We start from the raw sequence: 230686 nt of genomic DNA, 5'->3' as shown, positions 1-230686 counted from the left end.
ATTTTCTAGGGATTTGAGTATGACCACCACCAATCTTGGCACCCATGTTCTTTTAGTGGATGATCTGGTGGATTCAGGCCAAAGCTTGCAGCGTAGCATTCGCTGGTTGCAGCATCGATATGGGTTCTATATTGACGATATTAAGACTGCCGTACTTTGGTACAAAGCCTGTTCAGTGATTAAGCCTGACTATTATGTTGATTATTTAGAAACCAATCCATGGATTCACCAACCCTTTGAAAAGTACGAAGAGATGACTATCGATGACCTTGCGGAATCCAAAGAACGATAAATATTAAGCAATTTGGCTGAAAAATACTGTGGTTTAAACCGTATAGTCTGGGCTTTTATGCTGTTTTAGCAGAAGTTGTTTGTTTTTGTTGTTATTGGAGTGAAATAAACTAAAAATGCTTCAAAGAAATCAGCTTCTAGCCCCTTCTATTATTGTTTTAGTGGCGCTTGGCGTGATTGGAACAGTGTTTGGATTAATTTGGGGGAGTCTAAATCAGCACTCAAACTATTCTCAAACGACGACACAATCTGCGGATGGGTCAATAGCAGCGGCACCAACGCCAACACAGCATTCTCTGGCACAGCATACCGCCACGGTACTCAGTGTTGCCATGCAGCCAGAGGCAGCCCTTGTCGCTAGCGGGAGTTATGACCAAACGGTTAAGCTTTGGGATCTAGATACAGGTAAAGTACAGCGTACTCTCAACCATGCAGGGCGGGTGAATAGTGTCGCGTTTACCCCTGACGGAAAATATTTGATATCAGGTGGAGGTGACGGCAACATCGTTGTATGGAACGTTGAAACAGGATTAGAAGAACATATATTTACGGGTCGCTCTGGTCGAATAGTGAGTCTAGCAGTGAACGCTGATGGCACTCTTATCGCTAGCGGAGGCAGTAACGGCACCATTCGAGTTTGGGATCTTGACCTGAGACGTGAATTTACAACCTTGGTGGATTCTGGAGCACAGGTGAACAGTTTGGCATTCTCTTCTGCCAGTTTTCAGGAATTAGTGAGCGGCGATCAAGATGGAGTGGTGACTCTGTGGGATGTTGTGACCTCAGAATCAGTGCGAACTTACAAATCGGGAACGGATAGAATAACAGGTGTTGCCGTTAGTCCCGATGGTCAATATATTGCTAGCAGTAGCTATGATACCAATGTGCAAATTTGGAATTTAGCAACCGGCGTGGCTGAACAAACCTTAAGCGGACATAATTTTGTTGTCGCTAATGTTGTATTTAGCGACGATGGAGGGGTGCTGGCTAGCAGTAGCTTTGATGAAACTGTTAAGGTATGGGACTGGAAACAGGCGGTAGAACGCTGCACTTTGCGGGGCCATTCTGGATTTGTGTATAGTCTTGCCTTTAACCAAGAGGGCACTATATTGGCAAGTGGTGGGTATGATGGCTTGGTAAAGACTTGGCTACTGACAGATGAGAAGACTGGCTGTTTGCCAAGCTAAAAGGCTTATAGGAGGGGGTAAGGATTTTATAAATCCAACAATCGTGCTGACAATTATCTCTGAAGAAGCATGCTATAGAACGCTTTTGCGCAAAAATAGGCTCTAATTCAACCCTCATTTCTGAGTTTGAAATCAACTAAAGCCGAGAACTCAAAATTGAAAACCTAGCTGATTTTCTCTAGTTTGCATTTATCACTTGGCAGCCTGTTTGGCATCTTCAATCCAATCGTCAAAGGTGCCTTGGTTGTCGCGGATCCAGTCTTCTGCATGACGACGAATGTCTGCGGGAGTGTTTTCTCCATCACGCATACGCTGATTTTGCAGGCTGACGTCTGTGATGGGAATATTAACGAGTTCAAACCATCGAGCGATGTCTGGATGTGCTCGTAAAAACTGTCGATTGGCTAAAATTTCAATCTGATTAACTTCAAAGCCAAGATTTTTACCATCAATCACAGAGGCGTTTTCTTGAATACCGACAACGGGAACGTCTAACCAGACAACATCCTCATCGGGTACCAGCACACCACTTACCCATAGCGGAGTCCAGGTGTAGTAAAGTACTGGTTTACCTTCATTGTAGCGCTTGATAGTTGTCTCCATCAAGGCAAAGTAATTCTCATTATCGTGCTCTACAGTATCTCGCAGATTGTAATCGTTGAGATGAGATTCGATCACGTCTCGGCATCCCCATCCTGGTGGGCAACCGATTAAGTTGGCTTTACCATTCCCATCGGTATCAAATAGCTTAGCAAGTTCTGGATCTCTCAGATCTTCCAAGCTACCAATACCTTTTTGGGTCGATGTTTCTTTGTCAATTAGATAGCCCTGTAAAGCATTATCGATTAATGGGTTGACTCGTTTTAGTTTTTCATGGCCTCCATTTTCTTCAAAGAAATTCCGATGGAGGGGATTCCAATGAACGGCTGTGTAATCTAAGTAGTCACGGGAAATAGCCTGGTGAATAACGTCATATTCCAACTCAGAACCAGCGATTGGTTTATAGCCTAATGATTCTAAGCCAATATTAATTACCTCTGTTTGAAACAGCTCTTCTAAAGTTCCATAGGCTGAACGAATTACGTTATCTGAACTGACTAATGAAACATTCTGGCTTGTGTCGTTGCTGCAACTAGTAAACAGTGTTAGAGCGCTGAGGGCCGTAAACAGTGGGCAAAATCGTTTCCCTGGTTTCACGACACAACTTGATAAATTAAGCAATAAATCTCTCATGATTAGTCGATATATTCGTCAAGTAATAAAGTTATTGTTATGGGGGTTAATTATATGCTGCATTAATGATAAACCTCGAAAAAAACTCTGGTTTCTTAACTTGTTTTTAACCTTTTCGTTCGTCTTTAATGATAGTTAAGTGGCGTCATTTTGTAAGAGATAAACATCTAAATGGTTGCTGTTTATACTTGTTTGATACAGTAACTATGGCGATCTCTTTGATGCAAAGGTTGGGTTGATTTCGATGCTGAAAAATTGTTTTTAAACATACTTACCAAAACTACTAAATTCAGGAAATAAGACTCACAATCAGGATGAAGATTTTATTTGTCTGCGATGGAAACATTTGTCGCAGTCCGACGGCGGCTACCTTCCTTTGTTCTATGTTGGAAAATGGTAGTATCGAAGTCCGTTCAGCTGGTATTTATGCATCTGAGGGGCAACCGATGATTAATAAGATGCAGCAAACGCTTGCAGAGTATGGATTTTCTGTTGAACATTGTTCCCAGAAGATTTCGTCTGAAAATTTGGCCTGGGCTGATTTGATTTTTACCATGACCCGGCCCCAGAAGTTTCTTCTCATCAGTATGGTGCCAGCTATTGCTGATAAGGTATACACAATACAGGAATACATTGGTCATCCAGCCCAAGATATTCCGGTGCCCCATGGTGAGACATTGCAGGCATATCGACAATGTGCTGAATTTATTCAGCGGAGTTGCGTATTGCTCTATAGAGAATTGTGTCAAGCTGGATGCGATCGCAACAAATAGTGCACAATTTTGACAAGTTGTTGACTACTCAACCTTACTTAACCCCTTTGACCAGGCCAGGGCAGCTTCCCAAATCAAATCGTAAACCGGATCTTTAATGTCATAGTATGCATCAATATCATCGCCATGACGCTTGGCAATTTCTCGTTTAATCAGCTCTACAGATTTGGCTGAATTTGGGTGACTACGAAGGTAATCGCGAAATAACAAAGGATATTGTTGATTAGGATTGCCCTCAACTCTCACGTGGATGTTTGCACGCCGTTGCCCATCCGGTTGATGGAAGAATTGTTTTTTCCATAGGTGAGGAGTGGCATCTGCACCCAGGGGAACGTGATCACAGGTAATATGCTCCCGATGGTAATAGCCTGCCTCCGTTAGCTTTTCTGGAATGTTGGGTGTAAGGGCCTGTACGGTGAGCTGAATGTCAATAACGTCTTTTGCTCCCAAGCCAGGTACTGAAGTTGAACCAATGTGGTCAATACAGAGAGCCTGTGCTCCTAAAATTTTTGTCAAAGCGGCTTGAATCACTGCAAATTCTTGGGGCCATGTGGGTTTGTAAGAGTGGATAACGATCATGGTTTTTGTCAATTAATTAAAGCCGTTGAGTTAATTGTTCTGATGCTGTCGCTTTTGCCGCTTCATGGCTATGCGAATCCATCGCTGTAGTAGTTGTTTCCAAGCCTCGAAGTCGACATCACTGGGATTTGTTGCCTGCCAGGCCAGGCGAGCGGTGATGTGATTGTTCCATTGATTGAGGGCAGGATAATCTGTTAGCCCTATGCCCAGTCTGCAGAATAATGGCACCGTTGCACCCACTACAATGTCAGCTAAGTTTAAATGGGTGTCGCCAAAATACCCCCCTTTGCCCACGTGACTATTCAGAAATGTTAAAGCAGCATTGAGTTGTTGTTTGACATCTGCTGTCAATGGAACATGGTCTTGGTTAATTACTTTAGAGAGTTTTGAGACCAATTCATTGACGGTTACCATTTGAATCATTCTCATGGTTGTCCGTTCCCTATGACATGCCGGTACCAATGGGGGATGGGGATACTGATCCTCTAGATAGTCTAGAATTGCGATGGATTCAATCACGCGAAAGCCATTTTCAACAATCACAGGGATATGGTGAAAGGGGTTGAGGGTGAGGAAATCAGTCTGAAACTGTTCACGTTTACTCAGATCCACGATGACGGGTTGAAAGGGAATCTCTTTTTCCAATAACGCTAGCCAAACACGTCGGGAGATAGGCGATAGGGGGTGATAGTAAAACGTCAGCATCGAGTCCTCCTTAATCCTTAATAAAAATAAAATCTAGAAAAAGACCGATCGGTCTTTTTTGAGGAAAAAGCAATGGTGAAAAAAATAACCTGAGGCTAGGTTGGGTGGCTCCCTACTCCAAAAGACCTAGGGGGGTGGAGTCATCTGTTTGCTGAAGGGTTGCAATGTATTGAAATAAATGCTGTTTAGCCCAGGATAGGTGGACGTGATCACCATAGAGATGGCTCATCATTAAAGCACCTTCCAAGGTGGAAATTACAATGGTAGTGGTGGCATCTGCATTGAGTGAAGATTTAATTTCACCATGTTTGATGCCGAGACTGATAATTTTGCGAATCATTTGCCGCCAGTTATCCATGGCTTGGCAGGTGCGATCGCGCAAAGTTGGATGGGTGTCATCGCTCTCAATTGCCGTATTCATTAACGGACATCCCCCTTTGAAAGCGGGTTTATCCACCATGCTGCAAAAGGTTTCAATAATGACCTTAAGACGTTCAATAGAGTGGCGCTTCCCTTGCAGAGCAATTTTGTATTGCTGTGCCACCAAGCCAACGGTAAAGTCAAAAGCCGCCAAGGCTAATTCATCTTTGCTGCTGAAATGGTTATATATGCCTCCTTTTTTTAATCCCGTCGTCTGCATGATGTCAGCCATTGATGTTCCCGCATAGCCCTGCTGGTTAAAAACAACAGCCGCTTGTTGGATAATATGGGCCTTTGTAGTCTGGGCTTTAGACACAGTCGCAACAGGTAAACAAGTTTAGAGCCTGAGAAAATCCTAAAAAGACCGATCGGTCTTTCTTGAAAGTATCAGAATAGCTATCGCCAAGTAAAGTTCACCTGCATAGGTATCTAATCCAATGGTCAACTTTTTCGTAATAGGCGCTTCAAACCAAAAACTGACGAATTTCATCAGCGAGTTGGGCACTCCCTTGATCAGCGGTCACCAGTTCTATTTGCTCGGAGCTAACGGCTCCTAAGCCTAAATCAGCTGCTCGCCTAATCTGAGCCTGATCCCAAATTGACCCACTGGATACTTCGCGAGTTGTGCCTAGCTTGCGTAGCATGGCAATGCCAACCGCATCAATGGCAATGCGATCTGTGCTGGCTAGCATGAGCCCTGCCTGTACCCGCCGTCCCTGTTCAGGACCGCCGCCGACAAAGGCATCTACACCATCAATCATGATGAGCGAGGGGCGATGGGTTTTATTGACTTCGGCGATCATTAACCGTTGGCTGCTAGAGCGATGTAATTCACGCATATAGTCATGGTCATCACCCGGCACATAGCGAGCCACCATGCCGATGGTATTTTTCAGGGACAATGTAAAGTGGCCACCAAACCGATGGGTTTTAAGACAGCAGACATTGACAATGGCATCGGCATTAAGAACAGGCCGGGCCATCGCAAATCCCTGGGACCAGTTTGTGCCAGCCGCTGCAAAATATTGCCAGTCGTCTCGGCTCAACTCATCAAACACAAGGGTGTTGAACCCATAGCGCTGGCTGAGATTGAAAACCTGCATTTGGGCCATAGCGCTGCGAGTGTTTGCCATGCCAGACCGGTCACCAACAGTAATAGCGCTTGCTCCAGCTGCCTGAATTTCTTGCACCAACGTTTCCAATACAACTGGATCTGTGGCAGCTGGGGCTGGATCGCCTGTGTTGTAATTAGGTTTAATAAATACGCGCTTTTGCTTAAAGCTAGGGGGCTGCAACAACGCTATGGCCTGCCTTACACCAGCTGCTCGATCCGTCGTTTTAACAAGAGCCACTCGGTGGGGATTAAGGCCAGCTGCTGCCAGTGGTTTAGCTAAGCTTGAAGATAGCTCTGGGGGGAAGCGAGATTGCTCTGACGTGGAGGCTGATTCTGCACTACATGAATTGAGAACAGGGGGTAAGGTGGCTGCACCTGCCAGAAGCCCTAAATATTTCAGTAGACCACGACGAGTTTGTTGTTGGTTTGATTGGGGGGACATGGCAAGCAGAGGCTTTTTGTAACTGGAGATAGATCGCCTCCATTTTGATTAGCGCATATGAGAATTCCCTGAACCCTAATTTCTTACTCACATAAAAATTGCATAACGACATTGATGCTTTGGTCCATAGAACGACATTGATTTCATTCTGTTCGATATACCCTACGTAGCGTTAGAGACCTGATGGATTGACAAAAATCCGAACAATGCATAGCCTTATCTCAGGTGGTCAGACTTTAGGACGTTGTTGGACCTCTTAAGTTTAAGAAATGTAAATATATTAAGTTGATCTTAAGGCCATAGCTAGATAATCAGTAACAAGTTCTGAAGTTTGTACTGAGTTCAGCTTGTCGTTCCAACTGACTTACTTGACTTGCGCAGTGATATGTGAACCGCGTTGATGATTGTTGTGTTGATAGGTAGGAGCTATGGGATCACTCGCTTAGCTGTGGGGACTAATGGTTTGCCGGTGATGGATCTTGTTGGCAAATTGTTTTATAAGTGTGTCAACGTTATTCCGAGAGTCTCGTTTGAAGACAATGTTTGCCGAATCTTCTATAGGGTCATCTGTTTCACAAGAAATTGACTTATCTAAAGTTAATCAATTAGACTCGCCGTCTTCATTCTCTAAAGCTTGGGCTGTTCGCTACATGCGCATGGTCAAGGAAGGAGCATCACGACCCGTCTTTTCTGATGAACGTGAATTGCGGGCTGCAGTTGCAAAGATGCTGCATCAAGATTTGCGCTCCATTAGTGCGAGGGCATGGAACAAAACCGAGCAACTTCTCTCACAACAGGTAGTACAACATCAGTTAGACCCCGATATTATTGACCCATGGGCGATTGCTGGTGATGTGTTTCAGATCTTTGACAGAGCGTTTGAAAGCTACGCCTCATTTGTTTACCCTGAGCGATTTGCCGTCAATATTGCCCCAGATTTAGGCATTATTCGAGCAAAATTTACGGCTGTAGATCCTAGGGTCATTGGCTTTGTCAGTATGCAGTTCCATTACACTGGGCAGCTATTGCTAGAATCAGTTGAACCATCGCAGCGGGGAATATTACAGCTTTATTTCAAAGCAATTGATGATCACCTCTATATGCCGCTGCAAAGAGCCTATGATGCTGCATCGTATTATGGCTATAATTCGTCAGAACTAAAGGTTGTGCGAACGCTTCTACCTCAGAGTAGTACCATTGCCCAGCATGTGGTAACTCAAGTTCTAGAGGTTTTCCCAAGGCACCAGTGCTATAGTGGCTCTTTGGGTTCAACAACTGTTAGGGCCTCTAGTACCCGAGATACAGAAATGTTTCAAATTTATCTTTGGGTCTGTTTACTAGAGAAAAATACCAGTGTTGTTCAGCAGGAACTGTTTCCGTTGTGTGTGATGCTATATCCCACATTCAATGTGAGATGGGAGCTAGTGCGCTATATGCTAAAGCTATTACAACGAGAATATGGTCAGCTGCTCACCTCCGATGAGTTTGCCCTATGTTTACCTCACTTTGATTTACTCCAAACCATATTTTCTGCAGAGGTTGTGGAAGCTGCCTATAGTTTTTAGGTTTTAGGTATTTTTACGTCAAATCTCCGTTGATGCAGAGATGGCGGATAGGTGTGATATCGGCATGGTTAATGATGTTCTGTAAGGCTCTATAGAGCTTTGCTGATACTGTTACGTTGATTCATGATTTGGTTGGCCTTGATGTGACGGAGTTTCAGAGGAATTTTTAGGTGGGTTCTGGAAAGTTTAGGATGGTGATTGTATAAAAAAGAGCCTCTATTTCAGAACAAGGAAGCTCCCATGACACAAAAAATTACATTGTCTGGAAAAGTTCGCGATTTTAAAGACAGCCATAATGATTTTCAACATGTGATTGCTGCCGAGAAAAATATTGTTGAATCTAAACTTGGCGTTGATAAAAAACCTATTTATAAGGGAGGGAAAGGTAAAACCACCACAGGTAAGGAGAACTTTGACCAGTGGTTCCGTGACGTTGTAGATGTTAACAAGAGTAAGCAGTTAGATATTCTTTTGGAAGATGCCGACAATGACGGTGTCTTTACCTATGAGAATTCGGAATTTTTCCCCATTGACAATGAGCTATTTGGCAATGAGGGACGTGCCCATAACTATCACTTTACCTACGAAATTCACGCTAAGTTTACCTATAAGGGCACTGAGAAATTTACATTTGTCGGCGACGATGATCTGTGGATCTTTATTGACGGCAAGCTAGTGATTGATTTAGGTGGTGTGCATCCACCCATGACCGATACCATTGATCTTGGTATTAGTGCTGGCGAAACTCAGTTTAACCAAGCTTTAGCAACCGGTGAAACTCTTGTTCTAGAAAAGGGCAAAGATTATACCTTTGACCTTTTCTTTGCTGAGCGGCACACTACAAAATCTCATTTTCGCATTGATACCTCTCTCCTTTTGGAGCCCGCTCCAGAGGTCTGCATTAAATCGCCCGATCCTAAAGCAACTGAACCTTACAAAGGTGAAGTTTGTATTGATACAGGCAAGTTCCTAATTTGCACGGAAGAGCCCGTCATGCAGGATACTGTAGTTTCCTACAGTGTTAGTGGCACAGCTACAGAGGGCAAGGACTATAAGGCAATTAGTCGCAGTGTCACGATACCCAAGGGTAAGAGTGAGGTCTGCATTGAAGTGAAGCCTCTAGCTGATGCCGTTGCTTGTGAAAAGGATGAAACGGTTGTGGTGACTCTAGAACCTGGTAAAGGCTATACAGTGGGTGACTGCAAGGTGGCCAAGGTTGTGATCGCAGAAGCCCCTCGGAAGATCAGCTATCTATTTATCTACCTGGTTTTGGCCTTCCTGGCCATCTGCGGCCTCTGGTACTTCCTGCATTAGTCCATTAATGTGACACGGTAACATTCAAATAGGTGTCTGTGATCCTTTCAACTGAGTGCGACTGATGTTTTCAATCATTGGAAACATCAGTCGCACTGTTTTCAGGTAGAGGTTTAACAGCCATATCCAATGACTGTTGGTTATATGGGGCTTTGCAAATACTTGATACCTGGCTTTAATTCTTCAAAGAGATGATAAGGGCTTTGGGTCATACCCAATGCTGCATAGGTCTCCTTGGCTCGCATATTGTCTTGTTCAACATAGAGACGAAATCCGCAAACATCTGGCTCCTGATGTGCAAGCTCTTTAATGAATTGGTACATGCGGCGATAAATGCCACGACGACGATAGTTGGGACTGACAAAGACACTTTGAATCCACCAGAAAAGACTGTTTCGCCAGTCACTCCACTCTGTCGTAATCATCAAACAAGCCACTACTTGAGTGTCAACCTTAGCAACGATGTAAAAGCCCCGGGATGGGTTGTTCAATAAAGAATTTACCCCTGCTAAGATCACTTCAGGAATCAGGTCTTTATTCTCAGTTTCCTGTGCCATGGCTCGGTTGAAGTTGGCAATGATTTGGGCATCACTTAGCTGAGCCCGACGTATTTTTATGGAATCCAAATGGTTCACCTTTTGGGAGTGTAAAATTTGGTGTCTAGTCTAGCGTGAGTGGGTGGGTGGGGAATAGGGCGTAGGGTGTATTTAGCACGATTGACAATTGCTATATTTATTTAATGTCTCAATAAAACTGTCAAGACAACAAGAGATTATTGCAGAGAGAATCAAAATAGGAGAATAAGGAACTACGGATTTGGTTCTGGTTACCGGCGCGAGCTGTGTAAACAAGGTTAGAGCCATGCAAGGGAACCTCTACCCCTGTTAACCTAAATCTGATGACGACTTAGTCCCCATGCTGTCTGATATTCTGCAGAAAACTTTTCTAGGTAATACCCTGGAGGCCTATGGTATTTCGCTCCTTAATATTGGTGTAGGTATTGCGATCGCACATCTGCTTAAGCGTCTTATCCTCCGTCGTCTCAAACGCTGGGCTAAACGCACTGCCAATACCTTAGATGATCAGCTGGTGCGCTTGATAGAGCGTCCGACACTGTGGCTGCTTTACCTGGGGTTTGGCTACATCAGTTTGCAAAATCTGACATTGTATCCCACTGTTGCTGAGCTGCTGACCGTTGTGGGCGTTATCTTTGCCACGTTACTGTTGCTGCAGCTAGTGGGGTCAGTGGCTGAATATAGCCTGCGTATTTATGGATTTATCCATCGCGACCAGCCCAATATGCGCCAGAGCCTTAATGCTCTAATCCCAGCTGTGCGTGTATTTCTGTGGGCGATTGGAATTGTTTTTGTTTTAGATAACCTGGGGTTTGATATTTCTGCCGTTGTAACCGGTTTAGGTATTGGTGGCGTGGCCATCGCCTTAGCCTCCCAAGGTATTTTGCAGGACCTGTTTAGCTATTTTTCTATTTTGTTAGATCGCCCATTTGAGATTGGTGATTTTATTGTTGTTGGCGACATGTCTGGCACTGTACAACAGGTCGGTATTAAAACAACTCGACTGCAAAGCCTGGATGGAGAACAGCTGATTTTAGCGAATACCGATCTAACGGCTTCGCGCATTCAGAATTTTCAGCGCATGGCCCAACGACGGATTGCGTTTAACTTAGGGGTTACCTACGAGACTAGTAAGACCCAACTGGAGCTGATTCCCGATATTTTGCGTCACATCATTGAAGGAATCCCTCAGGTCACGTTTGACCGGGCTCATTTTGCTAGTTTTGGTGATAGCAGTCTTAACTATGAAGTTGTTTATCTCGTAGAAACTAACGACTACATGGTTTATATAGATGTACAACAACAGATGAATTTAACCATTAAAGAACAATTTGACAAGGCTGGAATTGAATTTGCCTATCCAACTCAGGTGTTGTACTTAAATCGACTCAACACTAAGCCCTAAGACCTCAAAACCCCCTAAACTGCGAGGCTAAAGCTATCTCGACGGTGGAAATCCGGTTCTTGGCCTGTATGGTCTAGAGCCCAGTGGGAAACACTGTCAGTTTTGATCACGGTGCTGATCCCCAGCTCTAGGGGTTGATCGATAGCAAGCCAGTCGTCTGTAGGTAACTCTAGGGTTAAATAGTAGCCTTTCGTCAGAGGCTGCCAGGTGCTAGCAATTTTGCTACAGGCGGGTTCGGCCACCATAGCTTGACGATAATCATCAAAGCGATATACATTCCAATTGCCATTGGGGGAAGCATTAACTTCCCAATAGCGGGATGAGTCCGGTATGCCAATAAAGACCTCGAAGCAGGTATTTTCCCAAAGATGATCGCGGCGGCTAGGGGTTTTGCTGTCAGTAGGGGGGAGCTTGAGATCTTCGACAGCACCGGTCAGGGTGTATTCGACCGTGAGAGAGGATTGAGCCCGGACTACCCGACCAGAAATCACTAAATTCGAGACTGGTTCGAAGGGTTTTAGCGAAAATGGTATAGCCATTGATGTCTCCTAAGGGAACAAACACAAGATAAATAAGGTCTACCAAGGGAGGAGCCACAACGATGTTGCTAAGCTCCTTTGCCCAAGGGCCTAGAGGCCTGGGGACAGCTACTGAGTTACCTGTAGAACTCAGTACGTACTAAATAGTTCTAAGCTACATACCCAACTTCAGAACAGTAATGGGCTTTTAATTGATTAATTACGGTTTGAATTAAGGGTTTCTGATGGCAAATGCTTTCAGCCAACTGAAATTGAACTAACGCTCGTTCAAGGTTATGGTTCGGTCGCTGAGTCTTAAAATAAATGTCCCCTGCCAGGTGATCGCTAAAAAAGCGCAATCCTAGCTCAAACGTAATCAGCCAAATAGCGTCATAGATGTAGTCATATTCCACCGCATTCAAGAAATCACTAGCGCTGGAAAGATACCCCTTTAGTACAGCTGCACCCAGCTCCACATCAAAGATGACAGCTTGCCAATTTTGGGTTTCTTCCCCTAATGGGTTGCAACTAGAGCGTAGGCAATCGCCAATGTCATAGTGGACCAGACCGGGTTTGACAGTGTCTAGATCAATAAGGCTGGTGGCCTGTCCGGTGGTCGTGTCAATCAGGATATTGTTAATCTTTGGATCCCCATGAATCGAGCGTAGGGGCAAACGACCTGTGGCTTTGGCATCTTCCAAGACCGATAGTCGCTGGCGATGGCTATCAATCAGTTGGCAGCAGTGATGTTCTTCAAAAGATAGGGAAGCAGCTTGGGGCAGAATCGCATCGTACTGTTTCAGATAGTGAGGGGTGATGTGAAATCCAGGTAGGGTATCTGCCAGATTTGCACAGGGCAGATCGCTGAGCAAACTGTGGAAACAGCCAAGACCATAGCCAATCTCAGTGGCATGTTCCTGGTGTTGAATGGTGTTGAATGTGGTGGTGCCTTGTACAAAGCTCAGACCGCGCCAAATATTACCCTGGGTATCTATCCAGTGGTGCTGATTGTCATCTGTTTTAAGAACAGTGGGGACTTCCCAACGACGATTGAGGGGAGCTTTGTCTAAGCGCTGATGAGCATGGCTGACAAACTGGCACAGGTTATCCATAACCTGATGAGGCTGGGGAAATACCTCAGTATTGATGCGCTGGAGGACAAACGGCTGTTCTGCATCAACTAGATATGTATCGTTGATATTACCGCTACCGAGGGGGCGAATATCTCCCACAGTGCCATAGCCAATAAATTGTTGGGCAATGTGAGCAAGGGTGTTGTTTTGGCTTGTTGATGATTTGGGCAGCTCAGCCTCAGAGAGCATGGGATTGTCTAATAAAACTTTGGCTAATCATACGTTCATCCCTAGAACTAGGGAAACCGGATAGGCCATAAAAAGGTTCCATCAACGGTTTTAGAAGTTTCAATATGTTTAAGCTCCAGGACATGATTGATGTCGAGCCATGGGTGATTAAAAGAATATTCCTAGGACTTTACTGCAATGTCAATGCCATACCATTATTTAATAGCCAGTAGAGCGCCTAGTGAGATCGCAACTACAGCCCCAATCAGCGTATTAATAATGTTCACCACATCGTGGGTCAATCCTGGCAGCTTGTCCTCAATTGTTGCCCCGATCAAACTTTCAATGGTGGTGGCAACAAAGGCTGCAATGGCACAGATAACAACACCGACCACTGGAATCAAGCCAACACCCCAGGCTGCGACTGCCAAAATCAGAGAGCCGACGACTCCGGCCAGTGTTCCTTCCAGGCTGACAGCGCCTTCTGTACCCCTTGGTACGGGCTGTAGTGTCGTAATTAAAAATGTCCGTTGACCGTAGGCCTTGCCAATTTCTGTCGCGGACGTATCCGATAGCTTCGTACTCAGGCTGGCCACAAACCCCAGAATCAGCAGCTGGGTCACTTGGCCAGTGGTTAATCCTGCTAGGGTGGCAGATGTCAGGCCTGTAAACCATACCAATAGGGCACAGAGGGCCGCTGTCAACGCTGACCCCCAGACATTGCCGGGGCCTCGCACGCCGCCCCGATCTTCCGCGATGCCTGCAGCTGCTTTTTGGGCAAAGCCTACTTTAGTGACTGTAGAACCGGCTGCAAAATAAACCAACGTGACAAAATACGCCTGCCAGCCCAGGCACCCCCAGAGGATAACGCCCAAAACCCAAGCATGGATATAGCCCATGGGAGTTAAGAGCTTTTTGGGACTAGCAAAGGCGAGGCCGATGAGAACTAGGTTGAAAAGGGCTGCAACCAACCAAGGGTTTTGCCATGTCATGGGTCGGTTTCCTTATGCTTATAGTGTACCGGGAGCGGGCTGTTAGTGTTTTCTGTGGTGGGAGTGGCCTACTTCTAAGATGATATCGTTGTCGGTTCTGCCAATGGCATTTTGACTAACTTGTAGACCAAAAACAGCATGAGGACAGTCATGTAGGCTGTTAACGCTGTCCATAGCAAATAGCTGTTATGCCAGTAGACGGCCAACGATGCTAAGGGAATGAAACCGATGCCAAAACCTAGCAGGGCACCATCCCTTAACACTGCCCCTTCTTTTAAGCCAATAAAGTAGCCTTCTAACATAAAGGCAACGGACGTGATGCTGAGTAGGGGCACCAGCCAAGCGGCATAGCTGCCCATGGCCTGACTCACTTCTGTATGGCTGGTGAGCAGGCTGAATATCGTGTTGGGAAAGATCACTGCCGATAGGGCAAAGCCAAGGGAGATAACCAGGCTCGTTACAATGGCGGTTTTAAGGACGGGTACACAGTTATCTGTACGTCCTTGCCCCTTAAAGTTGCCAATCAGGGTTTGGGCCGTCATCCCCACTCCCTGAACCGTAAACTGGCTGAGTAGCGCAATTTGCAGCAATAAACCGTTTTCTGCTAAAGACACGGTACCAAAGGTGGCGCTCAGGTTAGTAAAGATGGAATAGGCAGAAATTAGGGCTAAAAAACGGACCAGGATATTGCCTTTGAGCATCAGGGTGGAACTGAGTGCTTGACGATCGAGCACTTGCCCCATAGCCTTACCTAGATAAGTCCAGTCTATGGTCAGCACAATGGCGATAAACCCGACTAACAAGCCCAGGTACTGACTCAGGGCAGTGGCTAAACCAGCTCCGGTACTTTCCCAACCCCAGCGGTTGATCATGATATAGTCCAGCAGCACATTAGAGCCGTTGGCCATGAGGGATATGAGAAAAACCACGCCATTTTTCTCACGTCCTAAAAACCAGCCAATGAGAACAAAGTTCAGAAGCACCGCTGGGGCTCCCCAGATGCGGGCATTAAAGTAGGTGATGCCCGCCTGTTCAGTTTCAGGGGCTCCGGACAGGATAGTGAAGCCTAGTTCATGGATGGGGTATTGGAACAGTAAAATGACGGCTGCGATCGCAAGTGCCACCAACCCACATCGCAAGACCGCGACCAATACGCCTGTCATATCGTCTTCACCGACAGCCTGGGCCGTTAATGCATTGGTACTGTTGCGTAAGAATTTAAGAATGCGATAGAGGTAATCAAATAAAATACTGCCTAGAATCACTCCAGCCAGATAATGAATATCAGATAAATGCCCTAGAAAAGCAGTATCACAAAGACCTGCTAAAGGCACCATCATGTTGGAAAACACCCCAACGATTGAGAGCCGATAAAACCGGGGCAAAAAGCTTTTGTACGATGCTGGGATAGCAGAAACCATAGATTTTGAGGCAGTCCAGCCGATTGCAGAGAGTTACACTACTGACTTAAATTAATAATGCTTAAGTAAACGTTAATATTGCATACTTAAAAGCATTTTTGCCAGTTTTTCAGGTCTTAGCTGACTCCTTAAAGGCTGACCCTACAGTTATTTCTGCGTTTTTTATGGATTCTATCGAAAAGCTCATCACCATGGCCGAAGACGAGCTGACTCAATACAGTACAGAAGCGCGAAAAATTGAAAAATTACGGCCTAAGGTTGGGCTGACGGTTCCATATCCTCAGCAAAAGCAGATTAAAGAGCAGATCCTGGCAGATATACCTCAAAATATGTTTGCCAAAATTGTTGAACGCGACCGACAGATGGTAGCACTACCTTTTTGGGGCATTGGCGGTTTAGGACTGCTGTTAGGGGTTGCCATGCAGCAACCCCTAGACTTCATGGCTACAGGCGTAGGATTCTACGTTGCGTATGGTATTCAATCATGGGGTTGGAAGCTAGAGGCCAAACGCTTAGTTGTGAAAACCCTGGATATGATTGAAAAAGAAATGCAAAGCGAGGTGTGACATCGTCAGTTATACCCAATTGTATTTTTAGCTATAGGTAAATGTTTGCAGCCAAAGAAAATTTAGTTGCCATCATTTGAGAGAACGCCTCAATTCAGAGGTTATGTTGATCAAACAAAACATAAATTTCTGAATCATTCAGATACATTATTTAATGTTTTCTTAAGTTTTCATAGAAAAAAACACTGTACAAAAGTGACCATTGATGGTCCAATATCTCTATCTATACAAGACTTTCGACGATTAGTAACAATTCTAATCTTGGCTTGATGTCTTTAAGTTGGTATTGCTGAGCGTACGTGGATTTTTATTATTGGCAGGCTGTCTTTTTTGTGAGAAAAGGTTCACAATAATAGAGCAATACCCTTTCGGTATTAGACTTTTCTTAATAAGATTGGAAGTACTAAAAGATTTTTATCAATACTGACAATAATTAAGCGTCAATGACAATTTCTGAAGACAATTTCGAAAGCGTTGTACTAGCTTCTCCTGTGCCGGTTCTAGTGCATTTTTGGGCTCCTTGGTGTGGGTTGTGTCGTCGGGTGACTCCCATGCTCAATAGGTTTCAGCAAGACTGGTCAGGTCAGGTAAATGTCTTTAATATTAATGCTGATGAAAATCTCAAGCTGGCAAATCTGTATCGACTGCAGACGTTACCCACGCTGCTATTTCTAGATCAAGGACAGGTGATTCAGCGGTTTGATGTGTTGCGCAATCGTGATGAGTTTGTCCGAGCGCTCAACTTATTGATGCGTCGTCATCAGTTAGAGGCTGGGCTGACTAAGGATCGTAGGACTGGTTGGTAATAGCTAGCGGTTTTAAGGTACTTATTTTTTACTTAATCCTTTAGATATCCCTCAATCAGCCAGTCTGGACCTATTTTTTGTAGCTCTATGTTGTTTAGGGCTAAGGCTTCAGTCATTTCTCTAAAGCCCATATCGCCGATTGGTGTTTGAGCGTTGCTGCCACCAATCAGCTTAGGGGCGATAAATGCCCATACTTTTTGAATAACGCCCTGCTGTAGAGCTACTGCACTCAAGGTGCCACCACATTCCCACAAAATTGTGGATAACCCCCGTTCAAATAAGTTATTAGCGACTGCTTCGGGTGTTAATGGATTGAGGGAAACGACGTCTATAGATGTTGGCAATATGGACTCTGCCTGTTTCTGATTGATTTCTGTAAATACTAATGTCGGGGCAATGTCAGTTTGCCAAAGATGAGCATTGGTGGGTAGCTCTAGGCTGCGACTCATCACTACACGGAGTGGGTTGCGATCGCACACTCCATGGCTAGTCAATCGAGGATTATCTTTTCGTACCGTATTGCCACCGACAATAACGGCATCGCACTGACCTCGCAGTTGATGTACATGTCGTCGTGATGCAGGGCTGGTGACCCAGGCACTATGGCCAGTGTCCGTAGCAATTTTGCCATCAAGGGTCATGGCATATTTCAAAATGCTAAAGGGTTGACGGTGACGTATGCGATGGATAAAGGCTTCATTGAGGCGTTCACAGGCGACTGTTTCCACATCGGTAATAACTTCAACGCCAGCGGCGCGTAAACGCTCTATGCCGCCGCTGGCCTTAGGATTGGGGTCCCGCATGCCAATCACTACCGTAGCAATGCCTGCCTGTAACACAGCTTCTGTGCAGGGTGGGGTGCGTCCTGTGTGGTTGCAGGGTTCTAAATTTACATAGATTGTGGCCCCTCGGGCGGCCTCACCAGCTGCTCGTAGGGCAAAAACCTCTGCATGGGGTTGTCCTACTTGGGGGTGAAACCCTTCTCCAACAATTTGTCCATCCTTAACAACGATCGCCCCCACCATCGGGTTAGGCGCTGTTCGCCCGGCTCCTTGAGCCGCTAGCTCTAGACAGCGATGCATCATTGTGATGTGACTCTCACCTGTCGGTAGTGACGAATCGTTCTGTGAAATCATGGGCAAATTTATCTAGAATTTTGTATGAGAAGAAGAGTTATTAACATAACCCCATGACTACTGAGAACACTAGCGTGAACTGTGCCGTTGAGTGCGTTAACGGCTGCATTAAAGGCGATGCTTGTCCCAATGAGGCTTATACTCAACAGGCGTCGAATTTTATTGAAAACACGTCTCTCGACAAAATGTTAGAAATTGCTGAAGAGGCACTGCGTAAGAAGATTTTGGCACGGGCAACAGAACCGAGAAAGTGGGTGATGCCGGAGGAGTCGGGAGAATAGGGAGTAGGGTAAGGACCTGAAAAATCCGTTTGGTTTAACGGCGTCTTCGTGTACCTCCCGCTGCCCATGCCCTACTCACCAAAAAAATCTTGAATCCCTGCTACCAATCGATCAATGTCTCCCCTCGAATGGGTCGCCATTACCGTTGCCCTTAGACGACTGGTGGGGACAGTGGGGGGGCGCACTGCGGAGGCAAAAATTCCTTGTTTTTTTAGGTGTTGACCCAGTTGAAGTACTGTTGCTGCGTCTTTGACTTGGATGCAAACAATTGGGGATTCGGAGGGTAAGCGACTAATGTGGGACAGCTGGTCTAGGCGCTGTCTGAGGTAGGTGGCGTTGTGTGCTAGCTGGGTGAGTCTTTCGGGCTCTTGAGAGAGAATTGCGATCGCAGTCCTGGCGGCGGCGGCATCGGCGGGGGAGAGACCTGTTGTATAAATCCACGTGGCGGCACGGTTGCGTAAAAAGTCAATCAATTCAGCGGAACCGGTGACGTAGCCGCCTAAGCTGCCCAAGGCTTTGCTAAGGGTGCCGACTTGTACCATGGGTCGATGACGACAGCCGAGAAGTTCTACGGCACCACCACCGGTTTTACCGAGTACGCCGGTGCCGTGGGCTTCATCCACCATGACCATGGTGTCCCACTGGTCGGCGATGGCTAAAATTTCTGACAGCAGGCACAGGTCTCCATCCATACTAAAGACACTGTCGGTGACGATGATGCAGCGACGATATTGGGGGCGCATCTGCGTCAAATGATGCTGTAGCTGTTCTAAATTGTTGTGGTCATATATGGCAATGGTGGCTCCGCTGAGGCGAGCGCCCATTTGTAGGCTGGAGTGATTGTATTGATCCGCCACAATCAGATCGCGGTGATCCACCAGGGTGGCGAGGGTGCCCAAGTTTGCTAAATAGCCTGAACTAAAGACAATGGCATCGTCGGTCCCTTTAAGTTCTGCGATGGCCTGTTCTAACTCTCGGTGGATGGGGCGCTGACCGCTAAGCAGTCGGGAGCCGGTGCTACCGGTGCCGTAGGTTGCGATCGCATTCGCAGCTGCTTTGGCTAATCTTGGATCGCCCGCCAGGCCCAGATAATCATTGCTGGCGAAGTTTAAGCAGGTATGCCCATTGACGCTGATGGTAGCACCACCTTTGCCATCAACAGTTTGAACCTGGCGGTACCAGTTAGCTCGCTGCAGTGTCTGCAGTGATTTCGTAATCCATCCGTAGGGATTGGTTGCTACCAAAGTCGTGATTGCTAGTCTAAGTTCGATATCCAGGTATGATACCGCCCAGATACACGCACCCGCCCAGTTTCTGAAAATCTAAGAACGACTGTGCTCGATGCCCCATTAGCATCACTAATTTCTAGAGAGCCATCGACCCAGCGATCAAAGTAATTGGTGGCACTGTGAACCCGAATGTCGTAAATTCCCGCTTCGAATTGAAATTTTTTGCTGCGGTTCAGGGTACGAGGGGAAAATAAGCGGCGATTATCAATGTACACATCGGCCCATTCATCGCCCTGGGCGACAATTTCTACGGTGACTTCTCGCGCTGCGCGGTCGTGGTGATTGTCCTCGTCGCTATGGTCGCGCTCGTCAGTTCTTGACGTGGACGGGTAGTTGATAATTGTCTCACTAATAAGGGTTTCTGCAATAAGAGTTTCTGCTGTTATGGGAGTGGCTAAATGGTTGATTAAAGAAGGTGTAACTGCACTAACCAGCAGGGCTGCTAGCCCTAATTTGAGCCATTGTTTCTGTGTCATAGTGACCCTGGTTTAGTTGATAGGTACTCATTGAAATGATCTAAATTTTGCTGTGACGATAGGTGTAATCAAATTCCACCTATCAAATTTCGGAAATATCACACTAGCGCATTTAGATTTTTTCCTGAGACGTATCTCCAGTCCATGCTGGTAGTCTGTCAGGATTTAATTTTGGAGAGAGAGTTTCTCAGCAGAGTAGCTTTCATGATCGCAATCCCATTCGCTAGTCACGATTCACCCTCTTACGTTGAACTTTGAGCTTGACAAACTATTAGCGACGATGACGCCTTGAGGAGCTGCGCTCTGTGGAGATTGGAATCCAGGCATAGGGATCGCCGGAAACCCTTACGCCTCTTTCTGAAAAGCTGACGACAATAATGTTGGTATCATCGCGACCCACATCTAAATAGCCTTCTGCCCAGATATCAAAATAATCGGCACCGGTAATTTTGATTTCGTAGGCCCCTTCTCTGAAGTTGAAGCGCTTACGGCGATTGGCATTGCGGGGTGAAAAAATGCGACGACCGTCAACGTACACATTGGCCCATTCGTCGCCCCGAGCAATAAATTCTACGGTTACATCGTCTCTTGCAGGGTATCGCCGTTCGTAAATAGGATATCGATGGTGCCCGTGGTGGTCGGTGCGAATGATAATCTGATTTGCTTCAGCCAGTGGGGGAACGACAAGCGGGGATGCGATCGCACAGAGCATCCCTAAAATTCCTAGCCTCAGCCATTTTGGGCGTGTCATAGTGGCCTCAATGTGCATTGCACGTAACGTTACAGGGGCACCTCTATTTCCATTTTAGATCTACGGCCAAAACATCCCTTGCCAGTGGTCAGTTTGCCTCAGTGGTTAGGTTTGCTTACATATTAAAAACCTTCCAGATGCCTAGTTTTAGGCATCTGGAAGGCCATGGCTCAGTCACGACTTAACCGCCGCTACGATTTTTGATTGGGCGCTACTAGATCAGACCAAACATTTTCTGAATCAACAGATTGCCATCGGTGACCGGCTGAACCTTAGCAGGGTTTTCGTAGGAGAGACGCTTCTCGACCCGAGCTTTGTTGGAGCCTGCCTTGTCACTGGTGGAAACGCTGGTGAGCATATCGAACATGTTGACGTAGCCTAACAGACGCTTACCAGTCTGGGTTTTATAGCCACGGTAGTAAGGAACTGTATTCTCACCAAAAGCAGTTTGATATTCCTCACTGTCGATGTAAGCATCAATGTCAGCATCGTAACCCTGGTTGTCCACGACGGCACTGTGATAAACAGTCTCGTCATAGCTTTCAGGAGCCCGTCCTAACAGATGCTTAAAGTTCAACTCATGGCAGCGATAACGGGGGGCATTATCAATAAAGCGAGACTTATATAGGTCTGACTTAGCCAATACACGCACAAAGCCGCGTACGGTTAAGTCACCGTTGCGCAGTTGGGATTCTGCACTAGCCAACCGCTCGCTCTCCATGATGTGGGCATTGCCCAACACCTGCTTATAGATAGCGCTAATCGCCAGATTCACATCTTCATCCGATGCACCGGCGTTGAGTTTGATGGGATCCTGATTCGCCAGAGCGTTGTATTGCCCTTGCCAAATGGACGTACGTTCAACTGAAGCTAGAGGGCTTGTGGCCTCCAGGTTAAAGGAATAATCAGGGGTTATGACTGGAGCAGCGGGCTGAGTCTTAGGACGAATATCGGCTACCGGAACAGTCTGCTCGGAGATATCAGGAATACGGCTGGACTGGTTTTTGAGAATGGACTGATCAACGGCAGCACTACCATACTGGCTCAGTTGCTTATCGCTGCTGGAGGCACCACGTAATAACTGGAAGGAATGGGTATAGCTGGCCATTCCTTTCCCAGTTTGGGTTTGGTAGCCACGGAAGTAAGGAACGATGTTGGCCCCAAAGGTTTCAAAGTACTCGTCGCTATCCAGGTAGGCGTCAATTTCAGCGTAAAATCCTTCCTCAGCCAAGATTTGAATATGACGCGAGATCTCTGCACCACTCTCGGGTGCTCGGCCCAGCAAGTGCTTAAAGTTCAGCTCCACTGCTTTTAAGTTAGTGCAACGCTCATAGAATAGGGTGCGATATCTATCTGACTTTGCTAAAGCCCGAACAAATTCCAAGACAGTAATGTCACCGTTGCGTAGCTGTGACTCAGCGATGGGGAAGCGCTCGCTTTCCATTAGATGGGCGTTACCAAACACCTGTCTGTAAGCTGCTTCAATCACTATATCGATTTGAGCAGTACTATCACCCGCTATCAGTTCAACTGGTTGTTGTTCAGCAAATGAGTCAGTATAGGCTCCGATGATAGAAGACGTCCCCACATCCTGTTTAGAAACAAAGATGGGCGTACCAATGGCCTGGGCTAATTGGAACCCCTTAGGATTGAAAACGTTTTCTTGCTTGGATTCGAAGGTCTTGGTTAGGGCTGTTTGCAGTTGGGATTTCTGACTCGCTTTTATGGACTCAGAAACCGAGCGATCGCTGCTGGAAAGACCCTTAATCAGATCAAAGATGCGGTTGTAACCAGCAACATTCTTACCTGTCTGGGTGGCGTAGGCTACATAGTAAGGAACGGTATCTTTACCAAAGTTTTCGTCATACTCCGCACTACCAAAGTACGAATCAATTTCAGCTTCGAGACCGCCTTCCGCCAGGATGCCAAGATGCTTAGACACTTCCTTGAAATTATCAGGAGCCCGGCCTAGCAAATGCTTGAAGTTCAGCTCGATGGCACGAACATTTGAGCAGTTCTCAAAGAATAGAGAACGATAGGCGTCAGACTTAGCTAAGGCCCGGATGAATTCTTTAACCGTCAAAGCCCCATCCTTGAACTGGGACTCAGCCGTCGCCATGCGCTGGCTTTCCATCAGGTGAACGTTACCAAACACCTGCTTATAGGCAGCTCGGATAACAATTTCAACATCTTCACCAGAGGCACCGGGGGACAACTTAACTGGCTGGCTAGCCCGAGAGGCTGGGAATGTGGCCGCCGCCTGCTTAGCGTTGTACTGTTTAACCCACTCATTGGGCGTGATCGGCTCCGATAAAAAGGCAGCTGACTTATAGACAGGAATAAAGTCTGCTTTGGTGAGTTGCTGCTGAGGCTGCTGGTATTCCTGTTCTGGAATAACAGGTGTGGAGAAGGGGAGTGTTGCTAGGGGCTTAATTTCAGTCGGTGTGCCACTTAGCAAACCTGACTGAATTTGAGGTGTGGTGTTGCTCTCAATGGATTTATCGCTGCTAGAGGCTCCCTTGACCAGCTGAGCAGAGTGGGTAAAGCCAGATACAGACTTGCCTGTTTGGGTCTTATGACCGCGATAGTAGGGCACTAAATCTGTACCAAATGCCTGGAAGTATTCGTCGCTATCCAGGTAGGAATCAATCTCGGCCTCAAAGCCATCTTCAGCCAGGGTTTGAATGTGCTCAGAAATCTCTGCGTTATTCTCAGGAGCCCGACCCAGCAAATGCTTGAAGTTTAATTCGACCGCTCTGATGTTGGGGCAGTTTTCAAAAAATACGGCGCGGTAGCGATCGGACTTGGCTAGCTGACGCACAAACTCCAGCACGGTGATTTCGCCTCTACGCAGTTGAGATTCTGCGATCGCAGAGCGCTCACTTTCCATTAAATGAGCATTACCAAATACCTGCTTATAGGCAGCGCGGATAACAACATCTAAATCTGTAACGGATGTTGTGCCGATGAGCTCTACAGGTTGACTGTCTGAGAAAGGACTTAAATAGTTTTTTTGAACGTCAAAATCAGCTGTTGGAGGAGTTGCCGCTTTTGCTGCTTCAGCTGCCTTTTTTTTCTTCAGAGCTACAGCTAAATCAAAACCCTCAGGATTAAATTTCTTTCTGTTAGCCTTTATTGCTGTAGGGCGAAACAAAGTGTTGTTAATCATGGATTTGGCAATACCTTCCTCTATTTGAAAACTTTGGTACACTCCACCGTTTAGAACGGCAACGCTTTGATCTAGCCAACTTTGACCGTTTATGAGAGCTATGCATAAATGGCTTCAACTTTCTTAGAGCTTGTGTAGAGCTGGGCTACACCGTAATTAACTGCGAAAACTCGTGCCCGGTCAACGTTTCAGATAATAGCTACATATCCGAGTCTGCCAGAAAACGGGATCCAGGTGTAAAGAGTTGTAATAACTTGAAAAGCTACATTTAATTTTGGCTGATCGTGATGGGGGGCTGCTCCCCGCCACCCTACAATCTGCTCCCCGCCACCCTACAATTAAATAGCCAAGCTTTTGCATGGCTCAGTTTTTGCATAGCTCAGTTTTTGCATAGCCCAACCTCCCGTGCAGCATCCTTACTAAGGCAGCTCCTATGAAGTTCTTTGAAAAGCCCGGTCCTGACGTTGCTGATCGTGTACCTCCAGGTCAGCATTTAGCTAAAGGGTTTCCTGTGTTGACCTATGGACCTACGCCAGAGGTGACCCAGGACGAGTGGCAGCTAAATCTATCGGGTTTAGTCACCGCTAAAACCTTACGTTGGGCCGATTTAATGGCATTACCGCAGCACCAGTTCACTGCGGATTTTCACTGTGTAACGACCTGGAGCAAGCTAGATGTGACGTGGACTGGCGTCAACGTTATGGATTTATTATCGACGGTTGAGGTGGATGGGCGGGCCGCCCATGTGATGGCCCACTGCTACGGCGGTTACACTACAAATGTAGCCATGGCAGATTTTGCCCGACCTGAAAATTTCCTGGCCCATACCCTGGAAGGCCAGCCTTTACCCTCGCAGCACGGCGGACCCCTGCGATTAGTTGTCCCCCATCTGTATGCTTGGAAAAGTGCTAAGTGGCTCAGTGGTCTAGAGTTTTCTGTAGAGCCAGTGCTTGGTTTTTGGGAACGAAATGGCTATCACAAACGAGGTGAACCTTGGGCCGAAGAGCGGTATAGCGATTAGACGGAACACAAAAGTTTCCTGATCGTCTGCTTACTTATCTGTAGTCCTGAACAGGCCTAAACCAGGTTGTTCAGGTCAAACTTCCTGAAAATGTCAGTGCACTGTGTGATGCAAACCGGTAAATTACAGGTCGCATGTCTGCGATTAATGGCCCCCAAACAAAACAATTAATTCAATCTCTGCCTCCAGAAGCTCAACAGTGGTTATTAGGGTTGCCCTGGGTACAACGCCGCTACGTGTTGTCCCTATGCCATGTGATGTGTGCGACTCCACTGGAGGAGCAGATACAGTTCTTGGATGAGTACACAGCTGATGGTGTGATTTCGCGCATCATTCACGATCGCGATACGACGCAGCGCATTTATCATCATCTACAGCGTTTTCATATTGAGACCAAGCTGACTGAAAGTGTCCTGCGGCGCTATGTGCGTCAGTATTATGTCCACACTGCCCAGGCGCGTCATCATGAGGGTGAAGCCTACCTGGAATCTGCCATTCGGCTGATGATAGATGGCCAGGAACACAATCGCGTCCTCACCTACATCCTTGGATTTGAGCTACTCATATTGCTGTTTAGTATGAGTTGGGAGCAGCACGAGCGGTTTTATGGGTTGCAGCCCAATCAAGAAGACTTTTTTAACCTGTATATTCGACCGGTGCAGCGAGCCCATCGCCTAAATGGTGTAATTGTGCCTAAGGATGAAAATCGCTTTTTTGCCCGTCGCGAATATTTTATCCGTATCCCTCAGCTGAAGCCTGGACAAACGGTGGCGCTAGTGATGGCAAGCTTCTCCCCCAAACAGATTAGTCATTTGGGGGCCATTGTGATGCGTCATCAAAATGCGTTGCAATTTGACTACGAGCATATTTTTCAACAAAACTCCGATGCGGCTATTTTTGGCTAACGCCTATGCCAATATTCCACAGAGTTTCTATTCCACAATACGTATGCCCCCTGCTTGAATGGCATCGAATAGGCGATTAATTTGACGGCGTTCTTGCTCATCGACGGTGCCATCGGCCAAGACCATTTTTGAAAGGGATTGATATTGGGTGTAGGTAATACGCTTGGCCCTGATGAGTTGATCAACTAGCTGAACGACATTATTTTCATCCGTTTCAGCGTTTTCTTGCTGTTCATTACTGTCTGCAGGGTTCATTGCCTTGTCAGAAGGTTCGTTCATAGCTTTAAGATATGAGCGTTTGCCAAGAATCGATGTCTTAAATATTGGCATCCTACCGGAAAGCCTTTACTGATTGGCGGAATGACCCAATCTGAAACAAATGCTATCGAGTAGCAAACTATAAATTAGCTTCTCTTGTTCTGCAATGGATTTATCATGCTGCCAGCGTAAAATACGAGGAAATCGGACAGAAATCCCTGATTTGTGTCGCTTAGACTGGGCGATTCCCTCAAAACCAATTTCAAATTAATCCTTCGGCCCGATGCTCACGGGATGTCTCTCTGAGAGTTTGAAGCTGCTCAAATCCAAATGCACTTTATAAAGTCTGGATAAAACCTTAAGAAATAATTAATATTTCATACTATTCTCAATATAACCAGTCTGCATGTTGCGGCATATCAGCTTCAATCAACTTTATGGAAAATAATATTGAACACAATGGGGCGACTCATTCTTCCCATGGCTCAAACGGTCGTATGGCACGAGGAGGGGATCTTAAGCTGTCGCCCATAGATGGCACATTGTTTGCTCCCTATACGGGCAATCATGTTGCTGCTAGTTGCGATCGCATGGCCGTCTTAATTGACGGCGCAAACTTATTTTATTCCGCCTCTTATCTGGGGATTGAAGTTGACTACGTTCGGTTGCTCAATGCGCTAGTGGGCAAGCGGCAGTTGCTGCGATCTTACTTCTATACCGGTGTAGACCCTAAAAATGAAAAGCAGCGTGGCTTCTTATTATGGCTTAACCGCAATGGGTATCGAGTCATTAGTAAAGATTTAGCCCAGGTCGCTGATGGCTCCCGTCGAGCCAATCTACATGTGGAAATGGCGGTGGATATGCTACGTCTGGCTGACAGTTGCGACACCATCACCTTATTGAGCGGTGATGGTCATTTAACCTATGCGGTAGATGCCCTGAGCTATCGTGGTGTGCGGGTAGAGTTGGTGAGCCTACAATCGATGACGAGCGATACCTTAATTGATCTGGCTGACCACTACACAGATTTGGCAGAGCTACAAGAGTATATCTGTAAGCTGTCCTAACTATAGATTGGTCCCCATAGTTCACACCATCAGTGATTGCTGACAGCGTATCTTGTCGGGGATTTGCCTTGTGCAAGCTCCCATGTGTTAGGGGCGATCAACCAGGGTTTCCACATTATAGATTCATTAAAAAACCAGCCGATCTGTGTCTAGATCGACTGGTTTTCCTGATTCTGTAGAAGTTTGCTTAATTATTTCCGAAAGCGTCGCCAAAGACCTAAGGTAACTAGCGTTCCCAACGATAGGGCCCAGCCAATATAAGAGGTACCGCCGTAGTGGATATCGGTGTCACCGATATCGCTAATCAGTTCTGTGGTCACGCCAGTTTCATTGACGGGGACTGTCAAAATATCGCCGTGACCCTGCTGACGGATGATCACTTCCCAGTCACCTGTGAGGGTTTGGTCAGGGCTAAAGCTAAACCGACCTTCCTGGTCGGTAACGCCCTGGGTCCAGGGTTTGATCGGATTATTGGGAGAATACACGTTCACCTTGGCACCCTTAAGGGGTGCACCGTTGCTAAAGGTGCTCTGCATTCTTAAAACTTGCTGGGATTGCTCGTTCGAAAACTGGTCAAGAAAGTAGTTCGTCTCAACCATATGGGCCGAAGCCTTGCCTGCGACTGTAAGCAGTCCGAATACGATGAACGGTGTTAGTTTTCGAAGAGTCATCCTAAAATCCCTCTAAATCTGATGCCAATGCTGACGGCACAATTTAACAGCGTTTTCCAATGGAACATCCCAATGCTACCCCTTTAAATTCAAAATGCGCAGTTAATTTTATGAGGAGTGATCGATAGATATTGTTGACGAGCAATTATTGTTGATGGGCAATGCATGTCTATCCTAGAGCCTAAGGACGAATAAGACTCCGTTCCACATTACGACGATACAGGGCAATAGCCTTGGCCTGCTGGATAGGCATATAGGTCAGCATAGTGCCGATGGCAATCACGTTAGCAATTAATCCGAACGTAATCCAAGGACCGCTAAGGGTCAGACCCTGGACCAGGCCTAGGCTGGTGCCCAATAACCCGGTTAGTAAGGTTAACCCAAGGGAAAATTTGGGTTGAAAGCCCCGTTGCCAAAAACGGTCGATGGTTAGACCATCGATTACCCCAATGACACTACCGCTGATGATGCCAAGACCCACAGTGATAGCGGAGGTAACGTAGTCGGTAGCGGTGATGTCTAGCAATAGACATAGGGGTGCCACTAGGGCGACCGCGATGGCTCCTGCGATTGTAATAATGCGAGCTGCTGGGGATTTAAGACTGACTTCATGTAGCAGCCAACCACCGATTTGCATCCCCAGGCTATTGCCGAAGAGTGCCAGTAGTATCAGTACGTTTCTAATGCCCGGTGTAATCACTTCATACTCTGGGGCCAGTGCCGCTAAAACCCAAACCGTTACCCAACAGGTTGCTAATAAAACTAGCAGTGATGGATAGGGTGATCCTTGGGGCTTCAGTAGCGGCATGGGGGCCGTTTGCACATTTAAATTAAGGGAATAAATTGCTTCTTGGGCATTGCTTCTCAGTAATAGATTGCGCTGATAGGTTTGCCCCGACATTAACTGACTCGTATCAATCTGAAGCTGAGTTGTGATGTCATTGCCATGGAACTCAGTTGGGGAGAATTGAATCCAGCTATGGTAAGCGTTATCAAAATTGGGGTCACTGCTGTGGGGTGCAACCTGCCAATGCCCCGTTAAGGTGGTTTCGGGGACAGAATTGTTTAATGTGATTGCCGTTGTTAATAGCTCTCCCCGGTCTGTGGCGACCAGGTTGATAGTGGATTGGCTAAACTTTGCCTGGGGTTGGCGTAGACCATGTTCTGGGATATTGTCCAGGGCGTCACTGGCGTTTTCGAAGCGATCGCTCAGACGCGGCTGGACCATTTTTTCGAGCCACGTTATCCATTGGGGGCTTAAATAGGCTTTGAACTGACTAAAATCAACCTGGTAAGTGACATCGACTAATTTCCCTACGTGATGGGCGGGTGTGTTGGTCAGCAGACAGATCAGGGTCATTCCTAACCCATACAGATCTGAGGCTTCGGTAAGCTGCCGGTTAAAAATTTGCTCCGGCGGCATGAATCCTAGCGTTCCTTTAACAACGCTGCTCATGCCAACTTCACCATCACCAATGCGCGCAAAGCCAAAATCTACGAGGTAGACCTTTAAGTTATCGCTGACCAGAATGTTTGCAGGCTTAAAATCGCGATGGATAATGGGTGGGATTCGACTTTGTAAATAGGCCAGAATTTCTAAACAGGAGACGGCGATTTGACGAATTGCGTCGGGGCTAAAACTACGGGGCTCCGCTAAGCTTTTGGCATGTTTATACTCTTGCACCATGCAAAAGCCTTCTTCGGCTTTAAATGCTCCCAGATACCTGGGAATGCCTGGATGTTTGAGGCTTTTGAGAACTTGCCCTTCCTGGAGTAGTGCGTCATACCCTTGCCAATCAGAAGACTTAGCAAATTGAAATTGTTTAATAACTACTCGCCGTTTAGTTTTTAGATGAGTAGCTGAATAGGTAACTCGTCCCCCAGCTCGATTGACACCCAGCTCAGACTCAAGTTGAAAACCATATTTATGAAAATCAGGTAGGTCAGATGCTAGAGATGAACCTGTAAGGCTTGTCATTCTTACAATATGGGTAAGTATATCTCTTATCCAATAGCGTACAATGCTGCCTTAATCTAGAAAAAATGAAGCGTCTTTAAAGTGAAAACATCCGCCGTGTGAATAGTGTGTTGATATTTCCTAGCCCATGGCGTGTTGATACCGAGTATGCGCTAGGAAATACGTAATTAAGCCAGTATTGTTTTGCATGGCTGACTTAGAGACTGATCAACCACTGATCAACCATGGTTCCACTGTTATTCCCCTGTGATCGATAATTCATCAATCCATACATGAGGAGCAACACCACTAGGCGTCACTTTTTCGTCGGGGGAGACATAGATGATGGATTGCAGTAGCTGACGAAAATCTCCAGCAACCGTTGCGGATTCAATACTTGTGCGTTTGCCTTTTTGGATGAGCCAACCGTCAAAGGGCAGTGAGAAAGAGCCCTGCAGTGCATTGACCCCAGCGTGAAGTGCCTGTAAGTCGTCAATTAGAACGATATTATCATCAGCATCTTCCAGGCTATAATTTTGTTTTGCTGGTTGTCCCTGGGTAATATGGAGAAAATTACTGCCGACGCTGACTTTGGCACCAATGCTAGCGTGACCTGTGGGTTGAGCCCCCATGCGTTTGGCGGTACCTGCACTGTGTAGAAAGTTAGTCAGCACACCATTTTCAATAATGGGCAGTCGCCGAGTGGGGGTGCCTTCACCATCAAAGGTTTCGGAACTAATATTGCCTGGATGCAGGGCGTCATCGTAAACCGATAGCAGCGGTGATGCAACGGTGGTATTGAGACTCTCGACAGTGGAGAGACTGCGTTTGTCGAGAACACTCTGAGCGTTATAAAGGTTGCCAAAAGCCCGAATTAGGCTTAAAAATGCATCGGGAGAAAAGACAACGCGATATTTGCCTGACTGAATTTTCTCATAGTCTAAGTGGCTAAGGGTTTTATCTGTCGCTTCCTTAAGACAACCGTCGATATCCAGAGAATTGGGACCTACACCCACCCGCATGGCATGACCAGACCGGGGTTTGCGGCCTTCCTGTTCTGTTTTGGTGTACAGATAAACGGAGGCGAAGGTGCGTTCAGCACTACGTTGGGCACCGTCGCTGTTCACATAGAAGTTTTCGCTCGTGTTTTGGGCGATGCCGTTGTAAGGGACACTTGCGATCGCATCATGGGCATTCAATAATGCCTGTTCAGCGGTCACCAGCCGATCAATCAGTGTTCCCACTGGAGCCGGATCAGCTAGGATAATCTCCACCTCTGGTAATGGAGCCGTAGCTTCAGGACTAAAATCAGGAATATTTTCAGTGGCCCCAAAGGCGCTGGCTTCAGCCGCTGTTTTTAAGGCTAGTTCTAAACCCCGTTCATCCACATCGGTGGTGGAGGTAACCCCCAACCGGCCCTGGTCGTTCCACACACGTACGGTAACGCTGGCCCGATTTGATGCTTTAACTTGTTTAGGTTCGCCCTTATCTACCTGCACACTGGTGCTATCGGTGGTAGCACCGTAGATATCGTACTTGGTGATGCCGAGACGCTGGGCAATGGCTTGGGCGTTAGAAGAAATTTCGATGACTTTGGACATGGGTTAACAATAACAGCGAGATATTTGAAGAGAATGTCATTGCGTGGGGAGGGGGGCATTGCCCATCCTCCGGGGATATCGGGGGTTTGGCCGGTGGCAATGCCTACCCTACTGGCTGGTTTGTGGTTTACCGGCCACCGACTGTGATGCTGTCCACCTTCAGGTGAGGCTGACCAACGGTCACATAAACGCTGCCGCTGATGGAGCCACAGAAACCAGGGGCTAAGCTCAAATCCTGGGAGCACATGGAAATCTTTTGCATAATGTCCACGGCTTCACCAATCAAGGTGGCACCCTTAAGGGGCCGAGTGACTTTGCCATTCTCAATTAAATAGGCTTCATCCACTGCAAAGTTAAACTGACCGGTGGCACCAACGCTACCGCCACCCATTTTCTTGCAATAGATGCCTCTGTCTACTGATGCAAATAGGTCATCCAGACTGTAGTCACCGGTATCAATAAAGGTGTTACGCATCCGAGATGCTGCGGAGAACGTATAGTTCTGACGACGACCACTGCCAGTGCGGGGGTGGCCAGTGCGCATAGCCCCTGCCCGATCAGACAGGAAGTTCTTAAGGACACCATTTTCAATCAACAGGGTGCGCTGGGCAGGCATGCCCTCATCATCCATATCGATGGTGCCAAAGGACTCGCTAGAACGACCTTCATCCCAGGCGGTTAGATTTTCGTGGGCAATCTTTTCGCCCTTCTTATCAATGAAAGGTGTGGTGCCCCGCTCGATTTGCGTAGTCTCTAGCAGGTGGCCACAGGCTTCGTGGAAGATCACACCGCCAAAGTGGTTGGCCATGATAATGGGATAGCTACCCGATTCCACATAGTCGGCATAGAGCATTTTGCCTGCGGACTCGGCCAGTTCTTCGGCAGTGGTGCCATAGTCCCACGCGGTTAGAAAGCTGGGGTCGCTGGTGTTGCCCAAACGCTGACCAATGGAGGAGCGATGGTCACCGTCGGCGCAGAGGACGTTGGCCCCCACCGACTGAGTCAGGCGGATATCACGGGCAAAGGTGCCGTCGCTACTGGCCACCAAGACCTCTTGCCAATCTCTAAAGTAGGCTGTGCGTCTTGCCTGGAGGTGCTTGGCCACCTTTTCTACCGAGGCGTTGGCCCCCAGTAATACATCGCCCATGACCTGCATTGAGCTACAGTTAGCTAGCCAATTTTCCTTGGTGGCAGCATAGTCGCGGAACATTTCCAGGGTGACTTCTGGCACATAGGCGGAGTTCGCGGGTAGCAATAGCCCCATAATGGATAGCCCTTTTTCAAGGGCAGCTTTGAGGCCGTGGAAGCTGACATCATTAGTGCTGACGTAGCAGTCGGCTTTGCCTTTGAAAACCCGTACCCCTGCACCGGTGGTTAGACTGGGGGAAATGCTTGTGATAGCATCATCTTCGGCCAGGCAGCTAATGTAGTTGCGCCGCTCTAGAAAAAATTCAATGAAATCGGCTCCAGCCGCCCGACCCAGGCCCAGTAGTGTCGACAGGGGAGCAGCCCAAGAGGCATCAAATCGATCAGTGGCAGCCTGGTAGGTTTGATTAGGAATTTCCTGCAGGCGTAGGGATGACAGTGGCGGAGCAGCAAGAGTCATAGCGGTTGCCTAATTTCTCAAAACGTGGGTGAATTCCCATCAGTCTAACGCATGGGTTTAATTAGGGATCTTTGGGAGACCTAAGCGGCTGCTCATGGGATCCTTCGCTAATTTTCAGGATAGACTCCTAGGAACTTTGTATGATGGCCCCTAGGGGGGCTGACCCAGCATGGGGTTGGCCATAACATCAGTGGGCGTCTGTCATTATCGATGGGTATTAAATCTATGTAGGTAGCTATTTAGAGTGGTTGTTGTTGACCGTCACCATGGTTAGTGTTTTACAGACGTCATTGGGGTTACTCAAATCTCGCTTGTCTCGAAAAATTGTTGCGTCAATTTTTCTCAGCCTTGTTGTTATCGAATTTATAGTTTTTATTCCGTCCTATCGCCAGCGACGGGCGGACAAACTGAGGGAGCTAGAGACGCTCTCGCAAGAGGTGATTGCCACCATTAAGGCCAACGCGATGCTAGATATGCTGTCTACATCACTGTTGGTAGAGGCGCAGGCAGTCTTAAAAACTGACTCAATTATTCTAGGGGCTGCCCTCTATGATGAGGCGGGACAGTTTATTGATGGGTTTGGAGAAATGCCTTCGTTAGGGGTGCCAGCCACTGGGTTGACCCAGATTGAAACACAGCTGACAGATGCAGGTACCCGTTACGATGTGGCCTGGCCCAGCAAACAATTTCAGGATCGCTACATACTGGTTATTCGCCATGATGCGAACTCTGTTAAGCGATACATGGTGCAGTATTCGGCTCTAATTTTCTTTATTGTTATTATTATTGCTGCTTTTGTTACCCTGGTGACGATTTTTATGCTGGAGCGGATGTTGATTAACCCGCTACTGTTGTTACGAGATGATTTATGTCAAGCGGCAGATGTGGTTGATCAGCCCCAGTTAGCTGAGTTTAGAAGTCTTAAGCAGGCTCAACAGGATGAGCTTGGAGAGGTTATTCAGGCGTTTGCTTCGATGTTTGGTCAAATCTCTCAAGAAGTGCAGGAGCGTAAGCAAGCGGAATTGGCGCTGCGGGGTGAGCAGGAGAAAACAGAGGCATTGTTGCGTAATGTGTTGCCGGTTGCGATCGCAAACAGACTCAAAAACGATCTCTCCAACCGCACCGCCATTGCCTCCCGGTTTGAAAACGTCACCATCTTGTTTGCCGACATTGTTGGTTTTACCCAGCTAGCAGCCCACACGGCCCCCACCGATCTGGTTTGCCAGCTTAACGATATCTTTTCTGTGTTCGATGCTCTGGCGGAACGCCATGGTCTAGAAAAGATTAAAACTATCGGCGATGCCTACATGGTGGTAGGTGGTGTGCCCGCACCCATGACCAACCATGCCGAGGCTGTCATGGCCATGGCCATTGATATGCAAGCGGCTGTGAAACAACATCCCTTTAAGTTGAGGATTGGGATTAATACTGGCCCCGTTGTTGCTGGTGTCATCGGTAAAAAGAAATTTAGCTATGACCTATGGGGAGACGCCGTTAATATTGCCAGTCGTATGGAATCCCATGGGGTAGTAGATCGCATTCAGGTCAGTACTGATACCTATGAGTTGCTCAAAGAAAAATTTCAGTTTGAAGACCGAGGCTGTATTCCTATCAAAGGACGGGGGCGAGCCCACACGTACCTATGGTTGCCGTCAGTAAAAGGTATCCAGGGCACCCACAAGGGGATGCCCCTACAAGCCCTGCCATAGCAATGACTATTGGCCGATGGTGCTTGTATTCACCCATAACCAATGGCCAAATTATGGCGTAGGATATCGGGGTTATCCAGTAGGGGCAATAATTTTTGCTTGCGTTCTAACATATGAACAGGTGTTTTTGCGATTTCCTAAATTTTTAGGAAATGCCAATATCAAATGTACTTGTCGCAATTATTGCCAAAATAAAGTTAACGGATACAAATTATCTCCATGGCAGTTTTTAGGCATTGTCAAAAGCAAGACATGTTTCTTAACTAAATTGAACCTTGACCTTTAGGGGAATTGTTATCCACAAATCGTCATAATAAGCTGGCCTTTTGGTTAACAGTTAGCATTCCCCCTGCTTAAATAGCCGATTCTTGACCTGGTCAGCGTTTTTTGAACCTAACAGTAACCCCGCTGTTGATACACGCATCTGCTCAGAGTGTTATCTCATGTGTAGTACGTCTATGTCAGATTCTATTTACAGTCGTATCATTTTTGTGGGTCGCGAAAAAGAGCTTGCCTGGTTAACCCAAATGATGGAGGCTTCCCTAAGCGACCCTGATCCCCAGTGGATGCTTTCCATCCAAGCCGATGGGGGTATGGGTAAAACCCAATTACTTAAGCAGTTTGTTGAGCTGGCCCAAGCACCTCAAGGGTCTACAAATCAGCGTATCCTTATTACCCAGTATCCCATTGACCTATATCTGACCTCCCATCAAACGGAGCGAGGAATTCTCAGAAGTATCGCAGCACAACTAACCACGGCGTCTAAAGCCCAACCCTTTGCCCCATTTTTTAAAGATTTAGACTATAGCTTTCAAGCGACTAAGGACGATATTGCGCATTTACGATCAAGTTTTTTAGACTGCTATAACACGTTAGATACCGAACGAATAATTCTACTGTTCGATACCATCGAACTTGCCAATCAGGCCGTTCAACGTTTCTTTCGAGAAATGCTGCCCCAGCTCGGGCCGCAACAACAAAGAAAATTTAAGCCCTTAGTGATCACCGCGGGTCGGAAACCTCTTACTGACTATTGTCAACATCCCCAGATTAGTCCTCTAAAATTACAGGGCCTATCACCCAAAGAGATACGTCATTACTTTGATCGATCCTTTCAGACGCAGTCCGCACCTGAAATTACCCAAGAATTTATCGATCGCATTACCAAACTCTCCCAGGGGGCTCCAATTTTAGTAGCATTAACCATTGATTGGTTAAACTATGGCAGCCTACCAGAAGAATTAAATGCAGACAGTCCAGAAGAGTTTAAGCAGATGATGATTGAACTCATCAGTGAACTCCGTAACCCAGAAGATCAGACCATTCTGGCTATGGCTCAACTAAAGCGACGCTTTGATGCTGGGCTTTTGGTGGAAATATTAGGGGAATCGCTAGAAAACGCCTCAGCTTTGATTAAATCTGTTTCTAAATTTTCCTTTGTTAAATCTCACTACAATACCAACGGTGAACACCAGAGCTGCTTGCTACACGATGAAATGCAGCGATTAGTGTATGACTACATTTGGCAGCCATGCGATCCTGACAACCGTCTGCGGCGAGAATGGAGTGCTAAGGCCGTAGAATATTATAATCATCTGATTGCAGCAGAGAAAAATCAGGTATTTAAACAAAGTCTTCAACTAGAACAGCTTTACTATGCACTTTATGCTGATAAGGACCAGGGGTTAGACCGATGGCGTAGCCTCCTTAAGCAGGCCAATATCAACGGCTTTAAAGAAGCACTAAATGAAGAAGTTCAACAGTTTAAGGGTCAATTAAATAACCAAGAAAAACAAGAACTGGCATTGGCATGGGCAACGTTAGCCTATGATAAAGGTCAATATCAAGAAGCAAGGCAAGGCTTTGAAGATATCTTTGAGCAGCCGCTTTCCAAGGTTATTCAGAGCCAGGTACGTCCTAATTTAGTCTTTACCTATGCTCATCTAAATAATTTTGCCGTTGCCCTAGAGATAGGTCAGCAAAGCCTGGACTGGTTTCGGTCTGAACTCAACTTTTCCCAATGTACTCACTGGGAAAAGCAGCAGCTTCTACAGGACTTTGGTAAAACTCTCAATGCCATGGGATGGACCCATCGCCGACGGGAAGAATTTGATCAGGCTATTGACTATTATAAACAGTCTTTAGATAAGCTTAAAGACATTCCAACAGCCGACCTTGATCGGGCCTCCACGAAAACAAATTTGGCCTATCTCTTTCACGCTAAGGGAAAAAATCGAGAAGCGATCGCCCATAGTAAGAGTGCTCTAAAAATCGCTAAACGTTCAGGCAACTCAAAGCAATTGGGCTTAACTCATAATGTGTTAGGGATTATTGCTGCTAACTCTTTGCAGGAGCATAAGGCTACTTTGCACTTTAAAGCAGCCTTTGAACATTTTTCTGAAATTGACTATGACCGCGGGTTAGCCATGGTGAATATTGCCCATGGCAGGCTTTCTCGTCAAAGCGGATGGAATAAGGTCAAACCAAATCGCGCAAACGCTACTACAGTCCAAGCAGACTATGAAAAGGCGATGACGATGTTCGACCAGGCCATTGAATATTGCCAACAAAAGTATGAAAAGTTACTCATCGAAGCCTATAACGAAAAAGGTACCCTATTGCGAGAGCAAGGGAAATTTTTAGATGCTCTTGGTTACTATCAGAAGAGTCAAGTGATTGCCGAAAAGCTAAACGATCTTGTTTGGCAGATAGATAACTTACAAGATACAGGTGTTGCCCTCTATCTTCAGGGGGATTTAGAACAGGCTAAAACCATTTCTATCCAAGCTAAACAGCTGGCAGAGAAAAAGAAATCACCTCATCTGATGGGTCGAGTACAACGAACGTTGTCAAATATTCTATTTGATCAAGGGAAATATCCACAATCATTGGAAATGGCCCTACAGTCCTACATAAATATTCTTGAATTAGATCAATGCAGTTTAAATAACAGCAATAGCCCTGCCGTGCGGGAGCTACTAATAGAAGAGTGGTTAACGTGGTTAACAGAAGATCTCTTGGAAAAGATAGAAGACTCAACCCTAAAAAAGAAACAGTGCCAGTATTTGCTCGACTACTGGAGAGAACTCATAACCAATGATCATGTGCTTGTCGACCACTATCCAGGTTTCATCATCACCTTAGAAGATTTACTATCTGAGTTAAAAACCTGAAATATGGTGATTGTCGATTTTATAGAGTAACGATTTGAGAGTTTTCGACTTAACGTCATAGTGTGTTTTCAAAATGTCTACCAGTTCATCGAACCTCAGGTTTGCTTTTCACAATCAAGTAAAGGCCCTAAGCTGGGTCAACCGTTTTCGAGGGGAATTATTGGTGTTAGATGCCCTGCCAGGCTATGGTAAGACCGCCTTTCTTACTAAGCTGAAAACAGAGTATGAAACCCAAGAATGGCGCTGTTCTTTGATTTCGTTAAAGCGAGCACGAAGCAAAATGGATGCGGTAACTGCCGCCATTGAAGAAATTTCTGCAGAGTCCATTGAATCGCCGGAAGATTTACAGCATGCTCTTGATATTCTGCTAGAGCAACTGCAATCTAGGCAGCCTCAGGCATTGATGTTTGACGATGTCCATTATTTGGAAAAGGAAACACTAGATTGGGTAAAACGTGAGCTTGCCCGTGAGTTGAAGCAAGAGCTAAAAGATTTAACTGATGATAACTTCTTATTGATTTTTTCTGGTCATAGCATTTGTGGTCCTACCCGTTGGCCAACTGTCAGAAAACCCATTAAGTTGACTGCATTTCATCGAGAAGTTATTAATCATTTTATTGAAAAAAATAACATTCCTGTACTCTGGCAAGATCGATCACAAAACTATTGTCCCTCTGTAGTAGATCGAATTTTTCAATTTTCCGGTGGTCATCCTCGAGCATCTCTAGGACTGCTACAGGAACTCAAAAATGGTTGGATTCCTTCGCGTAGCTTAAGACGTAGAAAAGATCTGAGAGTCTTTAAGAAGCATGTAGAAAAAGAATTAAGTAGGTTTGTAGAAAATTTAGATCCTGGTTTTCGGACCTACCTATCACATTTGATAATTTTTCGTCGTGTTGATTTGGCAATTCTTAGATTTATTGAGCAAAAGTATCAAGTATCTGTTGAACAGACAGACCTGAAACTAATAGAAAAATTTCTTCAATGCAATTTGCTTTACTCTCCTCAGAATTCTCCAGGAATAAAGGCTTTAGATCCTGTTTTTCGTCTAGGTTCGCTGGCGCAAATGTTATTCAAAGATCCCGAACAGTATTCAGAACAACATAGATTTGCTCAAGAAATTTATCAGGAATGGGCTGCCACAAAAAAATGGTCCTATAACGATGTGATTAGATGTCTAAAAGAAAGTATTTATCATTGTTTAAGCCGTATGGAAGAGCAGGATCGTTTAGAAGAATCATCGGAATTGATGGATTGTTTGCATTACGGTATTCAAATTTTGAATTACAGACAAACAGAGATTATGGATTCACCGCGATCAGTACTAGAAACCTTACTAGACGATGATGAAGAGAGTCAATATTTGCTACAAAAGCTGGATGTAGATTGGATAAAATTACTCAAGTATGCCTTTCTTTCTTATTCAGATACAGTTGTTGAAGATGATATTCGAACATTAAATCAGACTGTTCAAGATCAATGTAAAACAATGACAACCGTCTTAATTAATGATATTGGAGAAGTCTCAGGCACAGGCTTTTGGATAACGCTGAATCAGCAATACTATGTAGTGACTTGTGCCCATGTGATAAAACAACTAGAATCTTCAGAAGGAAATTTAGTTAAGGTAAGAACTTTTGGTCCTAATGTTCAAGATTTAAATCTAAAAGTACTTTGGTACAGAGTTCCTGAAGCTCGGAGTGAAAAGGATTGGAGCGCTCGACAAGATATTGCTATTTTAGGGTTGGTTTCTGAAAAGGCACCTCGACTCCCTGTTGTCTGTTGGGATGATTTATTACCCCTCAGTTCTGACCCTATCAATCTAAACGAGCATCGACAAGCAATGACATTGTATAGCTTTGGATATCCCGCCTCAAAACATCTTAAAGGCGACAGTTTTTCATCTCTAGTGTTTAAGGAAAAAGTCGCGAACGGCTTTCTTAAACTGCTCAATCGTGGGCCTGCTAATGTTGAAGGGGGCGTCAGCGGTGCACCTCTCTGTCATATTGAAGGCAGAGAGTTAGTGGGAATGATTCACGCAAAGATAGGAACAGATATCGTTTACTGCATTCCTTCCACTACTATTTTAGGGATTTTAGGTGAAGTGAGGAGATGATTATAAGAGCAATAGCAGCCTACTTCTTGTTAGGTGATATGGAAAAAATTAGACGATGTAGGAAATAAGGGGAAAATCATTGTAATCAAATACATTGTGTATCCAGAAATTTTTATGAGGTAATATTATGAGTCAATTTCTATCGGTCGAAACACCAGGGGGGCCTATTTGGGTAGAAGTCCCCGATGGAGAAGATACTGAATCTGTAGAACTAGTGGCCAATAAAAGAGATATTCATCGTACCTTTGAAGCCTCTGCCCAGGCCTTAAAGAAAAATGCTCAGTATTTAATCAACTTAATGTCTAGTCTGGGGCCTCAGGAAGTAGAAGTCACCTTTGGGATGAGCGTAGGTGTAGAAGCCAGTGTCCCTGTGTTTGCTCTAGCCCAGGCTAATGGAGAGGCCAGCTATACCGTGACCCTCAAGTGGCAGTCTGGAAATCACTCTAAGAAAGAAGGGAAAGAGTCTTCCCAGGCTGAATCTGATATCAATAACAATTGAGGCGATCGCCGTGTCTGGCTTACATAAATCAGAAGATTTAGGCAATCAAACATTGCAGCCGTCTTCTAGTGCTTTGCAAACACCACAGTTGCTGACTAGCAAATCGGCTGACAATGTGGTCAATAGTGGTGAAACAGACTGCGACTGTGCTTGTCCTAACGCGCCTTTTACCATTACCACAACAAACCTATTAGACACTACATTCTCTACCTGGCCAGAAACCTATACGGTGTCTCTACGCCAGGGGTATCAACTGGCGTTTAGTCCCTTTGCTCCTGCTGGTCCCAGTGTGTTGAATCCAGCCGCATGGCAGCGATACCAAACCTTTCACCAACAGGCCCAGCCATTAAAAGAGACAATCGATCATGAACTGGTACAACAAAATTTATTGATTCCCACCGGGCATCAGCCTCAGATTCAACCCACTGCCCCCGATCAGCTGACGGCCTGGTTACATGTTACTAATGCCTGTAATTTGGATTGCCCCTATTGCTATGTGCGTAAATCGTCTGCCCATATGAGCTTAGAAACGGGCTTAGAAACTGTAGACAATCTTTTTACCGCTGCTTGTCGTCAGGGATTTTCTCGAATTAAGCTGAAATACGCTGGAGGAGAAGCCACACTTCACTTTTCCCTGGTTCAAACACTACATGAACGGGCCATGGCATTAGCCCAAAAAACGGGATTGGAGTTAAGAGAAGTGGTACTCAGCAACGGAGTTACCCTGACTTCTACCATGTTGAACTGGTTTGAATCGACGCAAGTACGTTTAATGGTCTCCTTAGATGGTTTGGGTGCCGTCCACGATCGGCAACGTCCACGCAAAGGAGGAGGGGCGAGCTTTGAACAGGTAATGCACACGTTAGAAAATTTAGTGCAGCCGCGTCAAATTGATCTACACCTGAGTGTCACAGTTACGGGGGCCAGTGCGCCCTATCTAGCGGATTTAGTACAGTGGATACTTGACCACAACTGGCCCTTTAGTCTGAACTTTTATCGCCAAACCCCGTTGAGTGCTGATCGTCAAGACTTTGAACTAGAACAGCAGACTATTATTGAGGGCATGCAAGCTGCCTATCGTGTAATTGAGCAGACCATTGACCAGGCAACGGTGCAGAATTTACCGTCGCGCCCCCTGGTCAATGGCCTATTGGATAAGGTGCAATCCCAGGCCCATACCCACACCTGTGGTGTGGGGCAAACCTACGCGGTGGTCACTCACACTGGGCAAGTGGCCCAATGTCAAATGCACCTGGATCAGCCGATTAGCGATCATCTCGATGCTCATCAGCTTTTGCCTACATTGGCCCATGGTCCGATTCAAAACCTATCGGTACAGGAAAAGCCAGAGTGCCAGACCTGTACCTATCGCTACCGCTGTACGGGGGGTTGCCCGGTGGAAACCTTTCGCGTTACTGGCCGTTGGGATGTAAAAAGTCCTAACTGTACTATTTACCAAACCCTTTATCCAGAACTGTTACGATTGGAAGGATTACGTTTACTTAAATGCCACGGTTATTAAATTGGGTATTGCCGACATTCTTGGACGTAGTTTATAGCGATTTTCAATCGTATTGAATACATCCTTTTCCCCACAATTCGCGCTTCACCACTCACTGTCATAACCAGAATTCTTAGCGTTGACACGCACTAATCCTGATAAAACATTTCTAAACTCTCTTGATTGCCCACATATCGCCAGTGCCAGGGCTCATAGGCAACATTTTGATTGTTGTCTTTAGTAAACGACATTTCAAAGCCGTAATACGCAGCATTCTCTTTTAGCCAGCGAAAGGCTGGAGTCTCTTCAAAAGAGGCATTGAGTTCAGTGGCAGGTTGTGAGATGTCAACAAAATCAACTGCGTAGCCTGTGTGATGTTCGCTATATCCAGGAGGGGCGCTGACCTCTGCACGGGTTTGAGTCGTTTGGCCCCGTTCTGCCTTCAGGTCAAAAAACAAGTATTGCTGATCTTCTAAGGAACGAAACCCAGAGATAACACCCAAACGTACACCCACCGCTTTAGCATCGGTGATCATTGTTTCCACCTTTTGAGCGGCTTCAGGTTGGAGCCGCACCATGGCATTAGTCGACAATGGGGTCAGACTAGTGGCATCGGCAATATCGTAAGGACGATGGCCCAAAAGACTATTGGGGCTACCCGGTTCATTGCTGTCTGGAGTGGCTGCTGGTGTGTTGGCAGTGACATCCGGGGTCTCTGCAGCAACGGCAGAGCTGGTTGTGGTAGCGGGCGGTGCTTCAATGTCAGGTGCATCTGTCAGTGATGTACTGGGCCTTAGCCACCAGAACCCGGCACTGCCCAACCCTAAGACTGCCATCGTCAGGAAAATCCACGGTGTGATGTTTGCAGGAGAATTAGCTAACGCTGGCTCAGCGCTTGCCATCAAGGTTTCACGCCTAGCTTCAGGGATATCGTCAGTAAAATTTGCCATGGATTTGCCAGGGTCTGTGAATGGGTCACTCATACGTTCTGCGGCTAGTGTATGGCATCAATGTTTTTTTGAGGCAAGTTAACAAAAAAAATCCTATAAAAACCAAGAAAAAGTCTAAAACCTCTATCAATTGGGCCAACTTCCGTGGCAAACTTTCATCAACGAATGCTATCCATCAGGGAGCAACATGCTTAAGGCCTGTGATCACAGGCATTGGGCGTCTCATTGTGGGCGTTGCTGATCCTAAGTATGGCTCCATCTGTAAAGTCTTGGCTAATTGCCCGTCTTGCAGATTGATTCATCCTCTGAATCAGCAGCGGCTTATTGTTCACAAGTTATGGACTTGTTGAGGAACCCCCATGGCCTTTGAATATCCTGACAATTTGCAATATACCGATACTCATGAGTATCTAAAGATTGACGGTGACATCGTTACCATTGGCATCACAGAATTTGCCATTGACCAGTTGGGTGATGTTGTGTTTCTGGAACTGCCTGATTTGGGTGATAACGTAGAAGTTGGTGAGAAGTTTGGCACGATTGAGTCTGTCAAAGCGGTAGAAGATCTAAAGTCTCCTGTGAATGGTGAGGTTCTTGAGCGCAATGATCAGCTGCTAGATGCCCCGGAGCAAATTGGTGATGACCCCTATGGTGATGGCTGGCTGATTCGGGTCAAAGCTGATGATTTGGATGATATTGATGACGATACGATGACGGCTGAGGAATATACCGAACAGGTCGAGGGTCTGTAGGGGGACATTCAACGCCCTTACAGAGGTGCCATATTTGAAAAGCAGGCTTTGAATTGCAGGTGAAATCCCCAATGAAATAGGTAAGAATAAGTACTTGTAGCCATCAGCTTATGTCTGATGGTTTTTGCTTGTTGGTTCAGCTGGTGTTCAGCTTGCTGGTGTCAGTCCATAAAACTGCTTTATCTGGAGCTATTGATGTCCTACGAACAGTCTGAGTCGATGTCTGCAACCATTTCAAATACCTGGGCTAATGAGTTAGCTGTACCCAATGATTTTCCTCAACGGCACATCGGTCTGACTAAGACAGACATCGCTCAGATGCTATCGGTGCTGGGGTATGACAGTCTAGAAGCACTGATTGATACAGCGGTGCCTGGTGAGATTCGATTAGCCAGTGCCTTGTCTGTGGGAGAGGGGATGAGTGAGCATGGGGCGTTACAGAGTATTCGTGCGATCGCAACCCAAAATCAGGTCCTTACCAGTTACATTGGCCTCGGTTACTACAACTGCATCACCCCGCCCGTCATCCAGCGCAATATTTTAGAAAACCCCGGCTGGTACACCCAGTACACCCCTTACCAGCCCGAGATTTCCCAGGGTCGTTTAGAAGCGCTACTGAACTACCAGACCATGGTCAGCGACTTGACGGGGCTGGAAATTGCCAACTCATCGCTGCTGGACGAAGGCACGGCTGCTGCTGAAGCCATGGCCCTGAGTCTAGGCGTGTGCAAAAACAAAGCCGCCAAGACCGCCAAGACATTCTGGGTATCAGCCAGCTGTCATCCCCAAACGATTGAAGTGATTCAAACCCGTGCGCTGCCCTTGGGAATTAACGTGGTGGTCAGCGAGGCTCCCGATTTTAGTCAACCTTTGTTTGGTCTGCTGTTGCAGTATCCCGCCAGTACTGGGGCGATCACCGACTATACCGATGTGATTGCCACTGCCCACGAAGCGGGGGCGCTGGTGACCGTTGCCGCCGATCTACTGAGCCTGACTCTGCTAAAGGCTCCGGGCGAGATGGGGGCAGATATTGCTGTGGGCAATACCCAGCGCTTGGGTGTGCCATTGGGCTATGGCGGTCCCCATGCTGCCTACTTTGCCACCAAGACGGCCTATGCCCGTAAGCTGCCCGGTCGTCTGGTGGGTGTTTCCAAAGACAGTAAGGGCAGACCGGCTCTGCGCTTAACCTTGCAGACGCGTGAGCAGCACATTCGTCGGGACTCGGCGACCAGCAATATTTGTACGGCCCAGGTGCTGCTGGCGGTCATGGCCAGCATGTATGCGGTGTACCATGGTCCAGTTGGGCTTAAGGCCATTGCTACCCGAGTACATCGGTTGACGGTGGTTCTGGCGGCAGGGCTGAGTAAGCTAGGGTTTGAGCTGCCGAAAGCGCCATTCTTTGACACGTTGGCGGTGGATGCGGGTGAGCAGGCTGGGGAGATTTGCGATCGCGCCCTCACCCAAGGTATTAATCTCCGCCGCATTGATGCCACCACCCTTGGTATTTCCCTGGATGAAACCACCACACCTGAGGCTGTTATCCATCTCCTTCAGGTATTTGCAGGCCAGCTGCCGATGCCAGCCATAGAACTGCTTAAGTCTGAGCCCACTATCCCCACAGAGCTGGCCCGTACCAGTGACTACTTAACCCATCCAGTATTCAACAGCTACCACTCAGAAACCGAGATGCTGCGCTATATGTACGCGCTGCAAATGAAGGATCTGTCCCTGGCCTCGGCCATGATCCCCCTGGGGTCCTGCACCATGAAGCTAAATGCCACTGCTGAAATGATGCCGGTCACCTGGCCTGAATTTGGTCAGATTCATCCCTTTGCGCCTTTGGATCAGACCCAAGGCTATCAGGTCTTGTTTGGGCAACTAGAAACCTGGCTGGCTGAGATTACTGGCTTTGCTGGCATTTCTCTACAGCCTAATGCCGGGTCCCAGGGGGAGTATGCCGGTCTGTTAGTAATTCGTCAATATCACCAGTCACGGGGTGACGAGCACCGTAATATCTGTTTAATTCCTCAATCTGCCCACGGTACCAACCCAGCGAGTGCTGTCATGGCCGGTATGAAAGTTGTCAGCGTTAAGTGCGATGACGACGGCAACATTGATGTGGCGGATCTGACTGCCAAGGCTGAGAAGCATAGCGATAAGCTAGCGGCCTTAATGATTACTTATCCGTCCACCCACGGTGTATTTGAAGCCACTATCCGCACTGTGTGCGACCTCATTCATCAGCATGGTGGTCAGGTATATATGGATGGGGCCAACATGAACGCTCAGGTGGGCCTGTGTAGCCCAGGGGACATTGGTGCCGATGTGTGTCACCTGAATCTGCACAAGACGTTCTGTATTCCCCACGGCGGTGGCGGTCCGGGTATTGGCCCCATTGGTGTACAAAAGCACCTGGTGCCCTTCTTGCCTGGCCATAGTCTGACGCCCGCCCTAGGAACTGAGCAGTCCGTCGGTGCGGTTGCAGCTGCCCCCTGGGGAAGCGCTAGCATTCTGCCCATTTCCTGGATGTATATTCAGATGATGGGGACTGCTGGTCTGCTCCATGCCACTGAAACAGCGATTCTCAGCGCCAATTACATTGCCAAGCGTTTGGCAAGTCACTACGACATTCTTTATAAGGGCAATGCTGGTTTGGTTGCCCATGAGTGCATATTGGATCTGCGTGGCTTTAAGAAGTCGGCCAATGTGAATGTGGATGATATTGCCAAGCGCATGATTGACTATGGTTTCCATCCGCCCACGATGTCCTGGCCGGTGGCAGGCACCATTATGGTGGAGCCGACTGAAAGTGAGTCTTTGGCAGAGCTGGATCGCTTCTGTGAAGCAATGATTGCCATCCGTGATGAGATTCGCCAAATTGAGGCGGGTGAACTGCCCCAGGATAATAATCCGTTGGTGAATGCGCCCCATACGACAGTGGATCTGACGGCTGATTGGGATCGACCCTACAGTCGTGAGCAGGCGGTGCATCCGACGCAGTGGACCAAGAACCGTAAGTTCTGGCCGACGGTGAATCGGATCGATCAGGCCTATGGCGATCGCAACTTAGTCTGCTCCTGCCTACCCATGGAGGCATACGAAGCCTAGCCAATTATCGCCAAAGTTTAGCTAATCATCACTTTCACTCAATTTACAAAATATCGTCTGGCAATCTCTCTTTTGTTTGCCCTGGGCTGCTTGCGATCGCTAAAAGCGTTCACCAGCAGCTATGTGTAATGCAATCTGCCGCATATATGCGGCAGATTGTTGTGTCTTGTCAAGGGACAAAAAAGATTTGCCATGCGTGCTTGATAGTGGTTTTTAGCCAAGATGGCATTTATGGGCACCAGAAACGCAACAACTTACGCTGCCGCAGATATCGTTAATTACTACGCCCAACTGAATCGTTTACAGCCAGCCGAGTCTGCTCTTTTGGAGCGACTGCGGGACCAGTTGCCTAGAATGAAAATGTTAGATATCGGTGTGGGCGGTGGTCGCACCGCCCAGCATTTTGCCCCCCTCGTGGAACAGTATGTTGGGATTGATTATTCACCTGAAATGGTGGTTGCTTGTCAAAAGCGGTTTGGGAAACTGGATCACTCTATAAGCTTTGAAGTAGGCGATGCCAGATATCTAAGGCAGTTTGATGACAATTCCTTTGACTTTATTTTGTTTAGCTTCAACGGCATTGATTATGTGTCCCATGAAGATCGGCTCAAGATCTTTCAAGAGATTAATCGGGTAGGTAAGCAGGGCTGTTATTTTTTCTTTTCTAGTCATAACCTACAGGCTTTAGAGAAAGAGTTAACTTTGCAAAAACAAATTGGGCTAAACCCTGTTAAGACCTATGTGAATTTGGTGATACTGGGTCTGTTTTGGTTATTCAATCGTTCGATAACTCGGGCAATATTAGAGGAATCGGAGTATCTAATTGTCCGGGATGAATCCCACAATTTTCGTTTAGAGACGTATTATATCCGAGCAGCCCAGCAGATTAGACAGCTGTCTAAGGATTTTAGCCATGTAGAGATTTACCCATGGCAAAGCACAGAACGAATTTTGGACCTAGATGCTTCTGTTATGGGTAGAGATCTTTGGCTTTATTACCTATGTCGAGTAGGTTGGACGGCTTAATCAAGCATGTGGGAGGAACCTGGTTGTGGAGCAGTTTCCTGCTCTGACTAATACCAAACGGTATGTAGTTGGCTAAAATTGGCTACTGTAGAGTAAATGCTGTTATGAAACATCCTGAGCTAGCGTTAATCCTAGAAAACGTAAAGCGGTATCTCTATGATTTATATCAAGAGCAGCTGCAAAACATCATATTGTATGGTTCTCAGGCTCGGGAAGATAGTCAGTTAGACTCTGACATAGATCTTTTGGTGGTACTCAATACTCCGGTAAATCCTTACCAGGAGATTGATAGAACCAGTCAATTTATAGCTCAGCTCTGTCTTGAGTTTGATGTGGTAATCTCACGAAACTTTATTTCTATGGAGAAGTTTCAATCAGCAGATAACCCATTTCTCTCTAATGTTAGAAGAGAAGGAGTAGTCGTATGACGGCTGATTTGAGCTCATTTATTGATAAGGCTAAGGATAGTCTAGAAGCGTCTAAACTTTTGGCTGAGAATGGCCTCTACGACTTTGCAGGGGCGAGAGCGTATTACACTATGTTTTATATTGCTGAAGCTTTTCTGTGGCAAAAGGGCCTGTCCTTTTCAAGTCATGCTGCAGTTATTGCAGCGTTCGGGAAGGAGATTGCTAAGCCAGGGTTCGTTCCTGTTGCGTTTCATCGTTACCTTATAGATGCTCAAAGTAAGAGAACTCAAGGTGATTACAGTATCGATGATGTCAGTCTAAGTTCGGGTGAGGTGCAAATTCTGATTCAGCAAAGTGAGCAGTTTATTGCATTGGCAGAGCAGAATTTACTGTGATTATTACCAGTATTAAGTTGGAGTTTTCGGTGGCTGAGCTTTATCGCGGTATTGATGCTACATGATTAGAATAGGGGCGTGAGTTCCTCAGATAGTAGGATGGCCCAACCTAAGTCAGTTGCAAAACCATTGCAAGCCTGTGTTGCCTGGATGCCTTTTGGTGCATCCCTTTTTAGCACTATTGGGTTTTGGGTCAAGCAAGACACCACTCAGACAGCAATTGCTGGCTTTGTAACGGGGTTATCAGTGTTATGGGCCAAATATAGCGGTGGCTTTATGGCTGAGGCCGAGCAAGAAATGGAAAAGCTGGGTCAAGCTTCTGCAAGAGGTCTGTTTAAGGTCTTTTATTTCCTCTTATCGCTGATTGGTACAGTATTCGATGCATTGAGCAAATGGATTGCTCAACACTGGTGGGAACTTACCTCAGACTTCGAAGGTAAATACTACAAACGACTGAACTATCTGTGTCGTAACTTTGAAACTCAGGGACTGGATCAAGACCGCATACTTCATCTGCAACAGGTGGTGGTCATGGTCAATGTTACAGCTAAGAGTGTGGCCCAGGTTTCTACCCGACTGCTTCGTAAAACCAAAGACGAACAAGATTTACCACGAGAGAACACCATCGGCCATTTCTTAGCGTTGATGCAAAAAGACCCTGCCTATCGCCGCCTTGCTATTTTGGGGGCACCAGGATCGGGCAAAACGACACTAATGCGTTACATGACCTTAATGTACGCTTTACGAAAACCGCGTCGTATATATCCTAAAGCTCCCGATTTTATTCCCGTCTTGCTTTATCTTCGGGATGTTTACAAGCCAATTATTGAAAATCCAGATCTGGCTTTGGCGGATCTGTTGACTGACTGGGTACAAGATTTGCAGCGTACTGATCCACTAAAGCCGCCAAAAGGTTGGTTTGCCAAAAAGCTGACGCAAAAACGTCTGCTGATTTTGCTGGATGGGTTAGATGAAGTAGCCGATGAACAAGACCGTAAGCAGGTAAGTCGCTGGGTAGATCGGCAAATGTATGAATACCCAGAAACCGCGTTTATTTTGACCTCGCGTCCTTTGGGATATCAACACGCTCAGCTCAAAGAGGGGGTAACGGTTCTAGAAGTTGCACCATTAACATCTGGCCAGATTCAAGACTTTGTGAACCAGTGGTATCGCGAAACCGAAATCAAAGCTCAGGGGCATGAGGATTTGGGGGTGAGAGAAGCGGCTGACCGCCAAGCAAAACTATTGCTTCAAGAAGTTAATACCAACAACGCTCTGAGAGATTTAGCGGAAAATCCGCTACTGCTCACCATGATAGCCACGGTGCATCGCCGTCGTGGCAGTATTCCCCGCAACCGGGTAGAGCTATACCGAGATATTTGTCAGGTACTGTTGGAAAAACGTCAGCAAGCCAAGGGCATTCCTGATGTACTCACCGCCAGCCAAAAGCAGGCTATTTTACAGCCCCTGTCGCTGGAGCTAATGCGGCGTAATACCCGAAAGTTTACCCTGGCAGATATTACGCCCTTACTAGAAGCTAAGCTTGCAAATTTACCCCAGGTGCAGTTTACTCCAGAAGATTTCTTAAAGCAGCTACAGGAGGTGGACGCACTCATCGCCAAAGAACAAGAAGGAGAGTTTGAGTTTGCCCATCTGAGCTTTCAGGAATACCTGGCGGCAGTAGAAATTAAAGACACTCATCAGGAACCATGCTTGCTAGAGGTGTTTGACGATGCTGAAAAACTTGCCTGGTGGGCAGAAACCATGAAGCTTTATGCGGCACAAGGGGATGCGACCCGGTTGATCGAAACGGCGCTGGTAGATTCTAACTTTGAAAAACTGCTACTAGCCATCGACTTTTGGCAGGTGGCGGTAACAGTAGATGCTTCGGTACAAACCGCACTGTTAGAAAAGCTCCATGAACCGCTTAAAGTGCTGGATGGAGAAGTCTTTGCTTATGCCACTAAAGTAACACCTCGATACTTTAAGCTAGCGTTTTACTTACAAACGCAGCAGTGGCAAGCAGCCGATCAGGAAACTTATAATGTGATGAAGGCGATAGGTGACCGGGATCAAAGAGGATATTTAAGCTTGAAAGATATTCGTAACTTTTCCTGTGCGGATTTGCGGGTGATCGATCAGCTTTGGTTGCGATACAGTGACGGCTTATTTGGATTCAGTGTACAAAAAGAAATCTATCTTAGCTGTGGTGGCAAAGCTGATTATGCTTATTATGAAGAAGCTTTTGAAAAATTTGGAGAGCAAGTGGGCTGGCGTGAGGAGAACGCATGGAAATTTAATATAAAAGAGATAGATGGTTTAGGCCCCAAAAACAGGGGCCATCTACCTTTTGTATGGGTTGGGTTGTTGGGGGTGGTTAGGAGGGGTGGAGGTGATAGATTATTGGATAGATTATTTGTTTTCTCTTTTCTCGCATCCAGGCTTGTGAACTGTAGCACATAAACACTTCAGCCAGATCTAAACTTTCTTAAACCCAGTCTCTACATACCAATCCTTGCCGTTTCGTCAATTCAATACCTAACACCTAGCAATAAGACTGAACGACATTCATAGCGTATCAGACGAAATTCTCGATTATTACATCGTGTGGTGATGTGATAACAGAAGTTATGGCGTAAGATTCTTGATTTACGAGCCATTCAATAAATCTCTGCAAGGTGTGTAACATCAACCTTGCCACCAATGGATTATGATGTTTTGCTACGATAAGCTCATACTTGTTAGCCAATAACCAGGATGAAATCGATTCCTATTCGAGATGAAATTCTAGCTCAATATTTTCCTTCCATGTGGCCAATGCGTAGGTTGGGTTGAATCTATGAAACCCAACAAATCCAACCGTTGTGTATTTTTCAACCCGCATTATGGTTCGTATTGGGGATGTTGGCAATGTTGGGTTAATCAGGTTGTTGTTTGCAGGCGAGAGATTTTGATGGGATGAAACCCAACCTACGATGGTGCGATCGCAACCCCCTAATTCACCCTGACAGCTACGATTCGTTTAAGTATGAGTCACACAGCTAAAAAGACCAACTAGACTGCCATTGTTAGTTAGTGCCAGCACTAACCTAGGAAACACAGAGCCCACCATAGACTCGTCATCATCGTCACCTCTTTCATCCACACTCACAAATACAGGAGTCTGTAACTCTGGTGTTTTATCAAACCATTTCGCTAGAGCTTGCCAAGCTTTGACATAACGTTCTTCACTTTGCCTGTACACTTTATCCCCATCATCTTCGCCATAGTCCAGGTCAGCATTGTCTTCTACCCGACTGACGATTCCGTCTAATGGCTCAACTTTAATTCTGGCAGTATGGTGAATGGTGCCACCAAAGGCTGAACGTATTAAGTCTTCTGTAATCTCTTCTGGACTATTAGAGCCACTATTCGCAACAATATAGAATGGTGAGAAGTCATGATCGCCTTCATCTCCCATCTTGATATATATGCCATCCATAATGTTAGCGGCTTCCTGGGATAGACGCTGACATAGGTCAAACTCGGTTGGCTGATGGTTGTGTTCTACAACATCTCCATCTCGACAAATGATCCCACAAGAATAAACAACCGCTCTTTTTGAGATGATATTCCAGTCCCACTCATCTTCTGGAACAGAATCAACTAACTCACTGATATCCATGATATCCATACATTCCATCATGGGTTCAAGGCGGGTTGGATCGATTTGACAATTTTGGATCACACTAAATACCTCTTGGAATTCTTAGATGACAATCATTGATAAGCAACGGCTTTGTTTAGAACGTCTAATGAACAGAATTTAGATAGTTATATTGAGACTGCATCAGATAAATTTCCATAAAAAATGTCATCCACTGACATGACTGATCTCCATGGTGGAGTTGAAATGGCTATGCAGATCGTAGTCATCATGATTTTAGCCTCATGGGTCCATCAGTTAAAATCAGAAAATTTAACCTAGACTAATTCTACATTTATCTCCATTTTCCGGGATGCATCCCAACTTTCCATATGGCCAATGCGTAAGTTGGGTTGAATGTATGAAACCCAATAAAACCAACCGTTGTGTATTTCCCAACCTAATCCAACAACCATCAACCCAACAATGGGTTTCCAAAATCAGAAAAAATTAAAATACCAGCTTTTCCTCCTTGGAACTTACTGCTACAGGCATGTATCCATATTTAAATACAAGCCTCAAGCAACCCAAGGCAATCACCATGGCACCTGACCCCTCCATTCCTGGCAGTCAGTCTTACAATGTCCAGTCTGTTTCGACTAGAACCATAGAAGAAAAAGGCAGTCCCTATGAGATGCCTAAGTTTCCCTCATCAGGTTTCACCTGGGATACCCATAACCACCATGAGATGATGAAAAAGCAAGAGACAATGAAAAAAGAAGACCTAGCCCCCGATTGGGTTTGGGAGTACGGCATTATGGGATAAAGGCTAACCTTCAATTGTTGCTTTCCCACAATATGACTAGCACGGGTATCAATAACGTCTGGGCTCGTAAGCTGCTGTATGGGATATGTTTTATTTTTAAAACATGATCCAAATATAATGTTGGCCCATACAGCCTTATGTTCAATCTGCCGAGCCAACTCAATCGAGTCAGCGGTCTTGTCGTTTTTCAGGTCTGTTGTTTTGGTTTGTGTCCTTCACTTTCCGCCAAGGCAGACGCCATAGCGGTTGAGGACTTAACCCGCAATGGCACCCAGCCCATTACCCAACTGCCGGTGGCAACAGCAACCGCCCGAGAAACCTATGTTGAAGAGCAGCGATCGCACATCCAACCCCACAACTATAGTCTGGTCCTCTATCCCTTTACCGAAGAGCACCAGACCCACTGGCAAAACCTTCTCTGGTCCACTGGCATCTTAGAACCACGGGCTGCATACATTGATGAGGCAATTGCATACCTGATGGGGCAAGCCAACGCATTTCAGCTATCGGCCAATCAACGCCAAACCATAGAAATGGCGTTTCAAGTTGGTACCCAGCTGTATTTAAGCGCTCCAAATGCCCATCCTAAAATTCGGCAGGCCCTGGCGGATGCCGTTGACCAGGTGCACAATACCAAGTGGTCAGCCATGGCCTTATCTGCCCTGGCTCAAGGTGAAACGACGCCTCAACAGCGATATGTCCTCAGCGATCGCATCCGCCAACGCTTCCCCAACTGGCACCAAGATCTATACCTCAGGACTACTCTGCACGATGTTGCTGCCATCGATCACCCGATCGCCATGCCGCCCCTGGATGAGCTATTAGATTGGACCATTGCTCCTGAGCAGTTGCATCTCTACGTGCTCTGTTCTCCTGACCGAGGCCAGCTGTGCCAGGCCGTACTCAAAGATCGCCAGGGCAAATTTGTACGCGAAACAGACGGACAGCTTTGGTCTGTGCCGTTGGGGTTGCGATCGCTCCACACCGGTCTCTCCTGGAACTTCACCCGAGGCGAAACACCCCAGGGAATTTATCGCATCGAAGGCACCATTCCCCAGCCCGATACCGACTACTTTCGACCCTACGGTCAATTTGCCCTGGTGCAGCTGTTTGTGCCCCACGAACCCGGTGTACAAGCCTTTTTACCATCCCAAACTAAGGCAGACCAAGCCCCCTGGAGCGGTGGACTGGTTGCCTACCAGGCGTTGCTGCCCCCAACCTGGCGTAATTATTTACCCATTCAGCAAACCTACTGGGCCGGCAAAGCAGGACGTAACTATTTCCGCATCCACGGTACCGGTGAAGATCCAGGCTTTTTTGCCAATAGCCGTCAGTACCCTGCCAGCGCAGGCTGGAATCCTACCATTGGTTGTCTGTCTGCCATTGAAATCTACGATCATCAGGGGCGGCTACAGCGGGCTGATATGCCCAAAATTTTGGCCGCCTTGACGGATATCGATGGTGAGGATTTCGCTGGATATCTTGTCGTTGTGAACATTCCAGAAGCTGACAGGCTAAATGTGGAGGAATTCCTTTTAGGCCAGCAGAATTAACTATCCAGAACCTAATACCTTTGTTAACCAGTCCTTTATTTTTCTACTGCCCCCTTATTTTTTGTTGCCGAGGGTGAATATCAGGAATTGCTCCTGGTATGTAATGCTGCCCCAGGGCAACCACAAGGAATTGATTCTGTTCTGCCTTGTCGTTTCAGGGCAACCACCGGGGATTGCCCCTACTTCCCATTCCCTTTAACTCCCGTATGTTGAGTTTTTTAGATTTCATGACAGCACAACACAAGGCTGCGGGAAGCATCTAGACTCTAGGTTCTAGCCCAAAATACGCTATGTTTCGACACTTGCTCCCGCTTGTTGTTATTCCTTTAATTGCTATGCCTGTCTCAGCCCAGACCGATCAGCCCATGTCCACCTGGCAAAATCCACCTGAACCGATTACGTCGATGTTGGATGTGGACCCGCTATCGGCAGTGTCGATTTCACGAGATAACCAGTGGCTGGTAGAACTAGAACGACGGGCGCTGCTGCCAATTTCAGAATTATCAGAACCCTGGCTTGCGATCGCAGGCACTAAAATCAACCCCAACACCTGGGGACCTGCCCAAGAAGGTTCCTATAAAGGGCTGACGGTTCGTCGTCTAGGGACCTTAGAGAGTACTCCCATCCATTTACCACCGGATGCACGGATCCGCAACCTGCGCTGGTCCTACGATAATCGCTATTTGGCATTTACGCTGACCCAGGCTGATGGCATTGAGCTGTGGGTCTTAGATGTGGCGGAAGCTAAGGCAAGACCCCTGAGCGGTCCGCTTCTCAATGGTGTGTATAACAGCCCTTGTCGTTGGCTGCCGGGGGATGAGGGGCTGATTTGTAAAGTGCGACCCCAGGGGCTAGGTGTCCCCCCCACTGAGCCTAAGGTGCCTGTTGGACCTGTGATTGAAAGCAGCCAGGGACGGGTGGCCGCGACTCGCACCTACACTAATTTGTTGCAGAGCCCCCACGATGAAGCTTTGCTTGAATATTATTTCTCCTCTCAGATCGCCCACATTAGCCTGGATGGAGAGATTACCCTGCTGGATGATCCCAGCCTGCTCCGCAATGTAACGGTTTCTCCCGATGGTCAGTGGCTGTTACGTTCCACCGTGCATCGTCCCTTTTCCTATCAGGTTCCCCTATCTCGCTTTCCGGTGCGCTACGAGGTGCTTAACCGCCAGGGAGAGGTGGTACATGAGTTAGCGGATTTACCCCTGGCCGACGATATTCCCATTGCCTTTGACTCAGTGCGGCAGGGTAAACGGGGCATCGGCTGGCGGACCGATCAGCCTGCCACCCTATTCTGGACAGAGGCCCTAGACGGTGGTGATGCCAGCAATGAGGTGGAGCATCGGGATGGGCTGTATACTCTGGCTGCACCTTTTGACGGGGAGCCAACAGAACTATGGCGTTCCACCCTGCGATTTCGTGGGGTTACCTGGAGCACAGAAGATTTTGCTGTTGTGACAGAAGCCTGGTACGACAGCCGTCAATTAAAAGCCTGGTCCATTAATCTTGGGCAAACTGCCTCGGAGCCAGTCTTGCTAGATGAAAGAGACTTTCAGAATGCCTATGCCAATCCAGGTAGTCCAGTTCTGATGCCAGGGCCCTATGGCCGTTCAGTGCTGATGCTCAGTGAGGATGGCAAGAGTATGTACCTTAACGGCGGTGGTGCTTCACCCGATGGAGTGTTTCCCTTTTTAGATCGTCTGGATCTGACTAGCTTAGAAACAGAGCGTCTTTGGCAGGCTGAAGGAGACGTCTTTAGTCGGATAACGCGTTTGCTAGATGCTAATGCTGAAAATATTATTGTTCGAAGAGAATCTCAGACTAGCCCAGGCAACTATCATCAGCTGATGCTGTCCAGTGGAGAAGAGAAGCCTCTCACGGAATTTGTTGATCCCCTGGCTTGGTATGCCGATGTACAAAAAGAAATTGTGCGCTATCCCCGTGCGGATGGAGTCACGCTGACAGCCACTCTATACCTGCCACCGGGCTATAATCCAGCGACCGATGGCCCTTTACCTACGGTGCTTTGGGTTTATCCGCGAGAGTTTAAAGATCGTGCAGTTGCTAGCCAGAATACTCGCTCAGAGTATACGTTCACTCGGCCTGGACGAGATTCGGTTTTGTTTTTGTTAACGCAGGGTTATGCTGTCCTCAACGGACCGACCATGCCGATTGTGGGTGAAGGGGATAAGCAACCGAATGATACCTACATTGAGCAGCTGGTATCGAGTGCTGAGGCCGCAGTTAACTTGCTGGTAGAACGAGGTGTTAGCGATGGTCAGCGCTTAGCCATCGGCGGCCACTCCTATGGTGCATTTACCGCCGCTAATTTGCTCGCCCATAGCGATCTCTTTCAGGCAGGCATTGCTCGCAGTGGGGCCTATAACCGGACGCTCACACCCTTTGGTTTCCAAGGAGAACAGCGTAATTTCTGGGAAACACCTGAGACGTACCTAACCATGTCTCCGTTTATTGCCGCTGAAAAAATTAATGAGCCACTGTTATTGATCCACGGTGCTGAGGATAACAACCCAGGTACCTATCCGATTCAGTCTGAGCGTCTCTACGAGGCGATGAAAGGCCTTGGTGGTACGGTGCGCTATGTGTCATTACCGGCAGAGGGTCATGTATATCGTTCGCGCGAAGCCGTTGGCCACGTGTTGTGGGAAATGGTGTCTTGGTTAGATGACCATGTAAAAGGTGGTGAACCCTAACCCCCTTGTTGGTCACCTGACATCGCCAATATATGGAAACACCGTAGGGGTAATGCCTCGTGCTTACCCCGCCATACGGTTTGCTATTGGTCAGAATTTTGTACCACCCGAAAGAAATATGTTGTCCGTAGGAATTGGGGCAACCACAAGGGATTGCCCCTACGGGGTATCTAATTTTTTATTGGTATACCGAGGGCAAAACCTTAATCCAACAATGACCCAACCAATAATTTTTGCAGCATCCAAACCAGGCTTACGGCCAGAGATGCGCTCCAGATAGTCGCGGCTAGCGTCAGCTTGCCATTCAGCACACAGAGACTACCGCTAATTAGAAGAGCGATCGCAACGCCACCCGATACCCGCACCAAAATCTGCACAGCTTCCGTTAGTTTGCGCAGACGAGTGGCCACATCATCGGTGGATACAGGCGAAATTGCTGATTCTAGTAGCGTTTGAAAGCTGTCGTATTGCTTGGAATCAATGTGGTAGTAAGTACCCAGGTCAGTATCTCGCAGGGCTGGATTAGAACGGAGGCCGAACTGTTTGGCGGTTGCGATCGCAGCCCGTACCTGACGCTTGCTCGCCACCCCATTAAACGTATCAAACAGCGACTCGCGATACACACCTGCCCTTGCCATCTCTAAAATCCGCTGGCTGAGTTCCACCTCATGGAGCTTGGCTGGGTCAGACACTTGAGTCACTGGCTTTTTCCAATCGCTAAGTAAATATGTACTATTTAGAATATAGCCGATTCATATTCCTGCGCCAATCAATCATAAAAAACATAGGGGCGTTCCACGGAACGCCCCTACAAAATATGGCCTTAAAAAGACAGGATGGATGTTACATCATGCCGGGCATGCCCATGCCGCCCATGCCACCCATGCCGCCCATGCCACCCATGCCGCCCATGCCGCCCATGTCACCACCAGGTGCAGCAGCTTCAGGTTCAGGCTTCTCAACCACAAGTGCTTCGGTCGTTAAGACCATGCCAGCGATAGACGCAGCATCCTGCAACGCAGAACGTACAACCTTAGCAGGATCCACAATACCGCTAGCCATCAGGTCTTCGTAGGCACCGGTTAGGGCGTTGTAACCTTCATTAAAAGGAAGTGAACGTGCCTTTTCGACAACTACGCTACCTTCATCACCAGCATTGTCAGCAATCTGACGTAGAGGAGCTTCTACAGCCCGCATAACGATGTCGACACCAGTCTGCTCTTCAGGGCTGAGGCTAGCTTTAAGGTCGTCAAGCTTTTGCGCCAGGTGCAATAGCGTAATGCCACCACCAGGAACGATACCCTCGTCCACAGCTGCTTTAGTTGCGCTTAGGGCATCTTCAATGCGTAGCTTGCGGTCTTTCAGTTCAGTTTCAGTGGCAGCACCAACCTTGATTACGGCAACGCCACCCGCTAGCTTAGCCAAACGCTCAGATAGCTTTTCCTTGTCATAATCAGAGTCAGTTTCGTTCAACTCTCTACGAATCTGACCGATGCGCTCGTCGATATCTGCCTTATTACCACTCTCAGACACAATAGTAGTGGTGTCCTTGGTAATGGTGATCTTATCGGCAGTACCTAGCATTTCGACCGTTGCCATTTCCAGGCTGAGACCAATATCTTCAGAAATGACCTGACCACCTGTCAGTACAGCAATATCCTGCAGCATAGCCTTACGGCGATCGCCAAAACCAGGAGCCTTAACCGCAGCGACATTCAAGACGCCACGAGCCTTGTTGACAACCAATGTTGCCAGCGCTTCGCCGTCTACATCTTCAGCAACGATGACGAGGGGCTTGCCAGCACGGGCGATGTTTTCTAGGACGCCTACCAGGTCCTGCATAGAACTGATCTTCTTATCGGTGATCAGAACCAGTGCACCTTCAAGATCAGCGATCATTCGCTCTTGATCGGTGACGAAGTAAGGGGAAATATAACCCCGGTCAATCTGCATCCCTTCAACCACATCGAGTTCGGTATTGAGGGACTTAGATTCTTCAACGGTAATCACACCGTCCTTAGTAACTTTATTCATAGCCTCGGCAATCATGCTGCCAATGGCTTCATCACTACCAGCGGATACCGTAGCTACCTGGGCGATCTCCTTACCTTCTACAGGCTTAGCGACCGCTGCAATCTCATCAACCAATTTGGCAACGGCTTTTTCAATACCGCGACGTAGGCTCACGGGGTTCGCACCAGCCGCTACGTTCTTGAGGCCTTCACGGATAATTGCCTGAGCCAACACAGTGGCTGTGGTGGTACCGTCACCAGCTAAGTCCTTAGTTTTAGAAGCTACTTCTTGGATTAACCGTGCCCCGGTGTTTTCATAGGGATCAGACAGCTCAATTTCCTTAGCAATGGTGATGCCGTCATTGACAATCTGAGGTGCGCCGAATTTCTTTTCAAGAACAACGTTACGACCCTTAGGACCAAGGGTAATTTTGACCGCATCGGCCAGGGCGTTAACGCCTTGTTCTAAAGCCTGGCGGGACTTTTCATCAAATACTACCAGTTTCGCCATAGTCAGCTCGTTTAGCTCTGCAATGAAAGACCTTAGCACTCTCTGAGTCAGAGTGCTAACTAAGCGTATATCACGACATGGTGTTGCTTAATTCGCGATAACCGATCCTTAGAACCGCCCCATGCTTGGTCTGCCTGCGCAGTATCCATCAGATGCCGCAATTCAGATGCCGCAATTCAGATGCCGCAATTCAGATGCTCCCTGTAGCTGTGCAGTGTGGCTATACCTGGCGTATCAACTTTTGTTGAGTTTATTCAATTCTCTAGAAGATGGTCAGCGTAGAGTATCAGGTTTGACAAATTTCTTGCCCAATGTCTTAAGTGCTTGACCCAACGGTAACCTGATGGGAACTGCCTAATGCCGCTGAATACTGACTAATATATTTACCGAGAGAGGTAATTATTGTTACGTCAATCTCGTAGGTAATAACTTTGGGAATCTGGGCAAGATGACTTTAGTGTTATTCCGTTCCCTAGTTTTCTACCAACGGCCTTGACTAAATTTGCAAAGTTTTTCTGAGGGGCTACGAGTATCCGGAAAGGTAAAGGTCAGATGCGTATCTTGCATCAGATTCTAGAAAATGTCTCGTTCGTAACACACAAATTGGGATCCATCTTCTAGCATTTATTTTGGGCTGAAATCCAGTTCAAATTACATTGTTTTTATAGTTTCCGTTCTTTATTAGACCTTTAGAAAACTTTCGTCAGGGTTATTATTCGCTTTACCTAGGCACAACGTTAATTGCTTACCTTAGAGGGAATTAACACACAACTCCTCAAGTCCTTATAACTCCATTGTCTGAACAGTTAGCGTTTCTAATAACTAAACTCCTTATAAATCTTCTATCTAAACAGTCAGCGCTTCTAACAATCTGTTCTCCTGAAAAATTAAGTCTTTCTTTCTAACTCATGTCTTCTGCCACTGCATTTCTGAAGAACCACGTTCTCCATGGCATCAAGTTCCAGTTCAAGCCACTGCAGCCTCTTCGATTCTGGATCGATTCTTTAAATGTTAAAGACCCTGAGCAAGCACGTTGGATTGCTCGCTTCGTTCCTGCTCAATGTCCATTTGAACGCGATATTGTCCTGTTTGGCCGCACAATCGCTCACATTCCTCCGATGTGTAAGCTTAACCCTTTATATGACGAGGTAGTGGGTTTACGCTTCCGGGCCCTATGTTTCTTGGCCGATGAATGCGGCGAAGATATTTCCGCTCTAATTTAGATGTGGGTTGTATCCACTCGTGTAGGGACATTCCCATTATGGTAGGGACGTTCCATGGAGCGTCCCTACATAGTTAAATTGCCTTGCCGACTTCCTTTAATAAGGTCATCGGTCCGATTTCTTTAAGTTTGTCCATTTGCTCTTGGTTTTTGACCAATAACGAACCGGCAAAACCGAGGGAGTTGACCGAGATGCCCAGATAGTCATCCTGACGTCGTGGCACGGCCATTAACCAGTTGCGTGTGCCCAGTAGGTTATAGGCATCTCGCTGGGACCCTTGCCATTGTCCGGTGGGATCATCTAGTGCCAGGCTATGTAATAGTCGTCGATAATGCTGAAGCCATTGCTGCGGTCCGTCATCAGGACTGAGTTGAACGATGCGGTGGGCATAGGGCAGCTGAGGCGACTGACCGATGCCATCAATAAAATTGGTGACGCGGATGGCTGCTTCAATGGGCAAATCCATGGACTGTTGGGGGATAAGCTGAAGGTGTTTATGGGGTTGACTGGCTCCAGCAGCGGATCCACCATTGTAGAAAAATAAGCCAGCGACTTCTTCTATACAGCGGCAAAGGGCTTCAAAATCAGCCAGGTTAAGCCAGTCGAGCTGAGACTCAAAGCTACGGGTGACGATCAGAAAATGATGGTCAACGACATTAAATTTGTTTAGCAGACAGACATGGGTGTCGGAGATGTCTGTGACATAAAGGTTGGGGTCGTAGGGTAAAAACGGATTGGTCTTTTTCTTGGCCTGAACCTTACGGGCCTGAGCTTTGCGGTTTAGGTTGGTTAAAATTCTTATAATAAACTCCACACACCCATCGGTAACAAGTTCATACTCGGTGTCGATGGGTTTTAGGGCTTCAGTAGTTAAGCCATGCTCGGTTTGGGCTTGGAGTTTGGACCATAAGGTATGGGACTGCCAGGGTTTGCGAGGGTGTGAGTCTGTGCGATCGCACATATATCTATCCTGATAAACCGCTACTGCTATGCAGTTTTAACATAGCTCTGGTACAAATATGTTGTTACATCCCGACGCGTCATATCGTTTCTGATGCACGGCATAGATCCGTAATGCCCGAGTTGGTCATCTGTTTTGCAATTAAATGCACTCTAATTATTAAGGTGTTCGCATGGGTAGGAACCCCTTCGAAGTACTCAAATTCCGTACCCATGTGTTAGTTGCTTTTATTGTGAGCAACCTGCTGGTAGAAATTATCTATGGCATCCTTGATTATCAACGGCTGCTGCCCTGGCCCCTAAATGACAAACTGTGGATACCTGTCCAGTTCATAATTATTTTTGGATTGGTGTGTGTCGTTCTTATCACCACCGGGCAGCGAGCTGGTTTGCAGCTAACTCGTTTATTTGGGCCGCCGCCGCGTTTCCCGTGGGCCTATGGCATATTGTTAATTTCCAGTATGCTGATTTTCTCTTTCAGTAGCTTTTTATTGCTGTTTTACCCCGTCTCACTATTTGCTCCTGGGTTTGTGGAAGAACGACTGACGGAACAGCTGCTAAATGTTGAAACAGTGGCTCCTGGTCTATATCGCTACTTGATGCTGTTTGTTGTTCTGGTTTTTGCCCCCATCGCTGAAGAATTTGTATTTCGGGGTGTGTTATTACAACGCTGGGCTGTGCGATGGAATTTGCCTGTGGGGATTATCATGTCATCTTTACTGTTTGGCATGTTACACATCAACAACCCCTTGGGGCTCACCATGTTTGGTGTGATTATGGCGCTGTTGTATATTCGCACCCGCAGTTTGTGGGTGCCGATTATTGCCCATGCGCTCAACAATGTTGTCTCGGTTGCACCGGAATTGCTATCACCTGGTCCCCAAACATTTGATATTGGTGATTTTCAGCAGACATGGTGGGTGGGCCTTATCGGCCTGTGTTTGGCTGCGCCTACGTTATGGCACTTCATTTCTAATAGTTGGCCCCATAAAAATACACAACCACCCTATTTTTGGGAATAAACGAATCCGTTGTTTAGGAGCGTTCCATGCAACGCCCCTACATGGGGTTGTTTTTACGAAATCTCTCCTTTGCCGATTTAAAGGCATCTTTCATGGCGGCTTGAATGCGTTCAGGGTCAGGCTTTTTCCCACCCATCAGATCGCCAAAGTAGATGCATGCACCTTCACCCAACGCCCAGGTATAAGCTGCTGCCCATGAAGCCGCAACAACGCTGCCGAAACCGGGGATCAATTTAATCAATTCTCGCCCGATGGCTTGGGCCAAGAAACCTCCAGCGATGGTACTAGCAACACCGCCTGCTTGGGAAAAGCTGAGGCGTTGACCATAAAGTTGCCCCAGGGCAACAATCATGGAAACTTGCAGCGCCGTAATCGCTGGCATCGTGGCGAAGGGTAGCGGCACCGCAGCTAATGTGGCCGCAATCACGGAAAAAGCTGAAATGTAACGTCGAGCCACATCTCGATAGATCGCCCCTAGTTGGGTGGTGGCGTCATCAGCCTGATCTAGCAGTTGATGGATAGCATTGGACTCTGCCTCGGGCAGCTGGTCAGATAGGACAGTGAGTAGCGCATCCAGCCCATAAAAAACAGGAGTGTAGCCGTCTTCTTCAAGGGTGAAGTCAACCATAACGGCACTGTCAAAGAGACCGTCAAAACTGCGTTTGAGTTCACCAAAGGCCCGTTGAACTGATGTTTGTGTAGGTGGGTAGGGCGAATGCTCAGCCCCGGTAGGATAAAGCTCGTGCAGACAGGTGACAACTAAAACCACTGGAATTGTTGGATGCTGGGCTCTAACACCACGCAAAATCTGGTGCAGACTCTCCACTGCAAAGTCATTGACCTTAACTGTCACCAGCAAGATCCGCGCCCCGCGCGCCTGCTGAGCAAGGTCATTTTGGAGTTCTTGTAGGATGCTGTCTACATCGCGGTCCACATCTCCTAGCCCAACCGTATCTGTAAATAACAGCAGTGGCAGATCTGCTGATGGATAAGCGTAACGCTGGGTGTGTTGGGTATGGGGCCGAAATCCCTGGCCAATAATATCTGCGGAGACTCCGGTTAACCCACGCACAATTGAACTTTTGCCCGATTGGGGTTTGCCGATCAGCCAGGCTTCAGTGGTAGGTAGTTCCGCCCTGATTTTTTCCAGGATATTGGCAACTTGGTCATCATCGACTGCGAACCATTTCAGCACTCGTTGGGTGACCTGATCTAGAGATATACCGGACTTGATTGCATGCCAAGTCGTTAGCCAGCCCTGCGTTTGTGATGATGGGATTTTGGGCTGGGGATTTTGGGCGGATGCTGCCATCGCATCTCCTCATGGAGCCTTCAATAGTATTGTATCGATCAGTTCAACGCTCTCTAGGAGGGAACCTCACCCCGATTAGGTGCTGATTTCACTACTCGATATGAAAGTGGCTGCGGAAGCAATTATTGCGATTTATTGTGTAATGTGTCGAATTTGATAAATAACTACACTAACTTTTGCTAAGCTAACATGTGATGGTGCCGTAAGAGTTTATACCTATGCCATACACCACTGAAGAAGGTGGACGCCTTAACAATTTTGCTTCTGAGCCCAAGATGTATGAGGCTCAGCCTCCGACAGCCAGTGAAAAGCGTAACTACGTTATTTTGGGGCTTGCTGGTGCTGCCCTGGTGGTTGGCTTGATTGCTTTGACAACCGTAATTTCCTAAGACAGCTTTGAATTTTTGACTGGCTTGCCTGAGTAGCGGCTAACTGCTTATTACCTTTAGAAAAGGCTCGCATTATGCGAGCCTTTTCTATTATTGAGACGCTCTAAGGATGGGGACAACTGCCCGAAGGCCTAAAATTTAAGAACTGCTATTCTTTGCTGTATAAGGGTTTTATTACTCACAACTAATCACTCATAATTAAGAACGAATATTAGAGCTACTATCAGATGTCATGGTCCAGGATGACGAGGCGGCTATGGTATCGATGTGGATTACGGGGCCTACGCGCAGTGGTAAAACCCAGCATTTGATTAATTGGCTATTGCAGCAGACGGCTACGGCTGAACGTCCTTGGTTAGTGTTTGCTGCCAACGGTGATAACCGCATCGCTTTAGCTCAGCGGCTGGCATCTGCTGTGCAAGATCAGGTACCTTACACCACAACTACGCCCGCTGGTTTTATTCAGAATGAAGTCATTCTTTTCTGGCCTTTGCTAGTGGAGTCTCTGGGGCTTAAAGCTCAGTTTCCCCTCAAGCTGCGTCCTGAAAATGAACAGCTGTTGGCGTTGCAGCTATGGGAGCCACTTTTGGCAGAAGAGTTGCAAGTGGAAGGCTGGCCAGAATCCCAAACGGTGCGACGGGCTCTAGATTTATTGCAGTTGGCAGCTTCGGCAGGTATTCCAACTGAAGAAATTACCCTGCGACTGCAACAGGGAATGATGCCGAACCTGGTACCGGCCAATACCTGGGAAGCGATTGGGGCTGCGCTGTTGCAGTGGCGCATTTGGTGTTTGGAACGAGGGTTGCTTACCTATGGACTGATGACGGAGCTTTATTGGCGATACTTGTTGCCTTTATCTCAGTATCAGACGCAGCTGCTAGAGAGATTTGCTGGGACAGCTGCCGATGATGTCGATGAGTATAGTGCGATCGCAATTCCCCTCTTCCAAATCTTCAAAACTGCCGGTCGCTCCCAGGCATTTACCTATAACCCCAGCGGTCAAGTGCGTTTAGGCGTAGGCGCTGATCCTGCGGCCACTCTAACATTGGCAACAGACTGTGAGCAGATACAGCTGCCCCACCCCGATACTGATAGCCTCGGCTATACCATGGCCGATGATGTGGTGCAGTGGGTGCAAGACCCGTTGGCCATCCCCGAATTGCCCGAGCAGGTGCAATTAATCACAGCCACCACCCGAGGCAAAATGCTGCGGCAGACTGCGGATTTTATGGCCGATGCCATTCACCGTGAAGTCGTGACGCCAGCAGAAATTGCGGTGATTGGCCCTGGTTTAGACGCCATTGCTCGCTACAGTCTAATCGAGATTTTGAGTGATCGAGGCATTGTTGTTGCCTCCCTTAAAGATCAGCGACCTTTAATTAGTTCTCCATTTGTGCGGGCTTTGCTTGCCTTACTATCTCTGGTTTATCCAGGGTTAGGACGACTGGTTAATCGTGATGCCGTGGCTGAAATGCTAGTGGTGCTCAGCCAAACCCCAGAAACTGAGGCCAGTTTGCCCTGGTTCGACCTGACCCGCATTGATCCAGTGCGGTCGGAGTTAATTGCCGACCATTGTTTTGTCCCCGATATTGAGCATCCTCGCCTGCTGCCGGTGGAGAATTTTCCCCGGTGGGATCGTCTGGGCCACCAGGCTACAGAGTCCTACAATCGTATTTTGGACTGGCTCAGCGAACAAAAGAAACAACAGCAGCAGCGGTATCCCACCAGTCCAGTGATCATGCTGGACCGGGCAGTGCAAGACTTTTTATGGCGTGGTAACTATCTACCCATCGATCAGCTTTCAGCTCTGCGAGAACTGATGGAAACGGCTCAATACTTTTGGGATGTGGAGCAGCGCTTGGCTCTCTATGGCGGCATGCCAGGAGACGATTCTCTCAGTGATGTGGGGCGTTTTATCCGTTTACTGCAGCGAGGCACCGTATCAGCCAATCCCTATCCGGCCAGATCGTTAGATGGAGAGCGGCAAGGGGTAACGTTGGCCACTGTATTTCAGTATCGAGCCCAGCGACTTACCCACCGTTGGCAGTTTTGGCTAGATGCCGGTTCTCCCCGCTGGCTGACGGGTCGTGATGAACTGTTTGGGGCTGAGATTTTCTTAAGCAGTTGGCCAGATCGACCGGTAACAGCTGCGGATACTGAGACCATGCACGAGGCCAGGTTAGAGAGAATTTTGCGAGACTTGCTAGGCCGAACAACAGAAAGACTTTATTTGTGCCACAGTGAACTAGCCCTCAATGGGCAGGAACAGATGGGACCACTTCTCAGTCTAGTCAGCGCTGGCAATCCCATGGAAATGGATAATACCTAACTTCTGGAAAGGATTGATCAAGCTATTGGCTAATACCCCTGGTGATGTCTGGTGAATCCCTTTACTAGGGATGAGCATCGCGACAGGCTGCACCGGATGAGCTTCTGGTCTACAGTACAAAGGTAGGCGAGTAAGCAATTTATGAATTCAGCCGAGAAAAAAGTAATCGTTGTTGGTGCTGGCTGGGCTGGCCTTGGAGCTACCTATCATCTAGTCAAGCAAGGCTATGACGTTACGCTACTTGAGGCTGGCCCCCAGCCCGGTGGCCTAGTTGCTGGTTGGAAAACGCCGGGGGGGCGTTCTGTAGAAGCCGGTATTCACGGTTTCTGGTATCCCTACAACAATATTTTTGGTTTGGTGGATGAACTGGGTATTCAACCGTTTACCCCCTATACCCGCTCGTCTCAATATTCCCCAGCGGGTCTAGAGGTGAAGTCACCCCTGTTCCAGGCAATGCCTTATTTGCCCAGCCCCATGGGCACCTTTGTCCATACCAAATTTAAGCGGCTACCCCTGGCAGATCGGCTGTCGGCACTGCCGTTGCTATACGCAGTGGTGGATTTTGATAACTCTGACGATGCCTGGAAACGTTACGACGGCATGACCGCTAGAGAGCTATTTAAGCAGTATGGTGTTTCAGAACGTCTATATAAAGAATCCTTTGAACCCATGTTGCTGGTGGGGCTGTTTGCCCCAGGTGAGCAATGTTCGGCGGCGGCGGCATTGGGCATGCTCTACTACTTTATTTTGGCCCACCAGCCTGACTTTGATGTGCGCTGGTGTCGGGGCACCGTAGGCGAGATGATCTTTCGTCCCTGGGTAGAACGGATTGAGTCTTTAGGTGGCAAAGTATTGGCTAATAGGCGAGTTAGTGATGTGCAGGTAAAGGATAACCGCGTGACAGGTGTAGTTTGCACAGGTATGGATGGCGATGAAACCTTTGATGCAGATGCTGTAATTTTCTCAGTCGGCATTACTGGGATGAAAAAGATTGTTGCGGTCAGTGACGCTCTACGCAATCGATCTGAATTTAGGGATTTGCAAAACCTCGGTGGTGTGGATGTGTTGGCGACACGACTGTGGTTTGATCGCAAAATTGACGTACCATTGCCATCCAATGCCTGCTTTGGCTTTCATCAGGCCACAGGATGGACCTTCTTTGACTTAAATGCTCTCCATGATGAGTATAAGGATGAACCCGGTAGTGTGATTGAGGTGGACTACTACCATGCAAATCAGTTGTTGCCTTTAAGTGATGAACAGGTGGTTAGCCTGACGAAAAAAGACTTGGCAGGCTGTATTCCAGAGTTTGCTGATGCCCAGGTTGTCGACCAAGCCGTTGTGAGAATCTCCCAGGGTGTTAGCCACTTTGCACCGGGAAGCTATCGCTATCTGCTGCCGGGAATAACCAGCTTTAGCAATGTGTTTATGAGTGGTGATTGGATTGTGACGCGCCACGGCTCCTGGTCCCAGGAAAAGGCCTATGTTACTGGCTTAGAAGCAGCGAATCAGGTAATTAGCATGCTGGGCACCGGAACATCGGCAGAAATTACCCCCATTGTGCCCGATGAACCCCACATTCAGGCAGCACGGGCGATTAATAAGACGGTGCGACAAATGGTGAATCAAGTAGTGCCACAGTGGTGGTCTTATTAGTTGCCGAGTTGCATGTTGTTTTTATGCATATGCCTAACGGTGTCTAACTTTCATTGGCAATCATATGGATGCGTTCATTGACCTGGCTCACAAAGAACCCGGTGGGGCCTACTCATTTTATTGCCTAACCGGAGGCCATCAGCAATGCCCTAGGCCGTTCAAAATTTGAATGCCGTAGCCTTTTCAGAACTTTATATGATCTTTACGAGGGTGTCCCTGGGAGAAGCTAACCGCTGGCGTATGGGTAGCTAAGGTTTTGGAGAAATAATTATGAACACCCTTATGCTGCTTGCGACAATTGAAATTTGCAACTTTATGGGTTGTAGCTGGTTGGAGAGTGCGATCGCATTCGTTCAGGAGTGGGTATCTAAAATCACAGTCTAGATACTTACGTCTTATTGAAGCTATTTCAGCAGCCGTTGGTCAGGTGATTACCTGCACCAATATTTAGTCTCATATTCTAGAAAGTACAAGCGTTTCTTTCTCAGGTGCTCCATTTCTTCCCAGGAAGTGGAGCACCTGTTGTTATTACCAGATTTGCTGCCACACTCCTTGATAGCCCATATCCCCTTCTCAAAGAATATGCAGAGTTTATACCTCTGTAATGCCCATACATGGCCTAGGAGATTTTAAGCATTTCCACAAAAAGGTAGCATAGACCTGTCTCCTGGGCTCAATTTTGTAAGGTGTAGTTTGATACAAAATTTCAATTTTTATCAAGAATCCAGCGCTAATTTTTGGGAATGCTTGCCATTGTTGGTAAGAGTTCGATACACCTGAAAATGAGCCTATTGATAACTGGAGAATCTGGGCTAGTCGTCCTCTAAGGTCTGTATTTTATGTCAAGCTCTGATTTTCTCAAGAGAAAAGCCTATAGTGCTGCTCCAGACTATACATGCCCACTGTTACAGATTTCTTCAGAGCAACGACAGCGATTATTAGGACGACTGACCTTTCTCTATGGTGAAACAGCTGCTACTCAAGCTCTCCCTGAGCTAGAGCGACTGATCAAGGTGCACGATGCCCACAAAACACCTGGGAAGAAGGCAGAGAATGGTCACTTTAATCCTGTCGATAGATTTACACAACAAGATATTGCCCTGATTACCTATGGCGATATTTTGATCAGTGAATCAGTTTCTCCACTGGTAACACTAGCTGACTTTTTAGAATGCACGCCTGGTCTGCGCGGGGTATTCAATACTGTGCATATTTTGCCATTCTTTCCCTACAGCTCTGACCGTGGCTTTTCTATTACTAATTTTAGAGAGGTAGACCCAAATCTTGGCTCCTGGAAGGATATCGAGTCCCTAGGAGAACGTTATCGGTTGATGTTTGATGGTGTTTTTAACCATGCATCTTCTCAAAGTAAGGCTTTTCAGGAAATGCTGAATGGCAATCCAGATTATCACAACTTTGCCACTGCTTACCGTTCACCCAATGAGCTGACGCCTGAACAGCGAGAGATGATTGTGCGACCGCGCACATCGGATATTTTGACCCAATATCAGTCCATTGAGGGTCCCATCTGGGTCTGGACAACCTTTTCACCAGATCAAATTGATCTGAACTTTACGAATCCCAAAGTGCTGCTGGAGGTAATTGATACATTACTACTCTATGTTCGGCGGGGGGCCGATATTATCCGTTTGGATGCAGTGACCTATTTATGGGAAGAACCGGGAACGCCCTGCGCGAACCTGGCCCAAACCCATGAGGTGATTCGGTTATTTAGGGATGTCTTGGACATTGCAGCACCACAAGTTGCCTTAACAACTGAAACTAACATTCCCCATGAAGAGAATATTACCTATTTCGGTAACGGGTATGATGAAGCTCAGATGGTGTATAACTTCGCTTTGCCACCGCTGGTGTTATACACCTTTTACCGAGAAGACGCAACAGAATTATCCAAATGGGTACAGACTCTAGAGTATCCGTCGGATGCGATGACATTTTTTAATATTCTTGATACCCATGATGGGATCGGTTTATTGGGCGTCAAAAATATTTTGTCAGAGCAACAGATTAGCTTTATCATTCGATGTGCTAGAGAACACGGGGCCTTAATTTCCTATCGAACGGCTGAAGGAGGTGTGGAAGAACCCTATGAGATTAATTCCACCTGGTTTAGCGCCTTGAATTTGGATAGTGAATATGAGGATCTAGAGCTACAAATTAAACGTATGGTCGCGTCTCGCAGTATTGCTTTAGTTCTTAGAGGCATTCCAGGAATTTACTTGCATGGTCTCGTTGGCACCCGTAACAATATTGAGACGGTCCTAAAAACAAAAGTGAAACGCGATATTAATCGTGCCGTAATTCACTACGCAGACCTGAAGCAAGAACTGAAAAACCTTGACTCTAGACCTGCTCAGATGATCACACAACTCAGTCGACTATTGGATGTGCGGGTCAGCAATAAGGCTTTTCATCCCAATGGCGACCAAAAAATAATTCAAGTAGATCCGGCGGTTTTTGCGTTGCTACGGATTTCGCCTGACTGTGAGCAACATATTTTAACGCTAACTAATGTGACACCTCAGCGCTGTCAGATTACGATTCCACTGGAGCGATTAGGGGTGGCTGGCGTCTATACCCAGTCATCAGACCAGTCATCAGAAAGGTTAGACACGTCTCATAATGGATCTAACAAACCTTTCTGTGCAATTCCTCAGGATAATTACTGGTATGACCTGATGGGGCGTCGCGGTTGGCGAATTGTTGATGATACCCTCAGTGTTACCTTGGCTGCCTATGATGTAGCCTGGCTAATTCCACTGATTGAGCTAGAACAAATGATCGAGTGATAGGGAATGCTGTCTGCTGACTCAGCGTGGGACAGCATTCGTCACGTATGGGTTTAACCAGCTAACGGTAGTAATCTATCGTCATACTGTTTGGTAGGTGACGGTGGAGTAGAGGGAGAGTTGTCCGGAAAAATGCCATAAAACTTAGCAACAGCTTTTTTGACAGTTAGTGAAAGCAGGCTGCCGTTGTTGAGTTCATCAGAAGAACAAGAGCCTTCAGAGGGAAAGATGATTGGACTAGGAGAAACTCCCCATTCATCATGGGACCAGCACTGTAGGTAATAAAGTGCGCCCTCATAGGAAAAAGGGGTGTATTGAAAGCGAATATGTGCTAGTAACGGGCGTTGTTGACGATGCCTAAGTAGAACGCAACCCTGCGCAGCCAATGCTTTTTGAATAAATTCAGGAACGCTTTGCCAAGAAATTGGACCAGGCTGATTGGAGCATCCAGTTGCCTTACTGTCAACTTTCTTCATAGTGGCCTCACTCAATACTCGATATACATAGCATAAAGGATGACCTTGAGGATGTTATGAGGATCAGCTACGTATAAGTCCAACGATAACTTTGATAACTGGGCCATTTTGCCTGACATCAATGCTATCTGGCTCTCAAAAAGATTTTAATAAAGATTTTAGATTCTAGTCTAAATTGTTAATCAAAGTCTCCTTGTAGTTCTTAAGTGTAGGTGGTGCAGTAGTATGGAGGGCAGTAAGGGGGTCTAACCCATTGTGTTGTAATATTTTAGTAATGTGCCTGAGGTCTTGGTATTGGTTATTACTTAGGCCCCTAAGGGATTACTGACGCTTCTGCCTATTTCTGCATGTGTTGTATCTAACAAAACTCTTCTCAATTAAATTTGTCTCTCTTTTGCAAGTTTGCCTGGTGGTTTAAAGGTGGTTTTTGTCCTGATTTCACAGACTACTAGTTGTCAGGTGCAGATAGAATTGTGGCAAATGCCGCTTTCTTGTAGCCTTAACTGTCACCTCTGGGTCAAGGAATGAATTTGTTGAGATAAATGCGATTGCTGATTTAGGGGATGAACCGGTCTAAAGTCATTGCTATTTAACGGTGTCTCATAACTAAAATCATCCCGAGGATCAGCAATGCTAGGTAAATAGTACCTTTGCTACCCATTAATTGCCTCTTCACTGCCCCGGCATCTAAATAGCTACTATTAGCCAACACATGTATTAATGTTGGGTACCCTGACCTTACCCACCTGCATTTTTTTTAACGGGGACTACTGGAACCATTGGTTTGTCCCAGTGTAGCGTGAAATTATGACATCTACTGAGCAATGGCAAATGAGCATCAATGGCACACCAGTTATTGGGTGCGTATCGGCTGTCTGGCCGTCTGTTTCTTTCTCGCCGCCCAGCTATCCACCAACGCGCTGAATATAGAAGCGACGGCTTCGCCCCTGTGGCCACCGGCTGGCATTGCCCTAGCTGCTCTGTTAATAAATGGCCAAAGCCTCTGGGTTGGCGTTGCCTTGGGTGCATTTTGGGCCTCGCTCGCTGATCAAGCACCCTGGATCATGTCTCTGATACTCTGCTTTGGCAGTGCTCTGCAGGCGGTGGTGGGTAGTTATTGCTTACGCCGTCGATGGGAGAAAAGTTTGCAGCTATACGACTGGCAGCTGGATGATCTACTGACCTTTATCGGCTTTGGGGTATTGCTCACTCCTATTATTAATGCGGTATATAGCACTATTGTGGGCTATGGGTTTGGTGCAGTAACAGGGCAAGAGCTGGTCCAAAATGCTATCGTCATCTGGCTCGGAGATGGCATGGGTATTTTGGTGCTGACACCACTATTGTTAGCGATCGCAGCGGGTCGGCAACGGCAGATGACCCTCCGCATTGGCTCCCGGTGGGAGTTAGGTCTTTGTTTAGGATTGCTGGTGGCCGTCAGTGCCATGGTGTTTGGGGCACATACGGATAGTGCGATCGCAAAATACCCCTTAGAATACCTCCCCTTCCCCTTTGTAGTTTGGTCTGCCCTGCGATTGGGGTTGCGCGGAACTACCCTGGCCAGCTTCCTGGTGTCAGTCATTGCCGTGACAGGGGCCGTGCACCGGGGTGGGCCGTTTATTACGAAAGCGGACGGCAACCTAGAGGAAGCAATATTGCTACTCCAGACCTATGCGGCTGTGATTACCCTGACGGCGTTGGTGTTGTCGGTGGTTGTGACAGAACGTCAGCAAAGTCGAGCAAAATTAGCCCGGAGTGAAGCAAGCTTGGCTAACGCCCAGCGCATTGCTCAGCTAGGTAACTGGGATTGGAGCATCAGTCTGAATGAAAAAGCGCTTGATAAAACTGTCAATGCTGTGGTGACAAAAACGGAAGACAATACACTGTCGCCTCACAATAATTCTCTCATTTGGTCCAATGAGCTATATAACCTTTTGGGCTACCCTATTGGTTCGGTCCCACCCAGTCAATCGTTATTTCTAGAACGGGTACACCCAGAGGACCAGCGGCGGGTGGGGTTAGCTTGGAATGTAGCACGGACCCATCAAAAACCCTACCGTTTAGACTATCGGCTGATTTTACCCGATGGTACAGAGCGTACGGTGAATGAGCATGTTCACATCGAAACCGATCGGATTACGGGGACAGTACAGGACATTACTGAGCGTAAGCGGGCAGAGGCCGCACTACGAGAAACAGAGACGGTGCGGGCTACTATGTATCGCTATTTGAGTCAGGATCTGGCTGAACAACTACTAGATAACAATAACACCACCTTAGGCGGTGCGCGCCAGTTTGTATCGATTTTATTTGCTGATATTCGCAGCTATACTGCACTGACTGAGCGGCTTGCCCCTGAAGAGATTGTTGTTCTCCTTAATCGTTACTTTGAGACCATGGTGGATGTGATCTTTGCCCACCGAGGTACCCTAGACAAATTTATTGGTGATGCCATTATGGCGGTATTTGGCTCACCACTTCCCCAAGAAGATCATGCCCAGCGGGCAGTTGCCACCGCCTTAGGTATGCAACAACAACTGACGGTTTTTAATCAACAACAACAGCTACAGGGCTTGCCTACTTTGCAAATTGGCATTGGCATTAATTCCGATGATGTCATTACGGGCAATATCGGTTCCAGTAAACGTATGGAGTTTACTGCCATCGGTGATGGTGTGAATCTCACCTCTCGCATTGAGAGTGCTACCAAGTTTTATGGTTGCCCCATTATCATTAGCGAAAATACCTATGAGCTATGCAAGAAGACAGTCTGGGTGAGAAAGTTGGATTATGTGTGCGTACGGGGTAAACGGCAGCCGGTGCACTTGTATGAAGTGTTGGGATTGCGGTCACAACCCCTAAACTCTACTCAACAAGAACACATTGCTCTCTACGAAGAAGGCCGAATGCTTTACGAGCAGCGTGAGTTTGATCTTGCCATTGAAACCTTTATGACGTTGCTCCGTAAAACACCTGAGGATCAAGCAACACGGATTTATTTAGAACGTTGTCAGCAGCTTCAGAAACATCCGCCTAAAAAGAGTTGGAATGGTTCCTGGCAATTACAGGAGAAATAAATACGACTAAAGATATGCAAGGCCTTCATCAGAGTCGTCCTTGTGAATAGACATTCGCTATAATTAATGCTGATGCAGAGGTTAGGTGGTGATGTTTCCCCTATGGATTTTTTTAGCGATCCTAACAGCGTTAGGCTTCGTCATGTTCGTGAGCATTCGTTTATCTAATGAATCCCTGGCTCACGAGGGGCTATGCCCTGTGTGCGGTGGTGCAGGCGGGCCCTGTGAACATTGTAATGGCTATGGAATTATTGTCGATGCGACTAAAGCCCATTCGCTTCCACCTCAGGTGAGTGATAGTTCTCAAAAAACACAGAAGAGCTTGAGATAATCAAACAGAAATGAGTACTTTTGGAGGCTTGTCTCCGATATTCAGCTTTATTTTTATCGCTAAAGAACAATTTTGATTGATATTCAGTGATTTTAGTCACACTATTTAACCCTATGGATGGCCAATGGATTTAAGCCAACTTACATAGGGCTTCGCCGCCATGCTCAATCCAACCGTAAATCATGCCAGATGTTGAATGGCCTACTGCACAGTTGCCTGCTTGATCGATCACGATGACCCCCCCTAAACCCTGGACTTTTTTCACTAAGTAATCAATGCCAGCAGTGGCTGCAGCTTGGGCATCCAACTTTTGGAAGTAAACAAAATCCGCAATCATTTTGCACAGTACCGTTCGTTGGAACTGTTCTCCATAGCCGGTGGCGGAAACAGCACAGGTGTCATTATCAGCAAAGACACCAGCACCAACGATAGGGCTGTCCCCTACCCGCCCCCAGCGTTTGTTCACAATCCCTCCCGTAGACGTAGCGGCGGCTAGATTCCCGGCACTATCTCTGGCAACGGCCCCAACGGTGCCAAGTTTTTGGCTAGGTGTGGCGGCTTCATGGTCTAGCATCATGCCCCCTACCTTTTGAGCCTCACGCCATTGACGAACGCGAGTCTCAATCACGAAATAATCATTGGCCATGCGGGGTAAACCGCAAAATTTAGCAAACTCACGGGCCCCTTTCCCAATGAGCATAACGTGCTCACTTTTCTCTAACACCTGGCGCGCTAGGGCAGTTGGATTTTTGATTGAGGTGATGCCTGCAACAGCTCCTGCCTGGAAGGTTTTGCCATCCATAATGGCAGCGTCCATTTCTACTTCACCATATTCATTTAAAACAGAACCACGACCTGCATTATAGAGTGGATCATCTTCTAACTGAGCAGCGCAGTGTTCAACTGCATCTAGTGCACTGCCACCCGCTGTTAGAATACTGCGCCCACTTTCTAAAATGCTGCGAATACTTTCCATAAACTCTGTTTCATTTCCCTCACGCTTTATTTGTTCTAAAGCTCCTGCACCACCATGGATAATGAGAGAGAATTGATCTGGCATAGCTTAATAAAATTTCAAATAACTGGAACCCACTGTTATCTCACGCACTCAGTTATTAGCGCATTAGACTCGGTTACTTTGGCTACAGAAGTATCGCATAATGTAGTGGCTGAAGTCAGCATATCTAATTGCTAATCATGAATTTGCTCCAAGACTTGAGAGTGAGTGGGTTACCCGTATTAGAGCAATCCACATTAGATTTGGAAATAGCAGAGCTGGAGAGCTTGCGCATTAGGACAGAGTTAATGCTGGCGCTGCGGCTATATATTCAGGAACGACATTGGACATTGGATGAGGCGGCCCAAGCTTTTCGGCAGTCTTCTCCTCGTATGCAAAATCTGATCAATGGCGAAATTAGCCGGTTTTCAGTGGAAGATTTGATTCAGCTTCTAACTAAAGCTGGTTTGACCGTGCAGATGTCAGTTCAAACTTGATTGCTCCAACATAAGTAGCAATTAGGTCGTTTAACTGCTGCTACAGTCAGCAGTAGTTAGATCAAGCCCCATTGTTTTTTATTCTCTCCTGGCTTCTTAATGCCGGGAGAATGTTTTTTATATTTTTAAATCTTACTAAAGAGTTAAGTTTGATTTTGATCTTGGAAATCATTTGTTCGAAGAATATATAACAATTTTCTAAACAAAACAGAGTATTGATTTACAGGTTTTCTGTTCTCATGTCATGAAAACAAGATATTTTAAGGGCAAAAAAATCTGTTTTTTAGAGTGGGAGAAAAGAGCTTTGATTGGCTGATGATCGTGTCTTAATTGAGGTTTTTGCTGGATACGTTGAGTCTGAGAAGCTGGTAGGAGTGCCTGTGTGCAGTCGAGGCTTGTGCTCTAGAGATATTGATATCTCAAATTATTTAATATTTTACTATTGCATTAGTGATGCAGGATACTTCATGCTGATCCGTGGTTGGAGGTCGTGTTCTGAATCGATTTGTCTCTCAGACACTGGAAACATAGAGCAAGCGGGCAATCTTCGCAGTCTTACGTTAGTTATTTAAGTTCACTATCGCTCTGAGAATTTTAACAATGAAGATCTTTAACCATGACATCATGATGAGTACCCTGGACGTCAATCGGGGGGTTCATCTTTTTTCAGGAAGAGCTTTGGGCTTAAGCTCTCCAGGGGATAAAGTCCAGTTACATCCAGATTTGATGGCTGATTGGCCAATGTTGAGAGAGCACTATGCGCGCATTGGGTTAGAGCATAGTCACGATATTATTTGGGATGTTGCTTTTGAAGAGCTGGCTCAACAGTCTCCTGATGAAATCTCGGTCTATTTCTTTGGCCATGCGTTTGAATATGATTCCTCTGATCATAATCAGGGTTGTGCCAGGATCCTAAGGCAGTTAGATGGCGACTGGTACAAAGTTGTTGAATACATGAATTCTAAGAATAACTTTGTCGCATTGGCTCATCAACTCGGTGTTCCTGTTCCCCAGACTGAGTGTTTTGAAAGTCGTACGCAATTAGGAAATCTTGAAGCTTTTTCCTATCCTTGCTATGTAAAGCGAGCTGTCTCAGATCATGGTGTTGGTATTTTTCGATGTGAGAATTCTGCGGATCTGTTAGATGCTGTAGAACAGTTTCCGAAAGACAAGCCTTTTCAAGTCCAGGTGGAGATCCAGGCCTCTGCTTTTCTCAATCTGCAATATCGGGTGACATCGGAGGGATTAACGCGTGCTCTGGTGTCTGAGCAAATCTTAGACGGTTGTGTGCATGGCGGTAATCGTTATCCAACATTGCATCAGCCATGGCATATTACAGATCCCATGGCTCAATGGATGTTTGAACAGGGGATGAGGGGGACCTTTGGGTTTGATGTGGCGGTTGCGGATTTTCCAACAGGGCCACTATATTTAGCGATTGAATGCAACCCTCGATATAACGGTTCCTCGTATCCCACTGAGATTGCCGCTCGGTTGAATGTACCAAGTTGGTGTAGTGAAACCTTGCATACTGACTGTCGACAACTGGCGGACTTGAGTTTAGATGGCCTAGAATTTGACCCAATCACTAAAACAGGTGTTGTGTTAGTTAATTGGGGGACTATTCAGGCGGGTAAGGTGACTGTATTATTGGCAGGCTCCCCTGTACAACAGATGGAGTTAAGTCAACAAATACGGCATCAGTGGAGTCGTCAGCCAGTTGCTGTTAGCTAAAGAGTAAAAAACGATAATGCAACATTCATGGGTGCTAGACTCCCTAACGTTGGAGCAGTGAATGTTGCATTATTCTTCCATAGGACTGATTATTATGCGATTCAGTCTTTGGCTATGGTTGGGGCGCAAGCATTAGCTTATGGGCTGCTTGCGCTGTAGGAAGCCGGTTAAAAGTGCTAAGGCAAAGGCTCCTAAAACTGCAAAAACTAACAGTAATCTTCCTTGCTCTAACACGCCTGCCCCAAGTGCGACGATGGGAGGGTTCGAGATGGCAATGCTCAGGATAAGGGCTGGAATAAATCGTAACCAGGGTGCTTTTGTGAGGCCAACACTATAGGCAACAAAGTCAAAAAAACCTGTCATTAGAAAGGCTGTCATTAAGAAGAAGTTGCGTTCTAGGTGCCTTTGACTGAGGTTATCAACGCGGCTGATGAATCTTTCGCCTATCAGGCGTTGCACAAAGCTACGACCAAATTGCTTTGATAAAAAGAAACTCAAGCTGCAAGAGCAGAGATCGGCCAGACAGATCACCAAAAGACCCTGGGAAAAACCTAGTAGGCCCCCTGCCAATACAGAGTAAGCGGTGCCTGGCAAAGCGGGAATAACAACACTGGTAAACCTGAGGAAAAATAGGGCTAATGGTGCCCAAACGCCAAAGGTTTCAACGTTGTCTCGTAGCTGACTAACGCCATAGCGTTGAATGAGCCAAATAACTGCGATGGTTGCGATCGCAATTACCACCAGTTTTAGCCACTTTTTTGTCTTATTCATGGTTTAGCGGGGTGACTAATAGGGCCATGGGTTTTCATAGCGAGTGGTTGTTGGCGTCTGACGCACTTTTCTCTGCCGAGTTTTGGCAGGGCTCTGGGACTTGCTATTGCCGTTGCTAGCATTAGGCCTGGGGACTTCTTGCAGCGCATCCTGAAGGATGGGTGAGATTTTTGTGGGTTGACTGGCTTGTTTTTGATTACGCTCCTTATTAATCTCGCGAATGCGCCGCGACAGGAGCTTAATAATGTTGACAGCGATGCCGGGGGTTTCGTCGATGGCTTCGTATAGCTGCTGCTGAGTCAGAACCAGACAATCGCAGGCATTAATGGTGGTCACTGAGGCGGAGCGTGGTTCAGCATCAAACAGGGACATTTCACCAAAACACGTCCCCTTATCTAAGGTGGTTAGGTTTTGCGATCGCAAATGTACCCGTACTTGTCCTGAGACCACGATATAAAGAGAACGGCCCTCTTCACCTTCCTTAAAAATTCTATGATTTGCAGGAAAAGACAGCTCATCCATGATGGATGCTAATCGCACTAGAAAGTCGTCCCGCAGTTCTTTAAAGATGGGGACACCCCGCACGAATAGTAAACGATCAACGCTGGTGAGCATGGTGAACTTGGTTTAGATATGCTATTTGGTCAAAACCACACAGTGAGCACAGTTAAGCGGTGGATGGCCGCTCAGTTATGGCAGTGTAACCCTCGGAGGCAGTCGATGCAATACAGGGTAGTACATTGACCACATACATTATCCAAACCTACATCTGCTTAACCCTGAACATACCCAAATCCCACCGCCTCAAACTGTGTATTTATTGAGTGGCCACATGCTTTTCCAGCATTTTCTGGACTTGGTCAGCCACCAGCGGATCAGAGTCTTTTTCCATTAACTGCAGCAACCTGGGAAGGCTGCTGGGTGAAGCCATGTCTAAATAGCTTAAAGCGGCTTCTCGCACAAAGCTGACCGGGTGGCGGAGCGATGCCATCACATGGTCACCGCTTAGGGGCCAGCGCTCGGTGCGGGCTACATGAAAGCAGCAGGCTAAGGCCCAATCCGATAGAAAATGCCTTAGTTCCATGAGTTGGCGTAGACGTTCCTGGGGTTCCAGGGGCTGGTACGTGACCAGTGGATGGAGGGCGGCTAGCGTCGTTTCATTATTAGAATTAGATCGGTCAAATAGGGTGAGAATGGCGCGCTTTGCAGGAATGTTCAACGTATTGTCTAAAATCTCCAGACCTCTGGCTCGACTGGCGGCTGAGCCATCCAGGTTGAGCTCTGCTGCTTGAATCACTGAAGATGGGTAAAGAAACCGCAGCAGTAACAATATGCGTTGCATGGCATCCGCCTTCATATCCTGCAAAGCCCGTCGCAGCCATTCGCAGGTTTCTCCAGATGCCTTTTCTTCGGAACAGTCCTCCAAACAACTGTAGAGCTGACCAATAAACTGTAGCTCTTGATCTAACAAGGTTTCTACCCCTGGACGACCGAGCTGGTCAAGGGCACTATCAATATCCGTAGACCGGCGTAAGCCCTGCTCATCCAGGAGCTTTAACAAAATGCGTAAAATCCAGCGACGGGGGCCTCCCCATGCTGTCATCAAATTAGATGACAATAGGTTGAGGGCTTGTAGGGTGCCGATGCGGCCAATGACATTCCAAGCCTGGTGGCGTAAGGTTTCACTCTTATAGGGATCGTTGGCCAGCTTGACTAGCATCGGGAGGGCGTCATTGCCCAGTTCGCTCAGGGCTTTCATCGCCGCTTCGCGGGTGGATTTATAACTGAGGGCCTTTAGCAGTGAGGGATAGTGTTCTTCTAGCCGTGTGGCTGAGATCGCTTCCAACATTGACCGTCGTACCCGCAGTGAATCATCCTGCAACAAATTGGGCACATGGAGCCGCAGTCCTTGCATGTACTCGGCTTCCCCTAAGGCGCGACAGCCCATCACCCGCTCCCGTTCCTCCTGGTGGGTGAGCATCTGCTGCAACAGGTATGTGGCCCGCGCCCGCTCTGCTGGGTTTCCATGTCTGAGCATCATGGAAGCAGCCGTGCCGCGTACAGCTGGATCAATGCTAGGTTTCAGATAGGGCTTGAGCTGATGCACATCGCCATCTTGCTGGGTCAGCCAGACATAGCGGAGGGCTAAGGCCAAAATGGATGGCTCTTGGGAGGGGTAAATGAGAGCGTCGACATAGCCCGTAAATGTGGGATCTGGATAGACCAGCATGGTCTCCAAACTCTGCTGTTGCAGATTGGGGGAAAGCTCACTGAGCATGGGAGCTAACACTTCGCTGATGCTGCGAGGCTCAATCTGAGTGAGCAGCTCAATTAGGGAGCGCTTATCGGCTTCGGGGCCAGGTTTGTCTAAGGCTTCGATAATCGCCTGTTTTAATACCCGTAAACTGGCGTCGGAAAAGCTTAAAAGACCGCGCTCAGCTGTGAGTACAAGAAGATTGAGATATTGCGATCGCAACAAAAAAATGCTGCCTAGCCACAGTAATGATAGGCCGAGGGTGATGAACAAAAAGATGCTGCTCCCCTGCATCCAGCTAATGTGATTTGCTAGAGCCATCACCAGTAAAATCCCGATGCCCACTATGCCAATGGCGATGGATTCTGCTACACCGACCAATGATTGGATCTTGGCCCGTGGCTGAGCGGGAACCGGTTGAAACAGGACTGGGCGGCTGCTAGCCACAATGGTGTAGCGTAGCCATTCATCAATAAACTTCAGCAATATCAGGCCGATAAACAGTCCGGTTGCGCCACCCACCGCCGGTAGACTTACCACTAAGCACAGACAGCTGAAGATAGCCATTAAGGCTGGCAATAAACCTGCTGTCATAAACAATCCCAACCGTTCAATTAAACGACTGGAGGTAAATAGCTGGGTAAGCAATTCCATGAGGCCCAATACCCCGGTGAAAATACCCAGGAATTTGGCCATGGCATCAATGCTGAATTCTTGGGCTTCCAACTGTAGAAAATACTGATATTCCACCAAATACAGAAGCATTTGGGCGATCACAAAAAAGCTCAGTAAAAGCAGCACATAACGGCGAATGAGCTTACGCAACCGTCTGGCTGAAAAATTGGCATTGGACAGTTCCACTGTCCGGCGTTTGGAGTCTGGGAAGGCATGTTCATAGGTTTTGCTGATGTAGAACAGCACGCCTGTTGCCACCAGCATGATGCCAAGTACCAGATAGACAACATTGTTGACATCTAAAACCGTCAGGAGGGCAAACAGGGTAAACCCGCTGAGGATGTCGGCCACCAAATTGCCACTGCTGATCAGGGGGAAGGTGCGTTTAATCTCGCGGATATTAAACAGCTGATTGGCTAATACGGATAAATTCAGCTCGTTCAGGTTAGTGATGGCCTCCATCCACAGACGCAGTGCAAAAATGGTGGGGGCGGCCCAAACCTCAACGCCTAACCCAATGCGAAATAGGCCAATGGGTAAGGTCATTAATAGGGCAATCAACACAATCACCTGGCGCAGGGGTAGCAGACGCTGTAGCCAAGAATAGACGCTGCCTAAACTTACCCCTACCAATGCCGTAAACAAATAGATCAGCGGTAGTGTTTTGGCTCCATACTTGTCTAGAAATAATGCTGCCGAACTGACCTCCAGCCACATAATCCCCATGGACATGAAGGTATAGAAGGTAAACAGCAGCAGGGTGCGATGGCCTTCTTCAGGGCGCAGGTTCAGTGCCGTAAAAATTTTCTGGAGCCACTGGGGCTGGGAATATGAGAAATCTGACTGCATGGTCAAACAGGACGGCTAAACAGAGCCGATGGTGATCATGCCAAAGACGCTACCGGATCATCTGGCAATCATCAATAGCAAATTGACGTGATCGATTGAACTATATTGCCCATACAGTCCAAATGAGGGGAATCTTTAAATGTCGATCTAGCTGTTGTAATAGTCCTGACCGTTACGACCATTGGGGACATGGGCAGGCAGTTTTGGCTGTTGATCATCAATGGGGGTTAACCAGCGGGGCAAGGTTTGCAGGTGCCCTGCAGAGCCTGGGTGGGTCATGGCCTGGGCTTCAATGGCGCACACATCTTCGTAACTCAGGGCAAGCTCACTCTGAAGATGCTGTAGCCACTTTTTTAGCGGTTTGCCCAAGGGGTTTTCCAGTTCTAAAGCGGCTAGCATGGCCTGTCGATAGCGATCGCAACTGTCCTTATGGTGGGCGTAGGGAGCCATCACATTGGCTTCAATTTCTTGGCTCTGGTAAACGCTAATGCCCAGCTGATGGCGTAGAAATTCTAAAATGTTGCGGCTGGCGGGTGGAATATGGCCCTGATGGCGGTGGGCATATTCCTCAAGGCTACTGCGATATTCCCGTTCAGGAGAATAGGGAGGAACGGCTAGCAGTGGGGTGTCGGCTGTTTCGTTGTGGGTGTAGAGAGCAATGGGAAAGATGTCCGTATGGCTCTCACTGAGTGCCCGCGCCAGGTAAGTTTGTAAGTCATCGATGGAGATACCCCCATCGGCATCCGTATCGGCTAATCCTGTGGTAATCCCCTCAATCAAATAGTGAGTGTAGAGAGATAGACCTAAATCGACGGTGGGCCAAGGGTTAGCGGAGCTCGCTAAGGCTGTGAGCAGGGCACAGTTGCAGTCTGCCAAATGGGGCATTGGTAAGTGACCGTTGGGAGACATTCCCCCTTGTAGCATAGTTGGATTATCAATGTTGCTTTGGGGTAAAGAACTCCAAAGACAATCTAGTATCATGACTCGATTAAGCCCCTCCTGTAGTGACGGTAGGGCCTGGCGAATATAGTCACTGGAGATGGCTGTGGTAGCAACGGCATGGGGGTCAGTGTCGCTGGCGGGCAGATAAATAGCCCCCGTGCGGGGATCAAGCACACCATAGCCAGTGTAGTAAATCAGACAGAGATCATCGTGACGGCAGCGATAGGTCATCAGCGCAATGGCGTGGCGCATCTGTCGCAGATTGGGGTTGATTAGGGTGATGATCTGATCATCCCGCAGCCCCTCTAAATCAACTAATAGCGCTTTCCTGAGGGCAGTGACGTTTGCGATCGCAGGAGACTCTTCCATAGTGTCTATAGCCAATTCATCCGTGCTTACCGCGATCAGCAATATGTGTTTGCCCATATCTCCCAATCTCCCTAAAGGGTTGAATAAACAGCGTTTTAGGTCTGTTAGTAATGCTGTTATTTGAAATATTTCTGAAATGTTTCTGTTTAATTGCCTGTTTTGCCCGTATGTATAAAAATTTTCGAGGGACATTCTCACTTTCCGGGATGCTTCACCTTAAGAAACCTAGTTTCTTAAATTGGTTTCTTGAAGTTGATGTGTTCGAAGGTAGGGTTCTGGAATAAAATAATGGGCCACCCCCATTGCTGGGGGCTACCCCATGATTGGGGCTACCCCATGATTGGATCCATCTCCATCACTGTTCCTCCCATGAAACACACCCTTTCTGTTTTGGTCGAAGATGAAGCAGGCGTTCTGACTCGCATTGCTGGATTGTTTGCCCGCCGTGGTTTCAACATCGAGAGTCTGGCTGTCGGACCGGCTGAACAGGCAGGTATCTCTCGCATCACCATGGTGGTGCCAGGAGATGACGGTGTCATTGAGCAATTGACCAAGCAGCTCTACAAGCTCATCAATGTGCTCAAGGTGAACGACATTACTGAGAAGCCCTGTGTTGAGCGCGAGCTGATGTTGCTAAAGGTCAATGCAACTAGCAGCACGCGGGCTGAGATTATCAATTTTGCCCAAATTTTCCGGGCTCGTGTGGTGGACGTTTCAGACGAGTCGCTGACCATTGAAGTGGTTGGCGATCCAGGCAAAATGGTGGCTATTGTTCAGGTATTAGATCGCTTTGGTGTGCGTGAGATTGCCCGCACTGGCAAAATTGCCCTCACCCGTGAGTCTGGAGTCAACACGGAATACCTGAAAGCCAAAGCACCCATGAGTGCAGTCATCGGTTAGATGGTGCAAACCGTAGGGGCGCATACGCCTATAACCTGCGCCCTTGCCCCTTGATTTAGGCAGCCAATAGCAGTTTTTTGAGCAAAATTTCAGCAATACGCTTGCCCGCTCCGGGAGGACCCATGCGGTGCAAGCCATTTTTATAAATGATAGCCTGGCGTTCTGGGTCATTTAAGATGGCGGTGAGCATTTGGTTGATCTGGCTTGGGTGCTCCACCAGGGTGACCGATGGGCCAAGGTGGCGAGCCTGGGCTTGGGCAAAACTTAGGGTGAATTGAGGGCCATTGCCCGGCAGGGTGAGTACGGGTTTACCTAAGCCAACAAACTGTTCGGTGGCCGTACCGGCGGTTGCGATCGCAACGTTAGCCTGATAGGCATAATCCACAAATAACCCCTGATCAAGCTGTAGCCTATGCTGACCTCGTTGATGGTCCTGTCCTGTAAACTGCCAACCATAATGAGTGAGCGTTTCCGTCAGCATTTCCATATCTAAGCTGGGCGCAGCGGCGGTCAAAAAAGTGGTTGGCTCATGTCTATGGCGAGTCAGGTCATCCACACCCTGGAGTAACCGCTGCCAATTTTCATAGGCTTCAGGTACACGGGAACCCGGCAATAACAAAACAGTTAGACCTTGTTGGTGGACCTGTTGACTGGTAGGAATGGCAAACCCATCCATCATCGGGTTGCCTGCATCATAGGCTTCTACGGCCCAGCGATGTAATCGTTGAGTGGTAATACCATCGCGGGGGAATACACAGGCACTACGTTTCATTAGCCAGCGCTCCCAAGGCATGTAAACGCAGGTCCGTTGAAAGTCCAGGACGTCAAGCAACGTTGATTTTACTAGGCATGTGCCCTGCTCGTCCCGCACGTGGTATTCAGACTTGGCAGTGCCAACGAATCCATATGAATGGCGGCTGAGCCAACCAAATAGTAGCGGCACGATATCCCCTACCGCCAGCACCACATCATCTGGATTCAGCCACTTTCCCATAGCCCGTAGCTGCGCAATCGTCAGCTGAAGCAACCCCCCCTGCAAATCCCGAGCCAGCTGCTGACTGTCCATATATATAAAGCCACCGGAGGGCATTTTCTTCGTGGGGCCAATAATTTCAATGCCTAATTTCTGATATTGCCGACCCTCACCCACAATGGGTAAGGCTGCCATCTTTAGATGAGGGGCTAACCCTTGCAGAGCCTGCAAAATTCTGATGGCGATCAGATCTTCCCCGTGCCCATTACTGATACAAAGTAGCCTCATGACAGCGACCAACCCTGAGTTAAGTCGGCTTGTCTGTGAGAAAACTTGTCAAAATTAAACATCAACCCTGGCATGTAATAGTGATAATGGAAACGAGAATGTTAAAACAATATTAAAATTGCATGTCTCCTTTTCTGCTTCGTCAACTTTGGTCTGTGATTGATGCCGCCCACAGCAACTATATTCTCAGCCTAGACGATCAGGGGCTGACCAACTGGGTGATAGAGCAGCTATGTTATCAGTCTCCTCTAGATACAGTTGAATTGAGCCAGGTCAACCACTACATTCGCTCTAAGCTTCCCCTAATTCGAGATATTGCTCAGAATGAATAAACTTTCAGTCATTTTTGTCTGGTAGGAATTAGAGATTCTCATAGTAATAGACTTCATTTCCTAGCATGATTTCTATCGTTTCGATAGATAACCTAAATAACACTGGTTAAGTAAGTCTTAAGTTTTACTCGATTTCAAAAATAGTGATCTGCAATACAAAGTGCTGCTATCTCTTTGAAATCAATCCTTATTGCCCTCATATTCTTGCCATAACTGCCGCGTATTATACGTATTAATTCCTGGTAGGCGATAACATAACGTCTTAGAATGCATAAAAATCCAGCCTAGATACATTACATAAGTCGTGGATCGTGGTTCTGAAAACTGCATTGGTTCTCGATTTACAGGCTGTGTTTTTCCACTAAGCTGACTTGATTTATTCCAATGGAGTGTGTGAGGTAACTATGGCAAAAAGGGGTTCTTCATTAGCAGCATTACTTGCTGTTGCTCTACCGCTAGCTGCATGCGGTGGTGCTCAAGATGCTGTTGATACAGCTACTGATGCGGCTGGTGATGCTGTCGATACGGTTTCGAGTGCCGTTAGCGGTGGTAGCCGCCTAGAAACTGTTCTTAGTCGCGGCACCCTAAACTGCGGTGTTGATGGTGGTATTCCTGGATTCAGCTTTGTTGACGAGAGCGGTACTTACTCCGGTTTGGATGTGGATGTCTGTAAGGCTGTTGCAGCTGCCTTGTTTGATGATCCTGAAGCCATTGAGTATCGCCGTCTAGATTCCACCGAGCGCTTTGAGGCCCTCAAGGGAGGTGAGGTGGACATGCTCTCCCGTAACACCACCTGGACCATCAGTCGCGACACATCTGTAGGTATGGAGTTTGCTCCTACTACATTCTTTGATGGTCAGGGCATGCTGGTACGTGCTGATAGTGGTGTTGAAACCCTTGAAGACATGGAAGGCCTATCCATTTGTGTTGAAACCGGTACCACTACTGAGCTCAACCTGACTGACCAGTTCCGCCAGCGTGGTGTTAGCTTTGAGCCCGTTGTCTTCCAAGATGCTGATGCTGGCTATGCTGCCTACGATGAAGGTCGTTGCGAAGGCTTTACCTCTGATAAGTCTCAGCTAATCGCTCGTCGCAGTACCCTCAGCGAGCCCGATGCTCATGTTCTGTTAGATGTCACCATGTCTAAGGAGCCTTTGGGACCGGTAACCATTAACAACGACTCTGCTTGGTTTGATACTGTCAAGTGGGTTACTTACGGTTTGATTCAGGCTGAAGAGTTTGGTCTAACCTCTGAGAATATTGAAGAAGCCGTTAACAGCGAAGATCCCAACATTCTACGTTTCGTAGGTGCTGAAGGTACTTTGGGTGATGATATGGGTCTGCCCAATGACTTTATGCTACGCGCTATTAAGCACGTTGGTAACTATGGCGAAATCTTTGAGCGCAACTTGGGTAAGGAATCCCAGTTTGAACTTGATCGTGGTCAGAATGCGCTTTGGACCGATGGTGGTTTGATGTATGCACCTCCCTTCCGCTAAATAACTGAAACTATCTAATGGTGTTTTTTAACAACCAGCATTAGATAGTTTTTAGGGGCCTAATAGGCCCCTATTTTTTTATTTCAAATGATGAAGTTAGTTGCACGGTAGCCCATCGTACTGCGGCACCTAAGGAATTACATTACGTTTACTAACAGTTTTTGTGGCCTGGGCAAAAAAGCTAGAATCTCCTATCGTCACCCCCCTATGATGATTGAACTTAGGTGTTGATGATAAGAGCTTTGTTCGTATATACATATGTCTTTCCCAGAGCACAGCTGAGAATCAGAGCACATTTGAGAATTTAATGTGCGATGTGGTTTAAATTTGCTTTTGCTAAGCCTTTAGTTGTTCCTATGTTATGACCAGTCGAAGTAACAGTCCAATTTCTGGTATCCAATCTCTATTCCGTGATGAACGCTTTTGGAAGATTGCGTTCCAAGCGCTGATTGTGTTGTTTGTGGTGAATTTGCTCTGGCATTTCTCAGCCACGCTCAATGACAACATGCTGGGTCGAGGTATTCAATTTGGCTTTGGTTTTCTCAAGAATTCAGCCGGATTTGGGATTGGTGAAAGCCTTTTGGACTATAAGGCGCAGGATACCTACACTAAGGTTATCCAGGTGGGTATCATCAATTCTCTGCGAGTGATGATTGTCGGTGTGATTCTGGCAACTACGGTTGGGATCACCGCTGGAGTAGCCAGTTTCTCTGATAATTGGCTACTTTACAAAATTAGTCGAGCCTATGTAGGACTGGTGCGTAATGTACCGCTCTTGCTCCAGTTGTTTTTCTGGTATTTGGCGGTTTTCTTTAGTTTTCCTGCACCGAGGAGCCCGTTTATTTTTCCCAATGCCAATGCTAGCTGGCTGGTACTGAGCAAAAAAGGAATATATTTGCCGGGGCCATCGTTTACACCAGCAACGTGGACTAGTTTGATTTTGTTGGCTGTGTCCTTGCTTTTGATTGGCGTGTTGATGCGCTCGATTGGGGTCATTCGTGCTGGCCGCTATCAGGGCGGCATAGGACCGTTACTCAACTATGGCTTTAGCATTCTTTTGATCCCTATTTTGGTATTGGCTGAGTTCTTTCTGCTGTTCAACTGGAATGCGGGTAAGGGGGTTTATTTTAAAGGTGCATTACCCGCGCTATTCTCTAGCTCTCAAGGCCTATGGGTGATCGTGCTGCTAGTGATGATTGTGCCTTTGGTATTGCTGAACCGCTGGCGGACACAGCTGATTGTAGAGCAGGGACAGTCGGGTAAACCACAGCTGATTGCGATCGCAGGTCTACTGCTCCTCGGCGTCCTCATTATTCTCTTTGCCCTCGGCTGGGAAGCACCCGTTGCTGGTGTCAGAGATGACGGTACATTTAGCGGCGGTGTTACTGGCGGTCTGAGGCTGTCGTTAGAATATTCCGCCATTGTGACGGGGTTAACCTTTTACACCGGAGCCTTTATTGCTGAGATTGTTCGGGCCGGAATTCAATCGGTTTCTCAAGGCCAGTGGGAAGCCGCCCGTTCTCTAGGGCTGTCATCAGGTTTAGCCATGCGTATGGTGGTGTTTCCCCAGGCATTACGGGTGATTATTCCCCCACTCAACAGTGAATTTGCCAACCTGGCTAAGAACTCCAGTTTGGCCTTGGCCATTGGTTATCCCGACCTATATTCCGTGGCCAACACCACCTTTAACCAAACGGGGCGACCGGTCGAAGTCTTTTTACTGATGATGGCCACTTATCTCATCATCAACCTTTTGATTTCAGTAAATATGAATCAACTCAACAGTGCTGTGCAATTTAAGGAGCGGTAGAGGCGATGACAACAACGTCACCTGATTCACCTTTGGTAGTTGACGCTAGCCCGCCGCCCATTGCCCAAGCAGGTCCGGTAGCCTGGCTGCGTAAGCATTTGTTCAACACCTGGTACAACGCGTTGCTAACAGTTGTGTTGGTCGGCATCATGCTGGCAGCACTATGGGGCATGCTCAACTGGGCGATTCGACTGGCTGAGTGGGCCGTAATCCCCAACAACCTGGCCTTATTTATGTCAGGGTTATACCCATCGGAGATCCGTTCACGTATTTGGGTCATCCTTGCTGTCAATGTTGCCATGGGCGGTTTTACCTGGGGACTGCTAGCGCGTAACCAAAGCAAGCTCTTGGGTCGCAGCGGGCTGATCACCGTCGCTATTCTTTGCGCTGGCCTGATTATTTTGCCACTGACTCGGCCATCGGCCCTGACATTGATTGGTATGGTGGTGCTCACCCTGGCCTGTGCCTGGGGGGCTAAAACTATTGGCCAACGGAAGCTGACCCTCAGTCAGTTTTTGTCGGCGGGTTGGTTTTTTGCTTACTCTATTTCGCTGCTGATTCTAGCAGGGGGAGATATTCGCAACAGCCTGATCTTTTTGGTACTCACCGTTGGCGCGAGTATTTGGCTAGCCTCAATGGCACTTAAACTGTTAGCCAATTCTTCAATTATTGATGCCGTTAGCCTTAACCCGATTGGCATTTGGCTGATGCGCATTGTCTGGTTTGCGGGCAGTGTAGCACTGTTCTGGCCAGTGTATGGGTTCTTAAATGTGCCGCTACCCCTAAAGCTGCTTACATTGGTTACCTATATTTCCTTTGTGTCGCTGCTGGTGCCAATTTTGGCTGAGCGTAAAACCCTGACTACATTTGTCATTGCTGTCGTTGCCTTTGGCTTAGGCTGCTTTGCCATCAGTTCTATATTTGATCTTGCTGGCGGCTTTTTTGGGCTAAAGCCTATTGGCACTAACAATTGGGGTGGTTTAACCCTGACGCTGTTTCTTGCCATTACTGGTATTGCCCTATGTTTTCCCATTGGTGTGTTAATGGCCCTGGGTCGGCGCAGCAGTCTACCCATCATCAAGGGATTATCCGTTGCCTACATTGAGCTGATTCGTGGTGTACCTCTGATTTCCATACTGTTTATGGGGCAGGTAATGATTCCGCTGTTTTTACCTGAGGGTGTGCGACCAGACAACATTGTGCGGGCCATTGTGGGTTTGACCCTGTTTAGTTCAGCCTATCTGGCAGAGAATGTGAGGGCCGGTTTGCAGGCTATTCCCCGAGGTCAATTTGAAGCTGCAGCCTCGTTAGGACTGAATAGCCCCTTAACATTGGCCTTGATTGTCCTACCTCAGGCTTTAAAGACCGCAATTCCTGCGATTGTGGGCCAGTTTATCAGCCTTTTCCAGGACACCACACTGCTGGGCATTGTAGGTCTGGTGGAACTATTGGGTATCAGTAACAGTATTTTGGCTAACCCCAAGTATTTGGGAGATTACTCCGAAGTGTATCTGTTTATTGCCGTGCTCTATTGGTTCTTTTGCTATGCCATGTCCTTGGGCAGTCGACGAATTGAGCAGGCCTTAAACACTGAACGTTAAGTACTAATCGATTCGATGTTAAATCCCGTGTCGTCCACCACAGCGCCACGGGTAGTAAATGCCAAAATAGTCCTGGGGTTTTTCCCCACCATGAGGAACCATAACGATGACCCAAGCGGATATGTCCATGACCAATCATGCCAATGGCAATTCTGTCGGTGCTGAGGCAGTGATCGTTGCTAGCGATGTAGAGAAGTGGTACGACAACGGCTTTAATGTGCTCAAGGGCGTCAGCCTTGATGTATATAAGGGGGAAGTGGTGGTCGTGATGGGGCCATCGGGTTCCGGTAAGTCCACCTTTATTCGTACGTTTAATGCTCTAGAGCCTTACCAAAAGGGCAGCATTGTTATTGATGGCATTGAGATTTCCCACGACTTGAAGAACATTGAGGAGATTCGTCGGGAAGTGGGCATGGTGTTTCAGCAGTTTAATCTGTTTCCCCACCTGACGGTTCTGCAAAATGTCACCCTGGCTCCGATTTGGGTGCGTAAGCAGAAGAAACGGGAAGCAGAAGAAATTGCCATGCAGCTGTTAGAGCGTGTAGGCATTTTAGAGCAGGCTAATAAGTTTCCAGGGCAGTTGTCCGGTGGTCAGCAGCAGCGGGTGGCCATTGCCCGTTCCCTCGCCATGCAACCCAAGATTATGCTGTTTGACGAGCCCACCTCTGCCCTCGACCCTGAAATGGTACGAGAAGTACTCGATGTTATGCGTGGTCTAGCAGACACAGGGATGACCATGGTCTGTGTTACCCATGAAGTTGGTTTCGCCCGTGAAGTGGCTGACCGAGTTGTTCTCATGGATGCTGGTGTGCTCGTGGAAGAGAACACGCCGGATGAGTTCTTTAATAACCCTAAAGAAGAGCGCTCCCAGAAGTTCTTGTCTCAAATTCTTTAGGAATACGATCCTGTAGGGACAGCTCTTGTGGGTGCCCTAATGCCTTACAGTTGATGGATGGCAGTCAGTCCCCCTTTATCTAATACCTGACCATTGTTGATATGAGCGTATACCAATAGATGACTGCCAATGGTTTGTTGACTGATGATGGTACCCTCTAAATAGGCTAGAGCATCAGTAAATATCGGTTTTCCCCCTTGTAAGATTTCGGTGTTCAGCTGATCTACGGGAATCTGACAGGATTTTTGATAGGAAAAATGGCGGCGGATACTACGTCCTTCTTTGAGGATGTTGAGAACAAATGAGTCCTGGGTTTGTAGACTTGAAATCGCATCATCCCCCATAGGTAAAGCCATCATAATCCCCGGCGGTGCGAAACTGGCTTGGGAAATCCTGGCGGTGAGAATCGCCCGATGGTGACTGTGGTGTTCAAAGGTAACTACGCATAGAGAGCCGATGATGCGCCCCAGGGCCTGAGCGGTACGGCTAGTCTGAATGTCGACCATCGTCTGACGCGGTACCTGCTGACGGGAACGCTTACGCAACTGCTGAGCAAATGCGGTGGCAGCAGTTTGACATATCTTGAGGGTAGTCGAATCGGGGCTAAACTGCACGCGAATTGGCTCAAAGCCAAACCGATAACCTGCATCCCGCAACTTTTGTTGTAATAAGTCAATCGCTTCGCCACTCCATCCATAGGAGCCAAATACTCCCGTCAACTTTGTTTTAGGTATATTTGCCAGGATTGTACCCAAGGCAGTTTGAATTTGTACTGGGGCATGGCCACCCAATGTGGGCGACCCAATAATAAACCCATCACAGTCGGCAACAACTTTAGTGAGAGTCTCAGTGGGAGTATACTCACAATTAATAGCTTCCACCGCCACACCATTGTCTGTGAGACCTTGGGCAATGGCATGGGCGATGGTGGACGTACTACCATAGGCCGAGGCGTAGAGTACGGCAACCCGCAGTGTCCGTTGGGTTTGTTCCTGGCACCACTGTCGATAGTCCTGACGAAATCGACTCAGGCTGTGGCGTACTAAGGGACCATGGCCTGGCGCAAGAATCTTGAAAGAAAAGGCATCAAACTGATCTAGGGCGACTTCTACCTGTTTGGCCTGGGGGGCCTGGAGACAATCAAAATAGTAACGGCGGTCATCATTGAGTTCACGCCAGTGGCTATCCCAAATATTGTTGCCGCAAAAGTGGCTGCCAAATAGCTTATCGCTATATAAAATCTCACTGGTTGGATCGTAGGTGCAAAGTCCATCGGGCCAGCGTGGGGTTGGCACACTAATAAAGCTGAGGCGATGTCCCTGACCCAAGTCTAGCGTATCTCCTGTACGGACAGGGACCACCGACCAAACTAGACCTGATTTTTTTAGGGTACTGAAGGCAGGGTGAGAACACACCAGTGTTGCCTGGGGTGCTATCTGCTGTAGGCCCCTGAGGGTAACAATCCGATTAGAATTTACGTGGCTGGTGATGATGTAGTCAATGTTATGGGGGTTAATCTGTTGTTGTAGCGTAGCTAAATAGGTAGCTGTAAAAGACTCACCTGGCGGGTCGATAAGGGCGATTTTCTCGCTTTTGATTAAGTAGGAATTAGCGGTGGTGCCCCGCCGCCGTCCATATTCAATTTCAAATTTGAGGCGATCCCAGGTGCGAGATCGTAATACTTGGGATTGTGTACCAATGTCTGCCACCTGCACATCCCGAGGACGGCTGCCGGTTGACGAAATTGTTGGTGTTGTATAAGTCATCGTATATGTTCTCTTGGTGATAGGTTAGAGCAAAAACTTCTGTGAGTACAAAATGAAGTGTCATGCATGGCAATGACACCCAAAAAGTTTGTTATTAGTCACCATTTTTAGTAATGACTACCGGCTTTGCGATGATGGACAGCGGTGATACCGTCAGGGTGAGCCACCCGTCCACGATCGGCAGCGCAATACATTATCCAATGATCTCCTGCATCGGTACGGCTGATGACCCGACACTCCAAATATGCCAGTGCTTCAGCTAAAATCGGGGAACCGTTCTCCGCATCGTAGGTGGCAATGCCAATAAACCGATCGGCGCCGGGGGGAAAGCGCTTGAGGAAATGCTTCATCAACCGCTGGTAGTTGCCCTCTTCCAACACATTTAGAACAAAATAATCCTCTCCATGCAGCAGAGATTCAATAGCACGTTCCTTGGCAACGGCCACCGCCAGCCCCAAAGGCTCAACGGTAGCCTGCATGACCCAGGAGGCCAACATGGCACTGGTGACATCTCCTTTACGGGCAGTGACTATATAAAGACCACTACTCAACCGCCCTAGAGCCTGGTCCAAGCTAGAGTCTGAGGCTTCTCTGCGATGCTGCCGATGGTTTTGACTCACCCACTGCCCCAGATCAGTGCCTGCTTCCTGACAGTGTTGCTTAGTGGCATCAGATGGGGTCGCCTTGATCAAGATTGGTGGAAATGCTTCTATTAGTCCCAGTTCTATAAACCGATTACGCAGTGGATAAATCGGTTCGTCGTGACCGCCACCCGTTTCAAATAAGCCAATGGCCTGTTTAGGATGGGCCACCGCCAAAATTGTACTGAGTGCAGCAGAGACGTGACTATTATTGGTTGCTTGAGGTGGCATCCCTACCACCAGGGCGGTGGCAGTGGTGGCAATTTCTCTCACATCGTGGAGATCGGTTTCGTTTAAGTCCACTAGCTCAACATCGGTGCCGGTTTTGTGAATACCCTGAGCAATTGCACGGGCGATATGATCACTATGGCCATACTCATCGGTGTAAATCAGCGCTACGTAGGGAGTCGCCTTAGATTGGGCTTCGCTCCAGGTGCGATAGTATTCGAGCCATTGCTGCTGGTGATGTTGCAGTAGGGGACCATGTCCGGTGGCCACTAGGGTCACCGTCAACTTATTCATCCGCTTTAGGGCTCCCAATACGGACCTGGCATTAGGCCCCATCAAACAGTCGTAATAATACTGAAAGTCTTGCTCTAGCAGCTCTGGTATCTCGTCGTAGAGAGCGTCATCGCAGTAGTGCATGCCAAACACATCACAGGTATAGAGCACCTGAGTCCCACTGTCGTAGGTGAAGATTGTGTCGGGCCAGTGAAGATTAGGAGCCGAAACAAACTCCAGACAGTGTCCCTGCCCCAAATTTAGCTGGCTGCCACTTTTAACCAATTGAAAAGCAAATGGACGATGCAGCTGATGTTGTAAAAACTGAATGGCTACCTTCGAGCCTACTATTGTCAACTGGGGCACAATCTCCAACAAACGGCCAATTAAGCCACTGTGGTCTGGTTCAGTGTGATTGACGACAAGATAATCAATTGTTGTTGGATCCACCAGACCTTCGAGAGTCTCAAAATATAACGCTTCAAATTTTTGGTGAGATGTGTCAACTAACGCAGTTTGATCACCACGGATGAGAAAAGAATTATAGGTAGTTCCATTTTTTAACTCGAATTCGATATCGAAACGGTCTCGATCCCAGTCAAGGCAACGAATTGCTGTAGAACCCAAGGCAATTTCAGCAGTTTGGATTGTCAGTCTATTTGGTGAAGCCGTTGTTATTGACGGAGCAGCAAGAGTAACCATAGGGTGAAAATCCTGACTGAAAATTTGATGGACTTGTCCCTATGGTGGCGACAGAATCAGGATCTGTAAAATGTTAATTCTCTAATTGTCTTATAAGCTTAGCTAATGATTTTTTAGTTATTTAATCTGCTTTGCTAATGCATAGGTATTGATCAATTTTAAAAAGCTTTGACAGCTCTGATGGCTTAGGCGCTTGCGCTTAAATAACCACCCCATTACCCCATTACTCATGCACCCATCTACAGCCCCAACCTGGGTCTTTATTGTTGTGCAGTCCCCTTACCCTTAGTGCGGTGAACCGTGTCGAGATATGGTCAATCAAGCGTTTGCCTAGATGCCTTTTAAATTCTCCCGAGGATTAGCCATGCTCGAACTTTAAACTTTCACAGGTTCCATTGCTATTTTCTGGGCCGCTTCGAACCGAGACTTAACAGTGGCCTCATCGGAAATCTGAGGTGCCGGAACTGGAATCACCTGCACAGCACAAGCCTTAAGCTCAGGTTCCAGGGAGATTGGACAAACCTCCGGGTGAGTCAAGGCATTAACTTCCATGTTGTCACCCCAGAGAAACCCCCAATGCATGGGCATAAAGATGGTGCCACGGGTAATGTTTTGCGTGACCAGAACTTTTAGCTGGGCAAAGCTGCGTTGCGATCGCACCTCCACCCAATCCCCAGACTGCACCTCCAGCAACTGTGCATCCCGAGGATTCACCTCCAGCAGCGGCTCCGGATAACGCTTTGTAATCCGCTCAATCCGTCCCGTCCGACTTTGAGTATGCCAATGCCCATACAGTCGACCCGTTGTCAGCACAAAGGGATAATCCTCATTAGGGGGCTCAGCTAGCCCTTTAATATGGAAGGCACAGAACTTAGCCTTCTGATTAGGCGTGGCAAATCGATAGTTCGTGTATAGTCGCTTGTCATGTTTGCCATAGGCGATCTCATCACTCTCCCCTGCCGGGCAAGGCCACTGAATGGGTCCCTTCGCCAGTCGCCCATGGCTGAGGCCTGTAGAATCGCATAGGCGATTGGCTGTCAGCGTCACAAACTCGTCATATACCTCAGCTGATGTGCGCTGAGCAAACGGTTTTTCAAAGCCCAATCGACGACCCACTTCAGCAAAAATCTCCCAGTCAGCCTTAGCCTCGCCAACAGGATTACGGAAGGCAGGGCAGTAAGTGACCACTCGCTCAGAATTAGTCATGGCACCGGCTTTCTCACCCCATTGGGTAGCGGGTAGAACTACGTGGGCAAAGGCAGCAGTTTCGGTTGGGTAATAAGCGTCCTGGCAAATGGTGAAAGGAGAATTTCTGAGGGCAGCCTGGGTGCGCTTAATATCTGGCATACTGACGGCGGGATTGGTAGCAGCTACCCAAAAGACGCCTAGATCCCCTCGTTCCAGGGCCAGCATCATATCCCAAGCCGCCAGCCCCGGTACCGGAGAAATACTGCCCCCAGGCACCTGCCATACCCTTTCTACTGTTTGGCGATGCTCTGGGTTTTTTACCAGGCGATAACCGGGCAAAATGTGGGCTAATCCACCCGCTTCTCGACCCCCCATGGCATTGGGCTGCCCTGTGAGAGAAAAAGGACCCGCTCCAGGCTTGCCAATATTACCTGTCATCAGATGCAGGTTGATGATGGTGCGACACTTAGCAGTTCCCTCTGTGGACTGGTTCACCCCCATAGACCATAGGGATAGCACTCGCTGAGATTTGCCCCACCAGGCAGCTACTTTGGTAAGTTCACTCAGGGTGATGCCGCAAATCTCAGTCACTCGTTCGGGGGGATAGCTTTTCACCACCTGGGCATAGTCACTAAAGCCATCAGTACAGGAGTCAATAAAGCTGGGATCGATCCAGCTATGTCTCAAGAGTAGGTGGGCGATGCCGTTGAGCAATGCAATATCGGTTCCCGGCTTAATGGCCAAATGTAAATCCGCTGCCTTTGCAGTATCGGTGCGGCGCGGGTCCACCACAATCATCTTTACCTTGCGGTTTTTCTTGTGGTATTTCTTCAACCGATTAAACACAATTGGATGACAATCGGCTGTATTGGTCCCAATTAAAAAGGCACAGTCAGTTTGTTCTAAATCGTCGTAACAACAAGGGGGACCATCTGACCCAAAGCTTTGGATATAGCCCGCTACCGCTGACGACATACATAGGCGAGAGTTGGCATCAAAGTTGTTAGTACCTAAACAACCTTTCAATAACTTTTGTGCGGTGTAATAATCTTCTGTTTGAAACTGGCCAGATCCATACATGGCAATGGCTTCTGGACCTCGTTCATTCAAGGTTTTACGAATCTCATAGGTGATGCGATTGAGGGCATCTTCCCAAGAGACACGCTGTAGTGGCTGGTCGAGAGACTCTCTCATCATTGGGTGAAGCAATCGCCCCCGATCAAGGGAATCGCCGATGGTGCCCCCCTTGATGCATACCTGACCTTTGCTTGATGGGTGGTTGCGATCGCCCCGCGCTTGCCAAACCGGATTACCCTGTTCATCGCGATTTACAGCTCGCCCCGGTTGCGCAGGAGGTAATACCTCAAGGCCACAGCCTACACCACAGTATGGGCACAGTGTTTTTGCTCCATCAGCCATAGATCGCATCCTCCATCCACAAGAAATCTGTCTTATGTTAATTCGAAAATTAAATCTTTTTTAGACAGAAAAGGGGAGCGCAAACCGGCCCCCCAATCTGTTGAGTTGACATTGCTATCATCACTGGTTGCTATAACACTTGGGATAATGACAACCAGTATCGACGCTGTTTTGCTCGCTTAAGCGAACGTTGTTGTGGCGTTAGCCAACGTAGGAACCATCAGCAGGTACAGATATATTAGATATGTCTTCACCTTCGTGGGCCTCTGCAAAGGAACCTTTGGGCTCTTCGAGGATGAAGAAGCATAGGAAGGCAACAATAATTGCTGCAACACCTAGGGTCTGGAAGAAGATGATGTTACCGATATCTCCCTCAGGTACCAAGCTGTAAAGAGTCAGGTAAGCAACCGCACCAACGTTACCGTAAGCACCAACGTTACCAGCAATCTGACCAGTTACACGGCGCTTTACAAGGGGCACGATGGCAAATGTGGAGCCTTCACCAGCTTGTACAAAGAAGGAGCAAGCCATGGTTAAGATAACGGCGAGACCAACCATAAAGGTACCGCCGCCGCCGAGAGCATCACGAATACTAGGGATGCTGCTCATGACAAGGTAACCAATGCCCATAAAGAGGGTTAGAACCCCCATAGTTGTTTTACGGCTACCGAGTCTGTCGGAAATCAAACCACCGCTAGGACGAGCAAACAGATTCATGAACGCGTAGCTTGCGGCCAACATACCAGCCAGGGCTTTGCTCAAACCAAAGGTGCCTTCGAAGAAAGCGGGCAGCATGGATACTACAGCCAGCTCAGAACCGAAATTCACAATGTAAGTTAGCTCAAGAATGGCAACCTGCTTAAACTTATAGCGATCTTCAGCAGGGTAGCGCTTAGCACCAGACAATAAGTCTTTATTGACTGTCCAGCAGTTGTAAGCCTGGAAGAGATACAGGGCGATTAGGGCTGCGATCGCAAGACCAAATGTACCTTCGTTGAGGAAACCAACTTTCTTAAGACGCCAAGCCAGAACAACCAGAATGCCAGTTAGAGGTAGATTCATAAGCATCAGACCCCAGAAGTCTCTTACCGTAGTGACTTCCATACCGCGAGTGCTGGGGGGACGCTGGTAAACCTTACCAGGGGGCGTATCTTCCACGCTGAAGTAGTATAAGCATCCATAAAGGGCTGCAATGATGCCAGTGGCAGCAATCACAATGCGCCAGTTGAGTAATGGACCACTGTCAGGGACTTGGAAAGCACCAGGAATGAAGTTGAGAGCAGTTGCCAGACCGACAAGAGTAAATGCAGAGAATGCAGAACCAAAGTTACCCCAGCCACCATAAATACCTTCAGCCAGACCAATCTCCTTGGGGGGGAACCACTCTGCGGTCATGCGAATACCGATGACAAAACCAGCACCCACAATACCCATGAGCAGACGGCCAATCACCAACTGGTTAAAGCTTTGGGCAGAGGCGAAAATAATACAGGGAATCGCTGCATAGATGAGCAACAGCGAATAGGTCAAACGAGGACCATATTTATCCAACAACATGCCGATGATGACACGAGCTGGAACTGTAAGAGCCACATTGCAAATAGCAATGGTACGAATTTGACCTACCTCCAGACCAAAATCCGCCTTAATTGCTGTCGCCAAAGGTGCCAGGTTAAACCAAACAACAAACGACAGGAAAAAGGCAAACCAGGTCATGTGGAGGATTTTGTAGCGTCCCCTAAAGGACCACATCTCTCCTAGCATCAGTTCTATTCTCCTGGACAGACAAACATTTCACTTTCCTTCTGAAATTCACTCATTAGTAGATTTCAGACTGCTGCTTTTTTAGAACAAAATCGCTAATGCTATGGATCCTGAAAGGACAACAGACAACGCGACGCAACAGATTTAATGGTGGATAGCCCTGAATCTCTCTAATCAACTCACTCTAAAAAACAAAAATCATTGACAAAAACTTGATGAAATCTGCCGATTTAAGATTAGTTGAACAGATAAAATCTAAAGCCAAATCACCATAGCGTTACATTATCGGTGAGCAACAAGTAAAAATGTGCCTTTCGCTACCATTAACGCCAAGTAATTCTTTTTTTGCATGTGATTGTTTGTTTTTTGCATAAAGCCGCCCAAGATGCTGAAGTGAAAGCAGTTTGGGCACACTATTGGATCCCTCTTCTGCGGATGTCGTGGCCAGTAGCTACAAGATTCCTGGCGCTCGTTTCATAGCTTAAATGCAAGACTTTAGATAGTGACTGATATTAGAAGTTTTTTCAGCTAAAAAGCCTAACATTCCGCTCAGAGAATGTCAGGCTTTCAAGAGATTTTATCGAAAAACCAACTGTCTATGTTGCTCGCTAGCTTGTCTAGCTCTTGCTAGCTTGTCTAGCTAATCATGCAAACTACTTGCCAAGTTCAGACCACAATGTAGCCTGGTGAGGCGTAACGTTAGTCACATCTGCGGTTGTAGCTGGCTGAGCTAAGTAAACACGAACAGCGGTGTAACCAACCACAAACATGGAAAACGCTGCTAGAGCCGCCGCCAAAGTTCGATCTAGGCTGGAAACTTGAGTAGACATGGCACGAGTCTGGGAGTCCATATAACTAACCCTGAACTATAATGTCAGCTCAAGCATCCCATAATTATTCTGTAGCAAACAATACTGTTTACGAAATTTAGTCTTGAAACGAGTAGCTGACTGTTTCAGAAGCAGTGAATGGCTGTATAAATTGCTCGGTTAATGACATGGGTAATCCAGTCTGGTGCGAAATAATACCGTGGGCTACTCCAGCAGTAAGACCCAGGAAAGCAGGAAATATCAATGATTTTAGATTATCCATTAGTTAGAAAGCGTTTCTAATGATGCCAATAATGCCCATGGTTTATACGCCAGTTCTGTAACATTTTTAACGGCGTTAACAAACTGATTTTTATTTTGCATATATCAAATGCATTATTTGCATTTTACAGGTGTTTTACTGTCGTTTTTCCTAATAAAAACCCCCTTGATAGTTGATGCTGTCAAGGGGGTTTGCAATTGTCAAAATGATGCTTTCTTAAGCGTCAATCACTACCCGACCTTCCGCATGCGCGATACAGGTCAAAACTGCACCTTTCTCTCCAGCTTCAAGAGCCGCTGGATCGCCTTCATAACGAATCTTGCCCTCTATCAGAGGTAGCTTGCATGTGCCACAAGAACCAGACTGACAAATGCTTTCAACGTCTATCCCTGCTGCTTCAGCAATTGCCAAAATGGGTTGACCATCATCACAGTTAATCTCTTTGTCAGACTGAGAGAAAACAACAACGGCAGGTTTCTTCGTTTTAACAGGAGTAGCTGTTTCTGTTTCTTCAACAGGCTCGTCAATCACTACACCCGGTTTGAGGGTTGCTCCAAAGTTTTCAGTCAGCAGCTTGCGCACTACGCCGGGGAGTTCATCGCAAGGTACCTTTTGCATGACCCGCTCGCCCAGATGAGCGTCTTTGCCTACGGTGCCGCCCATATAGATGTCTACTGCAGGCACCATTTTGCCATTTTTGCGGGCTTTGGTGCCCATCATGCCAATTTGTGCCACCTGAGGCTGACCACAGGAGTTGGGGCAACCGGTCCAATGTATACGCACGGGCTCAGAAATATCTAACTCTGAGTCGAGGCGTCGCGCGAGGGCCAAGGATTGCATCTTGGTTTCCACAAGGGCAAAGTTACAAAATTGGGCCCCTGTACAAGACACCAAAGAGCGCACTAAAGAAGATGGCTGAATGGGGAACGTCTGAACAATAGGTTCTGCTAAAAAGACGGCTAACCGATTATCTGGAACGTTAGCAATAATGACATTCTGTTCAACGGTTAGCCGCAGATCGCCACTGCCATAAACTTCAGCTACACGAGCTAAGTCCAGCATCTGTTCTGCCCGTAGACGACCTACGGGAATATGTAAGCCAATATAGTTAAGACCTTCCTGTTTTTGTTGAAAGACACCGACGTGATCTCGCTTATCAGCATCTAAGGCATCTTCAGGTGCGGCTGTGGCTAGGGGCTTGCCAACGCTTTTTTCCACTTCAGTGCGGAACTTGTCCATCCCCCATTCATCAATCAACCACATTAAACGGGTTTTTTGACGATTACCCCGAGAACCATTATCGCGATAAACCGTTAAGATGGCTCGACACAGTTCAACAACATCTTCTTTGTCTGCTGGAACCCATACATCTAGAGGGATGGCTGCCGCACATCGAGTGGATGAGAAGAAGCCGCCGACTAATACATTAAAGCCAAGATTGCCATCTTTGTAAGCGGGGACAAAGGCAATGTCATTAATCTCGGCATGCACCGAGTTGTCGGTACTTCCTTCGAGGGCAATGTTGAATTTTCTCGGCAAATTTGTGAAGTCATAATTACCTTGACCACTGTTGGTAATCATGTCTTGCACGGCTTGAACCAATTCTCGGGTATCGATTAATTCATTGGCATCAATGCCAGCAACAGGGGACCCTGTAATGTTGCGGACATTGTCCATCCCCGATTGCATCGAAGTGAGACCAACGGCATGCATTTTGGAGAAAATATCAGGAATATCTTCTAAGTGAACGCCGCGTAGCTGCAAATTTTGCCGGGTTGTAATGTCAGCACTGCCATCGTCACCATATCGCTGAACAATTTCAGCTAGAACACGCATCTGTTGGGCCGAAATTAATCCGTGGGGCATGCGCAACCGCAGCATAAACTTACCAGGAGTAACGGGGCGGAAGAAAATGCCTAACCACTTGAGACGCTGGGTTAAGTCAGTCTCATCAACAGCTTCCCAACCCATTTCGGCAAACTTTTGTAGTTCGTCCTTAACTGCCAAGCCATCCTTTTCGGCTTTGTATTTTTCAAACTTATTGAGTTTTACCTTTTTCTCAGTAGTGGATGCGGTGACCACAGCAGCACTCCCAACATAATTAACAGAAAACACCTAAGCCCATCGGCCATCGGTGTAACCTTAGGCAGTTCATCGGTCTAGCCGAAGCAAAAAAAACGGGAGCAAAACACCAAGATTCCTAAGAATCTATGGCCCTGCCCCGCTAGACACACTTATAAGGAACCGCTTCAGGAGTTCATTTAGCTCGCTTGCTATCGAGTTAAATAAAGAATATTGAGAAAAACCTTATTTTTTTGTATAGAAAACTACCATTCCCAATGCACTCTTGCATGAATTGCATTGGGGTGATGCGTTATTTGGTGTTTTGATCTCTGTTTCTTACAGGTTTCAGTTGGTTTAATTGAGCGTTCTGGGTTTGTCTTGATAGTAGTCAGTGTCTAGCTTCTAAAGTGGGTGTGGCCCTCTGTAAATGCCTACAATTAATTATTGGGACTTTAATGAGATCCCATCTTAAGCAGTGATACGTTGGCAAAATAATGCATATGTTGCATTTGAAAAATCGATATATGCATGGGTAAATGTGCTACTAGCTCCTTTTCGCGGAATAATGGACGAGATGTCTGTGGAGTTCATGTATGCCACCATCGAAGGGTCTTAGCGGTGTGGAATCCTCAGGGTTGGAACGTCGAGTAAGTCACTGGCAGCACTTCAAAACGGGTGATTTTAAGCAGAAGTGGAACAGTGCCAAGCTGATTGTGAGAGAAGGGGATAGTGCGATCGCACCCCTCCTAGAGTTACTGAATGATCCTGCCGTTGATGCTGAAACCCACTGGTTTACCATTCGTGCCTTGGGGCATTTCCCTGGACCTGAGGTGATCGCCGCCATTGCCGAGCAGATTGATAATACGACTTACTATGTAAATCGTACGGCAGAGCAAGCGGCAGAGCTCAGTGCTTTCGCCATTGAGACGTTGGCGGCCATGGGGCCTGTTACCATTACTGTTCTGAGTCAGCTATTACAAAACCCCAGGCGACGTTTGCTAGCAGCAAAAGCCCTTAACCAGGTACGATCTAGCGGTGTTATTCCCGCTATGGTCAGTGTTGCCGGGGATGAAAATGCAACTGTCCGCTACTATGCCATCGATGCGTTAGGCAGTTTCCATAGCAGTGTTGTTACGCCTGTTTTATTGACTGCCCTGGGCGATCCAGCTACAGCGGTGCGTAAAGCAGCCGTGATGGCGTTGGGGCGTCGTCACGATTTGCAAGCACATCACCAGATCAGTCAAATGCTTCAACCGTTGCTATGGGATATTGATGTCAGTGTTTGTTGCCAGACAGCCCTTGCCCTGGGTCGTTTAGGTGATGAAGATAGTCTTGATGCGCTCCAACGGATACTATTGTCAATCCACACGCCAATAGCTCTACGCATCGATACAGTGAGAGCATTGGAGTGGTATTGCGATCATGTTGCCGCTGTCACCGAACAAAGTACACAGCGAGCTTTTGCCATCTTGACCCATGCGTTCAAAGAGTTTGCAACTACAGAGGCTGACGATAGCGAGTTGTTTACTGCTCAAGAAAAAACGCAGGTATTAGTAGCTATTGTTCGTGTGCTTGGGGACATGCGCCAGGTAGCCCTGTCTGAACAAGCCACCCACAGTTTGATTGAACAGTTACAAAACAAACCATCGGAGGCTGTCGTGCAGGCAGTGATTATGGCATTAGCTAGTTTGGGACTCCCCCAGGCATTTGATGCACTATTACCATTACTGAAGCATACGGCGGATGCTATCCCAATTCACACCATTGCTGCCTTAAAACGTTTGGAGCCTGACCATAGTTTGGAACGAGTTTCAAACTACCTTGAAGATAGCCCTGAACACCAGGCAGATGTTCTGAAGCTTTGGTAATTTACCCGATTAAGGCCTAGTCAGGAGTAAGGTCAACCTATAAGCTTAAGAAAATATTAAAATAAAGATAAAAATCTGATCTCCTGTTTCTCAATCCTTATTTTCAGAACCATATTTCTTTTGATAAACACTGACGGCATTATTTCAGTGCTTGTTTGACTGCTATTTTCAAAAAATGGCAGCAACCGGCCTACCCTAAGGGGGTTGTGAGGATTGCTACTGGTTGGAATGTATAGTGCAGTTTTAAAAATCTTTAGCAATATTTGCTTAGTTGGTCCGCCACCGGTAGCCAGACGCACTAAATATAATGTTAAGGCTGCCTAGAGTGGAGATGAACGGCTTCGCCATTTTTGGTGATTTTTAAGCCCCTAATCCTTGTAAGTCCATGCGCATAGAGCAGCTACAAGCATTTTTAGCCATTGCCGAGACCGGCAGTTTTCAGTCAGCAGCCCGTAAATGTGGCATTACCCAGTCCACCGTTAGCCGACAAATTCGTGGCTTAGAAGATGACTTGGGTATGCCCTTGTTTCATCGTACGGCCCAAGCCAAGCTCACCATTGGTGGAGAACGGCTTTTGCCCAGGGCCCGCCGGATTTGTCAGGAGTGGAAGCAGGCCACGAGTGAAATTGCAGATTTGCTGGAAGGTCGCCAACCAGAACTCTGTGTTGCGGGGATTCAGTCGGTGTGTTCTCACTTTTTGCCGCCAATTATCACCCAGTTTTGTCAGCGCTATCCTAAGGTACAGTTGCGGGTAACGGCCCTCGGTAGCGATCGATCTCTCAAGGTTTTGCGAGATGGCCTGGTGGATATCGCCATCGTTATGCACAATCCCATGCTGACTAATTCCCAAGAGATGTCGGTCACTCCTCTATATGAGGATCGGGTGGAAGTGTTGATGGCGGCTGATCATCCTTTGGCAACCTATAGCCCGGCTCCTTGGTCTGAAATTGCCCGTTACCCCCATGTGGTCTTTAAAGATGGCTATGGCATGCAGCGATTGGTTCAATCTCAGGTGCCTGAAACTGAGTTAAAAATGGCCCTCGAACTTAATACCCTCGATGCATTTCGAGGTGTTGTTCGCCAAGGTAAAATGATTGCCCTATTGCCTCAGTCGGCCCTGGCTGAAAGTCGTCGAGATCCTGGTTTAGCTGTTCGCAGCACAGCTGCACCTGTTCTGACTCGTCAAGTGGTCATGGTGACTACCCAAGATCGTCTGCGGTTACCGCCCGTACGACAGTTCTGCGATATGGTTCAGCGTTTAGCAGATGAAAGCTTTAGTCAGCTCAGTGAATTACCTAGCCTAGTAGCCTAAAGTTAATTGGCCTATCTAGGTCATTTTGATGGGTATACCCCCAATCTCTAACGTCCACCCCCAGTCTCATTATGAGCAACACCTTTCGAGATCTTTTAAAGAAGATCGGTAGTGGCACCCATACCTCAAAGCACTTAAGTCGAGAAGAATCTGCCCTTGCTACTCGGATGATGCTTGAGCAAACGGCAACCCCTGCTCAGATTGGTGCTTTTATGATTGCGCAGAGGATTAAGCGACCCACCATTCCAGAACTTGCTGGCATGCTAGATTGCTACGATCAAATGGGGGGAAAATTAACAGCACCGCTGACCGACTATCGGACGATGGTGTTAAACAATCCCTACGATGGTCGTGCTCGTAATGCTCCGGTGACACCTGTTACTGCATTAATTTTGGCTGCTGCAGGGGTGCCGGTGATTTTACATGGTGGCGAGCGGATGCCCACCAAAATGGGATTACCCCTGGTTGATATTTGGCATGATTTAGGTTTGACTTGGCGACCATTAACGCTTGACCAAACCCAAAAAGTGTTTGAGCTTACCCATGTGGGCTTTGTCTACATGCCTCAACACTTTCTTGCAGCCCATGGGTTAGTTCCATATCGAGAGCAAATTGGCAAACGACCCACACTGGCTACCGTAGAGTTAATGTGGTCCCCCTGCGATGGTAAACATCATGTTGTCAGTAGTTTTGTACATCCGCCTACAGAAACCCGTACTCAGGAAACCTATCAGCTGCGCCATACCGAAGAATTTACAACGGTTAAAGGGTTAGAAGGCAGTTGTGATTTAGCCCGCAGTCGGACAGCAATTATTGGCATGGGAAGTCTGAAAGATGGAGAACCTGTATTTGAACGTCTGTTGCTCCATCCAAGAGACTATGGGTTTGAAGGTGCGGATCCGAGTTTAGATGAGAATTTTAATCGTTATCTAGAACAGGCAATTTATGGGGAGCCGACGGAGTTAACCCGTTCAGTGATTTGGAATGGGGGGTTTTATCTATGGCGGGCAGAGGCGGCAGCAACTCTCACAGATGGTTTACAACAGGCGCAGCAGTTGCTGGAGTCTGGTCAGGTACAGGCTAAACGCCAACAAATTAGAGATGCGATCGCAACCGTACTGAATCCTCAACTCTCTGCTGTTTAATCAATGATTTCCATCACCGCTGCCAATCAGCCGCTAGGGGACTGAGAGTTCTTCTTCTAGCATCTCGCCATAGATGCGAGGCAGATGGCCGGACATAGAATTGGTTTCGATGCCATAACCTAGACTGGTCCAGGTGCCTGATAGCAGTTCTAATACCTGATTGATTTTCCCAGCCTGTAATTGCTGACTAATATCCGTTCCCCAAGCATCTGGATCAGCCAGCCAGCGATAGACAACAACATCCTGTGATTCAGGCGAAAAATCATAGACTTGCCAAAATTCAAACCAGTCCGGCGGATAGGGATGGTACTGCTCGGCTTTGGCTTGCCAGGTTGTTGTCAAAAACTGATATCGCCCCGCAGCGGTTGTGCAGTCACCCAGATTTGGACCGGTTTCGATCGGTACACAGGTATCAGGATGGTGACTCAATTGATCAATGGTCTTGCCACCATACAGCAGGCGATATGGCTTATCCATATTAGATTCGCTGGCTGAGATGGTCCGCATTAGGGCACGTATATATGGATCACCCCCCACCATGGCCAAAGGCAATGGGGATTCTACCCAATTAGCTGAGCCTAGGCCTAATAACCTAGATGGATCAAACCATGCTTTTGGTAAACGGTAGGGCCAATTCATTTTTGGGGATGCCCAGTGGAAAAGCACCCCAATAACCCCTAAAAACATCAAAATTGTGATGAGCAGAGGACCATAATCTGCCTTTTGCTGTGGGGCAGATTCTTCATCAAGAGAATTAATAGGAGGGCGGGAAGACAAGTTTCAGGATCCTAGACAGGTGAATTGATGGTCAATGAGTGGTGCAAGACCCACGATCACGAAATACACGATAAGGGTGTCTAATTTCCGTTGCTTTTGATATTAACCCTGGAGTTGAAACGAAAAATCTTTGGAATCCTGATAAAGGCTCTAGATTATATCGCAATAGAATCGTGGCTATATTGCTATACATATGGCTTGGCGCAGCCTCTCCTTCAGAGATATGCAGCCTCTCCTTCGGAGATGAGATATGCATTCAGCAGTGTGCTATAAGTTTCGTGAGCATCTAGTATATCGAACTATTGAATTATCGCCACGGTAACGTGACCTGTCTGTGCCAATATTCCCATGGGATTGTCCATCAACAACCATCAGCATTAAAGGGAGCTGCCAATAGGCAGCTCCCTTTATAGAGAGTTCAGCATATATATATGAAAGCAACACCGAGCAAATTTAGCCCATTTAGGGTTAAGCGACTGCTCGTTCTCGAGGTTGCTGACTTGCTGTGACAGATGCTACTTTCTCAACAGCCGGTTCATACTTGGTGTACCAAGCTTCGCTACCAGGTGTAGGCATCAATTGCAGTTGAGTTAACGCCTTATCAATCTGACGAAAATAATACTCTTGTTCTATGGAGATAGAACGGGGATGACGTTCAGACTTATGATCTGTTGTGGCATGAGACAGAGAGAGTAACCAGCCGTGAATCCTACGAATACTTGTTTTGGCGTCAGCAATGCCATTAACAAATGGTGTAAATGTGGGGGCATTGTAAGCGTCGTCGTCGGTTAACCATGCAGCCGTTTCGAGGCTTGGTAGATTCAGCAGCAGCTGATGCAGAGCTCTGAGCTCGGCTAAATAATTGTTCCAGGTAATGACCTCCTGGGAGGACTGACGCTGAGAGTACTCTAAATCGTACACGTAAGATTTGACTGACGCTAACGCATCACTAACAGCGTAGCGAACTGCTCGATCAAGCGGTAATCTCCAAGGGGATGTTGCCATGACTAAAACCTCTAAATAGTATTGTTATTTGCCACATTGATATGAAACTGACTAGCCCTACCCCAGGGTAGGGCTAGTCTTAGGAATAAAGTTTTTTTCAAACCTGATACGTTGGCCTATTCCTGTAGACAGCGAGTGTTCTTCAGAACTAAACTGCCATGAATCTCTTAACGCACTTTCAGAGTACCCATGTCAGAGTTAGTCTTTCCACTCGGAAACGATTTTTAAATTTTAAAAAATCTACAGCGAAAAAGCCACGCTTCTCCTATTGTAGCTACTAGTTGTTCTGTTTTAAAAAAGAAATTCCTGAGAAAATATTAAAAAATAACATTGCTATCCGTTGAGCTAGGGAGCAGTAATGGGAGACTGACTGTCATCCAAATAGCCACGGGATAAAAATGGCAGATCTATTGCCTCAGCCGTAGTGTCTTCTACCTCTAAAGTTAGCCCCGCGCCTCCGGCTTTAGTACGCAGGTACCCTAATCCCCAAACACCAGTATCGTCAGCTACCACACTAGTGATTTTGCCCATGGGAGCACCTTCCAGGCTGAGGGCGGCATCAGCAGGTACTAGTTTGTCCAGCTTAAAGCCCCAAAGTTGTTTCTTCACGCCCTGATAGGTGTTGAGTCGAGCAATGGTTTCCTGGCCGATATAACAGCCTTTTTCAAAGGAAACTGTATGCCAGAGTCCAGCTTCCAGGGGGTTATCTTTATCGGTTAATTCTTTCCCAGGCATAGGGCGACCTTGACGAATCCGTAGCACTTCCCATTCCTGGGCGGATAGGCAAGATATCTGTTGCTCAATTAGCCAGTTTTGTAACGCAGGACCGTGCTCTTTAGCACCGATTAAGGTATGGCCAGGTATTCCCAAACCGGTTTCTCTGACAACTTGAATTTCAACGTTGCCAGCAGGCCAATTGGCCAGGATATGGCTGTAAGGGGCAGTATCGGGTTGAGGTAACTCAAGTTTGGTTAAAAGCTGGTCAGTTTCTGGGCCTAGGATGGTAATGGCAAAGGTTACTTCGGTTTGATTGCTGAGATTAACTTTGTCGGCAAAAAAGATATAGCGGTCCATCCAGGCGATCAGTTCGTCTGCCATGCCAGGAGATACCATCAGCAGAACACTACTGTTATCTACATAGGCGCTGACTAGATCCAGGGTGCGTGCTGTGGATGTAACCAGTACTGTTTCACAGCCCTGGCCGGGTGCTAATTGTTCAAAAGCATTCGTCGTTTGGTTATGGAGAAAGCGGAGTCGATCATCTCCAGTGATCTGAATCCGCCCCCAATCTGAGCGATCAATAAATGCAGTAGTAGAGACTTCGACCATGACAAATGCTGAGACACTACGTGGTGAAGTTTATACTTTAGAGCTATTTGGGGGTGATTGTGTCCCCTTGATCGGGAAATTAGTGTTTAGGTTTTGCTGGGTGCTGTCCCTTGCTGGTTGATTTGCTGAATAAAAAACGCCTCTAGGGAAAGCCGACTGAGGTCTAGAGTAATTAGACGGCCATTCATCAAGGTGACGCTGGCCATAAAGTCGTTGGGATTCCCTTGGAGATAACCTTGCCAGTAGCCGCCTTCGAAGGTGAGATTTTGCAGCCATTTTTCTAGAATATCCAGACTGCCCCCCTGGCCTTTTACAAAATAGGCATCGGGAGCCCCGAGTAGCTCATGGAGACTGCCCTGGCAGATCAGTTCACCTTCGTTAAGGATAGCGATGCGATCGCAAATGACTTCCACATCGGCCAAAATATGACTATTAAAAAAGATCGTCTTACCCTGGTCTTTCAGCGACAGAATGACTTCCCTTACCAGGTAGCGACCCGTAGGGTCCAGTCCCGACATGGGCTCATCTAAGAAAATGATATCTGGATCATTAATTAGGGCTTGGGCCAGGCCGATGCGCTGCAGCATCCCCTTGGAATACTGGCGCAGCTGTTTTTTAATGGCCGCCTGTCGTGATAAACCTACCCGATCCAAAAGTTCAGGAATTCGCTCTTTATATATAGAGGCTGGAATATTAAACAAACCAGCAGAGTAGGTGAGAAATTCCCAGCCAGTTAGATAGTCATAAAAGTAAGGATTTTCTGGCAAGTAGCCGATTTGCTGCTTAACAGTTGGGTCGCCAGCAGGCTGATTAAGCAGCTGAGCACTGCCTGAAGAGGGACGGATAATACCTAAAAGCAGTTTGAGGAGTGTGGTTTTGCCAGCACCGTTTGGGCCTAATAATCCAAACGTTTCTCCTTGATATATCTCCAAGGAACAATGCTGTAGTGAGGTTATCTTTTGATTTAGCCAAAAACCCGTGCGATAGGTCTTACTCAGATCCTGAGTTTTAACGATAACCGGACGATGCACAATGGCAGACGGGTTAGCACCAGTGGGAAAAACGGTGTCCATTAACTCACAAAATACGACCCTTAACGGGGCGCTGCACACATTAGGTATGGTCTAGTCGGTATAGTTGAGAAGGGGGTAGATTCTCAATAACCTAGATTAGGTTATCAGAGCGTTTAAATAGCCCTGTCATACTATGCCAAAACGTTAGACTACCTCTTTTAATATGGATCGTTCAAAAATTGTTGCGATTATTACGGGTGCAATTTCATTAGTATTAGCCATTGCCTATTTATTACTGGTGCAGATGCTGGATTTTCGTGGCGAAATGGTGCCAGCACCGATGGGTAGTTTGGTGCTGGGTTGGGGGAATTTCTTGGTCAGTTAAAAGAAATTCTGTATTTTTCAAGTCCTTTTCCTTAGCTGGCATCCTTCAGCCAGGCCGACAAATCCCGTTGCAAAAGATCCTGGAGTTTTAGAATATCTTCGCGATAGTACTGCTGTAGGAGGAGCATGTCTTCCTCTGTGAACTTCGCTTTGTCCTTGTCTTGGGAATTTATGGAAATCAGCTTTTCACGCAGCTGATGTCTCAGATCTGTGGGAACGAGCTGCATGATGCCAGTGGCAACCGTGCGGATGGGGTTTCGGGTTTTGAGTAGGCGATTGAGTGCTTGGTTCTTGGGAACTTTGGCTGTTTGGGCCTTTTTATCAGTATTTGCCACAAAATCAGCGTTTACGCCAATGGATTGATAGATGCCCTGCATAAAGGTTTGAGAGTTTTTGCGCAGGTCGTCATAGAGGAAGACATCTATGCGGTTGCGATCGCACACATCAAAAAAGTGCTTTAGGGATTCGTAATATTTTCCCTTTAGCAACACATAGGACGTGTCGCCACGGCTGCGGACTTGTTCCGCCAGGGGCGTCTGTTTGCCGATGGCGTCGCGCCTGTTCATTAAATAGTCAGAACAGGCCCGTTCTACGGGATTACGTAGTATGGCAATCAGTCTGGCTTTGGGTAAACGCTGTTGAATCAGCTCAGCCGAGGTTTGGTAGTTGAGCATGTAGTTGGGAGACACCTCTCCCAGGGCCAGATGCTCATCGGTTGCCCCATCAAATAGTTGGGTATATAGGTCCCAACTAACAAGTCCATTTTTTTTACGGCGTTTCATCTCAGCTGATGCATTGTCCCAGTCCTTGTTAAAGAAGTCTGTTTCTTTAACCGGGCTCATGTACACCTGGGGATGCTGCTTTAGATAGTTATATATAGATGTCGTCCCTGCTTTTTGCACACCAATAATTAGAAACGTGGGTGTGCGCTTGGCGACAGCTGACTTGAGAATACTGGGGGCAGGCTGCGCGTTGTTAGCGGTCATTGTTAATCAGGGCTGAGTAGATTGGGGCTAGGACAATTTAAATATCTATTGTCGTTATCTCTAGGGTGTAGAGATGTATCTAATGGGCTTAAGGAGTATTAATCTGACGATGCCATCAGATTAATCGCTGTATCACCATTCTATGGACAAGTTTTCCTTATAGATAGTCATTTTTGGTAACTTCATCTCTGTTACATAAACCTGATCCGTAGTGGCCTCAGCAGTGGGTTCAGCTACGAACAGAGGCGATGGCTTGCTGAATAAATTGTTGAACGATTTGGTCGCGACGGTTGAGCTGGTAGTGCTTTTCCAAAACAGCTTGCATACCGCCATCACCCCAATCCTGTTGGTTTTCAAAATAGTCCACAAAACTTTTGCCCGCGATGCGGGTTAAATAGGCGGCGCTCACACCCTGTAAAAGTTTTCCAGCGACGGCTGTGGCCAGATTTGCCTGGAGTCCAACGGTTAATAGTTTGAGTGCTCCTTTAACCAGGCCCAAGCTGCCCATGGTTTTGGCTAACGAGATCGCTAGGGTGCGGGCATCTTCGATGCTGACGGAGATGCCATAGACCTGACCCAATTCCACCACCATTTGGGTATTCACGGCGGCGGTGGCGAGCATATCCACGACGGGTAGCGGTGTGGCGGCTAATACCCCTGCCCCAATCCACTGATAGCGGTCAATAATGGCCTCAGCCTTTTGCTGACGTTGTTGGGTGAGCAGCTGTCGTGCTTCTATGCTCAGCCGCTGGGACTGTAGCAAAATGTTGTTGGCAATCAGGTCGCGACCTTCGGCCCGAAGAATGGCGATAATGCGGTCGATGAGGGGCTGAATGTAGGGGGTGAGGTCGTCTTTGGGATGGGCTGCGATCGCAACCACATCCTCACCCTCCATCTGCTGTCCGATCCGCTGCCGCAGTCGACTGACCAATAGCGCCACCTCATCATCGGTGTAATGATCAATCTTGTTCAGCACTAGCAAGGTGCGCTTACCCACTGCTAGCAACTGCATCAAAATCTCATACTGCGCCCGATGCAAATCATTGTCGACTACATACAGCAATAAGTCAGCCTGGGTTGCGAGTTCTCGGGTGTTTTGATCTGCCGCACCAACATCGAGTAAACCGGGACTATCACTGAGGATAATTTCCCCATCAATGGCCGGAATAGCTATCCGGTAATCTTGCTGTTGAGTCGTTGTCCCTTTAGTGACCGCTGTTTCTCCAGCCATTTCTCCCATTAGGGCATTGGCCAGAGATGTCTTACCTGCTGAGCCGCTGCCCACAATTACTAAATGCAGCCGCTGTTGTTCAAAGGCATGGGTTACGGTTTTCGCCCGTTGAACTAACGCTTGCCGTGCAACTTCATCTTGGATGTGGCTAAGCTGTTGATCCAGACTTTGCAGTTGGGCGACGGCAGCTTCGCTGGTGGTTTTGGGCAATGGTGGCGGCTGGGCACGATGACGCGGACGCAAAAACAGCCAGCCATAATAAGCAACTACTCCCAACGCGGCTAGCATAAGCACCACGATCAAACTAGTGATTGCCTGAGCCAACCATGGATGTAAGTTAGACAGGCCAGCATAGAGAGTCCCCAAGGTGCTGATCAGCCATAACAGCAAACCGAGAAAAATCAAAACTGCAATAGCGATGATTAGAGGTCGCCGCATAGATGGTGCTCGCTGTCGTTAGGTGACATCGCTGATTGAATATTAGACATATAGCCTAAATTCATAAAATGAAATTGCCAATTTTTTACCTGAGTTAGTGTAGCGTCCTACTATACACAAGGCGGATGAGTGTCGCCAATTGTTGCTAACCAAGGACATCTTTAATCCCCATGGGAATATTTGATCAAGTAATGGGAGCCATTCAGGACCCCAATCGTGAAGCTAGCATCGGTCAGCTTGGCCAAATTGTATCGATGGCGCAGCAGGTTGCTCAGTCAAACAACGCTAACCCTTCAGCAACTCAGCAAGCTGCCTCTGTGGTGGGTGGCTTTGTTCAATCGGCACTGAGGGAAAAACAACAAGCCCAGGGTATGGACGCTGTTCTTGACTTAGTCAAACAGGGTACGACAGATGGTGCTGGTGTACTCCCTCAACTATTTAGCCCTGCACAGCAAAGTGCGGTGGCAGCAGCCGTAGCTGAAAAAACGGGCCTTGATGCCAATCAGGTGCAGGCTATGCTGCCCATGGTGATTCCCATTGTGATGAAGTTTCTTAATCAGGGAGCTGCTAAGTCTGGGACTCAAGCCCAAGGCAATCCACTGGTCACTGCTTTCCTCGATGGTGATGGCGATGGCGATGTGGATATGGGTGATATTTTGAAAATGGCTGGTCGGTTTATGTAAATAGGCCTACTACGGGTAGTAAGCAATGGGCAATGGGGGGATCTTAACCGCTTATCAGCACCCTAATAATTTGACGCCTCAAAGCCCACTCCCTATTCATTACTCCCTACTCCCTATTCCCCGCTCCCCACCATCTGCCTTGTATAGTGCTCCTAGAGGGGATCCGTTTTCTGGAGCATCTGTATGGGCAGTAAGAAAAATGGCAAGCGATGGAGTTGGTTAAGTGCTGAAAGCTTTCTCCACGGTATTGATGGCATAGAAACTATTGTTTCGAAGCTGTTATCCATTGCCATGCTGGTGGTGATCTTTGTGATCATGGTCGATCTGGTTCGGTTTTTAGCGGTGGCATTATTAGAGCCTAGCCCTTCAGGCTTTTTTAAAAACACCCTCAGTGAAATTTTTGGCCTATTTCTGAGCGTCCTAATTGCTCTAGAAATTTTGGAAAATATCACCGCCTATCTAAAGAAGCATGTGGTGCAGGTAGAGCTGGTGATCGTTACCTCACTGACAGCGGTGGCGCGTAAAATTATTATCTTGGATCTAGAAAAGGTAACCGGTATTAGCCTTATTGGTTTGGCAGTTGCGATTCTCGCCCTGTCAATTAGTTATTGGATTGTGAGGAATATCCATAGCTAAATTTTTAGGGAGTGGCATTGAGTTGCCCCATGATTTAAATACGAGAGAGTACAAGAGTGCTAATCTCGTTTTGAGTTAGTTGAATAGGGTTATTGCGATTACGAGTTTTAGCGATTACCCGTTTTAAATCTGACACTTCGACGCCATACTCACCTAACTTAGGTATCTCAAGTTTCTCGGTCCAATTCCACAAAGTCTGACACAGTGACTCTCCATATTTAACGGGCTCCTTCCCTGGCTCGCCATCTAAGAAAGCTCCCAGCTTAGCCATCTTGTCTACTGCTGGATTCTTGGGGTCTCGCTCTAAAAGCGCTTGCCAATTTGTCTGGTTGGCAGTGGCTAGGAGAGTGCCACAGACAACACCATGGGGTATGGGAAAAAATCCACCCAATGGTGAGGCTAATCCATGGACAATGCCCAGCCCCGCATTGGCTAGGCAAATGCCTGAGAGCATTGAACCGTAGGCCATGGCCTCACGCACGGTTAAATCGGCAGCACCGTCACCGCAGGCTGCCAATAGATTTGGGCCAATGGCGGTTAAACCACTCCAAGCCAAGGCATCTGTCATGGGGCTGGCGGTAGGGGACAGATAGGGTTCGAGGAGTTGAGTAAATGCATCTAAACCGCAGGCAGCCGTAATATGGGGTGGACAGGTAATTAACAGCTCGCTATCGACAATTACACCGTCAGGAATCAGATTTTCATGGCGGATAGATTTTTTAAAACCCTGGGGACCCACTTTGCTAATGACGGCGTTTTTGGTCATTTCGCTGCCCGTGCCAGAGGTGGTGGGCAGCGCTAGATAAGGGATTTTCTCTCCACTGTGGGCAATGCCTTTACCCACGCCTTCCAGGTGATCCATGATGGAATTGCCATGGGGCAGCATGGCCGAAATTGCCTTACCTGCATCGACTACGCTACCGCCTCCAATACCGACTACTGCCTGTATCCCCTCATCTCTGTAGGTTTTGCAAATGCCGTCAATGAAAGCAGGTGTCGGTTCCCCGGTGCAGCTGATAATTTCGTAGGTTAGCCCAACTTGTTGGAGGCTGGCCTCAATTTGAGCTAGCTTGCCCGTTTTTTGCAGAGACTGCCCACCAATGACGAGCAACAGTCGCGACAGCCCTCTCTTTTTTAGCCAGGAAGGGATTAACTGTCGTTTGCCAGCCCCAAAATAAATTGGGGGCACTTTGGCAAAGCTAAAGTCTGCAAATACCATGGAGTTTCTCCAGTTGCCGTTTAAGGAGCAATGACGTTGTAAGGCTTACCCTGCCGAGGCTGAGCCATCCAAGGAGCAACGGTTTCACGCCAGGTCAAATAATGCTCGGTTTGCTTATGGGCAGCAGCCCCTTCTGCGGTTTCGTAAGCCTCGTAGAGCATAAATTTGGTTGGCTCATCTGGATCCTGCAAAAAATCGAACCTGATGTTAGCCATTTCTTGCACTGAGCCAATATGGTTTGCCTTTGTGGCCGCAATGAAATCATCCACATGTTCTGGTTTTACAAACACATGAACGCAGGTTACAACCATAGATGTCTCCTTATGGGGGTGAGTTTTTAGAGGTGAGTGGTGAATGGTGAGTCGTGAATAGCGAGTTAGAGTACGACCACTCACCGCTCACTGTCCTATCCAAAATTTTGCTCTTTATACCGATATTCAGCTGATAGCAGTAACCTGGTGCAACAAAAGTTGCAAAAACTTACCTGGCGAGCGCTGAGAACCTAAAACTTTATGACAGCGACGTTTCTGTATAGAGGCTGGCGTTACGATCGCAAAGCAATCCTCATTGTTAGTTTTCATGGCTTCTCAACTCACCCTCAATCTGGTTCAAGGTTCGGTTCAGTTTAGTTTTTCCGTCGCGGCTGCCCAAGAACTGAAGTCAGCCTTAGTGACCCTGACCCAAACTCTGAAAACCTCCGCAGCTGCTGCGGTGGGTGCGGGTAGACCTAAGCCAGTTAAACCAACAGAATATCGCCACACTGGGGATGTATTTTTGGAAATTTTCTGTAACCCCAATATTTGGCCTAGCCCTTTTGCCGCCAAGCTTTTAATTACCGTGCGAGACGAACACATACGCCTGACGACCGAGGCTGAGCTAACGCGCATTATTGAAGATGTGAATCTTTATTTAGAGGTGAATGATGGTTAGCCGCCCACTAATGTAAATGCCGCCCAATTAATGGGGGCAGGGTAGTTATCGAGCATTGATAGCATCGCCTGGCGTAAGGCTTGGGCGCTGTCTTCGCCTGCCAAGCGCTGCCCATAGAAGTGAAGCATCAGGGCTGAGGTGGCTTCATCGGGCACTTGCCACAGCGAAACCATGACCCTGGGCACTCCTGCTGCCAAAAATGAACGCGATAGGCCGACCACGCCATCGCCTGTGATCCGTCCTCGCCCTGTATCACAGGCGCTAAGCACCACCAAGTCGGCACTGAGCTGGCTGTCTAAAATCTCTCTGGCGGTTAGAAACCCATCGCTTCCAGGTCCAAGCTGATCATTGGGGCCAGGGGCCAGGGCCAGTGATCCTTCTAAAGGGTTGGTTTCATTAAAGAACCCGTGGGTGGCCAGGTGAATCAGCCGGGCTGATGACAATGCTTGCTGAATGGTGGGCTCAGTAGCTTGATCTCCGATGATGGCTTGGGTGTTGAAGAGATTGGCAATTTGTTTGGCCTCATCCCGTGCGTAGGGTAAGGGCTGTAGGTTGGCTGGCATGGGAGACGGATCGCCTACAATCAGCATATCGTCGGCTTGGGAGAGAGCGTTGTTGGTTGGTTGTGCTCCTTGTAAAACTTGGATTGCAGGGGCTGTGAGAATTGTGTGATGCTCGATTAAATAACTGTTGTCTTCTGCCTGTAACGCTGGAAAAGGGACTAAAAAAAGTTGTTCTTGCGGTATAAAAAAGATTCTTGCGGTTGGTTCGCTGGGCAGCAAATCGGCAATGGGTTCAATTAATAAATCATGCAATTCTTTCCAATACTGCTGTTGTTGCAGAACAGGGGCAAATGCTGAAGTTGTCACCTGATAGACGTCACTCAGGGGGACCACTGGATTGGGCAGGACAAAATCGGGGTGGCTGAGGGTAACGGTTTGAGCCTGGGGATTGATGGCGGTGACTTCATAGGGGGGCCAATCTGTGGGTTCTCCTTCACGGCGTACCTGATCACCGGGGCGAATTGCTGAAGAACGCAGGCCGCTGCGATCGCGACTCGTCTCAACCAAAGCTGCGATGGAAATATCCTTCCCTTTGAGGTCAACCTGCCGAAAGTTCACCTTCCCCGTGGGCTGCACTACCCAAATATAGAGGCTTTCCGCAGTTCCCCTTTGTTTGCCCTGCACCTTAAAACTCGCATCAGGGACTAAGGTATATTCCACCAGGGTTGCTTGCTGTTCCTGGGCAATGGTTTGAATCTCCTGAAGAGAAATTTTGGTGGTAGGAATCTGGTCAGAACGCTGAGCCAGTAATTCCACAAATGCCTGGGCCCGTCCCCGTTCAGCAATTTCTAGGGCTGCTTCCGGTTTGTTTTTGGCTACCAAAATCTGTTGCAACAGATTATAGGTGAGCACATGGGTATCAAATAGCGAGATATTGTACTGATCTTGACTGGGGCGCAGTGCTTCTAATGTGCGAATAGCGGATCGTAGTGTAGCCTCCGCTTCTGCTAGCCGGTTAGCCCCAAATAGGGCATGGCCTAGATTATTTAGGGTGCGACCCTGGCGACGTGGATCATCAATGGCGGTTGAAAGGCGAATGCTACGAGAGTGCAGTTCAATCGCCTGGCCATAGTCATCAAGTTCTTCATAAGCCAGTCCCAAGCCGCTGAGGGCGTCGACTTCCAGACCGGTATTGCCCACGGTGGTTGCCAGGGTCAGGCTTTGCTCATAGTTCTGAATGGCCTGGTCTAGCTGGCCTTGGGCATGAAAAGCTGTACCTAAATTGTTCAAGGCATAGCCGATGCGCAGGCTGTCATGGAGGGATTGGGCAATGGTTAAACTTTGTTGGTAAAGCTTAATGGCTGCTGGGTACTGCCCTTCTGTGGCGTAGGTAGCACCTAAGTTGTTCAAGGCGGCACTTTCCTGTAGTGGATTGTCCAGGTCTTTTGCCAGTGCCAGACTGCGCTGATGTAAGGCAATGGCCTGGTCAAAATCTCCTAGGGATTCATGGGCGTTCCCTAAGAGTCCCAGTAACCTTGATTCGCCCAGTTGATCGCCCTGGTCCTGCATCAGCGTTAGGGCCTGTTGGTACGTGGCGATCGCATCTAAATACTGCCCCAATGCTCGCTGTGCAATGCCTTGATTTCCTAAAGACTGAGCCTGGAGCCTGGCAGCCATGGCAGGCTCGTCTACCTGAGCTGAGCTGTCTAGAGCCCGGCTAGCTAAGGCAACAGCGGCTCGATTTTGCCCCAGGGCAAGATGGGCTGCGGCTAAACCATTGAGGGTGGCGGCTTGGTCTGCGGGGCGTTCGTAAAGGGCTAGGGCTTGTTGCCAGGTTGCGATCGCAGCCTCATACTGGTGATTCCCATACTGCTGCCGACCCAGGACAAAAAGCTCAGCAGGACTCTGCGCAAAGGTCACTACACTTTGAAATGTAAGTAACAGTCCTAGCAAGACGCCCAGCAATAAGCGACCTGTCCTCTTGAGCCGCCGGTTAACCAAGAACATCATGGTCTGCTAGTTACGCTATCTATAGATGTATCCGGTGATGATATATCTGGTAATAGATCTGGTGCCACATCCAATGACTGTTCAATCTGTTCAATGGAGATGCTGCTTTGATCTGCTTCCCCATTGTTTTCTTCTAAACAATCCCCCAATAGTTGGGTGACACCGTCCTCCTGAGTGACTGTATCTGCATCACAGTCTTCCGCGGTTCCCCGTAGCGCCAGGAGATTATTAGAATCTTCCTCCGTTGCCACGGTTTCTCCGTCTTCTGTTTCTTCTAAATTATCTGTGTCCGCCGTGGAAAATTCTGGTCCAGACGGCTCCGTTGGCTGAGGTCCGGGTCTGGGTCCGGGCGTTGACCCCGATCCGGGACCGGGCACCTCTGGCACAAAGGGTTCATTGAAAAAGGCTGTGGCTAAGCTGCCATCACCTGTTAGCTGGGCAATAGCGCCATTGGTTCCACTGGCGTCACTGGGAAATTCAGTGTCGCTAAAGAGCGGTGTAAATCCACTCACCGTAGCCTGAAACGATGAACCCTCAGGGTTAATGGTGATCGTGACATTGTCGGCATCAGGGCCAACAAAAAATGGTGTCGATGTTACGGCTGCTGTCCCTGAAATGTCGTAATCATCGTTGTTTGTGGTTATGCCTGCGCCTCCATGGCGAATGCGAATGCGTCCCTGTTGTCCATTACCTGGACTCGTGGCAACACTCACTGGAATCAAAATTTCAATCTGCTGGCTTAAATCAATCTGGCTAAAGGCATCAGCATCAACCTCTTGTAAAAAGGCAATCAGGTCTGCATCTTCAACCGGATTAAGGGTAATTCTGACGGATGCATTGGAGACATCTGTAGCCTGAAACAGACCTGCTGCAGAGATATCTACGCCACCACTGCCAGCAGAGATGGTTTCCACCACTGTATTGCCTTCAGTGGATGTGAGCACCACCTCACTGTCGTTTTGAAACCCGCCACCTGCATTGAGCCGTCCGGTTGTTATTTCACTACCTGTAATCACAATATCGCCGCTATACTGCGCTACGGTATTGACATCTCCATTTAGCGTCACCGCACCAGGCGCTGAAAGAATGACCGGTCCCCCATCTGGCTGATTACTACTGGTATCAATGTCGCCATTGATTGTGATACTTGCCGGGCTGGTGCCTGCACCCGTTGCTACAAAATCAGTATTGAGATCGGGCAAGCCTAACTGAGGGACATTGGCCGTATTTTGCAGGCTGGTTTCTCCAGCTCTCAAAATCAAAGCTGGGGTTGTTGCCAAAAGCGAGTTATCAGAAATCAAAGTTGGTACGGGAAACGGATTTTCAACCAGCAGGAACGAGTTGCCAGATGAGGGATTCTGTCGCATTAAGCCAATGCTCAAGGTATAGCTGCCATTGGCAGGAATCACAGTAGAAAATGTCTGGGCACCCGTTGACGCATCACTGGGAGAGATAAAAATCCGTGGGAAGTTTTCAAAATTGTTGGATGTTGGGTTTAAGCCGGGTGAGTCACTGGTTGCTAGTTCTGTGGTGGCGGTTCCAGTCAGCGCCACAAAGGCAAAATCGTCAGCCGTATCAAAATTCCCGGTTAGCCTGGTGACAAAGTTCCAATCAAAAGAGACTGTGTCTCCTGCCTCAGCATTAAAGGTGGTGGTGATGGCGCTGCCTGTACTGGCCGTACCATCGCCTAGTCCGTCTAAGCTACCAGCGGGTAACCCTAAAAAAGTTTCTAACTCAGCTTGGGTGGCTGCATTAGTCCCATTGGCAATATTGAGCGCTATTTGGGATGGAGCAATGTCAGGGCCAAAGCCAAACTGTGACGTTTCAAAGGAAACATCGCCTATGCTTTCCCAATCCAGGATCTGTGGCAATGTGGTGTCTGGTCCTGTGATCGTGATGTCACCATCGACGGTAATGCTGCCTGTGGCTTCAACCTTTAGCGCAGGCCCACTGTAGCTACCAAATGAGACATTGCCATCAGCGCTAATAATTGGGTCGTAGAGACTGATAAAGTTTGCGGACTGTTGCTCAAGGGTCGTAAATTGAACATCGCCTGTGCTACCAATGTGGGCATCTAAAGAAATCTCACCATTGCTAGCTAGCACCACATCACCTCCGGTAATAGAGGTTTGATCGTTATACAGCGCTAGGATGTCGATGCTGTCATCCCCTTGGATGGTTAATCTACCGCCAGCATCCAGGTTGAGGGGCTGTGATGCACTGTCGGTAATATGAACGTGCTCTCCGATCAGGGTTGCTGCTTCGGCGGTGTTTACCTGACTACCAGGGAGATGCAGGTTGTTCTGAGCCACTAGAAGAGCCGTTTGGCCGTTGACTTGGCGCAGGATGCTGTCGCCTGGTGCGATCGCAATGTTACCTAAAGCCACATTGCCCTCAGCATCAACGGTAATGGCAGCTGCTTGTTCTGCCATGCCTCCAGTTAATAAATCTGCCAGCGAAACCGTTGTGCCCCCTAACTCCTCAGGTAATGCTGCAGTGGTTAAGTCTAGTCGCAACAGACCCTCCTGTAGGGCAACTGTCCCTGAAGCCTGGCTCAAGACCTGCACAGCCCCATTAACCGATTGCAAAGACCCTAAATCAATGACTGTGCCTGCTGCTAACATTAAGCCGCCATCAACAGATAAATCTGCCAGGTTAACGATGGCACCCGATGCCTCAGAAAACGCTAAACCGCTAGGCGCGCCCCCTAACTCCTGGATTGTATTTTCCCCGGTGATATCGAACCATTGATCGCCAAAGCTAAGACCATGGGCCGTAGTTGCTGTAAAAGTAGCGGGTAAATCGAGGCGAGCATTAGGACCAAACAGCACACCAGCTGGGTTAATAATAAATAGATCGGCAGACCCACCCGTAATGGTCAATAGACCATCGATAGTCGAGCTATTACCGCCAGTAACGTGACCAATCACTCTCTGCACAGCTGGATTGGCTAGGAAATCAGCGGTGGCATCTGGGGGCACATTAAACTGCTCAAACCCATAAAATAAGTTTGAACCCGCCTGCTCACCGCCACTAATGGTAATTTGAGCGTTATCAACTTCCACATTAGTGGCACCCTCAGGGATGACTGCCTGAGCTAACAGGGCATCTGAGATCCTTGTTTCAACCTTAGCAACGTCTACCGGAGACGCCAGGGGATCTACCAAGGCAATAACGGGGGGCGGGGTCGCCAGGGGAGTGACAAAAACCATGGAGGCTTGATTTTCAAGTTACCCCAACATTTATAACCCAAGGCATCTAATTTCGTTGAATACCTTGAGTTATCACCGGATTTAACTATAAATTTTTAAAAAATTGCTACACGACCTCTACATCAATAGGGCCATCAGTAGCCGCCGCCTGCGGTGGCGGCTGAGGCTGGAACTGGAACATGGTATAAACCACATTACGACGAATGCCAGTCATCATGTCCAAAAAGACCTCATAGCCTTCGCTCTTATATTCAATCAGCGGATCTTTTTGACCATAGCCACGTAAACCAACCGTTTCGCGCAGGGCATCCATCTGTTGCAGGTGCTCACGCCATAGGGTATCTATCTGCTGCAGAATAAAGAATCGCTCTGCTTCACGCATCAGACCTGGCTTCATCTTGTCCACCTGGCCTTCTTTGATGTCGTAGGCAATATGGACTTGCTCTCTCAAGAAGGTCTTGATTTCTCCCATGGAGAGATTTTCTAATTGGTCAGCAGTTAAGTCTTCGAGCAAATAGATAAACTCTTTAACTTTGCCAACAATATTTTCGAGGTCCCATTCTTCTGAAGGCAACTCAGGGTTGATATAGGCATCGACAATGTCATCCATGGTCTGTTCGCCATAGCCGATGACCAGTTCCTTGAGCTTGTCGCCCTCTAGCACCCGACGGCGTTCCGCATAGATGGCACGACGCTGGTTATTCATCACCTCGTCGTATTCAAACACCTGCTTACGAATGTCGTAGTAGTAGGTTTCTACCTTTTTCTGTGCGCCTTCTAAGGAGCGAGTCAACATACCCGATTCAATGGGCATGTCTTCCTCTACTCGGAAAGCATTCATCAGGCCAGCAACACGGTCACCGCCAAAGATACGTAGTAGGTTATCTTCCAAGCTTAAGAAAAACTTAGTGGAACCGGGGTCCCCTTGACGACCGGCACGACCGCGCAACTGGTTGTCTACCCGACGAGACTCATGACGCTCAGTACCGATTACGTGTAAGCCACCTAACTCAATTACCTTGTCGTGCTCAGTGTCAGTAAAGGCTTCATATTCAGCCAAAATTAGCTTGTAGACATCCCGTAGCCTCTGAATGGCTGGGTCTTCTGTAGGCGCTTTCTCGGCAGCGGTGGCAATTTTATCCTCGGCACCCAGCTCAGATAGACTCTGAGGTCCGTAGGTCTTAACGGCAAAGGCTACCGCATCTTTCAATGCCTTTTCAGTTTCGTTAGACAGATCAGTGGGGAAGATTTCAGGCGAAGCCTTCCAGGTTTTTTGTTTCTTACCGTTGCTCTGGAATCCTTTGGCACTGGTTCTACTACCACCGGCGGCGGCCACCTTGGCCACACCAAATCCTTGTTCATCCTCAGGGCGGACAATCTTGGGCATGAAAAATTCTCGGATCTTGAGGCGTGCCATATAATCACTATTCCCGCCGAGAATAATATCCGTACCCCGTCCTGCCATGTTGGTGGCAATGGTAACCGCGCCACTGCGACCTGCCTGGGCAACAATTTCTGATTCCCGTTCAACGTTTTCTGGTTTAGCGTTGAGCAGGTTGTGGTCTACATTGAGCTGTTGTAAAAGCCCTGATAGCAGCTCTGACTTTTCAACACTGGTGGTTCCTACCAGAACCGGGCGACCGGTTTCATGCATCTCTGCACATTCCTGGGCGAGCGCTTTCCATTTAGCTGGCTCTGTTTTGTACACAACATCCGATTTATCGTTACGAGCAATCGGGCGATTGGTAGGAATAATCGTGACTTCGATATCGTAAATCTTTTCAAATTCAGCTTCTTCTGTCTTAGCCGTACCGGTCATCCCCGATAGCTTGTCATAGAGCAAGAAGAAGTTTTGGTAAGTGATGGATGCCAAAGTTTGAGTTTCTGGCTGGATAGGGACATGTTCTTTAGCCTCAATGGCTTGGTGCAGACCATCACTCCAGCGACGACCCGGCATTACCCGACCAGTGAATTCATCGACAATGACGACTTCATCATTACGAACAATATAGTTAACGTCTTTAACAAATAATTCTTTTGCTTTTACGGCGTTAAATACAAAGTGAGCCCAGGGATCTTTCGGATCAAATAAATCCGTGACTTGTAGAAGGTTTTCTGCTTTTTCAAACCCTTCATCAGTGAGGAGAACGTTACGTGCCTTCTCATCCACCTCGTAGTCCACTTCGGTTTCTAGCTGGCGGGCCAGGTCTGCCGCTCGTTCATATTTTTCTTGAGGACGATCTACCTGACCTGAAATGATTAGCGGTGTACGAGCCTCATCCACCAAGATGGAGTCAACTTCGTCAATGATACAAAAGTTAAACGGGCGTTGTACCACTTCCTCAATGGAAGAGGCCATGTTGTCCCTCAGGTAATCGAAGCCAAACTCGCTATTTGTGCCGTAGGTGATGTCACAAGCATAGTTTTTACGCCGTTCTGATGGGCTCATGCCCTGCTGAATCAAACCCACTGATAGCCCTAAGAAACGATGAACCTGCCCCATCCATTCGGCGTCGCGGCGAGCCAGGTAGTCGTTTACTGTAACGATGTGCACACCTTTACCAGATAGGGCATTTAGGTATGCAGGTAGGGTGGCTACCAGAGTTTTACCTTCACCCGTCTTCATTTCAGCGATCTGGCCATCATGAAGCACCATGCCGCCAATCAGCTGTACGTCATAATGACGCATCCCCAAAACCCGAGTACCCGCCTCACGCACAACGGCGAAAGCTTCAGTGAGGAGATCATCAAGATCCTCACCATCCTTAAGGCGCTGCTTAAATTCAGCAGTTTTACCCCGCAATTCCTCATCTGAGAGGGCCTTGATTTCCTCTTCCAGGAGGGCGATCTCTTTGACGTCAGGTTGATAGCGCTTGAGCTTACGGGCGTTTGGATCGCCTAAAAGTCGTTTCAGCATGTCTGGGCAGTAAACGGCGAGTGTGGGTACTATACCCCGATACCTATCTTATCTAGATATCCTAAGCCGATAAACCCCCTACTTGGGGACGGTTTACCTCACTCGTAAATACATTGATTTTGATTGTGTCAAGGCTGTGCTCAATAGCGCCATAGTTTCAGACACTGTGGCAAGCTAGGTCGAGGGTGCTCTGTAGGAGTGAAAGCAAGTGCGTTTTTGGTCAATTGGTCTGATCAGTGGGCTCATGGGGGTTAGTGCCCCTGTGATGGCACAGTCTATTGTGCCTACGAACATGACTCAGGTTGAGCAACGGGCAAATGAGTACAGCATCACGGGTGGCCAACGGTCTGCTGATGGTTTGAATCTGTTTCACGGATTTGAGAGTTTTAATCTGGATGAGGCTGAACGGGCTAGTTTTTGGGTGCCTGCAGGTGTTGCTAATGTTTTAGGACGGATCAGTGGTGGGGATGCTTCATTAATCAATGGCCAACTACAGCTTTTAGGCAGCAACGCCGATCTATTTCTGCTTAACCCTGCGGGCATTATTTTTGGTGAGCGTGCCACCCTGGCTTTGCCGGGGAGCTTCTTAGCGACCACGGCAGACGGGGTAACGTTCGATAATGGCACCTTTCCGGTCCTTGGTTCAGTGGACTATGGCTTGTTGGTAGGTGAACCCACCGGGTTAGAGTTCTGGGCTGGAGCTGCTGGCATTATTTTGAATAGCAGTGATTTAACTGTTGATCCAGAAGCTTCGCTATCCTTAGTCGGCAGTAGTGTGACTAATACTGGTGATCTGAGTGGCACCAGCGGTTCTATCACTCTGGCGGCAGTGCCCGATAGTCACTACGTCCGTTTGAGCTCGGCTGGCTCAGTGTTGTCTTACGACCTTGCTGCGCAACACATTACCAGTGGTTTTAACCCGTTAGACTTGCCCACTTTGTTGACAGATGTTTCTGTGGCATCGGCAACAGGATTGGTGGTGAATGCTGATGGCAGTATTCAGCTGGCAGGGGCAGATATGGATCTCTCTCTCGGTACAGTGCTGTCTACCGGAGATATCAGCTTAGAAGGCGGTAATGTGCAACTCCTGGGGGAGCAGGTGGGGCTATTAGCAGGGACTGTCAATGTGTCTGGTACCCAAGGGGGTGGCAATATTTGGTTGGGGGGTAATCAAGAAGGCACAGGCCCCCTACCCAATGCTCGAGCTGTTTATGTTGCGCCAACGGTGGAGCTCAGCGCGGATGCTCAGGATAGTGGCTCCGGTGGCAACATCATTATCTGGTCAGAAGAGAGTAGTCGCATTTATGGGGCAATTTCTGCAACGGGTGGCTCCCAGGCAGGGGATGGAGGGTTTATAGAAACCAGCAGTCGTGTTTTTTTGGAGGTGACTCAAGCTCCGGATGTATCCGCTGCACAGGGTCGTGCTGGTTTGTGGTTGTTGGATCCGTTTGATATTGAGATTCGTAATAACGGTGGTAATAATGTGAACCTCCCTGCCGCAACTCCGTTTGAAGCGACGGGGTCGGTGGCCATTTTAGACATTGGTGTGCTCAATGCTGGTTTAGCCAATGGCAATGTTGTTGTTGCAACCACCACTAATGGGGGGACAGCCGCTGGAAATATTACTCTGATTGATCCGTTGGTCTATTCAGCTCAGCCTGGAGCCACGTTGGAACTGTTGGCGGCTGGCGATATTAGGGTTCAGGCTTCCATTACGCCCGGTGATACCTCTGGTCCCCTCAACCTGCAGTTACGAGCTGATACGGACAATCAAGGCAATGGTGTTGTCGAGATTGCTAGCAATGTTTTAGTCGACACGTCGGGGGGCGCGTTATTGCTTCAGGGCAATGGCGAGCAGACTGTTTCAGCGGCGGGTGTTTCATTGTTGGCAAATAGTTCTCTCCAGACCCGTGGTGGCAATATCACGATCGCGGGACGGCACAGCAATAATTCAGGTGTCTTGGTTGGGGCCAATACTTCGATTGATACGGCTGGTACGGCTGGAAATGGAGCGATCGCAATCAATGGAGTGAGTCAAACGGGCATTGGCATTGATTTAGGCGGCACTCTGACCATTAGCGACCAATTGACCTTGGATGGTCAAACAGGCAGCTCGACTCAACCCGCTGTCCGATCGACATTTGCGTTGATGGATAATCGGGTATTGGTGAATGCGGTCGGTAATGTTGAGTTGGATTCCATTCAAGCTGCAACGGAAATTGACATTACAACCGATGGATTGTTGCGGGTGACGGGCACTAATAGCGCTGGTCAAAGCTTAGTGACGACGGCTAATAACGGCAACATTCGTATTCGCCACGGGGGAGGAGGGCAAACGCCTTTTGTTGTGGGTAATGCGGCAGTGAATGGAACGGCAGGTGCGATCGCAACTAGCACCAATAATGCCATTACCCCCGTCAGATCATTCCTTGACAGCTTTTCCCAAGGCAATATCAGCATCGTGACAGCGGGCAGCACGAATCCAAATGATTGTGTGAATGACTGCAATGATTTTGACGATGACGATTTTGATGATGATTTTGGAGACAACGACTTTGGTGATGACGGTGCTTTAGACGATTCTTCTAGCCCCCTCAGCATTGCTGGCGATGAGGATGGCGACGACGTCCAGGACAATAATGATTTTGATGACGACTTCGAAGATGACGACTTCGAAGACGACGACTTTGACGACGACGACTTTGACGACGGCGACTTCGAAGATGACGACTCGGAGGAGACCGCAGACTCAGATGATGCTGAGGATGAGGACGACGATGAGAACGACGACAGCGACTTTGACGATGATGAGTTTGCCTATGGGGATGACTTCTCTGTTGATGTTTTAGAGGATGCTGAAATTACCGCAGAAAAACTCGATGGCAAAGAGAAAGTTCTAATCCAAGAATATTCTCAGTACTTGGGGGTGGAATCTGAGCCCAACTTACCCTTGCCAGAAGTTCAGCAAAAGTTGGGGCAGGTGGCGATAGAAACTGGCTATACCCCAGGCATCGTATACATCGACTTTGTGCCTGATGAGCGCGCTCAAACAAAGCAGGTACTGGAGCTAAACCAGGATAATTATCTGTTAGAGCTCATTTTAGTGACTCAGAATGGTCCCCCCCAGCGTTTGCTCATCGACACCACCAAGGCAGATGTGCAAAATATTGTTGCTCGATTTCATCGAGGGGTGACTAATGTGACATTTGGTCGTCGCTACCTGCGTTCAGCTCAAAAACTACACAACTGGCTGATTTCACCGTTGGAGAGTGCACTTAGTGAACAGGAAATCAGTCATTTATCATTTGTATTGCCCTCTGGGTTGCGATCGCTACCGCTAGCCGCCCTACATGATGGTGAAACCTTTTTGATTGAGCGTTACAGTTTAGGCATTATGCCCAGTGTCGGCTTAACCAATATTGACTACAGCGATATTAGGCCTGCTGAGGTTTTAGCGGCAGGAGCCTCCACCTTTTTAGAACAGCCTGCCCTACCTGCGGTTCCCTTAGAACTGAGGACCATTGCCGATACTCTCTGGCCAGGACGATTTTTCCTCAATGAATCCTTTACCCTGGAACAGCTCTTAGCCAATCGTCAAAGTGGCGACTACGACATCCTGCACCTGGCCACCCACGGAGAATTTCGTGCTGGTAATCCCAGTAATTCCTACATCCAGTTATGGGATCAGCGCCTTACCCTTGATCAACTTTCTCGCCTCAGCCTTGATAATCCACCGGTAGATTTGCTGGTGCTCAGTGCCTGTCGAACAGCCCTCGGCAGCCGAGAAGCGGAGTTGGGCTTTGCTGGCTTAGCAGTCAAGGCAGGGGTGAAAACCGCCATGGCTAGCCTCTGGCGAGTCGATGATGTGGGGACGGCTGGTTTAATGACAGAGTTTTACTCCAATTTACGCACCAGCACCATGCGCGCTGAGGCATTACGCCAGGCTCAGCTGGCAATGCTACGGGGCAATGTCTCAGTGGATGCCGGACAACTGGTCTGGACAGGTGGCACCTTAGTCATGCCGCCGATCTTGGCCGATGAAACGGGACTCGTTTTAAGTCATCCCTTTTACTGGGCTGCATTTACCCTCGTTGGCAGTCCCTGGTAGATGGTAATCTGTATTCCCCGATACCAAACTATTTGATGGTAAATATCAGTGGATTTGATGGTGGCTGTGCTTGAGTCTATGTATCGTGGTACCACCCCATTGTCTTAGCTTTTTGCGATTAAAGCTTTTTTACTATTCCTGTTTGTCTTTAAAGACAGACTGGGTAGGTAATGTTCTTTTTTAGCTTCATACCTATGGATTTTCGGTCTGTTCAGTTTTGCTATACCGAAACGCTAGCAACAAAAGATCTAGAGCAACTTAGAAATCTCTTTAATCACTCTGCTTTTTGGGCTGCGGGGCGACGATTTGAGGATTTAGCTAAAGCCATTAGCTATAGTTGCCCTGTGGTGGTCGCCTGGCATGATGATCGGCTAATTGGCTTTGCTCGGGCCACATCTGATGGTGTCTATCGTGCCACTATTTGGGATGTGGTCATCCATGATGACTATCAAGGCGCTGGCTTGGGGCGTAAATTGGTGGAAACAGTTTTAAGTCATCCCCATATGAGCAGCGTAGAACGGGTTTACCTGATGACAACCAACCAAAAACAATTTTACGAACGTGTCGGGTTTATAAAAAATGAGACCACCACAATGGTGCTAGTGAATCAGCCCATTGATGGCAGTCTGTTGCGACAGGCTGAAGCGGCTGTCCAAAGATCTTAGCCTTGCGCTTACCCTTCTTCAGCTTCGATTTTTTCGCGGCTATCGTCCCAATAGGCGCTGTAGGTCCATTCTTCTTTGGAACCCTTGTCCAAAATTTTCCATCGATAGATGGCTTTATCTGGATTGACGCCTACCTCAATTAACTTAGCGCCCATATAATATTCCGTCTGCTTTTTGGTGCGTGCTTTGAGAAATTCAGACTGACTTTTAGAAATGATCTTGGTTATATGGGCCTGTGTAGGTTTCTTTCTTACCATTTGTGGAGTTGATCTGCTTTCTAAGAAAAGGATGCAAAAACGTTAGTATTTGGCTGGGGGCTGCGGCGGTGGCGCATCGGGGCGCGGTTCAGAGGCACCATCGTTAGGGGCGGCGGGGCGAAAATCAGTATAGCTTCCTTCGTTGGCGTCTGTAGGGCGAGGACGAACATTAAGGGGAGGACGCTCAGCAGGGGGGGGGGCTGATTCCCGAGGCGGCTGTGGCAAACCACCTAAGCTGTGGCCAGCGCCATTACCTGCAGGCACCGGTGTATCCATGGGAGGGCGCTGTGGTGACTGTGGTGGGCGTTGGGTTGGTCGCTGTGGCCGACTGCCTGGACCTGAAGGGCCCCCGTTGCCATCATAGCGAGGGTTGTTGTAAAAACTGTTTGAACGATTCCCTGGACCACTATCGGGTCGACCCCGATCGTTCGAGTAGTTATCAAACTCTTCTCCCTGTCTTGGCTGCCCTGGCTGTAAGCGTGCTGGTGGTCGACGGTCTTGATATGGGGCTGGGGGCTGGGGCTCTAAAGGGCGTGGCTCGTAGCGATCGCCATAGCTATCATCCCGATAGCGATCGCTGGGGATACGAGGTTGTCTGGATCCTGGTGTATCCCAGTCGTCCAATTCTGCACGATAAACCCGACGGGGACGTTCCTCATAGCGCCGTGGTGGTGGACCTTCACGCTCCCCTGACCTGACGCGGTTAGACTCTCGTTTGCTGATATCGTTGATAATCAAGGTAGTCAGCATCCCCACTAGCATTACCTGCTGAAAAGAAGCCAGCAGCTCCATATTTAAATGGGCTAGTAGGAAGACGCCAGACAGCAAAAGTAGGATTGAGTAAACCTTGTCAGAGCTGCGTTCATAGCCCGGCTTAAATTTGTCTAGAAAGAAAAGCCCAACCGCACCAAGAATGAGTATTAATCCAACCAGCAGCGGGACAGGAGTACCAAAATTCACAATTGCTTCCTCGTATTATGGTGGCCCTCTAACAGGCGTTTTGCCTGACATGACTATTCCATAGCCACCAATTCTATCCTAGCGGGCAGCTTTGGATTTGTCTTTTGATAAATCAGCTCAGAATGTGTCAATGGTCAAACTGCAGTCATAAAAAAGAGCACAGCATCGGCTGTACTCTCGGTTCGTTTACACAAGACATTGACCAGGAAATTATCGCTGCTCTTACCTATACTTAAAGACTTAAAGTACTTATGTTTACTTCAAGCCAAATGCAATAAGGTTTAGCGTCTGATTTTGTCGCGCTGACTGATAAAGACAAGAGCAACAGTTACTGGGATCACTACAATTGCAGCTCCAGCAACCAGGCTCAGTAAGAAATTAGTCAGTGAAGGTGTCATGGCTTTACTCTTTAGTTCCGCAAACGTTTGTAATGCTTGCTTAATATAGTATCGAGCAACGTTAACCTTGAGAAGCCTTTTCATTGGGGCAAAAAACAGGGTTAATGTGCTTGAAAACGCTAAATGCTTTTTACATCAAGGCTTTTTAGTTTTTTTACTAAAAAGATTGCGAATGTGCAGGCCATAGCCATCGAGCTAAGCTTTACAATCCTTAAAGTGAATCACTCATTTAACGAGGAACATTGACGATGTCAGGTATCACAATTGGCAATTGGATCATTGGACCGCTGCTAGCGGTGATGACCTTACTGTTTATTTTCCGCATCGTTCTTACTTGGTACCCCGAGGCAGAATCCACCAAGTTTCCCTTCAATTTGGTGTACTGGCCGACTGAGCCGTTTTTGATTCCTGTACGTAAAATAGTCCCTCCGTTTGGTGGAGTAGATATTTCTCCCATCATTTGGGTGGCCTTTATCAGCCTATTGCGCGAAATATTAGTGGGTCAGCAAGGATTACTAAAGATGTTCTAGCTAACCTAGTTAGGACAAATGTATGCAGAATAGAAAGGCAATAGCCCCTGTCTACTAGAACGGATTTGGAGAGACCCTTAGTGCCTTCCGCTGCTGCTGCAACGACGCTACTAAAAGACCCTGAACGCTTAGCAAATCGTCTCAAGGAAATTCCCCAGGAACCGGGCGTTTATTTCATGCGAGATGGGGATGATCAAATCCTTTATATAGGTAAGTCCAAAAGCCTGCGCAATCGAGTACGTTCCTATTTTAGGAATGGACAACAGCACCACGCGCCGCGCATCAGTGTCATGGTGACCCAGGTGGTGGATATCGAATTTATTGTTACGGATACTGAGGCCGAGGCGCTGGTGTTAGAGGCTAACTTAATTAAGCAGCATCAGCCTTATTTTAATGTGTTGCTTAAGGATGACAAAAAATATCCGTATCTCTGCATTACTTGGTCAGAAGATTACCCGCGCATCTTTATTACTCGTAAGCGTCGAAAAACCACCAAGAAAGATCGCTACTACGGTCCTTATGTAGATACGGGTTTGCTGCGCCGGACGCTGCATATTTCTAAAAAAATATTTCCGCTGCGGCAGCGACGTCAGCCTTTATTTAAAGATCGACCTTGCTTGAATTATGACATTGGCCAATGTCCTGGGGTATGCCAACAGCTGATTACGCCGGGAGATTATCACAAGATTGTCCAAAAGGTGGCAATGGTTTTTCAGGGGCGGGTGCAGGAATTGGAGTCAATCTTGGCAGCCCAAATGGAAAAGGCGGCTGAAAAGCTTAACTTTGAGCATGCGGCACGACTGCGGGATCAGATTCGTGGATTGCAAACGTTGAGTGCCCACCAAAAGGTGGCGTTGCCGGATGACACAATTTCGCGGGATGCGATCGCACTCTCCGGTGACGATCAGCACACCTGTATTCAGCTATTCCAAATTCGAGCAGGACGCCTTGTGGGACGTTTAGGCTTTGTGGCCGAGACCGAGTCAGGCACACCGGGGCAAATTCTGCAGCGGGTGCTTGAAGCGCATTATCCCACCGTAGATGCGGTGGAAATTCCCAGCGAAATCATGGTGCAGCACCCGTTGCCGGATGCCGATATGCTGGCGGAGTTTCTTACCCAGCAAAAGGGACGTAAAGTTACCATCGAAGTGCCCCAGCGGCAATCCAAGGCAGCGTTGGTGGAAATGGTGGAGCGCAATGCCCAGTATGAGCTAGCGCGCACCCAGCGGTTTGCCGATCGCAATAACCAGGCAATGCAGGATTTGGCGGAAATTGTCGATCTACCGGGCCAACCCAAGCGCATAGAAGGCTATGACATTTCCCACATTCAAGGCTCAGATGCCGTGGCTTCCCAGGTGGTATTTGTGGATGGTCTGCCTGCGAAACAACACTATCGTCACTACAAGATTAAAAATCCCAAGGTTACCAGCGGTCATTCCGATGACTTCGCCAGTATGGCTGAAGTGATCCGTCGTCGCTTTCGCAAATATGCAGAAGATCCGTCTAAGGAACGGATTGGCAATCCAGACTGGCCCGACCTCGTGATGATTGACGGTGGTAAAGGGCAGCTCTCAGCCGTGGTCGAAGTGCTAAAAGATCTCAACTTGCTCAGTGAGTTAAATGTGGTGAGTCTGGCGAAAAAACGCGAGGAGATCTTTTTGCCAGGGGAATCCATGCCATTGCCCACTGAAGCAGAACAGCCGGGAGTGCAGTTATTGCGACGGTTACGGGATGAAGCCCACCGATTTGCCGTCAGCTTCCACCGTAAAAAACGCACAGATCGCATGCGTCGTTCTCGTCTCAGTGAGATTCCTGGTCTGGGCCACCATCGACAAAAGATGCTGCTAGCTGAGTTTAGATCCATCGACTATATTCGTGAGGCCAACGTAGAACGGCTGACAGCGGTATCGGGGGTGGGACCTAAGTTAGCTCAGCAGATCTATGATTACTTTCATCCAGAATCGTCTTAGGAAATTAACCTCTCAATCAGCAAAATGAATGACGATTGGCCATTCGATCAAGCTAAAAATGTGGCTGCCATTACGACTCGACAGGTTTTGGATGAGCATCATTCCATCTTGAGGGTTGTGCATTATTCAGATGATCATTCCTGGGCCTTTACCTGTGGTACGACAGATGACCCCAAGGATGGAAAAGTTGTGGGTATGGGCTGTATTGTGGACATTGATCCCACACTGAAAGAAATTGCTGATTTACCACCTGGTTGGGGAGCTTGGCGCGAAACAGTAGGTGGTAGTTGGACTCGCTATAGTAGTCTGGAGCTTTAATTTTTATGATTAAGTAGCTTATGGCTCGCTGGTTTCATACAACAGGCCCTTGTGTTCAGACTAAGCACTATATGCTTTCGGTCACAAACCGTTGGTCATTTCCTAGTCTTTAACGTTTAATTGACCAGGAAAGCTATTTCGTTGGGTTAAGACCATTATGGAATTGATGTTGGCGGGATTATCACTTTCCGTTACTGCCAATGATGATCGGCAATATTTAGTGGATCTAGGATTGCTTAAGCGTCCCCAGGGCGGAGGTCTGGTGGTGGCTAACCCGATTTATCGGGAAGTGTTACTGCGATGTTCGCAAGCATTACCCATCGAAGAGAGATTGGTAGTAGAGACGGTTGTCTCAAAACGACAGGGAGTCATCCGTCAGCACACGATAGGGCAACAGCTTTGAAAAGACTTTTGCCGCTTTGCAAGCGATCATCGGCGGTGCCAGAAAGAAACAGACTTTAGGCTGCTGTTTCAGTAAGGGCAAGGCATTGCGAATGATCACAGCTCCTAGGGAATGACCGATCAAGCCATAGTTTTTGGTATGCAATCGATGAATTAAAGCCATGAGGCGATTCGTTACCCGATTTAGAGATTCAAAGGTGGCTGAATACCCAAATAGATGAGCGCGATAGCCCAACTGTTTTAATCGATGTTGCAATATCACCATGGAAAGGGGTGTCCTACCCATGCCATGGATCAAGATTAAATCCATTGAAGTCATTAATCGTCATAGCTAACGCGACCACGTGATGCTTTGCGCTGGCTACGTTTGGTTTTGTTATCAAGACGCCTTTGCTTGGCCGCTTTACTAGGCTTGGTGGGTTTACGCTTTTTCTTAACCACCATGGCTGCTCTAATCAGCTGCTGTAGTCGTTCTAAGGCGTCAGTCTTATTACGGAGCTGAGTGCGGTAAGCCTGAGACTTAATATGAATTACTCCACCTTTGGTTATGCGACTATCGTTTAAGGTCAGCAGTCTAGTTTTATAGTGCTCAGGCAGCGATGAGGCCAATATATTAAAGCGGAGGTGTATGGCTGTGGCAACCTTATTAACGTTTTGACCGCCCGCACCTTGCGATCGCACCGCCTGTAGTTCAATTTCACTATCTGGAATGGTTACCTGGTTAGAAATCCTCAGCATTGCCCGTTTACTCCCATAGCCCCACCTTCAGCATAACCAACTAAACTCTAAAGAAGTTTTGAAGGCTGAATTTTGAAGTTTGAATAGGGCGTAAAGTTCGTAACTCAAACGCCAATCCTGCTCAATTAATAGCCTAGTAACCCTTATGGCTTCAGTTGTGATGTCTCTGCTTAAGTATCCTCAACGTCTAGTGCAAGTAATCCCGACGCTACTTGCCGTTTACTACGCTTACATGCTTGAGTATCGTGCTGAACTCATGTTTTGGGTGCTTTCGGGGTCATTTCCGTTAATCCTTATGGGGTTGTGGCAAGAAGCCGCTCGCAGCGGACAGTTTGAACTGAATCCCGATGATGTGGTGCGCTATTTTTTAGCGGTTTTTGTTGTGCGACAGCTGACCGTTGTTTGGGTTATTTGGGATTTTGAGCGTGAGGTTTTAGAAGGTAAGCTATCGCCGCTATTGCTACAGCCACTAGATCCGGGCTGGCGTCACTTTTCATCTCATCTAGCCGAACGCCTGGCCAGGCTACCATTTATTGCCGCTTTAGTAGCGCTGTTTTTAGTCTTATACCCTGTCGCTCGTCAAAGGCCTACCCATATTGTTTGGGGGTTAGTGGCGATTAGTTTGGCCTTTTGTCTGCGCTTTTTAATGCAATATACCTATGCCATGATGGCATTTTGGGTTGAGCGCGCAACGGCAATTGAACAATTCTCGTTTTTGCTTTACACCTTTTTCTCAGGCATGGTGGCACCGCTTACCCTATTCCCTGAGACCGTTCGCGCAATTGTCATGTGGACTCCATTTCCCTATTTAATTTATGTGCCCGCCAGTTTGATGGTTGGTTTACCTATTCAAATTGGTAAGAGTATTTTAATTACCCTGGCATGGTGTCTAATTTTTTGGTGCTTCAATCGTTTGCTATGGCGGCAGGGTTTAAAGCGCTATTCAGGCATGGGGGCTTAAGTAGCTGTTTTAAACACAGCACATACAGTACTTAAGTATGTGTAGAAAACATAAACTTAGAGATGGTTATGCAAAGTTAATATGTAGCCTGTTCGTCTTAACTTTAAAGCATGTCTAATCGTCTTTATATCCCCCATATTTTCACTGATTAAGTTGAACTTTTTTATTAGACAAAAGCTTTTATTGCCTATCTCTTAACTAACACTTTACGGACTACCTGAGGACCACCGACTAAAGTGGTAATGAGAGTTTTCTTAGGAACAACGCTCGGTTAGATGGCTGATGTTTGATGTTGGTAGCTTTCATTACACTGGTTGATGGGCTCAGTGATCGTCACGAAAGTCTTTGTTATTCCAGAGTCAGAACACTGCCATTATTTCTAACTAAATTTAGGTGTAAGACCTAGCCAATTCAGCCCCCGTATTAAACAACTTCCTGAATTGTTTTTATTATGACTACTATCCAACTTGACGCACGCGCTTTATCCACTGGAGTTCTTGATTCTGTTACTAAAATCTCTCCTTTTCAAGCTATTCAACCCGACAGTCAAAAACTGATTGCTGAGCACCTTAATCAGTTAGATCTAACCGAGTTAATTACTGTTTGTCAGCGTAACCGTTATCCAGAGCAGGCACCGTTTTCGGAGCTAATGCGTCGCTACAAATCCCATGTAGATCGTCAGCTTTATCATCTTGCTCCAGATTGGTCCGACCGAGCTGATCTAGCTCAAGAGGTTTGGATTCGTGTCTATCGCAACCTAAATCGTCTGCAGGCACCTGTAAAGTTCAAGGGTTGGATGAGTCGTATTACCACTAATTTGTTTTATGACGAGCTACGTAAGCGTAAGCGTCACGCAGGCACGTTATCTCTAGACGCCCCTAGGCATTTGGATGATGGTCAGGTTGATTGGGAGATTGCCTCAGAAGACCCTAGTCCCGTGGATACGATGATGACCCATGAGTTTTATGAGCGTTTACAAGCAGCTATAGCTGAATTACCTGAAGTATTCCGCACTACTATTGTTTTGAGAGAGATTCAAGGTCTGCCCTACGAAGAGATTGCTGAAATTACCGGCGTTTCCTTGGGTACTGTGAAGTCTCGTATCGCTCGGGCTCGCTATCGTCTACAAGGTGAGCTGAAGCGCTACATCGATGGTCAACATACTGCCTAGTTAGAAATCTTGTCGATTCTTCCAAGGCCTGTTGCTACGATGGAGCTGATGACTTGGGAGTTAATGACAGTGCGGCGCTATTTAAGGGTATTGCGGCTGTTTTGGGAAGTTGCGATCGCAGCTGAACTTGAATACCGCCTGAATTTTATAATTGCCACCCTCAGTAGCCTAACGGCCTTGGGTGGCAGTTTATTTGGTTTGTTTTTATTCTATCGCACGGGCTACGAGTTTCAAGGATGGCAATGGCAAGAAGCGCTAGTGGTATTGGGTGTTTTTACCATGCTACAGGGGTTTGCCGCTACATTTTTGAGCCCTAATCTGAGTCGAATTGTTAGGCATGTACAGGACGGCACCTTAGATTTTGTCCTGCTTAAGCCCATTAGCTCTCAGTTTTGGCTGTCGACACGCACGATTTCACCTTGGGGATTTCCAGATCTGGTGCTAGGGGCTGTCATGATCCTATACGCAGGCAACCAACTGGGATTGGGTATGGGGAATTACTTGGCCGCCATGGTCCCCCTGGCTTTAGGCTTTATGAGTTTATACAGTCTGTGGTTTATGTTAGGAGCCACGAGTATCTGGTTTGTCAAAATTTATAACGTAACAGAAGTACTACGGGGCTTTTTAGAAGCTGGCCGGTTTCCGATAGTGGCTTATCCCGCTGCGTTTCGTATATTTTTCACCTTTGTGATTCCGGTCGCTTTTTTAACTACAGTGCCTGCCCAAGTGTTTCTTAATCGCATTGAAGTTACCTGGTTAGCGGGCTCTGGACTGCTCGCCTTAGGGTTATTTCAAGTATCCCGTTTATTTTGGCGATTTGCATTACGTTTTTACACCAGTGCATCCAGCTAGGGGGATTGCAGGCAATGCCCCTACAATGCGTAAACTAGCCAAGGTCACCAGGCATCGGATGTCATGAAATTTACCCCCCGTTCTCTCCACATTGTTAGTGTGTTGTCATTGTTGTTAACCGCCTGTAATGGCAACTCCCAGAACAACAGCAGCGATACATTAGTCATCTTAGGATCCTTAACTGGCGTAGGTCAGGAGATTGTTGAAGAGGCCTTTGCCCCCTTTACTGCCGAGACTGGAATTGAGGTGGTTTATGAAGGTACAGATGCCTTCTCCACTGTGTTACCCATTCGGGTGGCGGGAGGAGATGTGCCAGATTTAGCAATTTTTCCACAGCCTGGGCTCATGAGAGATCTGGCAAGAGAAGGAGCCCTGACTCCCTTAAATGATATTGTTGAGCTGCCCGCATTAACCGCTGCCTTTGGCCCCGACTGGGTCGATTTAGGCACCGTGGATGAACAAGTTTATGGATTGTGGATGCGGTCCGATCCAAAAAGTTTAGTTTGGTACAACCCTGATGCCTTTGAAGCGGCTGGCTATAACATCCCTCAAAGTTGGGATGAACTGATCGGTCTTACTGAGAGAATTGCAGCTGATGGTAAAACACCCTGGTGTTTTGGCCTGGAGAGTGGAGAGGCCACCGGATGGGTGGGTACTGACTGGGTAGAAGATATTTTGTTGCGAACGGCAGGCACTGAGGTATATGACCAGTGGGTCGCCCATGAGATTCCCTTTAACTCTCCCCCGGTTAAAGAGGCCTTCCAAATGTTTGGAGACATTGTGCGTAACGATCGCTATGTGCGTGGTGGCGTTGTTGGTGCCATCAGTACTCCCTTTGGAGATGCGCCAGCCCCCATGTTTGATCAACCTCCAGGCTGTTATCTGCATCGTCAAGCTAGCTTTATTACCGATTTTTTGCCCGATACCGTTGAGCCAGGGAAAGACACTCGGGTCTTTTTATTGCCGGGGGATGGGCCGCAATCACCTCTGTTAACGGGCGGTTTGGTAATTGCGATCACCAATAATTCCCCAGCGGCCCAAGCGGCCATTAACTATCTAACAACGGTGACTCCCCACGAAAGTTGGGCTGCCCGTGGCTATATTAGTCCCCACCAAGAGGTGGACTTGGCTATCTACCCCAATGATGGAGTGCGCCAAATGGCAGCCGTATTGACCCAAGCCGAAACCATTCGCTTTGATGGTTCTGACTTGATGCCAGCGGCGGTAGGCACCGGTACGTTTTGGGCTGAAATGGTCAACTACATCAGCGGCACAGACGTTGATACGGTGCTATCGGCCATTGATGCGAGTTGGCCAGAAGAATAGTTTGTAGATGCCAAACGATAAAGCTGCAAGGTGCGATCGTAATAGTCATCGGTAAACCCTAAGGCTTCCATTCCGAGCCGAGTCATGACCCGCTGAGACCGAATATTGTCTGGGGTAGTAACTGCATAAATAGTGGGTAGCTGTTTTGTGTGAAACCCATACTGAAGAAGGGTACTGGCTGCTTCAGTAGCATAACCATAGCCCCAACTTGCAGGACGAAAATGCCAGCCAATTTCAATTTTGCCACTGTCAGTTTTGTCGTTCTTAGGTAAAGGAATCAGCAGAATGCTGCCGATGGCTCGATCAATGGCTTTTTCAACAACGGCCCAAATTCCTAGGCCGTCAACACAGCGTTCACAATAGCGCTGTAGTCGTTCTTGGGTCATCTGAATAGAACTGTCAGACTGACCCTGTAGCCAACGTGTCACCCTGGGATCGCCGTAAATATCAAATGCTTGCTGAGCGTCGTAAATCGGACGCCAATCGCGAATTGTTAATCGATCAGTTGTCAGTCGCATAAAGTAGAGCCAATGATTATAGACTCGATATTTTAGCGATGGTGTCACAAAATCAATGGATGATTTTGTAATTATTGAAGATTTCGCCGTAGGACCCTTCCATGGAAGAACCCTACGACGAAATCTTTATGGTCGACTGACCAACGACCACAATGGATGGGAGGGTCCCTGTCGACGAATTTTAGCTAATTGGCTCTCTAAACGTTGGCGCTCGATAGGAGAAATACCTAAGACTAAATGACGAATTTCACGGACTAGTAGAGTGCTAGCCAAACCGACGCACAAAAAGAACCCCACAGCTCCTAAGAAGTTATACTTCAATCCGTAGTAGACAGAGGTCCAGGTGAAATAATCCAACAGTAAGCTGATTTCTGAACGCAGCTGCCATAGAGTTAACGGCCCAATTGTTAGCCATATACCCACCGTCAACCGCCACCAGGTCGTTAAAGAATGCTGTCTCAGAGCTTCAATGGCCCGTTCGGTGGCGACTGTGGTGTAATTGCTGTCGATGTTTTTAGAACCGTTGGAAGAAGTCACCTCTCTGATTAATCAATCTCCTTTGCGACGTATTTAAGATAGACGGCTTATAAAGTTACTCCGTGGCTGATGTCGCCATATCTGTATTAGAGCTAGAGCTAGATCGCCACAAAGCCAGCAGCGTACTAGCAATAAAGATACTCGAATAGGCTCCGGCTAAAAAGCCAACAATCAGTGCTAAGGCAAAGAACTTAAGGGTATCTCCCCCAAAAATCACGATGGCTAATAGGGGAAGCGCCGTTGTCATGGTGGTGTTGATGGAGCGCCCTAATGTTTGATTAACAGCATCATTCACCGTTTGATCAATATCCTGATCGGGCATCAGTTTGAAATTTTCACGGATGCGATCGTAGATGACTACGGTGTCGTTGACGGAAAAGCCAACAATTGTCAGTAGTGCCACAATAAATAAACTGTCTGCCTCGTACCCAATGGTGAGCCCCAGAATTGAAAAAATACCTAGGGTGATGACTACGTCGTGCAGCAGGGCTAGGAGTGCTAGCAATGCATAGTCAAATTTAAACCGAAGACTTAAATAAACAGTGATCCCAACAAAAGCAACCAATAGAGAGAGCAGACCAGCCACTAAAAGTTGTTCACCAATGGTTGGGCCAACGACATCGATTTTTGAAGCTGTTGGATCAATCTCACCGAGATAGCCTTCTAAGGCTGAGCGCAGTTCTGTTTGTTCGTCTACGTCTAAGTTGCGGGTACGAATGGATAGGGCTTGGCCAGAATCGCCCACTAGCTGTAGGCTGCTGCCTTCCAACCCTTGCTCATCTAAAATAGTGCGAATTTCGACGATATCAATAGGATCGGTGCAGCTTACCCCATCGCTGCAGTTGCGTTCTAGCTGTAGTCGTGTCCCACCAATAAAGTCTAGTCCTGGTTTAACAGGGCCATTAAACTGTGACCATGACAGGGCCATGGCCGCAAGGCTGACGACGACCAAGACACCAGAAACGAGCCACCAGATACCGCGTTGTTTAACGACGTTCAATTTCATGATTGGGACGGTTGCGAAGTAGAGGGCAGATCGGTGGCTAGGCTCGGGGCAAAATAGCCCACCTTGCGAAATTGAGGAAAGCTAATCACAAAGAAAAGAAGATTTCGGGTGCAGGTGAAGGCTGTAAACAGACTCACTGCCACACCGACTGCCAGGGTAAGGGCAAAGCCTTTAACTAAACCAGCACCAAACCAGAACAAGGCAGCACAGGCAATGATGGTGGTGACATTGCTGTCGAGAATGCTGGAGAATGCTCTATAAAATCCTGACTCTACGGAACGGTAGAGGGTTTTACCGGCTCGCAATTCTTCGCGGGTGCGCTCGAAGATAAGGACGTTCGCGTCTACTGCCATACCGATACTGAGAATGAAACCGGCAATACCTGGCAGGGTCATGGTCACACCCAAAATGTTGTAGGCCGCCCAGGTGAGCAGGGCATAAACTACCAAGGCAACGTCCGCCAAGAGTCCGGGTAGACGATAATAAACGGCCATAAAGACCAGCACTAAGATCAGGCCTGCAAGGCCTGCGTATAGGCTACGTTGAATGCTATCGCGACCCAACGTAGCGCCGACCGTGCGATTTTCGACCACTTCTACGGGCACGGGCAAAGCACCGCCCCGTAATTGAATTTCTAAATCCCTGGCTGCTTCGGCATTGAAACTACCTGAGATAGTGGCACTATTGCCGGAAATACCTGTGGCAGCATACTGTACATCAACTGTGGGGGCACTAATTAGTCGATTATCCAGGAAAATGCCCAAAACTCGACCTGTGCCTGCGATATTACGGGTCATTTCGGTGAAAAGAGTACCGCCTTCGTTGTTGAAGTAAATGGAGACTTGCCATGATTGACCGGTGCCTAGGGGACTGGCTAAAGCATCTGTGAGTTTGTCCCCAGTCAAATCAGTATCTTCGAACAGTTCCAACAATGTTTCACGGCTGGTTTGCAGGTTCGCTGTAACCCGGTCAAGTTCAGCCAGCTGCTCATCGGTGATGTTCTCATTACCAACAGCTAGGATAGTTGCCTGCTCAAGTTCTTGCTGGTTGACAATATCTGAGATCGCCCTCAGTTGGCCTTCAGTCCCTGGTCTTTGGGAGCGAAACTCTAACTGGGCTGTACCCCCTAATACACGCTGAGCTTGGGCTGGGTCGCTGACACCTGGCAGCTGAATCAGCAGCTGATCTTGCCCAGAGCTTTGGACGATGGCTTCTGACACACCGAGGCCATTAACTCGGTTTTCGATGACCCGTTGGACGGCTTCTAACTCTCGTTCAGAGATTTGAGTGACCTGTTCATTGGTTAGTACTTGGAGGGTGAGTTGGGAACCACCTCGCAGGTCTAAGCCTAGCTGGGTGGGCAGTTGCACAATGGTAAACACTGCTGCGATCGCAAGTCCAACAATGACCACCAACATCGAGCGTTGTTTACCCATGGCCCTTCTCCGTATTATCCATACACCGGTCCTTGTACGTGTGACTAGCTATCCAACCAAACATCCTATTATAGGTTGCCGTTATTGGTTCCATTAATCCCTTGGTAGAAATAAAAAAGCACAGAAGATAAGGCTATCCTCTGTGCTCATGATGCCTATTTAGTAATGACCTACACCCGTGCAGTCATCATTTTTTCCACAGCCTCAACAATTTGTTTGGGCTGCACAATGGTCAGACTTTCCAAACGACCATTGTAGGGAGTTGGAATATCTTGGGAAGACAGACGCATCACCGGTGCATCTAGTTCATCAAAGAACCGATCGTTGATCGATGCAATAATTTCGGCGGCAATTCCCCCAGTGCGCATACACTCTTCGACAATGATCACCTTGTGGGTTTTGCGAATTGATGCCCCAATGGTGTCGTAGTCGATGGGCTTTAGGGAAATCAGGTCGATGACCTCTGGGTCAAATCCCTGGGCTTCAATGCCTTTGACTGCCTGCAGTACATGGTGACGCATACGAGAATAGGTGAGGATAGTGACATCCTTACCGGGGCGAACCATTTCAGCCTTATCCAATGGCACCAAGTACTCATCGCTAGGCAAGTCTTCCTTCAGATTGTAAAGCAGCACATGCTCAAAGAAGAGAACAGGGTTTTTATCGCGGATAGCTGACTTAAGCAGACCTTTAGCGTTGTAAGCCGTAGAGCAGGCCACAATTTTCAGACCGGGCACCGCTTGGAAGTAAGCCTCCAGACGCTGGGAGTGCTCTGCGCCTAACTGACGACCCACACCACCCGGTCCACGAATCACCATGGGGATATGGTAGTTACCACCAGAGGTGTAGGGCAGCATGCCTGCGTTATTGGCGATTTGGTTAAAAGCCAACAGTAAAAAGCCCATGTTCATGCCTTCGACAATGGGCTTTAGGCCGGTCATGGCGGCACCTACGGCCATACCGGTAAAGCTGTTTTCCGCAATGGGGGTGTCTAGCACCCGCAGGGGGCCATATTTTTCGTACAGCCCTTTGGTGACCTTATAAGAACCGCCATAGTGGCCCACATCTTCACCGATAACAAAGACGGTTTCATCCCTGCCCATTTCTTCGTCCACGGCTTCCCGCAGGGCGTTAAATAAAAGTGTTTCTGCCATTTAGATACCCTATTGATTTGCTAACTGCGATTAATTCAGGAGGCGGATTTCACATTACTCTTCCGCAAAGATGTAGCGATGAAGCTCAGCGGGAGAGGGCTCAGGGCTTTCTTCGGCAAACTTGACGGCGTCTTCGACGTGGGCTTCGATCCGCTTTTTAATCGCCTTAAGCTCAGCTTCGTCAGCTAGGTTTTGTTCAATCAAATACGCTTCCATGCGGACGAGGGGATCGCGGGCCTGCCATTCGTCTTTCTCGGCCTGCGATCGCAATTCATCAGGATCCGCCAGTGAGTGACCCCGGAAACGATAGGTCAAACACTCGATTAAGGTGGGACCTTCACCCGCACGGGCGCGGGCAATGGCCGCCTGGGCGACCTCGCGTACTGCTAGCACATCCATACCATCAACCTCATAGCCAGGCATACCAAACACGCTGGCCTTGCGATAAATCTCGGTTTGAGAAGACGCCCGCTCGTGGGCCATCCCAATCGCCCACTTATTGTTCTCAACTACGAATAGAATGGGTAGATTCCATAGAGCCGCCATATTCAGGCACTCGAAAAACTGACCATTGTTCGTTGTACCATCACCAAAGAAGGCGGCAGTCACCTGGTCAGCAGAGGCATCGCCCAGGGCATCACGGCGATATCGCGACTGAAATGCCGCGCCCAGGGCTACAGGGATGCCTTCACCGATAAAGGCAAAGCCCCCCAGCAGGTTGTGCTCTTTGGAAAACATATGCATGGAGCCACCCCGACCCTTGCTGCAACCAGTCTCTTTACCAAAGAGTTCGGCCATTACAGCATTGGCGGGTACTCCGGCACTTAGGGCATGAACATGGTCACGATAGGTGCTGCACACATAGTCATCAGGGCGCATCGATTTGATGACTCCGGTGGAGACAGCTTCTTGACCGTTATAAAGGTGTACAAATCCGAACATCTTGCCCCGATAGTACATTTCGGCGCATTTATCTTCGAAATAGCGGCCCAGGACCATATCTTCGTATATCCTCAGGCCCTCCTGCTTATCGAGCTTTGCCGAAGTTGCTTGAAATGTTGGTAATGTCCTTTCCTGAACCATTGGCTTGCCAATCGCCTCGCCGCAATACAAATTATGATTATTCCAAAAAAGTGATCAATTCATGATCACCGCGCGCTTACGCGGATATTTGTTGGCCCGATTAAGTTAAAATCGACCGAACATAATTTTAGACGACAATCTCGCTTTCCCGGTGACCGATGTTTTTAATCTGCTTGAATATCCACTTAAATTGAGTGGTCGTACCTGGCAGATCAATCCTTAGTATTTGCTTGGTATTGTAGATCTGAGGACTTTATTTTGAAGTTTCTTTCTGCCCTAGAACCAGCAAAGCAGGTAGATTTATGGGGACTGCTACATAGGAAAATGCCCACTAAAAACAGTGGCTTTATAACCTTAATTTCCTCAGCCAATTGTCTGAAAAGTTTGATTCATTGCTGTAGGCTTTCAAATATCAGCATTTCATCGCTATTATGTATGCGGTTTTAAGTAGGCAACTGTTTTACCCGGCTCAGGTAGTTTCTATCCATCCATATTATAGGGATGTTCATTAGTGCCTGTACTAGAGTTCTGCAAAGCCTCACACACAAGCTGAAGTTAACTTGAGTGCTAAGGAAGTCACTGTGCAAATTCCGCTAGATTATTACCGAATTCTGGGGCTGCCCATGCAAGCGACAGCGGAACAACTGGAGCAGGCTCATCGTGATCGTACTTTACAGTTACCTCGTCGGGAATATTCGGAGTTTGCAATTCAATCCCGTAAACAGCTGATTGATGCCGCCTATGTTGCTCTAAAAGACTCAGGCACCCGTCAGGTTTACGATGCTCAACTTTTGGCGGCAGGTGCTGAGCCCGCTTTAATTGAAATTTATGAGCAGCAGCTTATCGGAGCGTTGCTGGTGCTGTTGGAACTGGGTGAATATGAGCTGGTTATTCGCTTGGGACGACCTTACTTAACTAGCGGAGCTAGTGCCCTAGAAGGGGGGGATGAGCATGCCCTTGCCGATGTTGTCTTGACCATTGGTCTGGCTTGTCTGGAACTAGGGCGAGAGCAGTGGCAACAGCACCAATACGAAAATGCAGCAGAGTCTTTGGAAACGGGTCAGGAACTCATGCTTCGGGAAAACCTATTTCCCGAGATGCAGGCAGAAATTCATGCAGATCTCGATAGACTTAAGCCCTATCGGATCCTAGAGCTGGTGGCGCGTCCCCTGGCCGATAAAGCGGCCAGACAACAAGGTGTCGCTTTATTGAAGTCCATGTTAGAAGCGCGAGGGGGCATTGATGGTGCCAATGATGATGCCTCGGGGTTAAGCGTTGAGGACTTTTTGCGATTTGTGCAGCAGTTGCGGAGTTACCTGACATCGGCAGAGCAACAGGATATTTTTGAGGGTGAAGCTCAGCGACCGTCATCCGTTGGTGTTTATCTATCGGTGTATGCACTTTTGGCGAGGGGCTTTGCTAAGCATCAGCCTAAGCTTGTGCGTCAAGCTAAACAGCGGTTGTCCTTGCTAACAGAGCGCCAGGATGTCTATCTAGAACAGGCTGTGTGTGCAGTGCTGCTAGGGCAAACCGAAGAGGCCACCTACGCCCTGGAGCGCAGCCATGAGAATGAACCCATAGCGTTTATTAGGGAGCATTCTGCAGGCGCGCCGGATTTGTTGCCTGGGCTGTGTTTGTACACTGAACGCTGGTTACAACAGGACGTGTTTCCCTTCTTTCGGGATTTGGATCAAAGCAATGTCACCCTCAAAGACTACTTTGCCAATGCGCAGGTGCAAGCTTACTTAGAATCCATGCCCCCTGAGGATGCAGTGCCGCAGCCTCCCATTGGCCGCTTTGGCACATCAGATTATGGTGGGTCAGGCTATAGTCGTGTGCCTACAGATTATGAGCGTCCATCGTTTGGATCGGCACCCTCTGTTGGTGTCGGTACAGCGGCCACGGTCGGCCTCGGTGCTGCTGGTGCCGCCGCTACTGCTGGCTCGCGTCCGACAGCCTACACAGCGGAGGAGGTTTCTAATCTATCTCCTGATGGCCAACTCGATGATGAATTAACTGCCAGTGTTGGGTTTGACGAGCCGGTTGTGAAAACTCGACGGCGTTCATCTCCTAAATGGGGGCGCTTAGCACTGGTGTTACTTTTGGCTCTGGGTGGCCTGATTGTGCTGGGATTCATGATGTCTCAGCTATTGAGCTTGTTTGGCGGACTGTTTGGTGGGCCTAAGATCAAGGGCGATCCTTTAGATATTGATGTGACGCGTCCTGCTATTGAGCTGCCGACTGCAGATATTCAACCGACGGCCACCGGTGATGTACAGGTCATTGCTGAAGAGACCATTGAAAAGTGGTATGAGATAAAATCTGAGGCCATGGGTCCCCAGTGGAATGTTGATGCCCTGGCCGATATTTTGTTGGAACCAACGCTTGCCCAGTGGGTTGCTAAGGTAGAGAGCAATCAACGGGAAGGTGTCCATCTAGAATATGAGCAATCTATCCAAAATCTGACTGCTGAAGAGCTTGGCGATGACCAGATTCAAGTGACGGCTGACGTCAGTGAAACGGGGAATGCTTATCAATTTGGTGAGTATAACGGTGCATTTTCCTATGAAGATCAGCTGACGGTGGAGTATAGCCTCAGAAAAGAAGACGATAAATGGATGATTGAGTCCTTTGCGGTGCAGTAGGGATTGCATATGGGGTGTTGGGCGCTTTATAGCGATGTTCTGTGGAACGTCTCTACGTTTTTAGGATGAATTTTTCTTAGGGTAATTTGGTCAATGCTGCCCCATTACAAAGCGAAGCAGGTTTCGGTAAATCGTCGCCGGCATTACGAAATAGAAGGACAGCAACTGCCTGGAGTGACCACAGTCTTGTCAGCGACCAAGCCTTGGGAAGATAAAGAGCGTCTGTGGCGCTGGCGGGAGCGGGTGGGCGCTGAAGAAGCCAATCGCATTACCGCCAAAGCGTCACGATCTGGGACAAAAATTCACAAGGTGATTAAGGCCTATCTGCGTCAAGAAGACTGGGTGCTACCGGAGGGAACTGAAGGCTTTTGGGCATCTATTGAGCCGGTGCTCAAAAATATTGACGAAGTGCTTTTGGTGGAAGGAGCGGTGTGGCATCCACTTAAATTTGCTGGGTATCCAGATGCGCTCATGGTCTATGGGGGCCAGCTATTGGTCTGTGATTGGAAAACTGCACGACGTCCCAAACAACCAGAGTGGATTGAAGATTATTTTCTGCAGGTGGCGGCCTACTGCTGGGCGGTGAATTGGGTATATCGGGATTATGACATTAAGGTGGAGCGGGCGATGGTTGCGATCGCACTCGAAGATGCCTCGCCGCAACTTTTTACACTTACCCCAGACAAATTAGACCAACACTGGGGACAATTTCAGCAGCGACTACGCCAATATTACCGGCTGAAATAGCCGTAATTAAAGGCATTGCTCTTAACACTCCTTTAATTACGCATAGAGAAAAATTTGATATACTTCAGGCGAAACTGCTACGAGTAAACACGGATATTCCGTTATTATCGCCTCTAAGGAGCCCTGCCATGGACGTTCTCGTTCCCTTTATTGTTACCTGGTTGATTACCACCATTGCTCTGGTAATTATTACTTTTTTGCCCACTGGTGTAGAGTCTGATAGCTTCGGGAAAACAGCGATTACGGCCCTCGTTTTTGGTGTGCTGAATGGCGTTGTCAATATTGTTGCTGGCCTACCAGTTTTAGGGGGTGTGCTGTGGTTAGTAACCCTGGGGGGCCTGCTGCTAAACCTGATTCTATTCGGTCTGTCTGCCAAGCTAGTTGAGGGGTTTCGCCTACGCTGGGGCATCTGGAGTGCGATTATCGGTGCCTTTTTGCTATCGGTTATCACCTCTATCCTGAACGCTGTCATCTAAATATTTGCGCAGCCCCAACATATCTGCGCGGCCCCAACAACTGAGCCTTTTGCTGGTTTATTTTTTTGAAGTTGAGGTGAAATAAGGAAGGAGCCTCTAGGGGCTCCTTCCTTATTGTTTGTTGATTAACTAGAGTAGGACTCGTTATTCTCAGAGAAATCTAAATAAAAATGTAGTTATCTATACTATGATTAAGACATTTACTGTTGGATAGTGGGGCAGAATTTACCCAATATCCACATTGCTTAGGGCGAAGGCTGATGATACTCGTACCACCCAGGTGTCACTGTGCCTTCTTGACTGAGCGTTTGGCTTAGGAGATGAGAATGTATGGCTGAGCTTGAAAAGATGCGGCGGTACAATGCGGTTGCGATCGCAAACCACTATCGCTTTCGTCTTTGGACAGTGCTGTGGCGGGCACTTTCGGTGGTATTAATGCTTGGCAGTTTTCTCTTAGGACTGCTGTTTGATAAAGGTTTAGGGCGTCAAGACATCAATGAGCCCAAACGAGCATCTCAATTGCGACAGATATTAACGGATCTTGGTCCCACCTTTATCAAGGTTGGTCAGGCCCTCTCTACGCGCCCTGATTTAATCAACCCAAAATTTCTAGATGAGCTGATCAAGCTTCAAGATCAGCTTCCCCCTTTTGATAGCTATGTAGCGAGCCTAATTATTGAAAAAGAGTTAGGTCGCACCCCTGACGAAGTTTATAGCTACATATCGCCTGAGCCGGTGGCCGCGGCTAGTCTGGGTCAAGTATATAAAGCTCGCCTCTACTCTGGAGAAGAGGTTGCGGTAAAGGTTCAGCGCCCTGGATTAGTGCCGATCATTTGCCGCGATCTATATTTGATGCGTTGGGCTGCCGGTTGGATTGCCCCCTGGTTGCCCCTCAATCTGGGCCACGACCTCACCTTGATCGTGGATGAGTTCGGCTCCAAGCTCTTTGAGGAAATCGACTACTTAAATGAAGGTCGTAATGCGGAGGCCTTCGCGGCTAACTTTGCCGATGACCCCAGGGTCAAGGTGCCAGCAATTTACTGGCGCTATACCAGTACCAGGGTGCTGACGCTGGAGTGGATTGATGGCATTAAGCTAACCGACATCGAGCGGGTGCAAGCGGCTGGTTTAGACTCTGATGACCTGGTTGGCATTGGTGTTTCGTCAGGCCTTCGACAGCTGTTAGAGTTTGGCTTTTTCCACGCCGATCCCCATCCCGGCAACCTGTTTGCCATGCCCAATGGGGCCATGGCCTACATTGACTTTGGCATGATGGATCAGCTGAACCAGGATATGAAGGAAACTCTGGTGGACTCAGTTGTGCATCTAATCAACCAGGAATATGACAAGCTGGCCGATGATTTTGTCAAACTCGGTTTTCTCACCCCTGATGTCGATGTGCGGCCCATTGTGCCTGCTCTGCAAGCAGTTTTTGATGGTGCCATTGGTGCCAGTGTGAGTAACTTCAACTTTAAGAGCATCACCGATAGGTTTTCAGAGCTGGTATATGAATATCCCTTCCGAGTACCCGCCAAGTTTGCACTGATTATTCGTTCGTTGGTTACTCAAGAAGGTCTGGCCCTCACCCTCAATCCGGAATTTAAGATTGTGGAGATTGCCTATCCCTATGTGGCAAGGCGATTGCTAATGGGTGAAACCGAATCTCTGCGGCGGCGACTGATTGACGTTTTGTTCAAGGATGGCCGCTTCCAATGGCAGCGTCTGGAGAATATGATTCGCATTGCCCAAGGCGATCAGGGCTTTAACCTGATTCCCACCGCCGGGTTGGGGATGCAATTTTTAATGTCTGACGAAGGTCAGTATCTACGTCAGCAAATTTTGGCTGCCCTTACTGAGGACAATCGTTTGCACACCGAAGAGGTCGGGCGTTTGTGGGATTTGGTAAAGGACGATTTGCAGCCTGATCAGCTCTTTGATGCAGCCTGGAGTGCGTTAGCAGATTTCTCTCGCAGTCAGGCAGCGGCGCTAGTCCCAGCTGAGCTAACAGCTGTACTATCAGGCAATAATTAGCGCCACCATTGACTGAGAGAGCGAATATCTAAGGGTACTCCGAGCAGAGCTTGAGTCTGTCTCGCTGGTAATTGTTGTGTCAGTAGACATTAAAAATGGACAATCCTATAGGGGCATTCCCTTGTGGAGGTCGGCTGAGCGCACCGTCGAAGCCTGTCCTTCGACATCAGGCACTATCAGTCAGGATTTTGTATAGGTTTTTAGAACGGTTAACAGAACGTTCTGTTATCTGACGTTCTGTTATCTATCGAACCCATCTTCTTCAACAGTAATTTAGAGCTCAAGCACGGGAAAATCTGTCGACCCTTGTTGTGAGCTTAAAATATTCTCCTCCATAGTTGTTTTTGGTGATGCCTATTGACCCTGATGATTCAATAAATTCGTTAAGCTACATAGGGGCATCAATACTGGCTTGTGCTCTAGTAATCTCGGTTATTACCACGGAGTTATCAGCGAGTGAAATGGTTTTTTAAGCAGCGCCCTTTGCCATGGATTGTTGGCGGTGTTGCGATCGCAATTATTGGTATTGGCGCAGTCACCTTCCGGCGCTATCGTGCCAATACCTACGATGTTGATACGTTGACTGTGGCAGTAGAGGCCGCAGAAGTCACGATTCGCATCAATGCCAGTGGTGAGGTAGAAGCCTATCGCACAGTGAACCTGAGCCCTAAGAACTCGGGCATTGTGGATGAGCTGTTGGTTGAACAAGGAGACATCGTTGAGCAGGGGCAAGTTGTAGCCCGGATGGATATCGATGATTTGAATGCTCAACTGCGCCAAAACCAGGCCAATCTGGCAGAGGTAGAGGCTCAACTACAAGATTTGTTACAGGGGACAGATCGCCCAGAGCTGGCCCAGGCTGAGTCAAATCTGGAGGCGGTGAGAGCCCAGCTGGTGGATGCTGAGGCGCGATTGAGCCTGGTAGAGGGAGACTTGGATCGCGATCGGGACCTTTACAGCCAGGGGGCAATTTCTGCTCGCGAACTCGACAATAGTGAGAATGCTGTCGAGAGTGCCCTGGCCAATGTGCGCCAGCTTGAGGCCAGGGTGGTCGAAGCGCAACAACGGTTTGTAGATCTAGAAGATGATCCGGACCCGGAGGATGTTGCCCAGGCCACTGCCCGTGTTGAGCGCGCTAAAGGCCAAGTCTCAGCCGCTCAAACTCGCATCGACAACACCATTATCCGAGCCCCCTTTGCCGGGGTCGTGACCCAAAAATTTGCCACTGAGGGAGCCTTTGTCACGCCAACCACGTCAGCATCTGAAGCGGCTTCAGCCACATCTAGTGCTATTTTTGCGATCGCCGATGGTTTAGAAGTTGTTGCCGAAGTGCCTGAAGCCGATTTAGGTCAAATTCAAGTGGGTCAGGCGGTAGAGATTATATCGACAGCTTATCCAGAAAATCTGTTTAAGGGGACAGTGCGGCTGATTGCCCCAGAGGCCATTGAACGCCAAAATGTCACCATTTTTCAGGTGCGAATTCGCTTAGAGAATGGTCTAGAGCAGCTGCGCTCAAATATGAATGTCGATGTCGCCTTTCTCGGCAATCGCCTCACAGATGCTTTAGTCGTACCAGCGGTTGCTGTGGTTACCCAGGGTGGGGAAACCGGTGTGCTGGTACCTGGTGCAAACAATCAAAATATTCGTTTCCGTCCCGTCACCTTAGGGCCTCAGATCGGCAATCAAATCCAAATTTTAGATGGTGTCACGGCTGAGGACCGTGTGTTTGTGGATTTACCCCCTGGCCAAACCCTAGATAATCTCCGCTTTAACCGAGATGAGCAAGACTAGTTGTCGGTTCCACCCTCTTTTTCTCTACTCCTCACCCTTCGACAGGCTCAGGGCAAGCTCCCCACTGCCCTAATAAGAAAAAGGAGCAAAGACCACTAACGCCTAGTCTTCACTCCTTACTGTCACAGCAAAACTTGAAAAAATTGTCGCGGGTTATTTACTGAGCGCTTACATCTATCGACTAATGCAGGATATTAGCAGCAATCAGCTTCACAGCCTTGCTCGGGTCTAAGCTTGTGCCATAGGGACAACACCAGGCTTGCCAATAGCTCTGTACGCCGTGTTCTCATTGCTTTCATGGAAGATAGAACGATCATGGTGTTGTCCTCTGAACTCAAGATGGTGGGGGTTAGTGCTTATTCAAATGATTGCCCAGTTACTCAGCACTGCCTTCAGCGCTTGTTAACTCAATTAACAATTTTGTAGGTACGTCTTTTGTTTCCTTTTTCTTGGACTTAGGAGTTAAGACCTCAGAAAAGAGAAAGAAAGCGAGACAAACGGTAAAAAGTGGTAGAAAGGGCATTGCACAAGCTCCGAGAAAAGCAAAGGATGTTGAAAAAGCGGCATGACCATCAGACATCTGGAATTAATGATATGGATGGAAAATCAGCTAGCCATGCAGGAAAGTAAGCTGTATCACTGATGCTTTATCGAACAATCACAGAATAGCTAAGGCTTCTTTTCAAAACAATTTGCTTTTATGCAGACCTTTGTGGGCTTTTCTTCAGGCTTCTCAGATCTTCTCTCCAAAGCCCTTTGAACTTTTCTACAACGTTGTAGACACTTTACTAAAAAAGCGGGGTGATTTCCCATGAAATCACCCCGCTTCTGTGATTTAAATCATTTCCTAATGTGGATAGTTAACGGCTGGAGCCGAAACCACCATTACCATCACCAGAGCGTCCGGCGTCCGGGGGGGGGACATAGTTGGCACTAGCTGCACTATCCAATACAGAAATGATTGGCATTGAAATCAATGATGCTATGACAATATGGAGCCATAGTCTTTTAGTCACTCTTAAAGTAGTCGTTTTTATCACCTCCTAAATGTTACTAAGTGACACCTCATAAATACGTTCCTATTGTGTGTTGATCAGGGCTTAAATTCGAAGATAAATGTATTTAATTCCTAATCTTTATATGCTTACCTGATATTCAAAAGCAACACTTTAAAAACGGCTTTTAATTATTAAATTAAGTAGATATAGGGAAGGTTAATTGACATAGAAATCCCTTAGGTTTGTTGAGTCTATGGATAAATTGACCTCTCGTTAATTTAGAGACTTCCTTGCCAATGCGTGTTCCTTCTCCTGTTTCCACTTCATCAAGTTTTTCGCAAGGTCCGTTATCAGCTACGGTCAGCTCATAATGACTGTCTTTATGTTTCCCCGTTACGACTAGACGAGTTGAACCAACTGCATGTTTGCCAACATTACCGAGGGCTTCTTCTAAAAATCTACATAGCTTGCGTTTAACTTCAATGCTTAATTTCTCGGACTCAATTGGGTCAAACGATATGATGGTGAACTTAAGGTTAGAAAACCCTAATAATGGCCTTGATAACATGGCATCATAAACCTCTTGAAATAATTCGTGCAGAGGTATACCTAAATCAAACTTAGTGCCAGCGTAGCTAACGTCGAGGGTATGTTTGCGATCGCTAGCGTCCTGTTTAATCGAGTCACCTATGTAGCGAATTTCACGGTTGAGATCTTCTAGACTTAAACAAACTTCAGATAAATTAATAGTTTCGTCACGGGTTCGCCTGAGAAGATTTGCCAATGTTTGCAAGGGACCATTATGAATGGAGTCAAATACATTCTCAATTGTTTTTTGGCGTTGAGAATCTAATTGCTCAGACAACTGACGTTCCTTTTCGAGAGCTAGATTCCGTTGCGCCATTAGTTTTTCCCAGCGACGCTTATTCTGAGCATAGTTAATATAAATCAGTCCATTAGCCGTTGTAGATATCAGAGTCGCAGTCAGGGGCAGCCAAAAACCTAGATTTAGCAATAATAAATAGCTTAATAAAGTACCTGAAAAAATAACGATTGATAGGCTAATAATGTTGCTGATGACGTCCTTTGAGAATCTGCTACAGCTGATACCCAGTATTGAGAAAATGATTAAAAATATATACTGTGCAGATTGATGGGTTGAAATTAAAGGTCTTTGGGATTCAACTGCTTGGACTAATTGACTAATAATATGAGCTTGAATTTCAATGCCAGTCACTATCTGATCGTTATCGTTATCATTCAAACTACTTCTAAATACCCTGGTGAGAGGAACTGCAAATCCCGGTGATAGGCCCTCTAAATTGAGGATGATGATTTTATCTTTGATGAGCTCATCCTTGTTTGCTGATACCAGTAACTCCCTGGCACTGATCACTTTAAAAGGGGTGATCTGGCCTCTGTAGTTAATCAGGGTTTCAACGCCCTCTATTTCTCGCTCGGTATATCCATAAATAGGTCGGATACGCGGTATCTCAGCAGAACCAAAGCGCATGGTGCCTGTATCTTCGAGACCATTTGCCAACTCAATGGCTTCGCTTTCAGTATTTTGAACTCTGTTTTTGAAATACTCTCGAACTACTTGAACTGGAAAGGAAAATTTGAAGTCATTAGACTCTCCTTGAAACGAAGAGCCTAGTAAAGCTCGACGGACAGTGCCATCCCTATCAAAAATCAGATCGTTGAACCCTACCTGAGTAGATAATTGTTGGCTAGTGAGTCCTGGAATGGGTTCAGCAATGTTGGGGTCGCTATTTTCAACTGTGATCAAGTTGGAATGTTGATTGATAACAGATAGCAGTTCCTGGTGATCGCCTGTGATTCTATACGAAACAATATCGGTGCCAACAACAGCGGGGTCACTGTTGAAGATGTCTTCTAGAACGTTTGCCAGGGAGTCGGCAGTGATTGTGTAACCTTTATCAGCGGACCCTTCCACAAAGGGCTGACCAACTTGCACAATTGCAATTTTCTGATCTGGAGCTTCAATAGAAAGCCGGGTGTTGAGCGTAAAAAAACGATCTAGCACCATCAACTCTAGGGCGTGAAATGCGCCTAGAGTGCGGGCTCCCAAAACTGAAGCAATGATGCCAAAACCCCACAGGCTAGTTTTGAAGATATCTAAGACCCTGTCCCGGCGGCGTTGCTCCTCCATTAGTCCAGTAGCCCTCGCTCACGCGCCCGGATCTCAGTCAGGCTGCGCAAATTTTTGCCGTCTTTTTTATCAAGTTCAGGGTCAATTTCTAGAACGTCGTAGAGCTTGTTCCAATAGTGACGAATTGTGCTGGGTTGTACGTTTAATTTTTGGGCAATAGCTTTATCTTGCAACCCTTCGTGAAAAGCTAACGTAAGTACGTCTAACCACTCAGGTTTAAGTTCAATACCAGCCTGCAGAGCCTTGATGCCTCTAGTGTGGCTAAACCCTTTAAGGGCACCGTCAACCCGCTGAAAAATGTCCTGGCTGGACATGCTCTTATCGACGATGGTGAAGCCACCTTCATGACTATCGATCTCTGAACGAACTCTGACCAAAGCTTTAATGTAGGTACTTTGGACAGTAATATTTTGCTCTGGGTAATGTTTCATCACCTGCCTGAGCAGCTCAATGCCAGTTTCTACCTTGGCATCTTGTTGGTAGGCCTCAGGAATGGATAAATCTAAAACAACCAGGCTGAGGCGATGGTTGGCTAGCTGTTCTAGAGCTTCCTGGGCTGTCTTAGCGGTCAACAGCTCGTAGGTTGGATAGTGCTGCCGTAATATGTCGATGGTGCCGCTCAGTACAACCTGGTGGTCATCAACAATCAGGATTTTACCGGTAGTTGCTTCGTTGAATGTGGGGCCCATGGTTCATGTTCACTATCTATGGCTGCTGTAGATGCTAAAGCATTAACGGTCAATCGCCCCCGATCTCGGACTCGTTTTTGCTCGTTTAGGTGAGATGCACAAGGTTATGGCAAGCATTTCGTTGGTACCGATGACAGAGATCGTTCAAATATCAGAAAACCCTGTCTAATGGTGTATCTACACTAATTTTTCAGTAGCATTTTCGACAATAATCAAACCCTGCAATCTGTTTAATAAAAATTGCTATGAACCTTTGTAGAAAACTACAAAATGATGAAAATTCTTTGTTCGTAGCCACGATGACGGCGGGCTCCCCGCACTGCCATCCATCCAGAGGCAAAGGCTGCTTGGGGAACGCTATAAACCCTCCGGGCGAATGCTGATTAGACCCATGGTTGTCAGCGTTGTTAGCTATTTGCCCAATTTTCTAGTCTATGTCCGGCCAGCAAATAGATCAAATGATCTACTTCACGGGTTGCATAAAAGGTATAGATGAATTTAATCGATTTTATTGAGCACCCTAAGGCAATATTTAATATAGGCCGTATTCATACCCATAGTTTTAGACGACTTTAGGGGCTTTAACTTGGATGCGGTTTTAAGCATCGTCCAATTATTAGGTGCTCCATGGCCGAGAGCAATCCCAATCGACTCAAACTTTCCCAACTCAGGGCACTGGTGGCTATTGCTAAGACCGGTACTTTTAGTGATGCAGCGTTACAGTTAGAGCTATCGCAGTCGGCGGTGAGTCATGCGATCGCAACCCTAGAAACCGAGCTTGGTGTGATCCTTCTTAACCGAGGCCGCCAGGGGGCCGTCCTCACCCCCGTCGGCGAAGCCATCACAGCAGAAGCAGAGCAAGTGATGGACCGACTAGAAAAAATTTGTCAGCAGGCCCAGCTAGCGAAGGGGTTGCAATCAGGTCAGGTGCGCTTGGGGGGCTTCCGCAGTGTGGCCACCCACATTTTGCCAGCGGTGATCGAACGCTTTCGTCAGCAGTATCCCGGCATCAGTGTGACCATTGATGAGTTTAGTCATTACCACCTTGTCGAAGACTATCTACGCCAGGGACGTATTGATATTGGCTTTACTTATTTACCCACCAGTGCCGACTTTGAAGCATGGGAACTGCTGCGGGATGAATATGTGGTGTTATTGCCCCCTGCCGCTAAACCCATGGATGCTCAACTAACCTGGGAGCAATTATTTAAATATCCCTTAATTCAAACACCCCCTGGCGATGGCTGTCGCTACAACATTGAGCAATATTTAACCCGCCATGCTCAATCGATCAACTTTGCCTATGACGTGAGGGAAGATTCCACCATTGTCAGTATGGTAAGGCGGGGGTTGGGGGCAACCATTATGGCGAAGTTAGCCGCTGAACCTATCCCTGACGACATTACCGTTGCGCAGCTACCAGAACCCTTTGAACGGGTAATTGGGGTGGTAACCCTGGTGGATGCGCTACAGCCGCCTTCAGTGTTTGCCTTTTTGGACACCATTAAGGCTGTCTGGGGCGGCAAACCCATTGAACCTAAGGCTGCATAGAGGGATTGCATCTAGGTATGTCACCCCACAAAATGCCAAGAATTCAAAACTTAAAACTCAACATTCAAAACTCATCATTCATCACCGACAATGGGTAGGTAGCCAGCCTATCTAGCGTTTTTGTGGTTCCTTTAAACGACAATAATCCGACTCGCACAACGCCCTATGTGGTGTTTGTGATCATTGCCCTTAATGTTGCGATTTTTTTGTATGAGCTATCTCTTCAAGGCTCAGGAGAAGAGGCGCTTAATCAGTTTTTTACGGTATGGGCGATTGTCCCCGCTGAACTGACAGATAGCTTTGCTGGACGGGCTGCTAATCCCATAGGTGAATGGTTTACCCTGATTAGCTCTCAGTTTCTCCATGGGGGGCCTGCCCATCTGGGGGGTAACATGCTCTATCTATGGATTTTTGGCAATAACATCGAAGACCAAATGGGTCACCGACGCTTCATTCTGTTTTATCTGGCCTGTGGAGCGTTGGCAGGGTTGTCTCAGTGGATTTTTTCGCCAGGCTCGATGATTCCGACATTGGGGGCAAGCGGTGCGATCGCAGGAGTGATGGGAGCCTATATCATTCGCTTTCCTAAGGCCCAAATTCTCACACTGTTGCCTTTATTCTTTATCTTTACAACTGTTCGTATACCTGCGGTCTTTTTCCTAGGCTTTTGGTTTGTCATGCAAGCGTTTAACAGCATTGCTAGCCTGGGTGTCAGCGCAGATATGGGAACAGGCGGTGTTGCCTACTGGGCCCATGCCGGTGGATTTATTTTTGGTGTGGTTTTGGGACCGCTATTGGGTTTGTTTCCAGGGGGACCAGGGGGACGAGGTCCTTCAAACCAAAGCCGTCGTCGTTAGCCATTAGCTAGACCGTGCTTGTCTACAATTCTGGTAGGCCAAAATTAGGCAGCTCTAAATCATCCTTAGGTGCTTCATCGGTTCCTAGATCCGTTTCGTTGGAGCCTGTAACCGGCCCTACCTGAAACGGGTAGTCTACACCCAATCCTTCAGGTTTGCTCATGCCTTCATAGGTTGTTGTCACCCCATCATTCAAAATCGTCAGAGTGTAGGGGACTGCCAGATTTTCATAGGCGATATTTGCCGCATTGATATCGTTACTGGCCAGATCTTCTAAACTACAGGGGATAGCCAGGGTAACGTAAGCCAAATACTCGCCATCGGGAGCACTGCCTGTGGGCCAGAAGATATTTTCAACCGGAGAGAAATTTTGAGTTTGGCAAAAGCCATTGGCATCTACATCCAGTTGACCGCCTGAAGGCGATGTGGGAGAGCCAAAATCAACAATGCTTCCGGCTGGGTCAACGACGATGAGATCTAGATCATCGCTGGTATTCCAGCGCAACGTCACTTGCACATCACCGGTCTGTAAAACCGGTGCAACATTGCCGTCATTAGGGATGGTACAGAGTACACTCAGGTCATAAAATTCACCATTGCGATCTTGGATATAACAGCCGCTGTGGTCAATTTGGGCTAGAACGCTTGTGGTTGCTGCTTCCCAGAGACTAAGACCTAAAAAGAGTGGGATTGTTTTAAGCGCAGTGGCACCGATCTGTTTCATGATGTGTTGCACTATTAATTTTTCTGACATAAAGACTGTCTTGAGTAGTGCCTTTTCAAGAATTGATGTTACGTGGAGAGCAGGGTATCTCAATTTCCCTACTGTACGCTAGACAGAAACTCAAAAGATGTGTTATCCATGAGCACATTCATCCATCGCCATTGCGTTTCGGTTCCCCATGGGCTCTTCTATTCTCGCTATCCTTTCATTGATCATTATTGGCTACTCGGTTGGTTCTGTGAGGGTTGTCAAAGAAGGCAACGCAGCTTTAATAGAACGTTTGGGTCGTTATCGCTCCACCCTGGAACCGGGGGTTAATTTCATCGTGCCATTGTTGGATGCTCTTGTGATTGAGGATACACTGCGCGAGCAAATTCTAGATATTGAGCCTAGAAGTGCAACGACTCGAGATAACGTCAATGTTGAGATAGATGCTGTCATTTACTGGCGAATTCTTGATCTTGAAAAAACCTACTACGCCATTGAAGATGTAGAAACCGCTATCCAAGAGTTGGTGGTGACAACGCTGCGATCTGAAATTGGTAAGATGGACCTTCAAGAAACCTTTTCTTCCCGAGAAGCCATTAATAAGGCCCTGCTTGATGTATTGGATGAAGCAACTGAGCCCTGGGGTGTAAAAGTCAATCGTGTAGAAGTTCAAGAGATTAAGATTCCATCTGAAGTGGAAGAATCCATGCGGCTTGAGCAGGCTGCTGAGATTGCTAAGCGGGCTGCGATTACTAAAGCCGAAGGTCAAAAAGAAGCCGCTATTCTCGAAGCAGAGGGCAATGTACAGTCGATGCGTTTGATTGCTCAAGCCTTTGATGGGCAGCTAAGTCAGGGCGATATATTAAAATTCTTGATTGCGCAACGCTATGTAGATGCCAATCAGAAGCTGGGTGAGAGCGATAACTCAAAAGTGGTCTTTATGGATCCTCGAGCATTGACTGAAGGCTTGGTGGATCTGATTCAAGAAAATCCTGAGGCAAATAATTAATTAATGACGTTGTCTCAAGGTTGAAAAATTGAGGGTCGACCTAAATCTTCTAAGATATAGTTCCAGAGCATGGGTCTGGACTATTTTTTATTGTGTTTAATCATGGTTTCTACCCTTGATGGTTCACTAACCAATGCGTCAGCTCAGCGTCCTCTTCTGGGGATGAATCAAGCTGAATTGACTGAGTGGGTACAATCCCAGGGGCAGGCGGCCTATCGAGGTAAGCAGTTGCACCAGTGGCTATACGCTAAAGGTGTGCGTTCTTTAACAGACATTACGGTTTTTCCAAAGGCCTGGCGTCAGGGTATGGAAAATGTATGTATTGGGCGTTCTGACATTCACCATCGTTCTATTGCTGCTGATCAAACGGTTAAGTTTCTGTTGCGCTTAGATGATGGGCAGATCATTGAAACCGTTGGTATGCCAACGGACAAGCGTTTGACCGTATGTGTGTCATCCCAGGTGGGCTGCCCCATGGCCTGCGATTTTTGCGCAACGGGTAAAGGCGGGTTTGTTCGTAATTTGGCAACCCATGAAATTGTTGATCAAGTCCTAACCGTACAAGAAGCGTTTGATCAACGGGTCAGTAACATTGTGTTTATGGGGATGGGGGAACCCCTAATCAATGTTCAGAATGTTGTGGGTGCAGTTAAATGCCTTAATCAAGATATTGGTATTGGTCAGCGCAGCATTACTATTTCGACTGTGGGTATTCCGGGGCAAATTCGCCGGTTAGCTCAGTATCGTTTGCAGACAACGTTGGCCGTCAGTTTGCATGGGTCTAACCAGGCGTTGCGCACTCAGTTGATTCCCAGTGCGCAACATTACCCCCTCACCGATTTACTCGATGAATGTCGTGAGTATATTGCTATGACGGGACGTCGCGTCACGTTTGAATATATTTTGCTAGCGGGTTTGAATGACTGTAACGAACATGCGGCTGAGTTGTCACAGCTGTTGCGAGGCTTTCAAAGCCATGTCAACCTAATTCCCTATAATCCTATCGATGAGGTAGATTACCAGCGTCCCTCACGTAAACGTGTTAACCAATTTACCGATAGTTTGAAAGCGGCCGGGATTGCCGTCAGTGTTCGTTACTCGCGGGGGCTGGAAAAGGATGCTGCCTGTGGTCAATTGCGAGCATCCAAAGTGAACGCTTAGCCCAAAGTTATACGGAAAGAGTTTTGCATTTTTTGTGAGTATTTCAAGACATTTAAAGCTCTTTTAATGTGCGATCGCAGCTGTAATCCCTGGTGCATAGGCTTCAATGACTTTGCCAGTTTTTTGGCAAACAATCATCAAGTAGTCACAGCCTGAACATTGAGTCCGAGTTAACTCCTGATCATTCAAATAGTGACGCTCGGCTGACCTTCCACAGTTTGGGCAGTGAATCGTTTGAATCACAGTACTCATAAAGATTGCTAAGTAGGTAGACAGGTCCTAATTATGACAAGTCTCCATGATCGCGACAATGTGTCAAAAGTTACAAGAAGCGCGGGGATCGCTTGATTGAAGGGCGATCCCCGCTGCCGCTAGAGCCTTTGTTCTGACCTATTTTTAGGCGCTTACTACGACCTAAAAAAATAGATAAAACTTAGAGAATTTAAAAAATAAAAGTTATTAAACTTATGAAGAATGTGTTTAGAAGGGATTGTATTGGTGGAATTAATCTAAAGGTTTAATTTATATAATTAGCAGCAAACTATACTGTTTGCCGTATTTACTTGTGAATGGGTATTTTATCTCCTTGTGAATTCACATTTTCATAAGTGAATTTTTATTTTATGCGAAGAATTAATATTTCTGTGTAAATCAGTAAAAGTGACTAGCTAAGTCTAAAAAAGTAAACTTAAGCCCCTCTGCCGGGTAAAAGGCTACCACTGATACGTTTAATGACTCGATTGGCTAGATCTGCGTACCGAATTTCACCAGCTAGTAGTTGACCCAATCGTTTAGTTGCTGTCGGTCGTTTAATGCCAACGCGATAACCAATTTTTTGCATGCGGAAAAATATATTGGCGATCCGGTGACTCCATTGAATGTCGTTGCCCCACTCTTCATGGATAACTTGGCTGTAGTTGGCCAATGCTTTGTTATCGCCATCCAAAGCCTTATTAATGGCTTTAGCGGCCTGAATTCCGCTAAAAATAGCTGGACGAATACCTTCAGCTGTCATGGGATCGACTAAAGCTGCAGCTTCGCCCACTAACAGGGCCTGTTTTGTGTGGAGAGGAGTGTTGCCATTCCAAAGCTTAAGACCATGGGAATAAAGTTGCCCTGCCTCAGCATCGTCACCCAGACCCCTGGCAAAGGTTGCTAAAGACTGTTCGGGATCTTTAAGGTTGTCTCCTAAAAAGCGGGTAATGCCCAAGGAGTGACCCTGATGTTTAGGAAAATTCCAGAGACAACCCTGTTTAACTAACCCAAATTCAAACGCCATGGTTGGATGGGGCTCTGGGGTCGGTAAATCGATTTCCAGCACATAACCCTGACGGACCTTTTCCGATTTGAATCCGAGCCACTTAGCCATGGGGCCATCGGCTCCGTCTGCGGCTATCAAGTACTGGCCTTCATAGGAGCCGTGGTCAGTGTTAACTGTCCACGTTTGATCTTTAAAGCTAATAGACGTAACAGGCGTGCCATCTTTAACGACGACGCCAACCTTAAGGGCCTGGTCAATCAAATATTGGTCAAAGATATCCCGACGTACAATCCACATGGGTTCGTCGGTTTCGAGTTCTGCTTCGATGGGATCATCCAGCTGCCAGGTGTAGCGGATACGACGCAGCTTCTGATCAATCGCAGGGGTGATATCAAAGTCCAACCAGGTGGCAATACTGGGAGCTACAGCACCAGTGCAAGGCTTGTAGCGGGGCAGCGTATGCTTTTCCAGCAGTAACACCGACCGACCCCGCTTAGCCAATTGATAAGCGGTTGTGCTCCCTCCAGGTCCAGCACCCACGACGATACAGTCAAACATCATGCACACCCCATATGCTCCGCTTTATCTGTACTACTAATTGATTGTGGTAATCAGCCTGAAATCAGCCCAACTGATGAGCTGACTGTTTCAGGTGAAAGGCCTCAAATAGTAATGACGCAACTTATTCTAAGCGGCTGTGGTCACCAAATTTTGCATAGGTGACGATCAGGATTGAGATGATTAGGTGCTAAGGATGAACCAATATGGTGCGATTACACCTTCATAATTTCCTTTTCTTTATCGTCTAATGTCTTATCGATGTTCTTAATGTATTGATCTGTTAGTTTTTGTACCTGATCTTGTAAATCGCGGGCTTCGTCTTCAGACAGGTCACCGCTCTTTTCTTGCTTCTTCGCAAAGTCCATGCCATCTCGTCTGACATTACGGATGGCGACGCGACCTTCTTCAGCGTACTTACCAGCTTGTTTAACAAACTCCTTACGACGCTCGGTCGTTAGTGGAGGAATGTTTAACCGAATCACCGATCCATCATTGTTGGGAACTAACCCAACGTCAGACAAGGAAATCGCTTTTTCGATTTGACTGAGAATGCTGGCATCATAGGGCTGAATCATCAGCGTGCTCGGGTCAGGGGTGCTAATGTTAGCCATTGACTTCAGGGGGGTAGGGGCACCGTAGTAGTCAACAGAAATACGGTCTAGCAGGGATGCATTAGCGCGCCCGGTGCGGATGGTGTTAAAAGAGCGTTTCGTGGCTTCAACCGCCTTTTGCATCGCCTGTTCTACGTCGTTAATATCAGCTAACTTCACAAGATCCTCCCACAATTGTGCCAATTGGTTCCCCAGTCATGGCCCGTTGAATATTGCCAGCAACAGCTAGATTAAACACCATGATGGGGATGTTGTTATCTTTACACAGTGCAATGGCAGTACCATCCATCACTTTGAGATCTTTAGCCAGAACATGGCTATAGGTCAAACTGGAGTAGCGTTTTGCGTTGGGGTTAGTATTGGGATCAGAATCATAAACGCCGTCTACTTTAGTCGCTTTAAGTAGCACTTCGGCATTAATCTCAGCCGCACGCAGGGCAGCTGTAGTATCGGTTGTAAAGAAAGGATTACCGGAACCAGCGCCAAAAATGACCACTCGATTTTTTTCAAGGTGGCGAATGGCCCGTCGCCGAATATAAGGTTCGGCCATTTCCTGCATAGAAATGGCAGTTTGTACCCGTGTAGGGACATCAATCCGTTCTAGGGCATCTTGCAATGTCATGGCATTCATGACGGTGGCAAGCATGCCAATGTAGTCTGCCGTTGCCCGATCCATCCCGGATGCAGCGCCTTTAACTCCCCGAAAGATGTTGCCACCTCCGACAACAACAGCAATTTGAACTCCTTGAGCAGCAGTGGCTGCAATTTCTTGAGCGATAGCATCTACTATAGTTGGATCAATGCCATAGGCTAGATTGCCCATTAAGGCTTCGCCGCTAAGTTTTAGTAATACTCGCTTGTAGGTATTCCCCATGCGATAGCTTGTGACTGAATTTCCCCATCAAGATAGCAGTCTGAGGTTGATTGGGGAACCGCATTTAGGGAGGATCTAGTGTAGGCTTTACAATCGCGTTGAATGATTATGCGGATGGTAGTGCATGGGGCAATTGGAGGTGGGATTTACAGTCTATAGCTGGCAGGTTGGTTTGGTTTTGGCCTGGTTGTTGCTGATTGGTTCTGTTTCTGAAGGGGCACGGCGCTCGGGATTTGGTCCAGAGATTACCCGTAAGATTGTGCACATTGGAGCAGGCCATGTGATTTTGTTGGCTTGGTGGTTCATGTTGCCTGCTTGGATGGGGGTAGCGGCCTCCGTCGTGTTTGCAGGTGTGGCGTTAGTGTCCTATCGGGTGCCTATTTTGCCAGGAATTAACAGTGTGGGTCGCCGCAGCTGGGGGACTTTTTTTTATGCGGTCAGTATTGGAGGGGTGATGGCCTGGTGTTGGCCTCAAGGGTATCCCTATTTTGGTGTCATTGGCATTTTAATTATGTGTTGGGGCGATGGCCTGGCTGCTTTGGTGGGGCAGCGATGGGGGCGGCATCCCTATGAACTGTGGGGGGAGAAAAAAAGCTATGAAGGTAGCTTAACGATGGCGATCGTAAGTACGCTGATTGTGCTCATTGTCCTCGGCTCGCTTCAAGGGCTGAGCGGGTCGCTGCTGTTGGTGGCCTTAGGCGTTGCGATCGCAGCCACTGCCCTGGAAGCTGTGTCTAAATACGGTATCGATAATCTTACGGTTCCTATCGGTACAACTACTGTATCTCTGATATTAAGCAGCCTGTTAGGCTAATCCCACACAAGTGTTCTAGATAGATTGTTTCAAAAAAAGTCATGGAATGCTTACCTGGGAATTTATGTAGGCCATAGGCCATGCTTTTCGTTCGCGGTGATTGTCTGTGCCTATAGACGAATCTTGCACCCCCCTGTATAAAAAACCAAGTAAACAAATAGCTTGAGCGACAGTCTGAATCAAAAACTGATGCTAGAGTTTAGGCAAGGAAAGGCTTAACTTTTCAGAAGCAGCAGTCTGCTTAGTCGTTGTCCAGCCAGTAGATGGTTAGAGTTTAGAGTTTTGATTGTATGGTTCAATAGCCAAAATTTAGCTTAAGTGTGCATCTGGGGGCCTTACCCCGTGGTAGAGCTTTCATTTTTTACTGCTGTCCAACCGTACGGGTACTGATTACTGTGTTTATGTTCAAGCGAAAGCCAGCGACTAGTTTTACCTATCTCAGCAGAACATGTGAATTAGAGGGCAACGTTCATGCCGAAGGCAAGTTAGTTGTTGATGGCATTGTTCACGGAATTGTTGATATACAGGGAGACCTGGAAATTTCTAAAACTGGCCTGGTAGAAGGCCAGGAGGTGCGTGCTCACGACATTGTGGTTCAGGGTGTACTGAAAGCGCGAGTATTTGCTGAAGGTAAGCTGATGTTAAGCGGTACAGCCCGTTTAGAAGGCGATGTAGTGGCAGGTTCCTTGGAGATAGAACCGGGGGCTTACTACACAGGATACATTGAGACTCGGGAATCACGGACACTACCACCATCACGTGATCTACCAGAACTTTACGGCACCACCGAACCTACTGAGAGTCGTACATCTGCCTAGGTGCAGTCAACGCAGCGTTATTAATAGCCTGAATGCCCAACTGTAGTCCCTGTGACTACAGTTGGGCATTTCAGTGTTAGATAAAATAAGTAGTAAATATGATACTCTAACGCGCTAACCGCTTTACTTCTTGGTGTAGCGCTTGTAACTGTCTTATGTGATTGGCCGCATTTTTCAGGTTGCCTTGCTTAGCCAGCATCTCAAGCTTGGCAGCAGTTTTAGACATCCCAGTGGCACCAACGTTTGCGCTGGCCCCTTTGATATAGTGTGCTAGCTCTTGTACAGCGACTGGATTGTCCGTAGAGAGTGCTGTTGTCAGCTGAGTCAGACTATTTTCAGTATCCCCTACAAACATCCTCAAAAGTTCTTTTTCAAAGGCTTTATCTCCTCCAGCAAGCTGTTCTAATTGCTCTAAATCGAAGTTCTTGGCCATGGCTTGTGATGACGTGTTTATACACAGCTTTGTATAGAGAGTAGCTTACTTGCTCGGTTTAGGATTAGTTGCTTTGTTAGGGATTAAGCAAATGCTGTTACTGCTTCAGGAAATGAAGCGATCTAGAAAGCTTGCTCTACATTATTGTTTCCGATTAAATCCTCCTGAGGATCCGCAATGGCAAGTAAATTATCCTGTCTCAAGTATTTCTGCCATTAGCTATCCTTCATTAACCAACTCAATAGAATTGAGCCAACGATCAGCCACAGCCATAGTGGCATTGTTGACAGAGTAGGCGTCAAATGCGCTAGACCATCAATGGCAAAGCATAATGGCAGGCTGATCAGCAGAATGATTAGGCCGACAATGAATGGCATGGATGTGTGGCATGGAGGTTGATAGAACTACTTTCTAAGTCTATAAAATCGTGTGGAATTGTTGTGATTTTCTATTTCCCCAGCCATCTCTGTTAAATTCTTGTCATATTCGTACATTTAAATTTGTAAGTTTTGAGTAAGCTGGCTGAACTTACTGAATTTTCTGAGGTTGATAAGGGAGATTGACTGTGGCAATAACAATGATCCATGGAAACTCTGAGCAGTTTTACTATTTTGCCTATGGGTCATGTATGTGTCCTGTCGATCTCAAGCGCTCTTTGCGGGAAAACACCCATCCCTATGTGATTGGACCAGCCCAGCTAAAGGGCTATCGGCTTGGCTTTTTTCGATACTCGCGCCGTCGTCAGTGCGGTGTTTTAGACATTATGCACACCCCCGGTGCAACGGTGCACGGAGTATTGTACTCATTGCCCTGGCATTTAAGTGCGCTGCTTGATCACCGTGAAGAAGGCTATGTGCACCACCCAGTCACTATCGAATGTCGAGGTAAGACGTTCTCTAACACACGTACCTACACTGTGTTAGAGAAGTTGGGGCATGAGCATGCTCCCAGTGATTGGTATTTTGATGTGGTCATGAGAGGAGCTCTTACCTGTGGTTTACCAGAGTCTTACTGCTGGCAGTTGTTTGCCCATATGCATGGTCTGCAATTGCAGCAGCAGCAAGCAGCTTAGAATTTTAGCGTTAAGCATTACGCCATAGGGGAACGTCCTTCGCTACTATTAAACATGCTGCGGAGAAGTCGTGCATGTCTACTGAAGTATCTGGTGTTAGCTATCGGTCTGAAGTGAGGCAGGTCTTGCTAATCACCCTGCTTCTTAATGTATTGGTTCTGCTTCTCAAGGTACTGGTCGGTTTTTGGACAGGGTCCTTGAGTTTGTTGGCTGATGCGCTGCACAGTGTTACCGATAGTGCCAACAACATTTTGGGATTGGTGACCAATCAGTTAGCCTCTCCAGAGCCTGATCGAGAGCATCCCTATGGCCATCAGAAATATGAAGCTGTCGGTGCCTTAGGGATTGCGGCTTTTTTGGGAATTGCCTGTTTTGAAATTTTGAGGGGTGCGTTTGAACGTTTGTTGATGGGATCTGACCCCGTGATCCTTACCCCTATAGCTCTTTGGCTCATGTTGTTGGTATTGGGCATCAATATCATTGTGGCTGTTTATGAGCGCAGGGTGGGCATGCGTTTGGGTAGCAAACTGCTAATCGCTGATGCGCACCACACGATGAGTGACATCTGGATCACCATTGTTGTCATTGCGGGTCTGATCGGGGTGTGGCGAGGGCTGGGTTGGTTAGATATTGTGATGGCATTGCCGGTGGCAGTGTTGGTGTTGCATAGTGGCTGGTTGGTGTTGTCGGCAAATTTACCCTGGCTAGTGGATGAAATGGCCATTGCGCCAGAGGCAATTCATCGAGAAGTAATGCGAGTACCTGGGGTGTTGAACTGTCATAGCATTGCTTCACGAGGCCTCTTGGGTCGCCAGGTATTTATTGATATGCATTTGATTGTGGAACCCAAAGATGTGGTCAGTGCCCACGATATTACTGAAGTGGTTGAACAGAAACTAGAGAAGGTGTTTGGGCCAATTCGGGTCACCATTCATGTCGAGCCGCCGAACTATCGGGAAGATTATATTAGCTATCGGTGAGCCCCATGAATTTACCTACATGGATTACTGTTTCTCGACTGATGGCGATTCCCTTAGTGTTTGGCTTGCTGGCAAGTCCCTCGCCCTCGACTAGCAATCGTTGGTGGGCAGTGGTTGTGTTTCTGCTAGCGGCTTGTACTGACTGGCTGGACGGTTATTTAGCACGACGTCTTAATCAGGTGACTGACCTGGGAAAGTTTTTAGATCCGCTGGTGGATAAATTATTGGTGCTGGCTCCGTTAATGGTCTTGGTGCAACTAGGAACGGTACCTGCTTGGGGCGTATTTTTGATTTTGGCCCGGGAGTTAACCATTGCCGGTTGGCGTGTAGGGCAGGCGACGATTACAGGAGCCAATATGTGGGGTAAGGTGAAAACAGTGGTGCAGATTGTTGCGATCGCACTCCTGATTTCACCCATATCCCAGCAATATCCCCTACCAGCCCTGAGTATATTCTGGCTAGCTGTAGGATTGACCTGGTGGTCCGGCCTAATCTATCTCACGGCTAGAAAAGTTACGGGTAAGTCATGAACTGATGTCTGTTCAGAAAACTATGGCTGCTGAAACACCTGAAGACACTCAAAATACCCAGGAATCCGATTCCTGGCACGTGATAAAGCAAACTGACGGACACTGTGAAATTTTTAGTCAGGCTGAACTTGCTCAACTAGGTGAGTCTCCACAAATGTGGGGACCATTTGCGAGCCGAGCTGAAGCAATAGCTAAACGTGTGGGGCTAATTCGAGCTGGTAAATGTTTGCCTAAATAGAGAGTGACAGCAGCTTTTAATTAACCGAAACTACTCCAGCATTCGCTGCTTCTCGCTGGCCACGAATGATATCGTTTAAGACTTCAATTGCTTTAGCGTATTGAGGGTCTTCTTCTGTCCCAATCCGTTCACGGTCTTCACTCAGATATTCCCTCTCATCATCACTCAGTTCAACGGTAAAGTCAGGTTCAATGCCCAGGGTATTGATATCGCGACCGCTGGGTGTGAGGTACTTAGCAATGGTCACTGCAATCCCTGACCCATCTCCAAGTCCCCGGACCGATTGCACTAAACCTTTGCCGAAGGTTTTCGTACCCACCAATACCGCTCGATTATTATCCTGTAGCGCTCCGGACAGAATCTCACTAGCACTGGCAGAGCCACCGTCAACCAATACAACCAGGGGCTTATCGGTTAGTGCGCGGTCACTGGCCACATTCTCATCAACGGTACCTTCACGGTTCACGGTTGAAACGATGGTGCCGTCGCTGAGCCACATGCGAGAAATATCAATACTGGAGTAAAGTAATCCACCCGGATTAGAACGTAAATCCATTACGTAGCCAGTCACATCCCGTAGCTCTAGTTCCTGAATCGCCTCACGCATCTCAGAAGCCGCATTTGCACTAAACTGCGTCAGACGAATATAGCCAACACCACCTTCCTGTTCAGGATGATATGCAAAGCGTACAGGATGAATCTCGATGCGGGCACGCACAAGATCAAAGTTTATCTGCTCACCATCACGGATGACCGTTAATGTCACCTCAGAATTCACTGGACCTCGGATCAAATTAACCGCATCGCTTAGATCCATGCCTTCGGTCGATTCTCCGTCAATACCGGTAATAATATCTCCAGAGCGGACTCCTGCCTCAAATGCCGGCGTATCTTCAATGGGAGAAACGACGATGATTTCTTCTGTTTCTTCCTCCTGGGAAATTTGGATGCCCACACCCGTTAGCTCACCCGAAGTGTCAATTTGCATATTGCGGAATTCTTGGGGATCCATGAAGCGAGTATAGGGGTCATCCAAAGAATCCAGCATCTCGCGGATGGCATCATAAGCCGCGGTGCTATCTGTGTAGTCACGGTTGAGATAGTCGTTGCGAATCGCTAGCCAGTCTTGATCGTTGAATGTTTCGTCGACGTATTCGTGATCGATCAGTTGCCAAACTTCATCAATAACCTCTTTCGGGCTCTCTTTAAAGAACGCCTGACTTTGAGACCAGTGAATGCTTGTTCCTGCAACGACAACAGCCATGCTTGCTAGCGCTGCTGCACCCAAAATCAGGCCATGCTTCTTGGTTGCCATAAAAAAGAGATCCAGAACAATAGGACGATACGAAACTAGTCAAACGGCCAAAATAACTAACTCACACCCCTTATCAAATATATAGGCTTTGCTCAACTGCCGCAGGGGGTATAGAAATATTTAGTTATTTTATGCAGCTTAGCAACTCCTCTCGGGAATCGGTAAGTAGATTTAGCAAGGAATCTTAGCTTTTGACTGGTTAAATGTGCATTGGACTCATGCTCTATGCTCCAAGTTAACAAATGGATATGAGTTGGAGATGAAGTTTTCCTTGAACAGTACTTAAAACATATCCGGGGCTGTCATTTTTTCCTCAGGAAAAAATGACAGCCCCGAATGCTGTACTCGGTAATTTGTTCTACAGATATGTCACTTATTTGTCCGGCTCTACCCAGCGACCATCACTCTTGATCAGGTTAATTAATTCTTCTACGCCGCTTTCTTCAGGCACACGTTTGATTTCTTCACGCCCTCTATACAGGGAAATATATCCAGGCGTTTTACCCACATAGCCGTAATCAGCATCTGCCATTTCCCCTGGACCGTTAACGATACAGCCCATCACAGCAATATCTAATCCTGTGAGATGGTCAGTTGCAGCGCGTACTTTGTGTAGAACTTCTTCCAGATTAAATAAGGTACGCCCGCAGGATGGGCAGGCAACGTACTCCACCATGGTTTTACGTAAGCCCAAGGCCTGCAAAATGCTATAGCACACTGGGATTTCTTTTTCAGGGGCTTCGGTTAGAGAGACACGGATGGTATCGCCAATGCCTTCGGCTAGGAGAGTGCCAATACCGGCTGTCGATTTAATTCGACCATATTCTCCATCCCCAGCTTCAGTCACCCCCAAGTGCAGCGGGTAGTCCATGTCTAGCTGATCCATGCGTTGAGCCATGAGACGATAGGCGGCCAGCATGACAGGTACCCGTGAGGCTTTGAGGGAAATCACTAAATTATGGAAGTTTAGGGATTCGCAAATACGAATAAATTCCAGGGCCGATTCCACCATGCCTTCAGGGGTGTCGCCATAGGTGAACAACATGCGTTCTGCTAAGGATCCGTGGTTGACTCCAATGCGCATGGATTTGTTTTGGTCCCGTAGGGCAATGACCAAAGGCTCTAGGGTTTCTCTGATTTTTTCACCGATTGCATCAAATTCTGCCTGGGTGTACTCAGTACGGTCATCGCTAGGCTTTTCAAACACGTAAAGGCCGGGGTTGATGCGTACGTTGTCAACGTGTTTGGCAACTTCCAAGGCAATTTTCATGCCGTTGTGATGTACGTCAGCCACCAGAGGCACTGTTTGATAGGTTGCTGCCAGTTTCTCCTTGATGGTTTCCAAGGCTTTAGCGTGGGCTATGCTAGGAACCGTAACGCGCACAATTTCACAGCCAATTTCATGCAGACGGCGAATGGCGGCGACGGACCCTTCAATATCTAGGGTGTCCTCATTGATCATTGATTGCACAACGACGGGAGCTCCGCCGCCAATGATGACGTTGCCAACCGGCACTGGACGCGTTTTGCGACGAATAATTTTGGTATCGAGCAGTTCGTTTAAACCAGTATTTGAAGAAGGGGGCGTCAGGGTTTGCATACGTCGTGAAGCGAATTTTAAAGTTATTGCCTATTGTATTTTGTCAGGGTCTCACAAAATGCAAGTGGTTACTCGCAGTCTGGGCGACATTTCAAAAACACGGTTCACTAGACAGCAACTTTAGATCCACCAGCGCATCAGGTTAATTTGGCCGTACATTCCAAAATTAGCCGTTGATTGATTAAGGAGAACGGCTGAATATCTAGGGTGCGACGAAAGCATTGAATAGCATCTAGATAGTTACCGATGGATGCATGACATAGCCCTAGACCATGGAGTGCGCCAAAGTGGTAAGGGACGAGCTCAAGGGTTTTTTCACAGTCGTTAATAGCCGCTGGGTATTTGCCGAGCATGTAATTCAAAACGGCACGGCGGTTCCATGCTTCGGCAAAGTCAGGTTCAGTCACAATGAGTTCATCGAGAATGGCTTTGGCTTCATCATTCCGCTCTGCTTCTACTAGGGTCTGACTTTCAATCAAACGCTTGGCCCCTTGCATCCCTTTTTGGTGAAACCACATATGCCAGAACTCACCTGTTGCTTGATTGCGAACAGTTTCATCTGAATCTTTTAATGCCTGTAATAGGCGCTCAATGTAGGCAGAATCCATCAGTTAGACAAATCGAGCGGGGGCGAGTGGTCCTGTAAAACAGTGGGTCCTGTAAAGCAGTGGGTCCTGTAAAGCAGTGGGCCTGGCAAAATAGTAGGATCTCTGAATCAGTAAGTCTGGGAAAACAGACGGTAGCTCCTTAAGTAGTCGAAAGATAACGCTAAGCCTGAATAGTGCGGAAAGCACCTATTGGGTTATGAATAGGCCTAGGGAGGGGACAATAGAGAGTGATATACCCCACTGGGGAATGTTAAGGCAAATGCCGTTGCTCATCTTTGAGATGTTTTTGTAGGTCTTCTCAGTTATCTATCGGCACTTCCTACGTAGAAACATTTTCATAGGGATATCTTTAACAGCAGCATTAGCTAATCTTTATGGGCAGTGTACACGTTATAGCCCATACTCCACTTACAAGGGATCGGTGTCTTTGGTGTCCACGGTAATTCAGGTGCGCCCTCAGCAGTTTGTAAAGACTGCTGCACTTGGCCAGATTATGAAGCGGGCGCTGCGATATTTGCGGTCTGGCTATTCCATTCACTTGGAAGGTCCAACGGGAATTGGTAAAACTACGTTAGCTATGCATTTAGCGGACTGTCGAAAGCGTCCGATGTTGCTAGTTGTCGGTGGTCATGAATTAACTGTTTCTGGTCAGCAAGACTCTTGGCTCAGGCTAGCTTGCGCCGAAGGTTGGACGCTGATCTATGACGAATTTAATCGTTCTCGCCCTGAGCTCAATACGGCTTTGTTATCTGCTTTAGAGGAGCGGATTCTAGTGCTGACTGGTGACCATGGCTCAGAGTATGTTTCCATTCATCCTGAATTTCGAGTGATTTTTACTTCGAATTCGGAAGAATACTATGGTACCTATGGCACCCAAACTGCATTACTGGATCGTTTGATCACCATACATTTGTCGGAACCAGATGTTTTGACTCAGCAGCAGCTGTTAATAGAATTAGCGGGCATTTCTAATGATGCTGCCACTTTGGTGATTAGGATTGTGCAGCAGTTTTTTAGACACGTGGCTCCTGAAGGGCAATTTAGCTTACGTCCTAAGTTGATGATTGCCCAGGTTTGTCAGCGTGAGAGGATCCACATTTCAGCGGATGATGCTGAGTTTCGGCAGGTGTGTCGCGATATTTTGCTTTCCCGGTCCTCTCAACCCACAACGGATGCTAATGAGGTGCTTTGGGAGTTATTTAATCAATTGTCCAAACCCATATCGGTGATTAAACCAGTGGCACCTCATTTGTCGCTGGAGCAAGTGGAGCGTTGATAGAGAAGTTTTTCCTGGGCAAGTGCCACTCCCCATTACTCTCTATCCATTAGGCGGGTACTTTAATTTCTTGACTACCTGCTAGGCCAAAGGCGGTGTGCACAGCCTTTAGGGCATCAATACCGCTATCTTCAGCGACGACGCAGCTAATTTTGATTTCTGAGGTGGCAATCATCTGGATATTGATATCGCTATCGGCCAATGCTTGAAACATTTTTGCAGCGGTGCCGGGTTCGGTCATCATGCCGATGCCGACGGCGCTGACTTTAGCAATGGCCTTATCCAGAACAATTTCACTACTGCCAAACTCGGTCGCGAGAGACTGGAGGACGCCCCTAGCCATGTCCGCATCAGCCTGGGCTACTGTGAAGGCAATATCACGGGTTTGAATGCCGTTGAGTTCGCGACAGCGCTGGGCCTGGATGATCATGTCGACACTGATGCCTCGATCGGCCAGGACTTGGAAGAGTTTGGCTGCCATGCCGGGTTGGTCGGGTACATAGCGTAGAGCCAAGCGAGCTTGGTTACGGTCTAAGGCAACTCCACGAACAGCAGGGCCAGGGACGGTCGCAGTGGCATCTAAGCGGGCGGGTGACTGATTGAGGTCAAAGGCATTACAGAGGGCTGCGATGGTGCGATCGCAATCCTCAGCAGCAATGGTACAACTCACCTTGACCTCAGACGTCGCAATCATTTGGATATTAACCTCTGCGGCTGCCAAGGTGGAGAACATCTTGGCGGCAACACCGGGGCGACCAATCATACCGGCACCAGCAATGCTCACTTTGGCAATTTGGGTATCAGTGACCAAAGCAACCGTATCGCCATCCTCAGAGGTACCTCGCAATGAAGGAATCAGTGATGATGCCAGGTTTTTGGCGTCTTCCAAGACATCCTTTTCAACGGTAAAGGCAATGTCATTGAAGTTCCCTTCGTTGATGGACTGAATAATCAGGTCAACGTTGAGATTTTGCTGAGCCACTGTACCAAATAGCTGGGCCGCTATGCCAGGTCGATCTGGCACCCTGAGCAAGGCTACCTTGGCCTGGTTCGTATCGAACTCGATAGCGTCCACCGGGTGAGCTAGCTCTAACCCTTCTAAGGGGCGTGGCAGTCTGTTCGGGGCGGTAACCTTGGTCCCAGGATCTTCAGTCCAGCTAGAACGCACCACCAGGGTAACTCCGTAGTTACGGGCAATTTCCACGGCCCTTGGATGTAAAACCTTGGCCCCCAGGCTGGCCAGTTCTAACATTTCATCGCAAGTGATATCAGTCATCAGCTGGGCTGATGGCACCAAACGCGGGTCCGTGGTTAAAATCCCTGGAACATCTGTGCAGATTTCACATGCATCCGCTTGTAGGGAAGCAGCTAACGCTACGGCAGAGGTATCTGAGCCACCACGACCAAGGGTGGTAATTTCTAAATCAGGGGCATCACTAATGCCTTGAAAACCAGCAACTACAACGACTTGACCCTGTTCTAAGTGGCGCTTGACTCGCTCCGTTTCAATACGCAGAATACGAGCATGGCTATGGCGAGCCTCTGTCACAATGCCAACTTGGGCACCGGTCATAGAAACCGCTGCCTGGCCTCGTTCTTGGAGAGCCATTGTCAATAACGCAATGGATACTTGCTCTCCAGTGGAGAGCAACATATCCATTTCTCGACGACTCGGTTGGCTAGAAATTTCGCTAGCGAGTTTGACCAGGCTATCAGTGGTTTTGCCCATGGCTGATACGACCACGACAACGGAATTGCCTGCCTGTACCGCTGCCTGTACCCGTTCAGCAACGGTTTGGATCCGCTCAACGCTGCCCACCGATGTGCCGCCGTACTTTTGGACGATTAAAGCCATAGTCTATCCCCCTCTCAAACCCACAAACTCAATTTGCCCTCTGAAATATCTGAATAGTTTGTCTCGTCTAAACCATCAGAAAAACATGCGCCTAGCACTGTTTTATAAACCTGGTTAATCAGATTACCAAGTCAAGCCCCGTCTTGGTGCTTCAGACTCATGAATCTGAATGATATGTATTCTTCCGGACGGAACAGTATAGAAGCATGTATGTAAATCCCATGACACATTAAAAAACATACTGAGAAGTAAATACGTCATCTGATTTTGTGACTGATTGTGGTAGCTTTCTCAGGCTTTTTTCTTAAAAAGGGAATCTTCAAAATAGGGAAAACCCCTATGTCAGGACTACTTCATGAGCTGATATATAAATAAACCTTGAAGAAGACCCTGGTTTAGGCGTTCAACTCAGAGATAGACGATATAAGATTGTTAATCATACGTAATAGTTTTTAATGCTATGACAGCAGCCCTTTCTGGTCAGGCTCCTATAGCCCAAAAAACCACAGCTCAGCAAAAATCTCTACATCATGTGGTGATCGTTGGTGGAGGCTTTGCCGGCCTTTACGCCGCCAAGTCTTTGGGCAAGGCCCCAGTGAGGGTGACGCTCATTGATAAACGGAACTTTCACCTGTTTCAACCATTGCTTTATCAGGTAGCTACAGGTGGACTGTCAGCTGGTGATATTTCTTCGCCTCTACGTTCTATACTCAGTCGTCAAAAGAACGTCAAAGTGCTGATGGGTGAGGTTGTGGATGTTGATCCCGATGCTCAAAAGGTTAGCCTCAAGCGTAATGAAGTCATTGATTATGACAGTCTGATTTTAGCGACTGGCTCTAGCCATCATTACTTTGGTAATGATCATTGGTCTGATGTTGCCCCTGGAATGAAAACTATCGAAGATGCCCTGGAGGTGCGTCGTCGTATTTTCTTGGCATTTGAGGCTGCTGAGAAGGAGACCGATCCCGAACGTCGTAAGGCACTTCTAACCTTCCTCGTGGTAGGTGCTGGTCCCACTGGTGTTGAGCTAGCTGGAGCTCTGGCTGAGCTGGCCTACGAGACCATCAAGGATGACTTCACCGATATCGACCCCCAGGAAACCAAAATTATTTTGCTAGAGGGTATGGACCGGGTGTTGCCCCCTTACCCTGCTGATTTGTCGGTTGCAGCTAAAGCTTCTTTGGAAAAGCTAGGTGTTGAGGTGCGTACACAGTCCTTGGTTACCAATATCGACGGTGACACAGTTTCCATCAAACACGATGGAAACGTGACTGATATGCAGGCTTGCACCGTACTTTGGGCGGCTGGCATTAAGGCTTCTCCCCTGGGTAAAACCATTGCAGAAAAGACTGGCGCTGAAACCGACCGCATTGGTCGAGTCATTGTTGACTCTGACTTGAGTGTGCCGAACTATCCCAATCTTTATATTGGTGGCGATTTGGCTCACTTTGCCTACCAGGAGGATGAAGGCAAGCCTTTGCCGGGTACTGCAGCTGTTGCCATGGATATGGGTAGCTATTTGGCTAATGCCATCAAGACTAAGTTGGCTAAGAAACCAGTTCCGGCGTTTAATTATAAGAATAAGGGCAGCCTGGCCGTGATTGGCCGTAATGAGGCCGTGGCCGACCTGAACTTTATGAAGTTATCTGGCTTCCCTGCCTGGTTTATCTGGATTTTTGTTCATATCTACTTCCTGATCGAATTTGATAACAAGCTGCTAGTGCTGTTGCAGTGGGGCTGGAATTATTTCACCTATCAGCGTGGTGCTCGTCTGATTACCGGAGATGATTCGATTCCAGCATTGTCAGAAACGGTGATGAATGAAATGGAAACCGAAATCGTTACCGTTGGTGACGGCGAGAAGAAAATGGTTAAGGCCTAATCATAATTACGTAGGAATTTCCGTTGTAGGGGCGTTCCATGGAACGCCCCTACAACGGTTGTCGATAATGATTTGGAAATGACAAGAGGCCAGGGCCATCGGCTCTGGCCTCTATTTTTGCTTGAATACCGAACGGTAAGGCCGCATTGACGCCATCATGGCCAAAGGGCAGATTAGCGACGATGGGAATACCCAGGTCCCCCAGACGTTCTTGTAAAACTTCCTTAGCGCTGAAGCTAGGAATATTAGCTGGCGGTTCGCATTGGCTAAAGCGACCGAGGGCAATACCTGCTACCTGGTCAAATTTGCCTAACATCCGCCAGTGGGTGAGCATGCGGTCGAGGCGATAGGGTGCTTCGGTTACATCTTCAAAGGCCAGAATTGCTCCGGCAAAATTGGGTTCATGGGTGGTGTTCAGCAGGCAGGTGGCCACGGTCAGGTTGGCAGGCAGCAGTTTGCCTGTGGCGATGCCGCTGACCCAGCTATGACCTTTGAGTGGTTCTAGGGTTTGGTTTTCTAACCAGTTAAATAGCCGTTGCAGTGACCAGTGGGCTTCTTGGCTGATGGTGGTGAGTAGGGGGCCATGGACGCCGCCACTCATCTGACTGCTCCACAGCAGGCTGGTAATATCGGAAAAGCCAATGAGCCATTTATTAATGCCCGTTGGCCATTGAAAGTTTTCTAGCAGACGGGTGCCACCATAACCGCCTCGAACACATAGTACGCCACGATAGCTAGGGTCTTTCAGGGCGTTAAGTAACTGCTGGCGACGCTGCTCGTCACTACCTGCTAAATAGCCCCAACGTGTGTCGTAGGTGGGGCTGAGTTCCACCCTATAACCACGTTTTCGCCACACTGCCAGACCTGCCTCGAATTTTTCGGTTGCTCGTAAAGTGCCACTGGGAGCAATAGCGTAAAGCAAATCACCAGGAGCGAGAGGGGAAGGTAAGGGATGGACCATAGCTGTGGCAACTGACAGAGGAGATTCACAAGTTGCCTTTGATCATGTCACGGATCATGTCACGGAGTGGTTGCTCCGTTGCCATACGGTGACGGTTTCGTCCTGGCTGCTGCTGACAAGGGTGTTGCCGTCAAAAGCGATCGCAACCACTCCCCATCCCTGCGCTAATTCAGAAACACACTGCCCGTTAGTGCCCTGATAGATCCGTAAAGCATTGCCATCGGTACCAACTGCCAGCAATCGGGCATCGGGGCTCAGGGCTAGGGCCGTAATCTCATCATCGGCACTGCATAGTCGATCGGGTTTAGCGAGGTTAGCTACATGCCAGACATTTACCTGCCCTTGGTCATTGCCAACAATCACATGCTGCCCGCTGGGGTGAAGGGCGAGGGCTCGGCTGGGGCCAATGGGTATGGTTTCCAGCAGACGCTGTTCGGGTAAAGACCATAGCCGCAGGGTGCGATCTCGACTAATGCTGGCCAATTGTTTGCCATTGGTTGCGATCGCACTAACCCAATCCTGATGTTGATTAAACCGATGGCAGGGTGAGAGCTTCGCCAAATCCCACAGATCGATATAACCTGTGCCATCGCTGATGATGAGATACGGTGGTGCGACGGCCAGGTCTGTTGGTCGCCAACCGGGTTGTTGCAATGTTTGCACAAGCTCACCACGGTTCAAATCCCACAGTTTGACGGTGCCATCACTACTGGCGCTGAACAGGATGCGCTGCTGAGGATGGAAGGTTAAGGCAGTGATGCGATCTCGATGGCGTCGACCCTTTAAGGTATAAACCTCCTCACCGCTAGGTAAATCACAAATGAGCAGACTGCCAGAGCTAGTGCCCATAGCCAGAATATTGCCTTGAATTGCTAAGGCCGTGGTGATGCCGGTTGAAAATTGGTATAGAAATTGCCACTGGAGTTGTGGAGAGGACAGGGCCGTTAGAGATTTAGAGGATGCGGGGGCTTTGCTTGCTTGTGGAGGCTGGGACCAGGTATCTATTGGCAATAGTAGAGAACGGGCTTTATCCAATAGGGAGACGGCAGAAGATTTTTTTAGGTCGCTAATCGCTTGACTGGCAGTGGCATAGCGAGTTTCAAGGGACCGTGCCAACAATTTATGGAGAACGGTGCTGAGATTCTTGGGTATCGGTGTTGCCACTAAATCGGGCCAAATCCAGCGATTGTCAGCGACTGAATAAAGATCAAACGGGTTTAATCCGGTCAGTAAATGAATGGCTATCAATCCCAGGCTGTACAAATCGCTAGCGCAGACTAGCTGACCAAGGGCCTGTTCGGGGGCCGCATAGGCCGCGTCGCCACCAGTGGCTTTGAGGGGCGTTTGCTGTCTGTTCAGACGTTTGGTGATACGCAGGTCAATGAGCATCGGCTGCTGACCTTGACGAATGTTGCCTGGGCGGATGTCACCGTGGATAAGGCGAAAACTGTGCAGATATTCTAAGACTGCCAAAAGGGATAACAGCCAAACTTCCACCTTTTCTGCTGGCCAAGGCGGAGGTTCCCCTTGGGTGATGGCTGGGGCATCAATGTACTCAAAAGCTAGAAACTGCCCTGCCGATGTCTGCCAACTATCGACGAGTGCCGGTAGCTGAGGATGTTGGCCCACAGCTTGCATCCGCTTCGTTAAGGTATCGAGCGGTTCCTGGGGGCGATAAATTTGTTTGATGACAACGAGGAGCCGTTGAGCGGTCGGATTGGATTCAGGTGCTACAACATGGGCGAGATCGGTTTGGCCACTTTGCCCTCTGCCAAAGCTTTGGATGATTTCATAACGGTGTTTTCCGTTAACTGTCCTTTGACTCACCATGGTGTCTGGGCGGTGCCCACTTCGTTACCCATGGGCATATTATGTGGGGATAGCTTCACCGGGACGCAATCTTGCCCATTTGCCCATATCCTGTTGAAAACTGTCGCAGCCGACCACATCGTATTCAAAGCCAAAGTCGCCAGACTGCACAATCCGATCGCCTTCTACGCTGACAATGGGCGGGCTAATGTTGGCGTTAATTGTCGGATTTTGGGGGTCAAAATCTGGAGAATCTGTTAAGTGGGGCTGCCGATGGTTCGTTTCAACCGCATGGTAAGTGATACAGCGGTCAACATAGTGGCAGTTGATGCAAATACACATGGAATGGAAAAGGTGTGCTTAAGGGGCTGAATGGTTGAGAGTGAAAGCAGGGTAGGGAATAAATAATAAAAGTTGCTGCTGCTGCTGGCACTTGGCAGATGATGGGGCGTACCCAGTGAGGGCATTCCTGCAGAATATATGCACTTTGCCACCACTTTAACGCAGCTAAAATATAGCCAGGGGAATTTGTTTCAAAATGTGCGGTTGCCCCTAAGTTTTAGCGAAAACCTAGCAGAAGCCTAAAATTAGGTTGCGAAATACGTGTTTACGGGCGACGCAATATAGGAAAATTGTAAGCCGCACTACGTTTGGAGCTGCATCGTTGAAGTTTGTGTCGTCTATGGCGTCTGCCTTAATTCCTAAAACTTGGCCCTTTGATAGCCGCCTGCTGCCGGAAACGGCCTGTGTTGTTGGGGGAAGTGTTCGGGATGCTTTGCTAGAGCGCCAGGCAGAATATTTAGACTTAGATTTTGTCTTACCAGATGGGGCAGTTGCGATCGCGAGTGCCATTGCTAGACGCTATCGGGCTGGCTTTGTGGTGCTCGATGCCGATAATCAAATTGCCCGTGCTGTCTTCGACCAGGCGACCATCGACTTTGCCCAACAGGTAGGCCCCACCCTAGAAACGGATCTGCAGCGACGCGACTTTACTATTAATGCGATCGCGTATCATCCTCCCAGTGATCGACTCATCGATCCCCTCAATGGCATTGCTGACCTGCGACAGCAAACATTGCGGATGGTCAGTCGTGAAAACTTGGCTGAAGATCCATTGCGACTGTTACGAGCGTATCGTCAAGCAGCTCAGTTAGGATTTACCATTGACAGTGATACTCGCGCCTCTATTCGTGAGCTGGCACCGCTGCTACAAAAAATTGCCCCCGAGCGTATTCGCCATGAGCTAGATGCCCTATTAAGTCAGCCTAACGGGTCAGCTTGTTTCAAAATGGCTTGGCAAGATGGCCTATTTGATGCCTGGCTACCCCATCTCAATGCTGGCCATGCCCAGCAACTGGCTAATTTAGATAGTGCGTTAGTCAACTTGCCCAACCTACCAGGTTACCTACAGCTGCTCCATGGCTGGAAAGATACAGTTCCCGCAGGGCACTATCGTAGCTGGATTAAGGCCGCTCGCCTATCTCGGTTACTGCCGCTGGATGAAGAGGCAGCTCACCGTTGGTTGATGCGTTTAAAGTACAGCCGCAGTGAGGGGCAGGCCATCTTTAGAGTGCTCCAGGTGCAGCCCTATTTGGACCGTATGGCTGAGCAAAATGGTTGTTTATCCAAAGCAGACCAATTCTTTTTATTTAAGTTCGCTGGCACCAGCTTGCCCGCTGTCTCGTTAGTCGCCCTTTCCATGGGTATACCGGCCACCGCTGTTGGGGTGATGGTAGAACGCTATCAGACACCTGATGATCCGGTTGCCCACCCTACACCACTACTCAGCGGTAAGGATCTGATGCGTGGGTTAAATCTAAAATCAGGCCCTCAGATCGGACAATTGCTCAGTGCCATTGAACAGGCCCAAGCCAGTGGAGAATTGACCAATGCGGATGAAGCGTTGATTTGGGCAAAAGATTGGTTGGCTGAGTAGGGCAGTATAGCAAACTGCTGAATGCACATCTCCAAAGGAGAGGCTGCCTCAACAGTCGTTTGTTATAGGTATTATTCCTAGGCCAAAAATTGAATACCACCACCAAACATACGTAGGCCAATGACCACCAGCAACCAGCCAAAGATTCGCCGTAGCTGCTGCGGCGAAATAATGTGGGATAGCTGCGTGCCAATGGGGGCTCCGAGCATGGTGAACGGGGCCACTAAGGCTACGGCTGGCCAGTATATGTAACCCGTTGCCCAGGAGATATCTGTATATCCTTGGGAGAATAGTAGAAATGACAGGGTACCGACGATGGCAATTGGCAAGGTAAATGAGGCGGAGGTACCGCTAGCCTTGCTCATGGGAAGACCACAATAGAGGAGAAAAGGTACACTGATTGCGCCTCCGCCAATGCCTAGGATGCCTGATTTAAAGCCAATTAAAGTTCCAACTGTGGCGATCAGTACAAGGGGTGGGGAGCTGGTTTCTTCAAAGGCAGGTTTCCAGTTAAGCAAGATTTTGACGGACACCAATAAGAGAAATGACCCAAAAATAATTTCTAGCCAATGGGTGTCTAAATGATTAGAGAGTAGATTACCAATTAAGACACCCACACCAATGGCAGCGATGATCCGACCAAAAATATCCCAATGGACGTCCCCGCGCATATGATGGGAAAACGTTGATGCTGCTGAGGTAAAAATCATGATGCACATGGCACTGCCTGCAGCGAGATGCATCAGGCTGTAGCTAGGCAAGTCCATCAGTGAAAACAAATAGAACAGGCCAGGCACAATGACCATGCCACCACCAATGCCCAACATGCCAGCGAGGGTCCCAGCGCCAAGACCTAACAGGGCAAACAGGGCAAAATCAGCGAGGCTTACCATAGGAGAATGCAACATCAAGGGAATAGATTACTATTCTATACGTTCTCCTAGGGCCAAATTGTTTGAAATCGCTATAAATCCAACAAATTCAGGCTTTCGATAGGGCGCTCCTGGGTAATGTGTACGGTTTGCAAGCCAATCTGCTGTGCTCCGACTAAATTGTGGGCTGTATCGTCGAGGAAAAGTGTTTTTGCGGGGTCAAGGTTGTTTTCATCGATGACCCGTTGAAAAATGCTGGTATTTGGTTTGCGATCGCCCACCAGATGCGAATAATAGACCCGCTCAAACTGATCGGCTAGGGTGCCAATGTCGTTGCCCATGGCTTCGGCGAATTTGCGATCGCTCGTCGCTAAATGTAGTTCATTAATATTGGACAATAAAAATATCCGCTTCTGCTGGCCGAGCTGACGTATTAACTCCACCCGCTTTGGCGGAAAATCAAGAATCAGTGCACTCCACGCCTGATTAATTGCCTCATCGTCAGCTTCAAACTGTAGCAACTGCATCAGACTGCGTCTAAACTCAGCTGGTGTAATACTGCCAACCTCAAACTTGGAAAAAATGTCTGCTTGGCTCTGTTGACTATACTGCTGAGTGACGTCATAACCAGCCAACTCACTAAATGCTTGAATAGTGAGACCATAATCCAAATTGACAATTACCCCACCCAGATCAAAAACTATGCTTTCAATCTGAGCATGAGAGTATGGAGCCATTAATCTCCCTCCAAGCAAGCAAACACAATTACTCTACTTAATAACAATACCGTTTAATAACAATATCGTCCTCTGGCGTTAGGTTTTGGTTGCTCATGGGATTGGCGGATAGCACCCAATAGGGTGGACATTACTATACAGCTTTTTATGGATGGTGCCCTGCTGCTGGTGAACGTAAGCGTCCGCGTCTGTGAAGCTAACCGTCCCTTATAGTCAAAGCGTATATAGTACGCTCCATCGCGCTTATGCAAGGTGGTATCTGCCAGGTCAAGATCCAGAGCTTTATCCCCCAACGATGTCCAGTCAACAGGTACACCTGACAGCGGGTGCATGGCCCATTCCACCTCGCCCGCGAGTGATTCACGAATACTAAATTGCCAGGTTACGTGCTGATGCATTGCCATCGCTTGAGTTTTGCGAATTGCACTATAGGCGTTACTTTGAGCTTCAGAAACCCGCCATCGTTCTTGCGATCCATTCCATGTTGGTAATACTAGAGCACTTAAAATACCAACAACGACGAGAACTATAATTGTTTCTAAAAGTGTAAAGCCAGAGTCCCTAGCAACAGAATATTGAAGTCTGTGGAATTTAATCATAGTATAGCTAAGCGGAAACTTGCAACACTTTTAAAATTCCCAGAAATAGCCCTAAATTGGCTGTCAACAAGCTCGAATAATATCAAATGCTCAAGCCTTAAACTCTCATATTTTGTGAGAGTTGTCCTTAGTAAAGAGAAGCATCACAATCGTTACCATTCGCTTGCACAATGCCGCCAAGTATAGTCGGCACAATGATACATTTCGGTGTCTCACTCAGTTCCGAGGTGACAGACACAATATAGGGTAAATCTGTTGGATTAACGGGTTCAACTTCCCCTTTATAATTAAAAACAAACTCTTGAACATTCGCCGTTAACCGAATACTGCCATTTTGTTCTCCACCAACAGACTGTTCTCTACCAGTTGTTTCACCAGTTGTAGAGTTTACTTGTACTGTAGGAGCAGCTGATACACCCGCAGCCCCAGAGAATCTGATGACTCTAGTGGAGTTTTTTTGTTGTGCATCAGATTGAGCAGTTTGAATGATTTGGGCTAAATCGCTACGGGCACGACTCACACGTTGACGATTCATATAACCCAGCCAGCCAGGCGCAACAATGGCGGCCAAAATGCCTACCATAATGATAACCACCAATAGCTCAAGCATTGAGAAACCAGCTGTTGAAGAGATAGATTTTTGTGGCTTAAATCGCTTCATGATTAGTGTCCTTATCGCTAATTATCCATCTTTATTGATGACACCGCGCAGCTTGACCTGAGTTTGTAGTACAGGGAAACGGCTGCCGTCACTTGCTGGCCCTAAAAAGCGATTTTCCGATTCAACATCACCCCTGAGAAAAAGATAGACATCCTGGGTTGTCCTAAAATCTCCGTCAGCCAGGTTAGGTTGTCGTATACAAGCAAAAAAACCAGCTGCATCGGTCGCATTTTCAGGAGTCACGACATAGTCATATACATCATTAGTGTTATCGTTTTCTCCAGTTAAACGGCTATTGAGGCCAAAGACTAAATTACGACAGTCAACAGCAGTCCCCCCTGGATCCGCTTGTTCCACAAAATCTACTAACGCGACACTATTGCCGCCAACAGCATCAGGCGTTGTACTCGGCTCCCAGTTTTCAAAATCAGTAGCCTGGTCCGTAATAGGGTCCGCGTAACCAGGGGTTTCAGTGAAAGTGGCTAAGTTGGCATACTGGGGCAGCTCGTAACGTCTGAGGACGCTGGGACCCTTCCAAACATAGTCTGCATCAGTATCATCCCGATGCTGTTGATAGTAAACAATCAGGGAATAACTCGCTCGACGTGTTCTCGCAACTCGACAGATTTCCATCTCATCGTCATTGCCTGTACAAGTATCAGGCAACACATCATCATCTAGAGGCACTGTGCGCCAAAAGGCAAGTAAGGGAACCGCATCACCACTACCCTCCACACCAGTGCCCATCTGGTCACTTAAAATCTGGATATCGTCAACAATCTCCTGCATGCGAACATCGTTATAGACGTAGACAGCTTCTTCTAAATCATCAGCGATATAGTCTATGGCACGCTGCATATCCCGTTGAACCCGTTCCAGTGCAATTTCTCGACGGTCTATTTGTAACAGTTCAACCACTAAAAACAACAAGCCAGATATAATGATGCCAGCAATGATCATTGAGATAAGAACTTCCATTAAGGTGAACCCAGAAGTTCGATGTTTTCGTTGCTGCAACAGCCATCGATACAACCAACTTTTAGAATGGTAATTAGCCATGGAGCTTTCAAAGAATAGTGCAGTTAACATTCAGAAGGCGTAGAAACAGTTGTTCCTTGAACACTGTTGATGAATTCGTAGTAGTCACACAGTGATTCTTCATCATCACTTCTGATGAGGCTAGTGTAGATAGTGGAGAGGGGGGCATTACCTGATTGCCCTTCACCGCTGGTCATAATCAGGCTGGCCTGTTCCACATCTGTGGGATCTAAACTTCCTATGATGTCAGCGCGATAAACCCTAACCCCTAGATCAAACGCGACGGGGATTGTCCCGCTTGTAATTCCGTCAGTTTTGAAAACCTGAACAGCGTAATCGGCGTTGCCATCGTTATCCACATCAATGGCCCGAGCCGCGTCAGTCGTTGTTGAGTATGTGTTGTCGTTAATAACATTTGGCGCAGGGACCGGAACAACATCAAAGTCAGCTACGCTATTTACACCCGTTGGTGTTGGCGCAATATTTAAGGTGTAGTTCCCACCCTGACTAACAATTAGCTTTATCCGGTCTACTTCTGCCTGGGCTATTTGAAAGGCTTGCTCTGCCCGTTGACTTTGAACTCTGGTCCCAACAGCCAGGATGACCATTGGCGTCATGACTGCCGTAGCGATGGCGATAATCACAATTGCCACCAACCCCTCAATCAGCGTCAGACCACTGTCATCGGCCTTAACAGGTACTTGCGACTTAGTACTCATTAGCTTTTTTAGTTGCCTATTTTTCAAAAACATTTTCGATTACTCCCTATTGGCAACCAACATCAGCACCGAGTACAAGGGCACCGGTCGAATCTTCTGCTGTACAGAGGTTAGCGATATACTCATCCTGTAGAGGCAGCTCCCGATAAAACTCACTTCTGGGTCGACCTAAGGCAACGAAACGACGGGCAATGGGAGCAACACTGGTGTACTGGAAACCGACATCGTAACCCCAAATACGGGTGGCGGCACCGTAGAAGCCGTTGTACACATTGTTACCACCAGTAGAAATAGGTGTAGTACCTGGTTCCCAAGAGTCCTGGTCAAATGGAGCCGTTGCCTGGGTACTAAAGTTCAACTGGAAAAAGCCCCCTGAAATAAACAAGTTTTTACCAGGCCAATACTCAAGCAGCCGTGGGAAGTTGTGTAACCCACCATAGTTTTGGCCTGCTCGCAGCGGTACAATACCCGAAACTAACAGTGCATTAACGCGGGTATTATCAGCTGCTGGAATCAGATTCTCCTGACGTTCAGCCTCATCTGAAAACTGGATATGGTTTGCACGGCCACCATTAAACGTAGTGGGGAATTCGGTGTATGCAGAACTTAAGTCCCCTTCAGTCTGTGCTTTAGCTGCAATGCCGTTCCGATTAAATCGGATTGGCAGCGAAACATTGCTATCACCCTGTTGGTCTGCTAAATCTTCACGCTGCCAGTGGCGTGGCTCCCATGTAGCATCATCCTCCCTAAGCGGTCGATCCGAATTTAGATATGAGGATTGAGCACTATTAGCCCCTATGGTAGTTGTACTACCGTCAGTTTCATAAATATAGGCATCTTCAACGTAACCATCGCGGAACTCACTGGAGAGAATGCTGACTGCATCAGCAAAAATTTCGGCAGGTCTCCATAGGTCTTGGCCGCCCTGTGCAAAGTCCTGGTCCAGGGTGCTACGTCCATAGAAATCGTTAAAGGGGTTGCCTGCTCCGGTGGCAAAGTCTGTGCCTAGCTGTTCTTCAAATTCTTCGAGAATATTGCCAGAAGTATCTTGGTGGAGATTGAAATTACCATAGATATAAGCTGGATTATCGGTGACAAAAGTAACCCCTGCAGCCTTGTCGTCCCCTGAACGATGGATAATCGCACCATTAATTAATCGGAAACCGTAGGGGCGTCGATCAGGATCGGCATACATATCAACCGGCTTTGGACTAATTAAGTTGTCTGCCAACGGTGGATCGTAGGTTCCTTGTTGATTAGGGCCATTTGGCACAACATCCATTGGACAGTTTTGTCCGTTATCTTGCAGATTGGCAAAATCTTGACAGGTAGCCCAATCTGCCTGGCGAGGGCGAACGATATTGTCTTCTCTCACAGCATCTTCTCTGGCGGCATAGAAAATACCATCGTCTTCTGGAATCCAGGCAATTTGCTCGGTGCCAACGGTAAAGTATGAACGAGCGTCCGCAGTAATATCCGTCAGTTTATCGATATCTAAATCAAGCACGCGAATATTCAACAACTCGCGTCCATCCATCATGGCTTTGTCAAGAAATGCAAGTTCTGTGATGGTACCGTCTGCATCAATTGCATTTGTTTGCAGGTCATCGCGGGTGCTGAGGCCAGTACCCGCACTGATTGGCTGTCTGAAATTGGCAAGACTGGTCCTGGGTGCTAGGGCAATAGTATCTGGCCCAACTGTTGTAAAGAGTATGCTGTCATCATCATTTACACCACCAATAATTTCATCGTCAGCCGCATTTGCAAGGCTCCCTGTGGTACCTTTCTCATCAACCTCGACAACAAAGGGAGACGCGGTGCTTCCTTCATTCAAAAGTTCTTCGGCAGTTGTGGTTACGGCAGTGGGATAGAAATTATCCCTGTAGGGTTGACGATAAGTTGAGTTATCTAAGTCAAGATAATCGTGGTCCGTGACTGGGAAAAGATAATGCAAGATTGGATACTTTGGCCCTTCGGAAATAGAACAAAAGGCCATTGTTAAACCAAGTTGAGCGTTTTCAGAGTTACCACCAGTGGTTGCAAAGCCAGTTGGGTCACAGCCAGCGCCAAAGATTTCATCAGCAAAAGTGCCGCCAGACCCTTGATATTCATAGGTACCTGTATCTGGGTCATACCCTGTCCCTGAGCCAGCAATACCACGGGATGTTCCCGCAGGAATAAAGCCCATTGTGCGATCTCGTAAAACCTGTTGTAGTCTGCCAATTACTTCAGCTCGGGCTATGGCTGTATCAAGGTTTGCACCCAGAGCACCATCATTTTCAAGGGCGTTGAGCCATTCCTCTTTTGTAAATTGAGTGTAATAGCTTGGGTCATAGGGACTAGGTGGACAACCTGTACTGCCTAAGGAAGTTGTACAAAGGTTAGTTGTTGTGTCTTCACCAATCTCACCATTGGCAACATTTCCATCCATTAGTTTGGCCAGCTGTACCCCAAGAGCATTTAGGCCAGCGCTTCCATTGGCTGGAATGCTATCAAACTCAAGCTGCAAACTATTTAAGTTATATGCCAACATCCCTAGCGTACAAGCCGCAGAATGAAGGGTGGACTTATCTGCTGGGCTCAAATCATCATATTGGGCATCAGTGTTGACCGTGTAGTCGTCAAAAATACGTCGGAGCACTGAGAAGTCTCCCCACATGGATAGATAGGGATAGGGATGAACAAACTCGTCAGTCTGACCGGCTTCTCCTTGAACTGGGGGAAACGATGGTGCACCACCCTGAGGGTCCCCGGCAAAATATGCTAGATTACGGAGCGCCTTGCCCATGGGTTTGTCATCGGCAAATTCATCGGTGATGTCGCCGTTACTATTACTATCAAAACTACTAAAATTAAACTCCCAGCCGTTAGTTCCTGTTCCTGTTAGGAAATCAATTTTCCAATCATCTGTTTCTGTGTATTTGGTAAAGGTACGGCTATTTATTAAAGTATCCAAAGTACCTGGATGCACCGTAGACGCTGAACAAATATAGGGTAAGTTTCCATTGTCTTCGGTATAGTGGTAAACCACCATGCCCTGCACAGCTGCTAAGTTATCCCGCAGAGACTTTTGTTGCTTAGCTTGAGCAGGTGTCTTTTCTATGTCACCTCCACTACGAGTTAGATTCTGAACTGTTGTGGGTGGATAAAGCGGATCATCAGCTTCCCATCCAAACTGATTACCTAGCTCTAACCGTTGACCAACAACAACACGTAAACCCTGAGAAATAGAGCGTCTTTCCCAATACCCATCTAGACCGTACTCTTGCTCAGCCGCATTATCACTAGCTAACACTGAGTTGTCATTAATTTCATCACCAATTTGGTGAGGTGTAGAGAGATATACACCATTAGCTTGAGTCAAGCTATTTTCAGAGTCGTAACGGGGCTTTGGCCCATAGCGATTGTCTGCCCGAAACCCATCATCTACAAATGGACGAGCCGCATCGGGAAATACTCGCACCCGACTGCTATCACTCAACAGTTGAACTTGATCATTGGGCTCTAAAGGATTTGGAGATAACGCATCCTTGGCAGCCTCAGGATCCCACGATGTATCATCCAAATTAACAGTAATGTCTTCTGTAAGAATCAAAACTGGGTCTACAGCAACATCTGTGACATCAGTTCCACCAGTTTCATCAACTGAATCGGTATCATCTTTCAGATTATTTTTGCCAGGGTTAGTGGGGGTAGCATTATTCTCTTTGTGAAATTCTGTATTTCCCCCAAAATCGTCATCCCTTGATGCACCTGAAATCAAATGCCCTTGGAAAAATTGATCATCAGTGCCATCGCCATCGGTATCGTAGCCACTCACACTGAGACTAATTTCCGATGCATCGGTACTGAAAACACAGGACTCTGGAGAGCTAACTAGATACGCCTCTAGATTCTCAAATGCAATGATGTTTGACTCTGAGTGCATGGCTCCATTCCAGCGAAAATCTCCACCTGGGAATATTTCCATGTCGTAACGGAACCAGGCACCATATACATTCCCCTTTGGAATAGTGCGTACTTGCTGATACTCTGCGGAGCTAACCGTTCGATTAATAGTGTTGGGGTTAGCAATGTTTAGAACGTCAATTTGAAAAACTTTTTGCAGAGTACCGCCAGCATCTTGCCAGCCATCACCGGCCAGGGTACTTACAGGGCAACCATCAACCGACTGTTGTGTATTAATAGGACCGTTGCGCGTAACCAGGTTATCTGCTTTTTCGTCTACCTGATTAGAGGTTAGGGTCAGTTCATTACCATCTGAGTCTTGAATAATGTCACCATCTGAATCTCTTGCTTCGTGAGAGGTGAGGATTGAATAAACAATGGTATTGCCATCACGGGATTCAAAGCTCCACGCAGGGTCAGGATTACCATCGTCGTTGATGTCTAACTGGGTTTCATCTGGCAATGTGTATGGATCGTCATTGGCTTGATTCGCAGCCCCCCAGGTTTGGCCGTAACCTCCGTCTGCCAATGGCCTTGAGTATTTTAAAAGTGAATTGATTAAGTCACTGCTAGAGGGTGGTCTTTTGTTAATGACCTCTGGATCTTTTGTAAATAAGTACTCAATTTTAGCCTTGGCCCTGTCAACGGCGGGCGCAGCAAAGTTGTCAATCTGTTGTTGCTCACGATATGCGATTGTCTGAGCAGCCCGATTGAATGAGCGAAAACTTAATCCTCCAACAGTTAAGGTGAGTACCAGAAGCAGCATCACGGTTGTTGGTAATACAAAGCCAGCCTGTCGAGTGCGACTGAAGCGAGCACCCATAAAAGCCAGCCTTAGCACCCAAGCCATAAACTGCTTAGGTAGTCGACCAAGATAATGATTTAGTGAATGACGATTAGGGACAGGAACCCGAAAGCGTTTCATATGTATCCTTCTATGAGGCAGGATACTTTAGACTAACGACCTTGAGTTCAAAGATGGTTCCCAGGATACACTGATCTGTTTAGACAACTACAATATTTCAGGGCTAAGGGTTCCCAGGATATACTGAGCTGTTAAGAGAGTTGCAGCGTTTTATGGCTGACAGGGTATATTAAACAAATTTACCTGCTTTTACAGCCATTATTCTGTTTATCGTATTCTGTTTCTACTCATAAAGAGCGACATCGCATTCATCACCTTCTGCTTGAACAGTCCCACCTAATAATGTTGGTACTATGATGCATCTTGGATTATTGCTGAACTCAGACGTTACAGAAACAATATATGGTGCACCCTCTGCTTCACCGCGGTAGTTAAACACAAACTCTTGGTCGCTAGCTGTTAATTGTATGCTGTCGTTTTGTTCTCCACCGACAGAACGATCTCTACCCGTTGTTACCCCAACTGTAGAATTGACTTGCACTGTTGGAGCACCAGGTATCCCAGTATCTTCTGCAAATCTGATAACTCTTGTAGAGTTTCTCTGCTGTGCTTCAATTTGGGCATTTTGAATAATTTGAGCCAAATCACTACGGGCACGACTAACTCGTTGACGATTCACATAACCCAGCCATCCCGGTGCAGCAATGGCTGCTAAAATGCCGACCATAATGATCACTACAAACAGCTCAATTAAAGTAAAACCAGCTGTTGCATTAGCAGAATTGGGTAATCTAAATCGATTCATGATAAGTGTTTTGGTTGCTATTTATCCGTCTTTGTCAATGACACCACGTAGTTTGACCTGGGTTTGCAGTACGGGGAGGCTACTATCCTTACCTGCTGGTCCTAAAAAGCGATTTTCTGATTGAGCATTACCCCTGAGAAAAAGATAAACATCTTGAGTGGATCTAAACGAGCCACTGGCTAGTTGAGGTTCTTGTATGCAAGCAAAAAAACCTGTTTCTTCCGTTGCCTCTGCAGGAGAGAGTACATAGTCGTAATCATTGGCTGTGGGATCTATCTCCCCGATTAAACGACTGTTAAGGTCAAAAATTAAGGCTCGGCAGTCAATTGCATTAGGGGCATCTATATCTGCTTCTCTTACAAAGTCGACTAATACCGGACTTTCTCCTGCGACAACAGCTGGCGCTGCATTTGGTGCCCAGACTTCAAAATTAGTCTTTCCGAGACTGTCAACGGGATTAACATAGCCTTCTGAGGTTTCCTCATCGAGGTCTGTTGCACTAAAATTAGCAGTGTCAGGATATTCGGGTAGTTCGTAACGTCGAATAACACTTTGACCTTGCCATGCAGAGTCAGCATCAGCATCATCTCTATGCTGTTGAAGATAAACCACCAGGGAATAACTGGTCCGACGAGTTCGCGCAACTCGACAGGCTTCATCCGTACCGTTACAGTCTTCGAGATCCGCATCGTCTAGAGGCACTGTACGCCAGAAGGCCAGTAAGGGTACAGCGTCACCAGTCCCTTCACCACCAGCCCCCACTCTGTCATTTAACTCATCAATGTCCTCCACAATTTCAAGCAGCCGGGTATTGTCATAAACGTAAACCGCCTCCTCTAAATCATCAGAGATGTAGTCCAATGCTTGCTGCATATCCCGTTGGACCCTTTCCAAAGTAATTTCTCGGCGGTCTATCTGTAATAGTTCAACCACTAAGGACAACAAACCAGACACAATGACGCCAGCAATGGCAACTGAAATAAGAACTTCTGTTAGTGTGAAGCCAGAAGCCTTATGTTTGCGCCGTTGCAATAACCATCGATGCAGCAAAATTTTAGAGTGGTAATTAACCATGGAGTTTTCAAGGGGGGATGCAATTAACAATCAGGCGGTTTTGGAGTGGTGCTTCCAGTAACACTATTAATGAAATCGTGGTAGTCACAAAGGGATTGCTCACTATCACTTTCAGTTATGCTTGTATAAATATTGGCAAGGGGACGACTGCCTGACTGGCCTTCACCACTCGTTACGGCAAGCCTAGCTTGTTCTACCCCTAAAGGGCCACCATCAACTACATCAGCGCGATAAACCCTCACCCCTAGATCAAAGGCGACTGGTTTTGTTCCCCTCGTAATACCTTCAGTTCTAAAGATTTGAACGGCATACTCGTCATCAGTAGCATCGTCATCGGTAGAGATGCCACGGGCAGCCCTAAGATTTCTTGCATAGTTGTTGTTATTAATGGTGATTGGAGCAGGGACCGGAACAACATCAAAGTCGGCTACGCTATTTACACCAGTTGGTGCTAGCGCAATATTTAAGGTGTAGTCACCGCCCCTTTCAACAATTACCTTGATTCGGTCTACTTCTGCTTGAGCTATTTGAAAGGCCTGCTCTGCTCGTTGACTCTGAACTCTAGTGCCGACAGCTAGGATTACCATGGGAGTCATGACGGCAGTGGTTATGGCAATAATAACAATTGCCACCAAACCTTCAATCAATGTTAGACCGCTATCATTTACCTGAGAAGGTAATTGCGCTTTAACCTTAATCAGCTTTTTGAGTTGCCTACTTTTTAGAAACATTTTGCAATTACTCCCTAATTTTGGCAACCAACATCAGTGAGGACAGCAGCACCCGTCGAATCCTCTGCTGTGCAAAGGTTAGCGATGTATGCATCATTCAGTGGTAGCTCTCGATAAAACTCACTTCTAGGTCGGCCAAATGCAATGAAACGACGGGCAATGGGGGCAACACTGGTGTACTGGAAACCGACATCGTAACCCCAAATACGAACAGCATTACCGTAAAAGCTGTTAAATACACCGTTAGCAGGAGGGCCAGCAGCCGTCGAAGTTGCACCCGGTTCCCAGGCATCTTGGTCAAATGGCGCAGTTGCCTGGGTACTAAAGTTTAACTGGAAAAAACCCCCGGAAATAAATAGGTTTTTTGCAGGCCAATACTCAATCAATCTTGGGAAGTTGTGAAAACCACCATAGTTCTGAGCTGACCGCAACGGCACAATACCTGCCACCAGCAGCGCATTAACTCGGGTATTATCAGCTGCTGGAATTAGGTTATTCCGACGCTGAGCGTCTTCATCAAGAGTAAAATGATCTAGATCGCCAGCAAAACCTGTAGAAAACGGTTGATACGTTCCTGCCTCTAACCGATAAGGAATACCGTTACGGTCAAACCGCATGGGCAGATCAGTATCGGCAAGGGCAGGATCACCTTCAAGGTCTTCACGCTGCCAAGCATTAGCTACTAAACGAAGAGGAACATCGACATCAGGACGATCTGAGTTCAAGTACGAAGACAGGATTCCATCAGGAGCAGTCGCTTCTTCCTCGTCATTTCTGTAGCGATAGGCATCCTCAATGACACCATCACGGAACTCACTAGACAAAATGGAGACCGCATCGGCAAATATCTCAGATGGTCTCCACAAATCTTCCCCTCCTCGGGCAAACTTTTGGTTCAAGTTTTCACGTTTACGATTATAAAATCTGTCAAACGGATCGGGGTCTACGGCCATGATATTACCCAACTCATCCACACCCTCAAATTCTTCGAGAATAGCGCCAGCAGTATCCTGGTGGAGGTTGAAATCACCATAGACATAGGCTGGATTATCGGTGACAAAGGTAACCCCAGCGGCTTTATCATCACCTGAACGATGAATAATAGAACCATTGATTACTCGGAAACCGTAGGGCCGTCGGTCTGGATCGGCGTACATATCTACTGGTTTAGGACTAATCAAGTTTGGAGCTAACGGTGGGTCAAATGTACCTTTTTGACTAGCATTAGTTGGATTTTCAACAACCATTGTGCAGTTTCCTGTCTGTAGATCGTCGAAGTCCTGACAGTTAGCCCATGTATCCTGGCGAGGACGAACAATACTGTCTTCTCGAACAGCGTCTTCCCTTGCAGCATAGAAAATACCATCAACTTCAGGAATCCAGGCAATCTGGTCGGTGCCAACAGTAAAGTATGAACGTGGATCTGCCGTAATATCCGTCAGCTTATCGATATCTAAGTCAAGCACGCGAATATTTAACAACTCACGCCCATCCATCATGCCTTTGTCCAAAAAGGCTAGTTCAGTAATAGTGCCATTGGAATCAATAATATTTTTCTGAAGATCATCACGGGATGTAAGCGTACCACCTGCAACCGTTGCCGTTGGCTGCTCAAAGTTAGCCGCTGACGTTTTAGGAAATAGCCTGATTTGAGCCAGAGAATCTGGTGAAGCAGGAGCGGGTCCAGCAACTACTTCATATGTCACATTGTCATTAACTCTAAAACTAGAAGCGTCTGGATCAAAAATGTACCGTTCATTAGCATTAACAACACTTTCATCAATGTACTCATCAGCTTGAATTACGGTTCCAGCACCACCAGCTACAACAGAACCATCCTGGTTGTGACTTGCTACTGGAAATATGTAATACAGGGATGGATAAGCTGCATCCTGACCAGTTGAACAAAATGCCCTGACAAGATTGGGTGGTAAATCTGTAGCGCAGTCAGCTGGAACCGTGCCTGGTCCGGACTCAAAGCCGTAGGTTCGATCGCGTACAACCTGGCGATACAAAGCGATTACCTTAGCTTTTTCTAATTCATCAGGTAAGAGTGAACCCGCAGCTTCTAAATCCCTGAGCCATTTTCGTGCTTTATCACCATCTGTAACGCCAACCCCTGCCAATGCCGTGTCAATATCACTAAGCAGAGTTGGTTCTATAGCTGGATCAATGAGTTCGCTGTACTCGTCTTTTAGATCCTCCAGATTGTTAGCGAGCATGCCTAACATGCAAGCCGCAGAATGGATGGTCGACTGATCGGCAGGGCTGAGAGCTTTGAAGTTATTAATAGTCTCAACCAATGGAGTTTCAGTAGAGTTAGTAAAGTCATGCTCGAACAGAATTCGCCGCAAGATTGAGAAATCACCCCACATTGCTAGATATGGATAGGGATGTACAACGTCATCATTACGCTCTAATACAGCATCTAAAGGCTCATTTTGCTCACCTTGAACAGGTTCAAAACTAGGGGCACCACCCCAGGGATCTCCAGCAAAATGGGCTAAATTGTGCAGCGCCCTACCGAGTGGTCTCGTACTGTTTATATTGGATGCAAAGTCATCAACTGAGGGGTACTTAGTTTGGAAATCAAATTCCCAGCCGTTAGTCCCCTGACCTGTCAAGAAATCTATTCGTGTTTTTGGGGTACCTGCTGCTACTGTTTTTAAGGGATAGGTGCCAAAGGTACGACTATCTATAAGGGTCTGTTCAGTCCCTGGATGTACTGTTGAGGCCATACACATATAAGGCAGTTTCCCATCTTCAAAGGTGTGATGGTAAACAACCATGCCCTGGACAGCCGCCAAGTTATCCCGCAATGAGCGTTGCTGCTTAGCGCGGGCAGGGCCTTTCATTTCCCTGCCGCCATCCATGATGGCCTGAACAGCTGTGGGGGGGTATAGCGGATCATTATTAGGTGCCCAGCCAAACCGGTTACCTAGTTCTAGGCGTTGACCAACAACAACTCGCAAACCCTGGATGATGGAGCGTCGCTCCCAGTAGCCGTCTAGACCAAACTCCTGCTCATCAGAATTATCAATAGCTAATGAATCATGATTAACAATAGGCTGTCCGATTAACTTGTCAGATTCTCCAAGGTCCGAGAAAAGAGCACCATCCTTCATCAAGAGACTATTTCTAGAGTCATAAACTGGCTTTGGACCATAGCGATTGTCTGCCCGAAAACCATCATCTACAAACGGACGAGAAGCATCGGGAAATAATCGCACTCGAGTACTCTCGTCCAGAACGTTGATGTCACGAATTGCTTCTGTATCATTAATGATTGGTGTGATATCTTTAGCAGCCTCCGGATCCCAAGTAGCGGGATTTAAGTTAACGGTTCTGTCTTCTGTAAGAATCAAAACCGGATCCACAGCGACATCTGTTAAGGCAGCTGCACCGGTTTCATTGACCGAATCCGTATTCTTTCTAAGCTTGTCCTCCCCAGGCTTGGCCGGGTTTGCATTATTTTCCTCATGGAAATCCGTACCGCCCCCAAAGCTGTCGTCCTTTGAAGCTCCGGAAACTAGGTGGCCTTGGAAAAATTGATCATCATTACCATCACCATTGGTGTCATAACCACTTACACTTAGGGTGATTTCCGATGCATCTGTACTGAAAATACAAGACTCTGGAGAACTAACTAAATAAGCCTCCAATTTATCGGAGGCAATGATGTTTGACTCCGAATGCATTGCTCCATTCCAACGAAAATTTCCCCCTGGAAATATTTCCATGTCGTAGCGGAACCAGGCACCGTATTTATTGCCTTTTGGAGTGCTGCGTACCTGCTGATATTCTGCGGAGCTAACCGTTCGATTAGGGCTATTGGGGTTAGCAATATTTAGAACATCAATTTGAAAAACCTTTTGTAAACTACCGCCAGCATCCTGCCAGCCATCACCCGAAAAAGCAGTTACAGGGCAGCCTTCCGCAGACTTTTGAGTATTGATAGGACCGTTACGCGTAACCAGATTATCTGCTTTATCCTGGTTCTTGTTGGAGGTTAGGGTTAACGGATTACCGTCAGAATCATTAATAAGAGTGCCGCTAGTATCTCGTGCCTCGTGAGAGGTCAACAGTGAGTAGATAACAATATTACCGTCAGGGTCCCTAAAGCGCCATGCCGGATCGGGACCAGGATCTGTATCTGGATTAATATCTAACTGCTCTTCATCTGGCAAGGTGTATGGATCATCCTCGATCTGCTTAGCATCACCCCAAGTTTTACCGTCCCCGCCGTCTAACACTGGTCTTGAATATCTTAGGATTGCATTGATTAAATCAGCGCTTGAGGGAGGTCGTTTATCAACGATGTCACGGTCTTTTGTAAATAAGTATTCAATCTTTGCTCTGGCCCTATCCACTGCTGGAGCAGCAAAGTTATCAATACGCTGCTGCTCACGATAGGCAACGGTTTGGTTTAGTCGGCTAAACGAACGAAAGCTGAGGCCACCAACGGTTAAAGTCAACACCAAAAGCAACATCACTGTTGTTGGCAAGATAAAACCGGCCTGGCTTGGGCGACTGAAGCGAGCGCCAGCAAAAATAAGGCGAAGCAGCCAAGCCATAAAATGCTTGGGTAATTGCCTAACGTGAGTCAAAGATCGACGAAGATTAGAAACTCGAGAGCGTTTTGGGGTAGACATCGCTGACTTCTAAAAAATAAGCGTTAGATCAGGTGTGGCATATGCCAACATGACCATCGATTTGTAGTCTATTTAAGACTTAAAGCAATTGAACTCTCAGGGAACGAAAACTTGCGTGGTATCTACATGTCCCATAGTAGATTTACCCAGCCTAAACCTTTAATTACCAAACTGGTAATCAGTATAAAGCCTGAATAGTTTACTTGAACTTTACCCATTCCTTATGACGAATCGATCAGATCGTGATCAAAATAATCCATAGATATCTGTCTCTACATCACGATCAGTCCAACATAACTAAGGTTCTACAAGATCCTGCATTTGAATATCATCGACTATACATACAGTAAATCCCCTGACTTTGCAGCCAGGGGATCTATCCGTGAACATACCAAAACTTTAAGCTTTTGATAAAGCTAAGTAAGCAGCATTAAGTTGTATCAACTCAGGCAATTGCAAACTCAATAAATTAATGTCTGAACCAGTGCCACAGTCTCTAATACTTACTCAAATCAATGCCTGCCTCACGGGCCATTGCTTCAATCCCTTTCTTTTCAAGGGTTTTAATCGCTTTAGTGGATAAACGTAGCTTTACCCAACGTTTGCCTGTGGGCCACCAAACCCGCTTGTCTTGAAGATTTGCCTGTTGTAGACGCTTGGTACGTCGGTGAGAGTGAGAAACAGCAAAGGCGTTATTAGCCTTTTTATTCGTCAGATCACATCTGCGGCTCATGGTACAGTCCTTGGAATACAGTCCTTAATCCTTACATGGTTGCACTCTTAAATGCAACCCCCTCATATTTTAGGGCTGATTCTCTAATCAAAAGATATTTCCATGATTGAGTAACAGGCCAAGGGGTTTCAAGGGGGCAGGCCCCCTACCCCCCAATTCTGGGGGCTTTGAGTCTTGTTTCCCCAGGATTGGGAAACCCCAGTATTCCTAATTTGGAAAAGGTGGACTATTCCATCAAAAGGGCTACGGTGTACACACATCTCGAAAGGGAGTTCACAATCGTGCATTACCCCCCTTAATCCCCTCTAAAGCCCTCCTGGCATGGGCTAAAGCCTAAGGTAAAGGGGGAAACTCCGGTCCTCCCCCTTACCAACTACGGTGTATACACATCTAGAAGATAATGTCCCAAAAAGTAGACCTGACCTTGAATTGGCCCTCATCCTAAATCCTTCTCCCTGGGGGCGAAGGACTTTGAGGCCAGGCCCCCCTTCTCCCTTAGGGAGTAAGGGGTTGGGGGATGTAGAGCTTTGCTCTTCTCGCAGAGTGGGCTCGAGATTTGGAGCGACTCTCCGACTTATGTATACACGGTAGCCCTTACCAAGGGGGAGTTAGAGGGGGGTAGACAAGCGCAAACGCTAGTTTCCAGGACTTGTGTGTACACGATAGGTCAAAAGGGGGAGCCTGCAACCGGTATAGCCTTTTCTAAGAAACACCTATGAGGTCTTCAAGAAAACGGCCATTGCCTATGATTTGGTTAAACCTGTTAGCAGGCTATTGGATCGTTCCACAAACGACTTCATGCCATCGGCATCAAATCCTTTTTGCGCCATTAGAGCCAGATCATAGACATGTTGACAAATCATATTGGCCATGGCCGCAGTGGGAGACTCGCCACCGTCAGCTTGTACAATTGCGCCCTGACTCATGTCTAGCAGATTCTGGATCAGTGGATGAGCCGTATTCACCAGCAAGGTATGTTCCTCAGGAAATTGAGCCGTCTGCTGCTGCATCATCGCCATCATTTCCTGCATGCGGCGCATTTCTTCGGGAAGTAGCACAATGGCAGGCGGTGCACCCTGGACATCGTCAGACTTGAGGGCATCGGTTCGAATCGTAACCTTGGGCTGAGCGAGGGCTTTTTCAAATAGCTCCTTCACCCGCTCACCCTTAGTTTTATTAGTGGTTGGGTCGACAATGTCACTACCCGCTGATTCGTCGATGAGGGTGTCATCCAGGTCAGAGTCTACACGGGAGAACTTAACATCAGAATACTCCCGTTCTAGAAACGGTACAAAGTGAGTGTCGATAAAGGAGTCTAGATAAAGGACTTCCAGTCCCTGACGCTTGTGCAGATCGATATAGGTGGCTTGGGATACTTCGTCCGTTGTATAGAAGACTCGGTTTTCATGCTTCTCCTTATTCCGCTCTAAATATTCTTTGAGAGTGGTGTAGGGATTACCCTTGGCATCAATGGCTGCACTTTCCTCGTCTGTTGACTGCCAGGCATCGTCTTCTGCCGTTTGCACTTCAACTTTTGGCTGATCGCTGGCGAGGCTTGCCGTGGTGCGGAAAATTATAAAATCGGCGATCTGCTGCTTGAACTTATCGTTATTGAGGGAGCCAAACTTAACAAAGGTGCCCAAATCTTGCCAGCACTCAATGTACTTCGCTTTATCAGTGCGGTATAGCTCTTTGAGACGATCACCTACTTTTTTGGCAATGTAGTCAGCGATGCGGCGGACGGTGCGATCATTCTGCAAAAAGCTGCGGGAGACGTTTAGGGGAATGTCGGTACTATCGACGACACCGCGCAGGGGCAGTAGAAACTGCGGAATGATTTCCTCGCAGTTATCGCTGACAAAGACTTGATTGCAGAAAAGCTTAATTTGTCCTTTGGTAACGTCGACGTCGGGGCGGAGCTTTGGAAAGTAAAGAATGCCGTTAACGACAAAGGGATAGTCCGTATTTAAGTGGACCCAAAGCAGCGGCTCCTCTTGGAACGGATAGAGATAGCGATAGAGCTCTAGATAATCCTCATCGGTGAGGTTACCGGGGGATTGCTTCCAGGGAGCATTTTGTTTATTGGCAGATTCCCCATCTAATTTGATGGGAACAGGCATAAAGTCGCAGTAGGTTTTGATCAGCTGTTGGATGCGAGTCGTCTCCAGGTATTCAGCCTCTTCCTCCATCAAATGTAGGGTGATGGTGGTGCCTCGATCAGTTCGTTCTGAATCAGTCAGCTCAAAGGAGGTCGTGCCATCACAGGACCAATGGACAGCAGTGGCTTCTGCTTGATAAGACAAGGTGTCGATTTCGACTCGGTCGGACACCATAAATGATGAATAGAACCCTAGGCCAAAGTGACCAATAATTTGCTGGTCAGTATTGTCCTTATACTTAGATACAAATTCTTCGGCACTGGAGAAGGCCACCTGGTTAATGTATTTCTTAACCTCATCAGCGGTCATGCCGATACCATTATCACTAACACTGAGCGTTTTGGCGTCTTTATCAATAGCGATGGTAATTTCCGGCTCGCCGACTTCGCCAGTGAAGTCGGAGCTTCGAGACACCATATTCAGTTTACTGATGGCATCTACCGCGTTGGAAATTAACTCCCGCAGAAAGATTTCATGGTCGGAATAGAGCCACTTTTTGATGATGGGAAAAATATTTTCAGTATGGATACTGATGTTTCCCGTTTCTTGAACAACTGCCATGACTTAGATTTACTCTGACTCATTAAGACTTGCTAACGGTGTTGGCTCTATGCACTAATTTATACAAAATTCTGACTGATGGTGCCCGTTATCGAAGGGCATCCCCAAGGGAGTACCCCGACAAGATTGTCCATTTTTATCGGATTTGTATTAAACGTGCATAAAGCATGCCGCACCATATATTGATACATCGTAAGTTAGAACCCAATTGTAGATTTCCGCTAATGTAGTTCGGTTTCCCCTACACCTTTTCTGGATTTTGGACTGGTTGTTCAGAATTTAGTATTAATACATTTTTCCTAGAAAAGTACTCTAAAAGTCTCTTCAGCTGTTCTGCGTAGCGACCATGGCTCCTTGTGCTTTTATTGCTAGCCTTAGGCCAATGTTTGTGTTGGTAAAACTGGCAAATTGACTTGTTGCACCAGGTTCTTAACGTAATTTTGCTGTTCCCTGGTAAACACTGATAAAAATTTCTGAGAATTTGTATTCTGTATATTTTTTTGAGTTGAGGCTTTCCAGGTTTCGCGAGATCGGATTAATTGGCTCGATGTATTGCGATAATTTTCGAGCATGTGATCATCAAAGGGGACACCAATAAAATTACAGAGGCGTTTGACTTCATCTGTAGGATGGCTAACCATTTGTTCATAGTGAATCAACGTATGGTTAGGCTTATCCAGATACTGATGCGTGATGGCAATGTCCTCAGTCCAACGTTGAATACAATTATCTAGGGTTTTAAAGGTGCGTCCCCAATGGTTGGGATGACGCTGAGCTAAGTCATATATAGAGGCAATGACATCCATACCGCTTCTAACAATGTGGATCACTTTCGCCTCTGGCATATAGTGCTCGATATATTTCAGTCGGTGTAAATGTTCAGGGGTTTTCTCTAGCCAGATAGATTTTTTCTGTAGATGGGTCAATTCGCCCATTATTTCTTTAAAGCTACGAACGTAGGCCTGAATGAGTGGTAAACGCGGAAGTTTATGGGTGAGTTCTGGATGCCCAACTTCATGCAAAAACGATTCCATTGTGTTGCGCATTTCCTTAGAAACTAGACCTAAGGCATAGCGACGTGAGCGTTCCTCTGGCATCCAAACAAGATCTACAAAAAATTTGGACTCTGGGAATGAAGCAATATCGGGATGACTGGCTAGCAGGCTTTGTAGAAGCGTTGTGCCCGAGCGAGCACAGCCAACAATAAAGATAGGAGATGCTGTATATGGGTGCTTGTGCTTTTGAGTCATCATATGAGGAACACAGATAAAAATTAATAGGTGGTTTTATTAACTAGGTGACTTTATTAATAGTGGTTAATTAGTGCAAAGGTGATTTCTCAAATTTATTGCAATAGTTCTTGGTAAAGTTGCTTATAGGATGCTGATTGGACTTCAAATGAAAACTTTGTAATTACAGTTTGTCGAGATTGTTGAGAGAGTTGTTGTAGACGCTCGGTATTTTCAAGAGTCCATTCAATACCTTTAGCCAAGTCTTCAGCACTAAAGCATGCGGCACGATAACCATTCTTTTGATGTTCAACAATATCGCGTAAGCCAGTGGCATCAAAGGATACCACTGGTGTGCCGCAGGCCATGGCTTCAATGGCGGTTTTACCAAAGGCTTCTTGAACAGAAGGGACTACCATCACATCAGCGGCTGAATAGGCGAGTGCCAGTGTGACATTGTCGTTGAGGCGGCCCAGCATGGTGTGAGGAATATTGAGTTTCATTGATGGTGATATTTTGTTCGCACCAAAAATGACAGCTCGCAGAGGCAAGGTGTTGTTACTTTTTAGTGTATTTAGGGCAGCTCTTAAATGGTCAAAGCCTTTGCGCTTATCAGTGGTTGCACTTAACGCACCAAAAAGGATGAGTTTATCCTGTTGAGGTAGTTTCAGAATGTCACGGGCGATATTTTTGTCAATAGGACGAAAAATATCAGTATCTACGGCATTGGGGATGACTTGGGCAGGATACTGGTTTAATAGAGTGCTTTTGCTGGCGCAGTCAGCTACCCATTGGCTAATGGGTACTAAGGTTAGGTTAAGGTTTTGCCAGGCATGATATTTGCGTTGCCAAACTTTTCTAGATAAGTCTTTTTCTTGAGTAGAGCCCAGCATAGGACAGCGGCCACACTGCTGTTGATATCGAGTACAGCCTTGGGTGTAGCAGCAACCTCCGGTAAAACTCCACATATCCCGTAATGTCCAGACGATGGGTTGGGTAAATGTTTTGAGTTGCTCTGGCCTGAGCAGCCCTAACCCAACCCAGTGTAAATTAATGATGTCTGGCTTAATTTGTTGGATTTGTTTGATAACTGGATTGGGGTAAATAGCCGGGGAAAAGAGGCCTGGTGATTTGTGGGGGTAACGTTTTAAGGGCCAGTATTCGACGGTTTGACGAATACCGTTAAGAATTTTTTGTCCTCCTGTAATGCCACTGGGGCCAATTACTGTTGAGTCATCAGTATATTTTTCGGCCACGAGCATGTGGGAATCAACGCCAGCTCGTTTGAGGGCCGTATGCATCCAATAGGCACCCCGAGCCGCTCCGCCATTCGCATCTGATGTGCTGAGATGTAATATTTTCATCGAAACTCAGCTATTGCAAGACAGATTGCACAACGTCGGAGGGCACGTTATGTTTTTGAAAATAAGCTTGAACATGTTTGTGGCGTAACGATGCGGGAATGAGGGCGCTACTAACGAGTTTTATGAGTTTTTTGAGATGAAAAATAAGGTAGATCCAGCGGGGTACATGGTTAGACTGCCGATGGATGCTGTTAACCATGTGTTCGACGTTATGGGGCGACTTTCGATTAGTTAAGCTTTGGAGAACCTTGAGCTTATCAGTAAAGGTTTGGCTGATATACCATTGAATCCACAGGGGCATGTAGCGAATGACGTCACTGGTTTGCCAATCAGTGCTTGCGTTTAGTTGATTGGACAATTGCACTTTGTACCCTGCTTCCTTCGCTCTACAGATATATTCGTAATCACCGCCGTAGTGGCGAAATCGTTTGGCATTGGGGAGGTCAATGTCTGCTATCAATGCAGTGGGCATGACGGCAATGTTGCCGTTTAAGGTATCTACTGGAATTATTGGACTATCACTAAATTGCTCCAGGTTATTAATGGGTTGGCTGGCAATCACCCCGCCAAATACAATCCAGTCTGGGTGAGATTGAGCACATACGATGCCGCCGGTGATTACTTTTTTATTTAAATTTTTCTGGCATACCTGAATTAGTTGAGATATGAAGTCGTCTGCTAACGTGATGTCGTCGTTAAGCCAAACGATATAGTCTGTTTGCAGTTGCTGCTGGGCAAAGTTCATGCCGGTTGCGATCGCACCCGTCCACCAAAGCTCGCCATCCCCTTGTAGTAAGTGAACCGCTGTAAAGGTTTGGCGAATCAACTCAGGTGTCCCATCGGTAGACCCATCATCCACCACTATCACTTCGATGGTATGTGCACCTGAGGACGCAGAAATTTGAGCCCTCAGCTGATGCAAAATAGCTGATGTATAGGCTTGACGATTTCGAACGGGCAGGATGAGTGCAGCACTGACACAGGTCATAGGTATCAAATAAACATAGCCTTGGAGGGCTGACATCAGGAGGCGCAGAATTATGCAGTCCCTACGGTTCTATATTCCCAAAGTAGTTGAGATAATTGATATCTCAAGATTTATTTTTTAGAAACCTAAGCAATAGTAAACGCCAGATATAAAGTGGGCTGACCAAGCTGCAAAGATAGAATTCTAGCTCACATGCCGGCACAACCTTGGTTTGGAGTAGTGTGCGGTAAGTCACCACATGGTGTAAGGCTTTCAGCAAATCGCTGGCTATAAACACCCAAAACATAAAGGGACGCTGCCAGGAGGGCATGTTGAGCATGCGAGTCACGTGGCGGCTGAGGCCAATGCCTCGGAAAAATGGCAGCAGATAACTGCGCTGCAAACGACGGGCTGGGATCTGATGCCAAACCTTCATGTCGGGGTTGTGCCAAATTTCCCAGTTACCTCTGCGGATGTGGGCGATGGCTTCTAAATCTTCGCCCGTGAGCATTTGTTCGTCATGACGCCCGGTCAAAATGAGTTGACGGGGGACGTTTTTCAACCAAGCCTGCCGCCGCACAACTAGACCTGCAGAGGGTGGCAAGACTCGCTGGCGAGGCTGATAAACATGGGCTTCATCACCTCGCTGAGTTAGGGCGAAGAATGACTGGATCCGATGAAAGTCATCGGGGAGCGTGCCTTCAAACTGGCCATAGATTTGACTGCCGTAGGCCCCAACATGTGGGTGCTGCTGGCCAAACTTATAGGCCGTTGCTACCCAGTTATCAGCCGGTAAATTATCGTCATCTAAAAAACCGACAAGCTCGCTCTTAGCCGTTTCCATGGCTAGCTGGCGAGCGTAAGCGGCCCCTTGACGACCCTCAAATAAATACCGCAACGGAATGTCAGACGACCACTTCTGCTGGTATTCCTGGACGACTGCAGCTGTAGAATCGCTGCTGTTGTTGTCGATTACAAAAACTTCCCAGCGCAGTATTTGAGTATTAAGCTGCTGCTGTAGTCGATCGAGAACAGCCGGAATACGCTGGGCACCGTTATAGGTGCAAATAGCAATCGTGAAGTCACATGGCCGCTGCACTGTCTCTGTTAATGGAGAGGACAACACTACTGAATGGCTCATGGTCAATGGGTTGATTCACAGCATTGGATACAGGGAAGTAGAACTAACTTCGGAAAAACCCGTAAAAGGAATTGAGTTAATCGTTAAGACAGGAAATCTTTACCAAACACCACGAGAATGCTATATGGAGCATTATGTAAGCCCAGTGCCAATTAGAGTATCTATAACCATATATTCTTTAGGTCCTCTATATATGGCTACCCTCACATTGCAGCTTACCGGTCAACCTATTTAATAACTTTAGTAATTTGACCACTTTTTAAATCGCACCTGGCTCACAACCCTAAAACTGAGCTTTAAAAAATAGCCTTGATCCAATGGAATCAGGCCTTGAACGTTTCTTGGATGTGGATGTAAATACCCCTGGGTCTTGCAATTAATATAGCCTGACAACGGTATATCGTCTCCCCTTACGTCATCTTGCTAAATCGTCGATTAGTTCGTTAGTTAGGATTGACGGCTGTTTAGGGGTTTTAGTTCACGTAATGGATAAAAAATTTACTGATCGCTACATCTAGCGTTCGCCCTAAAGGCAAGACGCTAGATTTTTTTTGATGGTGGTGTTAGGCTTTATTTCCATGTGCCATAGCACATTTAGAGTGTTAACAAGTATTGGGGACATCATTGGCGCTACATGTGCTGTTTCCCAAGGTTTGATGTACATCCCCATCGTTAACGACCCTATTTCACTCACACCCTTAGATTCGTAAGGAAGTCCAGACGAATGGTTCAAGAGTTAGAACGACTACGTACAAAAACGCCTTTCCCTGGAACTGCGCCAGCGGCCTATCCAGTTTTTTATCGTACCTATAGCCGTCGTTTGGACGATGGACAGCGGGAATCTTGGTATGACGTTTGCGATCGCACTCTAGGCGGTCTGGTGGAACTGGGTAAGCTGACGGCGGATGAAAAGGCCCTGGTGCAGCGAATGCAGCGGGAATTAAAGGCGCTGCCGTCGGGTCGTTGGCTCTGGGTCGGGGGGACTGAGTGGAGTAGGCAGCAGAAAAATTTCTCTGGGGCCTATAACTGTACCAGCACCAATGTGGTGGACTGGCGTGCCTTTGGTCTGATGATGGATTTAGCGATGATGGGCTGTGGCACCGGTGCGATGCTAGAGCCTAAATACATCGATCAGCTGCCAGTGATTCGTAATCGGTTAACGGTGACCATGGCTGGCGATGTGGGGGCTACGCCTGTGGCTCAGCGTCGTGAAGAAACGGATGTCGTGGTGGATGGCAACCGTGTTGAGATCCGTGTTGGTGATAGTCGTAATGGCTGGGTGATGTCGTATCAGACGATTTTAGAGCTTTCCAGCCGTGAAGACTTCACAGGGGATGTAGACGTTATCGTTAATCTGAGTGATGTGCGTCCTGCGGGGGAAAAGCTGAAGGGATTTGGTGGCATGGCCAATCCGGTGAAGCTGCCGGGGCTATACAATCGCTGCGCCACAATTTTAAATAAAGCCATTGGCCGTAAGCTCAACTCTGTGGAGTGCTGTCTGTTAATTGATGAAGCTGCGGCCTGCGTGGTGGCTGGTAATATCCGGCGGTCGGCGGGGATGCGTCAGTTTGACAGCCATGATGAGCAAGCGGCGGCGGCTAAAGATAATCTGTGGCAGCAGGATGCTGACGGCAATTGGCGGATTGACCCTGAGCGTGATGCGCTGCGTATGGCTAACCACACGCGGGTGTTCCACACCAAGCCATCCTTGGAGGAAATGACCAATGCGGTGCGTAAGCAGTTTTACTCCGGTGAAGGGGCGATTCAGTGGGCGGGTGAAGCAGAACGCCGTGCCCAGGGCGAAGGGCGCTATGGCCTAAACCCCTGTGGTGAAATTTTGGGCCAGAACTTCCACTGCAATCTGGCGGAAATTCACTTGAACCAAATTGATCCAGAGAACCTGCAGGAACAGGAAGATGCATTCCGTGCTGGTGCGATCGCAGTTGCTGCTTTGCTCAATCACCAGTTTATTGAACCCCGCTATCAGCAATCACGGTTGGATGATCCCATTGTCGGCGTGTCCTTTACCGGACTATTTGACTTCTTTGTGCAGGCCTTTGGAGTGGACTGGCTGAAATGGTGGGAAGCTGGTCGCCCAGATACCATGCAGGGACTACAGTTTAAGGCCAAGGAGCAAGAGTATCTAAGCCGTTGGAAGGCCATTGTCCATGGGACGGTTTGGGACTATTGCGATCGCCATGACATCAAGCGTCCCAACCGTTGCACAACTGTGCAACCTGCTGGTACGAAGAGTCTCCTCAGCGGTGCGTCTTCTGGTTGGCATCCACCTAAGTCCCAACGCTTTATCCGTCGCATTACCTTCCGCAAGGATGATCCGGTGGCCTTGGCTTGTATTGACTATGGTTATGCGGTGGTGCCATCCCAGTCTGATAAAGATGAGAACGGCAACCTGCTAAACGATCCTTTTGATCCCCGCTGTACTGAGTGGCTAGTGGAAATGCCTGTGGAGGTGCCCTGGGCTAATTTGCCAGGGGCAGATCAGATTGCCATTGAGCAGTTCTCTGCCCTGACTCAGTTTGATTTCTACATGCAGGTACAGCGGCACTATACGGCGCATAATACCTCGGCTACTATCGAATTTCGTGAAAATGAAATTGAGGTTCTAGCAGAACGCATTCACCGGGCGATTCAAAATGACGAAGGCTATATTTCTTCGGCCCTACTGGCACGCTTTGATGATCTGCAAACATTCCCACGTTTGCCGTTTGAACCCATTGATAAAGCACGCTACGAGGAATTGTGTAACGAGGTTCTAGCCCGTCGTTCCACCGAGAATTTCCATGCAGCGTTAGAGCGTTATGATGCGGGTGAACTGATTGAAGCTGGTCCGGCAGGCTGTGATTCTGATAAGTGCTTGTTGCCGGAGAAGACGCCTGGCTAGGGGCAATGGGGAATAGACAGTGGAGAGTGGGGTGATTTCTGGTATTGCCGTTTACCTTACTAGAGCTTGGCCTATACACTAGGGGTCTCTTGAGCTGATTTTAGATGCCTATACCTGAGGGGGGATTCACAATTTTGCGAATCTCCCCTCAGGTGTTTAATTTAATTTTGAATTGTTGTCTTATACAACATCCTGGTTATCTGCACCCAATATCGAAGGGCAACCACAAGGGATTGCCCCTACGGGATTGCTCATTTCTAATCGGGCTTACTGAATTCGGATTTGGTCTTATAGGAAATCCTGGTTATCTGCACCCAATATCGAAGGGCAACCACAAGGGATTGCCCCTACGGGATTGTCCCTGATTAATCGGAGTGACTGAATTCCGATTGGTATTAGAACGGGTTAAGGATGACGGATGATCATTGCATGGGGTTGACAAACAAACGTGAGCCCATGGACCTTAGTCTCTAAAGTCTCAGGATTTTTTCTTAGGGCTGATGGAGACGCCGCCGTCGCCGCCAACGCTGACTATAAACTCAGATGAGTTACCGGATCGTGTTTTGGACTCTTTTCCCTGATGTTTGTTGCCATTGAGCAGCATAATTAAACCGGCAAGAGTCAAACCTAGAATCATTGACATATCCATATGACGATTCTCCTTGGTAAATGCTACGGATAAATACAGTTTTGAACCTATCGATTCCAGAGCAAAGCTGCATGGTTTCTCGGATAGTTGATTTAATTGTCACCAAATGTCCATAAACGACCTCGGTGATTACACGTAGTCGACAAAAAAATGTAGGAGACTTAACGTTCCTTTAATCAGGAACTAGGGTAGATAACTGAGCTTGGTATAGTTAGCTACTGTTGTTGTTGCGGTCTTCACGCAACCCGTTTTTATGTTTTCTGTGTATGGTGCGTATACCCACGCTGCGGTTTGATCGTGGCACATTAATTTTGCACCCGCCGCCGCGAGGTAAGGGGTGGATTGATCATGCCGTGTGGGATGACCGCATTGAACGGTTTCGGATCCCGGCCCACTGCTATCGCCCATTGTTAGAGACGCTGCGTCGTGAGCAGGTGGAGGTGAATGATCAGGCGTCTGACTTTACCGCTTTGGAACTAACGCCTCGTCTGACGTTTAAACCTTATCCCCATCAAAGCGAAGCTCTCCAGGCTTGGCAGCAAAACAGGTGGCAAGGGGTGGTGGTTTTACCGACAGCGGCGGGTAAGACTTACCTGGCTCAATTAGCGCTACAGGCGATTCCCCGCAGTGCTTTGATTACGGTGCCCACATTAGATTTGATGCATCAGTGGTATGCCCATTTAGAGACGGCATTTCCCGATGCGGATATTGGTTTGTTGGGTGGGGGTAGTCGCGATCGCACCGATATTTTAGTGGCCACCTATGATAGTGCGGCGATCCATGCAGAAAGTTTGGGCAATCGCTATGGCCTATTGGTGTGCGACGAATGCCACCATTTGCCCAGTGACTTTAATCGGGTGATTGCTGAATATGCGATCGCACCCTACCGATTGGGGCTCACCGCTACCCCTGATCGGGCTGATGGACGCCATAGCGATCTCGATCAGCTACTGGGGCCAGTTGTCTATCACAAAACGGCGGCTGAATTGTCTGGTCAGGCGTTAGCCCCCTATCAAATTGTGCAGCTAAAAGTCTCTTTGTCAGAAATTGAGCGGCGGCGGTATGCAGAGCTGATTCAACGACGCAACGACTTTTTGCAGCAGTCTCGGATTTGGCTTGGCAGCCCTGAGGGATGGAAGCGATTTGTCACCGCCAGTGCACGTTCGCAAACGGGGCGTCGGGCAATGCTGGCTCATCGTGAGGCTAAAAATATTGCCCTGGGCACCGCTGGCAAACTGAGGGTATTAGAAGATCTGTTGGCTCAGCATTACCCTGAACGCACCATCATTTTCACCAATGACAATGCCACAGTGTATAAAATCTCCCAAGATTTTTTGATCCCTGCCATTACCCATCAAACTCCGGTAAAAGAGCGGCGTGAGGTTTTGCAAAGCTTTCGCACAGGAGACTATAAGACCATTGTTGTTTCCCATGTGCTCAACGAAGGGGTGGATGTTCCTGATGCGAGAATTGCAATTTTGTTATCAGGCAGTGGCTCTACTCGGGAATATATTCAGCGTTTAGGCCGTGTGCTCCGTAAGGGAGATGGGAATAAATTAGCGATCTTGTATGAAGTGATTGCAGAAGAGACTACGGAGGAGAATATTGCCCGTCGACGCAAACAGTCCCCACGTAAACGAGAACCAGGTAAGCGGGATAAGGGGTATCGTACAGATGTCGAGCAGCTGCCCTTGGTGGCGGAGTCCAGTCCGGATTGGCTGTCTGAAGATCTACCCTATTAACTTGCGACTCTGGCGGATTTGGCGATGGCTGGATCAGCGGGTAATACGTCGATGGGTAAGGTGATGAGAAACTCAGTCCCTTTGCCTACCTTAGAGCGTACTCGGATTTTGCCGTGGTGCTGTTGAATAATCCTAAAACAAATGCCTAAGCCTAGACCTGTCCCTTTACCCACTGGTTTTGTTGTGAAAAAGGGGTCGAAAATCTTTCTGCGGATCTCGCGGGGAATGCCAGGACCTCGGTCACAGATAATAATTTGAACATGCTTGTTATCAACCCTGCGGGTGATGATTTTTAGCTTTTTGCGATCGCAATTAGCCTCAAACATGGCATCTAAGGCATTGACAATTACGTTAGTAAATACTTGATTAAGCTGAGCGGGATAACAGCGCACCAGGGGTAGCTCACCATATTTTTTTACAACGGTGACTTCGTGTTTGATGCGGTGATTGAGGATCAGTAAGGTGCTATCAATGCCCTCGTGGATATTAACATCTTTGACCGTGGCCTCATCCAGACGGGAGAAATTGCGTAACGACTGAACAATTTCATGGACTCGTTCTGTTCCCACATTCATTGAACCCAAGAGCTTATCCAAATCTTCTAATAAAAAGTCAAAATCAATTTCTTCTAACTTTTGAAGAATTGCTAAGGACGGTTCTGGATACTCTGTTTGGTAAGTTTTGATCAGCTCTAGTAAATCCTCAAAATATTCCTTTAGAGGCTCGATGTTACCTTGCACAAAACTAATGGGATTATTGATTTCATGGGCAATGCCAGCGATCATCTGGCCAAGGCTAGACATTTTTTCAGTTTGAATCAGCTGGGTTTGGGTCGCTTTTAGCTCCTTTAAGGTGTTGGATAGTTTTGTTGTTCGTTGTTGTACTCTGCTTTCCAATGTTTGGGCCGCTACTTCTAGTTCATAGGTATAATGGCCAACCCATTCAATCAGCTGATTGACAGACAGGGCTAAAATACTAATATCGTCTTGCGTACTGGCAGGTGCCCGTAAATCAAAGCGACTTTCCCCGGCTACTTGTTGTGCTATCAGAGTAATATCTTGAATGGGCCTGGCTATTCTTTTTGCAATCCAATAGCCAAGGATAGAGGTAATAAATGACCCGCCTAATGTGACAATGGCGATAAAAAACCAAAGTGCGTCTTTTGCCTGAGTTAACGACTGTTGGGAAATCAGTAGCACTAGCTGAAACTGTTCACCATCGAAGCTAGCCAGAGAAATAGACTCCGCTAAGAATTTCTGACGATCGATAGTAATACAATCCTGGAGATTATCGAGACTTAGTGGGTCTAAATGGACAGTGTCAGATGAAAATGTGGAGGCGACAATTACATCATCTGATAAAACAATGATCTGTTCTTGAATCGTTAAATTAATTTGATTGAGAAAATCACTATCAAGGGCTGTACCCAGTAGAACGCCGCCGATTACCCCTTGATCATTTTTAATGGGTGCAGTACCAATTAAAACCGGGGGGCCAAAATTATGGCTACTGACAACATCAGTAATCTCTGATCCTTTGATTAGTAGGTTATTGATCTCTTGGTCGTTAAGATTGAAACTCTGTAGTTTAGTATCTTTGTCGTGAAATAGTTGTCTTTTATTATGATCGATAATATTAGTAATATCGGTCTCTAAAATCCCTTCGAGGGAGAGTATTGTTTGCTGGAGTTGATTGATATCTTGATTGATGATTGCCTGAGTTATGAAGGCTTCAATGGATAAAAAACGGGCCCCTTGCCGTAGAGAAGCCATTTCTCGATAAATATCTCTCTCAACCAAAGCAGCAAGTTCTTCTGCCTGCTCCTTTTTATCTTGTTCTAACTTATGTGAGAAAAACTTTCCTACTGTAGCAACGCTGACTACCCAGAAACCTAGAAACATCACAATGAAAGGCACGCTAATCTTTAGTGGTAGTGATGCTCTCTGGTATTTAAGTAGCAACCTTTTGAAGTACAGCAAGCCCATGGGTTAAAACATTATTCCAGACTAATTGGTGTTGATTGGAAGATAGTCGCTATTACCTAAAATTTGTTGTCCTTCAAGGTATAACGCATCCAGGTTTTGCTCATAATACGTAGATGCTGAAGTCAAATCCGTCATAAATTGGGCTGGTCCACGAGTCTTCAATTCTCTATTCATCAAGTACCCCAGGTGTTTAAAGTTTGTGAAAAATCTTCAGTTGATTGGCAACTTTATTGGATGATTTTCGTCTTAGAAAGATGGGATAACATCAAAATAAAAAAGACACCATTATCTATTTTTTTAACGCAATAACAATGTCTAATGTCTATTGAGGTCCGTGACTATGACAGTATGCGTGGGGCATTGTTGAGTTAAGGTATGGCGGCATTGAGCCAGCTGCCACCATTAATGGGATGCTGGTCCAGAATCATAGGTCGGCCACCCACGTTACACTAGCTACGGTTGTTCTGCGTTGACTAATGACTCTGCTGGCTTTACGGGACATAAATAAGGACTTTGGCATTAAGGAAATTCTTCGGGATGCCAGCTTTAGTATTGAGGAAGGGGACCGGGTGGGGCTGATTGGCACCAACGGTTCGGGTAAGTCAACGCTGCTAAAGATGATCGCGGGTATAGAACCCATCGATAGCGGCGAAATTTGGAAGAATGCCAGCAGCAAAATTGTCTATTTGCCCCAGCAGCCAGACTTGGATGAAGACCTGACGGTACTGGAGCAGGTGTTTGCCGATAGCGGTGACAGTATGGCGCTGGTGCGGGAGTATGAGCTGATTTCTGCTCGGTTGGCGGACGCGACAGGAGATACGCACCAGCTGATGGCGATGCTATCACGGGTATCTCAGCAGATTGATCAGGCGAATGCGTGGGAGCTAGAGACCCAGGCGAAGGTGATATTGACCAAGCTGGGAATTGAGGATTTTAATGTCAAGATTGGAACGCTGTCGGGGGGATATCGGAAAAGGATTGCGATCGCAACCGCCCTCCTCTCCGAACCCGACCTTATTCTTATGGATGAGCCTACCAATCACCTTGATGCCCTGTCGGTAGAGTGGCTCCAAGACTACCTAGGCCGTTATCGTGGTGCCCTATTCCTGATTACCCACGACCGCTATTTCCTGGATCGAGTCACCAACCGCATTCTAGAAATTGATCGAGGTGAGCTGTATCCCTACTCAGGCAACTATAGTTATTACCTAGAGAAAAAAGCGGCTCAAGAAGATGCAGCCGCCAGCAGCCAGAAAAAGCACGCTGGAGTGCTCCGACGTGAGCTAAAGTGGCTACAGCGCGGTGCCAAGGCCCGTAGCACTAAACAAAAAGCCCGCATTGATCGCATCCGCGATATGCAAAACGCTGAGTTTAAGCAAGTCCAGGGCAATGTGGAGATTGCCACTGCCGGTCGCCGCATCGGTAAAAAAGTCATTGAGCTAGAAAACGTCACCAAAGGCTACGATGACCGCATTCTGATCAAAGACTTTTCTTATTTATTTACCCCAGAAGATCGCATTGGCATCATTGGCCCCAACGGTGTGGGCAAGTCCACGTTGATGAATATTATCACCGGGCGCGAGCAGCCTGATGCTGGCATCGTTGAGATTGGTTCTACTATTCACATCGGCTATTTTGACCAGTATTCCGACGATGTGAACATTAATGAAGACCAGCGGGTGATCGATTATCTAAAGGACGTGGCTGAGCTGGTAACCACTGCCGATGGTACGGTGATTACCGCTTCTAAAATGCTGGAACGATTTCTCTTTCCGCCCGATCAGCAATATGCGCCGATCCATAAGCTTTCTGGTGGTGAGCGACGACGTCTGTTTTTGTTGCGGGTGTTGATGCAGGCTCCTAATGTACTGATTCTGGACGAGCCTACCAATGATTTAGACGTGCAGACCTTAGGCATTCTAGAAGACTATCTAGAAGACTTTAACGGCTGTGTGATTGTTGTTTCTCATGATCGTTATTTTCTCGATCGTACTGTTGAAAACGTGTTTTCGTTTGAAGGGTTAGGTAATCTCAAGCAGTATCCTGGAAACTATTCAGTCTATTTAGACTATAAAGAGAAAGCTGAACAGAAAAAGAAACTTAAACAGGAAGCTGCTGCCAAACCACAGAAAACTCAAAATTCAAAACCCAAAACTCAAACCTCATCAAAGCCCAAGAAAATCTCCTATAAAGAAAAGCGTGAGTATGCCTCTTTGGAAGAGAAAATTCCAACTTTAGAAGCAGAAAAAGGAACCCTAGAAAACCAGCTGTATACTAACCCACCTAGCGACTACAACGAAATGCAGGTACTGTCTCAGCGATTGGCAGATCTGACAACGGAGATTGATACGGCAACAGAGCGGTGGATGGAGTTAGCGGAGCTAATGGAGTAAGTTTTGAGTTTTAAGTTTTAAGTTCTTATTTTGGGTGGACTGCCTAAAAATTATTAAGGCAACTTGATGTATTCTCTTAAACTCAAAACTCAAAACTTACTTAACTACGTTTTAAAAACTCTACCTGTGGCACTAGCGGATCGTTAACGACTCCTACCCCCTCATAGCCCCAGCGCTCCATCATTTGCTTAAGCTGTGGCCCACTGATGGGTTCGACGGCAAAGCGATTAGCGACTTCAGCTGCATGCTGATTAACATAGCTAAGGGCTTCATAGTCAGCGTTAAAAAGCATCAAAAACCCTTTTGAGGTTTCAGTATTGCGAGGTTTCGCAGCGAGATATTGCCCGTCGTGGGTGGAGCGTAGTAGATAGTAAGATTTGGTGAACATAGTATACGAATTGCTTTATCCTTACGCTAAGAGAAAAATTCTCAATCGCCTACGTTCCTGTTGCGAAGCTTAATTGATCTAGGTGGGGGTGGTTGGCTAGAGACCTTTGTTTAGAAGTCAAACTTAAAAATCATAGTTCATTCCTTGAGGGGGGTAGACAACTTTTTCATCAGAAAGAGAACGAACGTTGCTGAAGCTACATACGAGATTTGAAACAGTTGATGCAAAAAGGTATGCCACAAAAAGGGTTGGTACTTTGTGGATATTTCAGCGGACGGACAGCGTGAACCGGTGAAAGTTGAATAACCTATTAGTGCACTGTTACTGGACAGCATGCCTTGATGACCTATCGCCACTTGCTATTAGTTATCCTTCTGCTGTCCACTATGGTTGGATGCCGCATGGGAGGACTATTTCCCCAGCGCAGTCTTGTCGCCGATCTGCAAGCCAATGATCGTGAATTGAGCCTGGCTTCCATTGGCCCTAACACTTGGAATCGCATGTGTGTACTTGGTCCATATACCACCAATAATATGGCCCAATCTACCCTTGGATTTCCTTGGGATGTAGAAGTTCGAACCGGTATAGAAAAGCGTGACGATATCTATGTGCTTGTGTTCGTCAACGAGGACCAAGTAGCCATGTATCTTAAAATGCCACGTCACGGAGGAGACTTACTCCACTCAGAAACGTTGTGTTTTGAGTTTTCTGATGAAACACTCTATCGAGATGAGTTGGGAAACTGGACAATTCAATGACACTAAAATGCAGTTGTATTGTCCAAGCCAGCATTACCGAGGATAGTAAGCTTTAATGCACGCTGCCTTCGCATGACCGTACCTGGGGGAAGTTGAATTTTTTCTGGAGAAACACAGCGTACATGTTTCAATACCGTCCGTTAAACTCACGGAATACATACATGTTAATAGCCGCTACCACAAAGCAGATGATAAAGATTAATACACGAATGCCGTAGATGGGTTCATTCATCAGCTGGCCATCAGCAAAGATCGGGGTAAATGAAGGTTCTATTTTTGCCATGATGAACCCGGCAACGAAGGCCGTAATGGTAGAGGTGGCTTGAGAGAGATTTTTTAGTTCATTGCTGGTGTTTGGAGCGACCAGGAACCCTACTAACCATCCCCCGGCCCAACCGGAAACGGCAATTAATATCGTTTGGGCAAAGCCTGGGTCGTTTAATTCACCGTGGACCCGGTTTGCTAACCAAATCACGATGCCAAATACTATAAAGCCGACAAGTAGACCACTGTAGGACCTAAAAGGCTGCATGGTCTAATTCATCTTTGAGAGTTTAATGCGCGGGTCCACAAAGGACAGCGCCAGGTCAGCCAGCAAGTTACCAACGATTAGCATGGTGGCTCCCATCATTAGACTGGCCATAATCAAGTACAGGTCTTGGGACTGCACTGCTTGTAACGTTAATCGTCCCAGACCTGGCCAGCCGAAGAAATATTCAGTAATAAATGCACCACTCAGTAAACTTGCAAATTCAAACCCTAGCAAAGTAATCAAAGGATTGATGGCATTGCGCAGGGCGTGGGTATAAATGACTCGCTCTTCTGGGAGACCTTTTGCGCGGGCAGTACGGATATAGTCCTGTCGCAATACGTCGAGCATTTGGCCCCGCATCAGTCGCTGTAGGCCTGCAAAGCTGGTAATGCTGAGGGCCAGTGTCGGCAAGATCATGTGCCAAGCCACATCTAGCACTTTGCCAATCCAGTTGAGGTCGTCATGGTTGATGCTGGTGCGTCCGCCCACTGGAAATAGGGGAGTGGTGAGCTGAGCAAAAAATAGCAACAGCAGACCCGTAATTAGGGCGGGAAAACCTTGGCCAATGTAGCTGAGTACCCGTAGGATACGGTCGGTAAATTTGTTGTGATTAACGGCCCCAATGATGCCCAGAGGAATTGCAATGGCCCAGGTAACGATAATGGATGCAATGGATAGCAGCAACGTATTGGGGATACGCTCTGCCAAGATTTCTACCGCTGGGCGTTGATAGGCAAAACTCACACCAAAATTGAGCTTGGTGACCACCTGGTAAATCCACTGAAAGTATTGCTGCCAAATGGGTTTATTGAGTCCAAACTGTTCTTCAAACTGCTGGATAGTTTCAGGAGAGATCTGTGGATTTTGTCGCTGAGCATCTAAAAAGTCCCCAGGTGCTAGCTGAATGATAAAAAAGCTAAAGGCTGAGGCCAGTAGAAGCGTCAATAATGCCTGCAAAATGCGCTTGAGCACATAGAGCGTCGTCTCACTGGTGAGCACCATCTGCAGTGTTTGCAATGGTGAACGAGATTGGGTAGAAGTGGGCTCTGCAGTCATGGGCAACGAAATTAAAGTTGGGTGCAGAATTTCGTTGTAGGGGCGCAGCATGCTGCGCCCCTACAGGCGTGATCTCAGTATGACAGTAGCGTGGTTATGGGAATTCCGTCAGGGAGTTTTTGGCGACCATTCAATTCGCTTAGCTCAATTACAAAACTAAAGCCTGCAATGGTTGCGCCAGTCTGCTCAATCAACTTTGCTGTGGCTGCTGCTGTGCCGCCAGTGGCCAGTAAGTCATCTACGATCAGGGGGCGGTGACCGGTATCTAGAGCATCCTGGTGTACTTCGAGGCTATCTTGCCCATATTCTAAGGCGTAGGAGACTTGGTGGACAGCGGCGGGGAGCTTGCCGGGTTTGCGGACGGGGATAAAACTCAGACCGAGTTGGTAGGCAAGGGGCATGCCAAAGATAAAGCCTCTGGATTCAATGCCGACGATGCAGTCTGGCTGATGGTTGACGGCTTGTTCTGCCATCAGATCAATAGTGGCTCTCAGGCCGTCAGCATTTTGTAGCAGAGTTGTAATATCTCGGAAAAGGATGCCAGGTTTGGGAAAATCGGGTATCTCACGAATCAGTGCATGGATATCTGTGGTGGACTTCACGGTGGGGGCTGATGCAGGACGGCCCTATTTTATACTCTGTGGGGCTGTTGTTGTGTCGGTCACGTGTGGGACTGACCAACCTGTCAGTTTTGCCTTGCCTTCCGGTGAGATTCCAGTAGGATAAGGGGCAGAAAATGTCCGCGAGGCTGTGTTTATCTGTGAATAACGTTCCTCAGTCGCCAGCTGCCCCTGCTAAACGTCGCTGTACCGTTACAGTATCTGCGCAGGCCTGGCACGGTTCAAAAGCGGCGGCGCAAGCGGTGGGTTGTGGCAGTATTTCAGAGCTACTGGAAAAACTAGGCAATGGTGAGCTGGTTATTGTCACTGCCGATGAAGTGGGACCGCCTATTGATCAAGGGAGCTCTCCAGTCAGTGATGAGCCGTGGGGAACGTTTGCAACGGATATTCCCACAGCCCAGGCTCGGACAGTCACAGCATGGTCGTCAGATTCAGTTAATACCCAGGTAAAGCCCTATCCTACTAATCAAGGAGCGTCTCAAACTAATCAAGGAGCGTCTCAAACCAAACAGCTTCGATTTTCCCTTGGCAGATTGCCAAAGCTAGCCCTGACGGCAACCTGCGCGTCACTTATTTTGTTGCCCATTCTCTATGTGTTAGACCTGCGGCTGTCAGGGCCTAAGAGAGCCATAGTTGATTTTCAGAGTGCGTTGACCCTGAAGACGGGCGATACGATCGCAGGTTATGACGTCACTGACCATATGCGCATCCGGCCTGTGCATCCGGTAACAGGTGCCATTAATGTGCCCCATAATGGTGTGGATGTGGCGACCCCGTCAGGTACCCCGGTGTATGCGGTGGGGGTGACGGGAGACCAGGTTACGGTGGAATGCTGGTGGGATGTGGATGGCGGTGGCTGGGTTGCCAATCAAACTACAGAATCCTACCCGAAACTAGTGTTTCAGTCCCTGCATTTGCTAGAAAATGAGTGCCGTTCGGGCCAATTTACTAGCGGCGAAGTGATTGCCCTGACTGGCAATAGCGGTCTGGGGTCAGGCGAACACTATGATTTTCGAGTCAAACTCGACGGAAATTATATTGACCCTCCAAAACAGTTTCTAGAAGCGGCTCTGACGGGTAAAACCTTATCTCGTGACGGTCAGCTAGCGGACCTGTAATACCAGTTTTTATTGCAATGGCTGATCGGGACTGCACACTGTAGACCAAAATTCTACATCTGTGCGAGAGTCGAGAACGCCTGTGAGTTGGCTGCGATAGCCGGTTAGACGCTCTCGTTCTAGGCCCTCAGCATAGGGGATAAGCTCATCGACAGTGGCGGTAACGCAGACCCAATCTTTGGTTTGAGCTGCCAGGTTTAGCCGGGCTTGAAGGGTATCGACCTCTGCTTGAATAGCGTCAAGGCGATTACGCTTGATGTAATACTCCATGTTTGCGATCGCATTCAGGGCATAAACATCATCTGGCCGTTCCTCTAAAGCCCGACGAAAGTTAATGAGTGCTGTCTGATAATCAAATTGATTTGCATAGGTATAGCCCAGGTTCATTGCTTGGGTATAAGCGTCTTCTGGCTCCGGCGTCGTTTCAATTTGCGCCAGGGCCACTGTCCCAGGCAAAAGCATCGACAAACCTAAAAGTGAGCTCCATAACCACTGCTTTGCCATTAATCGCCTAATTGACCTCTGTTATTTTCGATATTGTTACCACGGATTGCTACGAAGCAACCCCATCGACCATAAGGTTTATGGGATGAAGTTACGTGAACCGGAGTTCAACATAATTGAAGGAAACTGAAGCATTAGGCTACCCCGCCTGTATTTCAATGTTTCATGATGCAAAGGGCATTAGCTACAAAAACTGAGGTTGCGTCGTGTCTCGTAAATTGTTACATTAGTTTACATTAATATAAGTTTACAAAAGCCTGCACACTTTCGGTGCTGTACTGACAAGTTGCTGTTTTGGGCGATGTAACCCTATCCGACTCTGCACTAGCGGTTGAGGAACCACCTTTGGAAGCATCTCAGTTAATTAGACGATATAACATTGGTCAGCGTCAGTTTGATCGAGCAGATTTGCGTGAGGCCCAGCTGCCTGAAGCGACGCTGAATGGCTCATGTCTGAATTATGCGGACTTAACATGGGCTAACTTGAACCAGGCGAATCTGGAAGCAACTCAATTGGTGGGTGCGATGATTTGGCGAGCCCATCTAAGCTGGGTCAATTTGAAGCGAGCCGACTTGTGTCGAGCCTTATTATTGCGCAGTTGTTTCACATTTGCCGATTTATCCGATGCATCACTACAGCGGGCGGACTTACGTTTGAGTGATTTTAGGCAGGCAAACTTGCAGGGGGCAAACCTACAGGGCGCTAAGCTCTGTTTTGCTGATTTGAGTGGTGCTGATTTATCCTATGCCAACTTGAGTGGTGCTGATTTGACTGGTGCGATTGTGCGGGGTGTTAACTGGTCCAATGTGCGCCTGGATGGAGTGATTGCCAAATCAGTTGAACCGCCTGCCTTGGTTTAGTGCTGTGTGGCGTAAATTTATCCACTAGGGATGTGGATGAGGGGATGCAATAGCTGCTACATTTCGGCCATCGGGTTGCTAGTTTATAGTCCTCTCCTTAGGCCCAAAGCCGTATTTGAGTGATCTCTGGTGCGACAACCACAGCTGCTGTATATCCGTCGCAGGGAGTAAATATCTGTAGCTGCCATGGTTGACCTGTTACCTTTAATTGCGGTGTTGGTGACAGGTCAACTTCAATGCCAGCTAGCGATTCGCTGATACCCTGACCTGTGGCTTTGAGGTAGGCCTCTTTGCATGTCCAATATTTTAGAAAAGCGCTGCTGTGCTGTGTGGGTGAAATGCTGGCAAGGGACTGTTGTTCTGATGGTGCCAGGCAACGCTTGATCAGGCCGTCTAATCTATCCATAGAGCGCAATTGCTCAATATCTACGCCAACAACGTGTTGGGCAACACCACACAGGGCATATTCACCTGAGTGAGAGAGATTAAATTGCCAGTCACAATGCTTGTGCAGGGATGGCTTGCCATGGGTCCCATAGTTAAAAATAAGGTCAGCAGGACTGGTTTGACAGTAACCGGCCAAAATCTGACGTAGACTACTGCGGGCAACTGCAAATTTACGCTGATCGGCGGCAAAACGATAGCGATTCATGCGGTTGAGCTCATCTTTTGACAGTAAATCCACTTGTGCTGGTCGATCCAGGGGAATGCGCCATAGATCCATTGTGCTGTGGTCTATGGTTTGGTAGCAATCAGCTGGAGCTTGCCTCCAAGTTCTATGCTCAAGATTGTCTTGGATTGCCTTTGTCATAGTCTTGAGAAGCTGCCAGAATTAACCATAGGGCTTTCATCATCTTAATCCTGAGGGTTGCCGAGTCAATCTTGTTGACCGCAAGGATTTGTAGCCCAAGACTGCAGCGACTGTGGGGGATGCTGCGTTGGTGACTATGTTGGCTTCTAAACAACTAAACGTTAGAGCACCCATGGTCAGAATTATAGTCAATCGCTTTATGTAAATCTGGAAGTATTACTACCGGTTATTGCTATTAAATAAATAGTCCATATGGCCCTATCTCCTGCGCAAACGTCTTATTCCGGTCGTTCCACTAACTATTGCCCACGTATTGTGATTGTTGGTGGTGGATTCGGCGGTTTGTATACGGCGTTATATCTGCAGAAATATCGTCATCTTAGGGACAGTGCCATTACCCTGATCGAGCCTCGCGAACGATTTCTTTTTACACCACTGCTATACGAAGTTTTGACTGAGGAGTTGTTGCTTTGGGAGGTCGCGCCTGCTTACCAGAGCTTGTTAATGGGGACCAATGTCCAATGGCAGCAGGATTGGGCTGACCATATTGATCTAGAACAGCAGCGAGTCATGCTGCGTCAGGGTGACAGTCTCCCCTATGACTATCTAGTGGTCTCTACCGGTGCTAAAACGCGACCATTGCCAATTCCTGGTATTCGTGAGCATGCCATTACGTTTCGCAGCCTTGATGATGTGGTGACTGTTAAGGCTCAGTTAGATCAGCTGGTCCAGGCTGCACACCCGGTTGCTGTCACCGTTATTGGGGCTGGAGCGAGTGGTGTTGAATTGGCGACAAAGGTCGCTGATCGTCTTGGTCAAAAAGGGCAGGTGCGGTTGGTGGATCGTGGTCATCAAATTCTTAAGCCCTTTCCTAAAGGACTGCAGCGTCAGGCCATGGATGCCCTGTTGCAGCGTAATGTAGACGTGCTGTTACAAACCCAGATCAATCAGGTAGGGCCTACTACAGTGGGGTTAGACGAGGGTCAGGTGCCCAGTCATCTCACCCTTTGGGCTACGGGAACTGAGCCAGTCGAATGGCTAGGTACCCCCGTGCGTACTAATGATCAGGGACAGGTGTGGGTGCGTTCTACGCTACAGCTAGAAGACTATTTCAATGTTTTTGTGGTTGGAGATGTGGCGGCTCAACCAAAGCCGATTCCCAACACCGCCCAGGCTGCCTATCAAGCTGCCGCTGCTGTGGCTAGCAATTTGGCCTATATGACGCGACAGCGACAGCCCAAATCTTTTCGCTATTTGCACCTGGGTGACATGTTGGCCCTTGGCAAGGGAACCGCTGGGGTATGGAGCTTTGGCCTTAGTTTGGGTGGAAAACTAGGTGGCATTATTCGCCGAGCTGTGTATATTCATCGTCTACCCACCAATCGGCATCGATTGAAGGTGGCCCGTCGTGCCCTACAACAGATTGTCGCTGGACTTTGGCCGTTTAAGAAATCGTAGAATTGGTTTGGATGATGGGGGTTACTGAACTGGCCTAAGTGTTTCTGGGTGAATGGTTGCTAAATTACCTTTGCGTTGATTTTTTTGTGAGGTGGGCACTGCCCACCCTACGTGCTCCTTTGTTACCTGTTTTCTGCCATGATTTCTCGCTGGCTTAAACCCCTTGAACATCGTTACGGTCTCGATTTACGTTCCTTAGCGCTGCTGCGTTTGGGGCTGGCGTTGGTGATTCTCTTCGATGTGTGGTTCCGCCTGGGCAATGTAGTGACTGATTATACTGACCAGGGGACATTGCCTCTTAGTGCCCTGGGAGAACTTTGGCTGCCAGGGTACTGGTCGATTCATGCGTTAAGTGGCTCAGTGGTGTGGCAGTGGGGGTGTTTTGCGATCGCAACCTTTAGTGCCCTACTCATGCTGATCGGCTATCGTACTCGCTGGGCTACCATCGTGGCCTGGCTCATGTTGATCTCATTGCATAACCGCAACCCTCTGATCGTATCGTCAGCTGACGATGTGCTGCGAGCCATGGTTTTCTGGGCCATGTTTTTACCGTCGGGCAGCAGCTACTCAGTGGACCAGGCATTAAACATGGCCAAAACTCCCCAGCCGAAACGTATTGTGACCATGGCCACCGTGGGGTTGATGGCTCAACAAAGCTATATCTATATAGCGTCTGCCCTGTCTCAACCCCTGAGCGGTGGTACCGGGGTGGGTATGATGGCCATGGTGTTGGCATGGGTAGGCCCCCTGCTACTCTGGAGCCCAATCAAAACTGATGTTTGTCGCCTGTTGGCCGTTGTGCTCTTGCTGCTTTTCCACATGGGCGGGGCACTTACCTTAAACCTGGGCTTACTGCCTATGATCAGCTGTATTACCTGGTTAGCCTTTGTGCCCTCATCGGTGTGGGATAACTTAGCTGAGCGCACATTTACCCCCAAACACCTAGGACTCAAAATTTATTACGATGCGGAGTGCGGCTTTTGCAAAAAGGTTGTGCATCTGATTCGGACGTTTTTAATTTTGCCGCGTCGAGTCCCATTGCAAATTACCCAGAGTGATCCGGTGATCCAGACCGCGATGGAAACCCACAACTCCTGGGTGATTGTCGATTGGCAGGGACAGCATCATTACAAATGGCATGGCATTGCCTATGTGGTTAGTCTCTCACCTGTGTTTCGGCCCCTAGCCCATGTACTACGAGTGCCTCCGCTGATGGCCGTGGGTACTCGCCTCTATGAAACCATTGCCAGTAATCGTCGCTTTGCTGGTAACTTTACCAAGCCCTTTAAATATCAGTCGTTTACCGTCCGCTCCCACCGTGTTTTCAGCTTGCTCGCTCTGGTTGCGCTATTGTTGATTACCCTGTTGAATCTGCGCAGTATTACTGCCTACGATGCCATGGCTACGAG

General features: G+C 47.6%; 186 protein-coding genes and 1 pseudogene (2 of these 187 only partly in view). 84 read left to right on the top strand and 103 right to left on the bottom strand.

The window, feature by feature from the left end:
* Positions 1–292: the 3' portion of a phosphoribosyltransferase gene (locus tag SPB21_RS16045; protein WP_163667426.1), read on the top strand. Its footprint begins 263 nt before the window's first position; only the last 292 of its 555 coding nucleotides appear in the window; its start codon lies beyond the left edge, outside the window; it ends in the stop codon at positions 290–292.
* 115 nt (positions 293–407) lie between these two features.
* Positions 408–1478, top strand: a complete 1071-nt coding sequence (locus tag SPB21_RS16040; RefSeq protein WP_163667429.1) for a WD40 repeat domain-containing protein — start codon at positions 408–410, stop codon at positions 1476–1478.
* Between the two features lie 192 nt (positions 1479–1670).
* Here the strand turns inward: SPB21_RS16040 and proX are convergent, their stop codons facing one another.
* The gene (gene proX, locus SPB21_RS16035) at positions 1671–2675 is read right to left on the bottom strand and encodes a glycine betaine/L-proline ABC transporter substrate-binding protein ProX (protein WP_348918188.1); all 1005 of its coding nucleotides are present in this window, start codon (positions 2673–2675) and stop codon (positions 1671–1673) included.
* Between the two features lie 350 nt (positions 2676–3025).
* Between proX and SPB21_RS16030 the strand changes: the two genes are divergently transcribed.
* The gene (locus SPB21_RS16030; protein ID WP_499867132.1) at positions 3026–3484 is read left to right on the top strand and encodes an arsenate reductase/protein-tyrosine-phosphatase family protein; all 459 of its coding nucleotides are present in this window, start codon (positions 3026–3028) and stop codon (positions 3482–3484) included.
* Between the two features lie 24 nt (positions 3485–3508).
* Here the strand turns inward: SPB21_RS16030 and SPB21_RS16025 are convergent, their stop codons facing one another.
* The 4 genes from SPB21_RS16025 to SPB21_RS16010 all read right to left on the bottom strand — a co-directional run bounded on the left by SPB21_RS16025 (position 3509) and on the right by SPB21_RS16010 (position 6744).
* Positions 3509–4063 carry a GrpB family protein gene (locus tag SPB21_RS16025; protein WP_163699011.1) on the bottom strand — a complete coding sequence of 185 codons (555 nt, stop codon included), beginning with the start codon at positions 4061–4063 and terminating at the stop codon, positions 3509–3511.
* A gap of 30 nt (positions 4064–4093) precedes the next feature.
* On the bottom strand, positions 4094–4768 hold the full coding sequence (locus tag SPB21_RS16020) for a glutathione S-transferase family protein (RefSeq protein ID WP_499867131.1): 675 nt from the start codon (positions 4766–4768) through the stop codon (positions 4094–4096).
* Between the two features lie 112 nt (positions 4769–4880).
* Positions 4881–5504: a TetR family transcriptional regulator C-terminal domain-containing protein gene (locus SPB21_RS16015; protein WP_163667443.1), complete on the bottom strand. Its 624-nt coding sequence runs from the start codon at positions 5502–5504 to the stop codon at positions 4881–4883.
* Between the two features lie 148 nt (positions 5505–5652).
* Positions 5653–6744 carry a DUF362 domain-containing protein gene (locus SPB21_RS16010; RefSeq protein WP_499867130.1) on the bottom strand — a complete coding sequence of 364 codons (1092 nt, stop codon included), beginning with the start codon at positions 6742–6744 and terminating at the stop codon, positions 5653–5655.
* Between the two features lie 539 nt (positions 6745–7283).
* Between SPB21_RS16010 and SPB21_RS16005 the strand changes: the two genes are divergently transcribed.
* The gene (locus tag SPB21_RS16005) at positions 7284–8309 is read left to right on the top strand and encodes a bilin-binding protein (RefSeq protein ID WP_163667447.1); all 1026 of its coding nucleotides are present in this window, start codon (positions 7284–7286) and stop codon (positions 8307–8309) included.
* 240 nt (positions 8310–8549) lie between these two features.
* A complete protein-coding gene (locus SPB21_RS16000) occupies positions 8550–9623 on the top strand; it encodes a fibro-slime domain-containing protein (protein WP_163667450.1) in 1074 nt (357 codons plus the stop codon).
* A gap of 140 nt (positions 9624–9763) precedes the next feature.
* Here SPB21_RS16000 and SPB21_RS15995 read toward each other — a convergent pair whose 3' ends face one another.
* A complete protein-coding gene (locus SPB21_RS15995; protein ID WP_163699017.1) occupies positions 9764–10249 on the bottom strand; it encodes a GNAT family N-acetyltransferase in 486 nt (161 codons plus the stop codon).
* A gap of 289 nt (positions 10250–10538) precedes the next feature.
* Between SPB21_RS15995 and SPB21_RS15990 the strand changes: the two genes are divergently transcribed.
* The gene (locus SPB21_RS15990) at positions 10539–11603 is read left to right on the top strand and encodes a mechanosensitive ion channel family protein (RefSeq protein ID WP_163667456.1); all 1065 of its coding nucleotides are present in this window, start codon (positions 10539–10541) and stop codon (positions 11601–11603) included.
* A 14-nt stretch (positions 11604–11617) separates the two neighbouring features.
* Here SPB21_RS15990 and SPB21_RS15985 read toward each other — a convergent pair whose 3' ends face one another.
* The 4 genes from SPB21_RS15985 to gntT form a co-directional block, all read right to left on the bottom strand.
* Positions 11618–12142, bottom strand: a complete 525-nt coding sequence (locus SPB21_RS15985) for a DOMON-like domain-containing protein (protein WP_163667459.1) — start codon at positions 12140–12142, stop codon at positions 11618–11620.
* A 149-nt stretch (positions 12143–12291) separates the two neighbouring features.
* On the bottom strand, positions 12292–13443 hold the full coding sequence (locus SPB21_RS15980; RefSeq protein ID WP_499867129.1) for a phosphotransferase enzyme family protein: 1152 nt from the start codon (positions 13441–13443) through the stop codon (positions 12292–12294).
* 194 nt (positions 13444–13637) lie between these two features.
* Entirely contained in the window at positions 13638–14414 is a 777-nt protein-coding gene (locus SPB21_RS15975; RefSeq protein WP_163667465.1) for a TIGR00297 family protein, read from the bottom strand.
* 74 nt (positions 14415–14488) lie between these two features.
* Positions 14489–15835, bottom strand: a complete 1347-nt coding sequence (gene gntT / locus SPB21_RS15970) for a guanitoxin biosynthesis MATE family efflux transporter GntT (RefSeq protein ID WP_499867127.1) — start codon at positions 15833–15835, stop codon at positions 14489–14491.
* A gap of 164 nt (positions 15836–15999) precedes the next feature.
* Between gntT and SPB21_RS15965 the strand changes: the two genes are divergently transcribed.
* Positions 16000–16401 carry a hypothetical protein gene (locus SPB21_RS15965; protein WP_163667470.1) on the top strand — a complete coding sequence of 134 codons (402 nt, stop codon included), beginning with the start codon at positions 16000–16002 and terminating at the stop codon, positions 16399–16401.
* Positions 16402–16844: 443 nt separating this feature from the next.
* Positions 16845–17207 carry a thioredoxin family protein gene (locus tag SPB21_RS15960; RefSeq protein ID WP_163667472.1) on the top strand — a complete coding sequence of 121 codons (363 nt, stop codon included), beginning with the start codon at positions 16845–16847 and terminating at the stop codon, positions 17205–17207.
* A 32-nt stretch (positions 17208–17239) separates the two neighbouring features.
* Here SPB21_RS15960 and ribD read toward each other — a convergent pair whose 3' ends face one another.
* Positions 17240–18343, bottom strand: a complete 1104-nt coding sequence (gene ribD / locus SPB21_RS15955; RefSeq protein ID WP_163667475.1) for a bifunctional diaminohydroxyphosphoribosylaminopyrimidine deaminase/5-amino-6-(5-phosphoribosylamino)uracil reductase RibD — start codon at positions 18341–18343, stop codon at positions 17240–17242.
* Positions 18344–18396: 53 nt separating this feature from the next.
* Here ribD and SPB21_RS15950 point away from each other — a divergent pair, with 53 nt between their 5' ends.
* The gene (locus tag SPB21_RS15950; RefSeq protein ID WP_499867125.1) at positions 18397–18624 is read left to right on the top strand and encodes a hypothetical protein; all 228 of its coding nucleotides are present in this window, start codon (positions 18397–18399) and stop codon (positions 18622–18624) included.
* Positions 18625–18695: 71 nt separating this feature from the next.
* On the opposite strand, the gene bioF is transcribed toward SPB21_RS15950, so the two are convergent.
* From bioF to SPB21_RS15930, 4 genes are all read right to left on the bottom strand, one after another.
* Positions 18696–19868: an 8-amino-7-oxononanoate synthase gene (bioF, locus tag SPB21_RS15945; protein ID WP_499867124.1), complete on the bottom strand. Its 1173-nt coding sequence runs from the start codon at positions 19866–19868 to the stop codon at positions 18696–18698.
* 11 nt (positions 19869–19879) lie between these two features.
* The gene (locus tag SPB21_RS15940) at positions 19880–20389 is read right to left on the bottom strand and encodes a hypothetical protein (RefSeq protein WP_163699029.1); all 510 of its coding nucleotides are present in this window, start codon (positions 20387–20389) and stop codon (positions 19880–19882) included.
* Between the two features lie 271 nt (positions 20390–20660).
* Positions 20661–21140, bottom strand: coding sequence for a hypothetical protein (locus SPB21_RS15935; protein WP_163699031.1), 480 nt, complete (start codon positions 21138–21140; stop codon positions 20661–20663).
* A 214-nt stretch (positions 21141–21354) separates the two neighbouring features.
* Entirely contained in the window at positions 21355–24309 is a 2955-nt protein-coding gene (locus tag SPB21_RS15930; protein WP_499867123.1) for a phycobilisome rod-core linker polypeptide, read from the bottom strand.
* Between the two features lie 433 nt (positions 24310–24742).
* Here SPB21_RS15930 and SPB21_RS15925 point away from each other — a divergent pair, with 433 nt between their 5' ends.
* Together SPB21_RS15925 and SPB21_RS15920 are read left to right on the top strand one after the other, a co-directional pair.
* A complete protein-coding gene (locus SPB21_RS15925) occupies positions 24743–25330 on the top strand; it encodes a sulfite oxidase-like oxidoreductase (protein ID WP_163699035.1) in 588 nt (195 codons plus the stop codon).
* Positions 25331–25464: 134 nt separating this feature from the next.
* The gene (locus tag SPB21_RS15920) at positions 25465–26235 is read left to right on the top strand and encodes a cobyrinic acid a,c-diamide synthase (protein ID WP_163667493.1); all 771 of its coding nucleotides are present in this window, start codon (positions 25465–25467) and stop codon (positions 26233–26235) included.
* Positions 26236–26262: 27 nt separating this feature from the next.
* Here the strand turns inward: SPB21_RS15920 and SPB21_RS15915 are convergent, their stop codons facing one another.
* Together SPB21_RS15915 and SPB21_RS15910 are read right to left on the bottom strand one after the other, a co-directional pair.
* The gene (locus SPB21_RS15915) at positions 26263–26514 is read right to left on the bottom strand and encodes a hypothetical protein (RefSeq protein ID WP_163661787.1); all 252 of its coding nucleotides are present in this window, start codon (positions 26512–26514) and stop codon (positions 26263–26265) included.
* Between the two features lie 66 nt (positions 26515–26580).
* Positions 26581–26760, bottom strand: a pseudogene (locus SPB21_RS15910) (hypothetical protein); the annotation flags it as partial.
* A gap of 170 nt (positions 26761–26930) precedes the next feature.
* Here SPB21_RS15910 and SPB21_RS15905 point away from each other — a divergent pair.
* Entirely contained in the window at positions 26931–27560 is a 630-nt protein-coding gene (locus SPB21_RS15905; RefSeq protein WP_163667497.1) for a LabA-like NYN domain-containing protein, read from the top strand.
* 191 nt (positions 27561–27751) lie between these two features.
* Here SPB21_RS15905 and SPB21_RS15900 read toward each other — a convergent pair whose 3' ends face one another.
* From SPB21_RS15900 to SPB21_RS15885, 4 genes are all read right to left on the bottom strand, one after another.
* On the bottom strand, positions 27752–28231 hold the full coding sequence (locus SPB21_RS15900; protein ID WP_163667500.1) for a DUF4198 domain-containing protein: 480 nt from the start codon (positions 28229–28231) through the stop codon (positions 27752–27754).
* 181 nt (positions 28232–28412) lie between these two features.
* On the bottom strand, positions 28413–30209 hold the full coding sequence (locus tag SPB21_RS15895; protein WP_499867121.1) for a serine/threonine protein kinase: 1797 nt from the start codon (positions 30207–30209) through the stop codon (positions 28413–28415).
* 236 nt (positions 30210–30445) lie between these two features.
* A complete protein-coding gene (locus SPB21_RS15890) occupies positions 30446–31789 on the bottom strand; it encodes a TldD/PmbA family protein (RefSeq protein ID WP_499867120.1) in 1344 nt (447 codons plus the stop codon).
* Between the two features lie 127 nt (positions 31790–31916).
* Positions 31917–33395, bottom strand: a complete 1479-nt coding sequence (locus tag SPB21_RS15885) for a TldD/PmbA family protein (RefSeq protein WP_163667508.1) — start codon at positions 33393–33395, stop codon at positions 31917–31919.
* Positions 33396–33661: 266 nt separating this feature from the next.
* Here SPB21_RS15885 and SPB21_RS15880 point away from each other — a divergent pair, with 266 nt between their 5' ends.
* From SPB21_RS15880 to SPB21_RS15860, 5 genes are all read left to right on the top strand, one after another.
* Positions 33662–35104 carry an adenylate/guanylate cyclase domain-containing protein gene (locus SPB21_RS15880; protein ID WP_499867118.1) on the top strand — a complete coding sequence of 481 codons (1443 nt, stop codon included), beginning with the start codon at positions 33662–33664 and terminating at the stop codon, positions 35102–35104.
* Between the two features lie 458 nt (positions 35105–35562).
* Positions 35563–38277 carry a hypothetical protein gene (locus tag SPB21_RS15875; protein WP_499867117.1) on the top strand — a complete coding sequence of 905 codons (2715 nt, stop codon included), beginning with the start codon at positions 35563–35565 and terminating at the stop codon, positions 38275–38277.
* A gap of 163 nt (positions 38278–38440) precedes the next feature.
* Positions 38441–40393, top strand: a complete 1953-nt coding sequence (locus tag SPB21_RS15870) for a trypsin-like peptidase domain-containing protein (protein WP_348918200.1) — start codon at positions 38441–38443, stop codon at positions 40391–40393.
* 127 nt (positions 40394–40520) lie between these two features.
* Positions 40521–40892 (top strand): CU044_2847 family protein, encoded by a 372-nt coding sequence (locus SPB21_RS15865; protein ID WP_163667519.1) that lies wholly within the window; start codon positions 40521–40523, stop codon positions 40890–40892.
* 10 nt (positions 40893–40902) lie between these two features.
* Positions 40903–42414, top strand: coding sequence for a radical SAM/SPASM domain-containing protein (locus SPB21_RS15860; protein ID WP_163698242.1), 1512 nt, complete (start codon positions 40903–40905; stop codon positions 42412–42414).
* Between the two features lie 128 nt (positions 42415–42542).
* Here SPB21_RS15860 and SPB21_RS15855 read toward each other — a convergent pair whose 3' ends face one another.
* Entirely contained in the window at positions 42543–43343 is an 801-nt protein-coding gene (locus tag SPB21_RS15855) for a M15 family metallopeptidase (RefSeq protein WP_499867116.1), read from the bottom strand.
* A gap of 359 nt (positions 43344–43702) precedes the next feature.
* On the opposite strand from SPB21_RS15855, the gene gcvH reads away from it, so the two are divergent.
* From gcvH to SPB21_RS15825, 6 genes are all read left to right on the top strand, one after another.
* Complete coding sequence (gene gcvH / locus SPB21_RS15850) at positions 43703–44095, top strand: glycine cleavage system protein GcvH (RefSeq protein ID WP_006515337.1); 393 nt, start codon at positions 43703–43705, stop codon at positions 44093–44095.
* Positions 44096–44290: 195 nt separating this feature from the next.
* Positions 44291–47203, top strand: coding sequence for an aminomethyl-transferring glycine dehydrogenase (gene gcvP, locus SPB21_RS15845; RefSeq protein WP_499867115.1), 2913 nt, complete (start codon positions 44291–44293; stop codon positions 47201–47203).
* A gap of 231 nt (positions 47204–47434) precedes the next feature.
* Positions 47435–48229: a class I SAM-dependent methyltransferase gene (locus SPB21_RS15840; RefSeq protein WP_499867113.1), complete on the top strand. Its 795-nt coding sequence runs from the start codon at positions 47435–47437 to the stop codon at positions 48227–48229.
* Positions 48230–48333: 104 nt separating this feature from the next.
* A complete protein-coding gene (locus SPB21_RS15835) occupies positions 48334–48657 on the top strand; it encodes a nucleotidyltransferase domain-containing protein (protein ID WP_499867112.1) in 324 nt (107 codons plus the stop codon).
* The gene (locus SPB21_RS15830; RefSeq protein ID WP_499867110.1) at positions 48654–49031 is read left to right on the top strand and encodes a HEPN domain-containing protein; all 378 of its coding nucleotides are present in this window, start codon (positions 48654–48656) and stop codon (positions 49029–49031) included. Before SPB21_RS15835 ends, SPB21_RS15830 begins: the two co-directional genes overlap by 4 nt.
* A 99-nt stretch (positions 49032–49130) precedes the next feature.
* Entirely contained in the window at positions 49131–51494 is a 2364-nt protein-coding gene (locus SPB21_RS15825; protein WP_499867109.1) for an NACHT domain-containing protein, read from the top strand.
* A gap of 559 nt (positions 51495–52053) precedes the next feature.
* On the opposite strand, the gene SPB21_RS15820 is transcribed toward SPB21_RS15825, so the two are convergent.
* Positions 52054–52758, bottom strand: coding sequence for a hypothetical protein (locus SPB21_RS15820; RefSeq protein WP_499867108.1), 705 nt, complete (start codon positions 52756–52758; stop codon positions 52054–52056).
* A 499-nt stretch (positions 52759–53257) separates the two neighbouring features.
* Between SPB21_RS15820 and SPB21_RS15815 the strand changes: the two genes are divergently transcribed.
* The 3 genes from SPB21_RS15815 (at position 53258) to SPB21_RS15805 (ending at position 57752) form a co-directional block, all read left to right on the top strand.
* Positions 53258–53482, top strand: a complete 225-nt coding sequence (locus SPB21_RS15815; protein WP_499867107.1) for a hypothetical protein — start codon at positions 53258–53260, stop codon at positions 53480–53482.
* A 137-nt stretch (positions 53483–53619) separates the two neighbouring features.
* Positions 53620–55035: a hypothetical protein gene (locus tag SPB21_RS15810; protein WP_499867106.1), complete on the top strand. Its 1416-nt coding sequence runs from the start codon at positions 53620–53622 to the stop codon at positions 55033–55035.
* Between the two features lie 335 nt (positions 55036–55370).
* On the top strand, positions 55371–57752 hold the full coding sequence (locus tag SPB21_RS15805) for an alpha/beta hydrolase family protein (protein ID WP_499867104.1): 2382 nt from the start codon (positions 55371–55373) through the stop codon (positions 57750–57752).
* 203 nt (positions 57753–57955) lie between these two features.
* Here SPB21_RS15805 and SPB21_RS15800 read toward each other — a convergent pair whose 3' ends face one another.
* Together SPB21_RS15800 and groL are read right to left on the bottom strand one after the other, a co-directional pair.
* Positions 57956–58453 carry a hypothetical protein gene (locus SPB21_RS15800; protein WP_163698269.1) on the bottom strand — a complete coding sequence of 166 codons (498 nt, stop codon included), beginning with the start codon at positions 58451–58453 and terminating at the stop codon, positions 57956–57958.
* 142 nt (positions 58454–58595) lie between these two features.
* Entirely contained in the window at positions 58596–60275 is a 1680-nt protein-coding gene (gene groL, locus SPB21_RS15795; RefSeq protein ID WP_163667556.1) for a chaperonin GroEL, read from the bottom strand.
* A 908-nt stretch (positions 60276–61183) separates the two neighbouring features.
* On the opposite strand from groL, the gene SPB21_RS15790 reads away from it, so the two are divergent.
* Positions 61184–61498, top strand: a complete 315-nt coding sequence (locus SPB21_RS15790; protein WP_490794597.1) for a Mo-dependent nitrogenase C-terminal domain-containing protein — start codon at positions 61184–61186, stop codon at positions 61496–61498.
* A 73-nt stretch (positions 61499–61571) separates the two neighbouring features.
* Here SPB21_RS15790 and SPB21_RS15785 read toward each other — a convergent pair whose 3' ends face one another.
* Positions 61572–62459: an ATP adenylyltransferase family protein gene (locus SPB21_RS15785; protein WP_163667564.1), complete on the bottom strand. Its 888-nt coding sequence runs from the start codon at positions 62457–62459 to the stop codon at positions 61572–61574.
* Positions 62460–62631: 172 nt separating this feature from the next.
* Between SPB21_RS15785 and SPB21_RS15780 the strand changes: the two genes are divergently transcribed.
* A complete protein-coding gene (locus tag SPB21_RS15780; protein WP_499867103.1) occupies positions 62632–63480 on the top strand; it encodes a CPBP family intramembrane glutamic endopeptidase in 849 nt (282 codons plus the stop codon).
* 37 nt (positions 63481–63517) lie between these two features.
* Here SPB21_RS15780 and SPB21_RS15775 read toward each other — a convergent pair whose 3' ends face one another.
* The gene (locus SPB21_RS15775) at positions 63518–64792 is read right to left on the bottom strand and encodes a GTPase family protein (RefSeq protein ID WP_499867101.1); all 1275 of its coding nucleotides are present in this window, start codon (positions 64790–64792) and stop codon (positions 63518–63520) included.
* A gap of 218 nt (positions 64793–65010) precedes the next feature.
* Between SPB21_RS15775 and psb34 the strand changes: the two genes are divergently transcribed.
* From psb34 to SPB21_RS15755, 4 genes are all read left to right on the top strand, one after another.
* A complete protein-coding gene (psb34, locus tag SPB21_RS15770; protein ID WP_163667573.1) occupies positions 65011–65181 on the top strand; it encodes a photosystem II assembly protein Psb34 in 171 nt (56 codons plus the stop codon).
* A 232-nt stretch (positions 65182–65413) separates the two neighbouring features.
* Positions 65414–67510 (top strand): hypothetical protein, encoded by a 2097-nt coding sequence (locus SPB21_RS15765; RefSeq protein WP_499867100.1) that lies wholly within the window; start codon positions 65414–65416, stop codon positions 67508–67510.
* A gap of 141 nt (positions 67511–67651) precedes the next feature.
* Complete coding sequence (locus SPB21_RS15760; protein ID WP_499867099.1) at positions 67652–69166, top strand: hydroxysqualene dehydroxylase; 1515 nt, start codon at positions 67652–67654, stop codon at positions 69164–69166.
* 839 nt (positions 69167–70005) lie between these two features.
* Positions 70006–71976 (top strand): sugar phosphorylase, encoded by a 1971-nt coding sequence (locus tag SPB21_RS15755; protein WP_499867098.1) that lies wholly within the window; start codon positions 70006–70008, stop codon positions 71974–71976.
* 53 nt (positions 71977–72029) lie between these two features.
* Here SPB21_RS15755 and SPB21_RS15750 read toward each other — a convergent pair whose 3' ends face one another.
* Complete coding sequence (locus SPB21_RS15750; protein WP_499867097.1) at positions 72030–72452, bottom strand: hypothetical protein; 423 nt, start codon at positions 72450–72452, stop codon at positions 72030–72032.
* An 824-nt stretch (positions 72453–73276) separates the two neighbouring features.
* Here SPB21_RS15750 and SPB21_RS15745 point away from each other — a divergent pair.
* Positions 73277–75529, top strand: a complete 2253-nt coding sequence (locus SPB21_RS15745; RefSeq protein ID WP_163698277.1) for an MASE1 domain-containing protein — start codon at positions 73277–73279, stop codon at positions 75527–75529.
* 461 nt (positions 75530–75990) lie between these two features.
* Here SPB21_RS15745 and SPB21_RS15740 read toward each other — a convergent pair whose 3' ends face one another.
* Positions 75991–76920, bottom strand: a complete 930-nt coding sequence (locus SPB21_RS15740) for an isoaspartyl peptidase/L-asparaginase family protein (RefSeq protein WP_006515208.1) — start codon at positions 76918–76920, stop codon at positions 75991–75993.
* A 137-nt stretch (positions 76921–77057) separates the two neighbouring features.
* Between SPB21_RS15740 and SPB21_RS15735 the strand changes: the two genes are divergently transcribed.
* Positions 77058–77354, top strand: coding sequence for a helix-turn-helix domain-containing protein (locus SPB21_RS15735; protein ID WP_163667592.1), 297 nt, complete (start codon positions 77058–77060; stop codon positions 77352–77354).
* Between the two features lie 600 nt (positions 77355–77954).
* A complete protein-coding gene (locus SPB21_RS15730; RefSeq protein WP_163698279.1) occupies positions 77955–79088 on the top strand; it encodes an ATP-grasp domain-containing protein in 1134 nt (377 codons plus the stop codon).
* Positions 79089–79220: 132 nt separating this feature from the next.
* On the opposite strand, the gene SPB21_RS15725 is transcribed toward SPB21_RS15730, so the two are convergent.
* From SPB21_RS15725 to SPB21_RS15710, 4 genes are all read right to left on the bottom strand, one after another.
* Positions 79221–79859: a TVP38/TMEM64 family protein gene (locus SPB21_RS15725; protein ID WP_499867096.1), complete on the bottom strand. Its 639-nt coding sequence runs from the start codon at positions 79857–79859 to the stop codon at positions 79221–79223.
* Positions 79860–79874: 15 nt separating this feature from the next.
* A complete protein-coding gene (locus tag SPB21_RS15720) occupies positions 79875–80474 on the bottom strand; it encodes a Crp/Fnr family transcriptional regulator (RefSeq protein WP_163667601.1) in 600 nt (199 codons plus the stop codon).
* Between the two features lie 202 nt (positions 80475–80676).
* A complete protein-coding gene (locus SPB21_RS15715) occupies positions 80677–83637 on the bottom strand; it encodes a HEAT repeat domain-containing protein (RefSeq protein ID WP_499867094.1) in 2961 nt (986 codons plus the stop codon).
* A 147-nt stretch (positions 83638–83784) separates the two neighbouring features.
* Positions 83785–85005, bottom strand: a complete 1221-nt coding sequence (locus tag SPB21_RS15710; protein WP_163667607.1) for a caspase family protein — start codon at positions 85003–85005, stop codon at positions 83785–83787.
* 312 nt (positions 85006–85317) lie between these two features.
* Here SPB21_RS15710 and ilvN point away from each other — a divergent pair, with 312 nt between their 5' ends.
* Positions 85318–85848, top strand: coding sequence for an acetolactate synthase small subunit (gene ilvN, locus SPB21_RS15705; protein ID WP_163671756.1), 531 nt, complete (start codon positions 85318–85320; stop codon positions 85846–85848).
* 55 nt (positions 85849–85903) lie between these two features.
* Here the strand turns inward: ilvN and SPB21_RS15700 are convergent, their stop codons facing one another.
* Complete coding sequence (locus tag SPB21_RS15700; RefSeq protein WP_163667609.1) at positions 85904–87109, bottom strand: lipid-A-disaccharide synthase-related protein; 1206 nt, start codon at positions 87107–87109, stop codon at positions 85904–85906.
* A 122-nt stretch (positions 87110–87231) separates the two neighbouring features.
* Here SPB21_RS15700 and SPB21_RS15695 point away from each other — a divergent pair, with 122 nt between their 5' ends.
* The 5 genes from SPB21_RS15695 to SPB21_RS15675 all read left to right on the top strand — a co-directional run bounded on the left by SPB21_RS15695 (position 87232) and on the right by SPB21_RS15675 (position 93246).
* Positions 87232–87441: a hypothetical protein gene (locus SPB21_RS15695; RefSeq protein ID WP_499867093.1), complete on the top strand. Its 210-nt coding sequence runs from the start codon at positions 87232–87234 to the stop codon at positions 87439–87441.
* Positions 87442–87845: 404 nt separating this feature from the next.
* Entirely contained in the window at positions 87846–88940 is a 1095-nt protein-coding gene (locus SPB21_RS15690) for an amino acid ABC transporter substrate-binding protein (RefSeq protein ID WP_163667615.1), read from the top strand.
* A gap of 361 nt (positions 88941–89301) precedes the next feature.
* Entirely contained in the window at positions 89302–90750 is a 1449-nt protein-coding gene (locus SPB21_RS15685; RefSeq protein WP_163667618.1) for an amino acid ABC transporter permease, read from the top strand.
* A 5-nt stretch (positions 90751–90755) separates the two neighbouring features.
* On the top strand, positions 90756–92351 hold the full coding sequence (locus SPB21_RS15680; protein ID WP_250565077.1) for an amino acid ABC transporter permease: 1596 nt from the start codon (positions 90756–90758) through the stop codon (positions 92349–92351).
* A 106-nt stretch (positions 92352–92457) separates the two neighbouring features.
* The gene (locus SPB21_RS15675) at positions 92458–93246 is read left to right on the top strand and encodes an amino acid ABC transporter ATP-binding protein (RefSeq protein ID WP_431732030.1); all 789 of its coding nucleotides are present in this window, start codon (positions 92458–92460) and stop codon (positions 93244–93246) included.
* A gap of 44 nt (positions 93247–93290) precedes the next feature.
* Here the strand turns inward: SPB21_RS15675 and SPB21_RS15670 are convergent, their stop codons facing one another.
* The 6 genes from SPB21_RS15670 to SPB21_RS15645 form a co-directional block, all read right to left on the bottom strand.
* Positions 93291–95012 carry an oxygen-binding di-iron domain-containing protein gene (locus SPB21_RS15670; RefSeq protein WP_163698286.1) on the bottom strand — a complete coding sequence of 574 codons (1722 nt, stop codon included), beginning with the start codon at positions 95010–95012 and terminating at the stop codon, positions 93291–93293.
* Between the two features lie 107 nt (positions 95013–95119).
* Positions 95120–96856 (bottom strand): diflavin flavoprotein, encoded by a 1737-nt coding sequence (locus SPB21_RS15665; protein ID WP_163698288.1) that lies wholly within the window; start codon positions 96854–96856, stop codon positions 95120–95122.
* Positions 96857–97231: 375 nt separating this feature from the next.
* Complete coding sequence (locus SPB21_RS15660; RefSeq protein WP_499867092.1) at positions 97232–99463, bottom strand: molybdopterin oxidoreductase family protein; 2232 nt, start codon at positions 99461–99463, stop codon at positions 97232–97234.
* Between the two features lie 201 nt (positions 99464–99664).
* Positions 99665–101227 carry an MFS transporter gene (locus SPB21_RS15655; RefSeq protein WP_163667628.1) on the bottom strand — a complete coding sequence of 521 codons (1563 nt, stop codon included), beginning with the start codon at positions 101225–101227 and terminating at the stop codon, positions 99665–99667.
* Positions 101228–101880: 653 nt separating this feature from the next.
* Positions 101881–102078, bottom strand: a complete 198-nt coding sequence (locus tag SPB21_RS15650; protein ID WP_163667631.1) for a hypothetical protein — start codon at positions 102076–102078, stop codon at positions 101881–101883.
* A gap of 457 nt (positions 102079–102535) precedes the next feature.
* The gene (locus SPB21_RS15645; protein ID WP_499867090.1) at positions 102536–104401 is read right to left on the bottom strand and encodes a ferredoxin--nitrite reductase; all 1866 of its coding nucleotides are present in this window, start codon (positions 104399–104401) and stop codon (positions 102536–102538) included.
* A 575-nt stretch (positions 104402–104976) separates the two neighbouring features.
* Between SPB21_RS15645 and SPB21_RS15640 the strand changes: the two genes are divergently transcribed.
* From SPB21_RS15640 to SPB21_RS15630, 3 genes are all read left to right on the top strand, one after another.
* A complete protein-coding gene (locus SPB21_RS15640) occupies positions 104977–106251 on the top strand; it encodes a HEAT repeat domain-containing protein (RefSeq protein WP_499867088.1) in 1275 nt (424 codons plus the stop codon).
* Between the two features lie 385 nt (positions 106252–106636).
* Positions 106637–107563 (top strand): LysR family transcriptional regulator, encoded by a 927-nt coding sequence (locus SPB21_RS15635; RefSeq protein ID WP_006515233.1) that lies wholly within the window; start codon positions 106637–106639, stop codon positions 107561–107563.
* A 71-nt stretch (positions 107564–107634) separates the two neighbouring features.
* Positions 107635–108708 carry an anthranilate phosphoribosyltransferase family protein gene (locus SPB21_RS15630; RefSeq protein ID WP_163667641.1) on the top strand — a complete coding sequence of 358 codons (1074 nt, stop codon included), beginning with the start codon at positions 107635–107637 and terminating at the stop codon, positions 108706–108708.
* 33 nt (positions 108709–108741) lie between these two features.
* Here SPB21_RS15630 and SPB21_RS15625 read toward each other — a convergent pair whose 3' ends face one another.
* From SPB21_RS15625 to SPB21_RS15610, 4 genes are all read right to left on the bottom strand, one after another.
* Positions 108742–109485, bottom strand: coding sequence for a glycoside hydrolase family 24 protein (locus SPB21_RS15625; RefSeq protein ID WP_499061798.1), 744 nt, complete (start codon positions 109483–109485; stop codon positions 108742–108744).
* Positions 109486–109953: 468 nt separating this feature from the next.
* Positions 109954–110490 (bottom strand): hypothetical protein, encoded by a 537-nt coding sequence (locus SPB21_RS15620; RefSeq protein WP_163667647.1) that lies wholly within the window; start codon positions 110488–110490, stop codon positions 109954–109956.
* 345 nt (positions 110491–110835) lie between these two features.
* Positions 110836–111819 (bottom strand): CAF17-like 4Fe-4S cluster assembly/insertion protein YgfZ, encoded by a 984-nt coding sequence (gene ygfZ, locus SPB21_RS15615; RefSeq protein ID WP_499867087.1) that lies wholly within the window; start codon positions 111817–111819, stop codon positions 110836–110838.
* An 86-nt stretch (positions 111820–111905) separates the two neighbouring features.
* Complete coding sequence (locus SPB21_RS15610; RefSeq protein WP_499867086.1) at positions 111906–112892, bottom strand: ABC transporter ATP-binding protein; 987 nt, start codon at positions 112890–112892, stop codon at positions 111906–111908.
* 163 nt (positions 112893–113055) lie between these two features.
* Here SPB21_RS15610 and SPB21_RS15605 point away from each other — a divergent pair, with 163 nt between their 5' ends.
* Positions 113056–113217: a hypothetical protein gene (locus SPB21_RS15605; RefSeq protein WP_163667656.1), complete on the top strand. Its 162-nt coding sequence runs from the start codon at positions 113056–113058 to the stop codon at positions 113215–113217.
* A 31-nt stretch (positions 113218–113248) separates the two neighbouring features.
* On the opposite strand, the gene SPB21_RS15600 is transcribed toward SPB21_RS15605, so the two are convergent.
* On the bottom strand, positions 113249–114202 hold the full coding sequence (locus SPB21_RS15600; RefSeq protein WP_499867085.1) for a sulfotransferase family protein: 954 nt from the start codon (positions 114200–114202) through the stop codon (positions 113249–113251).
* A 229-nt stretch (positions 114203–114431) separates the two neighbouring features.
* Positions 114432–115871 (bottom strand): YcjF family protein, encoded by a 1440-nt coding sequence (locus tag SPB21_RS15595; protein ID WP_499867084.1) that lies wholly within the window; start codon positions 115869–115871, stop codon positions 114432–114434.
* Between the two features lie 170 nt (positions 115872–116041).
* On the opposite strand from SPB21_RS15595, the gene SPB21_RS15590 reads away from it, so the two are divergent.
* Both SPB21_RS15590 and SPB21_RS15585 read left to right on the top strand, forming a co-directional pair.
* Positions 116042–116554, top strand: a complete 513-nt coding sequence (locus tag SPB21_RS15590; protein ID WP_163667664.1) for a DUF937 domain-containing protein — start codon at positions 116042–116044, stop codon at positions 116552–116554.
* A 183-nt stretch (positions 116555–116737) separates the two neighbouring features.
* Positions 116738–117190, top strand: coding sequence for a phosphate-starvation-inducible PsiE family protein (locus SPB21_RS15585; protein WP_163667667.1), 453 nt, complete (start codon positions 116738–116740; stop codon positions 117188–117190).
* 34 nt (positions 117191–117224) lie between these two features.
* On the opposite strand, the gene SPB21_RS15580 is transcribed toward SPB21_RS15585, so the two are convergent.
* Both SPB21_RS15580 and SPB21_RS15575 read right to left on the bottom strand, forming a co-directional pair.
* Positions 117225–118409, bottom strand: a complete 1185-nt coding sequence (locus tag SPB21_RS15580; RefSeq protein WP_499061802.1) for an iron-containing alcohol dehydrogenase — start codon at positions 118407–118409, stop codon at positions 117225–117227.
* Between the two features lie 20 nt (positions 118410–118429).
* The gene (locus tag SPB21_RS15575) at positions 118430–118720 is read right to left on the bottom strand and encodes an antibiotic biosynthesis monooxygenase (RefSeq protein ID WP_163667673.1); all 291 of its coding nucleotides are present in this window, start codon (positions 118718–118720) and stop codon (positions 118430–118432) included.
* Positions 118721–118988: 268 nt separating this feature from the next.
* Between SPB21_RS15575 and SPB21_RS15570 the strand changes: the two genes are divergently transcribed.
* On the top strand, positions 118989–119339 hold the full coding sequence (locus SPB21_RS15570; RefSeq protein WP_499867083.1) for a hypothetical protein: 351 nt from the start codon (positions 118989–118991) through the stop codon (positions 119337–119339).
* Here the strand turns inward: SPB21_RS15570 and SPB21_RS15565 are convergent.
* The 3 genes from SPB21_RS15565 to secA all read right to left on the bottom strand — a co-directional run bounded on the left by SPB21_RS15565 (position 119336) and on the right by secA (position 127981).
* Positions 119336–121852: a CHAT domain-containing protein gene (locus tag SPB21_RS15565; protein WP_499867082.1), complete on the bottom strand. Its 2517-nt coding sequence runs from the start codon at positions 121850–121852 to the stop codon at positions 119336–119338. The genes SPB21_RS15570 and SPB21_RS15565 overlap by 4 nt on opposite strands.
* A complete protein-coding gene (locus SPB21_RS15560; protein WP_499867081.1) occupies positions 121849–125064 on the bottom strand; it encodes a two-partner secretion domain-containing protein in 3216 nt (1071 codons plus the stop codon). The genes SPB21_RS15565 and SPB21_RS15560 overlap by 4 nt, the downstream gene beginning before the upstream one ends.
* 106 nt (positions 125065–125170) lie before the next feature.
* Positions 125171–127981: a preprotein translocase subunit SecA gene (gene secA, locus SPB21_RS15555; protein WP_163667689.1), complete on the bottom strand. Its 2811-nt coding sequence runs from the start codon at positions 127979–127981 to the stop codon at positions 125171–125173.
* A gap of 208 nt (positions 127982–128189) precedes the next feature.
* Here secA and SPB21_RS15550 point away from each other — a divergent pair, with 208 nt between their 5' ends.
* Both SPB21_RS15550 and SPB21_RS15545 read left to right on the top strand, forming a co-directional pair.
* Positions 128190–132089 (top strand): CHAT domain-containing protein, encoded by a 3900-nt coding sequence (locus SPB21_RS15550; protein WP_499867080.1) that lies wholly within the window; start codon positions 128190–128192, stop codon positions 132087–132089.
* A 194-nt stretch (positions 132090–132283) separates the two neighbouring features.
* The gene (locus SPB21_RS15545; protein WP_163702719.1) at positions 132284–132754 is read left to right on the top strand and encodes a GNAT family N-acetyltransferase; all 471 of its coding nucleotides are present in this window, start codon (positions 132284–132286) and stop codon (positions 132752–132754) included.
* An 8-nt stretch (positions 132755–132762) separates the two neighbouring features.
* Here SPB21_RS15545 and SPB21_RS15540 read toward each other — a convergent pair whose 3' ends face one another.
* The 3 genes from SPB21_RS15540 to psbX form a co-directional block, all read right to left on the bottom strand.
* The gene (locus SPB21_RS15540; RefSeq protein WP_348918222.1) at positions 132763–132909 is read right to left on the bottom strand and encodes a hypothetical protein; all 147 of its coding nucleotides are present in this window, start codon (positions 132907–132909) and stop codon (positions 132763–132765) included.
* A gap of 144 nt (positions 132910–133053) precedes the next feature.
* Positions 133054–133971 (bottom strand): Ycf66 family protein, encoded by a 918-nt coding sequence (locus SPB21_RS15535; RefSeq protein ID WP_499867079.1) that lies wholly within the window; start codon positions 133969–133971, stop codon positions 133054–133056.
* A 281-nt stretch (positions 133972–134252) separates the two neighbouring features.
* Positions 134253–134369 (bottom strand): photosystem II reaction center X protein, encoded by a 117-nt coding sequence (psbX, locus tag SPB21_RS15530; protein WP_036020238.1) that lies wholly within the window; start codon positions 134367–134369, stop codon positions 134253–134255.
* A 248-nt stretch (positions 134370–134617) separates the two neighbouring features.
* On the opposite strand from psbX, the gene SPB21_RS15525 reads away from it, so the two are divergent.
* The 4 genes from SPB21_RS15525 (at position 134618) to SPB21_RS15510 (ending at position 137590) form a co-directional block, all read left to right on the top strand.
* A complete protein-coding gene (locus SPB21_RS15525; protein WP_499867077.1) occupies positions 134618–134899 on the top strand; it encodes a YggT family protein in 282 nt (93 codons plus the stop codon).
* Positions 134900–134979: 80 nt separating this feature from the next.
* Positions 134980–136869 carry an excinuclease ABC subunit UvrC gene (uvrC, locus tag SPB21_RS15520; protein ID WP_499867076.1) on the top strand — a complete coding sequence of 630 codons (1890 nt, stop codon included), beginning with the start codon at positions 134980–134982 and terminating at the stop codon, positions 136867–136869.
* Between the two features lie 24 nt (positions 136870–136893).
* Entirely contained in the window at positions 136894–137187 is a 294-nt protein-coding gene (locus tag SPB21_RS15515; protein WP_163667711.1) for a hypothetical protein, read from the top strand.
* A gap of 157 nt (positions 137188–137344) precedes the next feature.
* Entirely contained in the window at positions 137345–137590 is a 246-nt protein-coding gene (locus tag SPB21_RS15510) for a hypothetical protein (protein ID WP_499867075.1), read from the top strand.
* Here the strand turns inward: SPB21_RS15510 and SPB21_RS15505 are convergent.
* Positions 137540–137899 (bottom strand): esterase/lipase family protein, encoded by a 360-nt coding sequence (locus SPB21_RS15505; protein ID WP_499867074.1) that lies wholly within the window; start codon positions 137897–137899, stop codon positions 137540–137542. The genes SPB21_RS15510 and SPB21_RS15505 overlap by 51 nt on opposite strands.
* Positions 137900–137907: 8 nt before the next feature.
* Positions 137908–138327: an alternative ribosome rescue aminoacyl-tRNA hydrolase ArfB gene (arfB, locus tag SPB21_RS15500; RefSeq protein ID WP_163667717.1), complete on the bottom strand. Its 420-nt coding sequence runs from the start codon at positions 138325–138327 to the stop codon at positions 137908–137910.
* 145 nt (positions 138328–138472) lie between these two features.
* On the opposite strand from arfB, the gene SPB21_RS15495 reads away from it, so the two are divergent.
* From SPB21_RS15495 to SPB21_RS15480, 4 genes are all read left to right on the top strand, one after another.
* Positions 138473–139288, top strand: a complete 816-nt coding sequence (locus tag SPB21_RS15495) for an ABC transporter permease (protein ID WP_163667720.1) — start codon at positions 138473–138475, stop codon at positions 139286–139288.
* Positions 139289–139739: 451 nt separating this feature from the next.
* A complete protein-coding gene (locus SPB21_RS15490) occupies positions 139740–140459 on the top strand; it encodes a sigma-70 family RNA polymerase sigma factor (protein WP_163667737.1) in 720 nt (239 codons plus the stop codon).
* Between the two features lie 48 nt (positions 140460–140507).
* On the top strand, positions 140508–141311 hold the full coding sequence (locus SPB21_RS15485) for an ABC transporter permease (protein WP_250565698.1): 804 nt from the start codon (positions 140508–140510) through the stop codon (positions 141309–141311).
* Positions 141312–141374: 63 nt separating this feature from the next.
* Positions 141375–142637: an ABC transporter substrate-binding protein gene (locus SPB21_RS15480; protein WP_163667741.1), complete on the top strand. Its 1263-nt coding sequence runs from the start codon at positions 141375–141377 to the stop codon at positions 142635–142637.
* Here SPB21_RS15480 and SPB21_RS15475 read toward each other — a convergent pair.
* The 6 genes from SPB21_RS15475 to pdhA all read right to left on the bottom strand — a co-directional run bounded on the left by SPB21_RS15475 (position 142571) and on the right by pdhA (position 148371).
* Positions 142571–143155, bottom strand: coding sequence for a GNAT family N-acetyltransferase (locus SPB21_RS15475; protein ID WP_163667744.1), 585 nt, complete (start codon positions 143153–143155; stop codon positions 142571–142573). The two genes, SPB21_RS15480 and SPB21_RS15475, sit on opposite strands and share 67 nt — an antisense overlap.
* Before the next feature lie 126 nt (positions 143156–143281).
* Positions 143282–143692 carry a hypothetical protein gene (locus SPB21_RS15470; protein WP_163667748.1) on the bottom strand — a complete coding sequence of 137 codons (411 nt, stop codon included), beginning with the start codon at positions 143690–143692 and terminating at the stop codon, positions 143282–143284.
* Positions 143693–143747: 55 nt separating this feature from the next.
* The gene (secF, locus tag SPB21_RS15465; protein ID WP_163667751.1) at positions 143748–144698 is read right to left on the bottom strand and encodes a protein translocase subunit SecF; all 951 of its coding nucleotides are present in this window, start codon (positions 144696–144698) and stop codon (positions 143748–143750) included.
* Positions 144695–146134, bottom strand: a complete 1440-nt coding sequence (secD, locus tag SPB21_RS15460) for a protein translocase subunit SecD (protein WP_163667754.1) — start codon at positions 146132–146134, stop codon at positions 144695–144697. Before secD ends, secF begins: the two co-directional genes overlap by 4 nt.
* 170 nt (positions 146135–146304) lie before the next feature.
* Positions 146305–147288 carry an alpha-ketoacid dehydrogenase subunit beta gene (locus SPB21_RS15455; protein WP_006515268.1) on the bottom strand — a complete coding sequence of 328 codons (984 nt, stop codon included), beginning with the start codon at positions 147286–147288 and terminating at the stop codon, positions 146305–146307.
* A 54-nt stretch (positions 147289–147342) separates the two neighbouring features.
* Positions 147343–148371 (bottom strand): pyruvate dehydrogenase (acetyl-transferring) E1 component subunit alpha, encoded by a 1029-nt coding sequence (gene pdhA / locus SPB21_RS15450; protein WP_006515269.1) that lies wholly within the window; start codon positions 148369–148371, stop codon positions 147343–147345.
* 581 nt (positions 148372–148952) lie between these two features.
* Between pdhA and SPB21_RS15445 the strand changes: the two genes are divergently transcribed.
* The 5 genes from SPB21_RS15445 to SPB21_RS15425 all read left to right on the top strand — a co-directional run bounded on the left by SPB21_RS15445 (position 148953) and on the right by SPB21_RS15425 (position 156061).
* Positions 148953–151016, top strand: coding sequence for an IMS domain-containing protein (locus SPB21_RS15445; RefSeq protein ID WP_163667757.1), 2064 nt, complete (start codon positions 148953–148955; stop codon positions 151014–151016).
* Between the two features lie 93 nt (positions 151017–151109).
* Positions 151110–151763 (top strand): PD-(D/E)XK nuclease family protein, encoded by a 654-nt coding sequence (locus SPB21_RS15440; RefSeq protein ID WP_499867073.1) that lies wholly within the window; start codon positions 151110–151112, stop codon positions 151761–151763.
* 128 nt (positions 151764–151891) lie between these two features.
* A complete protein-coding gene (locus SPB21_RS15435; RefSeq protein ID WP_006515272.1) occupies positions 151892–152239 on the top strand; it encodes a phage holin family protein in 348 nt (115 codons plus the stop codon).
* A 330-nt stretch (positions 152240–152569) separates the two neighbouring features.
* Positions 152570–154270 carry an ABC1 kinase family protein gene (locus SPB21_RS15430; protein WP_163667762.1) on the top strand — a complete coding sequence of 567 codons (1701 nt, stop codon included), beginning with the start codon at positions 152570–152572 and terminating at the stop codon, positions 154268–154270.
* 456 nt (positions 154271–154726) lie between these two features.
* Entirely contained in the window at positions 154727–156061 is a 1335-nt protein-coding gene (locus tag SPB21_RS15425; RefSeq protein ID WP_499867072.1) for an HlyD family secretion protein, read from the top strand.
* A gap of 376 nt (positions 156062–156437) precedes the next feature.
* Here SPB21_RS15425 and SPB21_RS15420 read toward each other — a convergent pair whose 3' ends face one another.
* From SPB21_RS15420 to SPB21_RS15410, 3 genes are all read right to left on the bottom strand, one after another.
* Entirely contained in the window at positions 156438–156641 is a 204-nt protein-coding gene (locus tag SPB21_RS15420; RefSeq protein ID WP_163667768.1) for a hypothetical protein, read from the bottom strand.
* 614 nt (positions 156642–157255) lie between these two features.
* The gene (locus tag SPB21_RS15415) at positions 157256–159232 is read right to left on the bottom strand and encodes a sensor histidine kinase (protein WP_499867071.1); all 1977 of its coding nucleotides are present in this window, start codon (positions 159230–159232) and stop codon (positions 157256–157258) included.
* Positions 159232–159921 carry a response regulator gene (locus tag SPB21_RS15410; RefSeq protein ID WP_163667775.1) on the bottom strand — a complete coding sequence of 230 codons (690 nt, stop codon included), beginning with the start codon at positions 159919–159921 and terminating at the stop codon, positions 159232–159234. Before SPB21_RS15410 ends, SPB21_RS15415 begins: the two co-directional genes overlap by 1 nt.
* 627 nt (positions 159922–160548) lie before the next feature.
* On the opposite strand from SPB21_RS15410, the gene SPB21_RS15405 reads away from it, so the two are divergent.
* Both SPB21_RS15405 and SPB21_RS15400 read left to right on the top strand, forming a co-directional pair.
* Positions 160549–161472 (top strand): LysR family transcriptional regulator, encoded by a 924-nt coding sequence (locus tag SPB21_RS15405; protein ID WP_163667778.1) that lies wholly within the window; start codon positions 160549–160551, stop codon positions 161470–161472.
* Positions 161473–161594: 122 nt separating this feature from the next.
* The gene (locus SPB21_RS15400) at positions 161595–162329 is read left to right on the top strand and encodes a rhomboid family intramembrane serine protease (RefSeq protein ID WP_163667781.1); all 735 of its coding nucleotides are present in this window, start codon (positions 161595–161597) and stop codon (positions 162327–162329) included.
* Positions 162330–162351: 22 nt separating this feature from the next.
* On the opposite strand, the gene SPB21_RS15395 is transcribed toward SPB21_RS15400, so the two are convergent.
* Entirely contained in the window at positions 162352–163053 is a 702-nt protein-coding gene (locus SPB21_RS15395) for a DUF2135 domain-containing protein (RefSeq protein ID WP_163697800.1), read from the bottom strand.
* 178 nt (positions 163054–163231) lie between these two features.
* Here SPB21_RS15395 and SPB21_RS15390 point away from each other — a divergent pair, with 178 nt between their 5' ends.
* Together SPB21_RS15390 and rlmN are read left to right on the top strand one after the other, a co-directional pair.
* Positions 163232–164050 (top strand): SPFH domain-containing protein, encoded by an 819-nt coding sequence (locus tag SPB21_RS15390; protein WP_163667787.1) that lies wholly within the window; start codon positions 163232–163234, stop codon positions 164048–164050.
* A 102-nt stretch (positions 164051–164152) separates the two neighbouring features.
* Positions 164153–165211: a dual-specificity RNA methyltransferase RlmN gene (gene rlmN, locus SPB21_RS15385; RefSeq protein WP_163667790.1), complete on the top strand. Its 1059-nt coding sequence runs from the start codon at positions 164153–164155 to the stop codon at positions 165209–165211.
* Positions 165212–165274: 63 nt separating this feature from the next.
* Here rlmN and SPB21_RS15380 read toward each other — a convergent pair whose 3' ends face one another.
* From SPB21_RS15380 to pyrH, 4 genes are all read right to left on the bottom strand, one after another.
* A complete protein-coding gene (locus tag SPB21_RS15380; protein WP_006515283.1) occupies positions 165275–165463 on the bottom strand; it encodes a hypothetical protein in 189 nt (62 codons plus the stop codon).
* 436 nt (positions 165464–165899) lie between these two features.
* Entirely contained in the window at positions 165900–167030 is a 1131-nt protein-coding gene (locus tag SPB21_RS15375) for a geranylgeranyl reductase family protein (protein ID WP_163671760.1), read from the bottom strand.
* A 215-nt stretch (positions 167031–167245) separates the two neighbouring features.
* On the bottom strand, positions 167246–167803 hold the full coding sequence (gene frr / locus SPB21_RS15370; RefSeq protein ID WP_163667793.1) for a ribosome recycling factor: 558 nt from the start codon (positions 167801–167803) through the stop codon (positions 167246–167248).
* A complete protein-coding gene (gene pyrH / locus SPB21_RS15365) occupies positions 167790–168518 on the bottom strand; it encodes a UMP kinase (protein ID WP_006515286.1) in 729 nt (242 codons plus the stop codon). The genes frr and pyrH overlap by 14 nt, the downstream gene beginning before the upstream one ends.
* A 124-nt stretch (positions 168519–168642) precedes the next feature.
* On the opposite strand from pyrH, the gene SPB21_RS15360 reads away from it, so the two are divergent.
* Together SPB21_RS15360 and SPB21_RS15355 are read left to right on the top strand one after the other, a co-directional pair.
* The gene (locus tag SPB21_RS15360; protein ID WP_163667796.1) at positions 168643–169332 is read left to right on the top strand and encodes a diacylglycerol/polyprenol kinase family protein; all 690 of its coding nucleotides are present in this window, start codon (positions 168643–168645) and stop codon (positions 169330–169332) included.
* 401 nt (positions 169333–169733) lie between these two features.
* Positions 169734–170150: a bactofilin family protein gene (locus tag SPB21_RS15355; RefSeq protein ID WP_163667798.1), complete on the top strand. Its 417-nt coding sequence runs from the start codon at positions 169734–169736 to the stop codon at positions 170148–170150.
* Positions 170151–170256: 106 nt separating this feature from the next.
* Here the strand turns inward: SPB21_RS15355 and SPB21_RS15350 are convergent, their stop codons facing one another.
* Positions 170257–170583 (bottom strand): Hpt domain-containing protein, encoded by a 327-nt coding sequence (locus tag SPB21_RS15350; RefSeq protein ID WP_006515289.1) that lies wholly within the window; start codon positions 170581–170583, stop codon positions 170257–170259.
* Between the two features lie 577 nt (positions 170584–171160).
* On the opposite strand from SPB21_RS15350, the gene SPB21_RS15345 reads away from it, so the two are divergent.
* The 4 genes from SPB21_RS15345 (at position 171161) to SPB21_RS15330 (ending at position 173403) form a co-directional block, all read left to right on the top strand.
* Positions 171161–171655, top strand: coding sequence for a gamma-glutamylcyclotransferase (locus SPB21_RS15345; RefSeq protein ID WP_163671761.1), 495 nt, complete (start codon positions 171161–171163; stop codon positions 171653–171655).
* A 74-nt stretch (positions 171656–171729) separates the two neighbouring features.
* Entirely contained in the window at positions 171730–172635 is a 906-nt protein-coding gene (gene cdf31, locus SPB21_RS15340; RefSeq protein ID WP_499867068.1) for a CDF family zinc efflux transporter Cdf31, read from the top strand.
* Positions 172636–172640: 5 nt separating this feature from the next.
* Positions 172641–173165: a CDP-diacylglycerol--glycerol-3-phosphate 3-phosphatidyltransferase gene (gene pgsA, locus SPB21_RS15335; RefSeq protein WP_499061824.1), complete on the top strand. Its 525-nt coding sequence runs from the start codon at positions 172641–172643 to the stop codon at positions 173163–173165.
* Positions 173166–173169: 4 nt separating this feature from the next.
* Positions 173170–173403 (top strand): DDE transposase family protein, encoded by a 234-nt coding sequence (locus SPB21_RS15330; RefSeq protein WP_499061825.1) that lies wholly within the window; start codon positions 173170–173172, stop codon positions 173401–173403.
* Between the two features lie 16 nt (positions 173404–173419).
* Here SPB21_RS15330 and ctpC read toward each other — a convergent pair whose 3' ends face one another.
* The 3 genes from ctpC to SPB21_RS15315 form a co-directional block, all read right to left on the bottom strand.
* Complete coding sequence (gene ctpC, locus SPB21_RS15325) at positions 173420–174718, bottom strand: carboxyl-terminal processing protease CtpC (protein WP_163667807.1); 1299 nt, start codon at positions 174716–174718, stop codon at positions 173420–173422.
* A gap of 373 nt (positions 174719–175091) precedes the next feature.
* Positions 175092–176318, bottom strand: coding sequence for a (E)-4-hydroxy-3-methylbut-2-enyl-diphosphate synthase (gene ispG / locus SPB21_RS15320; protein WP_163667809.1), 1227 nt, complete (start codon positions 176316–176318; stop codon positions 175092–175094).
* A 137-nt stretch (positions 176319–176455) separates the two neighbouring features.
* Complete coding sequence (locus SPB21_RS15315; protein ID WP_163667811.1) at positions 176456–176926, bottom strand: tetratricopeptide repeat protein; 471 nt, start codon at positions 176924–176926, stop codon at positions 176456–176458.
* Between the two features lie 430 nt (positions 176927–177356).
* Between SPB21_RS15315 and SPB21_RS15310 the strand changes: the two genes are divergently transcribed.
* Positions 177357–178202 carry an AAA family ATPase gene (locus SPB21_RS15310; protein WP_499061898.1) on the top strand — a complete coding sequence of 282 codons (846 nt, stop codon included), beginning with the start codon at positions 177357–177359 and terminating at the stop codon, positions 178200–178202.
* A 49-nt stretch (positions 178203–178251) separates the two neighbouring features.
* On the opposite strand, the gene SPB21_RS15305 is transcribed toward SPB21_RS15310, so the two are convergent.
* Positions 178252–180057 (bottom strand): aspartate kinase, encoded by a 1806-nt coding sequence (locus SPB21_RS15305; protein ID WP_163698457.1) that lies wholly within the window; start codon positions 180055–180057, stop codon positions 178252–178254.
* A 460-nt stretch (positions 180058–180517) separates the two neighbouring features.
* Between SPB21_RS15305 and SPB21_RS15300 the strand changes: the two genes are divergently transcribed.
* On the top strand, positions 180518–181939 hold the full coding sequence (locus tag SPB21_RS15300) for an NAD(P)/FAD-dependent oxidoreductase (protein ID WP_499867067.1): 1422 nt from the start codon (positions 180518–180520) through the stop codon (positions 181937–181939).
* A 49-nt stretch (positions 181940–181988) separates the two neighbouring features.
* On the opposite strand, the gene SPB21_RS15295 is transcribed toward SPB21_RS15300, so the two are convergent.
* Genes SPB21_RS15295 through SPB21_RS15285 form a run of 3 tightly spaced genes read right to left on the bottom strand, consistent with a single transcriptional unit; the run spans position 181989 to position 185051 of the window.
* On the bottom strand, positions 181989–182900 hold the full coding sequence (locus SPB21_RS15295; protein ID WP_499867066.1) for a S66 peptidase family protein: 912 nt from the start codon (positions 182898–182900) through the stop codon (positions 181989–181991).
* Between the two features lie 54 nt (positions 182901–182954).
* A complete protein-coding gene (locus SPB21_RS15290) occupies positions 182955–184730 on the bottom strand; it encodes a WD40 domain-containing protein (RefSeq protein WP_499867065.1) in 1776 nt (591 codons plus the stop codon).
* 39 nt (positions 184731–184769) lie between these two features.
* Positions 184770–185051 carry a Ycf34 family protein gene (locus SPB21_RS15285; RefSeq protein WP_163667823.1) on the bottom strand — a complete coding sequence of 94 codons (282 nt, stop codon included), beginning with the start codon at positions 185049–185051 and terminating at the stop codon, positions 184770–184772.
* A 340-nt stretch (positions 185052–185391) separates the two neighbouring features.
* Here SPB21_RS15285 and SPB21_RS15280 point away from each other — a divergent pair, with 340 nt between their 5' ends.
* A complete protein-coding gene (locus SPB21_RS15280; protein WP_250565732.1) occupies positions 185392–186645 on the top strand; it encodes a CCA tRNA nucleotidyltransferase in 1254 nt (417 codons plus the stop codon).
* 77 nt (positions 186646–186722) lie between these two features.
* On the opposite strand, the gene SPB21_RS15275 is transcribed toward SPB21_RS15280, so the two are convergent.
* The 17 genes from SPB21_RS15275 to hpsE all read right to left on the bottom strand — a co-directional run bounded on the left by SPB21_RS15275 (position 186723) and on the right by hpsE (position 211500).
* Positions 186723–187538: a sulfite exporter TauE/SafE family protein gene (locus SPB21_RS15275; RefSeq protein ID WP_163698448.1), complete on the bottom strand. Its 816-nt coding sequence runs from the start codon at positions 187536–187538 to the stop codon at positions 186723–186725.
* A 71-nt stretch (positions 187539–187609) separates the two neighbouring features.
* Positions 187610–188254, bottom strand: coding sequence for an HAD family hydrolase (locus SPB21_RS15270; protein ID WP_163667829.1), 645 nt, complete (start codon positions 188252–188254; stop codon positions 187610–187612).
* 53 nt (positions 188255–188307) lie between these two features.
* Positions 188308–188853 carry a pilus assembly FimT family protein gene (locus tag SPB21_RS15265; RefSeq protein ID WP_499867064.1) on the bottom strand — a complete coding sequence of 182 codons (546 nt, stop codon included), beginning with the start codon at positions 188851–188853 and terminating at the stop codon, positions 188308–188310.
* Between the two features lie 127 nt (positions 188854–188980).
* Positions 188981–189514, bottom strand: a complete 534-nt coding sequence (locus tag SPB21_RS15260) for a pilus assembly FimT family protein (protein ID WP_163667833.1) — start codon at positions 189512–189514, stop codon at positions 188981–188983.
* A 21-nt stretch (positions 189515–189535) separates the two neighbouring features.
* Positions 189536–190573, bottom strand: coding sequence for a prepilin-type N-terminal cleavage/methylation domain-containing protein (locus tag SPB21_RS15255; protein ID WP_250565082.1), 1038 nt, complete (start codon positions 190571–190573; stop codon positions 189536–189538).
* Between the two features lie 23 nt (positions 190574–190596).
* Positions 190597–191271, bottom strand: coding sequence for a prepilin-type N-terminal cleavage/methylation domain-containing protein (locus tag SPB21_RS15250; RefSeq protein WP_250565083.1), 675 nt, complete (start codon positions 191269–191271; stop codon positions 190597–190599).
* A gap of 46 nt (positions 191272–191317) precedes the next feature.
* Positions 191318–196144: a hormogonium polysaccharide biosynthesis protein HpsA gene (hpsA, locus tag SPB21_RS15245; protein ID WP_499867062.1), complete on the bottom strand. Its 4827-nt coding sequence runs from the start codon at positions 196142–196144 to the stop codon at positions 191318–191320.
* 223 nt (positions 196145–196367) lie between these two features.
* Positions 196368–196889 carry a pilus assembly FimT family protein gene (locus tag SPB21_RS15240; RefSeq protein WP_499867061.1) on the bottom strand — a complete coding sequence of 174 codons (522 nt, stop codon included), beginning with the start codon at positions 196887–196889 and terminating at the stop codon, positions 196368–196370.
* 21 nt (positions 196890–196910) lie between these two features.
* Complete coding sequence (locus SPB21_RS15235) at positions 196911–197963, bottom strand: PulJ/GspJ family protein (protein ID WP_499867060.1); 1053 nt, start codon at positions 197961–197963, stop codon at positions 196911–196913.
* 23 nt (positions 197964–197986) lie between these two features.
* A complete protein-coding gene (locus SPB21_RS15230; protein WP_499867059.1) occupies positions 197987–198694 on the bottom strand; it encodes a hypothetical protein in 708 nt (235 codons plus the stop codon).
* A gap of 14 nt (positions 198695–198708) precedes the next feature.
* Complete coding sequence (gene hpsA, locus SPB21_RS15225) at positions 198709–203346, bottom strand: hormogonium polysaccharide biosynthesis protein HpsA (RefSeq protein ID WP_499867058.1); 4638 nt, start codon at positions 203344–203346, stop codon at positions 198709–198711.
* Between the two features lie 496 nt (positions 203347–203842).
* Positions 203843–204079, bottom strand: a complete 237-nt coding sequence (rpmB, locus tag SPB21_RS15220; RefSeq protein WP_006515318.1) for a 50S ribosomal protein L28 — start codon at positions 204077–204079, stop codon at positions 203843–203845.
* A 743-nt stretch (positions 204080–204822) separates the two neighbouring features.
* Positions 204823–206799 (bottom strand): molecular chaperone HtpG, encoded by a 1977-nt coding sequence (gene htpG / locus SPB21_RS15215; protein WP_163698434.1) that lies wholly within the window; start codon positions 206797–206799, stop codon positions 204823–204825.
* A gap of 374 nt (positions 206800–207173) precedes the next feature.
* Positions 207174–208052, bottom strand: a complete 879-nt coding sequence (locus SPB21_RS15210) for a sulfotransferase family protein (protein ID WP_499867057.1) — start codon at positions 208050–208052, stop codon at positions 207174–207176.
* Positions 208053–208144: 92 nt separating this feature from the next.
* On the bottom strand, positions 208145–209392 hold the full coding sequence (locus SPB21_RS15205) for a glycosyltransferase family 4 protein (protein ID WP_499867056.1): 1248 nt from the start codon (positions 209390–209392) through the stop codon (positions 208145–208147).
* Positions 209393–209402: 10 nt separating this feature from the next.
* Entirely contained in the window at positions 209403–210416 is a 1014-nt protein-coding gene (locus SPB21_RS15200; RefSeq protein ID WP_499867055.1) for a glycosyltransferase family 2 protein, read from the bottom strand.
* A gap of 67 nt (positions 210417–210483) precedes the next feature.
* Positions 210484–211500 carry a hormogonium polysaccharide biosynthesis glycosyltransferase HpsE gene (gene hpsE / locus SPB21_RS15195; protein WP_163667858.1) on the bottom strand — a complete coding sequence of 339 codons (1017 nt, stop codon included), beginning with the start codon at positions 211498–211500 and terminating at the stop codon, positions 210484–210486.
* A gap of 724 nt (positions 211501–212224) precedes the next feature.
* Between hpsE and nrdJ the strand changes: the two genes are divergently transcribed.
* On the top strand, positions 212225–214402 hold the full coding sequence (gene nrdJ / locus SPB21_RS15190; RefSeq protein ID WP_499867054.1) for a ribonucleoside-triphosphate reductase, adenosylcobalamin-dependent: 2178 nt from the start codon (positions 212225–212227) through the stop codon (positions 214400–214402).
* A 478-nt stretch (positions 214403–214880) separates the two neighbouring features.
* On the opposite strand, the gene SPB21_RS15185 is transcribed toward nrdJ, so the two are convergent.
* On the bottom strand, positions 214881–215051 hold the full coding sequence (locus SPB21_RS15185) for a hypothetical protein (RefSeq protein WP_163698426.1): 171 nt from the start codon (positions 215049–215051) through the stop codon (positions 214881–214883).
* Positions 215052–215317: 266 nt separating this feature from the next.
* Between SPB21_RS15185 and SPB21_RS15180 the strand changes: the two genes are divergently transcribed.
* Positions 215318–216793 (top strand): DEAD/DEAH box helicase, encoded by a 1476-nt coding sequence (locus SPB21_RS15180; protein ID WP_499867053.1) that lies wholly within the window; start codon positions 215318–215320, stop codon positions 216791–216793.
* Here SPB21_RS15180 and SPB21_RS15175 read toward each other — a convergent pair.
* Entirely contained in the window at positions 216790–218694 is a 1905-nt protein-coding gene (locus tag SPB21_RS15175; RefSeq protein ID WP_499867052.1) for a sensor histidine kinase, read from the bottom strand. The two genes, SPB21_RS15180 and SPB21_RS15175, sit on opposite strands and share 4 nt — an antisense overlap.
* Before the next feature lie 560 nt (positions 218695–219254).
* Here SPB21_RS15175 and SPB21_RS15170 point away from each other — a divergent pair.
* Positions 219255–221171 (top strand): ABC-F family ATP-binding cassette domain-containing protein, encoded by a 1917-nt coding sequence (locus tag SPB21_RS15170; RefSeq protein WP_499867051.1) that lies wholly within the window; start codon positions 219255–219257, stop codon positions 221169–221171.
* 100 nt (positions 221172–221271) lie between these two features.
* Here SPB21_RS15170 and SPB21_RS15165 read toward each other — a convergent pair whose 3' ends face one another.
* Positions 221272–221559: a hypothetical protein gene (locus SPB21_RS15165; RefSeq protein ID WP_006515333.1), complete on the bottom strand. Its 288-nt coding sequence runs from the start codon at positions 221557–221559 to the stop codon at positions 221272–221274.
* Between the two features lie 341 nt (positions 221560–221900).
* Between SPB21_RS15165 and SPB21_RS15160 the strand changes: the two genes are divergently transcribed.
* Positions 221901–222317, top strand: a complete 417-nt coding sequence (locus tag SPB21_RS15160) for a hypothetical protein (RefSeq protein WP_499867049.1) — start codon at positions 221901–221903, stop codon at positions 222315–222317.
* Between the two features lie 127 nt (positions 222318–222444).
* On the opposite strand, the gene SPB21_RS15155 is transcribed toward SPB21_RS15160, so the two are convergent.
* From SPB21_RS15155 to SPB21_RS15145, 3 genes are all read right to left on the bottom strand, one after another.
* Positions 222445–222849 (bottom strand): hypothetical protein, encoded by a 405-nt coding sequence (locus SPB21_RS15155; protein ID WP_163667873.1) that lies wholly within the window; start codon positions 222847–222849, stop codon positions 222445–222447.
* A gap of 3 nt (positions 222850–222852) precedes the next feature.
* Positions 222853–223905: an ABC transporter permease gene (locus SPB21_RS15150; protein WP_431732049.1), complete on the bottom strand. Its 1053-nt coding sequence runs from the start codon at positions 223903–223905 to the stop codon at positions 222853–222855.
* A gap of 74 nt (positions 223906–223979) precedes the next feature.
* Positions 223980–224507, bottom strand: coding sequence for an adenine phosphoribosyltransferase (locus SPB21_RS15145; protein ID WP_163667875.1), 528 nt, complete (start codon positions 224505–224507; stop codon positions 223980–223982).
* Positions 224508–224665: 158 nt separating this feature from the next.
* Here SPB21_RS15145 and SPB21_RS15140 point away from each other — a divergent pair, with 158 nt between their 5' ends.
* Complete coding sequence (locus tag SPB21_RS15140; protein WP_499867047.1) at positions 224666–225643, top strand: M23 family metallopeptidase; 978 nt, start codon at positions 224666–224668, stop codon at positions 225641–225643.
* 9 nt (positions 225644–225652) lie between these two features.
* Here the strand turns inward: SPB21_RS15140 and SPB21_RS15135 are convergent, their stop codons facing one another.
* On the bottom strand, positions 225653–226147 hold the full coding sequence (locus tag SPB21_RS15135) for a tetratricopeptide repeat protein (protein ID WP_163698414.1): 495 nt from the start codon (positions 226145–226147) through the stop codon (positions 225653–225655).
* 345 nt (positions 226148–226492) lie between these two features.
* Here SPB21_RS15135 and SPB21_RS15130 point away from each other — a divergent pair, with 345 nt between their 5' ends.
* Positions 226493–227008 carry a pentapeptide repeat-containing protein gene (locus SPB21_RS15130; RefSeq protein WP_499867046.1) on the top strand — a complete coding sequence of 172 codons (516 nt, stop codon included), beginning with the start codon at positions 226493–226495 and terminating at the stop codon, positions 227006–227008.
* 97 nt (positions 227009–227105) lie between these two features.
* On the opposite strand, the gene SPB21_RS15125 is transcribed toward SPB21_RS15130, so the two are convergent.
* Positions 227106–227819 (bottom strand): 4'-phosphopantetheinyl transferase family protein, encoded by a 714-nt coding sequence (locus SPB21_RS15125; protein WP_163667884.1) that lies wholly within the window; start codon positions 227817–227819, stop codon positions 227106–227108.
* A gap of 252 nt (positions 227820–228071) precedes the next feature.
* Between SPB21_RS15125 and SPB21_RS15120 the strand changes: the two genes are divergently transcribed.
* Complete coding sequence (locus tag SPB21_RS15120; protein ID WP_499867045.1) at positions 228072–229277, top strand: NAD(P)/FAD-dependent oxidoreductase; 1206 nt, start codon at positions 228072–228074, stop codon at positions 229275–229277.
* Between the two features lie 138 nt (positions 229278–229415).
* On the top strand, positions 229416–230686 hold the 5' portion of the coding sequence (locus SPB21_RS15115; protein WP_499867044.1) for a DCC1-like thiol-disulfide oxidoreductase family protein. 139 nt of this gene lie beyond the right edge of the window; only the first 1271 of its 1410 coding nucleotides appear in the window; the start codon lies at positions 229416–229418; the stop codon falls past the right edge of the window.

Origin of the sequence: Leptothoe sp. ISB3NOV94-8A (genome assembly GCF_043421595.1) — a bacterium.
GTDB classification, from domain to species: domain Bacteria; phylum Cyanobacteriota; class Cyanobacteriia; order Phormidesmidales; family Phormidesmidaceae; genus Leptothoe; species Leptothoe turfae.
Note: the sequence above shows the minus strand (reverse complement) of the source record. Positions and strands in the feature narration are given on the sequence as shown.

Coding starts and splice junctions, on each gene's coding strand:
- SPB21_RS15230 (WP_499867059.1), bottom strand. CDS start 198,694: ATGTTTCTAAAAAGTAGGCAACTCAAAAAGCTGATTAAGGTTAAAGCG.
- ispG (WP_163667809.1), bottom strand. CDS start 176,318: ATGCAAACCCTGACGCCCCCTTCTTCAAATACTGGTTTAAACGAACTG.
- SPB21_RS15750 (WP_499867097.1), bottom strand. CDS start 72,452: ATGAAGAAAGTTGACAGTAAGGCAACTGGATGCTCCAATCAGCCTGGT.
- SPB21_RS15755 (WP_499867098.1), top strand. CDS start 70,006: ATGTCAAGCTCTGATTTTCTCAAGAGAAAAGCCTATAGTGCTGCTCCA.
- SPB21_RS15725 (WP_499867096.1), bottom strand. CDS start 79,859: ATGAATAAGACAAAAAAGTGGCTAAAACTGGTGGTAATTGCGATCGCA.
- SPB21_RS15170 (WP_499867051.1), top strand. CDS start 219,255: ATGACTCTGCTGGCTTTACGGGACATAAATAAGGACTTTGGCATTAAG.
- htpG (WP_163698434.1), bottom strand. CDS start 206,799: ATGGCAGTTGTTCAAGAAACGGGAAACATCAGTATCCATACTGAAAAT.
- SPB21_RS15525 (WP_499867077.1), top strand. CDS start 134,618: ATGTCAGGTATCACAATTGGCAATTGGATCATTGGACCGCTGCTAGCG.
- SPB21_RS15440 (WP_499867073.1), top strand. CDS start 151,110: ATGCTGCCCCATTACAAAGCGAAGCAGGTTTCGGTAAATCGTCGCCGG.
- ygfZ (WP_499867087.1), bottom strand. CDS start 111,819: ATGGTCGAAGTCTCTACTACTGCATTTATTGATCGCTCAGATTGGGGG.
- SPB21_RS15925 (WP_163699035.1), top strand. CDS start 24,743: ATGAAGTTCTTTGAAAAGCCCGGTCCTGACGTTGCTGATCGTGTACCT.
- SPB21_RS15640 (WP_499867088.1), top strand. CDS start 104,977: ATGCCACCATCGAAGGGTCTTAGCGGTGTGGAATCCTCAGGGTTGGAA.
- SPB21_RS15730 (WP_163698279.1), top strand. CDS start 77,955: ATGAAGATCTTTAACCATGACATCATGATGAGTACCCTGGACGTCAAT.
- SPB21_RS15490 (WP_163667737.1), top strand. CDS start 139,740: ATGACTACTATCCAACTTGACGCACGCGCTTTATCCACTGGAGTTCTT.
- SPB21_RS15515 (WP_163667711.1), top strand. CDS start 136,894: ATGAATGACGATTGGCCATTCGATCAAGCTAAAAATGTGGCTGCCATT.
- SPB21_RS15735 (WP_163667592.1), top strand. CDS start 77,058: ATGAATTTGCTCCAAGACTTGAGAGTGAGTGGGTTACCCGTATTAGAG.
- SPB21_RS15635 (WP_006515233.1), top strand. CDS start 106,637: ATGCGCATAGAGCAGCTACAAGCATTTTTAGCCATTGCCGAGACCGGC.
- SPB21_RS15565 (WP_499867082.1), bottom strand. CDS start 121,852: ATGATGTTCTTGGTTAACCGGCGGCTCAAGAGGACAGGTCGCTTATTG.
- pgsA (WP_499061824.1), top strand. CDS start 172,641: ATGAATTTACCTACATGGATTACTGTTTCTCGACTGATGGCGATTCCC.
- SPB21_RS15590 (WP_163667664.1), top strand. CDS start 116,042: ATGGGAATATTTGATCAAGTAATGGGAGCCATTCAGGACCCCAATCGT.
- SPB21_RS15290 (WP_499867065.1), bottom strand. CDS start 184,730: ATGGTGAGTCAAAGGACAGTTAACGGAAAACACCGTTATGAAATCATC.
- SPB21_RS15855 (WP_499867116.1), bottom strand. CDS start 43,343: ATGGCAAATTTTACTGACGATATCCCTGAAGCTAGGCGTGAAACCTTG.
- SPB21_RS15880 (WP_499867118.1), top strand. CDS start 33,662: ATGGTTAGTGTTTTACAGACGTCATTGGGGTTACTCAAATCTCGCTTG.
- SPB21_RS15495 (WP_163667720.1), top strand. CDS start 138,473: ATGGCTTCAGTTGTGATGTCTCTGCTTAAGTATCCTCAACGTCTAGTG.
- SPB21_RS15740 (WP_006515208.1), bottom strand. CDS start 76,920: ATGCCAGATCAATTCTCTCTCATTATCCATGGTGGTGCAGGAGCTTTA.
- SPB21_RS15865 (WP_163667519.1), top strand. CDS start 40,521: ATGAGTCAATTTCTATCGGTCGAAACACCAGGGGGGCCTATTTGGGTA.
- SPB21_RS15480 (WP_163667741.1), top strand. CDS start 141,375: ATGAAATTTACCCCCCGTTCTCTCCACATTGTTAGTGTGTTGTCATTG.
- SPB21_RS15690 (WP_163667615.1), top strand. CDS start 87,846: ATGGCAAAAAGGGGTTCTTCATTAGCAGCATTACTTGCTGTTGCTCTA.
- SPB21_RS16010 (WP_499867130.1), bottom strand. CDS start 6,744: ATGTCCCCCCAATCAAACCAACAACAAACTCGTCGTGGTCTACTGAAA.
- SPB21_RS15875 (WP_499867117.1), top strand. CDS start 35,563: ATGTCAGATTCTATTTACAGTCGTATCATTTTTGTGGGTCGCGAAAAA.
- SPB21_RS15785 (WP_163667564.1), bottom strand. CDS start 62,459: ATGTGCGATCGCACAGACTCACACCCTCGCAAACCCTGGCAGTCCCAT.
- SPB21_RS15180 (WP_499867053.1), top strand. CDS start 215,318: ATGGTGCGTATACCCACGCTGCGGTTTGATCGTGGCACATTAATTTTG.
- SPB21_RS15510 (WP_499867075.1), top strand. CDS start 137,345: ATGGAATTGATGTTGGCGGGATTATCACTTTCCGTTACTGCCAATGAT.
- hpsA (WP_499867058.1), bottom strand. CDS start 203,346: ATGTCTACCCCAAAACGCTCTCGAGTTTCTAATCTTCGTCGATCTTTG.
- SPB21_RS15915 (WP_163661787.1), bottom strand. CDS start 26,514: ATGAACGAACCTTCTGACAAGGCAATGAACCCTGCAGACAGTAATGAA.
- SPB21_RS15960 (WP_163667472.1), top strand. CDS start 16,845: ATGACAATTTCTGAAGACAATTTCGAAAGCGTTGTACTAGCTTCTCCT.
- SPB21_RS15475 (WP_163667744.1), bottom strand. CDS start 143,155: ATGCGACTGACAACTGATCGATTAACAATTCGCGATTGGCGTCCGATT.
- SPB21_RS15780 (WP_499867103.1), top strand. CDS start 62,632: ATGGGTAGGAACCCCTTCGAAGTACTCAAATTCCGTACCCATGTGTTA.
- SPB21_RS15285 (WP_163667823.1), bottom strand. CDS start 185,051: ATGTGTATTTGCATCAACTGCCACTATGTTGACCGCTGTATCACTTAC.
- pdhA (WP_006515269.1), bottom strand. CDS start 148,371: ATGGTTCAGGAAAGGACATTACCAACATTTCAAGCAACTTCGGCAAAG.
- SPB21_RS15375 (WP_163671760.1), bottom strand. CDS start 167,030: ATGTTTGACTGTATCGTCGTGGGTGCTGGACCTGGAGGGAGCACAACC.
- SPB21_RS15980 (WP_499867129.1), bottom strand. CDS start 13,443: ATGCTCTCTGAGGCTGAGCTGCCCAAATCATCAACAAGCCAAAACAAC.
- SPB21_RS15830 (WP_499867110.1), top strand. CDS start 48,654: ATGACGGCTGATTTGAGCTCATTTATTGATAAGGCTAAGGATAGTCTA.
- SPB21_RS15610 (WP_499867086.1), bottom strand. CDS start 112,892: ATGGACACCGTTTTTCCCACTGGTGCTAACCCGTCTGCCATTGTGCAT.
- SPB21_RS16005 (WP_163667447.1), top strand. CDS start 7,284: ATGTTTGCCGAATCTTCTATAGGGTCATCTGTTTCACAAGAAATTGAC.
- SPB21_RS15265 (WP_499867064.1), bottom strand. CDS start 188,853: ATGATTAAATTCCACAGACTTCAATATTCTGTTGCTAGGGACTCTGGC.
- SPB21_RS15975 (WP_163667465.1), bottom strand. CDS start 14,414: ATGACATGGCAAAACCCTTGGTTGGTTGCAGCCCTTTTCAACCTAGTT.
- SPB21_RS15585 (WP_163667667.1), top strand. CDS start 116,738: ATGGGCAGTAAGAAAAATGGCAAGCGATGGAGTTGGTTAAGTGCTGAA.
- SPB21_RS15360 (WP_163667796.1), top strand. CDS start 168,643: ATGGGGCAATTGGAGGTGGGATTTACAGTCTATAGCTGGCAGGTTGGT.
- SPB21_RS15260 (WP_163667833.1), bottom strand. CDS start 189,514: ATGAAGCGATTTAAGCCACAAAAATCTATCTCTTCAACAGCTGGTTTC.
- SPB21_RS15540 (WP_348918222.1), bottom strand. CDS start 132,909: ATGGGCGCTAAGTTAATTGAGGTAGGCGTCAATCCAGATAAAGCCATC.
- SPB21_RS15685 (WP_163667618.1), top strand. CDS start 89,302: ATGACCAGTCGAAGTAACAGTCCAATTTCTGGTATCCAATCTCTATTC.
- SPB21_RS15160 (WP_499867049.1), top strand. CDS start 221,901: ATGACCTATCGCCACTTGCTATTAGTTATCCTTCTGCTGTCCACTATG.
- SPB21_RS15390 (WP_163667787.1), top strand. CDS start 163,232: ATGGGCTCTTCTATTCTCGCTATCCTTTCATTGATCATTATTGGCTAC.
- SPB21_RS15835 (WP_499867112.1), top strand. CDS start 48,334: ATGAAACATCCTGAGCTAGCGTTAATCCTAGAAAACGTAAAGCGGTAT.
- SPB21_RS15505 (WP_499867074.1), bottom strand. CDS start 137,899: ATGGATTTAATCTTGATCCATGGCATGGGTAGGACACCCCTTTCCATG.
- SPB21_RS16020 (WP_499867131.1), bottom strand. CDS start 4,768: ATGCTGACGTTTTACTATCACCCCCTATCGCCTATCTCCCGACGTGTT.
- SPB21_RS15280 (WP_250565732.1), top strand. CDS start 185,392: ATGGCGTCTGCCTTAATTCCTAAAACTTGGCCCTTTGATAGCCGCCTG.
- SPB21_RS15275 (WP_163698448.1), bottom strand. CDS start 187,538: ATGGTAAGCCTCGCTGATTTTGCCCTGTTTGCCCTGTTAGGTCTTGGC.
- rpmB (WP_006515318.1), bottom strand. CDS start 204,079: ATGAGCCGCAGATGTGATCTGACGAATAAAAAGGCTAATAACGCCTTT.
- SPB21_RS15295 (WP_499867066.1), bottom strand. CDS start 182,900: ATGGTCCATCCCTTACCTTCCCCTCTCGCTCCTGGTGATTTGCTTTAC.
- SPB21_RS15410 (WP_163667775.1), bottom strand. CDS start 159,921: ATGGGCCCCACATTCAACGAAGCAACTACCGGTAAAATCCTGATTGTT.
- SPB21_RS15345 (WP_163671761.1), top strand. CDS start 171,161: ATGATCCATGGAAACTCTGAGCAGTTTTACTATTTTGCCTATGGGTCA.
- SPB21_RS15965 (WP_163667470.1), top strand. CDS start 16,000: ATGGATTCTATCGAAAAGCTCATCACCATGGCCGAAGACGAGCTGACT.
- cdf31 (WP_499867068.1), top strand. CDS start 171,730: ATGTCTACTGAAGTATCTGGTGTTAGCTATCGGTCTGAAGTGAGGCAG.
- SPB21_RS15745 (WP_163698277.1), top strand. CDS start 73,277: ATGGCAAATGAGCATCAATGGCACACCAGTTATTGGGTGCGTATCGGC.
- SPB21_RS15650 (WP_163667631.1), bottom strand. CDS start 102,078: ATGGACTCCCAGACTCGTGCCATGTCTACTCAAGTTTCCAGCCTAGAT.
- SPB21_RS15810 (WP_499867106.1), top strand. CDS start 53,620: ATGTTCAATCTGCCGAGCCAACTCAATCGAGTCAGCGGTCTTGTCGTT.
- groL (WP_163667556.1), bottom strand. CDS start 60,275: ATGGCGAAACTGGTAGTATTTGATGAAAAGTCCCGCCAGGCTTTAGAA.
- SPB21_RS15905 (WP_163667497.1), top strand. CDS start 26,931: ATGGAAAATAATATTGAACACAATGGGGCGACTCATTCTTCCCATGGC.
- secF (WP_163667751.1), bottom strand. CDS start 144,698: ATGAAATTGAACGTCGTTAAACAACGCGGTATCTGGTGGCTCGTTTCT.
- SPB21_RS15300 (WP_499867067.1), top strand. CDS start 180,518: ATGACAGCAGCCCTTTCTGGTCAGGCTCCTATAGCCCAAAAAACCACA.
- SPB21_RS15235 (WP_499867060.1), bottom strand. CDS start 197,963: ATGGTTAATTACCACTCTAAAATTTTGCTGCATCGATGGTTATTGCAA.
- SPB21_RS15175 (WP_499867052.1), bottom strand. CDS start 218,694: ATGTTTCTAGGTTTCTGGGTAGTCAGCGTTGCTACAGTAGGAAAGTTT.
- hpsE (WP_163667858.1), bottom strand. CDS start 211,500: ATGAGCCATTCAGTAGTGTTGTCCTCTCCATTAACAGAGACAGTGCAG.
- SPB21_RS15655 (WP_163667628.1), bottom strand. CDS start 101,227: ATGCTAGGAGAGATGTGGTCCTTTAGGGGACGCTACAAAATCCTCCAC.
- SPB21_RS15305 (WP_163698457.1), bottom strand. CDS start 180,057: ATGGCTTTAATCGTCCAAAAGTACGGCGGCACATCGGTGGGCAGCGTT.
- SPB21_RS15485 (WP_250565698.1), top strand. CDS start 140,508: ATGACTTGGGAGTTAATGACAGTGCGGCGCTATTTAAGGGTATTGCGG.
- SPB21_RS15200 (WP_499867055.1), bottom strand. CDS start 210,416: ATGTCAGCCCTCCAAGGCTATGTTTATTTGATACCTATGACCTGTGTC.
- pyrH (WP_006515286.1), bottom strand. CDS start 168,518: ATGGGGAATACCTACAAGCGAGTATTACTAAAACTTAGCGGCGAAGCC.
- SPB21_RS15255 (WP_250565082.1), bottom strand. CDS start 190,573: ATGGCTAATTACCATTCTAAAAGTTGGTTGTATCGATGGCTGTTGCAG.
- SPB21_RS15790 (WP_490794597.1), top strand. CDS start 61,184: ATGTCTTCTGCCACTGCATTTCTGAAGAACCACGTTCTCCATGGCATC.
- SPB21_RS15660 (WP_499867092.1), bottom strand. CDS start 99,463: ATGGCTGATGGAGCAAAAACACTGTGCCCATACTGTGGTGTAGGCTGT.
- SPB21_RS15760 (WP_499867099.1), top strand. CDS start 67,652: ATGAATTCAGCCGAGAAAAAAGTAATCGTTGTTGGTGCTGGCTGGGCT.
- ilvN (WP_163671756.1), top strand. CDS start 85,318: ATGAAACACACCCTTTCTGTTTTGGTCGAAGATGAAGCAGGCGTTCTG.
- SPB21_RS15720 (WP_163667601.1), bottom strand. CDS start 80,474: ATGCTCACCAGCGTTGATCGTTTACTATTCGTGCGGGGTGTCCCCATC.
- SPB21_RS15665 (WP_163698288.1), bottom strand. CDS start 96,856: ATGGTTACTCTTGCTGCTCCGTCAATAACAACGGCTTCACCAAATAGA.
- SPB21_RS15545 (WP_163702719.1), top strand. CDS start 132,284: ATGGATTTTCGGTCTGTTCAGTTTTGCTATACCGAAACGCTAGCAACA.
- SPB21_RS15710 (WP_163667607.1), bottom strand. CDS start 85,005: ATGGGCAAACACATATTGCTGATCGCGGTAAGCACGGATGAATTGGCT.
- SPB21_RS15240 (WP_499867061.1), bottom strand. CDS start 196,889: ATGAATCGATTTAGATTACCCAATTCTGCTAATGCAACAGCTGGTTTT.
- hpsA (WP_499867062.1), bottom strand. CDS start 196,144: ATGAAACGCTTTCGGGTTCCTGTCCCTAATCGTCATTCACTAAATCAT.
- rlmN (WP_163667790.1), top strand. CDS start 164,153: ATGGTTTCTACCCTTGATGGTTCACTAACCAATGCGTCAGCTCAGCGT.
- SPB21_RS15775 (WP_499867101.1), bottom strand. CDS start 64,792: ATGGCAGCATCCGCCCAAAATCCCCAGCCCAAAATCCCATCATCACAA.
- SPB21_RS16025 (WP_163699011.1), bottom strand. CDS start 4,063: ATGATCGTTATCCACTCTTACAAACCCACATGGCCCCAAGAATTTGCA.
- SPB21_RS16030 (WP_499867132.1), top strand. CDS start 3,026: ATGAAGATTTTATTTGTCTGCGATGGAAACATTTGTCGCAGTCCGACG.
- SPB21_RS15430 (WP_163667762.1), top strand. CDS start 152,570: ATGGCTGAGCTTGAAAAGATGCGGCGGTACAATGCGGTTGCGATCGCA.
- SPB21_RS15680 (WP_250565077.1), top strand. CDS start 90,756: ATGACAACAACGTCACCTGATTCACCTTTGGTAGTTGACGCTAGCCCG.
- SPB21_RS15620 (WP_163667647.1), bottom strand. CDS start 110,490: ATGGCAACATCCCCTTGGAGATTACCGCTTGATCGAGCAGTTCGCTAC.
- SPB21_RS15990 (WP_163667456.1), top strand. CDS start 10,539: ATGCTGTCTGATATTCTGCAGAAAACTTTTCTAGGTAATACCCTGGAG.
- SPB21_RS15250 (WP_250565083.1), bottom strand. CDS start 191,271: ATGAGTACTAAGTCGCAAGTACCTGTTAAGGCCGATGACAGTGGTCTG.
- SPB21_RS15840 (WP_499867113.1), top strand. CDS start 47,435: ATGGGCACCAGAAACGCAACAACTTACGCTGCCGCAGATATCGTTAAT.
- SPB21_RS15805 (WP_499867104.1), top strand. CDS start 55,371: ATGCCTGTCTCAGCCCAGACCGATCAGCCCATGTCCACCTGGCAAAAT.
- SPB21_RS15675 (WP_431732030.1), top strand. CDS start 92,458: ATGACCCAAGCGGATATGTCCATGACCAATCATGCCAATGGCAATTCT.
- SPB21_RS15935 (WP_163699031.1), bottom strand. CDS start 21,140: ATGACACGCCCAAAATGGCTGAGGCTAGGAATTTTAGGGATGCTCTGT.
- SPB21_RS15605 (WP_163667656.1), top strand. CDS start 113,056: ATGGATCGTTCAAAAATTGTTGCGATTATTACGGGTGCAATTTCATTA.
- SPB21_RS15815 (WP_499867107.1), top strand. CDS start 53,258: ATGGCACCTGACCCCTCCATTCCTGGCAGTCAGTCTTACAATGTCCAG.
- SPB21_RS15355 (WP_163667798.1), top strand. CDS start 169,734: ATGTTCAAGCGAAAGCCAGCGACTAGTTTTACCTATCTCAGCAGAACA.
- SPB21_RS15395 (WP_163697800.1), bottom strand. CDS start 163,053: ATGAAACAGATCGGTGCCACTGCGCTTAAAACAATCCCACTCTTTTTA.
- SPB21_RS15765 (WP_499867100.1), top strand. CDS start 65,414: ATGGTCCAGGATGACGAGGCGGCTATGGTATCGATGTGGATTACGGGG.
- ctpC (WP_163667807.1), bottom strand. CDS start 174,718: ATGGCAACCAAGAAGCATGGCCTGATTTTGGGTGCAGCAGCGCTAGCA.
- gcvP (WP_499867115.1), top strand. CDS start 44,291: ATGTCCTACGAACAGTCTGAGTCGATGTCTGCAACCATTTCAAATACC.
- SPB21_RS15575 (WP_163667673.1), bottom strand. CDS start 118,720: ATGGTTGTAACCTGCGTTCATGTGTTTGTAAAACCAGAACATGTGGAT.
- SPB21_RS15120 (WP_499867045.1), top strand. CDS start 228,072: ATGGCCCTATCTCCTGCGCAAACGTCTTATTCCGGTCGTTCCACTAAC.
- SPB21_RS15895 (WP_499867121.1), bottom strand. CDS start 30,209: ATGACAAGCCTTACAGGTTCATCTCTAGCATCTGACCTACCTGATTTT.
- SPB21_RS15125 (WP_163667884.1), bottom strand. CDS start 227,819: ATGACAAAGGCAATCCAAGACAATCTTGAGCATAGAACTTGGAGGCAA.
- gntT (WP_499867127.1), bottom strand. CDS start 15,835: ATGGTTTCTGCTATCCCAGCATCGTACAAAAGCTTTTTGCCCCGGTTT.
- SPB21_RS16000 (WP_163667450.1), top strand. CDS start 8,550: ATGACACAAAAAATTACATTGTCTGGAAAAGTTCGCGATTTTAAAGAC.
- SPB21_RS15455 (WP_006515268.1), bottom strand. CDS start 147,288: ATGGCAGAAACACTTTTATTTAACGCCCTGCGGGAAGCCGTGGACGAA.
- SPB21_RS15890 (WP_499867120.1), bottom strand. CDS start 31,789: ATGTCCAAAGTCATCGAAATTTCTTCTAACGCCCAAGCCATTGCCCAG.
- SPB21_RS15560 (WP_499867081.1), bottom strand. CDS start 125,064: ATGGTTTTTGTCACTCCCCTGGCGACCCCGCCCCCCGTTATTGCCTTG.
- SPB21_RS15135 (WP_163698414.1), bottom strand. CDS start 226,147: ATGGCAAAGCAGTGGTTATGGAGCTCACTTTTAGGTTTGTCGATGCTT.
- SPB21_RS15435 (WP_006515272.1), top strand. CDS start 151,892: ATGGACGTTCTCGTTCCCTTTATTGTTACCTGGTTGATTACCACCATT.
- SPB21_RS15570 (WP_499867083.1), top strand. CDS start 118,989: ATGGCTTCTCAACTCACCCTCAATCTGGTTCAAGGTTCGGTTCAGTTT.
- SPB21_RS15885 (WP_163667508.1), bottom strand. CDS start 33,395: ATGACTCTTGCTGCTCCGCCACTGTCATCCCTACGCCTGCAGGAAATT.
- SPB21_RS15600 (WP_499867085.1), bottom strand. CDS start 114,202: ATGACCGCTAACAACGCGCAGCCTGCCCCCAGTATTCTCAAGTCAGCT.
- SPB21_RS15670 (WP_163698286.1), bottom strand. CDS start 95,012: ATGACTTATACAACACCAACAATTTCGTCAACCGGCAGCCGTCCTCGG.
- ribD (WP_163667475.1), bottom strand. CDS start 18,343: ATGATTTCACAGAACGATTCGTCACTACCGACAGGTGAGAGTCACATC.
- SPB21_RS15825 (WP_499867109.1), top strand. CDS start 49,131: ATGGCCCAACCTAAGTCAGTTGCAAAACCATTGCAAGCCTGTGTTGCC.
- arfB (WP_163667717.1), bottom strand. CDS start 138,327: ATGCTGAGGATTTCTAACCAGGTAACCATTCCAGATAGTGAAATTGAA.
- SPB21_RS15415 (WP_499867071.1), bottom strand. CDS start 159,232: ATGGAGGAGCAACGCCGCCGGGACAGGGTCTTAGATATCTTCAAAACT.
- SPB21_RS15950 (WP_499867125.1), top strand. CDS start 18,397: ATGACTACTGAGAACACTAGCGTGAACTGTGCCGTTGAGTGCGTTAAC.
- secD (WP_163667754.1), bottom strand. CDS start 146,134: ATGGGTAAACAACGCTCGATGTTGGTGGTCATTGTTGGACTTGCGATC.
- SPB21_RS15150 (WP_431732049.1), bottom strand. CDS start 223,905: ATGACTGCAGAGCCCACTTCTACCCAATCTCGTTCACCATTGCAAACA.
- gcvH (WP_006515337.1), top strand. CDS start 43,703: ATGGCCTTTGAATATCCTGACAATTTGCAATATACCGATACTCATGAG.
- SPB21_RS15270 (WP_163667829.1), bottom strand. CDS start 188,254: ATGGCTCCATACTCTCATGCTCAGATTGAAAGCATAGTTTTTGATCTG.
- SPB21_RS15695 (WP_499867093.1), top strand. CDS start 87,232: ATGTCTCCTTTTCTGCTTCGTCAACTTTGGTCTGTGATTGATGCCGCC.
- SPB21_RS15330 (WP_499061825.1), top strand. CDS start 173,170: ATGTCTGTTCAGAAAACTATGGCTGCTGAAACACCTGAAGACACTCAA.
- SPB21_RS15900 (WP_163667500.1), bottom strand. CDS start 28,231: ATGACTCTTCGAAAACTAACACCGTTCATCGTATTCGGACTGCTTACA.
- SPB21_RS15420 (WP_163667768.1), bottom strand. CDS start 156,641: ATGTCTGATGGTCATGCCGCTTTTTCAACATCCTTTGCTTTTCTCGGA.
- SPB21_RS15580 (WP_499061802.1), bottom strand. CDS start 118,409: ATGGTATTTGCAGACTTTAGCTTTGCCAAAGTGCCCCCAATTTATTTT.
- SPB21_RS15630 (WP_163667641.1), top strand. CDS start 107,635: ATGAGCAACACCTTTCGAGATCTTTTAAAGAAGATCGGTAGTGGCACC.
- SPB21_RS15380 (WP_006515283.1), bottom strand. CDS start 165,463: ATGAGTACTGTGATTCAAACGATTCACTGCCCAAACTGTGGAAGGTCA.
- psb34 (WP_163667573.1), top strand. CDS start 65,011: ATGCCATACACCACTGAAGAAGGTGGACGCCTTAACAATTTTGCTTCT.
- SPB21_RS15165 (WP_006515333.1), bottom strand. CDS start 221,559: ATGTTCACCAAATCTTACTATCTACTACGCTCCACCCACGACGGGCAA.
- SPB21_RS15205 (WP_499867056.1), bottom strand. CDS start 209,392: ATGAAAATATTACATCTCAGCACATCAGATGCGAATGGCGGAGCGGCT.
- SPB21_RS15210 (WP_499867057.1), bottom strand. CDS start 208,052: ATGATGACTCAAAAGCACAAGCACCCATATACAGCATCTCCTATCTTT.
- SPB21_RS15155 (WP_163667873.1), bottom strand. CDS start 222,849: ATGCAGCCTTTTAGGTCCTACAGTGGTCTACTTGTCGGCTTTATAGTA.
- SPB21_RS15930 (WP_499867123.1), bottom strand. CDS start 24,309: ATGATTAACAACACTTTGTTTCGCCCTACAGCAATAAAGGCTAACAGA.
- SPB21_RS15985 (WP_163667459.1), bottom strand. CDS start 12,142: ATGGCTATACCATTTTCGCTAAAACCCTTCGAACCAGTCTCGAATTTA.
- SPB21_RS15595 (WP_499867084.1), bottom strand. CDS start 115,871: ATGCGGCGACCTCTAATCATCGCTATTGCAGTTTTGATTTTTCTCGGT.
- psbX (WP_036020238.1), bottom strand. CDS start 134,369: ATGACACCTTCACTGACTAATTTCTTACTGAGCCTGGTTGCTGGAGCT.
- SPB21_RS15700 (WP_163667609.1), bottom strand. CDS start 87,109: ATGAGGCTACTTTGTATCAGTAATGGGCACGGGGAAGATCTGATCGCC.
- secA (WP_163667689.1), bottom strand. CDS start 127,981: ATGCTGAAACGACTTTTAGGCGATCCAAACGCCCGTAAGCTCAAGCGC.
- SPB21_RS15315 (WP_163667811.1), bottom strand. CDS start 176,926: ATGGATTCTGCCTACATTGAGCGCCTATTACAGGCATTAAAAGATTCA.
- SPB21_RS16040 (WP_163667429.1), top strand. CDS start 408: ATGCTTCAAAGAAATCAGCTTCTAGCCCCTTCTATTATTGTTTTAGTG.
- SPB21_RS15920 (WP_163667493.1), top strand. CDS start 25,465: ATGTCTGCGATTAATGGCCCCCAAACAAAACAATTAATTCAATCTCTG.
- SPB21_RS15405 (WP_163667778.1), top strand. CDS start 160,549: ATGGCCGAGAGCAATCCCAATCGACTCAAACTTTCCCAACTCAGGGCA.
- SPB21_RS15350 (WP_006515289.1), bottom strand. CDS start 170,583: ATGGCCAAGAACTTCGATTTAGAGCAATTAGAACAGCTTGCTGGAGGA.
- nrdJ (WP_499867054.1), top strand. CDS start 212,225: ATGGTTCAAGAGTTAGAACGACTACGTACAAAAACGCCTTTCCCTGGA.
- SPB21_RS15940 (WP_163699029.1), bottom strand. CDS start 20,389: ATGACACAGAAACAATGGCTCAAATTAGGGCTAGCAGCCCTGCTGGTT.
- SPB21_RS15715 (WP_499867094.1), bottom strand. CDS start 83,637: ATGCAGTCAGATTTCTCATATTCCCAGCCCCAGTGGCTCCAGAAAATT.
- SPB21_RS15185 (WP_163698426.1), bottom strand. CDS start 215,051: ATGGATATGTCAATGATTCTAGGTTTGACTCTTGCCGGTTTAATTATG.